At 65.0% G+C, this 221716-nt stretch carries 226 protein-coding genes and 2 tRNA genes (2 of these 228 running past the window's edge); 122 read left to right on the top strand and 106 right to left on the bottom strand.

The features are described 5' to 3' along the window. The 5 genes from H8B03_RS03165 to H8B03_RS03185 form a co-directional block, all read left to right on the top strand. Positions 1 to 700, top strand: the 3' portion of a protein-coding gene (locus H8B03_RS03165; RefSeq protein WP_193140248.1) for an iron-containing alcohol dehydrogenase. Its footprint begins 470 nt before the window's first position; only the last 700 of its 1170 coding nucleotides appear in the window; its start codon lies off the left edge, out of view; it ends in the stop codon at positions 698 to 700. 98 nt (positions 701 to 798) lie between these two features. Further along, positions 799 to 2274 carry an NAD-dependent succinate-semialdehyde dehydrogenase gene (locus H8B03_RS03170; protein WP_193140250.1) on the top strand — a complete coding sequence of 492 codons (1476 nt, stop codon included), beginning with the start codon at positions 799 to 801 and terminating at the stop codon, positions 2272 to 2274. A gap of 121 nt (positions 2275 to 2395) precedes the next feature. Then, positions 2396 to 3382: a zinc-binding alcohol dehydrogenase gene (locus H8B03_RS03175; RefSeq protein ID WP_226925684.1), complete on the top strand. Its 987-nt coding sequence runs from the start codon at positions 2396 to 2398 to the stop codon at positions 3380 to 3382. Between the two features lies 1 nt (position 3383). After that, on the top strand, positions 3384 to 3788 hold the full coding sequence (locus tag H8B03_RS03180) for a 6-carboxytetrahydropterin synthase (RefSeq protein ID WP_193140252.1): 405 nt from the start codon (positions 3384 to 3386) through the stop codon (positions 3786 to 3788). Further along, positions 3785 to 4573 carry a trans-aconitate 2-methyltransferase gene (locus tag H8B03_RS03185; RefSeq protein ID WP_193140254.1) on the top strand — a complete coding sequence of 263 codons (789 nt, stop codon included), beginning with the start codon at positions 3785 to 3787 and terminating at the stop codon, positions 4571 to 4573. Before H8B03_RS03180 ends, H8B03_RS03185 begins: the two co-directional genes overlap by 4 nt. On the opposite strand, the gene H8B03_RS03190 is transcribed toward H8B03_RS03185, so the two are convergent. The 10 genes from H8B03_RS03190 to H8B03_RS03235 all read right to left on the bottom strand — a co-directional run bounded on the left by H8B03_RS03190 (position 4549) and on the right by H8B03_RS03235 (position 13592). Further along, positions 4549 to 5310, bottom strand: a complete 762-nt coding sequence (locus tag H8B03_RS03190) for a RibD family protein (RefSeq protein ID WP_193140256.1) — start codon at positions 5308 to 5310, stop codon at positions 4549 to 4551. The genes H8B03_RS03185 and H8B03_RS03190 overlap by 25 nt on opposite strands. Before the next feature lie 80 nt (positions 5311 to 5390). Continuing rightward, entirely contained in the window at positions 5391 to 6506 is a 1116-nt protein-coding gene (locus tag H8B03_RS03195; RefSeq protein ID WP_193140257.1) for a class I SAM-dependent RNA methyltransferase, read from the bottom strand. 175 nt (positions 6507 to 6681) lie between these two features. Then, positions 6682 to 7311 (bottom strand): helix-turn-helix domain-containing protein, encoded by a 630-nt coding sequence (locus H8B03_RS03200; protein ID WP_193140259.1) that lies wholly within the window; start codon positions 7309 to 7311, stop codon positions 6682 to 6684. Between the two features lie 416 nt (positions 7312 to 7727). Next, a complete protein-coding gene (locus H8B03_RS03205; protein ID WP_193140261.1) occupies positions 7728 to 8498 on the bottom strand; it encodes a malonyl-ACP O-methyltransferase in 771 nt (256 codons plus the stop codon). Beyond that, on the bottom strand, positions 8495 to 9115 hold the full coding sequence (locus H8B03_RS03210; RefSeq protein WP_193140263.1) for a pimeloyl-ACP methyl esterase BioG family protein: 621 nt from the start codon (positions 9113 to 9115) through the stop codon (positions 8495 to 8497). Before H8B03_RS03210 ends, H8B03_RS03205 begins: the two co-directional genes overlap by 4 nt. Before the next feature lie 6 nt (positions 9116 to 9121). Further along, positions 9122 to 10405 (bottom strand): adenosylmethionine--8-amino-7-oxononanoate transaminase, encoded by a 1284-nt coding sequence (gene bioA / locus H8B03_RS03215; protein ID WP_193140265.1) that lies wholly within the window; start codon positions 10403 to 10405, stop codon positions 9122 to 9124. Next, a complete protein-coding gene (gene bioD, locus H8B03_RS03220) occupies positions 10402 to 11028 on the bottom strand; it encodes a dethiobiotin synthase (RefSeq protein ID WP_193140267.1) in 627 nt (208 codons plus the stop codon). Before bioD ends, bioA begins: the two co-directional genes overlap by 4 nt. Beyond that, a complete protein-coding gene (locus H8B03_RS03225) occupies positions 11025 to 12164 on the bottom strand; it encodes an 8-amino-7-oxononanoate synthase (protein ID WP_193140269.1) in 1140 nt (379 codons plus the stop codon). Before H8B03_RS03225 ends, bioD begins: the two co-directional genes overlap by 4 nt. Then, positions 12161 to 13138: a biotin synthase BioB gene (gene bioB, locus H8B03_RS03230; RefSeq protein WP_193140273.1), complete on the bottom strand. Its 978-nt coding sequence runs from the start codon at positions 13136 to 13138 to the stop codon at positions 12161 to 12163. The genes H8B03_RS03225 and bioB overlap by 4 nt, the downstream gene beginning before the upstream one ends. A 136-nt stretch (positions 13139 to 13274) precedes the next feature. Further along, entirely contained in the window at positions 13275 to 13592 is a 318-nt protein-coding gene (locus H8B03_RS03235; protein WP_226925685.1) for an antibiotic biosynthesis monooxygenase family protein, read from the bottom strand. A gap of 130 nt (positions 13593 to 13722) precedes the next feature. On the opposite strand from H8B03_RS03235, the gene H8B03_RS03240 reads away from it, so the two are divergent. Then, positions 13723 to 14532 carry a hypothetical protein gene (locus H8B03_RS03240; RefSeq protein WP_193140275.1) on the top strand — a complete coding sequence of 270 codons (810 nt, stop codon included), beginning with the start codon at positions 13723 to 13725 and terminating at the stop codon, positions 14530 to 14532. 16 nt (positions 14533 to 14548) lie between these two features. Here H8B03_RS03240 and H8B03_RS03245 read toward each other — a convergent pair whose 3' ends face one another. Then, positions 14549 to 15136 carry a rhodanese-like domain-containing protein gene (locus H8B03_RS03245; RefSeq protein ID WP_193140277.1) on the bottom strand — a complete coding sequence of 196 codons (588 nt, stop codon included), beginning with the start codon at positions 15134 to 15136 and terminating at the stop codon, positions 14549 to 14551. A 114-nt stretch (positions 15137 to 15250) separates the two neighbouring features. Between H8B03_RS03245 and H8B03_RS03250 the strand changes: the two genes are divergently transcribed. Further along, on the top strand, positions 15251 to 15739 hold the full coding sequence (locus H8B03_RS03250; protein WP_193140279.1) for a HugZ family protein: 489 nt from the start codon (positions 15251 to 15253) through the stop codon (positions 15737 to 15739). Here the strand turns inward: H8B03_RS03250 and H8B03_RS03255 are convergent. Continuing rightward, positions 15736 to 16128 carry a DUF4864 domain-containing protein gene (locus tag H8B03_RS03255; RefSeq protein ID WP_193140281.1) on the bottom strand — a complete coding sequence of 131 codons (393 nt, stop codon included), beginning with the start codon at positions 16126 to 16128 and terminating at the stop codon, positions 15736 to 15738. The two genes, H8B03_RS03250 and H8B03_RS03255, sit on opposite strands and share 4 nt — an antisense overlap. A 50-nt stretch (positions 16129 to 16178) precedes the next feature. Continuing rightward, positions 16179 to 17762: a lysine--tRNA ligase gene (locus tag H8B03_RS03260; RefSeq protein WP_193140283.1), complete on the bottom strand. Its 1584-nt coding sequence runs from the start codon at positions 17760 to 17762 to the stop codon at positions 16179 to 16181. Positions 17763 to 17934: 172 nt separating this feature from the next. On the opposite strand from H8B03_RS03260, the gene H8B03_RS03265 reads away from it, so the two are divergent. Continuing rightward, positions 17935 to 18357, top strand: a complete 423-nt coding sequence (locus H8B03_RS03265; RefSeq protein ID WP_319022426.1) for a tellurite resistance TerB family protein — start codon at positions 17935 to 17937, stop codon at positions 18355 to 18357. Between the two features lie 24 nt (positions 18358 to 18381). Here H8B03_RS03265 and dacB read toward each other — a convergent pair whose 3' ends face one another. Both dacB and H8B03_RS03275 read right to left on the bottom strand, forming a co-directional pair. Then, positions 18382 to 19878 carry a D-alanyl-D-alanine carboxypeptidase/D-alanyl-D-alanine-endopeptidase gene (dacB, locus tag H8B03_RS03270; protein WP_193140287.1) on the bottom strand — a complete coding sequence of 499 codons (1497 nt, stop codon included), beginning with the start codon at positions 19876 to 19878 and terminating at the stop codon, positions 18382 to 18384. Beyond that, entirely contained in the window at positions 19875 to 20477 is a 603-nt protein-coding gene (locus H8B03_RS03275) for a nicotinate-nucleotide adenylyltransferase (protein WP_193140289.1), read from the bottom strand. The genes dacB and H8B03_RS03275 overlap by 4 nt, the downstream gene beginning before the upstream one ends. 185 nt (positions 20478 to 20662) lie before the next feature. On the opposite strand from H8B03_RS03275, the gene ggt reads away from it, so the two are divergent. Beyond that, positions 20663 to 22477 (top strand): gamma-glutamyltransferase, encoded by a 1815-nt coding sequence (gene ggt / locus H8B03_RS03280; RefSeq protein ID WP_193140291.1) that lies wholly within the window; start codon positions 20663 to 20665, stop codon positions 22475 to 22477. Positions 22478 to 22790: 313 nt separating this feature from the next. Here ggt and mgrA read toward each other — a convergent pair whose 3' ends face one another. Together mgrA and H8B03_RS03290 are read right to left on the bottom strand one after the other, a co-directional pair. Further along, on the bottom strand, positions 22791 to 23819 hold the full coding sequence (mgrA, locus tag H8B03_RS03285; protein WP_193140293.1) for an L-glyceraldehyde 3-phosphate reductase: 1029 nt from the start codon (positions 23817 to 23819) through the stop codon (positions 22791 to 22793). Positions 23820 to 23892: 73 nt separating this feature from the next. After that, on the bottom strand, positions 23893 to 24552 hold the full coding sequence (locus H8B03_RS03290) for a Crp/Fnr family transcriptional regulator (RefSeq protein ID WP_193140295.1): 660 nt from the start codon (positions 24550 to 24552) through the stop codon (positions 23893 to 23895). A 345-nt stretch (positions 24553 to 24897) separates the two neighbouring features. On the opposite strand from H8B03_RS03290, the gene ettA reads away from it, so the two are divergent. Continuing rightward, the gene (gene ettA, locus H8B03_RS03295) at positions 24898 to 26553 is read left to right on the top strand and encodes an energy-dependent translational throttle protein EttA (protein WP_193140297.1); all 1656 of its coding nucleotides are present in this window, start codon (positions 24898 to 24900) and stop codon (positions 26551 to 26553) included. Between the two features lie 6 nt (positions 26554 to 26559). On the opposite strand, the gene H8B03_RS03300 is transcribed toward ettA, so the two are convergent. Beyond that, complete coding sequence (locus H8B03_RS03300; RefSeq protein WP_193140299.1) at positions 26560 to 27084, bottom strand: transposase; 525 nt, start codon at positions 27082 to 27084, stop codon at positions 26560 to 26562. Positions 27085 to 27391: 307 nt separating this feature from the next. Here H8B03_RS03300 and H8B03_RS03305 point away from each other — a divergent pair, with 307 nt between their 5' ends. Next, complete coding sequence (locus tag H8B03_RS03305) at positions 27392 to 27598, top strand: cold-shock protein (protein WP_193140301.1); 207 nt, start codon at positions 27392 to 27394, stop codon at positions 27596 to 27598. A 471-nt stretch (positions 27599 to 28069) separates the two neighbouring features. Here the strand turns inward: H8B03_RS03305 and H8B03_RS03310 are convergent, their stop codons facing one another. After that, complete coding sequence (locus tag H8B03_RS03310) at positions 28070 to 28462, bottom strand: acyl-CoA thioesterase (RefSeq protein WP_193140303.1); 393 nt, start codon at positions 28460 to 28462, stop codon at positions 28070 to 28072. A gap of 114 nt (positions 28463 to 28576) precedes the next feature. Between H8B03_RS03310 and H8B03_RS03315 the strand changes: the two genes are divergently transcribed. Further along, entirely contained in the window at positions 28577 to 29701 is a 1125-nt protein-coding gene (locus H8B03_RS03315) for a hypothetical protein (RefSeq protein WP_193140305.1), read from the top strand. Between the two features lie 50 nt (positions 29702 to 29751). Here H8B03_RS03315 and dgcA read toward each other — a convergent pair whose 3' ends face one another. Both dgcA and dgcN read right to left on the bottom strand, forming a co-directional pair. After that, entirely contained in the window at positions 29752 to 30717 is a 966-nt protein-coding gene (gene dgcA / locus H8B03_RS03320) for an N-acetyl-D-Glu racemase DgcA (RefSeq protein ID WP_193140307.1), read from the bottom strand. Further along, on the bottom strand, positions 30717 to 31718 hold the full coding sequence (gene dgcN, locus H8B03_RS03325; RefSeq protein WP_193140309.1) for an N-acetyltransferase DgcN: 1002 nt from the start codon (positions 31716 to 31718) through the stop codon (positions 30717 to 30719). The genes dgcA and dgcN overlap by 1 nt, the downstream gene beginning before the upstream one ends. A 283-nt stretch (positions 31719 to 32001) precedes the next feature. Here dgcN and H8B03_RS03330 point away from each other — a divergent pair, with 283 nt between their 5' ends. Continuing rightward, entirely contained in the window at positions 32002 to 32961 is a 960-nt protein-coding gene (locus tag H8B03_RS03330) for an L-malyl-CoA/beta-methylmalyl-CoA lyase (RefSeq protein ID WP_193140311.1), read from the top strand. Positions 32962 to 32997: 36 nt separating this feature from the next. On the opposite strand, the gene H8B03_RS03335 is transcribed toward H8B03_RS03330, so the two are convergent. Both H8B03_RS03335 and H8B03_RS03340 read right to left on the bottom strand, forming a co-directional pair. Continuing rightward, complete coding sequence (locus tag H8B03_RS03335) at positions 32998 to 33960, bottom strand: alpha/beta hydrolase (protein ID WP_193140313.1); 963 nt, start codon at positions 33958 to 33960, stop codon at positions 32998 to 33000. Positions 33961 to 34026: 66 nt separating this feature from the next. Next, entirely contained in the window at positions 34027 to 35046 is a 1020-nt protein-coding gene (locus H8B03_RS03340; protein ID WP_193140315.1) for a ribose-phosphate pyrophosphokinase, read from the bottom strand. Positions 35047 to 35273: 227 nt separating this feature from the next. Here H8B03_RS03340 and H8B03_RS03345 point away from each other — a divergent pair, with 227 nt between their 5' ends. From H8B03_RS03345 to H8B03_RS03400, 12 genes are all read left to right on the top strand, one after another. Continuing rightward, on the top strand, positions 35274 to 36194 hold the full coding sequence (locus H8B03_RS03345; RefSeq protein ID WP_193140317.1) for a manganese-dependent inorganic pyrophosphatase: 921 nt from the start codon (positions 35274 to 35276) through the stop codon (positions 36192 to 36194). 144 nt (positions 36195 to 36338) lie between these two features. Next, positions 36339 to 37208 carry a TIGR01459 family HAD-type hydrolase gene (locus tag H8B03_RS03350; protein ID WP_193140319.1) on the top strand — a complete coding sequence of 290 codons (870 nt, stop codon included), beginning with the start codon at positions 36339 to 36341 and terminating at the stop codon, positions 37206 to 37208. Positions 37209 to 37274: 66 nt separating this feature from the next. Then, complete coding sequence (locus H8B03_RS03355) at positions 37275 to 37709, top strand: MaoC family dehydratase (protein WP_193140320.1); 435 nt, start codon at positions 37275 to 37277, stop codon at positions 37707 to 37709. 15 nt (positions 37710 to 37724) lie between these two features. Further along, the gene (locus tag H8B03_RS03360) at positions 37725 to 38672 is read left to right on the top strand and encodes a bifunctional riboflavin kinase/FAD synthetase (protein ID WP_193140321.1); all 948 of its coding nucleotides are present in this window, start codon (positions 37725 to 37727) and stop codon (positions 38670 to 38672) included. Positions 38673 to 38710: 38 nt separating this feature from the next. Next, entirely contained in the window at positions 38711 to 39181 is a 471-nt protein-coding gene (locus tag H8B03_RS03365; protein ID WP_193140322.1) for a YcgN family cysteine cluster protein, read from the top strand. Beyond that, entirely contained in the window at positions 39181 to 40230 is a 1050-nt protein-coding gene (locus H8B03_RS03370; RefSeq protein WP_193140323.1) for a low specificity L-threonine aldolase, read from the top strand. Before H8B03_RS03365 ends, H8B03_RS03370 begins: the two co-directional genes overlap by 1 nt. A 129-nt stretch (positions 40231 to 40359) precedes the next feature. Beyond that, a complete protein-coding gene (locus H8B03_RS03375) occupies positions 40360 to 40647 on the top strand; it encodes a co-chaperone GroES (RefSeq protein WP_193140324.1) in 288 nt (95 codons plus the stop codon). Between the two features lie 63 nt (positions 40648 to 40710). Continuing rightward, complete coding sequence (groL, locus tag H8B03_RS03380; RefSeq protein WP_193140325.1) at positions 40711 to 42351, top strand: chaperonin GroEL; 1641 nt, start codon at positions 40711 to 40713, stop codon at positions 42349 to 42351. A gap of 118 nt (positions 42352 to 42469) precedes the next feature. Next, positions 42470 to 42805, top strand: a complete 336-nt coding sequence (locus H8B03_RS03385; protein ID WP_193140326.1) for a hypothetical protein — start codon at positions 42470 to 42472, stop codon at positions 42803 to 42805. A gap of 49 nt (positions 42806 to 42854) precedes the next feature. Beyond that, entirely contained in the window at positions 42855 to 43997 is a 1143-nt protein-coding gene (locus H8B03_RS03390; RefSeq protein ID WP_193140327.1) for a hypothetical protein, read from the top strand. A gap of 79 nt (positions 43998 to 44076) precedes the next feature. Then, a complete protein-coding gene (locus H8B03_RS03395; RefSeq protein WP_193140328.1) occupies positions 44077 to 44562 on the top strand; it encodes a GNAT family N-acetyltransferase in 486 nt (161 codons plus the stop codon). Continuing rightward, positions 44562 to 45413, top strand: coding sequence for a DMT family transporter (locus H8B03_RS03400; RefSeq protein WP_193140329.1), 852 nt, complete (start codon positions 44562 to 44564; stop codon positions 45411 to 45413). The genes H8B03_RS03395 and H8B03_RS03400 overlap by 1 nt, the downstream gene beginning before the upstream one ends. Here H8B03_RS03400 and H8B03_RS03405 read toward each other — a convergent pair. Then, positions 45379 to 45828 carry an NUDIX domain-containing protein gene (locus H8B03_RS03405; RefSeq protein WP_193140330.1) on the bottom strand — a complete coding sequence of 150 codons (450 nt, stop codon included), beginning with the start codon at positions 45826 to 45828 and terminating at the stop codon, positions 45379 to 45381. The genes H8B03_RS03400 and H8B03_RS03405 overlap by 35 nt on opposite strands. Before the next feature lie 74 nt (positions 45829 to 45902). Here H8B03_RS03405 and H8B03_RS03410 point away from each other — a divergent pair, with 74 nt between their 5' ends. Beyond that, entirely contained in the window at positions 45903 to 47057 is a 1155-nt protein-coding gene (locus tag H8B03_RS03410) for an alpha-D-ribose 1-methylphosphonate 5-triphosphate diphosphatase (protein ID WP_193140331.1), read from the top strand. Between the two features lie 70 nt (positions 47058 to 47127). Here the strand turns inward: H8B03_RS03410 and H8B03_RS03415 are convergent, their stop codons facing one another. The 3 genes from H8B03_RS03415 to H8B03_RS03425 all read right to left on the bottom strand — a co-directional run bounded on the left by H8B03_RS03415 (position 47128) and on the right by H8B03_RS03425 (position 48997). Continuing rightward, positions 47128 to 48198 carry a 5-(carboxyamino)imidazole ribonucleotide synthase gene (locus H8B03_RS03415; protein ID WP_193140332.1) on the bottom strand — a complete coding sequence of 357 codons (1071 nt, stop codon included), beginning with the start codon at positions 48196 to 48198 and terminating at the stop codon, positions 47128 to 47130. Beyond that, a complete protein-coding gene (gene purE, locus H8B03_RS03420; protein ID WP_193140333.1) occupies positions 48191 to 48679 on the bottom strand; it encodes a 5-(carboxyamino)imidazole ribonucleotide mutase in 489 nt (162 codons plus the stop codon). The genes H8B03_RS03415 and purE overlap by 8 nt, the downstream gene beginning before the upstream one ends. Positions 48680 to 48778: 99 nt before the next feature. Continuing rightward, positions 48779 to 48997: a YdcH family protein gene (locus tag H8B03_RS03425; protein WP_193140334.1), complete on the bottom strand. Its 219-nt coding sequence runs from the start codon at positions 48995 to 48997 to the stop codon at positions 48779 to 48781. A gap of 169 nt (positions 48998 to 49166) precedes the next feature. Between H8B03_RS03425 and H8B03_RS03430 the strand changes: the two genes are divergently transcribed. Together H8B03_RS03430 and H8B03_RS03435 are read left to right on the top strand one after the other, a co-directional pair. Continuing rightward, positions 49167 to 49589, top strand: coding sequence for an Hsp20 family protein (locus tag H8B03_RS03430; RefSeq protein WP_193140335.1), 423 nt, complete (start codon positions 49167 to 49169; stop codon positions 49587 to 49589). Continuing rightward, a complete protein-coding gene (locus H8B03_RS03435) occupies positions 49586 to 49810 on the top strand; it encodes a DUF1150 family protein (protein WP_193140336.1) in 225 nt (74 codons plus the stop codon). Before H8B03_RS03430 ends, H8B03_RS03435 begins: the two co-directional genes overlap by 4 nt. Before the next feature lie 32 nt (positions 49811 to 49842). Here H8B03_RS03435 and H8B03_RS03440 read toward each other — a convergent pair whose 3' ends face one another. Next, complete coding sequence (locus H8B03_RS03440; RefSeq protein ID WP_193140337.1) at positions 49843 to 50172, bottom strand: hypothetical protein; 330 nt, start codon at positions 50170 to 50172, stop codon at positions 49843 to 49845. 80 nt (positions 50173 to 50252) lie between these two features. Then, positions 50253 to 51197, bottom strand: coding sequence for a thioredoxin-disulfide reductase (trxB, locus tag H8B03_RS03445; RefSeq protein ID WP_193140338.1), 945 nt, complete (start codon positions 51195 to 51197; stop codon positions 50253 to 50255). Positions 51198 to 51382: 185 nt separating this feature from the next. On the opposite strand from trxB, the gene H8B03_RS03450 reads away from it, so the two are divergent. Continuing rightward, a complete protein-coding gene (locus tag H8B03_RS03450; RefSeq protein WP_193140339.1) occupies positions 51383 to 51883 on the top strand; it encodes an Lrp/AsnC family transcriptional regulator in 501 nt (166 codons plus the stop codon). Positions 51884 to 52150: 267 nt separating this feature from the next. Here the strand turns inward: H8B03_RS03450 and pgeF are convergent, their stop codons facing one another. The 3 genes from pgeF to lgt are packed head-to-tail and all read right to left on the bottom strand — an operon-like array spanning position 52151 to position 54872. Then, positions 52151 to 52909: a peptidoglycan editing factor PgeF gene (pgeF, locus tag H8B03_RS03455; RefSeq protein ID WP_193140340.1), complete on the bottom strand. Its 759-nt coding sequence runs from the start codon at positions 52907 to 52909 to the stop codon at positions 52151 to 52153. Next, entirely contained in the window at positions 52906 to 53979 is a 1074-nt protein-coding gene (locus H8B03_RS03460; RefSeq protein WP_319022427.1) for an SAM-dependent methyltransferase, read from the bottom strand. Before H8B03_RS03460 ends, pgeF begins: the two co-directional genes overlap by 4 nt. Next, positions 53976 to 54872: a prolipoprotein diacylglyceryl transferase gene (gene lgt / locus H8B03_RS03465; protein WP_193140341.1), complete on the bottom strand. Its 897-nt coding sequence runs from the start codon at positions 54870 to 54872 to the stop codon at positions 53976 to 53978. Before lgt ends, H8B03_RS03460 begins: the two co-directional genes overlap by 4 nt. 93 nt (positions 54873 to 54965) lie before the next feature. Between lgt and H8B03_RS03470 the strand changes: the two genes are divergently transcribed. Further along, complete coding sequence (locus H8B03_RS03470; RefSeq protein ID WP_193140342.1) at positions 54966 to 55211, top strand: accessory factor UbiK family protein; 246 nt, start codon at positions 54966 to 54968, stop codon at positions 55209 to 55211. Positions 55212 to 55274: 63 nt separating this feature from the next. On the opposite strand, the gene rlmJ is transcribed toward H8B03_RS03470, so the two are convergent. Then, positions 55275 to 56051 carry a 23S rRNA (adenine(2030)-N(6))-methyltransferase RlmJ gene (rlmJ, locus tag H8B03_RS03475; protein ID WP_193140343.1) on the bottom strand — a complete coding sequence of 259 codons (777 nt, stop codon included), beginning with the start codon at positions 56049 to 56051 and terminating at the stop codon, positions 55275 to 55277. 76 nt (positions 56052 to 56127) lie between these two features. Here rlmJ and H8B03_RS03480 point away from each other — a divergent pair, with 76 nt between their 5' ends. Both H8B03_RS03480 and H8B03_RS03485 read left to right on the top strand, forming a co-directional pair. Next, positions 56128 to 56766, top strand: coding sequence for a ribonuclease HII (locus H8B03_RS03480; RefSeq protein WP_193140344.1), 639 nt, complete (start codon positions 56128 to 56130; stop codon positions 56764 to 56766). A 107-nt stretch (positions 56767 to 56873) separates the two neighbouring features. After that, on the top strand, positions 56874 to 57977 hold the full coding sequence (locus H8B03_RS03485; RefSeq protein ID WP_193140345.1) for a site-specific DNA-methyltransferase: 1104 nt from the start codon (positions 56874 to 56876) through the stop codon (positions 57975 to 57977). A gap of 24 nt (positions 57978 to 58001) precedes the next feature. On the opposite strand, the gene H8B03_RS03490 is transcribed toward H8B03_RS03485, so the two are convergent. Then, on the bottom strand, positions 58002 to 58466 hold the full coding sequence (locus tag H8B03_RS03490) for an Lrp/AsnC family transcriptional regulator (protein ID WP_193140346.1): 465 nt from the start codon (positions 58464 to 58466) through the stop codon (positions 58002 to 58004). A 135-nt stretch (positions 58467 to 58601) separates the two neighbouring features. Between H8B03_RS03490 and ald the strand changes: the two genes are divergently transcribed. Next, a complete protein-coding gene (gene ald, locus H8B03_RS03495) occupies positions 58602 to 59720 on the top strand; it encodes an alanine dehydrogenase (RefSeq protein WP_193140347.1) in 1119 nt (372 codons plus the stop codon). A gap of 60 nt (positions 59721 to 59780) precedes the next feature. On the opposite strand, the gene cueR is transcribed toward ald, so the two are convergent. Together cueR and H8B03_RS03505 are read right to left on the bottom strand one after the other, a co-directional pair. Next, positions 59781 to 60179: a Cu(I)-responsive transcriptional regulator gene (gene cueR, locus H8B03_RS03500; RefSeq protein ID WP_193140348.1), complete on the bottom strand. Its 399-nt coding sequence runs from the start codon at positions 60177 to 60179 to the stop codon at positions 59781 to 59783. Then, positions 60176 to 62638 carry a heavy metal translocating P-type ATPase gene (locus tag H8B03_RS03505; RefSeq protein ID WP_193140349.1) on the bottom strand — a complete coding sequence of 821 codons (2463 nt, stop codon included), beginning with the start codon at positions 62636 to 62638 and terminating at the stop codon, positions 60176 to 60178. Before H8B03_RS03505 ends, cueR begins: the two co-directional genes overlap by 4 nt. Before the next feature lie 150 nt (positions 62639 to 62788). Between H8B03_RS03505 and H8B03_RS03510 the strand changes: the two genes are divergently transcribed. The 3 genes from H8B03_RS03510 (at position 62789) to H8B03_RS03520 (ending at position 67776) form a co-directional block, all read left to right on the top strand. Further along, positions 62789 to 63418: a glutathione S-transferase family protein gene (locus H8B03_RS03510; protein WP_193140350.1), complete on the top strand. Its 630-nt coding sequence runs from the start codon at positions 62789 to 62791 to the stop codon at positions 63416 to 63418. 90 nt (positions 63419 to 63508) lie between these two features. Next, positions 63509 to 65302 (top strand): ABC transporter ATP-binding protein, encoded by a 1794-nt coding sequence (locus tag H8B03_RS03515; protein ID WP_193140351.1) that lies wholly within the window; start codon positions 63509 to 63511, stop codon positions 65300 to 65302. Between the two features lie 251 nt (positions 65303 to 65553). Next, positions 65554 to 67776: an NADP-dependent isocitrate dehydrogenase gene (locus H8B03_RS03520; RefSeq protein WP_193140352.1), complete on the top strand. Its 2223-nt coding sequence runs from the start codon at positions 65554 to 65556 to the stop codon at positions 67774 to 67776. 105 nt (positions 67777 to 67881) lie between these two features. Here the strand turns inward: H8B03_RS03520 and gyrB are convergent, their stop codons facing one another. The 8 genes from gyrB to mutM form a co-directional block, all read right to left on the bottom strand. Then, complete coding sequence (gyrB, locus tag H8B03_RS03525; protein WP_193140353.1) at positions 67882 to 70299, bottom strand: DNA topoisomerase (ATP-hydrolyzing) subunit B; 2418 nt, start codon at positions 70297 to 70299, stop codon at positions 67882 to 67884. A 79-nt stretch (positions 70300 to 70378) separates the two neighbouring features. Then, on the bottom strand, positions 70379 to 70999 hold the full coding sequence (locus H8B03_RS03530; RefSeq protein WP_193140354.1) for a LysE family translocator: 621 nt from the start codon (positions 70997 to 70999) through the stop codon (positions 70379 to 70381). A 49-nt stretch (positions 71000 to 71048) separates the two neighbouring features. Further along, positions 71049 to 72161: a DNA replication/repair protein RecF gene (gene recF, locus H8B03_RS03535; RefSeq protein WP_193140355.1), complete on the bottom strand. Its 1113-nt coding sequence runs from the start codon at positions 72159 to 72161 to the stop codon at positions 71049 to 71051. Positions 72162 to 72204: 43 nt separating this feature from the next. Further along, on the bottom strand, positions 72205 to 73323 hold the full coding sequence (dnaN, locus tag H8B03_RS03540) for a DNA polymerase III subunit beta (RefSeq protein ID WP_193140356.1): 1119 nt from the start codon (positions 73321 to 73323) through the stop codon (positions 72205 to 72207). A 103-nt stretch (positions 73324 to 73426) separates the two neighbouring features. Continuing rightward, positions 73427 to 74842, bottom strand: coding sequence for a chromosomal replication initiator protein DnaA (gene dnaA / locus H8B03_RS03545; protein ID WP_193140357.1), 1416 nt, complete (start codon positions 74840 to 74842; stop codon positions 73427 to 73429). Between the two features lie 597 nt (positions 74843 to 75439). Beyond that, complete coding sequence (rpsT, locus tag H8B03_RS03550; protein ID WP_193140358.1) at positions 75440 to 75703, bottom strand: 30S ribosomal protein S20; 264 nt, start codon at positions 75701 to 75703, stop codon at positions 75440 to 75442. Between the two features lie 93 nt (positions 75704 to 75796). Then, positions 75797 to 76573 carry an enoyl-CoA hydratase-related protein gene (locus H8B03_RS03555; RefSeq protein WP_193140359.1) on the bottom strand — a complete coding sequence of 259 codons (777 nt, stop codon included), beginning with the start codon at positions 76571 to 76573 and terminating at the stop codon, positions 75797 to 75799. Between the two features lie 64 nt (positions 76574 to 76637). After that, on the bottom strand, positions 76638 to 77504 hold the full coding sequence (mutM, locus tag H8B03_RS03560) for a bifunctional DNA-formamidopyrimidine glycosylase/DNA-(apurinic or apyrimidinic site) lyase (protein ID WP_193140360.1): 867 nt from the start codon (positions 77502 to 77504) through the stop codon (positions 76638 to 76640). 94 nt (positions 77505 to 77598) lie between these two features. On the opposite strand from mutM, the gene ubiE reads away from it, so the two are divergent. Further along, positions 77599 to 78351, top strand: a complete 753-nt coding sequence (ubiE, locus tag H8B03_RS03565; protein WP_193140361.1) for a bifunctional demethylmenaquinone methyltransferase/2-methoxy-6-polyprenyl-1,4-benzoquinol methylase UbiE — start codon at positions 77599 to 77601, stop codon at positions 78349 to 78351. After that, positions 78352 to 79884 carry a 2-polyprenylphenol 6-hydroxylase gene (gene ubiB, locus H8B03_RS03570; protein WP_193140362.1) on the top strand — a complete coding sequence of 511 codons (1533 nt, stop codon included), beginning with the start codon at positions 78352 to 78354 and terminating at the stop codon, positions 79882 to 79884. It abuts the gene before it with no gap. Positions 79885 to 79997: 113 nt separating this feature from the next. Here ubiB and H8B03_RS03575 read toward each other — a convergent pair whose 3' ends face one another. The 3 genes from H8B03_RS03575 to H8B03_RS03585 form a co-directional block, all read right to left on the bottom strand. After that, on the bottom strand, positions 79998 to 80894 hold the full coding sequence (locus H8B03_RS03575; RefSeq protein ID WP_193140363.1) for a phosphotransferase family protein: 897 nt from the start codon (positions 80892 to 80894) through the stop codon (positions 79998 to 80000). Between the two features lie 88 nt (positions 80895 to 80982). After that, the gene (locus H8B03_RS03580) at positions 80983 to 81639 is read right to left on the bottom strand and encodes a flagellar hook capping FlgD N-terminal domain-containing protein (protein ID WP_193140364.1); all 657 of its coding nucleotides are present in this window, start codon (positions 81637 to 81639) and stop codon (positions 80983 to 80985) included. Between the two features lie 7 nt (positions 81640 to 81646). Continuing rightward, on the bottom strand, positions 81647 to 82867 hold the full coding sequence (locus H8B03_RS03585) for a flagellar hook-length control protein FliK (RefSeq protein ID WP_193140365.1): 1221 nt from the start codon (positions 82865 to 82867) through the stop codon (positions 81647 to 81649). Here H8B03_RS03585 and H8B03_RS19155 point away from each other — a divergent pair. The 6 genes from H8B03_RS19155 to H8B03_RS03615 all read left to right on the top strand — a co-directional run bounded on the left by H8B03_RS19155 (position 82828) and on the right by H8B03_RS03615 (position 86713). Further along, positions 82828 to 83253, top strand: a complete 426-nt coding sequence (locus tag H8B03_RS19155) for a rod-binding protein (RefSeq protein WP_319022428.1) — start codon at positions 82828 to 82830, stop codon at positions 83251 to 83253. The two genes, H8B03_RS03585 and H8B03_RS19155, sit on opposite strands and share 40 nt — an antisense overlap. Further along, on the top strand, positions 83250 to 83585 hold the full coding sequence (locus tag H8B03_RS03595) for a hypothetical protein (protein WP_193140366.1): 336 nt from the start codon (positions 83250 to 83252) through the stop codon (positions 83583 to 83585). Before H8B03_RS19155 ends, H8B03_RS03595 begins: the two co-directional genes overlap by 4 nt. 208 nt (positions 83586 to 83793) lie before the next feature. Continuing rightward, on the top strand, positions 83794 to 85005 hold the full coding sequence (locus H8B03_RS03600) for a flagellin (RefSeq protein ID WP_193140367.1): 1212 nt from the start codon (positions 83794 to 83796) through the stop codon (positions 85003 to 85005). Positions 85006 to 85101: 96 nt separating this feature from the next. Next, positions 85102 to 85479, top strand: coding sequence for a flagellar biosynthesis regulator FlaF (gene flaF, locus H8B03_RS03605; protein WP_319022429.1), 378 nt, complete (start codon positions 85102 to 85104; stop codon positions 85477 to 85479). Further along, positions 85476 to 85883: a flagellar biosynthesis repressor FlbT gene (flbT, locus tag H8B03_RS03610; RefSeq protein WP_193140368.1), complete on the top strand. Its 408-nt coding sequence runs from the start codon at positions 85476 to 85478 to the stop codon at positions 85881 to 85883. The genes flaF and flbT overlap by 4 nt, the downstream gene beginning before the upstream one ends. Beyond that, positions 85880 to 86713 (top strand): DUF1217 domain-containing protein, encoded by an 834-nt coding sequence (locus tag H8B03_RS03615; protein ID WP_193140369.1) that lies wholly within the window; start codon positions 85880 to 85882, stop codon positions 86711 to 86713. The genes flbT and H8B03_RS03615 overlap by 4 nt, the downstream gene beginning before the upstream one ends. Before the next feature lie 9 nt (positions 86714 to 86722). Here the strand turns inward: H8B03_RS03615 and H8B03_RS03620 are convergent, their stop codons facing one another. Continuing rightward, the gene (locus H8B03_RS03620) at positions 86723 to 88042 is read right to left on the bottom strand and encodes a FliI/YscN family ATPase (protein ID WP_226925686.1); all 1320 of its coding nucleotides are present in this window, start codon (positions 88040 to 88042) and stop codon (positions 86723 to 86725) included. Between the two features lie 83 nt (positions 88043 to 88125). Between H8B03_RS03620 and H8B03_RS03625 the strand changes: the two genes are divergently transcribed. From H8B03_RS03625 to H8B03_RS03665, 9 genes are read left to right on the top strand one after another with little or no spacing between them, the layout of a single operon-like run. Next, complete coding sequence (locus tag H8B03_RS03625; protein ID WP_193140370.1) at positions 88126 to 88521, top strand: flagellar basal body protein; 396 nt, start codon at positions 88126 to 88128, stop codon at positions 88519 to 88521. 6 nt (positions 88522 to 88527) lie between these two features. Continuing rightward, positions 88528 to 88914 (top strand): flagellar basal body rod protein FlgC, encoded by a 387-nt coding sequence (gene flgC, locus H8B03_RS03630; RefSeq protein ID WP_193140371.1) that lies wholly within the window; start codon positions 88528 to 88530, stop codon positions 88912 to 88914. A gap of 11 nt (positions 88915 to 88925) precedes the next feature. Continuing rightward, complete coding sequence (gene fliE, locus H8B03_RS03635) at positions 88926 to 89216, top strand: flagellar hook-basal body complex protein FliE (RefSeq protein WP_193140372.1); 291 nt, start codon at positions 88926 to 88928, stop codon at positions 89214 to 89216. A 1-nt stretch (position 89217) separates the two neighbouring features. Continuing rightward, positions 89218 to 89484, top strand: coding sequence for a flagellar biosynthetic protein FliQ (locus tag H8B03_RS03640; RefSeq protein WP_193140373.1), 267 nt, complete (start codon positions 89218 to 89220; stop codon positions 89482 to 89484). A 1-nt stretch (position 89485) separates the two neighbouring features. Next, positions 89486 to 90202, top strand: coding sequence for a flagellar hook-basal body complex protein (locus H8B03_RS03645; RefSeq protein ID WP_193140374.1), 717 nt, complete (start codon positions 89486 to 89488; stop codon positions 90200 to 90202). Between the two features lie 12 nt (positions 90203 to 90214). Next, positions 90215 to 91000, top strand: coding sequence for a flagellar basal-body rod protein FlgG (gene flgG / locus H8B03_RS03650; RefSeq protein WP_193140375.1), 786 nt, complete (start codon positions 90215 to 90217; stop codon positions 90998 to 91000). 5 nt (positions 91001 to 91005) lie between these two features. Further along, on the top strand, positions 91006 to 91431 hold the full coding sequence (gene flgA, locus H8B03_RS03655; protein ID WP_193140376.1) for a flagellar basal body P-ring formation chaperone FlgA: 426 nt from the start codon (positions 91006 to 91008) through the stop codon (positions 91429 to 91431). A 14-nt stretch (positions 91432 to 91445) separates the two neighbouring features. Further along, a complete protein-coding gene (gene flgH / locus H8B03_RS03660; RefSeq protein WP_193140377.1) occupies positions 91446 to 92171 on the top strand; it encodes a flagellar basal body L-ring protein FlgH in 726 nt (241 codons plus the stop codon). Positions 92172 to 92179: 8 nt separating this feature from the next. Next, on the top strand, positions 92180 to 92677 hold the full coding sequence (locus H8B03_RS03665; RefSeq protein WP_193140378.1) for a flagellar basal body-associated FliL family protein: 498 nt from the start codon (positions 92180 to 92182) through the stop codon (positions 92675 to 92677). A gap of 2 nt (positions 92678 to 92679) precedes the next feature. Here the strand turns inward: H8B03_RS03665 and H8B03_RS03670 are convergent, their stop codons facing one another. The 5 genes from H8B03_RS03670 to H8B03_RS03690 are packed head-to-tail and all read right to left on the bottom strand — an operon-like array spanning position 92680 to position 97682. Next, the gene (locus tag H8B03_RS03670; protein WP_193140379.1) at positions 92680 to 93012 is read right to left on the bottom strand and encodes a hypothetical protein; all 333 of its coding nucleotides are present in this window, start codon (positions 93010 to 93012) and stop codon (positions 92680 to 92682) included. After that, a complete protein-coding gene (locus tag H8B03_RS03675) occupies positions 93009 to 94094 on the bottom strand; it encodes a flagellar biosynthesis protein FlhB (protein ID WP_193140380.1) in 1086 nt (361 codons plus the stop codon). Before H8B03_RS03675 ends, H8B03_RS03670 begins: the two co-directional genes overlap by 4 nt. Next, complete coding sequence (locus H8B03_RS03680) at positions 94091 to 94870, bottom strand: flagellar biosynthetic protein FliR (RefSeq protein WP_193140381.1); 780 nt, start codon at positions 94868 to 94870, stop codon at positions 94091 to 94093. The genes H8B03_RS03675 and H8B03_RS03680 overlap by 4 nt, the downstream gene beginning before the upstream one ends. Continuing rightward, the gene (gene flhA, locus H8B03_RS03685) at positions 94867 to 96960 is read right to left on the bottom strand and encodes a flagellar biosynthesis protein FlhA (RefSeq protein WP_193140382.1); all 2094 of its coding nucleotides are present in this window, start codon (positions 96958 to 96960) and stop codon (positions 94867 to 94869) included. Before flhA ends, H8B03_RS03680 begins: the two co-directional genes overlap by 4 nt. Next, positions 96960 to 97682 carry a lytic transglycosylase domain-containing protein gene (locus tag H8B03_RS03690; protein WP_193140383.1) on the bottom strand — a complete coding sequence of 241 codons (723 nt, stop codon included), beginning with the start codon at positions 97680 to 97682 and terminating at the stop codon, positions 96960 to 96962. The genes flhA and H8B03_RS03690 overlap by 1 nt, the downstream gene beginning before the upstream one ends. 214 nt (positions 97683 to 97896) lie before the next feature. Here H8B03_RS03690 and H8B03_RS03695 point away from each other — a divergent pair, with 214 nt between their 5' ends. Genes H8B03_RS03695 through H8B03_RS03715 form a run of 5 tightly spaced genes read left to right on the top strand, consistent with a single transcriptional unit; the run spans position 97897 to position 103438 of the window. Further along, on the top strand, positions 97897 to 98565 hold the full coding sequence (locus tag H8B03_RS03695) for a hypothetical protein (protein ID WP_193140384.1): 669 nt from the start codon (positions 97897 to 97899) through the stop codon (positions 98563 to 98565). Positions 98566 to 98576: 11 nt separating this feature from the next. Then, positions 98577 to 99620 (top strand): hypothetical protein, encoded by a 1044-nt coding sequence (locus H8B03_RS03700; protein ID WP_193140385.1) that lies wholly within the window; start codon positions 98577 to 98579, stop codon positions 99618 to 99620. 9 nt (positions 99621 to 99629) lie between these two features. Then, positions 99630 to 101279, top strand: coding sequence for a peroxidase (locus H8B03_RS03705; RefSeq protein WP_193140386.1), 1650 nt, complete (start codon positions 99630 to 99632; stop codon positions 101277 to 101279). Between the two features lie 10 nt (positions 101280 to 101289). Continuing rightward, positions 101290 to 102654 carry a cytochrome P450 gene (locus H8B03_RS03710; RefSeq protein ID WP_193140387.1) on the top strand — a complete coding sequence of 455 codons (1365 nt, stop codon included), beginning with the start codon at positions 101290 to 101292 and terminating at the stop codon, positions 102652 to 102654. Between the two features lie 10 nt (positions 102655 to 102664). Next, a complete protein-coding gene (locus H8B03_RS03715; protein WP_193140388.1) occupies positions 102665 to 103438 on the top strand; it encodes a glutathione S-transferase C-terminal domain-containing protein in 774 nt (257 codons plus the stop codon). Here H8B03_RS03715 and mnhG read toward each other — a convergent pair. From mnhG to H8B03_RS03755, 8 genes are all read right to left on the bottom strand, one after another. Further along, the gene (gene mnhG / locus H8B03_RS03720) at positions 103414 to 103737 is read right to left on the bottom strand and encodes a monovalent cation/H(+) antiporter subunit G (RefSeq protein WP_193140389.1); all 324 of its coding nucleotides are present in this window, start codon (positions 103735 to 103737) and stop codon (positions 103414 to 103416) included. The two genes, H8B03_RS03715 and mnhG, sit on opposite strands and share 25 nt — an antisense overlap. Next, positions 103734 to 104114: a monovalent cation/H+ antiporter complex subunit F gene (locus H8B03_RS03725; protein WP_193140390.1), complete on the bottom strand. Its 381-nt coding sequence runs from the start codon at positions 104112 to 104114 to the stop codon at positions 103734 to 103736. The genes mnhG and H8B03_RS03725 overlap by 4 nt, the downstream gene beginning before the upstream one ends. After that, entirely contained in the window at positions 104111 to 104590 is a 480-nt protein-coding gene (locus H8B03_RS03730; RefSeq protein WP_193140391.1) for a Na+/H+ antiporter subunit E, read from the bottom strand. Before H8B03_RS03730 ends, H8B03_RS03725 begins: the two co-directional genes overlap by 4 nt. Continuing rightward, positions 104587 to 106086, bottom strand: a complete 1500-nt coding sequence (locus H8B03_RS03735) for a Na+/H+ antiporter subunit D (protein ID WP_193140392.1) — start codon at positions 106084 to 106086, stop codon at positions 104587 to 104589. Before H8B03_RS03735 ends, H8B03_RS03730 begins: the two co-directional genes overlap by 4 nt. Beyond that, on the bottom strand, positions 106083 to 106451 hold the full coding sequence (locus H8B03_RS03740; RefSeq protein ID WP_193140393.1) for a Na+/H+ antiporter subunit C: 369 nt from the start codon (positions 106449 to 106451) through the stop codon (positions 106083 to 106085). Before H8B03_RS03740 ends, H8B03_RS03735 begins: the two co-directional genes overlap by 4 nt. A gap of 1 nt (position 106452) precedes the next feature. Then, complete coding sequence (locus H8B03_RS03745) at positions 106453 to 106872, bottom strand: Na+/H+ antiporter subunit B (RefSeq protein ID WP_193140394.1); 420 nt, start codon at positions 106870 to 106872, stop codon at positions 106453 to 106455. Further along, entirely contained in the window at positions 106869 to 109145 is a 2277-nt protein-coding gene (locus tag H8B03_RS03750; protein WP_193140395.1) for a putative monovalent cation/H+ antiporter subunit A, read from the bottom strand. Before H8B03_RS03750 ends, H8B03_RS03745 begins: the two co-directional genes overlap by 4 nt. 151 nt (positions 109146 to 109296) lie before the next feature. After that, complete coding sequence (locus tag H8B03_RS03755) at positions 109297 to 109479, bottom strand: hypothetical protein (RefSeq protein ID WP_193140396.1); 183 nt, start codon at positions 109477 to 109479, stop codon at positions 109297 to 109299. Between the two features lie 267 nt (positions 109480 to 109746). Between H8B03_RS03755 and rfbC the strand changes: the two genes are divergently transcribed. The 12 genes from rfbC (at position 109747) to H8B03_RS03815 (ending at position 122916) form a co-directional block, all read left to right on the top strand. Continuing rightward, positions 109747 to 110310: a dTDP-4-dehydrorhamnose 3,5-epimerase gene (gene rfbC / locus H8B03_RS03760; protein WP_193140397.1), complete on the top strand. Its 564-nt coding sequence runs from the start codon at positions 109747 to 109749 to the stop codon at positions 110308 to 110310. A gap of 4 nt (positions 110311 to 110314) precedes the next feature. Then, complete coding sequence (rfbB, locus tag H8B03_RS03765; RefSeq protein ID WP_193140398.1) at positions 110315 to 111364, top strand: dTDP-glucose 4,6-dehydratase; 1050 nt, start codon at positions 110315 to 110317, stop codon at positions 111362 to 111364. Then, positions 111361 to 112227, top strand: a complete 867-nt coding sequence (gene rfbD / locus H8B03_RS03770) for a dTDP-4-dehydrorhamnose reductase (protein ID WP_193140399.1) — start codon at positions 111361 to 111363, stop codon at positions 112225 to 112227. The genes rfbB and rfbD overlap by 4 nt, the downstream gene beginning before the upstream one ends. Before the next feature lie 166 nt (positions 112228 to 112393). Beyond that, positions 112394 to 113278: a glucose-1-phosphate thymidylyltransferase RfbA gene (gene rfbA, locus H8B03_RS03775; protein ID WP_193140400.1), complete on the top strand. Its 885-nt coding sequence runs from the start codon at positions 112394 to 112396 to the stop codon at positions 113276 to 113278. A 55-nt stretch (positions 113279 to 113333) separates the two neighbouring features. Next, the gene (locus H8B03_RS03780; protein WP_193140401.1) at positions 113334 to 114107 is read left to right on the top strand and encodes an ABC transporter permease; all 774 of its coding nucleotides are present in this window, start codon (positions 113334 to 113336) and stop codon (positions 114105 to 114107) included. 309 nt (positions 114108 to 114416) lie between these two features. Further along, positions 114417 to 115817, top strand: a complete 1401-nt coding sequence (locus H8B03_RS03785) for a sugar transporter (RefSeq protein WP_193140402.1) — start codon at positions 114417 to 114419, stop codon at positions 115815 to 115817. A gap of 10 nt (positions 115818 to 115827) precedes the next feature. Then, entirely contained in the window at positions 115828 to 116493 is a 666-nt protein-coding gene (locus tag H8B03_RS03790) for an ABC transporter ATP-binding protein (RefSeq protein WP_193140403.1), read from the top strand. Beyond that, the gene (locus H8B03_RS03795) at positions 116490 to 117389 is read left to right on the top strand and encodes an NAD(P)-dependent oxidoreductase (RefSeq protein ID WP_193140404.1); all 900 of its coding nucleotides are present in this window, start codon (positions 116490 to 116492) and stop codon (positions 117387 to 117389) included. The genes H8B03_RS03790 and H8B03_RS03795 overlap by 4 nt, the downstream gene beginning before the upstream one ends. After that, positions 117386 to 117988 carry a sugar transferase gene (locus tag H8B03_RS03800; protein WP_193140405.1) on the top strand — a complete coding sequence of 201 codons (603 nt, stop codon included), beginning with the start codon at positions 117386 to 117388 and terminating at the stop codon, positions 117986 to 117988. Before H8B03_RS03795 ends, H8B03_RS03800 begins: the two co-directional genes overlap by 4 nt. Before the next feature lie 193 nt (positions 117989 to 118181). Beyond that, entirely contained in the window at positions 118182 to 120071 is a 1890-nt protein-coding gene (locus H8B03_RS03805) for a nucleoside-diphosphate sugar epimerase/dehydratase (protein WP_193140406.1), read from the top strand. Beyond that, complete coding sequence (locus H8B03_RS03810) at positions 120068 to 122224, top strand: YjbH domain-containing protein (RefSeq protein WP_193140407.1); 2157 nt, start codon at positions 120068 to 120070, stop codon at positions 122222 to 122224. The genes H8B03_RS03805 and H8B03_RS03810 overlap by 4 nt, the downstream gene beginning before the upstream one ends. Next, on the top strand, positions 122221 to 122916 hold the full coding sequence (locus tag H8B03_RS03815; RefSeq protein ID WP_193140408.1) for a YjbF family lipoprotein: 696 nt from the start codon (positions 122221 to 122223) through the stop codon (positions 122914 to 122916). Before H8B03_RS03810 ends, H8B03_RS03815 begins: the two co-directional genes overlap by 4 nt. 16 nt (positions 122917 to 122932) lie before the next feature. Here the strand turns inward: H8B03_RS03815 and fliP are convergent, their stop codons facing one another. Genes fliP through fliF form a run of 4 tightly spaced genes read right to left on the bottom strand, consistent with a single transcriptional unit; the run spans position 122933 to position 126175 of the window. After that, positions 122933 to 123670 carry a flagellar type III secretion system pore protein FliP gene (fliP, locus tag H8B03_RS03820; protein ID WP_193140409.1) on the bottom strand — a complete coding sequence of 246 codons (738 nt, stop codon included), beginning with the start codon at positions 123668 to 123670 and terminating at the stop codon, positions 122933 to 122935. After that, a complete protein-coding gene (locus H8B03_RS03825; RefSeq protein ID WP_193140410.1) occupies positions 123654 to 123956 on the bottom strand; it encodes a FliM/FliN family flagellar motor switch protein in 303 nt (100 codons plus the stop codon). Before H8B03_RS03825 ends, fliP begins: the two co-directional genes overlap by 17 nt. Before the next feature lie 3 nt (positions 123957 to 123959). After that, the gene (locus H8B03_RS03830) at positions 123960 to 124556 is read right to left on the bottom strand and encodes a hypothetical protein (RefSeq protein ID WP_193140411.1); all 597 of its coding nucleotides are present in this window, start codon (positions 124554 to 124556) and stop codon (positions 123960 to 123962) included. Then, a complete protein-coding gene (fliF, locus tag H8B03_RS03835) occupies positions 124556 to 126175 on the bottom strand; it encodes a flagellar basal-body MS-ring/collar protein FliF (protein ID WP_193140412.1) in 1620 nt (539 codons plus the stop codon). The genes H8B03_RS03830 and fliF overlap by 1 nt, the downstream gene beginning before the upstream one ends. 149 nt (positions 126176 to 126324) lie before the next feature. Between fliF and fliL the strand changes: the two genes are divergently transcribed. The 9 genes from fliL (at position 126325) to H8B03_RS03880 (ending at position 135358) form a co-directional block, all read left to right on the top strand. Continuing rightward, positions 126325 to 126765, top strand: a complete 441-nt coding sequence (fliL, locus tag H8B03_RS03840) for a flagellar basal body-associated protein FliL (RefSeq protein WP_193140413.1) — start codon at positions 126325 to 126327, stop codon at positions 126763 to 126765. A 4-nt stretch (positions 126766 to 126769) separates the two neighbouring features. Then, positions 126770 to 127135: a hypothetical protein gene (locus H8B03_RS03845; protein ID WP_193140414.1), complete on the top strand. Its 366-nt coding sequence runs from the start codon at positions 126770 to 126772 to the stop codon at positions 127133 to 127135. A 92-nt stretch (positions 127136 to 127227) separates the two neighbouring features. Then, the gene (locus H8B03_RS03850; RefSeq protein WP_193140415.1) at positions 127228 to 127725 is read left to right on the top strand and encodes a MotE family protein; all 498 of its coding nucleotides are present in this window, start codon (positions 127228 to 127230) and stop codon (positions 127723 to 127725) included. A gap of 36 nt (positions 127726 to 127761) precedes the next feature. Further along, positions 127762 to 128631 carry a flagellar motor stator protein MotA gene (gene motA, locus H8B03_RS03855; RefSeq protein ID WP_193140416.1) on the top strand — a complete coding sequence of 290 codons (870 nt, stop codon included), beginning with the start codon at positions 127762 to 127764 and terminating at the stop codon, positions 128629 to 128631. Next, positions 128628 to 130703, top strand: a complete 2076-nt coding sequence (locus tag H8B03_RS03860; RefSeq protein ID WP_193140417.1) for a hypothetical protein — start codon at positions 128628 to 128630, stop codon at positions 130701 to 130703. The genes motA and H8B03_RS03860 overlap by 4 nt, the downstream gene beginning before the upstream one ends. A 60-nt stretch (positions 130704 to 130763) precedes the next feature. Then, entirely contained in the window at positions 130764 to 132248 is a 1485-nt protein-coding gene (locus H8B03_RS03865) for a SulP family inorganic anion transporter (protein ID WP_193140418.1), read from the top strand. Positions 132249 to 132256: 8 nt separating this feature from the next. Next, the gene (locus tag H8B03_RS03870; protein ID WP_193140419.1) at positions 132257 to 133105 is read left to right on the top strand and encodes a universal stress protein; all 849 of its coding nucleotides are present in this window, start codon (positions 132257 to 132259) and stop codon (positions 133103 to 133105) included. A gap of 18 nt (positions 133106 to 133123) precedes the next feature. Next, positions 133124 to 134254, top strand: a complete 1131-nt coding sequence (locus H8B03_RS03875; protein ID WP_193140420.1) for a capsular biosynthesis protein — start codon at positions 133124 to 133126, stop codon at positions 134252 to 134254. Positions 134255 to 134335: 81 nt separating this feature from the next. Further along, on the top strand, positions 134336 to 135358 hold the full coding sequence (locus H8B03_RS03880; RefSeq protein WP_193140421.1) for an aspartate-semialdehyde dehydrogenase: 1023 nt from the start codon (positions 134336 to 134338) through the stop codon (positions 135356 to 135358). A gap of 57 nt (positions 135359 to 135415) precedes the next feature. Here H8B03_RS03880 and H8B03_RS03885 read toward each other — a convergent pair whose 3' ends face one another. Together H8B03_RS03885 and H8B03_RS03890 are read right to left on the bottom strand one after the other, a co-directional pair. Beyond that, entirely contained in the window at positions 135416 to 135958 is a 543-nt protein-coding gene (locus H8B03_RS03885) for an SRPBCC family protein (RefSeq protein WP_193140422.1), read from the bottom strand. 88 nt (positions 135959 to 136046) lie between these two features. Further along, positions 136047 to 136724 carry a carbonic anhydrase gene (locus H8B03_RS03890; protein WP_193140423.1) on the bottom strand — a complete coding sequence of 226 codons (678 nt, stop codon included), beginning with the start codon at positions 136722 to 136724 and terminating at the stop codon, positions 136047 to 136049. A 127-nt stretch (positions 136725 to 136851) separates the two neighbouring features. On the opposite strand from H8B03_RS03890, the gene H8B03_RS03895 reads away from it, so the two are divergent. The 3 genes from H8B03_RS03895 to H8B03_RS03905 all read left to right on the top strand — a co-directional run bounded on the left by H8B03_RS03895 (position 136852) and on the right by H8B03_RS03905 (position 139494). Beyond that, entirely contained in the window at positions 136852 to 137226 is a 375-nt protein-coding gene (locus H8B03_RS03895) for a hypothetical protein (RefSeq protein WP_193140424.1), read from the top strand. Between the two features lie 64 nt (positions 137227 to 137290). Then, positions 137291 to 138682: a M17 family metallopeptidase gene (locus H8B03_RS03900; protein ID WP_193140425.1), complete on the top strand. Its 1392-nt coding sequence runs from the start codon at positions 137291 to 137293 to the stop codon at positions 138680 to 138682. 35 nt (positions 138683 to 138717) lie between these two features. Beyond that, positions 138718 to 139494 (top strand): C40 family peptidase, encoded by a 777-nt coding sequence (locus H8B03_RS03905; protein WP_193140426.1) that lies wholly within the window; start codon positions 138718 to 138720, stop codon positions 139492 to 139494. A 15-nt stretch (positions 139495 to 139509) separates the two neighbouring features. Here the strand turns inward: H8B03_RS03905 and H8B03_RS03910 are convergent, their stop codons facing one another. From H8B03_RS03910 to H8B03_RS03920, 3 genes are all read right to left on the bottom strand, one after another. Then, positions 139510 to 139854, bottom strand: coding sequence for a DUF2794 domain-containing protein (locus H8B03_RS03910; RefSeq protein ID WP_193140427.1), 345 nt, complete (start codon positions 139852 to 139854; stop codon positions 139510 to 139512). Between the two features lie 230 nt (positions 139855 to 140084). Next, positions 140085 to 141740 carry a DNA polymerase Y family protein gene (locus H8B03_RS03915; RefSeq protein WP_193140428.1) on the bottom strand — a complete coding sequence of 552 codons (1656 nt, stop codon included), beginning with the start codon at positions 141738 to 141740 and terminating at the stop codon, positions 140085 to 140087. Between the two features lie 117 nt (positions 141741 to 141857). Further along, positions 141858 to 142148, bottom strand: a complete 291-nt coding sequence (locus tag H8B03_RS03920; RefSeq protein WP_193140429.1) for a hypothetical protein — start codon at positions 142146 to 142148, stop codon at positions 141858 to 141860. Positions 142149 to 142275: 127 nt separating this feature from the next. Here H8B03_RS03920 and H8B03_RS03925 point away from each other — a divergent pair, with 127 nt between their 5' ends. From H8B03_RS03925 to H8B03_RS03940, 4 genes are read left to right on the top strand one after another with little or no spacing between them, the layout of a single operon-like run. Next, the gene (locus H8B03_RS03925) at positions 142276 to 143388 is read left to right on the top strand and encodes an S-(hydroxymethyl)glutathione dehydrogenase/class III alcohol dehydrogenase (RefSeq protein WP_193140430.1); all 1113 of its coding nucleotides are present in this window, start codon (positions 142276 to 142278) and stop codon (positions 143386 to 143388) included. 28 nt (positions 143389 to 143416) lie between these two features. Then, positions 143417 to 144226, top strand: a complete 810-nt coding sequence (locus H8B03_RS03930; protein WP_394355443.1) for a potassium channel family protein — start codon at positions 143417 to 143419, stop codon at positions 144224 to 144226. Next, a complete protein-coding gene (locus tag H8B03_RS03935; protein WP_193140431.1) occupies positions 144223 to 144720 on the top strand; it encodes a GNAT family N-acetyltransferase in 498 nt (165 codons plus the stop codon). Before H8B03_RS03930 ends, H8B03_RS03935 begins: the two co-directional genes overlap by 4 nt. Then, positions 144720 to 145442, top strand: coding sequence for an NYN domain-containing protein (locus H8B03_RS03940; protein WP_193140432.1), 723 nt, complete (start codon positions 144720 to 144722; stop codon positions 145440 to 145442). The genes H8B03_RS03935 and H8B03_RS03940 overlap by 1 nt, the downstream gene beginning before the upstream one ends. Positions 145443 to 145493: 51 nt before the next feature. On the opposite strand, the gene H8B03_RS03945 is transcribed toward H8B03_RS03940, so the two are convergent. Then, a complete protein-coding gene (locus H8B03_RS03945) occupies positions 145494 to 146117 on the bottom strand; it encodes a TetR/AcrR family transcriptional regulator (protein ID WP_193140433.1) in 624 nt (207 codons plus the stop codon). Between the two features lie 101 nt (positions 146118 to 146218). Here H8B03_RS03945 and H8B03_RS03950 point away from each other — a divergent pair, with 101 nt between their 5' ends. The 4 genes from H8B03_RS03950 (at position 146219) to H8B03_RS03965 (ending at position 149107) form a co-directional block, all read left to right on the top strand. Continuing rightward, positions 146219 to 147148, top strand: a complete 930-nt coding sequence (locus H8B03_RS03950) for an AEC family transporter (protein WP_193140434.1) — start codon at positions 146219 to 146221, stop codon at positions 147146 to 147148. A gap of 63 nt (positions 147149 to 147211) precedes the next feature. Beyond that, complete coding sequence (gene fghA / locus H8B03_RS03955) at positions 147212 to 148042, top strand: S-formylglutathione hydrolase (RefSeq protein ID WP_193140435.1); 831 nt, start codon at positions 147212 to 147214, stop codon at positions 148040 to 148042. Next, entirely contained in the window at positions 148039 to 148488 is a 450-nt protein-coding gene (locus tag H8B03_RS03960) for a YaiI/YqxD family protein (RefSeq protein WP_193140436.1), read from the top strand. The genes fghA and H8B03_RS03960 overlap by 4 nt, the downstream gene beginning before the upstream one ends. A gap of 4 nt (positions 148489 to 148492) precedes the next feature. After that, complete coding sequence (locus H8B03_RS03965) at positions 148493 to 149107, top strand: HAD family phosphatase (protein WP_193140437.1); 615 nt, start codon at positions 148493 to 148495, stop codon at positions 149105 to 149107. A gap of 11 nt (positions 149108 to 149118) precedes the next feature. Here H8B03_RS03965 and H8B03_RS03970 read toward each other — a convergent pair whose 3' ends face one another. Then, positions 149119 to 150357, bottom strand: a complete 1239-nt coding sequence (locus H8B03_RS03970) for an MFS transporter (protein ID WP_193140438.1) — start codon at positions 150355 to 150357, stop codon at positions 149119 to 149121. Between the two features lie 95 nt (positions 150358 to 150452). Continuing rightward, positions 150453 to 151850 carry a trypsin-like peptidase domain-containing protein gene (locus tag H8B03_RS03975; RefSeq protein WP_193140439.1) on the bottom strand — a complete coding sequence of 466 codons (1398 nt, stop codon included), beginning with the start codon at positions 151848 to 151850 and terminating at the stop codon, positions 150453 to 150455. Between the two features lie 232 nt (positions 151851 to 152082). Here H8B03_RS03975 and zapE point away from each other — a divergent pair, with 232 nt between their 5' ends. From zapE to pheT, 4 genes are all read left to right on the top strand, one after another. Then, on the top strand, positions 152083 to 153234 hold the full coding sequence (zapE, locus tag H8B03_RS03980; RefSeq protein WP_193140440.1) for a cell division protein ZapE: 1152 nt from the start codon (positions 152083 to 152085) through the stop codon (positions 153232 to 153234). A gap of 278 nt (positions 153235 to 153512) precedes the next feature. After that, entirely contained in the window at positions 153513 to 154592 is a 1080-nt protein-coding gene (gene pheS, locus H8B03_RS03985; protein ID WP_193140441.1) for a phenylalanine--tRNA ligase subunit alpha, read from the top strand. After that, positions 154589 to 155296, top strand: coding sequence for a hypothetical protein (locus H8B03_RS03990; protein ID WP_193140442.1), 708 nt, complete (start codon positions 154589 to 154591; stop codon positions 155294 to 155296). The genes pheS and H8B03_RS03990 overlap by 4 nt, the downstream gene beginning before the upstream one ends. 150 nt (positions 155297 to 155446) lie before the next feature. After that, positions 155447 to 157855 carry a phenylalanine--tRNA ligase subunit beta gene (gene pheT, locus H8B03_RS03995; RefSeq protein WP_193140443.1) on the top strand — a complete coding sequence of 803 codons (2409 nt, stop codon included), beginning with the start codon at positions 155447 to 155449 and terminating at the stop codon, positions 157853 to 157855. A gap of 97 nt (positions 157856 to 157952) precedes the next feature. Here pheT and H8B03_RS04000 read toward each other — a convergent pair whose 3' ends face one another. Continuing rightward, positions 157953 to 158396 carry a DMT family transporter gene (locus H8B03_RS04000; protein ID WP_193140444.1) on the bottom strand — a complete coding sequence of 148 codons (444 nt, stop codon included), beginning with the start codon at positions 158394 to 158396 and terminating at the stop codon, positions 157953 to 157955. A gap of 66 nt (positions 158397 to 158462) precedes the next feature. Then, positions 158463 to 159350 carry a LysR family transcriptional regulator gene (locus H8B03_RS04005; RefSeq protein ID WP_193140445.1) on the bottom strand — a complete coding sequence of 296 codons (888 nt, stop codon included), beginning with the start codon at positions 159348 to 159350 and terminating at the stop codon, positions 158463 to 158465. Between the two features lie 91 nt (positions 159351 to 159441). Between H8B03_RS04005 and H8B03_RS04010 the strand changes: the two genes are divergently transcribed. Both H8B03_RS04010 and H8B03_RS04015 read left to right on the top strand, forming a co-directional pair. Next, a complete protein-coding gene (locus H8B03_RS04010) occupies positions 159442 to 160077 on the top strand; it encodes a class I SAM-dependent methyltransferase (RefSeq protein ID WP_193140446.1) in 636 nt (211 codons plus the stop codon). 89 nt (positions 160078 to 160166) lie between these two features. Continuing rightward, the gene (locus H8B03_RS04015; protein WP_193140447.1) at positions 160167 to 160616 is read left to right on the top strand and encodes a YtoQ family protein; all 450 of its coding nucleotides are present in this window, start codon (positions 160167 to 160169) and stop codon (positions 160614 to 160616) included. 28 nt (positions 160617 to 160644) lie between these two features. Here the strand turns inward: H8B03_RS04015 and H8B03_RS04020 are convergent, their stop codons facing one another. The 4 genes from H8B03_RS04020 to rpsU all read right to left on the bottom strand — a co-directional run bounded on the left by H8B03_RS04020 (position 160645) and on the right by rpsU (position 163992). Further along, positions 160645 to 161937: an arylsulfotransferase family protein gene (locus tag H8B03_RS04020; RefSeq protein WP_193140448.1), complete on the bottom strand. Its 1293-nt coding sequence runs from the start codon at positions 161935 to 161937 to the stop codon at positions 160645 to 160647. Positions 161938 to 162131: 194 nt separating this feature from the next. Next, positions 162132 to 162857, bottom strand: a complete 726-nt coding sequence (locus tag H8B03_RS04025; RefSeq protein ID WP_193140449.1) for a glutathione S-transferase N-terminal domain-containing protein — start codon at positions 162855 to 162857, stop codon at positions 162132 to 162134. 118 nt (positions 162858 to 162975) lie between these two features. Next, positions 162976 to 163617 carry a hypothetical protein gene (locus H8B03_RS04030; protein WP_193140450.1) on the bottom strand — a complete coding sequence of 214 codons (642 nt, stop codon included), beginning with the start codon at positions 163615 to 163617 and terminating at the stop codon, positions 162976 to 162978. 168 nt (positions 163618 to 163785) lie between these two features. Next, positions 163786 to 163992 carry a 30S ribosomal protein S21 gene (gene rpsU, locus H8B03_RS04035; RefSeq protein ID WP_005614280.1) on the bottom strand — a complete coding sequence of 69 codons (207 nt, stop codon included), beginning with the start codon at positions 163990 to 163992 and terminating at the stop codon, positions 163786 to 163788. A 108-nt stretch (positions 163993 to 164100) separates the two neighbouring features. On the opposite strand from rpsU, the gene H8B03_RS04040 reads away from it, so the two are divergent. Next, positions 164101 to 164808, top strand: a complete 708-nt coding sequence (locus tag H8B03_RS04040; protein WP_193140451.1) for a COQ9 family protein — start codon at positions 164101 to 164103, stop codon at positions 164806 to 164808. A gap of 39 nt (positions 164809 to 164847) precedes the next feature. Next, positions 164848 to 165840: an NAD(P)H-quinone oxidoreductase gene (locus tag H8B03_RS04045; RefSeq protein ID WP_193140452.1), complete on the top strand. Its 993-nt coding sequence runs from the start codon at positions 164848 to 164850 to the stop codon at positions 165838 to 165840. 4 nt (positions 165841 to 165844) lie between these two features. On the opposite strand, the gene H8B03_RS04050 is transcribed toward H8B03_RS04045, so the two are convergent. Next, positions 165845 to 167137, bottom strand: coding sequence for a TAXI family TRAP transporter solute-binding subunit (locus tag H8B03_RS04050; RefSeq protein ID WP_193140453.1), 1293 nt, complete (start codon positions 167135 to 167137; stop codon positions 165845 to 165847). Positions 167138 to 167302: 165 nt separating this feature from the next. Between H8B03_RS04050 and H8B03_RS04055 the strand changes: the two genes are divergently transcribed. Together H8B03_RS04055 and H8B03_RS04060 are read left to right on the top strand one after the other, a co-directional pair. Next, positions 167303 to 168010 carry a hypothetical protein gene (locus H8B03_RS04055; RefSeq protein ID WP_193140454.1) on the top strand — a complete coding sequence of 236 codons (708 nt, stop codon included), beginning with the start codon at positions 167303 to 167305 and terminating at the stop codon, positions 168008 to 168010. After that, a complete protein-coding gene (locus H8B03_RS04060; RefSeq protein WP_193140455.1) occupies positions 168007 to 170208 on the top strand; it encodes a serine protease in 2202 nt (733 codons plus the stop codon). Before H8B03_RS04055 ends, H8B03_RS04060 begins: the two co-directional genes overlap by 4 nt. Here the strand turns inward: H8B03_RS04060 and H8B03_RS04065 are convergent. Beyond that, a complete protein-coding gene (locus H8B03_RS04065) occupies positions 170181 to 171140 on the bottom strand; it encodes an ABC transporter ATP-binding protein (RefSeq protein WP_193140456.1) in 960 nt (319 codons plus the stop codon). The two genes, H8B03_RS04060 and H8B03_RS04065, sit on opposite strands and share 28 nt — an antisense overlap. 201 nt (positions 171141 to 171341) lie before the next feature. Between H8B03_RS04065 and H8B03_RS04070 the strand changes: the two genes are divergently transcribed. Continuing rightward, positions 171342 to 171521 carry a zinc-finger domain-containing protein gene (locus H8B03_RS04070; RefSeq protein ID WP_193140457.1) on the top strand — a complete coding sequence of 60 codons (180 nt, stop codon included), beginning with the start codon at positions 171342 to 171344 and terminating at the stop codon, positions 171519 to 171521. 19 nt (positions 171522 to 171540) lie between these two features. Here the strand turns inward: H8B03_RS04070 and H8B03_RS04075 are convergent, their stop codons facing one another. Then, positions 171541 to 172839, bottom strand: a complete 1299-nt coding sequence (locus H8B03_RS04075; protein WP_193140458.1) for a lytic transglycosylase domain-containing protein — start codon at positions 172837 to 172839, stop codon at positions 171541 to 171543. 158 nt (positions 172840 to 172997) lie between these two features. On the opposite strand from H8B03_RS04075, the gene polA reads away from it, so the two are divergent. Continuing rightward, positions 172998 to 175787: a DNA polymerase I gene (polA, locus tag H8B03_RS04080; RefSeq protein ID WP_193140459.1), complete on the top strand. Its 2790-nt coding sequence runs from the start codon at positions 172998 to 173000 to the stop codon at positions 175785 to 175787. A 45-nt stretch (positions 175788 to 175832) separates the two neighbouring features. Here the strand turns inward: polA and H8B03_RS04085 are convergent, their stop codons facing one another. After that, the gene (locus H8B03_RS04085) at positions 175833 to 176057 is read right to left on the bottom strand and encodes a DUF2798 domain-containing protein (protein ID WP_193140460.1); all 225 of its coding nucleotides are present in this window, start codon (positions 176055 to 176057) and stop codon (positions 175833 to 175835) included. 92 nt (positions 176058 to 176149) lie between these two features. Then, the gene (locus H8B03_RS04090) at positions 176150 to 176743 is read right to left on the bottom strand and encodes a DUF1285 domain-containing protein (RefSeq protein ID WP_193140461.1); all 594 of its coding nucleotides are present in this window, start codon (positions 176741 to 176743) and stop codon (positions 176150 to 176152) included. A gap of 70 nt (positions 176744 to 176813) precedes the next feature. Between H8B03_RS04090 and H8B03_RS04095 the strand changes: the two genes are divergently transcribed. Genes H8B03_RS04095 through H8B03_RS04110 form a run of 4 tightly spaced genes read left to right on the top strand, consistent with a single transcriptional unit; the run spans position 176814 to position 183591 of the window. After that, on the top strand, positions 176814 to 177821 hold the full coding sequence (locus H8B03_RS04095) for a MoxR family ATPase (RefSeq protein ID WP_193140462.1): 1008 nt from the start codon (positions 176814 to 176816) through the stop codon (positions 177819 to 177821). After that, complete coding sequence (locus tag H8B03_RS04100; RefSeq protein ID WP_319022430.1) at positions 177818 to 178714, top strand: DUF58 domain-containing protein; 897 nt, start codon at positions 177818 to 177820, stop codon at positions 178712 to 178714. The genes H8B03_RS04095 and H8B03_RS04100 overlap by 4 nt, the downstream gene beginning before the upstream one ends. Continuing rightward, positions 178714 to 181500 (top strand): DUF4159 domain-containing protein, encoded by a 2787-nt coding sequence (locus tag H8B03_RS04105; protein ID WP_193140463.1) that lies wholly within the window; start codon positions 178714 to 178716, stop codon positions 181498 to 181500. The genes H8B03_RS04100 and H8B03_RS04105 overlap by 1 nt, the downstream gene beginning before the upstream one ends. After that, on the top strand, positions 181501 to 183591 hold the full coding sequence (locus tag H8B03_RS04110; protein ID WP_193140464.1) for a hypothetical protein: 2091 nt from the start codon (positions 181501 to 181503) through the stop codon (positions 183589 to 183591). Here H8B03_RS04110 and H8B03_RS04115 read toward each other — a convergent pair. Next, entirely contained in the window at positions 183569 to 183928 is a 360-nt protein-coding gene (locus tag H8B03_RS04115) for a hypothetical protein (RefSeq protein WP_193140465.1), read from the bottom strand. The two genes, H8B03_RS04110 and H8B03_RS04115, sit on opposite strands and share 23 nt — an antisense overlap. A gap of 43 nt (positions 183929 to 183971) precedes the next feature. Next, a complete protein-coding gene (locus H8B03_RS04120) occupies positions 183972 to 184670 on the bottom strand; it encodes a DUF599 domain-containing protein (protein ID WP_193140466.1) in 699 nt (232 codons plus the stop codon). A 255-nt stretch (positions 184671 to 184925) separates the two neighbouring features. Here H8B03_RS04120 and H8B03_RS04125 point away from each other — a divergent pair, with 255 nt between their 5' ends. From H8B03_RS04125 to H8B03_RS04140, 4 genes are all read left to right on the top strand, one after another. After that, entirely contained in the window at positions 184926 to 185699 is a 774-nt protein-coding gene (locus H8B03_RS04125; RefSeq protein ID WP_193140467.1) for a serine protease, read from the top strand. A gap of 117 nt (positions 185700 to 185816) precedes the next feature. Then, the gene (locus H8B03_RS04130; protein WP_193140468.1) at positions 185817 to 186278 is read left to right on the top strand and encodes an Hsp20 family protein; all 462 of its coding nucleotides are present in this window, start codon (positions 185817 to 185819) and stop codon (positions 186276 to 186278) included. Positions 186279 to 186427: 149 nt separating this feature from the next. After that, positions 186428 to 187822 (top strand): GntP family permease, encoded by a 1395-nt coding sequence (locus H8B03_RS04135; protein ID WP_193140469.1) that lies wholly within the window; start codon positions 186428 to 186430, stop codon positions 187820 to 187822. Positions 187823 to 188012: 190 nt separating this feature from the next. Beyond that, the gene (locus H8B03_RS04140; protein ID WP_193140470.1) at positions 188013 to 188813 is read left to right on the top strand and encodes an alpha/beta hydrolase; all 801 of its coding nucleotides are present in this window, start codon (positions 188013 to 188015) and stop codon (positions 188811 to 188813) included. Here H8B03_RS04140 and H8B03_RS04145 read toward each other — a convergent pair. Together H8B03_RS04145 and H8B03_RS04150 are read right to left on the bottom strand one after the other, a co-directional pair. Continuing rightward, positions 188803 to 189369: a hypothetical protein gene (locus H8B03_RS04145; protein WP_193140471.1), complete on the bottom strand. Its 567-nt coding sequence runs from the start codon at positions 189367 to 189369 to the stop codon at positions 188803 to 188805. The two genes, H8B03_RS04140 and H8B03_RS04145, sit on opposite strands and share 11 nt — an antisense overlap. Before the next feature lie 45 nt (positions 189370 to 189414). Next, positions 189415 to 190413: a P1 family peptidase gene (locus tag H8B03_RS04150; protein ID WP_193140472.1), complete on the bottom strand. Its 999-nt coding sequence runs from the start codon at positions 190411 to 190413 to the stop codon at positions 189415 to 189417. A gap of 192 nt (positions 190414 to 190605) precedes the next feature. On the opposite strand from H8B03_RS04150, the gene H8B03_RS04155 reads away from it, so the two are divergent. Beyond that, positions 190606 to 191268: a DUF1523 family protein gene (locus tag H8B03_RS04155; RefSeq protein WP_193140473.1), complete on the top strand. Its 663-nt coding sequence runs from the start codon at positions 190606 to 190608 to the stop codon at positions 191266 to 191268. Between the two features lie 123 nt (positions 191269 to 191391). On the opposite strand, the gene H8B03_RS04160 is transcribed toward H8B03_RS04155, so the two are convergent. From H8B03_RS04160 to H8B03_RS04190, 7 genes are all read right to left on the bottom strand, one after another. After that, complete coding sequence (locus tag H8B03_RS04160; RefSeq protein ID WP_193140474.1) at positions 191392 to 192933, bottom strand: helicase HerA-like domain-containing protein; 1542 nt, start codon at positions 192931 to 192933, stop codon at positions 191392 to 191394. A 170-nt stretch (positions 192934 to 193103) separates the two neighbouring features. Continuing rightward, positions 193104 to 194282 (bottom strand): ABC transporter permease, encoded by a 1179-nt coding sequence (locus H8B03_RS04165; protein ID WP_193140475.1) that lies wholly within the window; start codon positions 194280 to 194282, stop codon positions 193104 to 193106. 3 nt (positions 194283 to 194285) lie between these two features. Beyond that, positions 194286 to 195959: an ABC transporter permease gene (locus H8B03_RS04170; RefSeq protein ID WP_193140476.1), complete on the bottom strand. Its 1674-nt coding sequence runs from the start codon at positions 195957 to 195959 to the stop codon at positions 194286 to 194288. Then, the gene (locus tag H8B03_RS04175; RefSeq protein ID WP_193140477.1) at positions 195956 to 196246 is read right to left on the bottom strand and encodes a DUF1330 domain-containing protein; all 291 of its coding nucleotides are present in this window, start codon (positions 196244 to 196246) and stop codon (positions 195956 to 195958) included. The genes H8B03_RS04170 and H8B03_RS04175 overlap by 4 nt, the downstream gene beginning before the upstream one ends. 66 nt (positions 196247 to 196312) lie before the next feature. Then, a complete protein-coding gene (locus H8B03_RS04180; protein WP_193140478.1) occupies positions 196313 to 197425 on the bottom strand; it encodes an extracellular solute-binding protein in 1113 nt (370 codons plus the stop codon). A gap of 68 nt (positions 197426 to 197493) precedes the next feature. Beyond that, positions 197494 to 198594 (bottom strand): ABC transporter ATP-binding protein, encoded by a 1101-nt coding sequence (locus tag H8B03_RS04185; protein WP_193140479.1) that lies wholly within the window; start codon positions 198592 to 198594, stop codon positions 197494 to 197496. A gap of 458 nt (positions 198595 to 199052) precedes the next feature. Beyond that, entirely contained in the window at positions 199053 to 199805 is a 753-nt protein-coding gene (locus H8B03_RS04190) for a folate-binding protein YgfZ (protein WP_193140480.1), read from the bottom strand. Positions 199806 to 199869: 64 nt separating this feature from the next. Here H8B03_RS04190 and H8B03_RS04195 point away from each other — a divergent pair, with 64 nt between their 5' ends. Beyond that, positions 199870 to 200568 (top strand): TIGR04283 family arsenosugar biosynthesis glycosyltransferase, encoded by a 699-nt coding sequence (locus tag H8B03_RS04195; protein WP_193140481.1) that lies wholly within the window; start codon positions 199870 to 199872, stop codon positions 200566 to 200568. A 136-nt stretch (positions 200569 to 200704) separates the two neighbouring features. Here H8B03_RS04195 and H8B03_RS04200 read toward each other — a convergent pair whose 3' ends face one another. Further along, a complete protein-coding gene (locus H8B03_RS04200; protein ID WP_193140482.1) occupies positions 200705 to 201394 on the bottom strand; it encodes a tyrosine-protein phosphatase in 690 nt (229 codons plus the stop codon). Positions 201395 to 201528: 134 nt separating this feature from the next. Between H8B03_RS04200 and H8B03_RS04205 the strand changes: the two genes are divergently transcribed. Next, positions 201529 to 202737, top strand: a complete 1209-nt coding sequence (locus tag H8B03_RS04205) for an alanine--glyoxylate aminotransferase family protein (RefSeq protein ID WP_193140483.1) — start codon at positions 201529 to 201531, stop codon at positions 202735 to 202737. Between the two features lie 2 nt (positions 202738 to 202739). Here H8B03_RS04205 and H8B03_RS04210 read toward each other — a convergent pair whose 3' ends face one another. After that, complete coding sequence (locus H8B03_RS04210; protein ID WP_193140484.1) at positions 202740 to 203069, bottom strand: DUF1992 domain-containing protein; 330 nt, start codon at positions 203067 to 203069, stop codon at positions 202740 to 202742. 40 nt (positions 203070 to 203109) lie between these two features. After that, positions 203110 to 206280: a valine--tRNA ligase gene (locus H8B03_RS04215; RefSeq protein ID WP_193140485.1), complete on the bottom strand. Its 3171-nt coding sequence runs from the start codon at positions 206278 to 206280 to the stop codon at positions 203110 to 203112. A gap of 229 nt (positions 206281 to 206509) precedes the next feature. On the opposite strand from H8B03_RS04215, the gene H8B03_RS04220 reads away from it, so the two are divergent. Together H8B03_RS04220 and H8B03_RS04225 are read left to right on the top strand one after the other, a co-directional pair. Continuing rightward, positions 206510 to 207547, top strand: a complete 1038-nt coding sequence (locus tag H8B03_RS04220) for a DUF2235 domain-containing protein (protein WP_319022431.1) — start codon at positions 206510 to 206512, stop codon at positions 207545 to 207547. A gap of 89 nt (positions 207548 to 207636) precedes the next feature. Next, entirely contained in the window at positions 207637 to 208794 is a 1158-nt protein-coding gene (locus H8B03_RS04225; RefSeq protein ID WP_193140487.1) for a hypothetical protein, read from the top strand. A gap of 74 nt (positions 208795 to 208868) precedes the next feature. Here the strand turns inward: H8B03_RS04225 and metF are convergent, their stop codons facing one another. Then, entirely contained in the window at positions 208869 to 209735 is an 867-nt protein-coding gene (gene metF, locus H8B03_RS04230; protein ID WP_193140488.1) for a methylenetetrahydrofolate reductase [NAD(P)H], read from the bottom strand. A gap of 91 nt (positions 209736 to 209826) precedes the next feature. Here metF and H8B03_RS04235 point away from each other — a divergent pair, with 91 nt between their 5' ends. Together H8B03_RS04235 and H8B03_RS04240 are read left to right on the top strand one after the other, a co-directional pair. Next, positions 209827 to 210732 carry a LysR family transcriptional regulator gene (locus H8B03_RS04235; RefSeq protein ID WP_193140489.1) on the top strand — a complete coding sequence of 302 codons (906 nt, stop codon included), beginning with the start codon at positions 209827 to 209829 and terminating at the stop codon, positions 210730 to 210732. A gap of 85 nt (positions 210733 to 210817) precedes the next feature. Then, entirely contained in the window at positions 210818 to 211609 is a 792-nt protein-coding gene (locus tag H8B03_RS04240; RefSeq protein WP_193140490.1) for an inositol monophosphatase family protein, read from the top strand. Positions 211610 to 211616: 7 nt separating this feature from the next. On the opposite strand, the gene H8B03_RS04245 is transcribed toward H8B03_RS04240, so the two are convergent. Continuing rightward, positions 211617 to 212411 carry a rhomboid family intramembrane serine protease gene (locus tag H8B03_RS04245; protein ID WP_193140491.1) on the bottom strand — a complete coding sequence of 265 codons (795 nt, stop codon included), beginning with the start codon at positions 212409 to 212411 and terminating at the stop codon, positions 211617 to 211619. Here H8B03_RS04245 and H8B03_RS04250 point away from each other — a divergent pair. The 3 genes from H8B03_RS04250 (at position 212410) to H8B03_RS04260 (ending at position 213842) form a co-directional block, all read left to right on the top strand. After that, positions 212410 to 212559 (top strand): hypothetical protein, encoded by a 150-nt coding sequence (locus tag H8B03_RS04250; RefSeq protein WP_193140492.1) that lies wholly within the window; start codon positions 212410 to 212412, stop codon positions 212557 to 212559. The genes H8B03_RS04245 and H8B03_RS04250 overlap by 2 nt on opposite strands. Then, a tRNA-Leu gene (locus H8B03_RS04255) sits at positions 212539 to 212623 on the top strand. The genes H8B03_RS04250 and H8B03_RS04255 overlap by 21 nt, the downstream gene beginning before the upstream one ends. 247 nt (positions 212624 to 212870) lie before the next feature. Next, positions 212871 to 213842 (top strand): HAD family phosphatase, encoded by a 972-nt coding sequence (locus H8B03_RS04260; RefSeq protein WP_226925687.1) that lies wholly within the window; start codon positions 212871 to 212873, stop codon positions 213840 to 213842. A gap of 96 nt (positions 213843 to 213938) precedes the next feature. Here the strand turns inward: H8B03_RS04260 and H8B03_RS04265 are convergent. Together H8B03_RS04265 and H8B03_RS04270 are read right to left on the bottom strand one after the other, a co-directional pair. After that, a tRNA-Ala gene (locus H8B03_RS04265) sits at positions 213939 to 214014 on the bottom strand. Positions 214015 to 214092: 78 nt separating this feature from the next. Continuing rightward, complete coding sequence (locus H8B03_RS04270) at positions 214093 to 214404, bottom strand: TIGR02300 family protein (protein WP_193140494.1); 312 nt, start codon at positions 214402 to 214404, stop codon at positions 214093 to 214095. A gap of 164 nt (positions 214405 to 214568) precedes the next feature. Between H8B03_RS04270 and H8B03_RS04275 the strand changes: the two genes are divergently transcribed. Beyond that, a complete protein-coding gene (locus H8B03_RS04275; protein ID WP_193140495.1) occupies positions 214569 to 215252 on the top strand; it encodes a M48 family metallopeptidase in 684 nt (227 codons plus the stop codon). A 14-nt stretch (positions 215253 to 215266) separates the two neighbouring features. Beyond that, positions 215267 to 215935, top strand: coding sequence for a GntR family transcriptional regulator (locus H8B03_RS04280; RefSeq protein ID WP_193140752.1), 669 nt, complete (start codon positions 215267 to 215269; stop codon positions 215933 to 215935). 645 nt (positions 215936 to 216580) lie between these two features. On the opposite strand, the gene lpdA is transcribed toward H8B03_RS04280, so the two are convergent. From lpdA to H8B03_RS04300, 4 genes are all read right to left on the bottom strand, one after another. Next, a complete protein-coding gene (gene lpdA / locus H8B03_RS04285) occupies positions 216581 to 217975 on the bottom strand; it encodes a dihydrolipoyl dehydrogenase (protein WP_193140496.1) in 1395 nt (464 codons plus the stop codon). A 111-nt stretch (positions 217976 to 218086) separates the two neighbouring features. Then, on the bottom strand, positions 218087 to 218356 hold the full coding sequence (locus H8B03_RS04290) for a hypothetical protein (protein WP_193140497.1): 270 nt from the start codon (positions 218354 to 218356) through the stop codon (positions 218087 to 218089). A 1-nt stretch (position 218357) separates the two neighbouring features. After that, a complete protein-coding gene (gene odhB, locus H8B03_RS04295) occupies positions 218358 to 219848 on the bottom strand; it encodes a 2-oxoglutarate dehydrogenase complex dihydrolipoyllysine-residue succinyltransferase (protein WP_193140498.1) in 1491 nt (496 codons plus the stop codon). 3 nt (positions 219849 to 219851) lie between these two features. Beyond that, on the bottom strand, positions 219852 to 221716 hold the 3' portion of the coding sequence (locus H8B03_RS04300; protein ID WP_193140499.1) for a 2-oxoglutarate dehydrogenase E1 component. 1099 nt of this gene lie beyond the right edge of the window; 1865 of the gene's 2964 nt are visible here — the last part of the coding sequence; its start codon lies off the right edge, out of view; the stop codon is at positions 219852 to 219854.

Consider the following 221716-nt stretch of genomic DNA (forward strand, 5'->3'; position numbering starts at 1 on the left):
CGGCACGCAAGAGAAAAAGGGCGTGGTTTCGCCCCTGCTGCTGCCCGATCTCGCGCTGCTGGATGCCATGCTGACCCTTGGCCTGCCGCCGGCGATCACCGCCGCCACCGGCGTGGATGCCATGGTGCACGCGATCGAGGCCTATACCTCGGCCAGCCCCAACAACAACCCGATCTCGCGCCAGTTGGCGGTGCAGGCGCTGACGCTTCTGGGGGCGAACATTCGGACCGCTGTAAAGCAAGGCGCGGACATCGATGCGCGGGAAAACATGGCGTTGGGGTCCATGCTGGCGGGGCAGGCCTTTGCCAATGCGCCGGTGGCGGCGGTGCATGCGCTGGCTTATCCGGTGGGCAGCCTGTTCCATGTGCCGCACGGGCTGTCCAATGCCCTGGTGCTGCCGCATGTGATGCGCTTCAATGCGCCCGCCTGCGGTCCGGCCTATGCCGAACTGGCGCCGCATCTGTTTCCCGACATGGACATGGCCCGCGACAGCCAGGCCATTACCGCCGATCTGATCGCGCGGCTGGCGACGCTGAACACCGATCTGGGCCTGCAACCGGGTCTGCGCAGCGTCGGCATCGGCGTGGATGATATCGACCGGCTGGCCGGTGACGCCATGAACCAGACGCGGCTGCTGGTGAACAACCCGCGCCCGCTGACGTTGGAGGATGCGCGGGCGATTTATCGCGCCGCCCTGTAAACACGGGATTGCCGACCCCGGCAGTTTCGCTCAGACATGCACTGACGTTCGGGCCAAGACGGCAGATCGCCGGGCCCACAGACCTGAAGGACATCTCGATGACTCGATCCGCTCTCTCTGACCGCCTGTCCAACCCCGCCCTTTTGATCGAAGCCGGTTTCCTCGCTGGCGAATGGGTCGCCGAAAGCCAGCAGGGCAATCGCTTCGATGTGACGAACCCCTCGACCGGGGAAGTTCTGGCCTCGCTGCCCGATTTCGGCGTGACCGAAACCCGTGCCGCCATCGATGCGGCCTACACGGCGCAAAAGGACTGGGCCGCGCGCACCGGCAAGGAACGCGCCGCCGTGCTGCGCAAATGGTACGATCTGATGGTGGCCAATGCCGATGATCTGGGCGCGATCCTGACCGCCGAGATGGGCAAGCCGCTGGCCGAGGCCAAGGGCGAGATCCTGTATGGCGCCAGCTTCATGGAATGGTTCGGCGAAGAGGCCAAGCGCATCTACGGCGACCTGATCCCCGGCCACCAGCGCGACAAGCGCATCATGGTGATGAAGCAGCCCGTCGGCGTGGTGGCCTCGATTACCCCGTGGAACTTCCCCAACGCCATGATCGCCCGCAAGGTGGCCCCGGCGCTGGCGGTGGGCTGTGCCATGGTGTCGAAGCCCGCTGGCGAAACCCCGCTGTCGGCGCTGGCCATGGCCAAGCTGGCCGAAGAGGCGGGCGTGCCGGCGGGGGTCTTCAGCGTGGTGACCTCGAAAAGCTCCTCGGCCATTGGCAAGGAATTCTGTTCCAATCCCAAGGTGCGCAAGCTGACCTTCACCGGCTCGACCGAAGTGGGCCGGATCCTGATGGGCCAATCCGCCGAGCAGATCCAGAAAACCTCGATGGAACTGGGCGGCAACGCGCCCTTCATCGTCTTTGACGACGCCGATCTGGATGCGGCGGTGGAAGGGGCGATGATCTCGAAATACCGCAACAACGGCCAGACCTGTGTCTGCGCCAACCGGATCTACGTGCAATCGGGGGTCTATGACGCCTTTGCCGAGAAACTGGTGGCCGCAGTAGAAAAGATGAAGATCGGCGACGGCTTCGAGGACGGCGTGACCACCGGCCCGCTGATCGACAAGGGCGCGGTCGAGAAGGTCGAAGACCATATCGCCGACGCGGTGGGCAAGGGCGCCAAAGTGGTCACCGGCGGCAAGCCGCACGCACTGGGCGGCACCTTCTTCCAGCCGACGGTTCTGACCGGCGTCACCGATCAGATGAAGGTCGCCAGCGAGGAAACCTTCGGCCCCGTCGCACCGCTGTTCAGCTTCGACACGGTGGATGACGTGATTGCCCAGGCCAATGACACGATCTTCGGTCTGGCCGCCTATTTCTACGCCCGCGATCTGGGCCGGGTCTACAAGGTGGTCGAGGCGCTGGAATACGGGATCGTCGGGGTGAACACCGGCATCATCTCGACCGAGGTGGCCCCCTTTGGCGGCGTCAAGCAGTCGGGGCAGGGCCGCGAAGGCTCGAAATACGGCTGTGAGGACTACCTCGAGATGAAGTACGTCTGCCTGAGCGTCTGAGCCGCGCATCGCGCAGATGTGACACCGCGGGCGGTAGAAACCGCCCGCACCGGCCCGTGCCCGTGTTCCCTTGCCTGCCGTGTTGGCCTAGGCAGGCAGGGCCCCCGTGACGGAGACCGCCTTGGACACAGCCCGCAGCCTTTGGACCACCGCCCCCGGCCAGATGGCCCTGCGCACCGAGGATCTGCCCGCGCTGTCGGACGGGCAGGTGCGGCTGCGCGCCCTGTGTTCGGGCGTCAGCCGGGGCACCGAGGCGTTGGTGCTGGCCGGAGATGTGCCCGAGACCCTGCACGCCACCATGCGCTGCCCCGGTCAGGCGGGGGATTTCCCCTTCCCTGTGAAATATGGCTACGCGCTGGTGGGCGAGGTCGAGGATGGCCCGTTCGACCGCCTGGGCCAGACCGTGTTCACCCTGCATCCGCATCAGGATCACGCAGTGGTGCCCGCGTCCATGGCGGTGCCGCTGCCCGAGGGTCTGCCGCCCCTGCGCGCGGTGCTGACCGCCAATATGGAAACCGCGCTGAACCTGTGCTGGGACAGCGGCGCGGCGCCCGGCGATCGGGTGCTGGTGGTGGGGGCCGGGGTGGTCGGCCTGCTGGTGGCCGGCCTGATCCGCGACATTCCGGGCACCAGCGTCGTGTTGTGCGACATCAATCCCGCCCGCCGCACGGTGGCCGAGGCGTTGGGGCTGCCCTTCGCGCTGCCCGAGGCCGTGCCGCAGGATATCGACATTGCCATCAACCTGTCGGCCAGCGGTTCCGGGCTGCAAACCGCGCTGGATGCCGCCGGGCAGGAAGCCACGGTCGTCGAGGGCAGTTGGTACGGCAGCCGCGCCACAAGCCTGCATCTGGGCGGCGGGTTTCACCCCCGGCGCCTGACCCTGAAATCCAGTCAGGTTGGCCATCTGCCGCCCGGCCGCGCCCCGCGCTGGTCCTTCACCCGGCGTCTGCAAACCGCCATGGCGTTGCTGCGCGACCGGCCCGCGCTGGACCTGCTGGTGCGTCAGACCCTGCCGTTTGCGCAAGCGCCCGAGCGGTTGCCGCCCTTGCTGGCACCGGGCGCTGACGCCCTGTGCCCCGTCCTGATCTATCCCGAAACTGGAGCCTGACATGTTCGCGCTGGAAGTCCGAGACCACATCATGATCGCCCATTCCCTGCCCGGCGAGGCCTTCGGCCCGGCGCAGGGAATGCATGGCGCCACCTTCGTCATCGACGTCACCTTCTTTCGGGCCGAACTGACCGAGAATGACATTGTGGTCGATATCGGTCTGGCCGCCGAGGCGCTGAAACGTGCCATCGCGCCGCTGAACTACAAGAACCTCGACGAATTGGATGTTTTTGACGGCCGCCGCTCCACCACCGAGGTTCTGGCCCATCACATTTTCACCGTCCTGAAGGGCGAGATTGCCGCTGGCGGGCTGGGCGAGGACGCCCGCGACATCACCCGGATGCGGGTCACGCTGAACGAAAGCCACGTCGCGCGCGCCTGGTACGAGGCGGATCTCGACCTGTGAGCGGTTTCGATCCGGTCTGGCTGGCATTGCGCGAACCCGCCGACCGGGCGTCGCGCGATGCCGGGTTGATCGAACAGGCGGCGGCGGGGCTGCGCGGGCAGGACGCGCCGCAGATCTGTGACATCGGTGCGGGCACCGGGGCAGCCAAGCGCGCTTTTTCTCCGGTGTTTCCTTCCGGCTGCCGCTGGACCTTCGTGGACAATGATGCCGAGGTTCTGGCCGCTGCCCGGCAAGCCTGCGGGCCGGAGGTTGCGCTGCGGCAGGTCGACCTGAGCCTGGAGCCCGCCCCCTGGCCCGAGGGTTGCGCCCTTGTCACCGCCACGGCGTTCTTCGATCTGGCCGGGGCGGCCTGGGTGGACCGCTTTGCCGCAGCATTGGCACGCGACCGGCTGCCGCTTCTGGCCTGCCTGACCTATGATGGGGTGATGCGGTTTGACCCTGCGCATCCGCTGGATACGGCGATCACATCCGCCTTCAACCGCCACCAGCAGACCGACAAGGGGCTGGGCGGCGCGGCGCTGGGACCGAACGCGACGCGCTTTCTGGTGTCGGCGTTGCAGGCGCATGGCTACCGCTGCCGGACCGCGCTGACGCCATGGCGGCTGACCCCTGCGCACCAGGCTGGGCTGATTGACACGCTGGTCACGGGCATTGCCGGGGCCGCGGTCCAGATTGGCGACATCTCCGCCGCACAGGCCGAGGTCTGGAGTGCGGATCGCAAGGCCCGACTGTCAGAGATGCAGGTTGGCCATCTGGACCTTTACGCGGTGCCGCCCGCGTCCTGATCCGGCGGCACCAGATCGCAGGCCACAAGGATATCGCCATCGGGAAAGACATGGGTCTTGCAGTCCGGGCGCAGGGCATCTGACAACTTGGCGATGGGCGGCAACACCACGCCGGGCTGGCCCGAGCCGAGGATCAACTGCCCATAGAGCAAATGCAGGCTGGTGATCTGGCCATCGGCCAGAAAGCGACCCAGCGTGTCCGCGCCGCCCTCGACCAGCAGCCGGATCAACCCGCGCTGCGCCAGTTCCGTCACCAGACGGTCCGGCGGAATATTGCCACCGGGCACCGCGATCCGCTCTACATGTGCGGGCAGGTCGGGGGCGCCGCCAAAGACCAGCGACCTGGTGCCATCGTCGGCCCAGACCCGCGCGCGGGGCGACACCCGCCCGTTGGGGTCGATCACCACCCGCGCGGGGTGGCGTCCGTGGCACAGGCGCACCGTCAGTTGCGGATCATCCGCAAGCGCCGTGCCCGAGCCCACGATCACCGCATCCACCAAGGCCCGCAGACGATGCAGATGTGCCAAGGCATCGCGCCCGTTGATATATTTCGAATCGCCCGTCTGGGTGGCGATCCGCCCATCCAGCGACAGCCCAAGCTGCGCGACCACACAGGCGCGGTCCCGCCGGCGCGCCTCGATCAGGGTCGCGAAGGCGTTCCAGAATGCGGGGGTGTCCGCGCGAAGATCGGGATAATCGGTGCCCTCGATCAGGTCATGCCAAGTCTTGTCCAACATGCGCCGACCCTAACAAGCGCGGGCAGGGAAGGTCATGAAAATCATTCGTGAACAGACTGTAAGAAACCCAGGCCGGCGCGTCAGGGCAGGGGGCCGGTCTTGTGCAGCGTCACCTTCAGGCCGCCGAAGGCTACCGAAGGGCCCGAGGGCAAGAACGGCAACTCGGTGGCCCGCGCCAGCCCGCCGTCCGAGGTCACAAGCCCCACCCGCCAGCCAGAAAACCGCGCCGCCAGCGTCTTCCCAAGGCTGCCGTAGAGGCCGAACAGCAACTTGCGGTTGCCGATGCGCGCGCCGTAGGGCGGGTTGACGATGACCAGACCGGGCGGGCCTTCAGGCGGGGCGATGTCGCTGATCGGTTTCATGTCGAACTGCACCAGATCGGTGACCCCGGCGCGGGCGGCGTTCGCGATGCTGGAGCGGATGGCACCGGCGTCACGATCGCTGCCGAAACTGCGCGCGTCGGTGGCCCGCGTCTGCTGGGCGTCGCGCAGCGCCTGCCAGCGTGCGGCGTCGAAACTGGCCAGATCTTCGAAGGCAAAGCTGCGGCTGCGCCCCGGTGCCAGCCCGCAGGCGATTTCCGCCGCCTCGATCACGAAGGTGCCCGAGCCGCACATCGGGTCCAGAACCGTCTCGTGCCCGTCGTAGCCGCAATCGCGCAGGAACAGCGCCGCCATGGTTTCGCGCATGGGGGCCTTGCCCACGGCCTCCTTGTGGCCGCGCTTGTGCAAGGCCTCGCCCGTGGTATCGACGCTGAGGGTGACCAGATCATCCTCGATTCGGGCCTTCACCGTGATCGCGGCCTCGGCAGAGATTTGGGCGCCCAGTTCTTCGGCGATGGCGCGTTCGATCCGCTGCGTGGCTGCCTTGGCGTGATAGATGCGCGAGCGTTTGCAGGTGGCCTCGACCCGCACGGGCAGATCGGGGCGCAGCACCTCGGCCCAGGGAAACTTGCGCGCGCGCTTGTCCAGTTGCGCCAGATGCAGGGCGCGGAAACTTCCGATCCGGGCCAGAACCCGGCCCGCACCGCGCAACTCCAGATTGGCGCGCCAGACCTCGGGCCAGCCGCCCTGTATGGTCACGCCACCGGGCACCGCATGGGGGCGGTCGAACCCGCGTTCGCGGGCCTCGTCGCACAGCAGCGCCTCAAGCCCCGGTGGGGCCATCAGGAAGATCTCGAAATTGGGCTCTTGGGTCATGGGCTTCGCATACCCCGGAACACGGGCGGCTGCGAGGGGCTTGTCAGACCACGCCGAAGCGCGCACCGACCTTGCTGTGTGGCGATCCGTGGCCCGCAATCGTGCATGTGCGCCGCTTCGGTGCGCGCTTTCACGCGGTGCCGGGCGGTCTGTAGACGCGCTGCGGGGTCTGACCTCAGGTGGCTTTCGGGGTCGAAATCACCGAAAGCACGCGCACCGGCACGCGGATCAACTCTTCGGGGCCGTGCGGCGCATCGGCGTCGAAGAAGAAACTGTCGCCCGGTTGCAGATCATAGATGTCATTGCCGTGGCGATAGCGGATCTCGCCTTCCAGCACGTAGATCAGTTCAACCCCGTCATGCTGAAACCCGGTGTGGATGTCGGAATTGTCGGTCAGCGTGATGAGATACGGCTCGACCGAGATGCCGGTGTCGCTGGGGCCAAGATCGCCCAACAGGCTGTAGCGATAGCTGTCCGGGGCGCCGGTGCGGGTGATCTCGGCGGCATCGCTTGGCCGGACATGTACCGCCTTGCGGCGGCGTTCATAGCGCTTGAAGAAGGTGGTGATCGGCACGTTCAAAGCCGTGGCCAGCGATTGCAGGGTCGTCAGCGACGGAGAAATATTGCCGTTCTCGATCTTCGACAGCATCCCCATCGACAGGCCGGTCTTGCGCGACAGGTCGGCAACGGTCATGTCCAACTGGTGACGATGGGCGCGAACCTCGCGGCCGATGGCCGATTCCAGGTCCTTTTCGGGGCGCGCGCGCGTGCCGTCCTTGTCCGGCTTTGAATCGGCTTGGGGCATTGGCTCTCCTGCAACTGGTCAACACACGGCTTTCACCACAGTGAAGCCTAGCCCCGCCGGGGGCCGGGGGCCAGACGGGCGTTACTCGCCCTATGGTAGAAGTGATAAAATCGGCACCCTCTGGGCGGATTTTCGCGCATCGGGCAGATCGTGGTGTGGATTTTCCGGATTTTCGCGCGGTCCGCGGGCGGCCATCCCAAGGTGACGCTGGGGTAAGGCGAAGCGGGACAGCGTGGCGGTACGCCGACTCGGTCTGCTCTGGTGGCCGGCGCATTTTTCGACGGGGTGTCGACGGGTGCAGGCGGGCGCGTACGGATGGCGGGGCTGGGTCTGATGTTGCAGGTGCCGTTGGTTTCCTGAAGGGAAATGAGATGCGGACGCGGCATCCACCGGTCCGGTGTCTTGGCCAGGGCCTCTCAGGCGTCGCGGCGCGCCACGATGTACACCGGGTGATAGGTCACGGGCAGGGCGCCCAACCGGGCAAAGCGGTCGCGATAGCGGGCCTCGAAGCGGGACAGGCGTCCCTTGCTCCAGATCTGGCCGGCCCCGGCATTGACGCCGGTGCTGCGCAGGTGGCGCAACACGGCCGCCGCATCGGGAAAGGCAAGGCGCAGATGCCGCTCTTGCACATGCAGCAGGGTCATCCCCTTGGGCAGAAGCACGGCCCATTCACTTGGGGCCACATAGCCGGGCGCCGCGGCGGTGGAGCCAAGCGCCTGCAATTCGCAAAACTGGTCAGGGCCGAAACCGCTGAGTGCCAGCAGACCGCCGGGGGCCAGATGGCGGCACAGACGCGTCACCTCGCGCGCCGGATCGTCGAACCATTGCACGGTCGAGGCCGAGGCGATCAGGTCCAGCCGTCCAGGCAAGTCGATGGACTGGATCGGGCCGGGCAGGAAGGTTGCGCGACCGGGATGGGCGTTCAGGCGCGGGGCCAGAAGATCGGCGGTTTCGGGCAGCAGGTCGTTGGCCCAGAAGTCGCCGGGGGTCAGGTCGTCCAGCAGGTGCCGGGTCAGAAAGCCGGTGCCGCAGCCGAATTCCAGCACGCGGTCCGGGCGCGGGGCGGCATGGGCGCGGATCAGCGCGGCCAGATGCGCGGCAATGCGGGCCTGTGCGCGGGCATCGCGGCCATAGGTCGGCAGGCCCCGGCGAAAGGCGCGGGCAACGCGGGCGATCTCGGCGCTCATGGCACGTCGTCCCAGCTTTGCCACTGGCCAAAGGGGGCGTGCGGGGCATCGATCTGCTGGATACGCCCTGCCTGCCCGGCCCAGGCGCGGGCCATGTTGGCCGGGGGAAAAATGCGGTCGCGGGTCGGCAGGATGATGGCATCGAAATGAGTCACTGGCGCCGCGCCGCGACTGGCAACGGCGGCAAGCTCGTCCTGCCGCGCTGGGATGTCGAGCGGCACGGGGGCCACCCGCTGCCCGAAGCACCGCCTTTGGAAGCTGGCGAAACTGGCCTCGGTCAGCGCCGCGCGGGTCTGGTCGACCACCGCAGGGGGGATGCCAAACCGGTCATCCACCGGCAACATTGTCCCCGCGATGGCGGTCTTGCGGGTGAACGGATCTGCGCGCCCGTCCTGCCAGTGGCCATAGGCCGCCACGCCAAAGGACCACGCCAGCAGGCGCCGCCGGGCATAGGCAGAAATGTCGGGCAGATCGAGGCTCAGGTCGCGGTAGTCATCCACGAACAGCACGTCCTGAGGCCCGGCCAGATGCGACAGGCAGTCGGCGCCGACGGCCCAGCCGCCAAACACCACGATCACCTCGGAACCGCCGTTCCGTTTCAGCCAGCGCGCCTGCATGGGGGCTCACAGGACCTTGGCCAGATGCAGCATGGCGGCGGTGATCTGGCGCAACTCATCGGGCGCGGTCACGAAGGGCGGCATGGTGTAGATCTTCTTGCCGAAGGGGCGCAGGAAGACGCCCATCTCCTTGCAATGCCCATGGGCGATGTCGGCGCTGACCGCATGGTCCATCTCGATCACGCCGATGGCGCCCAGCACGCGCACGTCGGCCACGCCGGGCAGGGCGCGGGCGGGGGCCAGTTCGGCCTGAAGCTGCGCCTCGATGGCCGCGACCTGTCCCTGCCAGTCGCCCCGTTGCAGCAACGACAGGCTGGCCCCGGCGGCGGCGCAGGCCAGCGGGTTGGCCATGAAGGTCGGCCCATGCATGAACAGCCCCGGATCGCCGCCGCCGATGCCCTCGGCGATCTTGTCGTTGGTCATGGTGGTGGCAAAGGACATGGTGCCGCCGGTGATCGCCTTGCCCAGACACAGGATGTCGGGCTGAACGCCCGTGTGATCGGTGGCGAACATCTTGCCGGTGCGGCCAAAGCCGGTGGCGATTTCGTCAAAGATCAGCACGATGTCATGGGCGTCGCACAGGGCGCGGGCGCGGTTCAGGTATTCGGGGTGATAGAAGTACATCCCCCCCGTGCCCTGCACCACCGGCTCAAGGATCAGCGCGGCGATACGGTCCTGGTTCCCGGCCAGCAGCGCCTCAAGCGCGCCCAGCCCGTTGCGCGCCGGATCGTCGGACCAGTCCGCGTCGATGGCGATCGGCGGGCGGTCGACGAAATGCTGGATCGACAGCGCGCCAGTGAACAGGTGGTGCATCCCGGTGACCGGGTCGCAGACGCTCATCGCTTTCCAGGTATCGCCGTGATAGCCCTGCCGGATCGTCGCGAACTCGCAGCGATCCGGGCGGCCCAGCGAGACCTGGTATTGCACCGCCATCTTCAGCGCCACCTCGACCGAGACCGAGCCGCTGTCGCAATAGAAGATCCGCTGCATCGTGTCGGGGGCAAGGTCCAGCAGGCGCTGGCCCAGCTCGATCGCCGGATCATGGGTCAGCCCGCCGAACATCACATGCGGCAGCCGGTCCAACTGGTCATGGACGGCCTTGGTGATGACCGGGTGCCGGTGGCCGTGAATGGTGCTCCACCAGCTCGACATGGCGTCGATGACGCGGGAGCCGTCGTCAAGGGTCAGCCAGACGCCCTCGGCCTCTTTCACCACGAAGGTCGGGCCGGGTCTGGTGACATTGGTATAGGGATGCCACAGATGATGCTGGTCGAACTCAAGCGGGGTCATGCGGTCATGGCCTTGCGGATGCGATCCGTGTCGATGGCGGCGAATTCTTCGCGCAGGGTTTCGGGGGTCAGCGGGTCCAGCAGGCCCAGCCGTCCCAGGTGGGCCACCTGCCCGAAGTCGCAGATCGTCTGCTCCACCTCGGGTTCCGCCGCGCCGATGAAAGCGATGCCGATCACCGGCACATCGCGCGTGCGCAAGGTGGCCAGCGACAGCAGCGAATGGTTGATCGTGCCTAGGGCGGTGCGGGCGCACAGGATGACCGGCGCGCGCCAGCGGGCGATGACATCCAGATAGGTCGCGCGGCGGTTCAGCGGCACCAGCAGCCCGCCCGCGCCTTCGACCACCAGCGGGCCGGAGGTGTCGGGCAGGGTCAGGGTGGTGTCGTCGATCTCGACCCCTGCGGCCTCGGCCGACAGATGCGGCGAGGCGGGCAGTTTCAGCCGCCACGCTTCGGGCAGGATCGGGCGACCGGACAGGCGGGCGACGATCTGGCTGTCGGTTTCGTCTTCCAGACCTGATTGCACCGGCTTCCAGTAGGTCGCGCCAAGGGCGGCGGTCAGCCCCGCCGAGAAAACGGTCTTGCCGATGCCGGTGTCGGTGCCGGTGACAATGACCGGGGTCATGCGGGCACCTCGTCCAGCACATGCGCCAGATCGTGGAACAGGGAGGCCAGAATTTCGGCATCGACGTTCAGGGTGATCGACAGCCGCAGCCGCGCTGTGCCGCGCGGCACGGTGGGCGGGCGGATGGCACGGATGTCGTGGCCGCGCGCCTGAAGCGCCTTTGCAGCGGCCAGCGCCCGTTTGTCGTCGCCCAGGATCACCGGCAGGATCTGGCTGTGCAGCCCGGTCAGCCCGCAGTGATCTTTGGCCAGCCGGTGGGCTTCGGCCACTTGCGCGCGGGCGCGGGCGGGCAGATCCGGGTTGCGGTCAAGCTCGGCCAGCGCCGCACGCACCAGCGCGGCATTCAACGGCGAGGGCGCGGTGGCATAGATGAAGCTGCGGGCCTTGTTCACCAGCGTGTCGATCAGCACGCCGTCGCCGCAGATCAGCGCGCCGGATACGCCCAGCCCTTTGCCGCAAGTGTGCAGGCTCAGCAGGTTGGAGCGGTCGGCAAAACCGTGTGACAGCCCGCGTCCACCGGGGCCCCAAAGGCCGGTGGCATGGGCCTCGTCCACCACCAGGACCGCGCCCTGCCGGTCGGCCAGGGCCATCAGCCCGGCCACTGGGGCAAAGTCGCCATCCATGGAATAGACGCTTTCGACCGCGATCCAGACCTGCCCGTCGCCGCCTGCTGCGCGCCAGTCGGCAATGGCGGCCTCGGCGGCGGGAACATCATTGTGCGGGAAGCTGCGGGTCTCGGCGCGGCCCAGCCGCATCCCGTCATGGGCCGAGGCGTGGATCAGCGCGTCATGCAGCACCAGATCGCCCTGCAGGGGCAGGGTCGAGAATATCGCCGTGTTGGCCTGAAATCCGCCCCCCATGAAAAGCGCGCGTTCGGCCCCGAAGAAAGCCGCCGCCTCGGCCTCCAGCGCCTCGTGCTCGGGCGCATTGCCGCGCAGCAGGCGCGAGCCCCCCGCGCCCACCGGCACGCCCCGGTCCAGCGCTGCATGGGCCGCCGCCCGCATAAGGTCGGACTCGGAGAGCCCGAGATAGTCGTTTGAGGCAAAGTCATGCCCGGCACGCGGCGCCAGAACACGGCGCCGCCCACGGGTGGACAGGGACGCCAGCGCCTGCGCGTGGCGCGGAAATCCGGTCATCGCGATCCGTCGCAGCCCGGCGCCATGGCTTCGATCCCCAGTCGGTCGAACAATTGCCCGTCCTTGTCTTCTTCCGGGTTGTCGGCGGTCAGCAGGGTGTCGCCCACAAAAATCGAGTTCGCCCCGGCGAAGAAGCACATGGCCTGCATTTCGTCGCTCATCTCGGTGCGGCCGGCGGACAGGCGCACATGGGACTTGGGCATCAGGATGCGGGCCAGCGCGATGGTGCGCACGAATTCAATGGGATCAATCTTTTCCACATCCGCCAGCGGCGTGTCGGCAATCGGGATCAGCTGGTTGATCGGCACGCTGTCGGGGTGTTCTTGCAGATTGGCCAGCGCCAGCAGCATGTCGACGCGGTCCATCTGTTGCTCGCCCATGCCGACGATGCCACCGGCGCAGACCTTGATGCCGGCTTCGCGCACGCGGTTCAGCGTGTCGATGCGGTCGGCAAAGGTGCGGGTGGTGATGATCTCGGAGTAATAGCGCTCGGAGGTGTCGATGTTGTGGTTGTAGTAATCCAGACCGGCGTCTTTCAGGCGCAGCACCTGGTCATCTTCCAGCATGCCCAGCGTCATGCAGGTTTCCATGCCCATCGCCTTGACGCCCTCGACCATGGCGGCCAGCGCCTCCATGTCGCGATCCTTGGGCGACCGCCAGGCCGCGCCCATGCAATACCGTGTCGCGCCGCCGTCCTTGGCCTTCTTGGCCTCGGCCAGAACGCGCTCGACCTCGATCAGTTTGCTGGCGGACAGTTGCGCCCCGTTGCGTGCCGACTGGCTGCAATAGGCGCAATCCTCGGCGCAACCGCCGGTCTTGATGCTCAGCAGCTTGGAGCGCTGGACCTGATTGGGGTCGAAATTGGCGCGGTGCACGCTGGCGGCCTGAAACAGCAGGTCGTTGAAAGGCTGATTGTACAGGGACTCGGCTTCTTCCCGGGTCCAGTCGTGGCGCAGCGTCGTCGAATCCAGCATGGTGATTTCCCCTTAGAGCGACCGCAACCTAGTGGCTTTTACCAGAAGTGCAACGGTTATGGCACCGCGCGGGGGGTCGCGGCGTTTGGCGGCTGTCTAGCAGTCCTGTCCCAGGGGTGGGATCGGGCCGATTGTCTCAGCCCAGCGTGTGCGCGACCTCGTACATCACCGGCTCGAAGCTGCGGCACAGGGTGTTGATCTGGCGGTTGCGCTCGCGCATCTCGGGGGTGCGCAGCATGGCCTGAAAGTCCTCGCGCCGTTGCCATTGCGAATAATTGGCGATCCGGGTTTGCGCGTCGTTCACATGCAGGCCGGCGGCAACGAATCCGGGCTGCTTCGAGATGAAATGGTCATAGGCGTCGCGCAGCGCGTCCATCAGGTCCTGACAGGTGCCGGGGGTGACCTCGAAGGTGGTGATGACGGTCTGATGGCTGGCCGTTGTGGTGATCTGCATGATGGCTCCTCCTCTTGGCTTCAGCCTAGCGCAGGGCGGCGCGGCGCGGACAGGGAAAATTGCGCAGGCTGTGAATTAAGTCCCTGTTAACCCTGCGCGCTTCAGCCTGAGCTCTCGGGAGAGGCTTGTCATGCGAACCATTGCCCTTGCGGTCCTGCTGTGCGGGCTGCCCTGTGTCGCCGCGCTGGCCGGGGCCTGGCCGCGCGAGCCGGGCACCGGCTTTGCCTCGCTGGGATACGAGATCACCACCCTGCAAGACGAGCTGTCCGGCGAGGTTGCGCCGCAGTTTGACGGCTACGCCACGCTGTACGCCGAATACGGGCTGACGCCGCGGATGACCATCGGGTTGGACCTGGGCGGCGATGAAACCGTGCTGACCCCCGAATTGCAGCGCAGCTATCACCAGCAGACCGGCAGCGGCCAGTTGCCGCCGCCCGAACGGACGGCGATCCCGCAGGTGCGCACATGGTCCGGCGTGGCCTTCCTGCGCTATGCGCTGTCGCCGCTGGATGCCACGCACCACTTTGCGGCGCAACTGGGTGTCGGGCAACGCCGCTATGCCACGCTGGGCCGCTATCTGGGTCAGATAGAGACCGAGACAGAAGCAATTCTACGCCCTGCCCTCGCCTATGGCCGGGGGTTCAGCCTTGGCGAGTATTCCGGCTGGCTGGCGGTCGATGCCTCGGTCGAGTTTCGGGAGCAATCCTCGGGCACGGCGCAAAAGCTGGATGCCACCATTGGCGTCAAGGGCGCGGGCCGGCTGACCTATATGCTGCAGCTTCAGGGTGGCGACTTTCCGCAGGCCGACCCCTACCTGAAGGTTCTGCCGGCGGTGGTTGTGGACCTGCCCGCCGGTCTGGCGCTGGAAAGTGCCCTGATCTGGGGGGTGCGTGGCGATAACAGTGCGGGGGTGCGGATGGCCCTGTGGTGGACCTTCTGACCCCCGCGCCGGACCCCTAGGATCCGCCGGTAACGGTGAGCCCCAGCATCTGCCAGGCCTGCATCCCGCCCCGGTAATAGAAGATCCGGTCGGCCGGGAAGCCCGCGCCGACCATCTGCCGGATCGCCGCCGGGGACTGTCCGCACCAGCTGCCGTTGCAGAACAGGGCGACCGGCTTGGCATTCTCGCAATCCCAGCCGTCGAAATCGATCTCGCAGCCCAATTCGCCCAGGTGATCGACGATCTGGGTGTAGGGGATGTTGATGGTGCCGGGGATGGTGCCGCGCCGGTACCAGTCGGCGACGCGGCTGTCGACGACCACGGCCTCGGGATCCTGCAACATGTCCAGCAATTCCAACTCGCCAATGGTGGTGACGCCCTCGGCGGGCGTCATCGGCTGGATGCAGAACGGCGGGCAGGCGCGCGAGGTGCGGGCGAATTCGCCTTCGATCTGCGCCTCGGTGTCCTGGTTGCGTTGAATGATCGTGGATGTGCCGGGCACTTCGACCTGGCCAATGGCGCTGGTGATCCCGACCTCCAGATCGGCGGCGTGCAGCGGGGTGGTGGCCAGGCACAGGGCGAGAGCGGTAAAGAATCGTGTCATGAAAGTCCTCCTGATATTCAAGAAGCACGATGAATGCATGCTGGGCAAGGGCGCAGACTGTCCCTTGTCAAACGCGCTCTTGCCAAACACTGACGTGCGGCCATGATCGGCGGTATGTCCAAACCCTCTCCGATCCGGCCCACCGATGATGAGGCGCGCGCGCTGGCCCGGCGCCTGCTGGCCGACATGCGGTTCGCCGCGCTGGGGGTGCTGCATCCCGACACCGGCCTGCCCGAGGTCACGCGGGTGGCGCTGATTGCCGGGCCGGATGGCGCGCCGTTGTCGCTGGTGTCTGACTTGTCGGCCCATACCCGTGCCCTGCGGGCCAACCCGTCGGCCTCGCTTCTGGTGGGTGAACCGGGGGGGCGTGGCGATCCGCTGACCCATCCGCGCATGACCCTGGCCTGCACGGCCCGCTTCATTGGCCATGGCGACCCACAGCACGCCGATCTGCGCGCGCATTACCTGCGGGTTCAGCCCAAGGCCAGGCTGTATGTGGATTTCGCGGATTTCTCGTTTGTGCGGTTCAGCGTCCGTGGCGCGGCCCTGAACGGCGGATTCGGCAAGGCGTTTCATCTGAGCCCGCAGGATCTGGAGCTTTAAAGGCCGACGCCCCCGGACAGGATCTGCACGCCGTTGATCCGCCATGCGCCCTGAAGCTGGACCATGCGATAGGCCAGAAAGTGCAATTGGCCGGCGCCATCGCGGATCATCACACGCTGGATGGCCTCGGCGCCCATCTCGGTGTGGTCCAGAAAGGTCACGTCCGCCGGACGCCAGACCATCGGGTAACCATCGCGCACCATCTGGCCAAAATTATCGGGGGTGCCGAACATGCGCCTGATCGCCGGGGCGGCATGGTCGAAGGCGCGGGCCATGTCATCGGCCTGAAAGGCGGCGATCTGGTCGCCGATGACCGTTTCGATGTCCTGCGCCGGCTGCGCCATCACCGGCGTTGCCATCAGGAGTGCCAAAAGACTTGCCGTGCGCATGTTGGATCCCTCCGCGCCTTTCCCCAATGGTAAGGCACGGAGGGGATCAGTCAATCGGTGGCCAGCTCTCCGGCCAGCGCGCGGTCGATCAGGGCGACGGTTTCCGGCACTCCGTACAGCGCGATGAAGCCGCCAAAACGCGGGCCCTGGCTGGCCCCCAGAAGCACTTCGTAGATGGCCGAGAACCAGGCGCGCAGGGGATCGAACCCATGCGCCTTGCCGACGGCGAAGACCTCGGACTGCAGGGCTTCGGCCTCGACGTCGCCCTTCCAGTCGCGCAGGCGGTCGGCCAGATCCTGCAGCGCCGCGCGCTCCTGATCGGTAGGCGCGCGATAGGTTTTCGCGGGCTTCACGAAGTTCTCGTAGTAACGCACGGCAAAGCCGGCTGCCTCATCCAGCCCCGGATGGGTCTCGGGCGTGGCATCTGGTGCGTATTTGCCGATGAAGCCCCACAGGGTGTCCTTGTCATGGGCCGAGGCTGCCGAGGCGAGGTTCAGCAGCATCGAGAAGGTCACCACCATGTCCGACGCCGGCACATCATGGCCGTGGATGTGGTACACCGGGTTGTTCAGCTGCGCCTTCAGATCCTGGTCCGGATAGGCGCGCAACTGCTGGTGATACTCGTCCACGGCCTTGGGGATCACGTCGAAATACAGCCGCTTGGCGGTTTTCGGCTTGAGGTACATGAAGTACTGCAGGCTTTCGGGCGCGGCGTAGCTCAGCCAGTCTTCCATCGACAGGCCGTTGCCCTTGGATTTCGAGATCTTCTGCCCGTTCTCGTCGTTGAACAACTCGTAGGACAGCGTCACCGGCGGCGTCTTGCCAAGTGCCTTGCAGATCTTGGTGGACTGGGTGACGGAATCGATCAGATCCTTGCCCGACATTTCATAGTCGACGCCAAGGGCGGCCCACCGCAGCGCCCAGTCGGGCTTCCACTGCATTTTCACATGGCCGCCAGTGACCGGGATCTCGACCTTCTCGCCGTCGGGTTCCTGATAGACGATGGTGCCCTTGGCAACATTGCGTTCCAGCGTCGGCACCTGCAGGACGTGGCCGGTCTTGGGGCTGATCGGCAGAAAGCAGGAATAGGTCGCGCGGCGGTCGGGGCCGAGGGTCGGCAGCATGATGTCCTGAATCTTCTCGAAACGTTCCAGCGCGACCAGCAGCATCTCGTCGAGCTTGCCCGAGGTGTAGTACTCGGTCGCCGAGGCGAATTCATAGTCGAAGCCAAAGCTGTCGAGGAAGTCGCACAGGCGCGCGTTGTTGTGCTGGGCAAAGCCGTCATGGGTGCCGAACGGATCGCGCACGCGGGTCAACGGCAGGTTCAGATCCTCGGCCAGCAACTCCTGGTTCGGAACATTGCCCGGCACCTTGCGCAACCCGTCCATGTCGTCCGAGAAACAGATCAGCCGGGTCGGGATGTCGCTGATTTCCTGAAACGCGCGGCGCACCATGGTGGTGCGCGCCACTTCACCGAAGGTGCCGATATGCGGCAGGCCCGACGGGCCATAGCCGGTCTGGAACAGCACATAGCCTTTCTCGGGCGGCGCGTTTTCATAGCGCTTGAGAACACGGCGGGCTTCTTCGAAGGGCCAGGCCTTCGAGGCCAGGGCTTCGTCGCGGAGGGAGGTCATGTGCGGATATCCTGACAGATTTTTCGCAGGGCTTAGTGACAAGACCGCGTCAGGTCAACATATGCCGCACGGGGCACAGCGGGGGTTGCCGGGGATCAATGACGAAATACATGGCGTCATGGCGCCTGCCAAGGTAACACAAGCGCCAGAACCACGTACAAGGACATTCGCCGTGTCGCAATCCGAACCGTCTCTCACACCGCAAGACAGCCTCGTCGCCCTGATGATCGCCGTGTCGCTGTCGGATGCCAACATCCGCACCTCGGAACTGGTGAAGATCCAGTCGATGATCAATCACCTGCCGGTGTTCTCGGATTTCGGCGACGAACGGCTGCACAGCCTCGGCCAGCTGGTGTTCGAACTGTTCGAAGCCGAGGAGGGGCTGGATGCGCTGTTCGGCCTGATCCGCGAGGCCCTGCCCGAGCGGCTGAACGAAACCGCCTATGCGCTGGCCTGCGACGTGGCCGCAGCCGATGGGCACCTGAACGAGTCCGAACTTCGCCTGCTGGAAGAGATTCGGTATGAGCTGAACATCGACCGTCTGCACGCCGCCGCCATCGAACGCGGTGCCCGCGCCCGTCACATGGTGATCTGAGGTCCGCGCCCCGGACCCGATCCCCTAGGCCAGCGGCACCCCAGACCACAGACGCACAAGATTGTACTGCATCCGGCGGGAGCGCCGGGTCCAGCTTTGGCTGCCGGCGGGGTTTTCGCGATCGTCCGGTGCGATGGCCGCGCGCCGTGCCATGTCGGCGGTCAGGATGGCAAAGATCATCCCCGGCCCGGCCCGGGGCGCGATATGGCCCGCAAGCGCGCTGACGAAATTCAGGGTTCCGGTCTTGGCCGACAGGCTGAGCGGCGTGGCGGTGCCATCGTCCTGCCGCAACGCGATGTTCTTCAGGCTGGATTTCAGCGCGCCTTCGCGGCCCTGCAACAAGAGCGCGGAACACAGATCGCGGGTCGTGGTGCGCGAACCGTCGCCCAGACCGGAATGATCCACGAACTGGCTTTGGGTCATTCCCAGGTGGGCCTTGGCCCAATTGGTCATGGCGGCGCCGGAACTGGGCAGATCGGACAGTGGCGCGCCGTTCAGGTGGGCGCTGGCTTCCAGACCCAGAACCTCGGCAGTCAGGTTGGTGGAATACTTCAGCATGCCGCGCGCGATGTCGTACAGCGGCGCGCTGATCCGGCTGGCCAATGTCTGGCCTTCGGGCAGAAGCGTGATCCGCTTGGCGGCGGGCAGAACCAGCCCTTCGGCCCGCAGCAGGGTGCGAAACACATCCCCGGCATAAAGGCCGCTGTCGCGCACGGGCAGCCAACGGGCGCCGCCGGTGCCAAGGGCCGGGCGGGCCACTGACCAATGCTCGTAACCGGTGTCCGCATCGGTGCGATGGGCGTAGACCGGCAGGCTGCGCGCGGCCAGTTGCACGCGGGCATGACCGGTGCGCGGGCGCAGCGTGCCGACGCGGGCATCCATGGTCACCTGGTAATCCGCGCCTTGCTGGCGCCATTCGAAATGCACGCGGTTGTAGTTCAGGTTCAGCCCCGACACCGAGGGGTTATAGCCCAGGTGATCGGGCTGATCCGGGGCGATCTCGGGGATCAGGGGCAGGGCCGCGGACCAGATCAGCAAGCGGCCCTTGACCTCGTGAAGCCCGATGGCCTTGAGGTCGGCGGCCAATTGCGCCAGCCCCACGGTGTCGAGACCGGGGTCGCCGCCGCCGGCCAGAACCAGATCGCCGTGCAGCACCCCGTCGCGCATCGGGCCGGTGCCCAGCACACGGGTGGCAAAGCGATAGCCCGGTCCCAACGTGTCATAGGCATAGGCCGCCGTCACCGCCTTGGTGACGCTGGCCGGTGGCAGCAGCAGATCGGGCTGGATCACCACCAGCGGCTGGCCGGTCTGGGCATCGGCCATGACGCAGGCCACCTCGCCGCTCAGCCCGACATCGGCAATCAGGGCGCGGGTCAGGGCTGCAAGATCGCGCGGCGGTGGTGCCGAGGGGCGCGGCGTCGGGATCGGCGAGACCGGCACATTGGCCAGCGCGCCCTGCGCAGCCAGCCCGGCGATGCCGGTCAGCACGGCCCGGCGTTTCAGAAGGATGTTGCGGCTCATCTTACCCAGTCTCCCCGCGCGCGGATGTCGGTTGAGGACAAATCTATCTGCGGGCCGCGCAGATAGCACCATGCGGGGGGAATCGCCCCGCCCAGAAGCCGCGCCTCGGCGCGGCGCAAGCGGTCGTTCCGCATCAGCCGGGCCGCCCGCGAGGTGCGCGCCCACAGCGGATTGCCGGGTCGCGCAATCACTCCAACCGGCACCTGCGCGAAGATCGACGGCCAACGTTCCCAGCGATGGATCTGGGCCAGGTTGTCCGCGCCCATCAGCCATGTGAACCGCACGCCGGGATAAAGCCGGATCAGGGCTTCCAGCGTGGCGGCGGTGTGGCGGGTGCCCAGCTTCGCCTCGGCATCGGTGATGGTGACGCGTGGATGCTGCATCACCTCCCGCGCGGCCTTCAGGCGGCGGGCCAGCGGGGCGGGGCCTTCGGATTTCAACGGGTTGCCGGGCGAGACCAGCCACCAGACGCGATCCAGCCCGAAGCTGCGCAGCGCGGTCCGCGTCAGATGCGCATGGCCCTCGTGTGCCGGGTCGAAGGATCCGCCCAGAAGCCCGATCCTTTGCCCGGCCCTTGCCGCTGGAAAGCCTGCCTTCATGCCTGCGCCATGTCGCTGTTACCGTCTGGGGCCGCCCCGGCGTGCAGGGCCATGCCGAAGCTACATCATGCGCGGGCGCGAACTGCAAGCCGGGGCCGCTCTGTCGGGGCGGCGGAGATTCCATTGGACAGCCCCGATCCCCAAACGCCATGGTGAGGCCCAACGACCAACTGGGAGGATTGGACATGCGATATTTGAAATCTGTTTCCGTGCTGACACTGGCGGTGGTCCTGGCCACGCCGGCCCTGGCACAGCAGGCTGCCGATGCGATCACCACCGAAGGCACCAGCGAAGCCAAGGTCGCGGGCTGGGAAGCGGCGGGCCTGTCGCCTGCCGCGATGGAGGCCCTGCGCATCAAGGCCGAGGGCAGGCCCACGCAAGCCGCCGACTGGATGGTGGCCGCCGCCAACCCGCTGGCGGTGCAGGCCGGGGCCGCAGTGCTGGAAGAGGGCGGCACCGCTGCCGACGCCATGGTCGCGGTCCAGTCGGTACTGGGGCTGGTCGAGCCGCAAAGCTCGGGCCTTGGCGGCGGCGCGTTCCTGGTCTGGTACGACGCAGAGAGCGGCGAGGTGACGACGCTGGATGGCCGTGAAACCGCGCCTCTGGCCGCGACGCCGACCCTGTTTCAGACCATGGACGGCGAAACCATGGGCTTCTGGGATGCGGTCGTGGGCGGCCTGTCCGTCGGCACCCCCGGCACGCCCGCGCTGATGGCCGAGGCGCATCGCAAATGGGGCAGTGCCAACTGGGGCCGACTGTTCGACGATGCCATCGCGCTGGCCGAAGGCGGCTTCCCGGTGTCGCCCCGTCTGGCCACCCTGATCGTGGATGATGCCGAGAAACTGGGTCGGTTCCCGGCCACAGCCGAGTATTTCATGCCCGGTGGCACGCCGTTGGCGGAAGGCACCATCCTGAAGAACCCGGCCTATGCGGACACCCTGATGACCATCGCCGACAAGGGCGTCGGGGCTTTCTACACCGGCGAGATCGCCGAAGGCATCACCGCCGCCGTGCGCGGTGCCGAGGGCAATCCGGGGCTGCTGAGCATGGTCGATCTGGCGCTGTATCAGGTCAAGGAACGCCCGGCGGTCTGTGTCGACTATCGCGGCGCGGATGTTTGCGGCATGGGGCCGCCGTCATCGGGGGCACTGACCGTGGGCCAGATCCTCGGGATGCTGAACACCTACGACCTGGCCAGCCTGGGGTTCGAGGATCCGCAGGCCTGGCGTCTGATCGGTGATGCCTCGCGGCTCGCCTTCGCGGACCGGGGCCGCTATATGGCCGACAGCGACTATGTGCCGGTGCCGGTCGAAGGGCTGGTGGATCCGGCCTATCTGGCCGACCGTGCCGCCCTGCTGAACCGTGACACCGCGCTGGAAGAGGTCGCCCCCGGCACGCCGGAGTTCGACCATGCGCTGAACTGGGCCGACAACCAGGATATCTCGCTGCCCTCGACCTCGCATATCTCGATCGTCGACAGCTACGGCAACGCGCTGTCCATGACCACCACGATTGAAAACGGCTTCGGTTCGCGCGTGATGACGTCGGGCGGGTTCCTGCTGAACAACGAGCTGACCGACTTCAGCTTCTCCAGCCAGTCGGACGGTGTGGCCATCGCCAATGCGATTGCACCGGGCAAGCGGCCGCGCAGTTCGATGGCGCCGACGATTGTCCTGCAGGACGGGGAACCGATCCTTGTGGTCGGATCGCCGGGCGGATCGCGGATCATCGGCTATGTGGCACAGACCATCATCGCCATGGCCGACTGGGGGCTGGACCCGCAACAGGCGGTGTCCATGCCGCATCTGGTCAACCGGTTCGGCACCTATGATCTGGAAGCCGGCACCGAGGTCGCCAACAGCGCCGAGCCGCTGCAGGAACTGGGCTATGAGACCAATGTCCGTGACCTGACCTCGGGGCTGCATGCCATCGCAATCCGCGACGACGGGATCTGGGGCGGCGCCGATCCGCGCCGCGAAGGCATCGCCCTGGGCGAATAACCTGCCGCCGCATTAAGGACCCATCCCTCGCCGCTGTGGCGGCGGGGGATCCCGGCGCACAGGCGGCGGGCCGCGCCTCCGCGCTAACCACGACATCCCGAACATCTTTGGCAGGCCCGGCAGGGTCGTTACGCTGGCTTCATATGCAGGTCAAAAGCGTCCAAAGGGGGGAACGGCATGTCCCGATCACGCCGTCTTGTCGTCGCGATGGCATTTGGCGTGCTGTGCACCGCCGGCATGACCATCGCGGCGGTGCTGGCGCTCTAGCCGCATGACCGGCCACTTGCGCCAGCCGCCCGCTGTGCAATCGGCCTCAGCTTTCCGACGAACGTGCCCACAGGTTGATGTCTTCCTCGGACGACAGGTGGTCGATGGCCTTCAGTTCCTCTTGCGAGAAGTCGAGGTTGGCGACGGCGCCCACGCAATCCACCACCTGTTCGGGCCGCGATGCGCCGATCAGTGCCGTGGTGATCCCGCCGTTCCGCAGCACCCAGGCCAGCGCCATTTGCGCCAGCGTCTGACCGCGCGCCTCGGCCAGCTCGTTCAGCGCCCGCACCGAGGCCAGCGCGCTGTCGGTCAGCATCGTCGGGGCCAGTGATTTGCCCTGCGCCGCCCGGCTGCTTTCGGGCACTCCGTTGAGGTATTTCGACGTCAGGATGCCCTGCGCCAGCGGCGTGAAGGCGATGGAACCGACTCCCAGTTCTGCCAGTGTGTCCTTCAGCCCGTCGCGTTCGACCCAGCGGTTCAGCATGTTGTAGGACGGCTGGTGGATCAGGCAGGGGGTGCCCAGATCTTCCAGGATCGCCACGGCTTCGCGGGTGCGTTGCGCATTGTAGGAGGAGATCCCGACATAGAGCGCGCGGCCCGACCGCACGATGTAGTCCAGCGCGCCCATGGTTTCTTCCAGTGGCGTGTCCGGGTCGAAGCGATGTGAATAGAAGATGTCCACATAGTCCTGCCCCAGCCGTTTCAGCGACTGATCGCAGGAGGATATCATGGTCTTGCGGCTGCCGAATTGCCCGTAGGGACCGGGCCACATGGGGTAGCCGGCTTTCGAGCTGACGATCAGTTCATCCCGGTACCCGGCGAAATCGGTGCGCAGGATCTCTCCGAAGGCCTCTTCGGCACTGCCTGCCGGGGGGCCATAGTTGTTGGCCAGATCGAAATGGGTGATGCCATGGTCAAAGGCGGTCCGGCAGATGTCGCGCTTCAACTGGTGCGGCCGGTCGTGGCCGAAATTGTGCCACAGCCCCAGCGAGATCGCGGGCAGTTGCAACCCGGAGCGGCCACAGTGGCGATAGACCATCGAGTCGTACCGGGTGGCGGCGGGAAAATATGTCATCGGGTCACCTTGCTGTTGCCGCGGATGTTATCGCGAACAAGAGCCGCCCCGAGCGCCGAAGTCAAACCGGTTGCTAGAGGCCGCTTTCCAGCAGATGCACGTCCAGAACCTCGATCCGCTGGCGTCCGGTGGTCAGAACCCCGGCCTTGGACAGCCGGGACAGGGCGCGGCTGACGGCTTCGCGGTTGGCGCCAATGCAATTGGCAATGGTCAGATGACTGGGCGCGGGATCCAGCACCGCGCCGTTGTGCAGGCTTCCTTGCTGGATCAGACAGCGCACAAGGAAATGCCGCAGCCGGGTTTCCACGTCGTGAAAGGCAAACTCGAACAGCCGATCCGACAGGTCGCGCATCCGTCCGGCCAGCGCGATCGTCACATCGCGCATCGCCACCGGATGGGCGCGCAGCCAGCGGTCGAATTCCTCGGTCGGGATGCGGCCCAGATCGCAACTGGTCTCACACCGCACCGACCGCACGCGCGAACCGCCGTCAAGCACCGAAAGCTCGCCGAACACATCACCCTGTTCCAGCCGATCCAGGATGATCTCGCGGCCTTGCCGTGACGCGATATGGGCGGTGAGTTTCCCCTTGAACACGAAGTACAGGTAATCGGGGCGTTCGCCGCGGTGTGTCAACACGGTGCCGGCTTTGGCGGTGATCCGGGTCAGCCGTGCCACGAAGGCACGTGCGTCTTGGGGCGCCAGGTTTTTGAGCAACGAGAATTCGACAAACACTGTAAGGTCCTGAAACAATTAAGGGTTGTGACCTTTGTCACACTCAAGAATTCACCCCGCATATATCGCCTAGGCCAATCCGACGGACCAAGCTACTCCCTATAAATAGTGAGGTGCCGCAGGGCAGGGCGGGCGCCTGCAAGGGGTATCCGGATCTGACATGTCAGAATTCCCTTGCGATACAGGGTTTCCGGATTTGTGCCGCAACGGCAGGTGACGCAGCGGCGATGTTCCCGTCGGGAAAGGCGAAAACGGCCGACTGTGGCGATTTTTTCGGTTGGCCGTTGCATTGTCCAAGCCCTCGCCACTAAAACGGCGCGATCTTCAGCAAGTCAGGGCGGGGCAATGGCAGCTTATCAGTACGTGTACCACATGGACGGCGTTTCCAAGACCTATCCGGGTGGCAAGAAGTGTTTCGAGAACATTCGCCTGAGCTTTCTGCCCGGCGTCAAGATCGGCGTGGTCGGGGTCAATGGCTCGGGCAAGTCGACGCTGATGCGGATCATGGCCGGGCTCGACAAGGATTTCTCGGGTGAGGCCTGGGCCGCCGAAGGCGCCAAGGTCGGCTACCTGCCGCAGGAGCCGGAACTGGACCGAAGCCTGAACGTGCGCGAGAACGTCATGCTGGGCGTCGCCGAGAAGAAGGCGATCCTGGATCGCTACAACGATCTGGCGATGAACTATTCCGACGAAACCGCCGACGAAATGGCCAAGCTGCAGGACGAGATCGACGCCCAGAACCTGTGGGATCTGGACGCGCAGATCGACATCTCGATGGAGGCGCTGCGCTGCCCCCCGGACGAGGCCGATGTAACCACCCTGTCGGGCGGCGAAAAGCGTCGGGTTGCCCTGTGCAAGCTGCTGCTGGAAGCCCCCGACATGCTGCTGCTTGACGAGCCGACCAACCACCTGGACGCGGAAACCATCGCCTGGCTGCAACAGCACCTGATCGACTACAAGGGCACCATCCTGATCGTCACACACGACCGCTATTTCCTGGATGACATCACCGGCTGGATCCTGGAACTGGATCGCGGCCGCGGCATTCCCTACGAGGGCAATTATTCCGCCTGGCTGGAACAGAAGGCCAAGCGCCTGAGCCAGGAGGCGCGCGAAGACAAGTCGCGCCAGAAGACGCTGGAGCGCGAACTGGAATGGATGCGGCAGGGCACCAAGGCCCGGCAGGCCAAGCAGAAGGCGCGGATCAACGCCTATAACGATCTGGCCAGCCAGTCCGAACGCGAGAAGATCGGCCGCGCCCAGATCGTCATTCCCAACGGCCCGCGCCTTGGCGGCAAGGTGATCGAGGTCGAGAACCTGACCAAGGCCTATGGCGACAAGCTGTTGATCGAGGATCTGTCCTTTGCCCTGCCGCCGGGCGGCATCGTCGGGGTCATCGGTCCCAACGGCGCCGGCAAATCGACCCTGTTCAGGATGCTGACCGGCGAGGAACAGCCCGACAGCGGCACCATCAGCTATGGCGACACGGTGGACCTGTCCTATGTCGACCAGTCGCGCGACGATCTGGACGACAAGGCGACGGTCTGGCACGCGATTTCCGACGGGCTGGACGTGGTCAAGCTGGGCGATGCCGAAATGAACTCGCGCGCCTATTGCTCGGCCTTCAACTTCAAGGGCGGCGACCAGCAGAAAACCCTGAACCTGCTGTCGGGCGGGGAGCGCAACCGCGTCCACATGGCCCGTCTGCTGAAAGCGGGCGGCAACGTGCTGCTGCTGGACGAGCCGACCAACGACCTGGACGTGGAAACCCTGCGGGCGCTGGAAGACGCGCTGGTGGATTTCGCCGGCTGCGCCGTGGTGATCTCGCACGACCGTTTCTTCCTGGACCGCATCTGCACCCACATCCTGGCCTTCGAGGGCGAGGCGCATGTGGAGTGGTTCGAGGGCAACTTCGAGGACTACGAAGAAGACAAGAAACGCCGCCTGGGACCGGACGCGCTGGAGCCGAAGCGGGTGAAATACAAGAAGTTCACGCGGTGACCGCGATCATGCGGAGCGGGCCCCTTTTCTGCCCGCTCCCCGCGTCAACGACGAAAACGGCCAGTCTTCCGGCAAAGTGACCAGCCCATGTTTTACCGGGTTGTACCAGCAATAGCTCATATGGCTGGAATAGTCGGCTTCGTTGCGAATGTGATGCTCCCAGAACCTCGGCTGCCAAAGCCCGACCTCTCCTTTTCGGCGTAGGGCGGGGTTCACCCCGCCGTTTTGCCATCCAACCGGGAGCGGCGGGGTAAACCCCGCCCTACGCATGCTCATGGAAAACCGCGCCTTGATCGCGCCCCACCGCGTCGAGAAATCGGCGTCGCCATCTGGGAGTGTCCAGATCGCGTGCAAGTGATCCGGTAGCACGACCCAGGCATCGCTGCGGAACGGACGCTCTCTTCGGGTGGTCTGAACCGCGCGTCGCAAGTGGTCGATGTGCAGGATCAACAGGTCGCTCCCGCGATTTGCGAGATTGACGGTAAAGAAAATCGTTGCACCGGGCGCATTTGGGCGAAGGTATCGCGGCATGTTCAAAGTCTGCGCGGCTCTGCCTTACTTAAGTGTGAAGGATCCATCGGCTGAAGGCGCAGCAGCCCGGCGGTGGCAGCGCCCGCGACTGTTGCTCTGGATGTAGTGACATATTCAACCGGGCAGACCGCGACCCACGCGCGCCCGAATCCCTTGATTTTTGTGCGGCAACCTGTCATACGGTTCGCGCTACGCTATCCAATCTCGACCCCTGTCTTCCTACACGGCTGATCAGTTCTTCGATTCGGACAGACCACGCCAAGCCATCGCACGACGCGGATGGCATCTAAGTTAGGAGACCACGGATATGGCCAATGGCACCGTGAAATGGTTCAACACCACCAAAGGTTACGGCTTCATCGCACCCGAGAGCGGCGGACGTGACGTGTTCGTTCACATCTCTGCAGTCGAGCGTTCGGGTCTGACCGGCCTCGCCGACAACCAGAAAGTGACCTTCGACCTGGAATCGGGTCGTGATGGCCGCGAAAGCGCCGTCAACCTCGCACTGGCCTAAGGCCTGCGCAGGCGGGGATTTCCCTGCCAACAGTTGAACAGACAAGGGGTCGGCGACGGAAACGTTGCCGATCTTTTTTTGTGCCCGCGACGGGCAATCTGGGGCGGCGTGGACACCTCTGGCCCGATGGCAAAACAGCCCGATTGCCCGACCGGATCCCCACCGTGACGCCACCCCCGCGATCACGTTTAGGTAATAGACTGTTAAAACACGTGAATCCGATTGTTAGGGAGTCTGTGGCAAAGTTGTCCACAGGCACCGGCGCTTTCCGACCCAATGTGCAAACTGCCCCGGCACATGGTGTGCCTTTCTGACGGGTCCGGCCGGTGCTCTGTGAAAGGAGCAACTGATGACCAGTGCGACCCCCGATCCCAAGCCTCAGCCCACCCCTGCGCATCCCCCCTCCGAGCGGCCCGAAAGTCCGGTCACCTTCAAGGACTGGGCCGATATCTGACGCGCACGCCGTGCGGTTCAGTCTTCCGGCGGCACTTCGCGCGGGCGTTTCTCGTCGTTGATCGCGACGAAGGTAAAGGTGGCTTCCGTGACCTTCTCGCGCGCGCCGTGACGGCCGCGCAGCACCCAGGCTTCCAGCCCGATGGCCAGCGAGGTTCGGCCAACCCGCGTGATCTCGGCGTAGATGCACAGCACGTCGCCGACGCCGACCGGGCGGATGAACTTCATCGCGTCGATGGCCACCGTGGCGACCCGCCCCTTGGCGCGTTGTCCGGCAACGATGCCGGCCGCGATGTCCATCTGGCTGAGAACCCAGCCGCCGAAGATGTCACCGTTCACGTTTACATCCGCCGGCATCGCCAGCGTCCGCAGGGTCAGGGCTCCGCTGGGGCCATCCTGTTCGGTGCTCATGTCATCTCCTCCGTTTCGGATCGCGCCCCCGGTATGGGTTGCCAAGTGACGGGCAAACTGCAGACTATGACGCAGATGGTATCGCCACTGTGAAGCAGTTTCGGGGCAAGTTGAATGCGCAAATCACCCGCCGGACCGCAAGACAGCAAGACCCCCGTGCCGCATGCCACGACCACCGGCATGACCGGGCAGGGGTTTTACGATGCAAACTCGGCGCCCCAGTGGCGGGCGATCGAAGCGGTCCTGCCATGGATCGATGAGGCTGTGGTAGACATGCCGGTGCCGTCCGGGGTCACGACGCTTGCCGATTTCGGCTGTTCCGAAGGGCGCAATTCCATTGCCGTGATGCAACGGGCGGTGTCGGCCTGCCGCGCCAGGACAGGCGGGCCGATCCAGACCCTGCATTCCGACCTGCCCACGAATGATTTCTCAAAGCTTTTCCTGGGGTTGCGCCCCGATGGCCGGTCGGTATTCGGCGACGATGCGGTGTTTTCCGCAGCGGTCGGCGGGTCGATGTTCGATCAGCTTCTGCCGCCGCAGTCGGTCGGTCTGGCGACCACTTTCAATGCCATCGGGTTTCTTTCCGCAAAGCCCGTTTCGGCCCTGCTGGGATATCTCTTGCCGAATGGGCCAAGCCGGCAAAGCGGCAATGGGTATGTCACAGAGGCGGACCAGGAGGTTTTCGCCCGCCAAGCCAAGGACGATGTCGCGGCGTTTCTGAAGGCCCGCGCGGCGGAACTTGTGCCAGGTGGCAAGCTTCTGGTGCAGGTCTTCGGCTGTACCGACGACGCCCGGACCTGCGACGGGATCTACGATGTCCTGAACGACGCGGTGCTGGATCATGTGGCCAGTGGCGCGATCACGCAACAGACCTATGAGGCCTACTATCAGCCGGTCTATTTCCGGCAGTTGCAGGAGCTGCTCGCGCCGGTGCAGGACAAGGCCTTTGGTGTTTCGGATCTGTACAGGCTGGACCGCGCGGAAGCCTATGAAGTGTCAGTGCCGTTCAACGATGCCTTCGCGCAGACCGGGGATCTTGAGGTCTATGCACGCGACTATGTTAATTTCTTCCGGGCCTTTACCGAGGCAGTTCTGGTGCAAGCCTTGCCACCGACCGACGGGCGCGCCGCCCTGGTTGACCGGATCTACGACAGGGCGCGGGAACGGCTGGTTGCCAACAAGGATCAGTATCCCTTCCGCTATGCCGCGATAGCGATGCTTTTGACCCGGACAGCGTGACGGCGGCGGCAGGCACAGCGGCCACCGTCTGGAATGGCATTGCCTTGCCCCTAGCCCCAAAGCGCGGGATCGGGGGGATGCACGCCGCGTTCGTCGTAGGCCAGCGGATACATCCGATCCTCGCCCAGCAGCAGCGGCCCGTCCAGATCGGTGATCAGCGCGCCTTGTGCCACCAGCGTGGCGGGGGCCATCGCCAGTGAAGAACCGACCATGCAGCCGACCATGACGCGGTAGCCCTCGGCTTGTGCCGCATCGCGCAGGGCCAGCGCCTCGGTCAGCCCGCCGGTCTTGTCCAGCTTGATGTTCACCACGTCGTATTTGCCCTTCAGTCCGGGCAATGACGCGCGGTCATGGCAGCTTTCGTCGGCGCAGACCGGCACGGGCCGATCCATCCCCAGAAGGGCGTCATCCGCCCCGGCGGGCAGGGGCTGTTCCACCAGATCGACCCCCAGCCGCACCAGATGCGGGGCCAGATCGGCGTAAACCTCGGCGGACCAGCCTTCATTGGCATCGACGATGATCCGCGACTTCGGCGCGCCCGCGCGCACCGCTTCAAGGCGGGGCATGTCGTCGGGCGTGCCCAGCTTGATTTTCAGCAGCGGGCGATGCTTGTGCCGCGCGGCCGAGGCTTTCATCTCGGCCGGGGTGTCCAGCGACAGGGTGAAGGCGGTGATCTCGGGCCCCGGTTCCGGCAGGCCCGCCAGTTGCCAGACCCGCTGGCCGCTGCGCTTGGCTTCCAGATCCCACAGGGCGCAATCCACGGCATTGCGTGCTGCTCCCGCGGGCAGCAGGGATTGCAGCTCGGCGCGGGTAAACGCTGCTGGCAACCCCTTGATCTGCGCCTTCACCGAGCCCCGGCTTTCACCGTAGCGGGCATAGGGCACGCATTCCCCGTGCCCCGCGTGGTCGCCGTCGCGCAGGGTGACGGTGATGACCTCGGCCTCGGTCCGCGAGCCGCGCGAGATGGTGAAGACCTCGGCCAGTTGAAACGTGTCGTAGTGAACCGAGATGTCCATCAGATCCCTTCCAGGGCGTCGACCAATCGTGCCGCACCTTGCCGGAACGGGTCCACCGTGGGCAAGCCCATCCGCGCCTCGACCTCGGCCATATGCGCCAGTGCGTCGGCTTCGGACAGATGCTGCGTGTTGATCGAGATGCCGACCACCTTGCAGGCCGGGTTCGCCACACGCGCCAGCGCCAGCGCGGTGTCGCGCAGGGTTTCCAGCGACGGCGCGGTATAGTCGGGCAGGCCGCGCATGTGGGGCCGGGTGGGCTCGTCGCACAGGATCAGCGCGTCGGGTTGGCCGCCGTGGATCAGCGCCATGGTCACCCCGGAATAGGAGACGTGGAACAGGCTGCCCTGTCCTTCGATCAGATCCCAGTGGTCGGGATCGTTGTCAGGCGTCAGGTGCTCGATGGATCCTGCCATGAAGTCGGCCACCACCGCATCCAGCGGAACGCCGCCGCCGGTGATCAGGATGCCGGTCTGGCCGGTGGCGCGGAAACTGGCGTTCATGTTGCGCTGGCGCATGTCGGCTTCCATCGCCAAAGCCGTGTACATCTTGCCGACCGAGCAATCGGTGCCGACAGCCAGACAGCGCTTGCCGCTGCGCTTGACGCCGTTGGCAATGGGATAGTCGATCCCGGGCACCCGCACGTCATGCAGGGCGGTGCCGTGGGTCTGGGCGGCGCGCACCAGATCGGGATAATTGTTCAGCAGGGTGTGCAGCCCGCTGGCCAGATCGAAGCCGGCCGCGATGGCCTCCAGCAGGAAGGTCCGCCAGCTTTCACCGATGATGCCGCCACGGTTGGCGACGCCGATGACCACGGTTTCAACCCCCTTGGCGCGGGCTTCTTCAAGGGTCAGGTCGGGCAGGCCCAGATCAGCCTTGCAGCCCGGCAGGCGGTACTGGCCGATGGCGAACTCGGGACGCCAGTCCTTGATGCCCTGCGCAACCTTCGCGGCCAGACCGTCGGGCGCGTCGCCCAGAAACAGCAGATACGGCGTCTTGATCATTGTGTGCTCCCATTCAGCAATTGGTTCTGCCTAGCCGATGCGGGCGCGGTGTTTTTCCGATTTTTGCAGGGGCAGCAGAGATTGAGTTCGGAAAATATCCGCAAATACTGGAAATAATCGGTAATTATCCCGATGATTAGAAAATGTGCGGTTTGAAATCCGAAAGAACCGGGTAAGAGATTCGCAAAATGCTGCACCCGCAAATCAAGGATTGAAGAAGGTTACGCAATATCCTAACAAGCTGACAACATCGTCCGCAATTTCCTTGCCAAGAGGTCCGCTCATGAGTTTCCGTCTTCAGCCCCAGCCCGTCGCGCGTCCCAACCGGTGCCAGTTGTTCGGTCCGGCGTCGAATCCCAAGCTGTTCGCCAAGATGGCGGCCAGTGCGGCGGATGTGATCAACATCGATCTTGAGGATTCGGTAGCGCCTTCTGACAAGGACATGGCCCGCGCGCAGGCGATCGAGGCGATCGGTGCCGTGGACTGGAACACCAAGACCCTGAGCGTTCGGATCAACGGGCTGGACACGCCGTACTGGTACCGCGACGTGGTCGACCTGCTGGAACAGGCCGATGAGCGGCTTGACCAGATCATGATCCCCAAGGTCGGCTGTGCCGAGGATATCTATGCCGTGGACGCGCTGGTCACCGCCATCGAAGCCGCCAAGGGCCGCAAGAAGAAGATCAACTTCGAGGTTATCATCGAAAGTGCCGCTGGCATCGCGCATGTGGAAGCCATCGCCGCCGCCTCGCCCCGCCTTGTGGCGATGAGCCTGGGTGCGGCCGATTTCGCGGCCTCGATGGGGATGCAGACCACCGGTATCGGCGGCACGCAGGAAAACTATTACATGCTGCGCGAGGGCGTGAAGCATTGGTCCGACCCGTGGCACTGGGCCCAGACCGCCATCGTCGCCGCCTGCCGCACCCATGGCCTGTTGCCGGTCGACGGCCCGTTCGGTGATTTCTCGGATGACGAGGGCTATCGCGCGCAGGCGCTGCGGTCGGCGACGCTGGGCATGGTGGGCAAATGGGCCATCCATCCCAAGCAGATCGCGCTGGCGAACGAGGTTTTCACCCCGTCCGAGGCCGCCGTCACCGAAGCGCGCGAGATCCTTGCCGCGATGGAACAGGCCAAGGCCAACGGCGAAGGCGCCACGGTCTACAAGGGCCGTCTGGTGGACATCGCCTCGATCAAGCAGGCCGAGGTCATCGTCCGCCAGTCGGAAATGATTGCCGCAGCCTGATCCGGCCCCTGCGGGTGGCGCGCCGGCGCCGCCCGGTCAGCTCAGCCGCCCGGTGCGGAACCCCAGCGCGTCGGCCAGAACCTCGTCGACCAGTAGCGTGTTGATCATGTGCTTGGCCACCTTGCCGGGCGTGTTCTTGCCCGAATGCGAGTTCAGGAAATAGACGTGCCCGCGCTTCTTGTCGTATTTCCGCGCCACCGCCGAGCAATCGAGGCTGAACACCCAGTCGGCCACCCGTGACATGGCGCGCGGTCCGGCGGTGCCCAGCCTGCGGGGCAGGGCGTTGGGCTGGTGATTGACCAGGGCGCTGGCTTTCAGGGCCAGATCGCTGTCGGCGTAATAGATCACCACGTTGCGCGAGGCCTGGGCGAGGATTTCGCCTTCCTGCCCGAACTCCAGATCCTGACAGGGGATATCGGCGGCCGCCAGGAAGGTGTGCTGGAAGACTTCCGGCACGGCGCCCACCAGAAATGCCTCTTTCCAGAACAGCAGGGTTTCGCGCAGGACGCGGTTGCCCATGGAATGGGCGCAGACGCTGAATTTCTTTTCGAACTCGGCCGGGTCGCCGGACATGGCGATCAGCTTGGCCAGAACCCGCGCGAAGGCGCCGCCGCTGAGCTGCGCCGAATGGCGGTCATCGACATAGTCGTTCAGGATCAGCAGGGCGCTGTCGTCATCGGTGGGCCAGAGGAACGGCAGCACCAGCACCTTGTCCTTCTCCTTGCGGTCGCAGAACTCCTGCAACTGCGCGGCCCGGTTCAGCGCCGCCTTGGGGCTGGTGTTGAAGCCGTGGATGAAGAACAGGATATGTTCGGCCTTGGCATCCTTCAGGGCCTGAAACAGGGCCGCCGAGCCGATTTCGATGGTGGCGCCGCTGGCTTCGCGCCGGCAGAAGAACGTGGCGTTGCAGACGGCATTGTTGGCCGGGCTGAACGTGCAGTTTCGCCCCAGCGTGGTTTTCAATCCCTCGTCCGGCACCCGGTTTGTCACGAACAGCATATCGGCCTCCCCCGTTGATCTTGGGGAAGGCTAACCCTTGGTCAACCGTCTGGCTACTAAGGATATCTAGTCCTGCGGGTAAAGACCTTCATAGATCGGGCCAAGGGTGCTGGTTTCGAACAGCGACGACACCGAAGTGCCGCTCCAGATGTTCAGGATCGCCTGGGCGAAGATCGGTGCTGTGGTCACGATGCGGATGTTCGGCGCGGCCTTGACCTCGGCTGTCGGTTCGATCGTGTCGGTGATGACAAGACTCTTCATGACCGAATTGGTGATCCGTTCGACCGCCGGGCCGGACAGCACGCCATGGGTGATGTAGGAATGTACCTCGGTGGCGCCTGCATCCATCAGCACGCTCGCGGCCTTGCACAGGGTGCCGGCGGTGTCGCACAGGTCATCCACGATGATGCACTTCTTGCCGCTGACATCGCCGATCACTGTCATCTCGGCCACTTCGCCGGGCTTTTCGCGGCGTTTGTCCACGATCGACAGCGGGCATCCGATCCGCTGCGCCAATTCACGGGCGCGGGCCACGCCGCCCACGTCGGGCGACACGATCATCACGTTGTCCAGCCCGCCGTCGAACTGGTGCTTGATGTCCAGCGCGAAGACCGGCGAGGCATATAGGTTGTCCACCGGCACATCGAAGAAGCCCTGGATCTGCGCGGCGTGCAGATCCATCGTCAGAACCCGCTCGATCCCGGCCTCTTCCAGAAGGTTCGCCACCAGTTTGGCCGAAATCGGGGTGCGCGCCTTGGTGCGGCGGTCCTGCCGGGCGTATCCGAAATAGGGAATCACCGCCGTGATCCGCCCCGCCGACGACCGCTTCAGCGCGTCGGCCATGATCATCAGTTCCATCAGGTTGTCGTTCGCCGGGTTTGATGTCGGCTGGATGATGAACATATCCTCGCCGCGGACGTTCTCGTAGACCTCGACGAAGATCTCCTGATCGTTGAACCGTTCGACACGGGTGTTGATCAGGTTGATGTTCATCCCCCGGTGCATGGAGATCCGCCGGGCGATGGCCGTGGCGAGCGATTTGTTGGCATTGCCCGAAATGAGCTTCGGCTCCACGAGAGAGGGCATGGCAGCGTCCTTGAGCGGGGAGGGTTACGGGTTCGCCGGTCGCTTAGCACCAGAACGGCCCGAAACCAACACTTCTGTCGCGTTTTCATGAACCGGGCACCAGATTTACGCTGCAATGCAGCAACACCCGGGCCTCTGCGGCGAAACACCCCGTCCCGAGTCAGTGACAGGGCGCCGCCTAGGCGCCTATAAGCCGCGCAAAACCCCGAAAAGATGGATTTGATGACATGACGATCAAGGTCTTCGGCCATATGGCCCCCGATACCGACTCCACCGGCGCCCCGCTGATCTGGGCCTGGTACCTGTCCGAAATCAAGGGCACCCCCGCCGAAGCCAAGCTGCTGGGTGAGCCCAACACCGAAGCCGCCTTCGTGCTGGAGCGCTGGAGCCTGGACAAGCCCGAGATCATCGCCGACGTGGCGGCGGGCGATCAGGTGGTTATCGTCGACACCAACAACCCCGCCGAACTGCCCGCCGGGATCGGCGGCGCCGACATTCTGGAAATCATCGACCATCACAAGCTGGTCGGCGGTCTGGAAACCAGTGGCCCGATCAACATCACCGTGCGCCCCGTAGCCTGCACCGTGACCATCATGCATGACCTGATGGGTGATGACGCCGCCAAGATGCCGGAAAACATCAAGGGCGCGATGCTGTCGTGCATCCTGTCCGACACGCTGGAATTCCGCTCGCCGACCACCACCGATGCCGACAAGGCACTGGCGCAATCGCTGGCCACCGATCTGGGCATCGACATCTCGGCCTATTCGGCGGAAATGTTTGCTGCCAAGTCCGACGTCTCGGCCTTCTCGGACGCCGAGCTGATCCGCATGGACAGCAAGAAATACGAAGTCGGCGGCACCAACTTCCGCGTTTCGGTTCTGGAAACCACCGCGCCCGAGATCCCGCTGGGCCGCAAGGCCAGCCTGATCGCGTCGATGCCCGAAGTGGCCAAGGAAGACGGCGTGGACGAGGTTCTGCTGTTTGTCGTGGACATCATCAAGGAAGAAGCCACCCTGCTGGTGCCCAACGACACCGTGAAAGCCGTGGCCGAGAAAAGCTTCGGCGCCACCGTTTCGGGTGACAGCGTGGTCCTGCCCGGCATCATGAGCCGCAAGAAGCAGATCATCCCGAACCTGGCCCTGTAAGCCACCTTCGGAAAACGGGATCGGGCGCCTGCGGGCGCCCTTTTTCATCGACCGGGCCGCGCACAGCCCGGACTGGTCAGACCCGCCCGGACATGACACAAGACCGGCGTACCGTTCCGTTGCCCGCGTCTGTCAGGAGACCCCATGACTGAAATCATCCGCACGCTTGCCGAGGTTCAAGACCGTTACGATGCTGTCCTCTGCGATCTCTGGGGCTGCCTGCACAACGGGGTCGAGGTGTTTCCCGAGGCGGTCGCCGCGTTGCAGGGCTTCCGGGCCAAGGGCGGCAGGGTCATCCTTCTGACCAACGCTCCCCGTCCCAAGCCGCTGGTCGTGGAACAGCTCGACGGGTTGGGCACGCCGCGCGACTGCTGGGATGACGTGATCACCTCGGGCGACAGCGCCCAGGCGGCCATGATGCGCGGGATCATCGGCAAGAAGGTCTACCACATGGGCCCCGAACGGGACCTGACCTTCTTTACCGAGTTGCCCGAAGATCTGGAGTCCACCGTGGAACTGGTGCCGCTGGACGAGGCCGAGGGTATCGCCTGCACCGGGCTGGTGGATGATGCCACCGAAACCCCGGAAGACTACCGCGCGCAGCTTCTGCTGGCCAAGACCAAGGGGCTGAAACTGCTGTGCGCCAACCCCGACGTGGTGGTCGACAAGGGCCATACCCGCATTTTCTGCGCCGGGGCGTTGGCCGAGCTTTACACCGAAATGGGCGGCCAAAGCCTGTATTTCGGCAAGCCGCATCCGCCGATCTACGATCTGGCGCGACGGCGGCTGGCACTTCTGGATCGCATCCCCGACGACCGCGTTCTGGTCATCGGCGATGGGCCGAACACCGATGTGGCCGGGGGCATGGCCGAGGATTTCGACGTGCTGTTCGTGACCGGCGGTCTGGCCGCCGAGCAGACCGGCACCAACGGCCAGCCTGACCCTGAGCGTCTTTCCGCGTATCTGAACGAGATTCGGACCTCGCCCGCCTATGCCATCGGGCTGCTGCGGTGACGCGACGCGTTGCTGGCAGCGGGCAGGGGTCTAAGCCAGACTGACGATCGAAATGGAGGATCTCTCATGCGCGACGACGAAATCGGTACAATCTACATCGAGGATCTGGAAGTGGGCATGTCCCGCAGCCTGACAAAGGTCATCGGCGATGCCGAAGTCTGTTCCTTCGCCGAGGTCAGCGAAGACCGCAACCCGATCCACCTGGACGAGGCCACGGGGCAGGCGTCGATGTTCGGTGGCCGCATTGCGCACGGGATGCTGGTGGGCAGCCTGTTCTCGGCCCTGCTGGGAGAGCGCATTCCCGGCCACGGCACCATCTACATGGGCCAAAACCTGAAATTCCGCGCCCCGGTCATGCTGGGCGCCGAGGTGACCGCCACCGTCACCGTGCGCGAGATCAACCGCGAGAAACGGCGCGTGACCTTCGATTGCCTGGCCGAAGTCGGCGGCAAGACCGTAGTCCAGGGCGAGGCGCTGGTTCTGGCGCCGTCGCGCGGCTGATCCACGGACACCCGGATGCGCCTTCACCGCTCTTACTCTGGACTGGGCGATGCCGACCGCGGGGCCAGTGCCGCGATCGGCAATTTCGATGGTGTGCATCTGGGCCACCGGGCGGTGATGGAACTGGCCCGGCAGGCCGGTGACAAGATCGGCGCGCCGTTGGGCGTGCTGACCTTCGAACCCCACCCGCGCGAGTTCTTCGCCCCCGACGCCCCGCCCTTCCGCCTGATGACCGCTGCCGCCAAGGCCCACCGGTTGCAGAAGATCGGCGTGCGGCACCTGTATCAAATCAGCTTTGATGAAACGCTGGCGTCACTGTCGGCGCGAGAGTTCGCCCAGCAGGTCGTGGCTGACGGGCTGGGGCTGCGCCACGTTGTGGTGGGGGCTGATTTCCGCTTTGGCAAGGGCCGGTCCGGAACCGCCGAGGACCTGGTGGCGCTGGGGCGCGACTTCGGGTTCGGCGTCACCGTGGCCGAGTTGATGCAGTTCGAAGCCGCCGGGGTGCCGGTGTCCTCGACCGCGATCCGCACGGCCCTGTCCGAAGGCCGCCCCCGCGATGCCAAGGCGATGCTGGGCCATTGGCACCGCATCGACGGCCCGGTGCTGCACGGCGCAAAGCGTGGCCGCAACCTGGGCTATCCCACCGCGAACATGTCCATCGACGGGCTGCACCCGCCGAAATTTGGCGTCTACGCGGTGCAGGTCGAGGTTCTGGACGGTGCCCATGCGGGCAGCTACGGCGGCGTTGCCTCGATGGGGGTGCGCCCCATGTTCGGCGAAAACCGCGCCAATCTGGAAACCCATCTGTTCGATTTCGCCGGCGATCTTTATGGCGCCGAACTGTCGGTGGCGCTGGTCGACTATCTGCGGCCCGAGCGGAAGTTCGACGGGATCGAAGCCCTGGTCGCGCAGATGGATGCCGACAGCGCCCGTGCCCGCGGCATCCTGGCCACCTGGGGATGACAGTTTTTCTTTCTGGGCAGCAAGGCTAGGGTCGCGCGATGTCTGACGATCCGATTCGCCGCACCGGCCTGCGCCCCCGTTTCTGGGAGCGGTTCAAGCTGTCCCAGCTGACCCCGCACGAGTGGGAAGCCCTGTGCGACGGTTGCGGCAAGTGTTGCCTGAACAAGCTGGAAGATCCCGACACCGGTGAAGTCGCCTTCACCCGCGTGGCCTGCCGGTTGCTCGACGATCAGACCTGCCGCTGCGCCCAATACGACATTCGCCGGCAATTCGTGCCCGAATGCGTGTTCCTGACCCCGCAGACGCTGGCCAAGAACGCCTACTGGATGCCCGCGACCTGCGCCTATCGCCTGTTGCAGCAGGGCGATCAACTGCCCGACTGGCATCCGCTGGTGTCCGGGCGCGCCGAGTCGGTGCACGAGGCCGGCCAGTCGGTGCGGGGCTGGACGGTGCCGGAATTCGAAGTCGATGAAGACGATTGGGAAGACCACATTATCGAGGATCTTTGATGTATTTCGCATCCGACAATGCCGGCCCCGCCCATCCCGCGGTGCTGGAGGCCCTGAGCCGCGCCAATGAAGGCTATATACCCGGCTATGGTGCCGATCCGCTGACCGCACAGGTGGTGGCGAAAATCCGCGATGTCTTCGAAGCCCCCGACGCCGCCGTCTATCTTGTGGGCACCGGCACCGCCGCGAATGCCCTGGCCTTGTCGGTCTTGGGTCAGCCCTGGCAGACGGTATTCTGCGCCGAAGCCGCCCATGTGGATGAAGACGAATGCGGCGCGCCCGAGTTTTTTACCGGCGGCGCCAAGCTGACATGGGTCGATGCCCCGCAGGGCAAGATCCGGCCCGACGCGCTGGCATCGGCGCTGGACAAGGCGGGCAAACGGGGGGTGCACGGGGTGCAGCCCGGACCGCTGACCCTGACGCAGGCCACCGAATCCGGCACCGTCTACACCCTAGCCGAACTGGCTGAGCTGACCGCGATGGCCCGCACCCGCAGCCTGCCGGTGCATCTGGACGGCGCGCGCTTTGCCAATGCGCTGGAGCATCTGGGCTGCACCCCGGCCGAGATGACCTGGAAGGCGGGCATCCATGCGGTCAGCTTCGGCGGCACCAAGAACGGCCTTCTGGGGGTCGAGGCGGTGATCTTCTTTGATCCCGCCCACGCCTGGGAGTTCGAGCTTCGCCGCAAGCGCGGCGCGCATCTGTTTTCCAAGCATCGCTATCTGGCCGCGCAGATGCAGGCCTATCTTGAGGGCGATCTGTGGCGCGACCTGGCGCGGAGGGCGAATGGCTCGGCCCGCGATCTGGCGGACCGGCTGCACCATGTGCCGGGGGTCGAGATCTGTTTCCCGGTGGAAACCAACGCCGTGTTCGCCCGCTGGCCACGCGCCTGGCACCGCTACCTTTTAAACGCCGGGGCGCAGTACTATCTGTGGGACGGCACGCTGGACGGCGGCCCCGAAGAGGCGCTGCTGATGGCGCGGCTGGTGTGTGACTGGTCGCTGCCGCCCGAGGCCGTGACCGCCTTCGTCGCGCAATTTCCGACCTGACCGGAGGCTGGCGCGAAACTTTCTTCCGATTGCCTTGACTCGGGATTGCACGCTCTCTATCTCCGTCTCGTTATCACTCGCCACTACTGAGTGATAATACAGAAACTAACTGAGCAAGGAGCCTCAGAGATGGCATTCAAACCGCTTCATGACCGCGTTCTGGTGCGTCGCGTCGAATCCGATGATAAGACTGCAGGCGGCCTGATCATTCCCGAAAGCGCCAAAGAAAAGCCGGCCGAAGCCGTTGTTGTCGCGTGTGGCGAAGGCGCCCGCAAGGACAGCGGAGAGCTGATCCCGATGGCTGTCAGCGAAGGCGACAAGGTTCTGTTCGGCAAATGGTCGGGCACCGAAGTCACCATCGACGGCGAAGAGCTGTTGATCATGAAGGAAAGCGACATCCTGGGCATCATCGCCTAAGCGGATCGCTTCCGGGCCGCCGGGCCCGACCTTCCCAACCTATTCCATCAAGGAGCAAGACACATGGCTGCAAAAGACGTTAAGTTTAGCGCTGACGCCCGTTCCCGCATGCTGAAGGGCGTCAACGTCCTGGCCGACGCCGTGAAAGTGACCCTGGGCCCGAAAGGCCGCAACGTGGTCCTGGACAAGTCGTTCGGCGCGCCGCGCATCACCAAGGACGGTGTTTCGGTCGCCAAGGAAATCGAACTGGAAGACAAGTTCGAGAACATGGGCGCCCAGATGGTTCGCGAAGTTGCATCGCGCACCAATGACGAAGCCGGCGACGGCACCACCACCGCCACCGTTCTGGCCCAGGCCATCGTCAAGGAAGGCCTGAAGCAGGTTGCGGCTGGCCTGAACCCGATGGACCTGAAGCGCGGAATCGACCTGGCCACCTCGAAGGTCGTCGAGCAGATCAAGGCCGCGTCGCGCGTCGTCAAGGACAGCGATGAGGTTGCCCAGGTCGGCACCATCTCGGCCAACGGCGAGCCCGAAATCGGCCGCCAGATCGCCGATGCGATGCAGAAGGTCGGCAACGAGGGTGTCATCACCGTCGAAGAGAACAAGGGCCTGGAAACCGAAACTGATGTCGTCGAAGGCATGCAGTTCGACCGTGGCTACCTGTCGCCCTACTTCGTCACCAACCCGGACAAGATGATCGCCGAGCTGGAAGACTGCATGATCCTGCTGCACGAGAAGAAACTCTCGTCGCTGCAGCCGATGGTGCCGCTGCTGGAATCCGTGATCCAGTCGCAGAAGCCGCTGCTGATCATTGCCGAGGACGTGGAAGGCGAAGCGTTGGCCACCCTCGTGGTCAACAAGCTGCGCGGCGGTCTGAAGATCGCAGCCGTCAAGGCACCGGGCTTCGGCGATCGCCGCAAGGCCATGCTGCAGGACATCGCGATCCTGACCGGCGGCCAGGTGATCTCGGAAGATCTGGGCATGAAGCTGGAAAGCGTCACCATGGACATGCTTGGCACCGCCAAGAAGATCCAGATCACCAAGGACGAGACCACCATCGTCGATGGCAATGGCGAGAAAGCCGAGATCGAAGCACGGGTCAGCCAGATCCGTCAGCAGATCGAGGAAACCACCAGCGACTACGACCGCGAGAAGCTGCAAGAGCGCGTGGCCAAACTGGCTGGCGGTGTTGCCGTGATCCGCGTTGGTGGCATGACCGAAGTGGAAGTGAAAGAGCGCAAGGATCGCGTCGATGACGCCCTGAACGCAACCCGTGCTGCCGTGCAGGAAGGTGTTGTCGTGGGCGGCGGTGTCGCGCTGGTTCAGGCTGGCAAGGCTCTGATCGACCTCAAGGGTGCCAACAGCGACCAGAACGCCGGTATCTCGATCGTTCGCAAGGCCATCGAAGCGCCGCTGCGCCAGATTGCCGAGAACGCCGGTGTTGACGGTGCCGTGGTTGCCGGGAAAGTCCGCGAAAGCGACGACCCGACCTTCGGCTTCAACGCGCAGACCGAAGAATATGGCGACATGTTCGCGTTCGGCGTGATTGACCCGGCCAAGGTCGTGCGGACCGCTCTGGAAGACGCAGCCTCGATCGCTGGTCTGCTGATCACCACCGAGGCCATGGTTGCCGACATCCCCGCCAAAGAAGGCGCGGCCGGTGGCGGCATGCCCGACATGGGCGGCATGGGCGGCATGATGTAAGATCTGCCCATCGCAGTGATAAGGAAGGGGGTCGCCACGTGCGGCCCCCTTTTTCGTGCGGGGCGCATCATCCTGCCCGAGGGGAGCCATCGGATGCCATCATCGACACCAGACCGCCATGTCCCGTAAGGACCTCCGCCGCGCCATTGCGCTGACCCTGCCGCCGGATGTGTGGCGCGCGGTGCGCGCCCATCGCCGCCCCGGATCGACCCGGCGGCTGATGGATACGGTTCGGGTGCTGGTCGAGGCCGGTCTGCGCCACCCGCCCGAGGTGCCCGCGCTTCCTGCCCTGCCGCAAGCGCCCTGCCGCGCCTTGCAACTGCCGCGACCGGCGCGCGCGCGGGTCGCCACGCTGGCCCGCGACTGGGGCATGTCCCCGGCGCAGGTGGTCTGCATCCTGATCCGACAGGCATTGGCGGCGGAAAACCGAACACAGCCCTTGTCACGGGACTGACATCGGCCTCATGTGAGAAGCAACAGACCTATTGTTGCGGAGGCATTCGATGCTCAAACCCCTTCTTGTTTCTTCCCTTGCCCTTCTGATCGCCGCCCCGGCCCTGGCGCAGGACAGCCAGAGCTTCAGCCTGGGCGGCGACACCTATACCGCCGGTCGGGTGGTCAGCCAGACAGCCCCGGTTGCGGCCGATCTTTTCGCGGCCGGAGAGCGGATCACGATCACCGGGCCGGTGGGCGGCAGTCTGCATTCCGCCGGACGCAGCCTGCGTCTGGATGCTCCGGTCGAGGGTGCGGCCTACGGGATGGGCTATGTCATCGATCTGGCCGCCCCGGTGGGCGGGTCGGCCAGCCTGACGGCGGCCGAGATCACCGTGTCGGGCAGGATTGGCGGCAACCTGCGGGCCATGGCCTCGGAGATGGTGCTGAGCGGGGATATCGGCGGGGCCGTTCTGATTGCGGCGGCGGATCTGCAACTGGATGGCGCCATCGCGGGCGATGCGGTGCTGACCGTCGATTCGGTCTCTTTCGGCAGCGGCGCACGCGTCGATGGCACGCTGACGCTCTATGCCGACGATCCTGACGAAATCACCGTGCCGTCTTCGGTCGCCAGCCCCGACCGGGTCAGCATCCGCGACATCGAGGATCATCCCGATATCGAAGCCCCCATGGACATGCGCGAGATGGCCGGCGAGGGCTTTGGCGCCATGCTGCGCAGCTTCCTGATCGGCGTGGTGATCGTGGCGCTGGCCGCGGCACTGGCTGTCGTGGTAGCACCTGACCGCGTGGCGGCGGTGCGGATGCGGGCACTGGCCGCACCTGGGCGGTCGATCCTGGCCGGGTTCGTCGCCATGTCGGCCCTGATCGGCGCGGTGCTGGTGCTGGCCATGACCCTTGTCGGGCTGCTTCTGGTGCCGGTGGCCATCGCCCTGACCGTGGTTCTGATCGCCGCCGGATACGTGGCGGGCAGCTATGTTCTGGGCGTGGGCCTGTGGCAACTGGCGGGCCGCGAGATCCCCGGCGGGGTTGCCGAAAAGGCCGGGCTGGCAGCCCTTGGCGCTCTGATTGCCGGGCTTGTGGCGCTGATCCCGGTGCTGGGCTGGCTCAGCTGGTTCGCGCTGGTTTTCCTTGGGCTGGGCGCGATGATGGCACCGCTCTTTGCCCGGCTCAGCCGGTTGGGGGCCGCCCGCTGATGGGTCGGACCCTGCGGGTGTTGTCAAAGCCGCGCCCGTGGGGTTCTATCGGGATCACAGAAGATTGGACTGTCCCCCGATGATCAAGATCCGCCCGGCCACCGAGGCCGACCACACCAACATTTCGGTGCTTGTCGTGAACGTGTTTCGGCAGCGCAACGAGGCGCAGCTTATCCAGGGCTTGCGCGATGGCGGGAATGTGGCGTTTGAAATGGTGGCCGAGGACGAGGGCGGGCTGGTGGCGCATATCTGCCTGTCGCACCTGTCGTCCCCCGAGGGCTGGCTGGCGCTGGCGCCGCTCAGCGTGCGGACCGAGGCGCAGGGCGGTGGCATCGGGTCTGAACTGGTCCGCTATGCCGCCGATGCCGCCCGACAAGCCCGTTTCAAGGCGATCGTGGTGGTGGGCGACCCGGATTTCTACGCCAAGTTCGGCTTCGTGTTCGATGGACCGGCAGAACTGACGACGCCCTATCCCGCGCAATACACCGGCCTGTATCCCATCGCTCCGCAAACCGCCGGGGCCGAGGCGGTGCTGATCTATCCCGACCCGTTCGCGCAGGTCTGATGGGCCGTCTTGCAGGGCTGGTGGCCCTGACCATGCTGGCCTTTGCGGCCAATTCGGTGCTGAACCGCATGGCCCTGACCGAGGCCGGGATGGGACCGGCCAGTTTCGCCGCCATCCGCACCGGCGCCGGGGCGGCCATGCTGGGGTTTCTGGTGCTGGTCAACGGCGGCTGGTCCCGTCTGCGCCCACGGTTCAGCGCCGCCAATGCGCTGGCGCTGACTGCCTACATGCTGGGATTTTCCTTTGCCTATGTCACGCTGGACACCGGGTTCGGCGCATTGATCCTGTTCGGCGGTGTTCAGATCACCATGTTCGCGGGCAGCGTTCTGGGCGGCGACCGCATTGCCGCGCAGCGCTGGCTGGGGGCGGGCGTGGCCTTTGCGGGGTTGGTCTGGCTGCTCTGGCCCGGCGGGGCGGCGCCGCCGTCGTTGATGGGGGCTGCGCTGATGGTCGTAGCGGCTGTGGGCTGGGGCATCTATTCGCTGCGCGGACGCGGGGCGCGCGATCCGCTGGCCAGCACGGCGGCGAGCTTCCTTCTGGCTGCCTTGCCCGCGGGGCTGGTGGTGCTGCTGCTGCCCGATGCGGTGACCGCACCGGGGGTGGCGCTGGCCGTGGTGTCGGGGGCCGTGACCTCGGGTCTGGGCTATGCCCTGTGGTACACGGTTCTGCCCCGGCTGACGGCTTCGGCGGCGGGGGTGGTGCAACTGACGGTGCCGGTGATCGCCATGGCCGGGGGCGCGCTGTTGCTGGCCGAGCCGGTGACGCTGCGGCTGCTGGCGGCCTCGGTGCTGGTGCTGGGCGGCGTCGGACTGGCGATCACCGCACCATCGGCTCCAGCGCGCCGGGGCTGATCTCGGGCCGGGGCGGGCCGAAGGCCAGCTCGGGCAGGATGTCGGGCTTGAAGCGCAGGCGCGACAGGTCATCGGGCGTCGCCAGGCACCGCTGCGTCACCACGCCCGCCGGATCGGTCCAGGGCGCCAGCGGGTCGCCCGACAGGATGCGGGCGCGGAAGAACAACTCCACCTGGTGAAATCCCGTCGCGGCGTTGTGGAATTCCGAGACATGACAGATCCCGTCGGGTTCGACGACCAGCCCGGTTTCCTCATGGACCTCGCGCCGCAGGGTCTCGGTCAGTGATTGCCCGGTCTCGACACCGCCGCCGGGCAGGCACCACAGGTCGCTTTGCCCATCGGGGAAGGCATTGACCAGCAAGACGGCGCCGCGATGCAGAAGGATCGCGCGAGTGGCAAGGCGGGGCGGTGACATGCGCCTTGCCTAGCGGTTCGGGATCCTGTGGGAAAGGGCTTGATCCGCCGCCGCCGCCGGGGCAGGGGAGGGCCATGACAGGGATCGTGTTGAATTTCACCGGGGCCGAGGTGCTGTGGGGCGGGCAATTGCAGGCCTGTGATTTCGGGGTCAGTGCCGGGAAAATCGTTTCACCATCGGGGATTGCGCGGTGTGTGGACCTGCGCGGCTGGCGCGTGCTGCCGGGGATCGTGGACCTTCATGGCGACGGGTTCGAACGCCATGTGGCCGCCCGCCGGGGCGGCGTGCCGGACATGGGCGACGGGCTGGTGGCCTTCGAGGCCGAACTGGCCGCCAACGGGATCACCACCGCCGTGATGGCGCAGTTCTACAGCTGGGAGGGCGGGTTGCGGTCGCCGCAGGCGGCGGAACGGCTGGTGGCCGCGTGGCAGGCCGAGGCCCCGGCGCTGGCCACCGACCTGCGCCTGCAGCTGCGGCTGGAAACGCATTTCCTTGAGGCCTTCGCGGCCGCCGAAGCGCTGATCGACCGGGTCGGGATCCCCTATGTGGGGCTGAATGATCACCTGCCGCATGACCGTCTGGTCGCGGGTCGCACGCCGCCCCGCCTGACCGGCACCGCGCTAAAAAGCGGGCGGTCGCCTCAGGCGCATCTGGCGCTGATGCAGCGGCTGCATCGCCAGGCTGATGCGGTGCCTGCCGCGCTGGACAGCCTGTGTAAACGCCTGTCAGAAACGGGAATTGCCCTGTCCAGCCATGACGACGCCACGGCAGAGGCGCGGCGCAGTCACCGGGCGCGCGGGGTGCGGATCGCCGAGTTTCCCGAGACCGTCGCGGCCGCGTCCGAGGCCCGATCCGGGGGCGATGGCATCGTGCTGGGCGCCCCCAACGTGGTGCGCGGGGCCAGCCATGCGGGCAAGGCCAGCGCGCGGGACCTGATTGCGCAGGGGCTGTGCGATGCGCTGGCTTCGGACTATCACTATCCGGCGCTGCGCAAGGCGGTCTGGGCGCTGGAAGCGCTTGGCATCCTGCCCTTTGCAGCGGCGTGGAACCTGGTCTCGGAAGGACCGGCGCGGATGCTGGGGCTGGAAGATCGCGGCGTGATCGCGCCCGGAAAGCGGGCCGACCTGGTGATTGTCGATCCGGCCACCGGGCGGGTCGGTGCGACCCTTGCGGCGGGGCGGCTGACTTATCTGACCGGGCCGCTGGCCGCGCGGTTTCTGGTCGGTTGAGGCTGAAAACCGGGGCTGGAACGCGTCTGGAAAAGGTATGGCAGGCGTATGGCTGCGCCTGCCAGCCGTCTCAGCCTGTCACCACGCGGTTCACATGGCCCATCTTGCGACCGGGCCGGGCCTCGGCCTTGCCATAGAGATGCAGGGCGGCGGTGGGGTCGGTGGCGATCTCGGGCCAGCGGTCGGCCTCGTCGCAGATCAGGTTTTCCATCACCACGTCGGCATGGCGCGACCCGTCGCCCAGCGGCCAGCCCGCCACGGCGCGGATGTGCTGTTCGAACTGGTCGACCACGCAGCCGTTCTGGGTCCAGTGGCCGGAGTTGTGGACGCGCGGCGCGATCTCGTTGACCACCAGCCCGGCGGGGGTCACGAACAGCTCCACCCCCATGACGCCGACGTAGTCGAGCGCGTTCAGGATGCGGCCCGCCAACAGCACTGCATCGGTGCGCTGGGCGGTGGACAGGCGCGCGGGCACGGTGGTGGTGCGCAGGATGCCGCCTTCGTGCAAGTTTTCGCCCGGATCGAAACAGGCGACGGCGCCGTCAAGGGCGCGGGCGCCGATGACCGAGACCTCATGGGTGAAATCGACGAAGCCTTCCAGAATCGCCGGGGCACCGGCCATGGCGTCCAGCGCGGCGGGGGCCTCAGCAGCCGCCATGATGCGCGCCTGTCCCTTGCCGTCATAGCCGAAGCGGCGGGTCTTCAGGATCGCGGGCGCACCGATGGTCCCAAGGGCGGCCTCAAGATCGGCGGCGCTGTCCACGGCCGCAAAGGGGGCGACAGTCAGGCCGAGATCCTGCAGGAAGGTCTTTTCGGTCATCCGGTCCTGCGACACCGCCAGCGCCTTGCGGGTGGGGCGGATCGGGCGGTGCGCCTCAAGCAGGTCCAGTGCAGAGGTCGGGATGTTTTCGAATTCATAGGTGACCACATCCACCGCTGCGGCGAAGCGTTCCAGCGCGGCCGCATCGTCATAGGCGGCCACCGTGGTGCGGTCGGCCACCTGTTCGGCGGGGCCGCCGGGGGCGGGATCATAAATGTGGGTTTTCAGACCCAGACGGGCCGCAGCAAGGGCCAGCATCCGGCCCAATTGGCCGCCGCCGAGAATGCCGATGGTGGCGCCGGGGCGCAGGGCTTCAGTCATCGACCGGCTCCTCGGGGATCGAGGCCGAGAGCGCGTCGCGCCACGCCTCCAGCCGGTCGGCCAGGTCCGGATCGCTGACCGCCAGGATCGCGGCGGCCATCAGGCCGGCGTTGGCGGCCCCGGCGGCACCGATGGCCATGGTGGCCACGGGGAAACCCTTGGGCATCTGGACGATGGAATAGAGCGAATCAACGCCGCTGAGGGCACGGGTCTGCACCGGCACGCCGATCACCGGCACGCGGGTTTTCGACGCCACCATGCCCGGCAGATGGGCGGCGCCGCCAGCCCCGGCGATGATCGCGCTGAGCCCCCGGTCGGCGGCGGATTTGCCATAGGTCCACAGGCGATCCGGGGTGCGGTGCGCCGAAACGATCTTGGTTTCGAAGGGCACGCCCAGTTCGGTCAGGATCTTTGCCGCTTCTTTCATGGTGGGCCAATCCGATTGGCTGCCCATGATGATGCCGACCTTGGGTTGTGTCATGTGATGTCCCCGCGCGTTCTGACCCCGGTTGCAGGGCCGCGACTATACTGACTGCGGTGCGGGGTGCAATCGCCCTTGCAAGGTCCGGGGCGGGCGGCGTCAGGCGATGATATCGGGCAGCAACTCGTCCTCGATCTTCTGGATCCGGTCTTTCAGTTGCAGTTTCTGCTTTTTCAGGCGGCGCAGGGTCAGGTGATCGCCGCGCGCCGCGCTTTCCAGTGCATGAATGGCCTCGTCGAGGTCGCGATGCTCGCGCCTGAGCACTTCAAGCTTTACCCGCAAGACCTCGTTATGCGTCATCTCGCCGAAAGCGTTCATCTGTTGCCTGTCCTGCGAAATCCCTGGGACCTGAGACATACCCAAGAAACACGGTTGTGAAAAGACGCTGCCCGCCGGTGACTTGCAACGGGCGGAGGCTGCGCCCATATTTGCAACATGCCGCCGCTTGCGGGGCATTCGCACAGTCGCTTATTGCAAGGACGTGTCCATGACAAAACTGACTTTGGGAACGCATCCGTTCCTTTTGGGATTCGAACAGCTGGAACGGCTGGTGGAACATACCGCCAAGACCGGCAACGACGGATACCCGCCCTACAACATCGAACAGACCTCGGAAACTTCGTATCGGATCACCCTGGCCGTGGCCGGGTTCCGCGAGGATGATCTGGCCATCACCGTGGAAAACCGCCAGCTGGTGGTGCGCGGCCGGCAGGCCGACGATTGCAACGAGCGCACTTATCTGCATCGCGGCATAGCGGCGCGCCAGTTCCAGCGCAGTTTCGTGCTGGCCGACGGGGTCGAGGTCGACGGCGCGGCCATGGAAAACGGGCTGCTGCACATCGACCTGAAACGCTCGGCCCCTGAAACCGTCCTGCAACGCATCAAGATCAGCACCGGAGATCCGTCATGAACACGCCGCATCCCCTTGCCATGTCCGATGAGTCCATCGTCTATGTCCGCCCGGTGGCGGTGAAGGATCTGCCCGACGATCTGCGCGCCCAGGTCGGCGATGAGGCCGAGATGTTCGCGGTTCATGCGTCCAACGGCGATCGGCTGGCGCTGGTCGGCAGTCGCAACCTGGCCTTCGTGCTGGCGCGGCAGAACCACATGCAGCCGGTCAACGTCCACTAGGGCCGTTTACGGCGTTCCAATATGAAAAAGACCTACTGGCGCGGTCCCGTGTTGCGCGGGCTGCGCCATTCGCTGTCGCTGTCCACCTTCGAGCCGTCATCCTCGATCTCGCCGATATAGTCCTGGAACGGGGCGATCAGCCTGAGCGGGTTGTCGTCGATGGTCAACGGGATCTCGCGGCCCTGATCCAGTTCTTCGATGGAAGGCAGGTCGCAGCCGTGCAGGCAGAAGGATTCGGACGGCACGATGGAGGCGGCGCGCGCGGTCCCGGCAACGCCCAGGGTCAGGCAAAGCGCCGACAGCAGCGCCCGGCCACGCAAGCGTGCCGGGGTGCAAGCCTTATGAGCGTTGGAAGACCGCATGATGGTTCGGGCCAGCCTCGTTAGTGGCGGGAGGGTCCAACCGACCCTGCCCGCGTGTCCGCGTCAAGCATTCGCCCGGTTCAGCCGTCGGCCTCGGCAAGGAAACGCTCGGCCTCTAGCGCGGCCATGCAGCCCATGCCGGCGCTGGTGACAGCCTGGCGATAGATGTGGTCGGTCAGGTCGCCCGCCGCAAACACGCCGGGGATCGACGTGGCGGTGCTGTCGGGCTGGGTGACCACATAGCCTCCCATATGGGTATCAAGCTGATCCTTGACCAGTTCTGACGCCGGGGCGTGACCGATTGCCACGAAGAAGCCCTTGCAGGGCACCTCGGTGATCTCGCCGGTCTTGACGTGCTTGGCGCGCACCGCTTCGACGCCCAGCGGATCCTCGGTGCCGATAACTTCCTCGACGCCGTGATCCCAGAGGATCTCGACCTTGTCGTTCTTGAACAGCCGGTCCTGCAGGATCTTCTCGGCCCGCAGGCTGTCGCGGCGGTGGATCAGGGTGACCTTCGAGGCGAAGTTGGTCAGGAACAGCGCCTCTTCCACGGCGGTGTTGCCGCCGCCGACCACGACCACGTCCTGCCCGCGATAGAAGAACCCGTCACAGGTGGCGCAGGCCGAGACGCCGAAGCCCTGGAATTTCTGCTCGGACGGCAGGCCCAGCCATTTGGCCTGTGCCCCGGTCGCCAGGATCAGCGCGTCGGCGGTATAGGTGGTGCCGCTGTCGCCCTGCGCGGTGAAGGGGCGCTTGGACAGATCGACCGAAGTGATGATGTCCGCCACGATCTCGGTCCCGGTGTCGCGGGCGTGGGCTTCCATCTTCACCATCAGGTCGGGGCCCATGATGGTGGATTCGCCGGGCCAGTTTTCCACGTCGGTGGTGATCGTCAGCTGACCGCCGGGCTGGATGCCCTGGACCAGCACCGGTTCCAGCATCGCGCGCGACGCATAGACCGCCGCCGTATAGCCCGCAGGCCCGGACCCGATGATAAGAACCCTGCTGTGTTTGGTGTCGGCCATGCCCTGTCTCCGCTTTGCTGCCCGGCAGCATATAGGCGGGGCGGCGGGGCGAAGGAACCCCCAACAAGTCGCAGCTTCGATGGCCGGAATTTTTAAAGTTTCCTGAAATCTGGCCGCAGTCTGGCGAAATATTATTGCGCCTGTATTCCCAAGGCTCTAAGTTCCGGGCAACCAAGGAGTATCCGATGTCCGCTTCGAAACTTGACCCGATCGATCGCAAGATCCTGGCCGAACTGCAAGCGGACGGGCGCATGACCAATGTCGAATTGGCCAAGCGCGTCGGCATCTCGGCCCCGCCCTGTCTGCGCCGGATGCGCACGCTGGAGGAAGCCGGGTTCATCCGAGGCTATCATGCCCAGGTGGATGGCCGCGAACTGGGCTTCGAAGTGCAGGTCTTTGCCATGGTCGGCCTGAAATCGCAGGCCGAATCCGACCTGTCGGCCTTCGAGGAAAAATGCCGGTCATGGCCGCTGGTCCGCGAATGCCACATGCTGAACGGCGAGGTCGATTTCATCCTGAAATGCGTGGCCCCGGACCTGAGCACCTTCCAGTCTTTCCTGACCGGAGAGCTGACCGCCGCCGACAACGTGGCCAGCGTCAAGACCTCGCTGGTGATCCGCGCCGCCAAGGAAGAACCCGGCGTGCCCTTCGAAGTGCTGGAACATCGGTTGAGCCAGTCCGCCTGACCGGTCGGACGCGCGCTGCGCACGACACCTGCGTCTGAAAAAAACGGGGCCCGCCCAACGACGGTTGGACGGGCCGTGCCAAAACACTGGCGTTACTTTTACTCACCAACAGGTCGAACAGACCGAACTGGGACGCGGTACAAACACACTCGTCACGGAACCGAAGTAAAAAGACACTCGCTAACCGACTGTGCCCTCGTATCGCGGGGATGTAACAGTTTCCAGACAGTTTCTGCAATGCGGCGACAAACTTGGGTCAGGAATACCCTAAAGCGTGATCGTTGAGATTAATCTGCCGTAGTCTGCCTGCTTTTCATGCACACTTCGTCTGTACGAGAAGAAGCGGCGCGGGTCGGAATAGGTGCAGTGCCTGATCCATTCGGCCTGAGCCACCCCGGCGCGGCGCAGCCGATGCAATTCATAGGCGGGCAGGTCGAACATATAGCGGTCGCCGTCGCCATTCGCGAAAAACCGCGTGTTGTCCGGGTCTTCCGCGATGAAATCATCCATGAATTCCGGGCCGACCTCATAGGCGTGCTGGCTGATGGTCGGGCCGATCACGGCGATGGTGTTGGTGGGCTGCGCGCCCAGGGTCGCCATCGCGTCCAGCGTCGCCTCGAGAATGCCGGCCAGGGCGCCGCGCCAGCCCGCATGGGCCGCGCCGATCACGCCGGCATCGGGATCGAAGAACAGCACCGGCGCACAATCGGCGGTGAGAATCGACAGCACGCGCCCCGGTTCGCGGGTGACAATGGCGTCGGCGGCCTCGGCCCGGGCGGGCGGATCGCCTTCGGCAATGACCACATTGGCGGAATGGATCTGGTGCACCCGCCACATGGTGCCGGGCTGGGCGTCCATGGCGCGGGCCACGCGGGCGCGGTTGATGTCCACCGCGTCGGCCTGATCGGATGAGCCAAGGCCGCAGTTCAGCCCGTTGAACACGCCGCTGGACGCCCCGCCGCGACGGGTGAAGAACCCGTGTTTTACCGAGGAGAGCGCGTCTGAGGTGAGAATTTCAAGTGTCATGTCGTCAGTCCCGGAAACGTCGCCGTGTGGGACGGCATCATGGCGAGGCATTTGAACAGTGATCCCATTTCCTCGGGGTGGGTCAAGCGCCGATGTGCGGCGATGTGCTGGTCCAGCGGTGCGCCGCGCAGCTTGGCGGCAAGCGATTGCGCGCGGTGCGTGATGCCCAGGCGTTCCAGAAACACGCCCTGCGGGACCATCGGGCTGTGGGTCAGGCCGGGCACGGTTTGCGCGGCACGGGCGAGGGCTTCGAAATCCACATGCGCCGTCAGGTCGGCCTGCCCCGGATCGGTCAGCGGATCGACCGGCTGGTGGGCGTGCAGGGCCTGCAACGTGTCCCCGCGCGAGCGCCAGTCGCCGTAGTCGATCATCAACGCGGCCCCGCCGTGAGTGGCGATGCGCTGTCCAAGGGCGGTGACGATGCCTGGGGCGGCGGGGCAGATCTCGACCAGCTCGCCGGGGCTGGTGTCGGTCAGACGGTGTGCCAATGCGGGCAGCGGGGTGGCCGGGGCCAGCCCGAAGGTCAGCGCACCGTCGCGCAGGCCGATGCGCCGTTCCTGCCAGCCGTCCGCCGTGCGCTGGAATTGCCGGATCGGCAGGGCGTCGAAGAATTCATTGGCCACGGCGAAACAGGGCAGGTCGGGCAGATCTTCGGCCCGGTCCAGCCAGACCGGGTGATGCGGGTGCAGGTTCTGGCCCTGAAGGCCGCGCAGGGTGGCCGAGGTTTCGACCAGATGCAGGCGGGCGGCGTCATGGAACCCCGGCACGGCGCGGGTGGCGCGCAGAAGATCGGCCATCAGGGTGCCGCGCCCCGGCCCCAGTTCGACCAGCGCGAAGGGGGCGGGCGCGCCCTGATCCAGCCAGCATTGCGCCAGCGCAAGGCCGACCAGTTCGCCGAACATCTGGCTGATCTCGGGCGCGGTGATGAAATCGCCCGCCGTGCCGAAGGGATCGCGGGTGGCGTAATAGCCGTGCGCCGGGTTCATCAGCGCCTCGGCCATGAAATCGGCCACGGTGATCGGGCCGTCGGCGGCAATCCGGGCGGTGATTTGTGCCAGCAGCGGGCTCACGCGCGGGCCTGCGCGCGGTTCGCCATCAGCAGGACACCCAGCCCCAGCGCGATCATCGGCAGCGACAGAAGCTGGCCCATGGTCAGCCCCGCCTCGCCCAGCCGCAGCGCATGGCCCAGCGGGTTGCCCGGCGTGATGAATTGTGCGTCCGGCTGGCGGAAGAATTCCACCACGAAGCGGGCCAGCCCGTAGCCCAGGAAGAACACGCCGGTGATCCGGCCGGGGATTTTCAGCGCCCCGCGCGAAAACGCCAGCACCAGCAGCAGCGCGCCCAGCAGCAGCCCTTCCAGCCCGGCTTCGTACAATTGCGAAGGATGGCGGGCGCAGGGGCCGGTCCAGTCCGGCGGGCAGGTCTGGGCCGCCGGGCCGGGGAAGAGCACGCCCCAGGGGGCGGTGGTCGGACGACCCCAAAGTTCGGCGTTGATGAAATTGGCAAGGCGGCCCAGCAGCAACCCCGGCGGGGTGGCCAGCGCCATGGCATCGGCCACGCTGGCCGGGTTCAGACGGTGCCGCCAGCAGAACAGCGCCGCCGCCACCACCACGCCCAGCAACCCGCCGTGGAAGGCCATGCCGCCCTGCCAGATCTTCACGATGTCGACGGGATTGGCGAAGAAATGGGCCGGCTGGTAGAACAGCGCAAAGCCCAGCCGCCCGCCGACCACCACGCCGATGATGACCCAGGTCAGCAGCGCCTCGGCCTGCGCGGCGGTCATCGGGGGGGTGGCGTTTTTCCACAGGTCGGGCCGGGCCAGCGCGCGGCGGATCAGCCACAACCCGGCCAGCAGCCCCACGATATAGGCCAGCGCATACCAGCGCAGGGCGAACTGGAAGCTGCCCAGCGAAATCGAGAACACCTCGGGCGACAGCGGCGGGAAGGGCAGGGCAAATATCATGGCGGCAGATGGCAAGCCGCGCCGGGGGAAGTCAACCTTGCGCTGACGGCAGTCGCGGCCCATATGTGAGTGGACACAGGAACGGAGCCTCAGATGCAGAGCCAGAACCGCATTCTCGACGACATGTCGCAACTTTTCACCAACGCTCTCGGCGTCGCGCAGGGTGCGAAAGATGAGGCGGAGACCGCGCTGAAGGGCATGCTGGATCGCTGGCTGGCCGATCGCGATTTCGTCACGCGCGAGGAATTCGACGCCGTGCGTGCCATGGCCCAGAAGGCGCGCGAGGAAAACGAGGCGCTGAAGGCGCGTCTGGACGCGCTTGAGGCCGACAAGGGCTGAGCACCCGGCCCACGCCGTGATCTTGTAACCCCGCCCCTTGTGGCGGGGTTTTTCGTGGGTGGGTCAGGTCAGGGTGGCGAAACGCTTGGCCAGATCCTGTGCCGCTTCGGCAAAGCCCCAGGGCGCATTGGCGACCCACAGTCCGCTGCCGATCATGCCGTGACCGGGGCGCGCGGGCGGAAAGCGCACCTCGCTGAGCACGGATTTGTCGTCGGACAGGGGTTTCAGCCGGGCCACCAGCGGCCGCTCGGCCCCCGAAGCCAGGATCGGATACCACAACATCAAAACCCCGACCGGCCATTTGCGGCGGATGCGGGACAGCAGGGTCGGGATGGTCTCGAACTCGGTCTTCACCTCGTAGGAGGGATCGACCAGCAGCAGCCCCCGGCGCGGGGTCGGGGGGGTCAGCGATAGGGCCAGTTCCGGCCCGTCCTTCTGCTGCACTTCGGCGGCGGGCAGGGCATAGCGCAGGGCCGACACCTCGCGCGGGTGCAATTCGGCCAGCACCAGACGATCCTCGGGGCGCAGCAGGGTCGATGCGATCAGCGGCGAACCGGGATAGGCCGCCGCCCCGGCGCGCTCCCGCGCGGCGGCAAGACAGCGGGCATAGGGATGATCGGCGGCGAACCAGCGTTCCATCCGTCCGATGCCCGCCGTCGCCTCGCCGGTCTTGACCGCTTCGGGGGCCGAAAGGTCATACAGCGCCCGGCCCGCATGGGTTTCCAGATAGGTCAGCGGCTTGGGCTTGCGGGTCAGATAGTCCAGCGCCAGCGCCAGCAGCGCGTGCTTGTGGACGTCCGCCGCGTTGCCGGCGTGATAGATGTGCTGATACGAAAGCATGCCGCCCCATAGCACCGCCGCCACGCCTGCGCCACATGGCTTGCCGGGGGGGCGGTTTCAGGGCTAGATCGACGCCATGGCGCGCCGACAGATAGACCTGCCCCCGAAACCCGATTTCCGGTTCGAAACCGCAGCCCGCAGGCTGGGCGCCACCCGCATCGCCGGGGTGGACGAGGTCGGGCGCGGGCCGCTGGCCGGTCCGGTCATGGCCGCCGCCGTGGTGCTGGACCCCGACAACATTCCCGACGGGCTGAACGATTCCAAGAAGCTGAGCCTGAAGCGGCGGCTGGCGCTGGAAGAGCTGATCAAGGCCAGTGCCGACTGGTCGGTGGGCGAGGCCACGGTCGAGGAGATCGAGGACATCAACATCCTGCACGCAGCACATCTGGCCATGCGCCGCGCCGTGGCCGGGTTGCGCAATGCCCCCGATCATCTGCTGATCGACGGGGTGATGGTGCCGCGCGGCCTGAACCAGCGGCATCAGGCGGTGGTCAAGGGCGATGCGCGCAGCCTGTCCATCGCCGCGGCGTCGATCATCGCCAAGGTGGCGCGCGACCGGATCATGGGAGACCTGGCGCGGCAGTTTCCGGGTTATGGATGGGAAACCAACGCCGGTTATCCGACCCCGGCCCACAAACGCGCCCTGCTAGATTTGGGGGTGACCCCGCACCATAGACGTTCCTTCGCCCCCGTCCACAAGATGTTGTGTGGGTGAATAGGCTAACCCCCTGATTCAAAAAAAGAAATTGACCTCGAATCGGGTTTGAATCATTTTGTCTGCAAAACGCGGCGTAAAAAACAGGCCGCCACGAGAGGCAGACCATGAGAAAGACTTCGACACAGGCAGCCAAGCTGCCGCTGAACACGATACTTCAGGGCGACTGCATTGCGCAGATGAACGCGCTACCCGAAGGCTCGGTGGACCTGATATTCGCGGATCCGCCGTACAATCTGCAACTCAAGGGCGACCTGCACCGGCCCGACAATTCCAAGGTCGATGCGGTGGATGACGCCTGGGACCAATTTTCCAGCTTCGTGGTCTACGACAAGTTCACCCGCGCATGGCTGAAGGCGGCGCGGCGGGTGCTGAAGCCAGACGGGGCGATCTGGGTGATTGGTTCGTACCACAACATCTTCCGGGTCGGGGCGGCGTTGCAGGACGCGGGATACTGGATCCTGAACGACGTGATCTGGCGCAAGTCGAACCCGATGCCGAATTTCCGAGGCAAGCGGCTGACCAACGCCCATGAGACGATGATCTGGGCCAGCAAGAGCGAGAAGGCGAAATACACCTTCAACTACGAGGCGCTGAAGGCGTTGAACGAGGATGTGCAGATGCGCTCGGACTGGGTGCTGCCGATCTGCACCGGGCACGAGCGTCTGAAGGATGCCAAGGGCGCCAAGGCGCATCCGACGCAAAAGCCCGAGTCGCTGCTGCACCGGGTGCTGATCGGCACCACCAGGCCCGGCGACGTGGTGCTGGATCCGTTCTTTGGCACCGGCACCACCGGCGCCGTGGCCAAGATGCTGGGCCGGAACTTCATCGGGATCGAGCGCGAGGATGCCTATATCGAGGTCGCCAAGGCGCGGCTGGCGCGGGTGCGCAAGCTGGACGAGGCCGATCTGCAGGTGACGCAGCCCAAGCGGTCGCAACCCCGCGTGCCCTTCGGGCAGCTGGTCGAACGTGGCATGCTGCGGCCGGGGGAGAAGCTGTATTCCCCGCGCGGCGACGTGGCCAAGGTGCGCGCCGACGGCACGCTGGCGGCGTCGAACGCGCGCGGCGATCATCACGGGTCTATCCACCAGGTCGGCGCCGCGCTGGAAGGGGCGCCCAGTTGCAATGGCTGGACCTATTGGACCTTCAAGCGCGAGGGAAAACCGGTGCCCATCGACTATCTGCGCCAGCAGATCCGGTCGGAACTGTAATCCGCAACGGTCGGGGCGTGGCGCTCAGTCCGCGTCCCGGATCGGATAGCCGCGCCACTGCTGCACCGGGCGCAGGGTAAAGATCGTCTGCATCGAGGCCACGTTCGGCAGCCGTGACAGGCATTCGCGATGAATGTCGGCATAGTCGTTCATGTCCCGCGCCACCACGCGCAGGATGTAATCCGCATGGCCCGAGGTCAGGTGACATTCCAGGATGTCGTCAAAGCGGGTGACGGCGGTCTCGAAGGCCTCCAGCACCTCGCGGGCCTGGGAACTGAGCGTGATCTCGACGAAGACCTGCAGCTTCAGCCCCAGCGCGGTGCGGTCGATCTGGGCGACATAGCCCCGGATCAGGCCGTTTTCCTCCAGCAGCTTGATCCGCCGGTGGCAGGCCGAAGTCGACAGGCCGATCTCGCGTGCCAGTTCGGCGATGGGGCGTTGGGAATCCTTTTGCAAGGCGCGTAAGATTCGGCGATCAAAGATGTCCATGAAATTTTTTCCTGTTCAATGGCTGTTTTCGTGCACTCAATCCACATCATTTTTCAGAATCACCTGAATCAATCGGAAAAATTCCTTCCAATTTGGTTCAATATCCTTCCCAATCGGACCGTGGGAGGACATGCGATGATCGTAGGCACGCCGAAAGAAATCAAGAATCATGAATATCGCGTCGGGATGACGCCGGAAAGTGCTGCCGAGATGGTCGCGCACGGACACAGCGTGCTGGTGGAAACCGGGGCGGGTTTGGGCATTGATGCCAAGGATGACGACTATGCGGCCGCAGGCGCGCAGGTGGTGGACAGCGCCGAAGAGGTGTTCGCCCGCGCCGAGATGATCGTGAAGGTCAAGGAGCCGCAAGCGTCCGAGCGCGCCATGCTGCGCGAGAACCAGATCCTTTATACCTATTTGCATCTTGCCCCGGATCCCGAACAGACCCGTGATCTGGTGAATTCCGGGGCCGTCTGCGTCGCCTATGAGACCGTCACCGACGCGCACGGCGGGCTGCCCCTGTTGAAGCCCATGAGCCAGGTGGCGGGGCGGATGTCGATCCAGGCCGGCGCGCATAACCTGGAAAAGGCGCAAGGCGGGCGCGGCGTGCTGCTGGGCGGGGTGCCGGGTGTTGCGCCGGGCAAGGTCTGTGTCATCGGCGGCGGTGTCGTCGGCTTCAACGCGGCGCAAATGGCCGTGGGGCTGGGCGCCGATGTGACCATCCTGGATCGCAACCCCGAGGCGCTGGAGCGGCTGGGCATGTTCTTCGAAGCGCGCGCCAAGACCCGGTTTTCCAACAAGGCCAATCTTGAGGAATGCGTGGCCGAGGCCGATCTGGTCATCGGCGCGGTTCTGGTCCCCGGGGCGGCGGCGCCAAAGCTGGTGCGGCGCGACCATCTGGTGACCATGAAGCGCGGCGCGGTGGTGGTGGACGTCGCCATCGATCAGGGCGGCTGTTTCGAAACCTCGCGGGCGACCACCCATGCCGATCCGACCTATGTGGTGGAGGATGTGGTGCACTACTGCGTGGCCAACATGCCCGGCGGCGTGGCGCGCACGTCGACCTACGCGCTCAACAACGTGACCCTGCCGCATGCCTTGCGTATTGCCGACAAGGGCTGGCGCGCGGCGCTGGCGGCGGATCCGCATCTGGCCAACGGGCTGAACGTCTGGAACGGGCAGATCACCAACAAGGCGGTGGCCGACGATCTGGGCTATGAGGCCGTGCCGCTGGCCACCGCGCTGGCGGCCTGAGCCACCGCGCCGTTGTGTCGGGGCCGTCCGGGCGATCGGGCGGCCCTTTTCTGTCGGGGCTTAACCGGCGGCACCGCCACGGGCGAGGCTTTCGAGGATCGGGCAGTCTGGCCGGTCGTCTCCGGCGCAGCAGTGCACGAGATTGGCCAGCGTGGCGCGCATGTCGCGCAGGTCGGAGATCTTGCGGTCAATCTCTTCCAGATGGGTCTGGGCGATCCGGCGCACATCGGCGCTGGCCCGGTCGGTGTCCTGCCACAGCGCCAGCAGGGCACGGCATTCCTCGATGGTGAACCCCAGCGCGCGGGCGCGGGCCAGAAAGGTCAGGATGTTGATCTCGCGCGGGCCGAAGTCGCGGTAGCCGTTGGCGGTGCGCGGTGGCACCAGCAGGCCGATATCCTCGTAGTACCGGATGGTCTTGCTGGGCAGGCCCGAGGCCCGTGCCGCGTCGCCGATGTTCATGCGGTGTGCTCCTTCGGGGCGGTTCCGGCCCGGCGCAGGCGCAGGGCGTTGGTCACCACAAACACGCTGGAGGCCGCCATGGCCCCTGCCGCCAGTGCCGGTGACAGCAACATGCCGTTGATCGGATACAGCAGCCCCGCCGCCACCGGGATCAGCAGCACGTTGTAGCCAAAGGCCCAGGCCAGGTTCTGCCGAATGTTGCGCAGGGTGCGGTGGCTAAGGTCCAGCGCCGTGGCGACGGTGCCGGGGCGGCCGGCCGTCAGCACCACATCGGCGGTTTCCACGGCGATGTCGGTGCCGGTGCCGATGGCCAGCCCCACATCCGCCGCCGCCAGCGCCGGGGCGTCGTTGATGCCGTCGCCGACAAAGGCCACCGGGCCGCGCGCCCGCAAGCGGTCGATGGCGGCGGTCTTGTCCTCGGGCAGAAGTTCGGCCAGCACCTCGTCCAGGCCGATCTCGGCACCGATGGCCTGCGCGGCGGCGCGGCTGTCGCCGGACAGCATCACCACATGCAGCCCCTGTGCGTGCAGCCGTTGCACCGCCTCGGCTGCATCCGCTTTCACCGGGTCGGAAACGGCCATGACCGCTGCGGCTTTGCCATCGACAGCAAGATACAGAACGCTGCGGCCTTCATTGGCCCATGCGGTCGCGGTGGCGGTCAGCGGCGCAAGATCGACGTCCTCGCGGGCCATCATCCGGGGATTGCCAAGCGCCACGCGCTGGCCGTCGCAAATGGCCGCGATTCCATGGCCGGGGATTACTTCGGCCTCGGTCACCGGGGCCGGGGTCAGGCCCTTGGCCTCGGCGGCGGTCAGGATGGCATGGGCCAGCGGATGTTCGGACAGGGCCTCGACACTGGCGGCCAGACGCAGCGCGGTGTCGGGATCCATGCCGGGGGCTTCCAGCCCGGTCAGTTGCGGGCGGCCTTCGGTCAGCGTGCCGGTCTTGTCGAAGGCCACCACGCGTACCGATTGCAGCTTTTGCAGGGCGTCGCCCTTGCGGAACAGGATGCCCAGTTCCGCCGCGCGCCCGGTGCCCACCATGATCGAGGTTGGCGTTGCCAGCCCCATGGCGCATGGGCAGGCGATGACCAGCACCGAGATCCCGGCAATCAGCGCATAGGAAATCGCAGGCGATGGCCCGAAGATCAGCCAGCCCAGCGTGGTCAGCAGCGCCAGCCCGATCACCACCGGCACGAACCACAGGGTGACGCGGTTCACCAGGCTCTGGATCGGCAGGCGCGTGCCCTGGGCATCTTCGACCATGCGGATGATGCGGGCCAACGTGGTGTCGGCGCCGACGCCGGTGGCTTCCATGCGCAAGGGGGTGCTGCCGTTGACGGTGCCGCCGGTCAGCGAGGCACCGGGGGTTTTCTCGACCGGAACCGGCTCGCCGGTGATCATGCTTTCGTCCACATGCGAGGTGCCGGTCAGCACCGTGCCGTCGGCGGGGATGCGCGCGCCCGGCGCGATGCGCAGCACATCGCCGACGTGCAGGGCCGACAGGGGCCGTTCGACCACCGTGTCGCCGTCTTCCACCTGTGCCGTGTCGGGGGTGAGGCCCACCAGTTTGCGCACCGCATCGCCGGTGCGGCCCTTGGCGCGGGCTTCCAGCCAGCGGCCCAGCAGGATCAGCGAAACGATGACGCCGGCGGATTCGAAATAGACATGGCGCGCCTCGGGCGGCAGCAGGCCGGGGGCGAAGGTGGCGATGGTCGAATAGCCCCACGCCGCGAGCGTCCCCAGCGCCACCAGCGCGTTCATGTCCGGCGCGCCCTTGGCCAGCGCGGGCAGGCCACGGGTGAAAAAGCTGCGCCCCGGTCCCGCCAGCACCAGCGAGATCAGCAGGAATTGCGCGATCCACAGCGGTTGGGTGCCGATGGTGCCGGCCAGCCAATGGTGCAGCGCCGGGATCGCGTGGCCGCCCATTTCCACCAGCAGCACCGGCAAGGTCAGCGCGCCCGCGATCAGGGTGTCGCGCAGCAGGGCGGTGGCTTCGGCCTGTTCGGCGGCGGCCTGGGCGGCGCGGTTGCGATCGGCGCCGGGCAGATGGGCGTCGAACCCGGCCTCGGCCACCGCCGCGATCAGGGCGGCATCGCCCTGTTCTCCGGCCAGGGTCATTACATCGGCGCTGCCGCTGGCAAGGTTCACCCGCGCTTCGGTCACGCCGGGCACCGACAGCAGGATGTTCTCGACCCGTCCGACGCAGGAACCGCAGTGCATCCCCGAGACCTCCAGCCGCAACTGGCGTGGCCGTGCGGGATACCCGGCGGTGTCCAGAGCTGCCAGAAGGTCGGCCGCCGCGTCCACGCGGTCGCTGTCGACCTGCGCGGTGCGGGTGGCGAAATTGATCTCGGCCCGGTCAATGCCGTCCACCGCCGCCATGGCAGTTTCGGCCCGACGCACGCAGCCGGCACAGGACAGGCCGGTGACAGGGAAAGTGAATGTGGTGGTCGACATCGGAAACTCCGGTCAGGATGGTCCCACCCCAGATAGGCCTTCCAGTCGCTGGAAGGTCAAGCCCTGCGTGCCGGATTGCGTAACGCATCCGGTTGCCGTGCCCGGCGCGCGATCCTAGGCTGCTGCAAACCGACCACTCAGGACCGCGAAATGATCGATCTGTATACCTGGAGCACCCCCAACGGGCGCAAGATCTCTATCCTTCTGGAAGAACTGGGCGCCCCCTACGCGGTGCACACCGTCAATATCGAGACCGGCGAACAGCATGACCCGGCGTTCCTGCAGGTCAGCCCCAACAACAAGATCCCCGCGATCCATGATCGTGACACCGGGCTGTCGTTGATGGAATCGGGGGCCATCATGGTCTACCTCGCCGAAAAGCACGGCCAGTTCCTGCCCGCAGATCCGCTGGCGCGGGCGCGGGTGATGCAATGGCTGATGTGGCAGATGGGCGGTTTTGGCCCGATGCTGGGGCAGGCGCATCACTTTCTGTACCCGACACGCGGCAAGTCCGAATACGCCGAAGAGCGTTATTCCAAGGAAGCCAGGCGGCTGTACGGCGTGCTGGATCGGCAGCTGGCGCTGGGCGATTGGGTTGCGGGCGATTATTCCATCGCCGACATGGCCATCTTTCCCTGGGCCGCGCGCCATCCCCGGCAAGAGATCGACCTGGCCGAATTTCCCAACGTTGCGCGCTGGTACCGGGTGATGCAGGATCGCGCGCCGGTGCAGCGCGGCTATATCGTGCCCGATGCCAGCCAGGCGCTGCCCCGGATCTGACCCTGCGCACCTGATGCACGGCGACCACGACCGGGCCGGAGGGATGCGCTGACACTCGACAATTCGCGCTGGTGGTGAAAGAGAAGTCACATGAAGCTGCGCATATTTGGCAAATCCAGCGAGTCGGACGGCAAGCCGTTCTTCACCGCGCAGGATCGCGAGAACATCGCGTGGTTCTGGAACTCGTACCTGAAGAAGCGGACGGTCTGGCTGTTCCTCGTGCTGGGCCTGATCCTGGTGCAGGGGCTGGTCTATCAGCAATTCCTGCGCCTGACGGAAAGCGGTCTGCGGGTCATCTTTGACCAGGGCGCGGCGCGCGATCTGTACAAGGTCTGCGCGCTGGTCTTTGCATTGTTCTTCGTGCGAGGGATCACCTCCTACGTGGTGCCGCGCACCTCGACCTGGCTGGCCTCGGGCGCGGTGATGGAATTGCGCCGCGACCTGATTGAGAAACTGCTGGTGCTGGACCTGTCGTATTTCGAACGCTCCAGCCCCGCCGATATCATCCTGCGGGTGGTGACACAGGCGCAGACCCTGTCGCGCTTCGTGGGGCAGGTGACGATCAACGCGGTGCGCGATGCGGTGATGGTGATCATCGTTTCGAGCTACCTGATCTACAAGGCGCCAGTGCTGTTCATGACCGCGCTGATCATCGCGCCGGTGATCCTGTTCACGCTGCAGTTCGTATCCCGCCGGATCAAGCATGTGCAGCGCACGGCGGAATCGGCGCTTGCCGCCTATATGAACACGCTGGAAGAGACCGTGAACGGGATGCGCACGGTCAAGATCTCGAACCAGGAAGAGTTCGAAGAGGCCCGCCTTCAGGCCACCAACGAGAAGATCCGCGATCTGCAGGTCAGGGTGCAGGCGGCGCAGGCGATCGTGCTGCCGGCCATCGATTTCGCCTCGGCCTTCGCCTATGCCATGGTCATCGGTCTGGGCGGCTACATGGCCATCAGCCCGAATCATGACATCGACGGCGCCGCGATCATCACCTTCATGCTGGGGCTGGTCATGGTCTTCGACCCGCTGCGGGCGCTGGCCAAGTTCTTTACCCAGTTGCAGCAGCAACTGGTGCAACTGGATTCGGTCCATTCGATCATGCGGCAAAAGCCCAGCATCGTGGACGTGCCCAATGCCACCGACGACTTTGACGCCGCCGCAGACATCCGGCTTGAGAAGGTGACCTTCGGCTATACCGCCGACCAGCCGCTGTTCAAGGATCTGGACCTGACTTTCGACGGTGGCAAGCGCACCGCCATTGTCGGCGCCACCGGGTCGGGCAAGACCACGGTGCTCAGCCTGCTGGGACGGCTCTATGACATTCAGGACGGCGCGGTGATGATCGGCGATCACAACGTGCGCGATATCCGCATCTCGACCCTGCGCAAGTCGTTCTCGGTGGTGGCGCAGGACATCGTGATCTTCAACGCCTCGATCTGGGAAAACATCAAATACGTGCGGCCACAGTCCACCGACGAAGAAATCTGGGCCGCCGCCGAAGCCGCCGAGATCGCCAAGTTGATCCGCGATCGGGGCGACACGCCGCTGGGCCCCAAGGGGGCGCAACTGTCGGGCGGTCAGAAACAGCGGATCGCCATCGCGCGCGCCTTCCTGCGCTCGGCGCCGATCCTGCTGCTGGACGAGGCCACCTCGGCGCTGGACCAGCGCACCGAAGAACGGATCAAGGGTGCGCTGAACCGCCTGTCCCAAGGCAAGACCACGATCATCGTGGCGCATCGGCTGTCGTCGGTCATCGACGCCGACAAGATCTATGTTCTGGATCAGGGCCGGGTCGTCGAGACCGGCACCCACGCCGAGCTTCTGGCCCTGGGCGGGCTATACGCCGGCATGTACACGACCCAGAAGGAAGGCTACCGCTAACGGTTCGAAACCGGGCGCGTTTGCTGCATTCGCGACGCTTTTGCCGGGATATCCGGCAAAGCGTGGCAACATGTCGTCGCCCCTGCGGCATCTGACGAATTGATTTGCCGGGCCGCGTGATTTAATCGGCTGGTAGCCATTCATGGGCCACCACACGGTTCCCTTGCCGGAACCGTCTGCACGGCCAAAGCTGCGGCCGGTTGCGGCCCCGGCGGATCACCATCGCACCAGAACGAAAAAGGGCAACTCTCATGGCGGACACCACGACCCCGGATATTGTGTATACCATTGTAGACGAAGCGCCGGAGCTGGCCAGTGCCTCGTTCCTGCCGATCATCCGGTCGTTCACCAGCGCCGCCGGCGTGTCGGTGGGGACCAAGGATATTTCGGTCGCGGGCCGCATTCTGGCCACCTTCCCCGAGCGCCTGACCGAGGCGCAGCGCATTTCGGACGATCTGGCCGAACTGGGCCAGCTGGTGAAGACGCCGGACGCCAATGTCATCAAGCTGCCCAACATCTCGGCCTCGATGCCGCAGCTGAACGCCGCCATCGCCGAGCTTCAGGCCAAGGGCTATGACATCCCGTCCTACCCGAACGACCCCGCCACCGACGAAGAGCACGACATCAAGGCGCGCTACGACGCCATCAAGGGGTCGGCCGTGAACCCGGTGCTGCGCGAAGGCAACTCGGACCGCCGGTCTGCCCGCGCGGTGAAGAACTTCGCCCAGAAGAACCCGCATTCGATGGGGAAATGGTCGCCGGACAGCAAGACCAAGGTCTCGTCGATGCCGGGCAACGACTTCTATGCCAACGAGAAATCGGCCACCATCACCGCTGACCAGGCGGGCGATGCCCGGATCGAATTCGTGGCCAAGGACGGCGCGGTGACGGTTCTGAAGGACGGCTGGACGCTGGACGAAGGCACGGTCGCCGATGCGACCTTCCTGTCGGTCAAGGCGTTGGCGGATTTCCTGGGCGCCGCGATCGAGGACACCAAGGCCGACGGCACGATGTTCTCGCTGCACATGAAGGCCACGATGATGAAGGTCTCGGACCCGATCATCTTCGGTCATGCGGTCAAGGCGTGGCTGGCGCCGATCTTTGCCAAATACGGCAGCGCGCTTGAAGCCGCCGGGGTCAACCCGAACTCGGGCATGGGCGACGTGCTGGCCCGCATCGCCACCCTGCCGAACGCCGCCGAGATCCAGGCCGAGATCGACGCCCTGACCGCCGAACGCCCCGCCATGTACATGGTGGACAGCGACAAGGTCATCACCAACCTGCATGTACCGTCGGATGTCATCATCGACGCCTCGATGCCGGCGGTGATCCGCGCTGGCGGCAAGGGCTGGGATGCGGCGGGCAACAAGGGCGACACCAACTGCGTCATTCCCGACCGCTGCTATTCCACGGTCTATGACGAGAGCATCAAGTTCTTCAAAGAGAACGGCGCGCTGGACGTCACCAAGGCCGGTTCCGTGGCCAACGTCGGCCTGATGGCCCAGAAGGCCGAGGAATACGGCTCGCACCCGACCACCTTCGAGGCACCCGCCGATGGCACCATCCGCATCGTTCTGGCCAATGGCGAGACCCTGCACAGCCACGACGTGGAGGCCGGCGACATCTGGCGCTCCTGCACCGTCAAGAAGGCCCCGATCGAGAATTGGATCCAGCTGGCGTTGGACCGTCAGCGTCTGACCGGTTCGGAAGCGATCTTCTGGCTGGACGCGAACCGCGCCCATGACGCCGAGCTGATCAAATACGTGACCCCGGCGCTGGAAGCCGCCGGTGTGGCGGACAAGTTCGTGATCCTGGCCCCGCGCGAGGCCACCCGGCAGTCGCTGGAAACCATCACCGCGGGAAAGGACAGCATCGCCATCACCGGCAACGTGCTGCGGGACTACCTGACCGACCTGTTCCCGATCCTCGAACTGGGCACCTCGGCCAAGATGCTGTCCATCGTCAAGCTGATGAACGGCGGCGGGTTGTTCGAAACCGGCGCTGGCGGATCGGCCCCCAAGCACGTGCAGCAGCTGATGGAAGAAAACCACCTGCGCTGGGATTCCATGGGCGAATTCTGCGCCCTGGGCGAAAGCCTGAACTTCCTGGCTGACAGCAAGGGCAACGCCAAGGCCGGTGTTCTGGGCAAGGCGGCCGAAGCCGCCACGCAGGGCATCCTTGACGACAACCGTTCGCCCTCGCGCAAGGTCGGAGAGCCGGACAACCGCGACAGCCACTATTGGTTCGCCCGCTACTGGGCCGAAGCCCTGGCCGCGCAGGACGAGGACGCCGACCTGGCCGCGCATTTCGCCCCCATCGCGAAAGAGCTGGCCGAGAAGGAAGCGACCATCGTCGCCGAGCTGGCGGCAGCGCAGGGTGCCCCGGCGGATCTGGGCGGCTACTACAAGACCGACCCGGTCAAGACGGCAGCCGTGATGCGCCCCAGCGCCACGCTGAACGCCATCTTCGGCTAAACGCCGGCAGGTGAAAAAGAATTGGGCCGCTGCAAGAGATTGCAGCGGCCCTTTTACGTGTTCGGTGCCAAGGCGCGCCGGGGAGGCGTTCCCGCAGTCTGCGGCTCAGAAATCCAGGTTGGCGACGCTCAACGCGTTGGCCTGGATGAACTCGCGGCGCGGTTCGACCACGTCACCCATCAGTTTGGTGAAGATGTCGTCGGCCTCGGCCACATCGTCGATCTTGACCTGCAACAGGGTGCGATATTCCGGGTCCAGCGTGGTTTCCCACAGCTGGCTGGGGTTCATCTCGCCCAAACCCTTGTAGCGTTGCAGGGTGAGACCCTTTTCGCCTTCGACCAGGATCGCCTTCAGCAGGTCCAGCGGGCCGTAGATCTCGGTGGTCTTGTCGCGGCGGTGCAGGGTGGCGGGCTGGCCATAGACCTCTTGCAGGGCCTCGGTAAGGCCGCCCAGACGGCGCGCCTCGCCCGAGCGCAGGACATGGCCGTCCAGGGTGCGCACCTCGTCGACGCCGCGCACGGCACGCACAAGGCGCAAGCCGCGATCCTGCGTCGGCCGTCCGACCCAGCCGCGTTCGTATTCCAGCGAAACCAGATCCAGCCGCTGCGCCACCGTGTTTGCGGTGGCCTGGATATCGGCATCCACCGCGCCGGGCAGAAAGGCGCCGGCGATGGCCGCCTGTTCGAGAATGTGCAGCGGATAGAGCGTCGGGAAGGCGCTCAGAACCCGGCGGGTCTTGCGGGCCTCTTCCACCACGCGCAGCAGATCCTGCCCGACGATTTCCTCGCCCGTGCCAAGCCGCAGCATGGCGCCGTCGATGCCCATCTCGATCAGGTAGTTGTCCAGTTCCGCCTGATCCTTCAGGTAGCGTTCGGACTTCCCGCGCGACACCTTGAACAGCGGCGGTTGCGCGATGTAGAGGTATCCGCCCTCGATGATCTGGGGCATCTGCCGGAAGAAGAAGGTCAGCAGCAGGGTGCGGATGTGCGCGCCGTCGACATCCGCGTCGGTCATGATGATGATCTTGTGATAGCGCAGCTTTTCAATGTCGAATTCATCGCGCCCGATGCCGGTGCCAAGCGCGGTGATCAGCGTGCCGATCTCCTGGCTGGACAGCATCCGGTCGAAGCGCGCGCGTTCGACGTTCAGGATCTTGCCGCGCAGGGGCAGCACCGCCTGGTTGGCCCGCGCCCGGCCCTGTTTGGCCGAACCGCCGGCCGAGTCGCCCTCGACCAGGAACAATTCGCGGGCGTGCGGTTCGCGCGCCTGGCAGTCGGCCAGCTTGCCGGGCAGCGAGGCGATGTCCAGTGACGATTTCTTCCGGGTCAGTTCCCGCGCCCGGCGGGCGGCTTCGCGGGCCAGCGCGGCCTCGATGATCTTGGTGGCGATGGTCTTGGCCACCACCGGGTTTTCGTCGAACCATTCGCCCAGCTTCTCGTTCACCAGGCTTTCCACGGCCGGACGCACTTCCGAGCTGACCAGCTTGTCCTTGGTCTGGCTTGAGAATTTTGGATCTGGCACCTTCACCGACAACACGCAGGTCAGCCCCTCGCGGGCATCGTCGCCGGTGAAGTTGATCTTCTCGCGCTTGGCGATACCGCTGGAGTTGGCATAGAGGTTCAGGGTCCGCGTCAGCGCCCCCCGGAAGCCCGCCAGATGGGTGCCGCCATCGCGCTGCGGAATGTTGTTGGTAAACGGCAGCACCATCTCGTTGTAGCTGTCGTTCCACCACATGGCGACTTCGACGCTGATGCCGTCCTTTTCGCCGGTGATAAAGATCGGTTCCTCCATCAGCGGGGTCTTGGAGCGATCCAGGTAGCGGACGAATTCCTTCACGCCACCGTCATAGTGCATTTCCGCCACCTGCGGCTCGGCGGGGCGTTCGTCGCGCAATTCGATGCGCACCCCCGAGTTCAGGAAGGCCAGTTCGCGCAGGCGGTTTTCCAGGGTCTTGAAGCTGTAGTCCAGGTTCGAGAACGTGTTGGTCGAGGCCATGAAGCGGACCTCGGTGCCGGTGCGGTCGCCGGCCTCGCCCACCACCTTCAGATGCACGACGGTTTCGCCGTGTTCGAACCGGGCAAAGTGTTCCTTGCCCTCGCGCCAGACGCGCAGTTCCAACCAGTCGGACAGGGCGTTCACCACCGACACGCCGACGCCGTGCAACCCGCCCGACACCTTGTAGGAGTTCTGGTCGAATTTCCCGCCCGCGTGCAGCTGGGTCATGATGACCTCGGCCGCCGAGACGCCTTCTTCCTCGTGGATGCCGACGGGGATGCCACGGCCGTTGTCGCTGACCGAGACGCTGCTGTCGGCGTGGATCGTGACGGTCACGCGGTCGGCATGTTTGGCCAGCGCCTCGTCAATGCCGTTGTCCACGACCTCATAGACCATGTGGTGCAGGCCCGAGCCATCGTCGGTGTCGCCGATATACATCCCCGGACGTTTGCGGACAGCTTCCAGGCCTTTGAGAACCTTGATGGAATCCGCGCCGTATTCTTCAGGGGATTGTTTGGTTTCGACCATGCGTCCTGCCCTTTAATTCGTTGTCATCTTATAGGCGGACGGGCCGGGATTGTCACGGGCAAGGCCGCATATTTACGCGCTATGTAAAGGGGATGAGACAGCCGACGGCGATCATCAGGCCGCCGGCGACAAGGTTGGTCCGGCGCAGCGCCCCGGGCGAGGTCAGCACCCGCCGGATCCGGTCGATGAAGGCCGCGAGGATCAGGTTGCCGATCAGCGGAATCGCCATCGACAGGCCCACGATGGCGGCGATGTCGGCACCGGTCAGCCGGGTCAGATCGAAGAAGCCCGGCAGGATGCCCATGTAGAACAGGATCGCCTTGGGGTTGCCGAGGATGACCGCCAGCCCGGCCAGAAACCCGGCCCACATGCCGGGGCGGGTCAGGCGGCTGTCGGTTGACAGGTCGCGATCGGCGTGGCGGATCAGGTTGACCCCCATGATCCAGAACACCGCCACCCCGACAAACCGCAGCACGGTCATGAAGCCTGCGAATTCCTGTGCGATCCAGCTGACCCCCAGAATGGCCAGAAACGGCCACAACGCGTCGCCCACAACCACGCCTAGGGCAAGCGGCCAGGCGGCCGGGAACCCGCCGGACAGGGCGCGCGCGGACAGGGCCAGCCAGACAGGACCGGGGGTCAGGAACAGGGCCAGTAGGGCGGCGGCATACAGCGCCAGATCGGAGAGGGATGCGGTCATCGGGACGGGATAATCGGGCCGGTCCCGCCGTTCAAGAGCGGCCGGAGTGTCAACCGGGCGAACCCGGATCGACCCGGCTGGTGCCCGCGTCTTCGGACACCGCCAGATGCTGGCCCCGCCCCCCCAGCGCGTCGAACAGATGGGCGTCGGTGCCGGTCATCCAGGCCTGCGCGCCCAGGGCGCAGATCTCGTCGTACAGCGCGGCGCGGCGGGTCTCGTCCAGATGCGCCGCGATCTCGTCCAGCAGCAGCACCGGGGCGGTGCCGTCGCGGTCGCGCAGCGCGCGGGCATTGGCCAGCACCAGCGAGATCAGCAGCGCCTTCTGTTCCCCGGTCGAACATTGCGCCGCAGTGACGCCCTTGGCGCTGTAGACGGCCTCCAGATCGACCCGGTGCGGGCCAGTCAGGCTGCGCCCGGCGCGCAGATCGGCCGCCCGGCTGCGCGCCATGGCGGCGGTCAGCGCATCCTCTGTGTCGCCCGGATCGGCGTCCTCGGGCCAGTGCAGCGCCAGATCCGAAGTCGGAAAGGCCGTTTCGGCACCGTTCTGCGCCGCCGCGATCTGTCCCAGGGCCGCTTGCCGGTTCTGGATCATCCGCGCCCCGGCCTCGGCCATCTGCGCCTCAAGCGCGTCGTACCAGCGGGCGTCCTGCACCTGATCCTTCAGCAGACGGTTGCGGTCGCGCATGGATTTTTCATAGGCCAGCGCCGCGCGGGCATGATCGGGAAAGAAGCTGAGCGTCATGCGATCCAGGAACCGGCGTCGGCCTTCGGCCCCCTCCAGCCACAGACGGTCCATGCTGGGCACCAGCCAGAGCATGGGGACCAGCCGCCCCAATTCGGTCTGGGCGGCGGGTTTGCCGTCGATGCGGGTGCTGCGCGGTTGCCCGGCCTCGGCGCGGATGTCGATCTCGTGCTTCTGCGCGCCCAGATCGATCAGCGCGCCGACGCGCCAGCCCAGTTGCTCGGGGCGGCGCACCAGGTCGGCCGCCGTGGCCCGGCGCAACCCGCGCCCCGGTGACAGCAGGGAAATGGCTTCCAGAAGGTTGGTCTTGCCCGCGCCGTTGGGACCGAACATGGCCACGGGCCGCGCGTCTACCTGAACCGAGGCGCGCAGGTGCGACCGGAAATGCGACAGGGTCAGATGGGTGACGGCACGGGTCATGCGGGCGGTGTCGCGGGCCCGGTGTCAGGCCGCGGCCAGCGGGTCAGACCCGCATCGGCATCACGACATAGACCGCCGAGTCGTCGCTGCCTTCGCGCATCAGGGTCGGATCGCCCGCCGAATTGAACAGGAACACGGCGTTTTCGCGATCCACCTGGCTGGCAATCTCCAGCAGGTACTTGGCGTTGAAGCCGATCTCAAGCGGCTCGTCGCCATAGGACACCGCCAGTTCCTCTTCGGCGGCACCGCTGTCGGGGGCGTTGACCGACAGGGTCAGCCGATCCTCGTCCAGCGCCAGTTTGACGGCGCGCGAGCGTTCCGACGACACGGTGGCCACGCGATCCACGGCGCGCGCGAAATCCGAGGCGTCGACTTCCAGCTTGCGGGTGTTGCCGACCGGAATGACGCGGGTGTAGTCGGGGAAAGTGCCGTCGATGACCTTTGACGTCAGGGTGATGTCGGGGGTGGCAAAGCGCACCTTGGTTTCCGACACCGACACCGCGATCTCGGCGTCATCGTCCTCCAGCAGCTTGCGCAATTCGCCCACGGTCTTGCGCGGCACGATCACGCCCGGCATGTCGTCGGCTTTCGGCGGCAGCGGCGCATCGATGCGGGCCAGACGGTGACCGTCGGTGGCCACGCAGCGCAGGGTGGGCTGGCCGCCCGCATCGGCGACATGCATGTAGACGCCGTTCAGATAGTACCGCGTTTCTTCGGTCGAGATGGCAAATTTCGATTTGTCGAACAGGCGCTTAAGGGTGCCGGCGGTGGCGGTGAAATTGGCCGCGTATTCGGCGGTGGCCATCACCGGGAAATCTTCCTTCGGCAGCGTGGCCAGGGTGAACTGGGCGCGCCCGGCTTCGACCTTCAGGGTGTTGCTGGTGCTGTCGGCGGTCAGTTCGACCAAGGCGCCATCGGGCAGCTTGCGCACGATCTCGTGGAAGGTGACCGCGGACACCGTGGTGGCGCCGGCTTGGTGTACCTGCGCCGGGGCAGTGTCCAGAACCTCGATGTCCAGGTCGGTGGCGCGGAACCGCACGGCCGCGCCTTCGGCTTCGATCAGGACGTTCGAGAGGATCGGGATGGTGTTGCGCCGTTCGACAACGGATTGCGCCTGGGACACCGCTTTCAGCAACGTGCCGCGTTCGATACTCAGTTTCATGCCACGGTCCTCAGCTCACAAGGGAGTGTGACGCTAGCGGATTTCTGACATGGTACAAGCCGTTTTCTGCGATTTTTTACGGGTTTTCCGCGCGCTGGCAGCCTCAGGCTTCCAAAGCGCGGCGCAGCAACTCCAGATCATCGGCAACCTGACTGTCTTTCAGGCGCAATTCCTCGATCCGCTTGACGCCGTGCATGATCGTGGTGTGATCGCGGCCGCCGAACTTGCGCCCGATCTCGGGCAGCGAGCGCGAGGTCAGGGACTTGGACAGATACATGGCGATCTGGCGCGGGCGGGCGATGGTGCGCACGCGGGTCGGGCCGATCAGCTCGCTGAGGCGGATGTTGTAGTGTTCCGACACCCGGCGCTGGATCTCCTCGACGGTGACCTTGCGTTCCGAGACGCGCAGCACGTCTGACAGGCAATCCTGCGTCATTTCCATGGTGACTTCGCGGCCGCAAAGGTTGGCCAGCGCGCAAAGCCGGATCAGCGCGCCTTCCAGCACCCGCACGTTGGTCGAGATGCGATGCGCGAGGAACTCCAGCACGCCCGAGCCGATCACCAGACCGGGATACTGCTGGGCATAGACTTCGACCTTCTGCTGAAGGATGCCGAGGCGCAGTTCGTAATCGGTGGGGTGCAGGTCCACAACCAGACCGCATTGCAGGCGCGACTTGATGCGCTCCTCCATCTCGGTCATCTCGCCCGGTGCGCGGTCGCCCGAGATGATGATCTGCTTGCGCTGATCCACCAGGGCATTGAACGTATGGAAGAATTCGTCCTGGGTGCTGTCCTTGCCGGCGATGAACTGCACGTCATCGACCATCAGCACATCGACCGAGCGGAACAGTTGCTTGAAGTTCATCATCTCGCGTTCGCGCAGCGCCTGCACGAAACGGTACATGAACTGCTCGGCGGACAGATAGACGATCTGAAGCTCGGGCTTGTTCTTCTGCAATTCCCAGGCGATCGCGTGCATCAGGTGGGTCTTGCCCAGCCCGACGCCGCCATAAAGGAACAGCGGGTTGAAATTCACCGGGCCGCCTTCGGCCACGCGGCGGGCGGCAGCATGGGCCAGTTCGTTGGGCGGGCCGACGACGAAGCGGTCAAAGGTATAGCGGGCATCCAGCTTGCCGCCGGGCTCCTCGATCCGGGGGGCAGGGGCGGAGGCCTGGACCTGGGGCGTTGCCAGCGCGGGTGCGGCGGCCACGGCGGCCACCTCGGCGGTGGCCATGGCCGGTGCATCGGCGGTGGCTGCAGCCGCGATCGGACTGCCGGCCAGACGCACGTCGAATTCGATGCGGCGCACCTTGGCCCCGGCAGAGTGCAGATGCGCCAGGATCTTGTCGGCGTAATTCCGGTTTACCCAGGTGCCGATGAAATTGGTGGGAACGTGAAAATGGGCAACGCCATCCTCGAAAGTGTTGAACTCGATCGGGCTGATCCATGTCTTGTAGTTGTGATCGCCCACTGACTGCCGAAGAGCGAGTTGAACCTCGCCCCATATTTCGTTTGTCATTCTTTTCAGCCCATTCGTTCCTGACCGCGTGCCTGGCGCGGATGCCCCTGTCCTGCATTCACACATCCCGACAAACCTGTCCCGTCCGGTCGAAACCGGTTTGTCGCCACGCGACACGGCCCGCTTGCCCCGAGCCGGGGATCCGCACTGCTTCAGAACCCCCGAAAACCGGAAGTTGCCGCACAGAGCGGTCTGCCAAATAATGGACACGCTTCGATTGAACGGATGCCCTTATCCGTTCAAAGCTGGCCCCTCCTCCGGTGAAAACACCGGACACAGCCAGAGCTTACGCCACCTCAAACCGGTCGGAACCGGCCAATCATCCGTTACCCCCGCAAGGATCAACTTCCATTTCGTGGTGCGTATCTCATGTCCCCCAAAGACGATGTGAATCGCAGGATGACACTAGCAATCGGGCCTCGTCCGGCGCAACAGAACTTACATATTGACATGTCGATTGCCGAAATCGAATCCAGATTTTCGAAAAATAGAAGCAAAAACAATAGGGTGGAGGCGTGCGATTCTGGACACACGGTAGACAAGAAAAAAGGAGGCCCAAGCGGACCTCCCTCGACACGGTTTCCCGTTAAGGTGGTGTTAACCGATCGCTTTGACGCGGGCCGACAGGCGCGACATCTTGCGCGATACGGTGTTCTTGTGGAACACACCTTTGGTCACGCCGCGCATCAGCTCGGGCTGAGCTTCGCGCAGAGCGGTGGACGCTGCATCCTTGTCCCCCGATGCAATGGCTTCTTCGACATTGCGCAGGAAGGTGCGGATACGCGACCGGCGCGCCTTGTTGACGGCGTAGCGACGCTCGTTCTGGCGGGCGCGCTTTTTGGATTGGGGCGTATTAGCCATAGTCGTTCTTCCCAGTTTTGGGGTGAAATCCGATGAAGCCAGCCGTCTAGACGCGACTCGCCGGCAAGTCAACCGCCTTGCACCGTTTTCCCGCTACTTGTCGCGGAACTGCGGGTCGCGCTTCTGGGCGAAAGCCTCCATGCCTTCGGTCTGGTCAGCGCTGGCGAACATCATGTGGAAGGTACGCCGTTCGAACAGAAGCCCGTCGGACAGCGACATTTCCTGGCTCTGGTTCACGGTTTCCTTGACGGCCATCACGGTGATCCGCGACTTTTCGGCAATTTTCAGGGCGGCGGTGCGCGCCTCGTCCAGCAGGGACTTGCCCGGCACCACGCGGCTGACCAGACCCGACCGTTCGGCCTCTTCGGCCTTCATGAAGCGGCCGGTCAGATGCATGTCCATGGACTTCGCCTTGCCCACGGCGCGGGTCAGGCGTTGGGTGCCGCCCAGGGCGGCGTTCACGCCAAGGTTGATCTCGGGCTGGCCGAATTTCGCCGATTCTGCCGCGATGATGAAATCGCACATCATGGCCAGTTCGCAACCGCCACCCAGGGCATAGCCCGCGACTGCGGCGATGATCGGCTTGCGGCAATCCTGGAATTGCCGGGTCAGCGGCCCGAAGTGATCGGTGATATAGACATCGACGAAGGACTTTTCCGCCAGTTCGGTGATGTCTGCCCCGGCCGCAAAGGCCTTTTCGTTGCCGGTGATGATCGTGCAGCGAACCTTGTCGTTCCCCTCGATCATGCTCAACGCGTCGCACAGCTCGCCCATGAGTTGGATGTTCAAGGCGTTCATCGCCTCGGGGCGGTTGAGCGTGATCAGCGCGACGTGGTCTTCAATCTCGAGGATCAGCGTCTCGTAGGCCATGGGTACCTGCCATAACAGTTTCAGCAGTCCCACGCCTTAGCAGGCGATTTGCGGCGGTTTCAAGCTATCTTTGGCAGGCCGGGCAATAGAAGCTGGATCGTCCCGATTGCACGATCCGCCGAATGGTGCCGCCACAACCGGGTTGCAGACAGGGGGCGCCTTCGCGGCCATAGGCTTGAAAACTGTGCTGAAAATAGCCCAGCTCGCCGTCCGGTTGCCGGTGGTCTTTCAGGGTCGAGCCTCCGGCGGCGATGGCCTCGTGCAGAACTGTCCGAATGATGGGCACCAGCGCGGCGGTGCGCGCGGCGGCAATCTTGCCGGCCTTGCGGGTCGGGGCGATTCCGGCGCGATGCAGCGCCTCGCAGACATAGATGTTGCCCAGCCCGGCCACGATCCGCTGATCCAGCAGCGCCGATTTGACCGGCGCGGCGCGGCCCTTGAAGGCGGCCACCAGATGCGCCTCGTGAAAGCCGTTGCCCAGCGGTTCGGGGCCCAGTCCGGCCAGCAGGCGATGCTGTTCGACCATTTCGGTGGGCGCCAGATCCATCGCGCCGAATCGCCGGGGATCGTTGAAAACCACCTGTGCCCCCTGATCGAAGGACAGCACCACGTGATCGTGCTTCTGTGGTGCGGGGTGGGTGTGATGAAAGCCGCCCGGTTGCGACACCGCGGTCTCTGGGGCCGAAATCAGCACCCGGCCCGACATGCCCAGGTGCCAGATCAGGGTCTCGCCACCCGAAAGATCACACAGGATGTATTTTGACCGCCGCCGCAGGGCCAGCACCCTTTGCCCGGTCAGCCGTGCCGCCATGTCGGGCGGAAACGGCCAGCGCAGATCGGGTCGGCGCACCAGGGCCGTGGTGATGACCCGCCCGGTCATGACGGGTTCCAGGCCGCGGCGCACGGTCTCGACCTCGGGTAATTCGGGCATCACGGACTCCTGCGGCTGAATGCACGGGGTGGACGCGTTGTATCGGCGCGCCAGCGCCCTATAAGAAGGCTTGGACCCGACAACGGCAAGAGCGATGACCCAGGACAAGAGCAGCACGACGCATTTCGGAAACCGTGAAGTTCCCGAAGAAGACAAGGCCGGACTGGTGCAGGGGGTCTTTACCTCGGTCGCCTCGCGCTATGATGTCATGAACGACGTGATGTCGGTGGGCGTGCATCGCCTGTGGAAAGACGCGATGATGGATTGGCTGGCCCCGCGCGACGGCCAGCGCCTGCTGGACGTGGCCGGCGGTACCGGCGACATCGCCTTTCGTTTCCTGAAGCGCGCCCCCGAGGCACAGGTCACGGTGCTGGACCTGACAGCGTCGATGCTGGAAGCCGGGCGTCAGCGCGCCGAGGCCGAGGCCCTGTCGGATCGGCTTGACTGGATCGTCGGCGACGCCATGGCCCTGCCTTTCGCCGACAACACCTTCGACCGCTACACGATCAGTTTCGGCATCCGTAACGTCACCCGCGTGCAGGACGCCCTGAACGAGGCCTTCCGCGTGCTGCGTCCCGGTGGCCGCCTGATGGTGCTGGAATTCAGCCAACTGCCGAACCCGGCGATGCAATGGGCCTATGATCGCTATTCCTACAACGTGATCCCGCAGATGGGGCAGGTCATCGCCCAGGATCGCGACAGCTATCAGTACCTGGTGGAATCGATCCGAAAGTTTCCCGATCAGGAAACCTTTGCCGGGATGATCCGCACCGCCGGGTTCGATCAGGTGAAATTCCGCAATCTGTCGATGGGCATCGCGGCCCTGCATTCGGGCTGGAAACTGTAAGTGCGCGGTCCCCACAACATCTGGCGCCTGATCCGCACCGGCGCCACGTTCGAACGGACCGGCGCCATGAGCGTGGTTCTGGATGCCTTCCGGGCACCGGCCAGCCTGCGCATGGCGGCGCGGGTGCTGGGCTGGCCCTTTGCGCCGCTGGGATTGAAGGGCGACATGTCGATGCCGCCGGCCACGCGGGCGCTGACCGCGCTGGGTCCGGCCTACATCAAGTTCGGGCAGGTGCTGTCGACGCGTCCCGATGTGGTGGGCGATGATCTGGCCCGGCAACTGTCGGTGCTGCAGGACAAGCTGCCCCCGTTCTCGGTGGAGGAGGCCAAGGCCGAGGTCGCGCGCGAGCTTGAGATCGATGTCGATGAGGTGTTTTCCGAGTTCAGCGCGCCGGTGGCCGCGGCCTCGATCGCGCAGGTCCACATGGCGCGGCTGGCCTCGACCGGCGAGAAGGTCGCCGTCAAGGTCCTGCGTCCAGGCATCGAAAAGGCATTCCGCAAGGACATCGACGCCTTCTACCTGACCGCCAGCCTGATCGAGACGCTGTCTCCGGCCTCGCGGCGTTTGCGGCCCAACGATGTCATCACCCATTTCGAAGGGGTGGTGATGGGCGAGCTTGACCTGCGGCTGGAAGCCTCGGCAGCGGCGGAATTCGCCGCGACCACCGCCAATGACGAAGGTTTCGTGGTGCCCAAGGTGCATTGGGGGCTGTCCGGGCGCCGGGTGATGACGATGGATTGGGCCGAAGGCGTCGCCGCCAGCGATCTGGATGCCATCAATGCGGCCGGTCACGACAAGGCGGATCTGGCGGCGCGGATCCTGCAGGGATTCCTGAAACAGGCGCTGCGCGACGGCTATTTTCACGCCGACATGCATCAGGGCAACCTGAAGATTTCCGCCGAAAGCGAGATCATCGCGCTGGATTTCGGGATCATGGGGCGGATCGACGAATACACGCGCCGGGTCTATGCCGAGATCCTCTACGGGTTCATCCGCAAGGATTACCACCGGGTGGCCGAGGTGCATTTCGAAGCCGGCTATGTGCCCGCGGACCGCGATATCGACGAATTCGCCCGCGCCCTGCGCGCAGTGGGCGAGCCGATTTTCGGCATGGATGCCACGCGAATCTCGATGGCGCGGCTTCTGAATTATCTGTTTGAAGTGACAGAGAAATTCGGCATGGAAACCCGAACCGAGCTGATCCTTCTTCAACGCACCATGGTGGTGGTCGAAGGCGTGGCCCGTTCTCTGGACCCGCATATCAACATCTGGGACGTGGCCCATCCGGTGGTCGAGGATTACATCAAGAAAAGCATCGGCCCGCGCGCGGCGATGCGCGATCTGGTGCGCACCGGGCAGGTTCTGGCACGGTTCGGACCCCGGTTGCCGGGGCTGGTCGAGAAGCTGTTGGTGGAACAGATGCATCCGCCGCAGGTGCCGGCAACGGTGCCGCTGCGGACGAAACTCAACTGGGCGGCCCTGGGCGCGGGCGGCATGGCACTGGTGGCGGTTGTGGTGGCCTCTCTGGGGTAAGGCTGGGTGCGGCAGGCGCCCTGTGATGCCGCAGTGCCGGTGTCGGGGCGTCGATCAAGACCGCAGTCGCCCGTGTTGCGTTCGACCCCCATGCCTGACGGTGCTTTGACCCTCTAGAGCAGGCGTGCAAGCTGCGCCTGCTCGACCTCCAGCGCCTCCAGATAGTCGACGTCCCCCCGCTGCGCGCGCCACAGGCAATGGCCGATCATTTGCACATGCAGGGCCGGTGCCAGATCGCGATACCGTTGCGCTGTTTCGGTCGATCCGTAACCCGACAACACCGCGCGCGGTTCCAACGGGGATGCACCGCCGCCGTAAATCCGATGCATGGCCGGAGACAGGGCGAGGAAGAGGTCAAGACAGGGATCGCCCCGCCCGATGCATTGCCAGTCGATCAAGCGCGGGCCGCTGCGGGTCGACAGGAGGTTGGCGCGCACCGGATCGCCGTGAAGCAGCACGTTGCCGTGGGTTGGGACGCGCAGCGCGGCTTCGATCCGCGCCAGCCGTTGTTCGGACCATCCCGCGTCCTGCAGATACCCAAGCCCCAAGTGCACCAGAGAGGCTGCAAACACCGGACGCCTTGCCCGCACCACGTTCGGACGCAACCGCGTGTCGTGCAGTGCGCGCAAGACACTGCCGACGTCCCCGGACCGCAGGTCTGTTTCGGTCTCGGGAACATAGGGGTAGAGCAAACAGCTGGCCTGCCCCCAGGCGATCAGGGTCCGGGGCGTCACCGAAAATCGTGGTCCGAGGGCCGTCATCGCCCGCGCTTCCAGAACCGGATCCACCGGAAACAGCGGGCTGGAACACGTAGGATGGGTCAGTTTGCAGACCAGCCCATGCGGGGCGCCGCTGCGGGCGCTGCCCGTGGCCGAGATCAGGAAGACCCGGCTGACGCGCCCTCCGTGCAGGGTCTGCCACCGGGCGTTGCGCGGCACATATCCGGCACGCACCAGCGATTGGCGCAAGGACAACGGAATGCGCCCGATGATCGAGTTTGCGTGCAGCACCCGCCGTGGCCTCACCCCCTTGGCGCCCGACTGGGCGCGTGTTTCGCGATGCCTTACGGCGTTCGTGCAGGGGAAACAACAGATGGCCCTATTTCTGGCGGAGCGCCGCGACGCTGCCCACGGCCACCGCACCTCCGTGGTCCAACACGATCTCGGGTCCGTTCAGCCCGTTCCGCACTTCCTGCACCGTGGAAAAGCTGGTCACCGGCAGGGTCTGGGGTGTTCCATCGGCATTCGTCGCCGCCACATGCAGCCGGTAATGGCCGTTCAGCAGCGCATTGCCGCCCGGAGAGATCCCATCCCAGGAATAGGGCGGCGTCTGGTTCAGAACGGAGCGGCGATGGATTTCCTGGCCCGTTGCGGAGGACACCACAAGTTCAGCCGATTTCAGGCCGGGCGGGCTGTCGAAGTGAACCTCGACCGGCGTGCCATCGAAGTGCACCGGGGCGTCGGTGCGGGCGCTCATCCCGACCCAACCCGCGTAGTTTTCGATCCCCGACAGGCCACCGCCCGACAGGCCGCGCAGCAGTTCGTTGGTCTGCACCTGCTGTTCGACCCCGGAGAAAGTGGCCAGTTGCACCGCATAGTCTGTCGAATCCATCGGGTTGAGAGGATCCTGATTCTGGATCTGTGCCGTGAGCATCGTCAGGAAGGTGTCGAAATCCGAACTGATGATCGCGGTCTGGCCACTGTTTCCGGCGGTGGCGGGAGAGGGGGACGTGGGGGAGGGAATGGACGAGATCATAGGGGCCTCACAGTCTCAGGTTCAGGCGCAGGTCGGTGAAATCGCCTGACGATTGCAGGGTCGCCAAAGCCGGGATTTCGGGATCTTCCGGCGCGGGGATCACCCCGGTCGAGGCGGCGTCTTCCAGCGGATCAGAGGAGGACTGTCGGGAGGATCGCCCGAAGGAGAAATTCACGTCGGCGAAGCCTGCGGCACTCAGATCTTCGTGCAATTGATCGATATGCCGGCGCAACAGGTCGAGCGTTTCAGAGCGTTCCGACTGGATGTTGACCTGCAACCCGGTGTCGCTGGCCTGCAAGACAAGGCGAACGCGCCCGAGCTCTTCGGGCGACAGCGCGATATCAATGCTGCCATCCGATGTCATCCGGATGGCATCGACAATCTGCGACAGGACGGGCGCGGACGGCGCGCGTGGCGCGTTGTGCGTCAGGGTCAGGCCAGTTGTCGATTGCGCCCCCCTCGTTTCCAAAGAGCTTGGTCCTGCCCCCTCTGCCAAGAAGATCGACTCGACCGTGTCCGATTGCGCTTGTGTCTGCAGGGCCGGTTTCGAAGGGCCGTTCAAGGGGTTTGCGGGCAGGCCAGGTGAACCTTGCGCAGGCGTTGGGCCTGTTTCGACCGAACGTATCGGATCCTGATTGCTGGTCTGTGCCGAAGGCACCAGGGAATCGGCCCGCGCTGGTGACGCCTTGCCTTTCCCAAGCGGCGAAGGCCCGGGACTGGCGGCCAACCGGGTGCCGTCCAGCGGACCGGAAGAAAAACCTGGCGTGCCTGGCGTTGATTGAGAGAGGCTGGCACCTTGCAGACTTGCCGGGACGTCTGCCCTGACAGGGTCAGAACGGCGGATATCCAAAGGATGCAATGCGGGCGCGGACGTCATCTCGATCGCCTGTGCGTCTTGCGGGCTGCCCCCCGATGTCCAGAACGGTGTTCCAGTCGTGGGCGGAGAGGTTGGAGCCGAAAACGCAACGGCGGTGAGTTCCTCCTGCGGTGTCACCGTAGGTGCTGCGGCATCTTCCTCGGTGTCCGCAGTCGGTTCCCCGCCAGGCGCGGCTTGATCCTGCGACACCACCTTGTCGAACACCGCCTGCGCATCGGACGCTGGGATCATGAAATCGGAAAAACCGATCCTCCCCGGCGACGACTCCGCAAGTATATCCGGCTTTGTTCCGGGCGACTCGGACAGTTTTCGTGAAACAGCCGCTGGGCTGGATTCCGCGATCATGGGCATCTGTGCACTCCGTTTCCGGCAGATTGCAGCGGCAGGGCTTACCACTTCTTTACCGCGATCGGGAAACTCTGGCGGCAATCCGTACAATTGGAGATTTCAGCATGATGCCCCTGCCAACCATGATGGCTGCCCCCCCTTCCGACCGCACGACGCAACAGCACGCTGCGCTGCACAAGGCCGCGCAACAGCTTGAGGCCCAATTCCTTGCAGAGATGCTGAAATCCACCAGCGTCGTGGCGGGTGAAAGCGCCTTTGGCGGCGGCACTGGTGAGGAGCAATTCCAGTCCTTCCTGCATCAGGCTCAGGCCGATCGGATGGTCGAAGGTGGTGGAATTGGACTGGCCGAATCGATTTTCGCGGCGCTCACGCGGAGGGTGGCAGGATGACCCAATCCAGTGTTGCAGAACTTTTCGCCCTGCTTGACGCTGAATTCGCCGCGGTCCGGCAGGGGAAATTCACACAACTTGATGAAATTTTGTCCCAAAAACCGATCTTGCTGGACGCCGTCGCGGCCAACCCGCTGTCCACCCAGGACCAGATCCGCTTGCAACAAAGGGCTGTGCGCAACCAGGCGGCGCTGAAGGCAGCGGGCGAGGGGATTCGCAGCGTCCTGACGCGCCTCGCGGATTTGCGCAGGCTGCAGGGTGGCGCCGATTTCTATGCCGCAGACGGCCGCCGCAAGACCGTGGCGCCGCATATTCGCGGCACCCGTGCTTGAAGTGCAAACCAGTTTCCTCAATTTTTAGGCTTTCAAGTCAGCCGTTTAGGGAAGTCTTAGGCCCTGGCGACCTAGTGTCTGCTTGCGCTCCGGACGGGGCGGCGCGGGGGCAGATACATCCGCATCAGTCAGAACGACGGCCATGGCCGCACAGCCGTGCGGTTGGGACAAACGGGCGCAAAAGCGCCGTAGTAGAGGATTGAAAACCATGTCCAGCATTCTGACCAACACCAGCGCCATGATCGCGCTGCAAACCCTCAAGGGCGTCAACTCGGGCCTTGAAAAGACGCAAGGGGAAATTTCCACCGGCAAGTCGGTGGCAACCGCCAAGGACAATTCCGCAATCTGGGCAATCTCGAAAGTGATGGAATCGGATGTGACCGGCTTCAAGGCAATCTCCGACAGCCTCGCCCTGGGCGAATCCACCGTGGCGGTGGCGCAGCAGGCAGCGGAAACCATCACCGACCTGCTCGGCAAGATGAAGGAAAAGATCGTTGCCGCGACCGGTGACAACGTCGACCGGACCAAGCTGAACGCCGATGTGACCGCGCTGAAAGAGCAGATCGCTTCGGTTGTCGGGGCGGCCCAGTTCAACGGTCTGAACCTTGTGGACGGGTCCACCGCCAGCACCGATGTGCTGTCCTCGCTGGATCGTGACGCATCGGGCAACGTGACGCCCTCCTACATCACGGTGGCCGCTCAGGATCTGTCGACCACCGGCTATGTGGCAGCGAACGTCTTCACCGTGGCCAACGGCTATGCCTCGACTGCGGGCGATGCGGCGTCCATGTCGCTGGATGTCGGCGGCGGCAGCGACAACGATCAGCTGACCATCTCGGCCGCAGGACTTGCCGCGGGCGACACACTGTCAGTGCGCGTGGGTACCGAAACCGCATCCTACACGGTGACGGCGGCCGACCTGGCCGCAACCTCGTCGGCGGATGTAATCGCCACCGCGATGAAGGCCGAGATCGAAGCCCTGGGCAACGCCAATCTGACGGTGGACTACGACACCTCCAACCCTGGAGAGTTGGACTTCACCAACACCGGCACCGGGACCATCTCGATCTCGGCCAGCTTTACCAATGCCGGTTCGGGATCGCTGGCGGCCCTGCAGTCGCTGGATGTGACCAGCCTGGCCAACGCCCAGACCGCACTTGGTTCCATTGAAACGCTGACCGACACGGCGATCGACGCGGCCGCCGCTTTCGGGTCCGACGCAGGACAGATCGAGATCCAGGCCGACTTTGTCTCCAAGCTGACCGATTCCCTGAAGGCCGGGATCGGATCGATGGTGGATGCCGATATGGAAGAGGCTTCGGCCCGCCTGCAAGCGCTTCAGGTTCAACAGCAACTGGGGATCCAGGCGCTGTCGATCGCCAACCAGGCGCCGCAGAACGTCCTGTCGCTCTTCCGCTGATCTCAAACCCGGTTCGGTGGCGCTGACGGGGTGCCACCGACATTTCCGCGCGGCTGAATGCCGGCTCGAGATTCCATGTCATCGGAAGGATTTGACGTGAACGCATTGAACATGGCCCGAACGGCCTACAACCCGGTCACCACCCCACTTCGCACACCTCGCAGCACGGAATACGAAGCCTTCGCGCGCGTGACACGCAAGCTTCGCATGGCGCGTGACGGCAATGACACGACCCTTCCCATGTTGGCCGGTGCCCTTCATGAGAACCGCAGGATGTGGAATTTCTTTGCCGCCAGCGTTGCCGATGCAGCCAACGAATTGCCCAACCACCTGCGCGCCCAGATTTTCTACCTGGCCGAATACACGACCGAGCATTCCCGGCGCGTGCTCAAGGGGCAGGCCGATATCGACGCCCTGATTGACATCAACACGGCCATGATGCGCGGCCTTCGGCAGGACGAGGGCACAACATGACCGGCCTTGTCCTGAAGCTCGGTCCGCGTGAACGGATACTGATCAATGGCGCCGTCATCGAGAACGGAGATCGGCGCAGTCGGCTCAATATCATCACGCCCCATGCCAATATCCTCCGGCTGAAAGACGCCATTCATCCTCATGAGGTCAACACACCGGTGCGCAGGGTGTGCTATGTGGCCCAATTGGTTCTGTCTGGGGATGCAGAGGAAACGGAGGCGACCCGCCAATTGCGAACCGGGATTTCCCAATTGCTTGCCGTGCTTCGGGACCGTGACAGCCAGAAGAACCTGCAACAGGCGCTGGCATCTGTCGAGAACGGGAATTTCTATCGGGCTCTGAAGCTGTTGCGTGGAGTCCTGCCACGAGAGGCGCAACTGCTGCAAATGCAGTCCGCGCCGTGACGTTCCAGCCCATTGTCCCCCAGGGCGGCCTGGGCGGTTGGCGGTTCCTGCAGCGCACCATGGATCGTCAGCAGGCGCTGCAACAGTCAGATCCTGCCCTGCAACGGGCCGAGTCACGTTTTCGGTCCCGCATCTCCGACGTCCAAACTGCCGCGGAACTGGTTCAGGATCGCGACCTGCGCTCCGTCGCCTTGCAGGCTTTCGGGCTGGGGGATGACGTGGACAACGTCTTTTTCATCCAAAAGGTGCTGGAGGGCGGCACGCTGTCGCGCGACAGCCTTGCGAATCGTCTGAGTGATCCGCGTTACGCCGCGTTGTCCGACGCCTTCGGCTTCGGCAACCTGGGGCGTCCGAGAACCCAGATCCCGGGGTTTGCAGATGAAATCCTGGACGCGTTTCGCCAGCAAGGGTTCGAAGAAGCCGTGGGCGAAAAGAGTGCAGACCTCAGGCTGGCCCTCGGCCTGGAGCGGGAGTTGGACGCTGTCCTGGACCGCGCACAGGGCAATGATGCCCGCTGGTTTTCCTTGATGGGATCTCCGCCGTTGCGGCGCGTGTTCGAGACCGCGCTGAACCTGCCATCCAGTCTGGGCCGGATGGATGTCGACCGACAGTTGGATCTGTTCAAGAGCCGGGCAGAGGATATTTTCGGAACGTCGGCCTTGCGCGACTTTGCAGATTCCGATCGGCTGGATGCCTTGCGAACACGTTTCCTGCTGGTCGGAGAGGCCAGCGGCGCAACAGCCATTTCATCCCCCGCCTTGAGCATACTCTCCAATGCGACCGGACAAGCCTCCGCGGCGCAGATATTGCAAGTGCTCGGCTCGGTTTGAGCAATGGCCTCAGGCGGACGACAGAATTTTCTCCAGGTCCCTGAAATCGTCAACGGTCGCCTGACCGCAACCGCGACCAACAAATTCGTCCAGGCTGGGCCACAAACGTATTGCCCGATCAATTTCCCGGTCATGGCCACTTTCGTAGAGACCGGAGCGGATCATCAACTCGGAGTCGTTGTACTGGCTCAGGGCCTGTCGAGCTTCCGCCATGAGCGCGTTTTCCGCAATCGTTGCACACTCCGGCAAGGATCGGGACACGGATCGCAGCACATTGACCGCGGGGAAACGCCCGCGTTCGGCGATACCGCGATCCAGAACCACGTGACCATCCAGAACCCCGCGCAGGGTGTCTGCAATCAGCCCGTCCATGTTGGATCCGGCCACCAGGACGCTCATGATCGCGGTGATATCCCCGGCATCACCGGCCCCGGGCCCAGCCCGCTCGGCCAGTTGCGTAATTTCCTGAACGACCGACGGCGGGAACCCGTCCAGACCGGGAGCTGCGCCTCGCGACAGGGCGATGTCACGATGCGCCTCGGCCAGACGCGTAACCGAGTCAATCAACAACAGGACATGGCGGCCCTGATCCCGGAAAAACTCGGCCGTGGTCATGGCTGCATGCGCGCACCTCTGGCGCGCCGAAGCCGGTTGGTCCGCCGTCGCCGCAAAGACCACTGCCCGTTGTAACCCTTCGTCTCCCAGCGCGTGATCCACGAAGTGATTGACCTCGCGTCCCCGTTCCCCGATCAGCGCGACGACGACGAGATCGGCCTCGACCCGTCGCGCCAGATCCGCAAGAAGCGTCGATTTCCCAACGCCGGACCCGGCAAACAAGCCGATACGCTGACCCCGCGCCAGCGGCAGGAACGTGTTGAACACCGCATGGCCGGTTTCCAGCCGCGGCCCGAATCCCCGGCGGCTGGTGGCGACTGGCGGCGCGGCGCGAATGGTGCGTTCCCGTGTGCCTTGCCGCACAGGTTTCTGGTCCAGGGCGTGACCGAAAGGGTCAAGAACCCGGCCGATCCAACTGTCGTCAGGCGCAAAGACGTCCCGACCCAGGTGCAGCACCCGATCACCCTCGGCAATCCCCTTGGTCAGACCTCGCGGCACCACATCCAGCAGCCCATCGGCCATCGCTTCGACATCGCCCAACAAACGCAGCCCGCCCCCGCCGGCAACCTCGACAACATCGCCTTGCGCCGCCACCCGCCGCAGCCCCGACACCCGCAGCCGCGCGGGCGAAACCTCGCACACGACGCCGACATCATGCGTGGTCATCAGCCGATCAATCGAGTCGTTCAGGGCATCCAACATGGTAACGGTCATTTTAGTTCTCTTTTTGTTCCACAACCCTTTCTAAACGAATCGCAGTTAATCCAAGGTTGAAGCTGATCGAGGGAGAAGCCCCGATGTTCAATGGTTTAGACATGTTTAACCTTGCGTCCAACAAGGCCTCGCATGCGGGAATGCAGCAGGCCATGATTGCCCGGAACGTGGCGAATGCGGACACGCCCGGCTACAAGGCCGTGGCGCTGGAAGCCTTCTCGCTTGACGGCAAGCCTTCGCCTGCCCGGCTGGTCATGGCGCAAAGCCGCCCAGGGCATCAGGCCGCGCCGGCGGATTTCAATCGTACCGATTTCAGCACCGTTGCAAGGGATGGGGCCGCTGCACCCAATGGCAACACGGTTTCGCTGGAAACCGAGATGCTGGAAGCCGCGCGCGTGAAGCAGGATCACGATCTGGCGCTGGCGGCCTATCGCGGCGGGATGACGCTCTTGCGGTCTGTTCTCGGACGGGCGGGGTAGGCGATCATGGGAGATTTTCTGGACAGCTTCTCGATTGCGGCCAGTGGCATGCGGGCGCAAGCCAAGCGGTTGCGCCATGTGGCGGAAAACATCGCCAACGCGGATACGCCCGGCTATCGCCGCAAGTCCATCCCGTTTCACGCCGCCGTTCCCGGCACCCGCGGCGAAGTCGAAACCGGCCGGGTGCGTCTGGATCCAGCCGAGCTGTCCCTGATCCACGACCCGACCCACCCCATGGCCGATGCGACGGGCCACTACCAGGGCTCCAACGTGAACTCGATCCTCGAAATTGCGGATTCGCGCGAAGCGCAGCGCAGCTACGAGGCCAACCTCAAGATGTTTGACCAGACGCGGAAAATGTCGGGCGCCTTGCTTGATCTTCTGCGCAGATAAGGAGGACCAGAATGGTTCCGATTTCAACATTCGCCACAGAGGGTTACGCCAAGGCGCGCCCGGCCACACAACCCGATGCGCTCCAGGGCTCGGGCGAGGCACTGGCCGCCCAGGCCATCGGGGATTTTGCCGATCAGATGGCCCAGGCCGAAACCGCCGCGCAGCAAACCCTGACCGGCAGTGCCGATGCGCAGACCCTTGTGGAAGCGCTCGCCCAAACCCAGCTTGCTGTCGAAACCGCTGTGGCGGTGCGCGACAAGGTGGTGGCGGCCTACCAGGAAATCCTGCGGATGCCGATCTGACATGACCGAGGGTCTTTTCTACGACACGCTGCGGCAGGGGCTGCTGGTGGCGGTGATCATCTCGTTGCCCGTTCTCACGGTGGCGCTGCTGGCCGGGGTCGCGGTGGGGCTGTTCCAGGCCCTGACCTCGATCCAGGAAATGACCCTGACCTTCGTGCCCAAGCTTCTCGCCATCGTGCTCGTGTTCTGGGTGAGCATGAGTTTCATGACCGAGACGCTTCAGGACTTCTTTCGCACCACCCTGATCCCTCTCATTGCCGGAGCCTGACATGGACCATGCAGCCTATGCCACACTGACCCGCCAGACCGGGTTGCGGAGCGAGTTGCACACGCTTGCCCACAATGTGGCCAATGTGTCGACTGTGGGATTTCAGCGCGAGGCCCTGATCTTTTCGGAATACGTGGAACGGGTTGGGGAAGCCGGCGAGGGGCTGTCGATGGCCGCCGCACGTGCCCGGTTGACCGACCGCAGCCAGGGCCAGTTGGTCCAGACCGGTGGGCAATTCGACCTGGCGATCGAAGGCGAAGGCTATTTCCTTGTCGACACCCCCGATGGCCAACAGCTGACCCGCAGTGGCAGCTTCGCGCCGAACGCTGATGGCGAGTTGGTGGCTCCGGACGGTGCGCGGCTTCTGGATTCCGGGCGCGCGGCAGTGTTCATCCCGGATGGGGTGAATGGCGTGCATATCGCATCCGATGGCAGCCTCAGCGTCGACGGCACCCCGCTGGGCGAGATCGGGCTGTTCGTGCCGAATGATCCGGTGAAGATGAACCGCGCTGCCGGGTCCCGGTTCTCGGTCGATGGCGAGATCAACGAACTGCCCGAACCACGGATGGCGCAGGGTTTTCTGGAACAATCCAACGTCGATCCGGTGCTGGAAATCTCGCGTCTGATCGAGGTTCAGCGGGCCTATGAAACCGGCCGCAACTTTCTGAACGCCGAAGATGACCGCATCCGCAACGTCATCCGTACCTTGTCGAGTTAAGGAGTCCCCCCAATGCGCGCCCTGAAAATCGCCGCCACAGGCATGTCCGCCCAGCAGATGCGGGTCGAGGTGATCTCGAACAACCTCGCGAACATGAGCACCACGGCCTACAACACGCGCCGGGCCGAGTTTTCGGATCTGCACTATCAACAGATGCAGCGTCCCGGGGCGATCAGTGCCTCGGACGGCACGGTCCTGCCCACCGGGATCCAGCTTGGCCTTGGCGTGACCCCGACGGCGGTCTCGGTGCATCTGGAACAGGGGGCTCTGACGCAGACCAACGGTGACCTGGACATCGCCATCGAGGGCAGCGGGTATCTGGAAATCACCCTGCCGGATGGCGGCGCGGCCTACACGCGCGACGGCGGGTTGCGGCGTTCCGCCGAGGGGCAGATCGTGACGGCGGATGGTTATGCGGTGGTGCCCGACATCACGATCCCCGATGACGCCCGCTCGATCTCGATCAACGCGGATGGCGAGGTCTACGCCTATTTCACCGATCAGGTGGATGCACAGCTTCTGGGGCAGTTCACGCTGGCGGGTTTCACCAATCCGCGCGGGTTGGAGGCTCTGGGCGGCAACCTGTTCCAGGAAACCGAGGCCTCCGGCCCCCCGACCGTGGGCGATCCCGGCACCGACGGGTTGGGCACCCTGCGTCAGGGCTATCTGGAGAATTCCACGGTCGACGCCGTGCGCGAGGTCACCGAACTGATCGAGGCGCAGCGCGCTTACGAGCTTAACGCAAAGGTCATCACCGCGTCCGATCAGATGATGTCCACAACCTCGCAGATCCGGTGATCGGGGTGCGCGCGCTTTTGCCCTTTGTCTTGCTGATCATCGCCGGCCCTGCCGTCGCCGACACGCTGGTGGCGGCGCGCACCCTGCGCGGCCAGACCGTGATCGAAGAGATGGATCTGGCCTACGGACCGGACCAGCCCGGCGCCCTGCGCGATGCGTCTCAGGCGGTGGGGATGGAGACGCGGGTCAACATCTACGAAGGGCGGCCGATCCGGGCGTCAGACCTGCAACCGGCGGCGGTGGTGGCGCGCAACCAGATCGTGCCCCTGAACTACATCTATTCCGGCATTGCCATCGCCACCGAGGCGCGCGCGCTGGAACGCGGCGGTGTCGGCGCCCGTATCCGCGTCATGAACCTTGAATCCCGCAACACCGTGACCGGAACTGTCATGCCTGATGGCAGCGTCACCGTGGCGCCCCGCGGCAACTAGGGAAGGAAATCCCCATGCGCAGCATCGCACTCTTGATGATCCTCGGAAGCCTGGGCGCCTGCGCGCGTCTGGATCACGTCGGCAAACGCCCCGACTTCAGCCCCACCGACACCGGGCGCGAGCATCTGGCCATGTCGGTCCAGGGCCTGCCCCGCACCCTGGAAAAGCAGCGGGCCGTGGACCAGGCGTCGCTGTGGAGCGGGGCGCGCAATTCGCTTCTGGGCGATCTGCGCGCCAGCGAGCAGGGCGATATCCTGACCGTTGTGATCGAGTTCGACGAGAAGGCCGAGATTTCCAATTCGACCTCCCGGTCCCGATCGGCGGGCGAGTCCATGAAGGTGCCGCAGTTCCTGGGCCTGCCGCAACGGATCGACAAGAACCTGCCCGAAGGCGCCAGCATGGCCGATGCGGTGTCGGTGAAATCGGGCAGCGAATCGGACGGCGACGGGTCGGTGCGCCGCAAGGAAAAGCTTGAGTTAAAGGTGGCCGCAACGATCACGGATGTCCTGCCCAACGGCGTGTTGCGCATCCAGGGCTCGCAGGAGGTTCGGGTGAACTATGAGCTGCGCGAGCTTCTGGTATCGGGCTATGTGCGGCCCGAGGATATTTCGCGCAACAACCAGATCACCTACGACAAGATCGCCTCGGCGCGAATCTCCTACGGCGGTCGCGGCCAGATCATGGATGTGCAGCAGCCACGCTATGGCCAGCAGATCGCCGACATCATCCTGCCGTTCTAGGGGGCGTCATGCGCAAACTCATCCCCGTGATCCTGGCCGTGGCCGCGCTCGGTGGCGGTCTGGCCACCGGCTATTTCGCCAGGGCCTACCTGTCACCCAGCGAAACCGAGGCGGCGGAGGCCTGCCCTGAGGGGACAGCCGATTGCACGGACGCCGGGGCAAAGGATGAACCCGTCGCGCTGCCCACGGAATACGTGAAGTTCGCCAACCAGTTCATCGTCCCGCTCATCCAGAAGGACGGGATCTCGGCGATGGTTGTCCTGTCGCTGAGTGTCGAGGTCTCGGAGGGCTCCAAGGAGACCATCTATAACCGGGAGCCGAAGCTGCGTGACGCCTTTCTGCGCGTGCTGTTCGATCATGCCAATGCCGGCGGGTTCGAAGGCAACTTCCTGAGCAGCGCAGGGCTGGACGGACTGCGCATGGCGCTGCGCGAGATCGGCCAGAAGACCGCCGGCCCCATCGTTCATGACGTTCTGATCATCGATCTGGTCAAGCAGAAGGTCTGAGGTCAGGTCTTTCGATCCTTCAGTTCCCGTGCAATCTCGAAGCGCGCGTTGGCGCGGTTGGACGCGGGCATCTGGTCCGAGATTTCGGCGCGCAGGTTGGCAAGTTCCGAATTCCGCGCCAGTATCTGGGCATCGCGCCACAGTCGAGCCCGCTCCCACCCCCCCGAGAACACAAATTCATCCAGTTTCAAGGGTTCGGGGCAGGATGTTCTCAGGGCTGCGATCTCGGCTTCCAACTGCCGGCGCCTGGCCGTCAACCGGGCCAGCTTGGTCTCTTCGTGCAATTTGCGCAGCCGCGCGAGTGTCACCAGTTGATCCATCTTGGGATCGGTCATTTCGCCTTGCTCCGCAGTTTGCGCATCCGGTCGGCAAAGCGGATGGCCGCAGCCACGGCCTTGTAGTGATCCGGTGCGATTTCCTGCCCGATCTCGGTCGTGGCATGCAGCGCGCGCGCGGTCGGGGGATCGCGGTGCAGGGGCACGCTGGCGCCGCGGGCGGCTTCCCGGATCCGGGCGGCAACCTCGTCCACGCCCTTGGCCACACAGACCGGCGCACCGCGGTTTGATCGATCCCATTTCAGCGCCACGGCGAAATGCTGTGGATTGACGATCACAACATCGGCCTTGGGCACCTCGGCCATCATCCGGTTGGTGGCAATGTCATAGCCTTTCTGGCGCCGCTGCTGCTTCATCTGCGGGTCGCCTTCGGTCTGCTTGGCCTCGTCGGTCATTTCCTTGTGCGACATGCGATGCTTGCGCAGGTGTTCCGCCCGCTGCCACAGGTAGTCCACTCCCCCGATGGCCACCGTCACCACCAGCACCACAGCCAGGAACTCCAGCGCCATTCGGGCCATTTCGACGGTGACGGCAGACGGGCCGAGGTAGAGCGTGGTGACCATCGTCTCCAGTCGCGAGGACAGGTAGAGGCCCAGCAGGGCGGAGATCACCAGCAATTTCGTGAAGCTCTTGGCAAATTCGAACAGCCCGCTGCGGCCGAACTTGTTCTTCATCGACGCCAGCGGCGAGATCCGGTTAAGCTTGGGGGCCAGTTTCGACGGCGTGACCAGGAAACTGCGCAGCGCAAAGGTGGTGGTCAAGACCAGCGCGGCGGGCAGCAGGAACACCGGCGCCACGGCCAGCCCGAAGCGGGCCATCATGCCGCCCGCAAGGGACTGGCCGCCATCGGACAGCATCTGTTCCGACAGGCTGTCGGCGCGATCCAGCAGGACCATCAGCACGGTACCGCCTTGCGTCACCATCCATGGCCCAAGAAGGGTCAACGCCAGCAATGATCCCCCGTAAGACGCCGCGGTCAGCAGATCGGCGGAACGCGGGATCTCGCCCTTCTTGCGGGCATCTTCCAGCTTCTTCGGGGACGGGTCATAGGGTTTGTCGCCGGGGGACTCCTGATCGCTCACGGCAGCACCTCGAAGGGGGCTGCGAGGCGCAAGTTGAGCAGGCGGAGCCAGACGTCCAGCATCCGGGGCGCCGTCAGCAGAAGCAGCCCCAGGCCACCGGCGGTGATGGCCGGCGCGCCGACAAAGGCAACCATCAGCTGCGGCATGGCACGGTTGATGACCCCCAGAGCGAGGTTGTAGACCAGCGAGGCGATCAGGAAGGGCGCGGCAAAGGAAAATGCCGTGCCGAACAGATCCACCACCCGCGTCACCGCAAAGCGCGACAGGTCTGCGGCCAGGGGCAGCGTTCCGGCGGGCAGGGTGTCATAGGAGCGCACAAGCGCCTCGGTGATCCGCAGATGCAGGCCCGCCGTGGCGGCCAGCGCCAGGCCGCCAAGGGTCAGCAAGCGGGCGATGGCCGGTTGCGGGTCGATGGCTTCCCCGCCCAGAAGTTGCGACAGAGAGGTGGCCTGCGCAGCCATGGTTCCGGCCACGTGCAGCGCCCAGACCAGCGCCCGGATCGAGAACCCCAGCGTCAGTCCGGACAGGGTTTCGGTCAGCGTCAGATGTATCAGGCCCGGCAGGCCGACGGCGGGCAGGGACAGGTCGGGGCTGACGATCGGAACGACAATGACCGTGAAAGCGCCCGCCGTGGCCAGCCGCAGGCGCATCGGAACCGTCTGCTCTCCGAAGGCCGGAAGGAACATCATCGCGGCCCCGACTCGCAGGAACACCGCCCAGCCGCTCCACAGCCAGGGGCCGCCGAGGCCGGCCATGGCCTGCAGGATGTCGTTCATGCCGGCACGACGCCCAGGATGGCGGGCCGCGCGTCGACCCCCAGTTCTTCGAACGACAGCACGGGCAGGCGCAGGCCGCGGGCCGCAACCACGGTTTTCAGGAACCGCCGTCGCCGGGTCGACGTCACCAGCGCGGGCAGCGTGGCCTCTCCGCTGCTGCGGGCGTAACGGTCGGCAATGGCCATCGACAGGCGGTTAAACTCCTCGGCGGGCAGGGCCACTTCGGGCAACGGACGGTCGGTTTCGATCTGGTAGCGCTGAAAGGCGTCTTCCCATTCCGGCGCCAGTTGCAGAACCGGCAACGTGCCATCGTCGCGGCGATACTCGGCCACCAGCTGGAACCCCAGCCGCTGGCGCACATGTTCGCAAACCGCCTCGGGCATGCCATGCAGGGGGCGGGCTTCGGTGATGGCATCAAGGATCAGCGGCAGGTTTCGGATCGACACGCGTTCCTCCAGCAGCAGCCGCAGCACCGCCAGCAGCAGTTCCTGCGGAACCTTGTCGGGGATCAGCTCGTCCAGCAGGCGGCGGTTGGCCTCGGCCCGTTCCGGGTCGCTGAGCCGGGTCATCTCGTCCAGCAGGCGGCGCAGCGCCTTCTGGGTCATCAGCTGTGCCAGATTGGCCTTGATGACCTCCAGTAGGTGGGTGGCCAGCACCTCGGGCGCCGAGACCACCGTGGCGCCTTCGATCGCCATGCGATCCTGGTCGGCGGGGTCGATCCAGCGGGCCGGGGCGCCATAGACCGGCTCTTTCACGTCGCGTCCGGGGATGTCGGGCGGATCGCCATCGGGAAGCAGGGCCAGAACCCGGTCGCTGGCCAGACGGTCGCGTACCCGTTCCACGCCCTGAATGCGAATGGCATAGGTGCCCACAGGCAAGGCGCTGCTGTCGGTCAGGCGAATCTCGGGCAACAGCAGGCCGAAGGTTTCGGCCACATGCATCCGCATCGAAGTGATCCGCGCCTCCAGCCCGGTGGCAGGGTCCAGGATCATCGGCACCAGGTCCGGGGCAAATTCCACGTGGATATCATCAAGATCCAGCAGGTCGCCAATGGAGGTCCTGGGCGCGGTTTCCGCCGCCGAGGCCAACTCCTGCGCGGAGGCGCGCTGGGCGGCGCGCTGATCCTCTTTCCAGGCGTAGTAGGCGGCAGCACCCAGTCCGAGGGCGCCCAGAAGGAACGGGATCAGCGGCAGGCCCGGCACCAGCGCGAACAGGGCCATCAGCAAGCCCACGGTTCCCAGTGCTGCCGGATAGCGGCCCAGTTGAGTAAAAATGGCCAGATCGGTGGTGCCGGTGGTGCCACCGCGCGCCAGCAGCAGGGCCGAGGCGATGGAGATGATGACCGCCGGGATTTGCGTCACAAGCCCGTCGCCCACCGTCAGGATGGCATAGGTCTTGGCGGCCTCGCTGAAGGCCATGCCGTGGATCACCGTGCCCATGACCAGCCCCATCACCATGTTCAGTAGGGTGATGAGCAGCCCGGCGACCGCATCGCCCTTGACGAATTTCGACGCCCCGTCGAGCGAACCGAAGAAGGTCGTTTCGGCCTGTTCGCGGGCGCGGCGTTCCTTGGCTTCCTCATGGGTGATCGAGCCTGCGGCGATATCGCTGTCGATGGCCAGTTGCTTGCCCGGCATCCCGTCCAGCGCGAAGCGCGCGCCAACCTCGGCCATGCGGGCGGCACCCTTGGTGATGACCATGAAGTTGACGATCAGCAGCACGCAGAAGACCACGACGCCCAGGAACACGCTGCCGCCCATGATGAAACTGGCAAAGCCGTTGATGACCCCGCCGGCAGCATGGGTGCCGGAATGGCCCTGGCCGATGATCAGCTTGGTCGAGGACACGTTCAGCGACAGCCGAAGCATCAGCGACGCCAGCAGGATCGTCGGGAAGGCCGAGAAATCCAGTGGCTTTTCAATGAACAGGGTCACGGTGAAAATCAGGATTGCCAGCGAGAACGACCCCGCAAGCCCGATGTCCAGCACCCAGGCGGGCATCGGCAAGATCATCATCACGATGATCGCCATCAGGGCCAGGGCCATCAGGATCGTGGGCTGAAACAGGGTATGGGCGTCGATCTTCGGCATCAGCGGCTCCACAATGCGCGGACATCGTGATCGGCGAACAACCCGCCCCGCACCACCGCCACGTCGGGCACCAGCGAGCCCATGGTCGCGGACGGCGCGCCTGCCTGCAGCAGGGGAAAGCGGTTGACGCGGGCAATCATGGCGTCGCTGGCGGGCAGGGGTGCCTGGTGGTCCAACGGACCAAGACGCGCCAGATGCCGGGTGAAGATCTTGCGGTAGCGGTCGGCGTGGACCTTGGTGCGGGAATGATAGTGTCCGGCCGCCACGGTCCAATCGCCGCTTTCGGCAAACAGCGCGGCCAGGAACTGCGCGGCGTAAAGCGCATTGCGATCCGGTTCAAGCATCTCGGCCAGAGAGGCGAAGGCATCGCCGTGCCAGCGATAGTTCACCTGAAAACAGCCGACATCGAAGCTGGTCTGCCCGCTGCGCAGGCTGCGTTCGGCGCGGGCTAGCGCGGCCGCGGGCGTGTCAAAGAAAAATCCCTCGCCCGCGATGTTCAGCGTCCAGGGCCAGGGCCCGAAGCCGCTGGCCTGCTTGCGCCCGGTTTCGGTCAGGGAAATCGCCAGCAGCACCTGAACCGGCACCCCTGTCGTGCGCGCGGCCTTGTGCGCGGCGCGTTCGCACAGATCCGGGGGTGGCGCATCGGCGCGGCGTGCGACCGCCGCACCCGCCGCACCGATGAACATCACCACAAGGATCAAACTGGTAAACCTGCGTTTCACGCCACACTCCGCCGCAATTCATGCCGACCCACAAGCATGTGACAGCCGAGGCTTGAGAATTCGTTAGTCCGCCCGTCTGGCCCTCTGGATTCGGTGTGGAATTCACGACCCGGCGATCCTGCAAACGGGAAAAAGCTTCGTGGGATCCCCCGGCGGGCGTATAGTTTCCCCAAAGTCATGCGAAGGCCGACGAACAGGCCAAAGGGGGGGGACGATGTCGAACATTGCTGGCAAAGCCTATGCAATGAACGTGGTGACGCCGAGCAAACCGCGGGTCACCTGGCTCAACCGGTTGATCTTCATGGTGGCGCGCGGTGTGCCCAAGGTGTTGAGCGGGCTTCTGGGCCTGTCGCTGATCCATTTTGCGCGCTGGATCGTCATCAAGCGTGATCAATGGCCGGATCTGGGGCAGGGCAAGCAGGATATTCAGAACGACTATGTGCTGTTCTGTTCGAACTTCAACGGCACCTGGGACCAGTACATCGATGCCTTTTCAGACGGGATTCCCAACGGCCTGAACCTGTTCTGGTATTCGGCCACCAAGTATCCGCAGTCGATCCCGGTGACCTCGTTCAAGAATTACATCACCTACAATCAGGTCTTCAATGACTACTACTACAACGCGACGCCCGGCTCGGCGCAGCGCGATGTGAAATGCGCCATGCGGGTCTATCAGGCCATCGAGGACCTGGCCGACGCCCATGCCCGGCAAACGCCCGAGGAATTCGCCAAGACCTATACGGCGCAGCTTTTGAAAGTGCAGGGATGCCTGGGCGATCCCGGTCTGGGGCCCGTGGCCTCGATCGACACCGAACGTGCGGACACCAACCGCGCCCCTTTTGTTCACAAACTGTCGAACCTGTTCGACAGCCAGCGCACGTAAGGAGGGGTCCGATGCCGACATTCGACACTGGCCACCTGTTCCTGACTTTTCTGTCGCCGATCAAGCAAGGCTCCACCAGCGATCCCACGGGCGCCATCGTCTCCCATGAACAGCTTGTCCGGGCGACGCTGGGGCTGTTGCCCACGGCGCTGCAATCGCCGGCCACGCAGAAAATCGGGGAAAACAGCCCCTTCGCGCGCAACCGCATGACCCATCTGTGCCGGATGTTCGTGCTGGAAGACGCGGTCTTCAACGGGCGCAATCCCGTAGACGCGATTTGCGAGTCCCTGCAGGGCAAGGATCCGATCAACCCGCAGCGGGTGGATCGCCTGAACTGCGCCTACCTGGTGTTCTGCGCCGATGTCGACGCGGTGATGGACGAGGGCGAATCCCTGCCTGAGGTGCTGGATACGGCCCTGCAGGCACGGGCGCGCGATGCCTATCTGCGCAAGCTCTGGACCACGATGGAGCCGGAACTGCGCCTGATCTATGGCAATTGCACCGGCTTTGACGGGGTGGATTCGGGGGCCAGCTTTGCCGCCTACATGGCCAAGTGCCAGATCGAAACCACCATGCCGTTCAACGACTACTGGATCTCGCAGCCCGAGCTCAGCAACCTGCCGACCAAGCCGATGCTTGTCGCGGCGGCGATCCCGGCGGCGATTACCCTTCTGGGGCTGATCGGCGGCATTTTCGGCATGGACAAGATGTTCCTGCTGGGTTGGCTGACCGGGTGGAGCGCCTGGGGCAGCTTCTTCTGGGGCGGGCTTGTGACTGCGGCTGTGGTCTATGGGCTGTATCGCTATGTCCTGGCCAACGGGCAGAAGCCCATGCCACCGGCCAAATACGGCGATCTGCCATCGGTGCTGAAGTCGCTGTATCTGCAACAGCATTTCGCGAATTTCGTCATCGACCAGCAAGGCCGCGATGCCGATACGCTGCACGCCGATTTCGGCGACTTCCTGAAACAGCATCGCCCCGGCAACAAGATGGCGCCCAGTCAGGCGCCCGGCGTGATCTCCATCGACGCCGCCGGCGGCGTGATAGAAGGATAGGGGGCCAAGATGACTCGCATTCTGAATCTGGACGACATCCAGGGCAACGTCACCCGCGCCTACGGGCGCTTTTCCTTCCCCTTTGCACGCTATTTCTTCCTGCACATCGAAACCCCCGAAGCGGGCCGCAAGTTCGTCGATGCGGCGCGCCGTCGGGTCACCACCGCGACGCGCTGGACCGAGGGCACCAAGCCGCCGGTCACCTTCAACATCGGGTTCACCTTCACCGGGCTCTACATGATGGGGCTGCCGACGCGCACCCTTCAGGGCATGCCCGAGGCGTTCATCGACGGCATGAAGGCCCGCGCCTTCATCCTGGGCGACCGGGACGTGACCAAGACCGAGGAGGACGCGGGCAACTGGTGCGCCAAATGGGATCCGATCTGGCGCGACAACCGGATGCGGGGCGTCGGCGGCAAGAACGACGTTCACATCTGGATCTCGATGAACGCGCAACTGGCCGAACCGGGGACCGACACACCAGCGCCTGAGCTGGAGGAACAGACCGACTGGCTGCGCGAGCTGTGCGCCGAACTGGACCACAAGGTCTGGATCATGAAAACCAACGGTCAGAACGGCGGCGAGGAATACCAGGCCGCCTCGGCAGTGTTCGACACGCTGGGCGACAAGAAGATCCCCACCCCGAAAGAGCATTTCGGGATCACCGACGGCATCGGCGATCCGGTCTTCGAGGGCCAGTACCCGGAGGACAAGGAAAAGGTCGCCGTCATCGGGCGCGGCAAATGGATGAACGAAAAGGACGGCTGGCAACCACTGGCCACCGGCGAATTCATCCTCGGCCATCCCGACGAAAGCCAGGAACTGCCGCCCACGGCCCAGCCCCCCAACTTCATGCACAACGGCACCTACATGGTGTATCGCAAGCTGCACGAGAACGTTTCGACCTTCGCCGAGGTGGTGGGCGAAGAGGCCAAGACCTATGCCGCGACCATGGGCGTGGACGAAGAGGAAGCCCGCGAAACCCTGATCGCCAAGATGGTCGGGCGCTGGTCCGACGGGGTGCCGCTGGCGCGCGTGCCGACCTATGACGGATGGCGAGCCTTCCGCAAGGAAAAGGGGTTCGACGATCCCGACCCGCTGAAGGCGCTTGGCGCCATGCGGGCCTATCTGTCGTCCACGGAAGTGTCGAACTTCCGCTATGCCGACGACCTGGAAGGGTTCAAATGTCCCAACGGGGCGCACCTGCGGCGGGTGAACACGCGCGATTACCTTGATCCGCTGAACACGCCGGGCAGCAAGAACCCCAAGGCCACCACCCAGCTCAACAAGCGCCGGCGCATCCTGCGGCGGGGTCTGCCCTATGGGCCGGACCATCCCGGCGGGATGACCGACGAGACCGAGCAGGGCGTGGCTTTCATGGCGCTTGGCGCGTCTATCTTCCGGCAGTTCGAATTCGTGCAGCAGCAGTGGATTCAATACGGGCTGGACTTCAACCAGGGCAACAACACCTGTCCGCTGCTGGGTAGCCACGAGATCCACAAGCGGCACAGCATCCCGTCGGATCCCGCCAGCGGCAAGCCGCCCTATTACATGAGCAAGCTCAAGACCTTCGTGGAAACGCGGGGGGGCGACTATTTCTTCATCCCGTCGCTGACGGCGCTGCACATGATGGCGCTTGGCATCGTCGATCCGACCTGAGGACCGTTCCATGCTGACACGGATTGCAAACCTGGTGACCGCGCCGTTGCGGGTGGTCACCGAATGGGGGCAGGGGCTGGCGGCGCTGGTCGGTCTGGCCGGGGCCGGGGTGACGGCGGCGCGCGCGCCGGGCGGCTTCAAGGCCAATGCCGGGGCGGTGTTTGCCGCGCCGGCCATGCAGCGCAGGGTCTTCGATGCATTGCGCGCCTTCCTGCCCAACATCGGGCTCAGCCGGGTGCTGGTGAAATCCTATGACAACAACGGCACGGTGGTGGTGACCCGGCGCGCCGATGTGCTGGACGTGCTCTATCGCGATGCAGATTTCGAGGTGGTCTACGGCCCCCGGATGCGCAAGCTGACCGATGGCGACAACTTCTTTCTGGGGATGCAGCCGGGTTGGGACTACACCCGCGACACCTCGGCCATGCGGCTGGCCGCGCGGCACACCGATGTGGCCGCGATCGTTCTGCCCCGTGCCACCGAATTGGCAGCGGGCATCGTGGCCGATAGCGAGGGTCGGCTCGATCTGCCCCCGGCGCTGACGCTGCAGGTGCCCTGGGACATGACCGACCGCTATTTCGGCACCGGCGGGCCGGACAATGCCACCATGCAGGGCTGGACCACAACGCTGTTCTGGTACCTGTTCGGCGATCTGGGGGCCGATCCGGCGCTGGATGCGCGCGCCATGACGGCGGCGGCCGAGTTGCGCGCCTGGCTGGACGGGGCGATCGCCGCCCGCAAGGCCAGTCCGACCGAAGGGGACGACATCCTCAACCGCTGCCTGGCCCTGCAATCGGCGGAAACGCCGGGGATGAGCGATCTGGGCATCCGCAACAACCTTCTGGGCCTGCTGATCGGCGCGATCCCGACCATTTCCAAGGCCAGTTGCCTGGCGCTGGATGAGCTTCTGAACCGCCCCGAGGCCCTGGCCGAGGCGCAGGCCGCCGCCCGTGCGGGCGATGACGCCAAACTGGCCGCCTGCATCTGGGAGGCGCTGCGCTTCAACCCGCACAACCCGGTGATCTACCGCCGCGCCACCCGCGACTGCGAGATCGCCTCGGGTACCTTCCGGCGGCTGAAGGTGAAGAAAGGGCAGATGGTCTTTGCCGCCAGCCTGTCGGCCATGTTCGACCGCGCGGCCATCGACCGGCCCGGTGCGTTCCGCACCGACCGGCGGTTCGAGGATTACATCATCTGGGGCACCGGGATGCATACCTGTTTCGGCGCCGCTATCAATGAAGCGGTGATCCCGGCGATCCTGAAGCCTGTACTGGCGCAAAAGAACCTGCGCCGGGCCGAGGGCGCGGCCGGGCAGATCGACTCCGGCGACACGCCTTTCCCGCAGCATTTCACCGTCGCCTTCGACCCCGCATAAGGACCGTCTGATGACCAAACCGCCGTTCATGGTCACCCTTCTGCCCAGTGTCGACGTGGATCTGGGGCGCTGGCTGATGCAGCTTTGGGGGGTGGCCTATACCGAGCGGCCCCACGCCCCGGTGTTCCACATCCTCGCGCTCAAGTCCCATGGGGTCGGCAAGGATGACTACCCGCTGCTGATCGACGGTGACACGAAAACCCCCACCATCGAGAAACTGGTGGCGGCCTTCGATGACAAGGCCTCCTCAGGCAACCGTCTGGTGCCCGATCCGCAGGCCGAGCCCGAACTGCATGCCGAGGTCATGGATCTGCAACACCGGATGCGCTACGACATGGGCGAGGGCACCGTGCATTGGGCCTATTTCCACTTCCTGCAACACAAGAAACTGGTCTGGCCCAGCCTGACGACCGGCGTGCCGTGGTTTGAAACGGCCTTCATGTCGCTGGGCGGCTACAGCGTCATCAAGGCCGCGATGTTCAAGGGGCTGGGGCTGGGTCCGGAAGATGCCGAAAAGGCCCTGACCCGCATCCAGGCGGCGTGGGACGAGATCGACGCGCGGCTGGCCGATGGGCGCAAGTACCTGTGCGGCGACCGCCTGACGCTGGCCGATCTGGCCTTTGCCACTTCAGGTGCGCCGATGATCGTGGCGCGCGGCTACGGCGGTCACCTGCCCGAGATGGCAGCGCTGCCCCCCGAGATGCGCGCGGTGATGGAGCCGCTGCGCGACCGGCCCGCGGGCCAGTTCATCCAGCGGATCTATGACGAGGCGCGCTTGGCCTGAGCCGCCGCACGGGCCGCCTTGACGCGGCGGATCTCGACCGTGGCACGGCCGATCATATGCGCGGCGATGGGGGCAGTCAGCATCAGGAACAGGATGGTGGCCACGGCCTTTGTGGTGACGCTGGCAATTTCGAAATGCAGCGCCGCAGCGGCCAGGGTCAGCGCACTGCCCAGCGTGCCCGCCTTGGTCGAGGCATGCATCCGGTTCAGCACATCGGGCAATTTCAGCACCCCAAGCCCCGCGATGAAGGCAAAGGCGCCTCCGGTCAGGACGAGGATGCCGGCGATGATCTCGGTCATGACAGGTTCCTCGGGGCAGGGTCTTTCTTGGTCTGTGCCGGCTTGACGGCTTCGGCCTCCATCTGCTCGGCAGGGGGCAGGACGGGCTGTGTCGACTGCCGCAGCATCGACCGTTCGGCAAAACGGGCCAGTGCCACGGTGGCCAGAAATCCGATCAGCGCCAGCACTAGCGCCACGTCCAGAAAGGCCGAGGCTTCCGAGCGGATCGCGAAGAGCGCGCAGAAGGCCACGATCGACACGGTCATCATGTCCAGCGCGACCACCCGATCCGAGAACGACGGTCCCTTGAACAGCCGGATGAAGCCCAGCACCAGCGAGATCATCACCAGCGTGAACCCGGCCTCGGTGCACCAATAGAAGAAGTTTTCCGGGGTCATTCCTCGAATACCCTCCGTACCATGTGTTCCATGCCAGACTTCAGGTCGGCGATGACCTGCTCGGGATCGTCGCCGAACATGGCGTGGACATAAAGCGTCTTGCGGTCAGGCGAGACATCCAGGCTGAGCGTGCCCGGCGTCAGCGAGATCAGGTTGGTCACCAGCAGAATCTCCAGATCGGATTTCACGTCCAGCGGCATCTCGATGATCTTGGGGTTCGATCGATCCCGCAGGGTCAGCACGTCCCACGCAACGCGGATGCTGGACACCAGCAGATCATAGACGAAAAACAGCGCCAGCTGCACGATCCGGATCATCCGCACGAAATACTGCTTGGGCGCATTGTACAGCGGCTGGGTAATCCACAGGGCCGCGAAACCGATCAGATAGCCGGTGATCAGCGCATTGAAGGTAAAGGCAGCCGACAGGGCGCACCAGACAAAGGCCAGAAGGACGTTGATCGCGAACAGGTTCATTGCGCAGTCTCCCCCAGAACAGCCGCCAGATAGGCGGTTGGGTCCAGCAGTTGCGCGGCGGCTTGCTCGGCCAGCGTGATGAAGGGTTGCGGGAAAAAGCCCAGGATCAGGCTGAGCCCGCACAGCAACACGATCGGGGTCAACATCCCGACCTTGTCGGGGCCCAGATCATCCAGCACCGGCTCGCGGTCATCCGGGTGGGCCTTCCAGAAGGCCTCGGCCCAGATCGTGGTCATCGAATAGATCGTCAGCAACCCGACCGCCAGCGCCACACCTGCAACCACCCAAGCCTGCACATCCAGCGTGGCCTTGACCAGAAGAACCTTGGCCCAGAAGCCCGAGAACGGCGGGAAGCCGGCCAGCGAAAACGCCGGGATCAGGAACAGCACGGCCAGCAGCGGCGCCGATTTATAAAGCCCGCCGGTGAAGCGCAGGTCGGACCCGCCCGAAAGACGCTCCATCACCCCCGCGACGAGGAACAGCAGCACCTTCACGATGATGTTGTGCATCAGGTAGAAGATGGCACCGGCCAGTGCCAGTGGCGTGCCGATGGCCAGACCCAGCAGCAGAAAACCGATCGAGCTGATGATCTGATAGGACAGGATGCGCCGCACCTCGGTCTGGGCCAGCGCGCCCAGCACCCCGGTGATCATGGTCAGCACCGCCACCCAGATCAGGACGTCCTGAAAGAAGCTGTCCTCGCTATCGAAGATCAGCGTGAAAATGCGCATCAGCGAATAGACACCGACCTTGGTCAGCAGCCCGGCGAAGATGGCCGAAACCACGAACGTCGGCGTGTGATAGGACGCCGGCAGCCAGGAAAACAGCGGGAAGGCCGCCGCCTTCATGGAAAAGGCGATCAGGAAGAACACCGAGATTACGGTCAGAACCCCCTGCCGGTCGCTGGCCGCCACCGCGCCGCGCAGGTCGGCCATGTTCAGGGTGCCGGTGACGCCGTACAGCAGGCCGATGCCCGACAGGAACAGCACCGTGGAAACGAGGTTCAGGGTGACGTATTTTACCGCCCCGTCGATCTGCCGCCGTTCACCGCCCAGGATCAGCAGCCCGAATGACGCGATCAGCATGACTTCGAACCAGACGTACAGGTTGAACAGGTCGCCGGTCAGGAAGGCGCCGGTCACGCCGCCCAGCAGGATCTGAAGGATGGTGTGAAAGCCCAGCCTTTCCAGCGTCTGGTCGATTTCGGCGGTGGCATAGAGGCTGACGGCCAGTCCCGAGATCGCGGTCAGCAGCACCATGATCGCCGACAGCCGGTCGGCCACCAGCGTGATGCCGAAGGGGGCGGCCCATTCGCCCATCTGCCCGGCGACCACATCATCGCTGAGCACCTGTTTCATCAGCGCCACGGCCGCAAGGACGGCCAGGGCGGACCCGCCCACGGCGATCCAGCGGCCCAGGTCGCGTTCACGGTAAAGAAAGCTGAAAACCGCCGTCAAGAAGGGGATCATCAGCGGAAAGACGAGGATCCAGATCATGCGTCCTGCTCTTCTTCGCGGGGTTCTGCCACGCGCATGTCATCGGTTTTCAGGGTGCCAAGGTCGGTATAGGCCCGCAGCGTCAGCACCAGCGAAAAGGCAAACAGGCCAAAGCCGATCACCACCGCCGTCAGCACCAGCGCCTGCGGCAGCGCGTTGGCCACCCCCGGCAGCGGGGCCTTGGCGCCCTGGGGCACCAGTGGCGGGCGGCCGCTGGTCAATTGGCCCGAGGTGAAGATCAGCAGGTTGGCGGCGTTCGATATCAGGGTCAGCCCGAACAGAAACCGCAGCAGGTCGCGTTGCAGCATCAGATAGACGGCGGCGGCAACCAGCACGCCGACGGTCAGGGACAGGAGCGTTTCCACGTCAGATCTCCTCTTCCAGGGCAAAGACCAGGGTCAGGATCGCGCCCAGCACCACAAGATAGACGCCGATGTCGAAGGCGATGATGTTCGAGATCGGGAAGCCCTTGCTGTCGGGCGTGGCGCCCAGGAACAGCCATTTTCCGGTATAGGCGGCATTGCCGAACAGCCCTGGTATCAGGCCGGAAATGGCCGCGACACCCAGACCGACGGCGGCAATCTGTTCGGGCGCGGCGCGCAACGCCCGCCGGGCCTCGGAGGTGCCGTTGGCAATGGCATAGAGCACAAAGCCCGACGCCCCGATCAGCCCGCCGATGAAACCGCCGCCGGGTTCGTTATGGCCGCGCAGCAGCATGTAGACCGAAAAGACCAGCAGAAGCGACACGATGATTCGCGTCCCCGTGGTGAGGATGATGGACTTCATGAGCGTCCCCCCTTTCCGCGCTGTCGCAGCAGGGCAAGGGCCGCCAGCGCCGCGACGGCAACCACCGAAACCTCGCCGAAGGTATCAAAGGCACGGAAGTCCACGAGGATCACGTTGACGATGTTGCGGCCATAGGCATCCGGGTAACTGGCGATTTCGAAGAAATCCGACAGGCGGCGATCGATGGGTTCCGAGACCACCCCCAGCAGGGTCAGCGTCACCAGCGAGCCGACCGAAACCGCGATGATCCCGTGGCCGATGCGCTCGCGCTTGCCGGTGCGGCGCGGCAGCACCGGCAGGCGCAGGGCTGCGACCGAGAACAGCACCACCACGAGCATCTCGACCAGAAGCTGGGTGATCGCCACATCCGGCGCCGAGAACAGGATGAAGATCAGCGCGACGCCGATGCCGACCACGCCCAGCCCGGCGATGGCGGAAATGCGCGAGTTGGTGATGATGGTCAGGGCCGTGCCCGCGAAAGTCAGCAGGAAGACCACCAGATGCTTGAATTCCGGTGTCGGGATGGCGATCGGGCCGGTGCTCATTCGCGTATGGATCATGGCGCTGGCCAGTCCCAGTGCGATGACGATGAACACGGTTGTCAGATAGCGGTTCAGGATGCCGGACTGGATCAACCCGCCCTGCCAGCGGGCAAATCGGCCCAGCCGCGCCAGGAACCCGTCCCAAAGCCCGTCAAAGGTGAACAGGCGGTCGCCGGCGGCCTCCAGCGCGTCGCGCAGACGGGTGTGGAGCAGGTACAGCAGGATGCCGATGGCAAAGGTGATCAGGCTGAGAATCAGCGCCGCGTTGACCCCGGCCCAGAGGTGCAGATGCTTGGCCTTGGCCGGGTCGCCCAGCAGGGCGGCCACCAGTGGTGTGGTGACATTGACCTCAAGCATGTGCGGGACAAGGCCGAAAAGCAGCCCCAGAACGCTCAGCAGTACCGGGCCGACCAGCATCGGCCAGGGCGCTTCGGTGATCGGACGGCCCGGATCGGGCATCTTGTCAGCGGATCCCCAGAACGGGCGCAGCGCCACGATGCCACCCGCGGCAAACATCAATGCCGAGGCGGCCAGGGTGGCTCCGATCAGAATCGGGCCGACAGAGGGGCTTTCCAGCCCGCCCTTGTAGAGCAATTCCTTGCCGATGAAGCCGATGAACGGCGGCACACCCGCCATGGACAGTGCTGCCAGACCGGCGGCCACGGTGGTCACCGGCATCTGCCGCATCAACCCGCCCAGCCGCCGCGCGTCGCGGGTGCCGGTGGCATGATCGACGCATCCGATCACCAGAAACAGCGCCGCCTTGTACAGCGAATGCACAACAAGGAAGGTGGCCACGGCGGTGATCGCGTAGGCGTTGGGCGAGGCCAGGAACATCACCAGCGTGCCAAGCGCCATCAGCGTTGTATAGGCCAGCGTCTGTTTCAGGTCGGTCTGCTTGATCGCCATGATCGAGGCAAAGACGGCGGTCACCGCCCCGAAGATCGTCAGCGACCAGAGCCAGGCATCGGTGCCCGACAGGGTGGGATGCATCCGTGCCAGCAGATAGACGCCGCCTTTGACCATGGTGGCCGAGTGCAGATAGGCGCTGACCGGCGTCGGGGCCGCCATCGCATTGGGCAGCCAGAAGTGAAACGGCACCTGTGCCGACTTGGTGAAGGCGCCCAGCAGGATCAGCACCAGGATGGCGCCATACATGGAATTGTCGCGCAGGATGTCGCCCATGCCGCGCAGTTCCGACAGTTCCATCGTGCCGGCAATTCCGGCGATGATCAGGAAGCCTGCCAGCATCGCCAGCCCGCCGAACCCGGTGACGAACAGGGCCTGCAAGGCCGAGCGCCGCGAGTTTTCTGAGGTGTGGGAAAAGCCGATCAGCAGGTAGGAGGTGATCGTGGTCAACTCCCAGAACACGAACAATCCCAGCATGTTGTCGCTTAGGACAAGGCCCAGCATCGCCAGCATGAAGCTGACAAGATACAGTGAGAACCGCCCGTGCTGGGGATGCCCCTTGAGGTAGCTGCCCGAAAACAGCATCACCATGACACCGATGCCCGAGATCAGCAGCGCGAAGGTCAGGCTCAGCCCGTCAACGAAGAAACTCAGGTCGACACTCAGCGAGGGGATCCAGCTGAAGCTGTACCGCAAGGTGCCGCCGCCGGCGATGGTGGGCAGGGCTTGCAGAAAGGTCAGAAACAGCCCGGCTGCGATGACCGGCGGAACGTATCCGGCAGCGGTCCAACCTTGGCTGGGATTGGGGTCATGTTCAGCCACGGTCGGCTCCTGTCGGGGTCGGGCGTGTCGCCAAGGGGCATATGCGGGGTCGATACTGACCCGAATATAGAGTCACTTTTCAAAATGACAAAGGCCCCGCGGCACATGTCGCGCCGCGGGGCCCTTTTTTGGGATCGCTAAGGCAAGAACCTTAGTTGTTCGTGGTGGTGCTGCTGTCGCTCGAACCGTTGTTCACAACGACGGCACCCAGAACGATCATGCCGGCAGCAATGCCTGCACCAACTTCCGGGGTGATCTGGCCACCGAAGTCCTGAGCCTGGGCCGAGGTCGAAACGAGCAGGGCGGCCGTGATGGCCAGTGCAATCTTTTTCATGGTCAACTCCAATCTTTGATGACTTGGCTGTAGATTACTACACGTGAGCAAAGCGTAAAGGGGATTCTTCGCGGTGCAGAAAATGTCATGCATCTGCGCTGTCACTGTCACCTTGTTGCCGCATTCTACACCGGACGTGACGGGATGTGCGAAAATATTTGCACGTCCCGTCGAATTCGCCTTGCGGGCGTGCGTCCAATTTCCTGTGTGACGCCCCCGGTTTGCCGGGTTAAAAGGCGGCGAACGGAATGGTGTATGGAGTGAGCGGTGAACGTCGAAGAGACCAGATTGCCAGGCGTGCTGATCGTGACGCCCAAGCGTTTCGGGGACGACCGGGGCTTTTTCTCGGAAGTCTATAACAAGACGGCCTATTTCGCGGCGGGGATCGCGGTGGAATTCGTGCAGGACAACCACTCGCTGTCCCGCGACGTGGGGGTTGTGCGCGGTTTGCACTTTCAGGCGCCGCCCGCGGCGCAGGACAAGCTGGTGCGCGTCGGTGCGGGCCGGGTGCTGGACGTGGCTGTCGATATCCGCAAAGGCTCGCCCACCTATGGCGATTGGATCTCCGTGGAACTTTCCGCCGAAGCCGGCAACCAGTTGTTCATCCCCAAGGGTTTTCTGCACGGTTTCGCCACGCTGGAGCCGAACTCCGAGCTTCTGTACAAATGTTCGGACTTCTACGCGCCGGACTGCGATGGGGCAGTGCGATTCGATGATCCGGATCTTGCCATCGACTGGGGCGTGGACAGCGAAAAGGCGACCCTGTCGGCCAAGGATGCCGCCGCGCCGCTGATGAAGGACTTCGACAGTCCGTTTGTATATGAGGGCTGATGCCATGAAAATTCTCGTCACCGGCGGCGCCGGTTTCATCGGGTCCGCCGTTGTGCGGCTGGCCGTGTCGCGCGGACACACGGTGGTGAACCTTGACGCGCTGACCTATGCCGCCTGTCTCGACAATGTCGCCATGGTGGCCGACAGCCCGCTGTATGCTTTTGAACACGCCGACATTCGCGATGCCGAGGCGCTGAAGCGGATTTTTTCCGAACACAAGCCCGACGCAGTGATGCACCTGGCCGCCGAAAGCCATGTGGATCGCTCCATCGACGGACCGGGGGCGTTCATCGACACCAATGTCATGGGCACCTACCAGATGCTGAACGCGGCCCGCGATTACTGGCTGGCGCAGGGCAAGCCCGAAGGGTTCCGCTTTCACCACATCTCGACGGATGAGGTCTATGGCTCGCTGCCCGCCGACCCTTCGGTGCAGTTCACCGAGGACACGCCTTATGATCCGCGCTCGCCCTATTCGGCGTCCAAGGCCTCGTCTGATCATCTTGTGCGTGCCTGGGGCGAGACCTATGGCCTGCCCTTCGTTCTGACCAATTGTTCCAACAACTACGGCCCGTTCCACTTCCCCGAGAAGCTGATCCCGGTGGTCATCCTGAACGCGCTGGCTGGCAGGCCGCTGCCGATCTACGGCGATGGCTCGAACGTGCGCGACTGGTTGTTCGTGGAAGATCACGCCGATGCACTGCTGACAGTGCTGGAGAAGGGCGAGAACGCCCGCACCTACAACATCGGTGGCGAGAACGAACGCTCGAACCTCGAACTGGTCAGAACGCTGTGTGCGATCCTCGATGAAAAGCGGCCCAAGGCGGACGGCTCCTATGCCGATCAGATCACCTTCGTGACCGATCGCCCCGGCCATGACGCGCGTTACGCCATTGATCCGACCCGGATCCGCACCGAACTGGGCTGGCGCCCCTCGGTGACGGTCGAGGAGGGGCTGGCGCAAACCGTGCAATGGTACCTCGACAACGAGGCCTGGTGGAGGGCCCTGCAAACCCGCGAAGGTGTGGGCGAACGACTGGGCAAGACCGCATGAAGATCCTTGTATTCGGACGCAACGGACAGGTCGCGCGGGAGCTTCAGCGCCGCGCCGGCGGCGTGGAACTGGAGGTCTACGGCTCGGACGAGGCCGATTTTCGGGACACCGCCGCTTGTGTCGCCCGGGTCACGGCCACGGACGCCGATGCGGTGATCAACGCGGCGGCCTATACGGCGGTGGACAAGGCCGAGGAAGAAGAGCCGCTGGCCACCTTGATCAACGGCGACACGCCGGCCGCGCTGGCCAAGGTCTGTGCCGAACGCGGGCTGCCCTTCGTCCAAATCTCCACCGACTATGTCTTTGATGGATCAGGAGAATACCCATGGTCCGTGGATTCGCCCTCGGGTCCGCTGGGGGCCTATGGCCGCTCCAAGCTGGCGGGGGAAATGGGTGTGCGACAGGCCGGCGGGAACTATGTCATCCTGCGCACGTCGTGGGTTGTCTCGGCGCATGGCCGCAACTTCGTCAAGACCATGCTGAAGCTGGGGGCCGAGCGGGACCGGCTGACCATTGTCGCCGATCAGGTTGGCGGGCCTACGTCGGCAGCGGATATCGCCGATGCCTGCCTTGAGATCGCCCGGCAGTTGAAGGCTGATCCCGAGAAATACGGCACCTATCATTTCAGCGGCGGCCCGGATGTCAGCTGGGCCGATTTCGCGCGCGAGATCTTCCGACAGGCGGATCTGAACTGCGAGGTCGCGGACATTCCTTCCTCAGACTTCCCCACGCCGGCGAAAAGGCCCTTCAACTCCCGCATGGACAACAGCCTGACCGAAAGCATTTTCGGCATTTCCCGCCCTGACTGGCGGGTGTCGCTGGCGGCGATTCTGTCCGACATTCAGGCTGGGGATGGTGCGTGACCGGCGCGCCGGGGGCGGACCATCCCGCCCCGGTGCAATGTGACGCAGCGCGGCGGCTAAAGGTTGCCAATTATCCTGCCGCCGGTACAGCGGCACTGTAACAAGGGTTCGGGCCGGGCCATTGCGTCCGCTCAACATGTATTTTCTGGTCGAAGGACAGTCTCACATGACATCGCGCAAGGGCATCATTCTGGCCGGTGGGTCCGGCACGCGGCTTTATCCGATCACGCGCGGCGTGTCGAAACAGCTTCTGCCGATCTATGACAAGCCGATGATCTATTTTCCCATCTCGGTGCTGATGCTGGCCGGCATCCGCGAGATCGCGATGATCACCACCCCGCACGACCAGGAGCAGTTCCAGCGCACGCTGGGCGACGGCAGCCAGTGGGGCGTTTCGCTGGAATATATCGTACAGCCCTCGCCTGACGGGCTGGCGCAGGCCTATCTGCTGGCCGAAGATTTCCTTGATGGTGCGCCCTCGGCGATGGTTCTGGGCGACAACATCTTCTTCGGCCACGGTCTGCCCGAGCTTCTGGCCTCGGCCGGTGCGCAGGACAGCGGTGGCACGGTCTTCGGGTATCGGGTGGCCGACCCCGAGCGCTATGGCGTGGTCGGCTTCGACGCGGATGGCAAGGCTGAAACCATCGTCGAGAAGCCCGAGGTGCCGCCCAGCAACTATGCCGTCACGGGGCTGTATTTCCTGGATGGCAGCGCGCCAGAGCGGGCGCGGCAGGTGCAGCCGTCGCCGCGCGGCGAGCTGGAAATCACCTCGCTGCTGGAACTGTATCTGGCGGATGGTACCCTGCGGGTCGAAAAGATGGGCCGGGGCTATGCCTGGCTGGACACCGGCACCCACGGCAGCCTGCTGGACGCGGGCAATTTCGTGCGCACCCTGACCAAGCGGCAGGGGATGCAGGTTGGTTGCCTGGAAGAAATCGCCTGGTCGCAGGGCTGGATCAGCACCGAAACCCTGTTGGAAGCGGCCGAGCTTTACCGCAAGAATGACTATGGCAAGTACCTGAAGGCGCTGGCCGGCAGCGGCAGCCTCTGAACCGGGAGGCGCGGCAGGGGCGCGGCGCGGTCGCAGGAAAGGACATGGCACGCCCATGATGTTCGATCTTCGAACGCCCCGCGTGATCTCTGCGCTTGTCCTGCGCGAGATGAGCACCACCTACGGGCGCTCGGCGGCAGGTTATCTGTGGGCATTTGCAGAACCGATTGCCGGGATCGCGATCCTGACCGCTGCGTTCAGTTTCATGCTGCGAGATCCCCCACTGGGGAACAGCTTTGCCCTGTTTTATGCGACGGGAATGCTGCCCTTCCTGATGTACATGACGGTGTCGGGGAAGGTGTCGCAGGCCATCCAGTTTTCGCGCCCGCTGCTCAGCTACCCGCGGTTGACCTTTCTGGACGCTGTCTTTGCACGCTTCCTGTTGAACGCGATCACGCAATTGGTCGTCGTATTCACCGTGATGGGGGGGCTATTGCTGATGCAGGACACGCGCCCTGTCATCGACTTTGGCGCGATTTTCCTGTCCTTCGCCATGGCACTGTCTTTCGCCTTTGGGGTCGGGGCTTTGAACTGCCTGCTGTTCGCGTTTTTGCCGTCGTGGCAGATGATCTGGGCGGTGATGAACCGGCCTGCCTTCCTGATTTCGGGGATATTTTTCACTTATGACAGCATGCCCGCGCTGTTGCAGAAATTTCTATGGTTCAATCCGTTGATCCATGTCATCGGGCAGATGCGGATCGGCGTGTACCCAACCTATGCCGGGGCCTATGTGACGCCATGGTACGTCTTTCTCTGCGCGGCCATTCCGGCGGTTGCAGGCATCTTCTTCCTGCGCCGCTATCACAAGAAGATCCTTAACGAGCTATGATTTTGTGCAGGGGTGTTCTGCAGTGCGGCGTTGCGGATGGGTTGGTTGCCAGCCTATGAAGCCTAACACGGATGGAATGAAGGATCGGCCATGACAGCAGGTGAGGGACAGCCGAAACAGCAAGGCCCCGCGCAGGATGCCCCGGCCGGGCAGGCGCAGCCTGCAGAGGCCGGCGCGCCGTCGTCCCGAAATCCCGCGCAAAAGGCGCAAGCAGGTTCAGGACCTGCGGGCAACCAGCCTGCGCAAGGGCAGGGTGGCGGCCAACCCGCGCCTCAGGGGAAGGGTGGCGAGAAACCCGCAGGGGCCGGCTTGGCAGCACAACCCGCGCAGCAACAACCGGCACCTCAGGCGCAAGGGGCCGACGGACCCCAGGGTGGTCAGAAACCGGCCGCCCAGAAGCAACCGGCGCGCCCTGCGCAGGCCCAGCCGGGCGCAGGTGGCGGCCAGAAGAAACCCGCCGCTGGTCCGGGTGCGCAAGGCCAGGCCAAGCCCAAACCCCCGGCAGTTCAGCAGAACAAGCCGCTGGTGAAGCAGGCGCCGACCCCGGCCAAGATCCCGCAGCAACCCCAGCCAACGCCGCAGCCGCGCGTGCCCACGGCGCGTGCCAAGCGACGCCACTGGATGCTGATGTTCAGCTTCATCCTGTTTGTGGTTCTGCCCTCGGCACTGGCCTTCGCCTATCTCTATGTGCAGGCGGCCGATCGCTTTGCCTCGCACGCGGCGTTTTCGGTGCACAAGGAAGACAGCACAAGCTCGTTCGAGATGATGAGCGGCCTGTCGGCGCTGGGGGTGTCGAGCGGAACCACCCCGGACGCGGATATCCTGTACCAGTTCATCCAGTCGCAGAAGATGGTCGAAGCCGTGGACGCGCAGGTCGACTTGCGCAACGCCTTTGGCCGCCACTACAAGGCCGATCCGGTGTTTTCCATCGCTCCGGATGCCAACCTTGAAGACATGGTGGAGTACTGGGAGCGTATCGTCGCGCTGGTGTTCGACGCGGACATCGGGCTGATCTCGATGGAGGTGACCGCCTTTACCCCGACCGAGGCGCAGCGCATCGCCGAGATCATCCTTCAGGAAAGCTCGACCCTGATCCAGCGTCTCAGCAAGATCGCGCGGGATGACACCATCCGGTTGGCGCAGGAAGAGTTGGACATCGCCTCGGCACGCCTGAAGGACGTGCGCCTGCAAATGGCCGAATTCCGTGACATCGAACAGATCGTCGATCCGACGGCGGATATTGCCGGGCAGATGGGGGTCATCTCGGCGCTGCAGCAAAGCCTTGCCGAAGCCATGATCCGCCGCGACCTTCTGATCGGCACCACCCGTGCAGGTGATCCGCGCATCATCCAGGCCGAGCGCGAGATCGAAGCCATTCGCCGCCGGATCGAGGATGAGCGCACCAAGGTCGGCAGCCGCGAGGAGGAAAGCGCCGACGATCTGGCCCGCGTGGTCGGCGACTATGAAAGCCTTGTGGTGGATCGCGAGTTTGCCGAACAATCCTATATTGCGGCGCTGGCGGCCTATGACAGTGCGGTGGCCGAAGCCCGGCGCAAAAGCCGGTACCTGGCCGTGCATATCGAACCGACGCTGGCCGAAACCGCGATCTACCCCCGGCGCCTGACCCTTGGTCTGCTGTTCAGCGGCTTCACCTTCATGGTCTGGATGCTGGTGGTCCTGACGCTTTATTCCATCCGGGATCGCCGCTAGGCGCGGCACCATGATCGAGTTTCGCAACCTCACCAAATCCTACCGCACCGATGCAGGCCGCAAGGTGGTGCTGGACAATTGCACCATCACCTTTCCCTCGGGCAAGGTCATCGGCCTGCTGGGCCGCAACGGCGCGGGCAAATCCACGCTGCTGCGGCTGATTGCAGGCACGCAGGACGTGGATTCGGGCGAGATCATCCGCCACGGCACCGTGTCCTATCCCATCGGCTTTGCGGGCTCGTTCCACCCCGATCTGACCGGCGCCCAGAACGCGCGCTTCGTGGCGCGGATCTATGGCGCGGACACCGATGCGCTGGCGGATTACGTGATGGATTTCACCGAGCTGGGCGAGTTCTATCATATGCCCCTGCGCACGTATTCCTCGGGGATGCGGGCGCGGCTGGCCTTCGGGATCTCGATGGGCCTGCCATTTGACACCTATCTGATCGACGAGGTGACCTCGGTCGGGGATCAGGCGTTTCGCGACAAGGCCGAGCGGGTCTTCAAATCGAAGATTTCCAGCGCCGGGGCGATCATGGTCAGCCACGGGATGGGCCAGATCCGCAGCATGTGCGACGAGGCCGCCGTGCTGGATCGGGGCAAGATGACCTATTTCGACAATGTGAACGACGCCATCGCGTTCCACGAACGCAACATGCGGGAACAGCAGCGGTGACGCGGCCGCGTGTGCTTGTCCTGGGCGCTGGCGGACGGGTCGGCACTCTGCTGCGCGCTGCCTGGGATCGGCGCGGGGCAGAACTGGTGGTGCAATCGCGGCGTAACCTGGGGCCAGGCACGCTTGCACTGGCGCCCGAGGTGGCCGGTGCGGCGGCTCTTGCCACGGCCCTGACGGCGCAGCGCCCGGATCTGGTGGTCTGCCTGTGGGGCGCTGTTCCGGGCGCGCAAGAGGCGGATTTCACGCGCAATACCCGTCTGGCGGAGCTGGCTTTTCGTGCGTCCGCCCAAGCCGGAATCGCCCGCTTCGTGGCGCTGTCTACCGGGGCTGTCTACGGGCCCAAAGACAGCCACGCCTTTTGCGAAGACGACACCCTGGCGGGAACCTCGCCCTACGCCCGGTCGAAAATCGCGATGGAGCGGCGCTTGCGCGATCTGGCCACGGCCGACGCCCCGGCGCTGACCACCTTGCGGCTGGCCAACCTGTTCGGGGCCGATCAACTGGCCGTGGCTATGCGCAACGCCCGTACCGAGACACCGCTGAAGCTGGATCAATTCCCCGATGGCACCGGCCCACGACGCAGTTATGCCTCCGGCAGGCTGCTTGCTGCCCTGTTTCAAGCGCTTGCCGACGCAGACCCGACACGCTTGCCGCCGGTTCTGAATGTGGCGGACAGTGCGGCAGGGGTGGACATGGCGGCGGTTCTGGACGCGATGCAGGCCGCGGGGCATCCGGTGGCGTGGCAATGGACGCCAGCGCCGCCAACGGCCCTGCATGCGCATCTTCTGGACACGCGCACCCTGTTTCAGACCTTTCCCGCGCTGCAACAGGTCCGCTGTCACGATGCGGGCGCACTGGTGCGGCAGACGCCGTTTGCTGCCGAGACAACCCGATGACCCCCGCCAAACGCCTGATGGACCTGACGATCGCGCTGATCTTCGGCGTCCTGTTCCTGCCACTGGGGCTTGGCATTGCCGTTGTGATCCTGCTGCGTGATGGCCGTCCGATCCTGTACCGGTCCGAGCGGATGAAGACCGCCACGCAGGGCTTCACCTTGCTGAAATTCCGCACCATGCGCCTTGATCCGGCAGACGCAGGCGTGACCGGGGGTGACAAGTCCGACCGGATCACCCGCACCGGACGCTGGTTGCGGGCGCATCGGCTGGACGAGCTGCCGCAGCTTTGGAACGTGCTGAGGGGCGACATCAGCCTGGTCGGCCCGCGCCCGCCCCTGCGCCTGTATGTCGAGGCGGAACCGGCGCTGTATTCGGCGGTGTTGCGCAGCCGTCCCGGCCTGACCGGTCTGGCGACCCTAGTCTATCACCGCCACGAATCGCGGATTCTGGCGCGCTGCCAGACGCCGGAAGAGACGCACGAGACCTACCTGCGCCGCTGCGTTCCGGCCAAGGCGCGGCTTGATCTGATCTACTGCGACAACCGCAACGTGTGTCTTGATCTGGTTCTGCTGTGGCGGACCCTGCGGGCCATCCTCTGAGCGCTTTCGCACTTGCGGCAGTTCTGCCACGAAAGCGGGCATTCGTGGCGAGTCTTTGCCGGTTGCATGCTCTTTGGGCGCGAAACTCTTGCGACGGAAGGGCCGCGTCTGCTACCCCTGAAAGGACTGAAAGCGTTTTTTTAGAAGTTATTACACGTATCTCGTGACACAGATAGGACCAGGTTTGGCGCCCATGAAAAAGGCACTCGCAAAGGCGTTGGGACCTCTCAGCCGGCTTGCGCAGGTGCAGAAAATCCGGATCATGTTGGCAGTGGATGCCTTGCTCATTCCACTGTCTCTCTATGTGACGGTCGCGGTCTTCGAGAACACGTTTCTGATCTCGTCCCAGGCCCTGCACGATTGGGAGATCGTCCCGATCCTCGTGGTGATCGGGGTTCTGTGTTCCTACACGCTGGGCCTGCCCCGCATTCAGTTGAACGACTATGAAACCGCCGGGCTGCCGCGCGGCGCGGTCCTGTCGGCGATCCTTGCGGTGTCGGCCTTCGGATTGAACGAACTGGCCGATGGCTCGATCCCTCCGGGGGCTTTCCTTGGCTTCGGCGTCGTGATGTTCATGGGCCTGCTGATGTCGCGCGTGACCATGCGCGCCATGCTGATCGCGGTCCTGACCTCGCAGACGCCACGCATGTCGATCCTGATCTACGGGGCCGGACGCACGGGCATGCAGTTGGCCGCGGCCCTGCGCCACGATCACCGGGTGCAGCCCGTGGCCTTCATCGACGACAATCCTGCGCTGCGGCACATGTCGGTGATGGGGCTGCCGGTGCTGTCGCCGGCCAATCTGGAAGAGACCATCCGCAAGAAAAAGATCGAGCGGGTGATCCTGGCCATGCCCTCGCTGACGTCGCCGCGCAAGCTGCGCATGTTCCGGCGCCTGTCGCCGCTTGGGGTCGAGGTTCAGGCGCTGCCGTCGTTCGCACAACTGGTCGGGGCCGAGGCGCTGGTGGAAAAGCTGACCCCGGTGAATCCCGAGGATTTCCTGGAGCGGACGCAATTCGATGGCGCGCTGGAAACCGCCGAGCACGCCTATGCGGGCAAATCGGTGCTGGTGACCGGTGCCGGCGGCTCGATCGGATCGGAACTGTGCCGCCACGTACTGGCCTGCAAGCCCGCGCATCTGGTGCTGCTCGATCACTCGGAACTGGCACTGTACAACATCAGCGCCGAGATCGAGGCCGCACCGGGCAACACAAAAATCCATGCGGTCCTGGGCAGCGTCGACAATCCCGGTCTGTGCCGCAAGGTTTTGCACGCCCATGACGTGGACGTGGTGTTGCATGCCGCGGCCTACAAGCACGTTCCCATCGTCGAACAGAATCCGTTCGTGGGTCTGCAGAACAATGTCTTCGGAACCAAGGTTCTGGCCGATGCAGCACGGGCCAAGGGCGTAGAACGCTTCCTTCTGGTGTCGACGGACAAGGCGGTGCGTCCGCGCAACGTGATGGGCGCCTCGAAGCGGTTGGCCGAACTGGTGATCCAGGACATGGCCGCCCGTAGCACGACAACCCTGTTCTCGATGGTGCGTTTCGGCAATGTGCTGGGCTCGTCGGGGTCGGTCATTCCATTGTTCGAGCAGCAGATCGCCAATGGCGGGCCCGTGACCCTGACCGATCGGTCTGTCACCCGGTACTTCATGACCATTCCCGAGGCCACCCGCCTTGTGCTGATTTCCTGCGCACTGGCGCGTGGCGGCGATGTGTTCGTGCTGGACATGGGCAAACCGGTGGAAATCCGGAAGCTGGCGCAGCAGATGATCACCTCTGCCGGATACACGGTGCGGGACGAAACCAATCCCGACGGCGATATCGAGATCTGCGTCACCGGCCTGCGACCCGGTGAGAAGTTGCATGAGGAACTGCTTATCGGCGATGAAAGGGTCACCACGGCGCACCCGAAGATCATGCGAGCCCTTGAGCAGGGGCTGTCCGAGATCGAGGTCGCCACGGCCCTGCGCGAACTGCGGGCCGCAATCGAGGCAAATGACGGTGATGCCGTGAGCGCGACCCTGTCCCGTTGGGTTGAAGGCGCACAGCACCCGATACGAGTAACGACAGGCGCTTGAGTTTGAACACATCGGTCTTTCCGCGCGGCGTCCGGCCCCTCTGCACGCTTGCCGCCGTCTGTGCTGCAACTGGCTGGGGAGCGGCGGCGGATATCGCCAAGCCCACGGTCACAAGGACCGAATTGGGGTTCTACGGTCTGCCCAGCGTGATCGACATGCCGACGGCGGACATGATGCCCGATGGCGAATTTGCCTTCACGGCGTCGACATTCGCCGGACAGACCCGCAGCACGCTGGCCTTCCAGATCGCTCCACGGCTGATGGGCAGCTTTCGCTACAGCAGCATTCGCAACTGGAACTCCGACGGGTTCGATATCTACTATGATCGCAGCTTCGATCTGCGGTTGCAGCTTCTGACCGAAACCGCGCGCCGCCCGTCGATCACGATCGGGCTTCAGGACTTTATCGGCACCGGGGTGTATTCGGGCGAGTTCATCGCGGCCAGCAAGTCCTTCGGCGACAGTCTGACCGTCAGCGGTGGCCTGGGATGGGGACGGCTGGGCAGCTACAACCCGATTGGCTCTACCGGGACGCGACCGGTAACGACGCCGGATGAGGTTGGCACCGGCGGTACCGTCAATTCGGACGTCTGGTTTCGCGGCGACGTGGCGCTGTTCGGGGGCGTCGTCTGGCGCCCGACACCGAAATGGACCTTTCATGCCGAGTATTCGTCGGATGCCTATGTTCAGGAAACCGAACAGCGCGACATCTTCGACCGGAAATCGCCGCTCAACTTCGGGGCGGAATATGCCATTTCCCGCGATTTCAAGGTCGGTGGCTATTTCATGTATGGCTCCGAGATCGGGGTGCAGCTTCAGGTCAACCTGAACCCCGCCCGCCCGCCGGTTGTCGGCGGGCAGGAGCCTGCGGGGTCGCCGGTCTATCAGCGGCCCTCGCGCGCTCAAGCGCCGGAGCTTTACACCACGGCCTGGGTCGGTTCGGAGCCCACCCGCATCACGATCCGCGATGCCCTGGCCGATGCCCTTCTGGCCGAAGGGATGGAGATGGAGGCGCTGCACCTGGACGCCACCGAAGCCACGCTTTACCTGCGCAACAAGGGCTACCGCTCCGGTGCGCAGGCGATCGGGCGCAGCCTGCGCCTGATGTCGACCGTCATGCCGCCCTCGGTTGATACATTCACCATCGTGCCGATGGTGACGGGGCTGGAACTGCCTTCGGTTACCTATGCGCGCAGCGCGGTGGAGCAGAACGTCATTCAGGCCGATGGGGCCGAGCAGATGCTGGCAATCGCGGCGTTCGGCACAGCGCCCGATGAACCCGCCGCAGAGGACTATGCGCCCTTCGTCTATCCCCGGTTCACCTGGTCGCTGGGGCCGTATGTCAGCACGTCGCTGTTTGATCCGGCCAACCCGTTCCGGATGGATGTCGGGGTTCAGTTGACCGGCGCGTGGCAGCCCGCACCGGGATGGCTGTTTGCGGGGACCGTGCAGAAAAAACTGATCGGCAACCTGGATCAGAACAGCGAAACCTCGGCGTCGACGCTGCCGCACGTGCGCAGCGACTTCACGCTTTACAACAAGTACGGCGATCCGGCGATGCGGGATCTGTACGGCGCCTATTACTTTCAGGGCAGTTCGGAAGTCTACGGCCGCCTGACCGCCGGTTATCTTGAGCGCATGTATGCCGGTGTCTCGGGCGAGGTGCTTTGGGCCCCGTTTGACAAACGCTATGCCCTCGGCGCCGAGTTGAACTATGTCAAGCAGCGCGACTATGACGGCGGCTTCGGGATGCTGGACTATGAAGTCGCGACCGGCTTCGTTACGGGCTATTGGCAGTTCACCGATGACTTCTTTGCCCGGCTTGACGTGGGCCGCTATCTGGCCGGCGATGTCGGCGCGACCCTTGGGCTGGAACGAACATTCGCCAACGGCTGGAAGATCGGCGCCTTTGCCACCAAGACCGACGTGTCGGCCGAGGACTTTGGCGAAGGATCCTTCGACAAGGGCATCGTCATGGAAATACCCATCGACTGGTTCCTGGGGCGTCCCACGCGGGTGACAGAGCGTATAGTCATCCGGCCGTTGACCCGCGACGGCGGTGCACGCGTGGATGTGCCGGGGCAGCTCTATCAGGCCGTGAACGACAGCCGGAAGTACAAGTTGGAAGAGCAATGGGGACAGTTCTGGAGATGACGATGTGCACTCGCCTGTCCCTCGCCCTGCGGTTCTGTGCGGTTGGTCTGGTCTTCGGACTGGCCGGTTGCAGTTCCGAACCCACCGGCCAGGCGCCCGACCAGCTTTTGGCTCAGGTTACCGAATCGTTGTTTTCATCCGGCAACCGGGAGGCGTCCGAGGTGCGCGACATCTCGGAACTGACCCGCGCGGCAATCGCCGATGTCACCATTCCCCTGATCCTGTTCGAACTGCCGGATCAGGGTGTCGCGACCACGTTGAAGGTCTGGTACCAGGATGGGGCCTTCATCTATTGGCGGTCGGCGGATGGCGGCTCTCTGATCCTCGACGACGGCGTGATTTTCGCGACGCGAGGCATCGGCTGGGATCTGATGGCGGCCGAGACACGCCAGACCGCAGCACTGGTTCGTCAGGGCCGCGGGGCCGAGTATTCGCGCAGCTATCGCCACCTTGACGGGTTGAACCAGATGATTGTGCGCGACATGACCTGTCGCTTTCAAAGGGCGGGATCCGAAACCATCGTGGTGCTGGAGCGACGTCACGCGGTGACCCGCTTTGAAGAAAGCTGTCAGGACGGTACCCTGGCCTTCACCAATCTCTACTGGGCGGGATCCGACGGATTCCTGTGGAAGTCGCGCCAGTGGATCGGGGAAAAGCTGGGCAGCGCCACAATCCAGCGTCTGATCCGCTAGGCCAGGTACCGCGGCATCACATGTAGCCGCGGACAAGTGCGGCCGAAACCAGCGTCCAACCATCCGCCACAACAAAGAACGCCAGTTTGAATGGCAGGGACACGATGGCGGGTGGCACCATCATCATGCCCATCGACATGAGGATGGCGGCGACCACAAGGTCGATGATGAGGAACGGCAGGAAGATCATGAAGCCGACCTCGAAAGCGCGCGTCATCTCGCTGAGCAGGAACGAAGGCACCAGCAGGGACAGCGGAGAGGTCGGGCTTGGCGCAAGCGTGTCCTCGGCCCGCAATTCCGCCAGGTGTTGATAGGTTTCCGGATCCACGCGCGCGGTCATGAAGATGCGAAACGGTTCCAGGGTTCTCAGGAATGCGTCCTCGAACGGCAGGGTTCCCTGTACCGCGGGGCCAAGCCCAACGCGCCAGGCTTCGGAAAACACCGGCTCCATCACGAAATAGGTCAGGAACAGCGCCAGCGAGACAATGAGCATGTTCGGTGGCGATTGTTGCAGGCCGATGGCGTGACGCAGGATCGACAGAACCGTCGCGATGAACGGGAAACAGGTCACGACGATCAAGAGCGCCGGCGCCACGCCAATCGCGGCGATCAGAAGGAACAGGAGAACACCCTGACCCGAGACCGTGCCGTTGCCGATCAGATCCATGGGCAGATCCTGCCCTGCAGCCGTCCCGGCCCAGAACAGGCAAAGGGCGCCAAGCAGCCCGGCGCCAAGTTTACGACACTGCGCCATCACGGATCACCTCGGTCAGGCGCACCACCAACTGTCCAGCAGGACCGTCTTCGGCGGCTTCCAGCACCCCTCGGGCGATGATCCGGTCGCCGATGAACAGTTCCACCGGATCGTCGATCTTGCGGTCGAGTTCCAGAACCGACTCCGGCCCGAACGCCAGCAACTCCTGAATGGAGGGGTGGGCGCGGCCCACGGACACCCGGATCTCGATAGGCACATCTTCGAAAGGATTCGAGGTCGGGGAGGTTCGCCCCTCTGAAACAGCAGGATTGATGCCGGTCGTCATCGGTTATTCCTTTCTGTGAGAGGCAAAAAAGCTCTCGATGCGTGTTTCGATTTCGCCAAGCATCCGCGACACATCGGTCAGGCGGGAGGCGCCGTGCAACGTGGTGATGACTTGCCCTTCAGCGAGGCTTGCGTCCGTGGTGATCTGGACCGCCTCGGCCAGGTCCGGGGGAAGAAGCGCGGAAACCTCGGCGCGGGTGCTTTCGCAGGCCTGAATCTCCAGTTGGGCATCGCCGGTTTCCGAAAGGTTGGCCCGGATCAGATCCAGGACGATTTCCGGAAAATGTGCTTGTGCGACTTCGGGGAGTGTTTTCCGGGCAAGCCCGCACAAGAGCGGCTCGATTTCCCGCAAGAGATCCTGACACGCGGACTCATAGGTCGTTGTCGATGCCTTGATCGCATCCTGAACGGTGCTGCAGAAAGAGAGTTTGTCTGCATCCAGTGCTTTGCGCGCATCATCCCAGCCGGATTTGTAGCCATTTTCAAACGCCTCCAATTTGAGGCCTTCTGTCGTGGCCGCGTCCCCCTCGAACACGTCAGGCCCGGACCCCGGCGCAGAGAAGTCGCGCAAATGGATGCTGTTCCTGGGTGAAGCAACCATCAAACGGGGCTCTCTTCGAGCCAACTGCGCAGAACCTCGACCGTGTCGGACTGCCGCTGATCCACAAGTTCAACAAGGGTGTTGTTTGCAGGCTGTTGCGTCGTCCCGGAGGTCTTGGATGGTCCGTCAGGATCGGAAGCATCCGCAACGGGCAGTGATTTCATGCGCGCCTGGGGGCTCGGGACATCCGTTGCTGTCATTGGATAGGAAGCGCGTTCAGGTGTATCCGGTGCAATAACCTGGCCAGGTTCATGGGGCAGCACCGAGAGCGCGGTTCCAGATGTCGCCTCTTCACGCCTGCTGGACGCAAAAGGCCGAACCACGAAGATCCCGATGACCACGGCGGCGATGGCAAACAACAGGGTCTTCAGCAGTTGCGAGATGTCCAGCGACGATAAGGACAACAGGGAGGCCGCGGGAGCCTCGCCCTCGGCTGCCGGAGGTGAGAACGGAAGCGCCTTGACGGTGACGCGGTCGCCCCGCTCCTGATTGATGCCGACTGCCGAGGTCACCAACTCGCCGATTTGCAACAGTTCCTCTTCGATCTGGGCGGGATCGCCTTCAACCGAAGCAAGGTTCACCAGAACGGCGACCGAGATACGCTGAACCGATCCGGGCGGCTTGCTGGTTTCTCGGGTAACCTGAGAGACCTCGTAGTTGGTTGTTTCGCGGCTGGACGTGGATTCGGTGCGGGTCTGCCGATCCTGCCCCGCGGCGTCGCCGTCCGGCAGGTTGCTGGCAACCCCCACCGAGGCACCGTCAGACGACGATTCGCTTCGGCTGGAATCCTCGGAATCCACACTGATGGCGACACGCGAATCCGGCGTGATCAGGCGTTCTACCACCGTTTCTTCGTTCTTGACCGTGTCGACAGCCACTTCGACGATGGCGTTGCCACGGCCGACGCGTGCATCGACGAGGCGCTCGACCTTCTTGCGGAAGGCTTCGGACAGTTCAACCTCCAGCGACGAGTAGTCCCTTTCGCTGCTGAACTCCGTCCCGTTCCGCGCGTCGATGATCGCCACGGCATCCCGGTCAAGGCCCTGGACAGATGATGACACCAGGGATCTTACCGCCTCTGCCATCTGCGGCGATAGGGATCCGGTGACCGGGGTCAGGGAGACCGACGCAGACACGGCCAGGTTGCTGGAAAACCCCTGTGACGTGGGTGTCGAAAGATGCACGCGCGCGCCCTTGATCAGCGGGCTGGCGGTGATTGTTCGTGCCAGTTCCCCTTCGATCGCGCGCCAGTACGTGGCGTCGAACATCCGGGAGGTGGTGCCGAACCCTGGCAGGGTCTCGAGCAGCTCGAAGCCGACGCCACCGGTGCTCGCGACGCCATCCAGGGCCAGGCTCATGCGCAGGGCGTCACGCTCTGTGGCCCGCACATAGATGGAATCACCCTGAATGGTGTAATCCACATTGCGCTGAGCAAGCGTGTCCAGGATCTGACCGGCCAATTGCGGCTCAAGCCGCGAGTACAGAAGTGCCATGGACGGCGCGAACGGGCGGACCAGCGCCAACATGATGGCGAACGACAGGACCGAAAAGGCAATTGCGGCACTGAGACCCTTGTGCCGCATGATGCGAGAAAGAACGGATTCCAGAATATTTTTCATAGCACCCAAACGCTGCCGGATTGTGACCGCCTCTGATATGGCATCCGCGTTTTAACAACTGGTTAGCTGTGTTGGCTTTACAGATGAGTTCGCGGCGAGTCGAAGAAGGCAGAATTGTCGCGAGGCATTCATCGAGAAGGAGCATGGTGTTGTCGAAAAGAACTGTCGCCCTGTTGCTTGGCTGTTTCTCTCTCGGGGCAGTGGCCGGATATGCGGTTCTGGAGCCGCGCCTGGATGCAATCCTTGCGGACAGTCCAAATAGAGTCGGCGCGTACACTGAAACGGAAGTTGAGATGGGCACATTTCCGTTGCCGCCAATACTGGTTCCGGTTTCCTCCACTGGACCTGAAAGGCAACTTCGCTTGGAATTGGCAATCGCGGGATTGCCGGAAAGCATGAAAGAAATCGAATCAAGATCGTCATTCTTTACGGACGTTGTCTCGCAGTATGTGCGGTCGGTGGAGGTGTCTCAGATTGATGATCCAGGCGAAATAGCAGAGCTTCGCGCACAACTTCTTCGTCGACTGCAAACCGTCTCAAGCCCCGAGCTTGTTCGGGAAATATACCTGACGAAATTCATGATTGGATGAGGGAATGGGGATGATTGCCGACTCGCTTCTGATCGCTGCGGCCCTTTCGGCCGCAATATACTGCATTGTCCTGTCACGAAAGCTCAACAGGTTTTCAAACCATTCGGATGGGATTGGCTTGGAAATAAAGGCACTTTCCGACCAAGTTCAAGCTCTGAACGAAACTCTGGAGAAAACCCTGCAAAGCGTAGATTCTTCCTCCGAGTCTTTGGCGCGAAACCTTGAAAAAGGGGAGGCTGCCAAGAAGAGCTTGGAACTCCTTCTCGCCTCACTCCATGATTTACCCGGTGACAATCCGGACAAAGAACGGGCCGAGCCGGTTTTTGCGCGACGCGCGCCGGACGCAACGTCTCGTGCGGAACGAGGGTGAAAAATATGGCGAAACCATCGTGGCCAACCAGAAAACTCTCGTTCGGGAAAGTGATTGCGTTTCTTTTCATTGCCTCATGTCTAATCAGAATCATGGAAAGTGACTTCCTGGTAAAGGCAAGCGACTTGGTTGGTGAAGTGAAAAACTCTGACCCGTATCCCGGTGCTAGGGAGGCGATTGATCCTGCGATTGAAGATCTTATTGCAGATCTTTCGACACGAGAGAAACGTCTGGACGAGCAAGCGAGACAACTGGATATCCGCAGCCGGCAAGTGTCCGAGATGGAGCAGGAACTGGCCGTTGCGATATCCAGGCTTCAGGAGTCCGAAGAGAAGCTATCGCAGACGATTGAAGTTGCACGGGACGCATCCAGTGGCGACATCGAAAGACTTGTGGGCATCTATACGAACATGAAGCCCAAGGATGCAGCGGTGATTTTCGAACAGATGCCACCAGGCTTTTCGGCCGGGTTCCTCACGCAGATGGATCCAAGTGTGGCCGCCGGAATTGTCTCCAACATGTCGCCCAATTCTGCATTTGCCGTGTCTGTCCATGTCGCGGGTCGGAACATGGATGTACCGTCCAACTAATCAATTTTGGTACGTCAATAAGATGGAAGTTCAACTGTGCTTGGTCTGGCTGGAATTGCATTAATCTTTGTTACCGTCTTCGGAGGCTACCTTGCCTCTGGGGGCAAGATGGCAATCATTCTCAAGTCCCTTCCATATGAGTTCATCATCATTGGAGGCGCTGCCATCGGTTCCTTTGTCATTGGGAGCGACAAGGGCGGAATTTCACATGCGGCAAAAGACATCTCCAAGGTTTTCAAGGGCCCAACGTGGCGTTCTGCGGACTACAAGGATCTTCTGTGCCTGTTGTACGAATTGATCGATGTGGCACGAAAAGACGTGGTGGCATTGGAGGGTCATCTGGACGATCCGCAAGATTCTGAAATCTTCGCCCGCTATCCAAAGATTCTTGCCGACGCCGACGCGATTGACCTGATTTGTGACACCCTTCGGTCTGGGTTGATGAACTTTGACGATGCAAACCAGGTCGACGAGGTTCTGGAACGGCGGTTGGAAGCGCGCGTGAAGGATGCCCTACACTCGTCGCACGCCTTGCAGTCGATGGCCGATGGTCTCCCGGCACTTGGAATTGTGGCGGCCGTTCTGGGTGTGATCAAGACGATGGGGTCCATTGATCAACCCCCTGAAATTCTTGGAGGATTGATTGGCGGTGCCCTCGTCGGTACTTTCCTTGGCGTTTTCCTGGCCTATGGCCTGGTGGGACCCTTTGCGATCCGGATCCGGGACGTGGTGCTGAACGATTCAAACTACTACAAAGTCATCCGCGAAGTTCTTGTAGCCAATTTGCGCCAGCATTCCGCGAATGTGTGTCTGGAAATTGGTCGGCAGAATATCCCCGGCCATTTGCGTCCAAACTTCCCGGAAGTGGATGAGGCCATTCGTGATCTGAAGCGGGCCGCGAGATGAAGATAGCTAGAGCGCTGCTTTGGGCCTGCTTCGCGCTGTTTCCAACGATTCTGGACGCGCAAGTGACCATCAGGTCGGGAGAGCATGCCGGGTTTACCCGATTGGTATTCTACTTCGACCAGGATGTAGATTGGACGCTTGGGAAGGTGTCCGGTGGCTATGGCCTCGCAACGCAGGGCACGCGGCAGAGCTATGACTTTGCAGGCGTCTTTGACCGGATTCCCCGGACAAGGGTCTCTTCCCTTGCTCAAAACCAGACGCACCTGCAAATCTCGGTCGCCTGCATCTGTCATGCACGGGCATTTGAAGTGTCTCCTAGGGTACTTGTTGTTGACGTGGTTGACGGGCCTGCGGAAAATTCGTCACCGTTTGAGCGGCGCTTGACATCTGTCCTGCCCGATTATCCGCTGCCCCCGGAGCCGATCGAAACGGGATTCCCGCCATCGGTTCAGCCACCAGAGGCCTTGCCGGATTTTGGTGAGTCCGGTCTTCCGCGCGACCAGGGCCAGGCACGAATGTTGGACCCGGAGATATCAACGGCCTTGGCGCGGGCCGTTTTCGATGGCGTTTTGGAGCCTGCTGCACCGCAAAGGGTGGCCCGCCCGTCCCAACTTGGGTCCTCTCCACAAGTTCTTGCGCAAACCGCGACCGATCTGCTGAGGCCGCAACAGCAAGAACCGGCTTCAATCCAATGCCCGGATGCGGCGCATCTGAATTTCATCCAGATCGCGGGCGTCGGGAGCCTCGAGGAAGCTGTCGAGAAACTGCACAGCCGCCCGGATGAAGACGGGTCTCTCGGCACTGTCGATGGGGTGGCGGTGGCCGCGCGATACCTGTTTCTGGGATTCGGGGCCGAAGCCCGTGCGGAGCTGGAGAAGCTGGGTGCAGACACGACCGCGACGAGGCTTCTGAAGGAAATCTCCTTCCAATTGGATGCACCGGGGCGCGTGTCTTCCGAACTGCTGGGCGGGATGACGAACTGTCCCGGGTCGGCGGCCTTGTGGGGCGTCCTTGGCCTTGGAGCGATCAAGACGCCCGCATCGGTGAAGGTAAATACCCAAGCCGTCTTCCATACGGTTTCGGGCTTGCCGCCGCACTTGCGTACACATCTCGCACCCGCCGTGTCCCGCCAATTGAGGATGTTGGGGCACGATGAAACCGCGACCGCTGTCCGGTCGACGGTAGCGCGCACATTGGCGGGGGCCGAAGGTGACATGCTCGTTGAGCAGGCAAGGGCTGCCCCGGAACACCCGGACAGGGCCGCGTTGAAGGATCTGACGCGGTCCAGAGACCTGGTGGGTCTGGAGGCCCAATCCATCCTGCTCGAGAAGGTCGCGCCTGGAAACGACGCATTCCCGGCCGAATGGCAACGGGAAGTGGAAGCACAGATTCTGTCGGCAAAGGGATCGCGCGAGGCCGGCCAACTCCTCGCGAGCTATGTACAGGCCATGTCGGGCGTCGGTGAATTCGAGCCTGCCTTGAAGTTCCTGTCGGATCTGGCGGAGTCGCGCTTCGCACAGGATCTGGGCGTACCCCTGGCCTACGATGACCTCATGGGGGCGTTGGCGGCCGAGGATCAGGAAGCCGAATTCGTCTATCTTTCAGCAGCCTACTTTCCCGACAAGAGGCTGCCCATCAGCCCGGAAAATGGCGGGGCATTCGTTGACAGACTGTCGTCCCTTGGGTTCTCGACCTTGGCCAACCGATACAGATCCCTTCCCGTGCTCAAGGGGTGGACGCGAACCGAGCCCGGCGTGGTTTCCGAACCGGTTCCCCTTGCCGACGATCTGATCGCCCGCCGCTATGGACCGGTTCCGGACACGACCCCGATCCCCCAAACCGATCCGGTCGCGCCTCTGTCCGGGCAGCAACCGGTGCTGCCAGACCAGACAACCAGCCAGCCGGCGCAGACACGATCCACCGCGCTTGCAGCCGGCGGAGAGCCGGCGGAAACCGGGCCCCCGACGCTGGCCGCCCAAAGGGATCTTCTGGCCCAAAGCGCCGGGCTCAGAGAAAGGGCCGAGGCCCTGTTGACAGGCTCCGGCCCCGCCGCCCGGGAATCTTCCCCCTAGTCATTCTGGCCGATCACGACTAGACCGCGCCGCACGTGTGTCAGAAGTGGAGTAGTGATCTTGGACCGTTCAAGCGGCCTCAGGGCAGAATGGCTTGGTAACATTCGCGCAGACTTGCTGGCAGGTCTGGTCGTGGCTCTGGCACTCATTCCCGAAGCCATCGCATTTTCGATCATCGCCGGCGTCGACCCGAAAGTCGGGCTGTATGCGTCGTTCTCGATCGCGGTCATCACCGCCATTGTCGGGGGACGACCGGGCATGATTTCGGCAGCCACGGCGGCCACGGCGGTCCTGATGGTGACGCTGGTGCGCGATCACGGGCTGGAATACCTGCTGGCCGCGACCGTGCTGGCCGGATTGCTGCAGATCGGCGCCGGGATGCTGAAGCTGGGCTCGGTGATGCGCTTCGTCTCGCGATCCGTGATGACAGGCTTTGTCAACGCGCTCGCCATCCTGATCTTCCTGGCGCAGGTCCCCGAACTGACGGGCGTCACCTGGGTCACCTATGTCATGGTCGCGGCCGGTCTGGCGATCATCTATCTGTTCCCGCGCATCACGCGTGCGGTGCCCTCGCCGCTGGTCACGATTGTCGTCCTGACGCTGGCCTCGCTGGCGCTGGGGCTGGATGTGCGCACCGTCGGCGACATGGGCGCATTGCCCGACACCCTGCCGGTGTTCCTGATCCCCGACATCCCGCTGAACTTTGAAACCCTGCAGATCATCTTCCCTGTGTCCGCCGCTATTGCCGTGGTAGGCCTGCTGGAAAGCCTGATGACAGCGTCGCTTGTGGATGATCTGACCGACACGAAAAGCGACAAGAACCGCGAGTGCATCGGACAGGGCGTGGCCAACACCGCCACCGGGTTCATCGGCGGCATGGCAGGCTGCGCCATGATCGGCCAGTCGATGATCAACGTGAAATCCGGCGGTCGGGGCCGCCTGTCGTGCTTTGCCGCCGGTGTGTTCCTGCTGATCCTGATCGTGGGGCTGGGCGACCTGGTGCGCCAGATCCCGATGCCGGCGCTGGTGGCGATCATGATCATGGTGTCCATCGGGACCTTCTCGTGGTCCTCGATCAAGTCGCTGCGCGATCATCCGCGCAGCTCCTCCATCGTGATGCTGGCCACGGTCGTGACCACGGTCTTTACCCACAACCTGGCCATCGGCGTTCTGACTGGCGTGCTGCTGTCGGGGATCTTCTTTGCCGGCAAGATCGCGCAGATTTTCCGGGTCAGATCGGTCTTGTCCGAAGACGGGACCGAGCGCACCTACACGGTCGAGGGGCAGGTGTTCTTCGCCTCGGCGGATGCCTTCACCAACTCGTTCGACTTCGGAGAAGCGCTGGAACGCGTGGTCATCGACGTCACTGGCGCGCACATCTGGGACATCTCGTCGGTTGCGGCGCTGGACATGGTCGTGCTCAAGTTCCGTCGTGAAGGGGCCGATGTGGACCTGCGCGGCATGAATCGGGCCAGCGAGACCATCGTCGATCAGCTGTCGGTGTTCGACAAGCCCGGCGCGATGGACAAGCTGTTGGAGCATTGAGGGACAAGATGGGCGAAATCATCGCGTTGGTGGACGGATCCACCTATTCCGAAAGCGTCTGCGACCATGCCGGATGGGCGGCCTCGCGACTGGGCGTGCCGGTCTCGGTGGCGCATATCCTGGGCCATCGGCAAGGCGTCAAGGCGGACCTCAGCGGCAATATCGGGCTGGGAGCCCGCACCGCGTTGCTGGAGGAGCTGGCCGAACTGGATCAGGCCAAGGCCAAGCTGGCGCAGCGCCGCGGCCGGGCCATTCTGGAAGACGCCAAGGCGCGGATCGAAGCGTTGGGCGTCGAAGACGTGCACACGCGCCTGCGCAACGGCGATCTGGTGGAAACCCTGCACGATCTGGAAGCCAACGCCGCCCTCGTCATGATCGGCAAGCGCGGCGAAGCTGCGGATTTCGCCAAGCTGCACCTCGGCTCGAACCTGGAGCGGGTGGTGCGCGCCTCGGACAAGCCGGTGATGGTATGCTCGCGGGCGTTCCAGCCGATCAACCGGGTGCTGATCGCCTTCGACGGCGATCCGGCCACCATGAGGGCCGTCGATCACATCGCCGAGAATGCGCTGTTTGCCGGGCTGTCCCTGCATCTTCTGACCGTCGCCAATGCCTCGACCGAGATGCGCCGCAAGCATGAGGGCGCGGTGGCGCTGCTGCGCGGCAAGGGCTTCGACGTGACCTCGGAAATCCTGCAGGGTGACACCATCCAGGTGATTTCCGACAAGGTTTCCAACGGCGAGGCCGACCTTCTGGTCATGGGCGCCTACAGCCATTCGCGGATGCGGGCACTGATCATCGGCTCGACCACGACCGAGATGATCCGCTCCTGCCAGATCCCGCTCTTGTTGTTCCGCTAAGCTCAGAAAGGGCGCGCCATGACCTATGTGTATCTCAAGGACGGCGACCCGGAAATCGACTCGATGCTGGCCTCGGTCTGCGAGATCGGTGGCGGCACCCGGCAGTTCAGCGATCTGAGCATCCGCCTGCGCGGCTATCCCGAGACCCGCCAGCGGGCCGAGGAAGCGGTGGCGACCGCCAAGCGTCCGCCGCGCAGCCCCCGGCACCGCAACGCCAAGATCTGGATCTACTCGGTTCAGTACAACCGGTTCCGCCATCATTTCGAAAGCCATGAAGGGTCGGTGGCGGTCGCCTGGAACGGCATCACCGGCACCCGGCGTGCCTTCATGGCTGCCGCCCGCGATGCCGGCCGCCCGACCATCTATCTGGAGCGCGCGCCGCTGCCCGGCCGGGTGACAGTGGACCCGGTGGGCATCAACCAGTTGAACAGCCTGCCGCGCGACGCCGGCTTCTACCGCGACTGGGCGGGCGACGATCCGGACCGGGCCGGACCCGGCTGGCTGGCCCTGCGCGAGAAGCTGCAGGCGCGCGCCTCGGCCCGTGCGGATGTCGGTCAGGGCAGCGGCGACACCGGGCTGGCGGGGCAGAAGTTCATCTTCTGCCCGTTGCAGGTGCCTGACGATACCCAGATCCGCCAGTTCAGCGGCTGGGTCCGCGACCTCGAACATTTCATCGAATTGCTGACCGAGGCCGCCGCCGATCTGCCCGAGGGCTGGCACCTGCGGTTCAAGGAGCATCCCAGTTCCAAGATCCCGCTGGGCGCGGCGCTGGAACGCGCGAAAGCCGCCCAACCCGATCGCGTGGTCATCGACAACCAGACCGACACCTTCTTTCAGGTGGACCGGTCGCAGGCGGTCATCACGCTGAATTCCTCGGTGGGGTTGCAGGCCTTGTATTTCGAAAAGCCGGTGATCGTGCTGGGCGAAGCCTTCTTCCGCATTCCCGGTATCGTGACCCCGGTGGACAATGCTGCGGCCCTGGGCCGGGTGTTCGCCAAGGCCGGATCCCTGGATTACGACGCCGGTCTGCGCAACGCCTTCATGAACTATCTGGGCCAAGTCTATTATCCCGAGGTAGAGACCGGCCCGGATGGCCATCCCAAGTTCAAGCCCGACCTGGTGCTGCCGAAGCTTCCGGTCACAGTCTGACACAGCGTCTCTCAAGCCCCCTTTCCCATGGGACACAAAGCCTGTAACAGACGCGCGTTATGCAAGAAGGAGTAACCCGAAATGGGGTATAACGTCGTCGTCGCGGGCGCCACGGGCAATGTGGGCCGCGAAATGCTCAACATCCTCGCGGAACGTGGGTTCCCGGTGGACAAGATCGCAGCTCTTGCCTCGCGCAAGTCGCTGGGCACGGAAGTGAGCTTTGGCGACAAAACCCTCACGACCGAGGATCTGGACACCTTCGATTTCACCGGCTGGGACATCGCCCTGTTTGCCATCGGCTCGGACGCGACCAAGAAGTATGCGCCCAAGGCCGCGGCGACGGGCTGCGTGGTGATCGACAACAGTTCGCTCTATCGCTACGACCCGAAGGTGCCGCTGGTGGTGCCGGAAGTGAACCCCGAGGCGGTTCTGGGCTACAAGGCCAAGAACATCATCGCCAACCCGAACTGCTCGACCGCACAGATGGTGGTGGCCCTGAAGCCGCTGCACGACCGCGCGCGGATCAAGCGGGTGGTGGTCAGCACCTACCAGTCGGTTTCCGGCTCGGGCAAGGATGCCATCGACGAGTTGTGGGATCAGACCAAGGGCATGTATGTGCCCGGCCAGGAAGTCGCGCCGTCGGTCTATCCCAAGCAGATTGCCTTCAACGTGATCCCGCACATCGACGTGTTCCTGGAGGACGGGACCACCAAGGAAGAATGGAAGATGGTCGCCGAGACCAAGAAGATCATCGATCCGGCGATCAAGGTCACCGCGACCTGTGTCCGGGTTCCGGTCTTCGTGGGCCATTCGGAATCGATCAATATCGAGTTCGAAGATCATCTGGACGAGGCCGAGGCCCGCGATATCCTGCGCGAAGCGCCGGGGATCATGGTGATCGACAAGCGCGAGGCCGGGGGCTACATCACGCCGGTTGAATGCGTCGGCGACTACGCCACCTTCATCAGCCGCATCCGTCAGGACAGCACCATCGACAATGGTCTGAACCTGTGGTGCGTCAGCGACAACCTGCGCAAGGGCGCTGCCCTGAACGCCGTGCAGATCGCCGAAACGCTGGGTGCGCGCGTCCTGAAAAAGGGCTGACACCAGTATTGGTCCTGGCGCGCGGGCGCGCCGGGGCCGTTCCCATGCGGCGCGGCCTCAGTCCGGGCTGCCGGTCTCGACCAGCCGTTTCAGGCGGCTCAGACCCTGATCCAGTTCGTCCGCGACCCAGTCATCCACCACCAGTCCCATCCAGCGCGACACCGGGTTGAACCCGGCATCGGTGGAAAACGACCAGGTGACACGGGTGCCGGTCCCGTCCGGGTCCAGCAGGAACGACGCGGTCGCAAGCTCCCAGTCTCCGAATTCCATCGATCGCGCCACCCATCGGTTGTCGGTGATCGAGGTGATGACCTGCACGCCGTCACCAAGGGTCGGATTGTCCGAGATCCAGCTCATCCGCGCGCCGATCCCGGCCTCCGGCCCTTCAAAGATCACCTGGGCATCGGGATTGCGCGCGATCCAGGGCGACCATTCCGCCGTGGCCGTGTGCGAATCCAGATGCGGGAATACGCGTTCGGGCGGCGCGTCGATGGTGATGGACCGGCTGACCGAGATCTGATGCGGCAAGGCGAAGGCGGCCAGCGCCAGAATGGCCACCAGGGCGGCCAGTCCGGCGAGCGCGCGGATCATCCAAGTCATCACCGGCCTCCTCGGGTCGGGTCGGATCAGCGCCGGCATCCTGCCGGAAGTGTCCGACCGGGCGCGGAACAACCCGCGCCCGATGGGTCTACAAGCTGATGAACTGGTGCGAGTCCGGGTCCAGCATCTGCAAGTCGCCGTTGGCAATATTCACCCACATGCCGTGCAGCGCCAGTTGATCGGCCTCCACGGCCTCGCGCACGAAGGGGAAGGTCATCAGGTTCTCCAGCGAGATCACCACGGCCTGCTTTTCCAGGGCTGTGGATTGCTCGTCCCTGTCGGCGATGTCCTTCACGCGCTCGTATCCGGGGCGCAGGATGTCGAGCCACCGGCCGACAAAGCTGTTTGGGTCGTCCAGTTCCGGCGCGTTGCCGCTGCACATCTCAAGGCATCCCGCCGCGCCGCCGCACAGGGAATGCCCCATGATCAGCAGGTTGGTGATCTTCAGGTTGCGCACCGCGTATTCCAGCGCCGCCGAGGTGCCGTGATGATCGGTGTCGGGCGCATAAGGCGGCACAAGGTTGGCGATGTTGCGATGCATGAAGAATTCGCCCGGCCCGGCGCCGAAGACCGATGTCACGTGCACCCGGCTGTCACAGCAGGAAATCACCATGCAGCGCGGCCGTTGACCTTCCTCTGCCAAACGGCGGTACCAAATCTTGTTTTCTGCGTGGTCGGTGGCTTTCCAGCCTCTGTACCGTTGCAGCAAGTAGCCCGGGAGGGGCCGGAGGGTCAGCGGGTGCGTGAGCGCGGTGTTCTTTTCCATAAGTCTCGAAACTAGTGCGGAGTGAATTCAATTTCGAGGTACTTCGGGCTGGAAAAGCAAGGTTTTTTTGGCAGGAACAGGGGTATGTGGAAATTCACCGGTGGGGGCCGGAATTGGGTGGGGTATCGTGCGGGTACATTTGCGTTTTTTCGAGTCCGAGGATCTGGATCCCGAAACTCTGGTGGCGTGTTTCAGCCAGGCGCGAGGCTGTTCGCGCGATCGTGCGGCGGTGGATCTGGTCGAATCGCTGGCGTCTCGCATGGCGGGCCTTGCGCGGGCGTTGGCCGATACGGACCTGATGGCGCTGGAGGATCATGCCAAACGGCTGCAGGCCACGGCCTCGGCGGCGGGGCTGACCCGGTTGCAGCGCGCGGCGCGGGCGGTGGCCCATTGCGCGGCGGTGAAGGATCATGTGGCGCTGGCGGCCACCGTGGCCCGCTGCCGCCGTCTGGGCGAGGCGACGATCACCCTTCTGTGGACCGCCGGCCAGGAGGTCGAGTGATCCGGCTTGCAGGCGCGTCCGAACGGCGTAGGGTGCTGGGATCGGATCACAGGACAGGCCGCCCATGGAACTCGCATTTGCCCAAGACGCCGACGCGGCGCGCCCCCTTCACCTTGTCGGCAGCGATGATCTGGAACGCTGGCTGGGCGATCAGCCAGAGACCACCCGCACCTGGCTGACCGCTGTGGGCTTCACGGCCGAACTGGGGCAGGTGGTGGCCGTGCCCGGTGCCGATGGCAGTTGTAGCAGCGCGGTCTTTGGCTTGGGGACGGCGCAGGCGCGGGCGCGCGGGCGGTTCTGGCTGGGCCGGGCGCCGGCTGCGCTGCCGGCAGGCGACTGGGCGCTTGTGGGCGATCTGGCCCCCGAAGACGCCGCCGAGGCGGCTCTGGCCTGGTTGCTGGCGGGCTATCGCTTCACGCGTTATTCGGGCACCCCGGCGATCACGCCGCGCCTTGTGGTGCCCAAAGGCGTCGATGGCGACCGCATTCAGGCCATCGCGGCGGGCGAGGCGCTGACCCGCGACCTGATCAACACGCCCGCGTCGGACATGGGGCCGGCGGAACTGGAACAGGCTGCCTTCGATGTGGCAGCCGAATTTGGCGCGGCAATGTCGGTCACCACGGGCGACGATCTGCTGGAGGCCAATTTCCCGATGATCCACGCGGTCGGCCGTGCCTCGCCGCGCGCGCCGCGCCTGATCGACATGCGCTGGGGCAGCGACGGCCCCCGGCTGACGCTGGTCGGCAAGGGGGTCTGTTTCGACACCGGCGGTCTGAACCTGAAGTCCGGCGCCTCGATGGGCCTGATGAAGAAGGACATGGGCGGCGCCGCGGCGGTGCTGGGGCTGGCCCGGATGATCATGGCCCTGGATCTGCCGGTGCAGTTGCGGGTGCTGATCCCGGCGGTGGAAAACGCTGTCAGCGGCGCGTCGTTCCGGCCGCAGGACATCCTGACCTCGCGCAAGGGTCTGACGGTCGAGATCAACAACACCGATGCCGAGGGCCGGCTGGTTCTTGCCGATGCGCTGGCGCTGGCGGACGAGGAAAAACCGGATCTTCTGATCTCGATGGCGACGCTGACGGGCGCGGCGCGGGTGGCTGTCGGCCCCGATATCGCGCCCTTCTTCACCCGCGACGATGCCGCAGCGACAACCCTTGCGTCCGGCGCAGCGCAGGTCCGCGATCCGGTCTGGCGGTTGCCCCTGCATGACCCTTACGAGCCAATGATTGAACCGGGTGTGGCCGATCTGGACAACGCCCCCAAGGGCGGGTTTGCCGGGGCCACCACCGCCGCGCTGTTCCTGCACCGCTTTGTCGAAGACGCGCTGCGCTACGTGCATTTCGACATCTACGGCTGGCAGCCTGTGGCCGCGCCCTCGCGGCCCAAAGGCGGGGTCGGGCAGGGCACACGGGCCGTGCTGGCGGCGCTGCCAAGCCTGCTTGACCTTCCCGCGTGAAGGCGTAGGCAGGCGGTCACAACAAGGATGCCGTCATGACCCAGCCCGCCCGCCCCGCGCTCAAGACCTTTCAGGTGGCGGTGCCCGTCGCCGATCTTCTGGATCGTCCCGGCGGCACCCGCAGCCGTCAGCTTCTGTATGGCGAGGCGGTGCAGCCGCTGGCCGAGGCCGACGGGCATATCCTGGTGCGGCGGGTGGCCGATGGCTATCGCGGCGCCATGCGGCCCGAGGATCTGAGCCAGCCGGTGGAGCCGACCCATCAGGTCATCACCCTGGCCACCCATCTGTATGCCGCACCGGATTTCAAGGCGCCCGATGTGGCCAGCCTGTCCTTTGGCGCGCGGCTGACCCTGACCGGCACCGAGGGCAGCTTCGGACAGACCCACGAGGGGCTGTATGTGCCGATGGTGCATGTGGCCAAGGCGCATCTGCGGTTTTCCGACCCCGCGTCCATTGCCGAGCTGTTTCTGGGCACGCCGTACCTCTGGGGCGGCAATTCGCGCCTGGGGCTGGATTGCTCGGGGCTGGTGCAGGTGGCCTGCCTGGCCTGTGGCCTGTCCTGCCCCGGTGACAGTGGCGAACAGGCGCGGACCGCCGGGCAGGCCGTGGCCGATGCCGAGCCGCTGCAACGCAACGATCTGCTGTTCTGGAAGGGCCATGTGGCGCTGGCGGTCAGCGATGATCGCCTGATTCACGCCAACGCGCATCACATGTCGGTGGTCTATGAATCCGCCGAAGAAGCCGTGCGCCGGATCGCGGGGCAGGGCGATGGCCCGGTGACCTCGCGGCGACGGCTGGTGCCCGCCAACTGAGTCGCGGCGCGCGGCTCAGACCGGGCGGATCAGTTTGCGTTCCAGCACCCGCAGAACCGTTTTCAGGTCGTGCCCGCGCTTCAGGATCTGCCCGTCCATGCCGATCACCGCGTACATCCCCTGCCGGTTGCGCAGTTTAGGATGTTTCTCGATTCTATAAAGCGGGGTTTCGGCGGTGCGCCGGAAGACCGAGAACACCGCGTGGTCGCGCAGGCAGGAAATGCCATAGTCGCGCCATTCTCCGGCGGCGACCATGCGCCCGTAAAGTCCAAGGATCACGCCCAGTTCCGCGCGCTGGAAGGCCACCTGTTCGACCGGGGCGCGTGGGCCCGGAAACGGGGTCGGGGGAATCACGGTCATGCGTCAACTCTGGGGCCGAGGCCGGGTGAAATCAAGCGCGGCCATGCTTAACCTTCCAGCTTTCCATGTCTTTTGCCGCTTTTTGGGGCGAAGTTGGCTTGAATTTCCGGCACTAAATTCTGCGGGTGCGAGCGTTTGACGGTATAGTCAGACCCATGGCGCAGAAGCTGCCATTCTCCGGCACCGCCGGTTCATTGCCCCCATAGCGCGGCGGTGCCGGGGGCCTTGGCTCAGCCAAAGGCCCCCTGGCAGAACCAGCCCCCCGAGCGGGTGCTGCCATGGGCATAGAACAGCCACAGCCGCGCCCCGTCTTCCGTCACCACATCCCAGTAATCGCGCACGCCGCTGCGCCAGGCCGGATCGTCCAGCCACCATTCCGGCGCGATGCGTTCGGGGCCGCGGGTGTGCACCGGGGTCAGGCTGCGGCGGCGCCAGCGGAAGGGGCCGGTCAGGCGCGGCGTGTCGGGGGCGCTCACCGGTTCGGGCCGCCAGATCATCACCGGGCGCGGGGTCGGCGCGCGGGGCCAGTCGCCCGCAGGGTCCGACCATGCGGCGGCCAGCACCGTGGCGGTCTTTTCCGGGATATGGCTGTCGGCGGGATGCAGGCGGGTGATCGCCTCCATGCCGACGCGGGCGCCCAGCCGGCCGATCAGATCGTCCAGTACCGGGCCGGCATCGCGGCGGGTGGTGGCGGCGCGGGCGGCGTCCAGATGGCCCTTGTGCTGGCGGGCATGCACCGCTTCGGTGCGCGGCGCGCTCAGCCGCAGCCGGTCGATCCCCGGCCCGGCGTCGATCCGGTCCAGCTTCAGCGCCAGCAACGGGCGGATGCGGTCGGGATCGGCCGAGGGGCGGGCGAGGCCGACCTCGATCTCCTGCATCTCGCGGTCGCAGCGTTCGGCCTGAAGCCGCACCAGCCGCGCGCCCAGTCCTGCCGTCCGCAGCTTGGCGCACAAGGGCGGCAGCAGCCGGTCGATCCCGGCCAGCAGGTCGTCCTCAAGCCCGATGGGGTCGGGCAGGCTGAGCCGCAGGGCAAAGCGCGGGGCGGGCTTGGCGGGCGAGACCGGCTCGGGCTCCACCCCCATGGCCTGATCCAGCCGCCGCACCAATTGCCGCCCGAACCGCCGCGCCAGCCCGGCGCGCGGCTGGCCCGCCAGATCGCCGATGCGGCGCAAGCCCAGTCGGGCCAGGGCGGCGGTGTCCTCGGCACTCAGGCGCAGGGCGGCCACCGGCAGCGGGTCCAGCGCGGCACGGGTGCGTCCGGGCGGTGCGATGCGTCCGGCGGGGGTGTCCGGAGCGGGCAGGCCGGGCGGCGCCCCGCCGCGTTCCCAATGCCGCCGCTTGGCCGCGCGCGAGCGGGTGGCGCGGGCTTCCTGGTCGATGGCATCGCCCGAGCGGACCGGGTCCGCCGCCTGCCCGGCAAAACGCGCCAGCGCCCAGGCCGCACCCACGGTGTCGGCCAGCCCGGCGCGCACGGTCAGCCCCAGATCGGCGCAATCGGCTTCCACCTGCCGCATCAACGCCGCCTCGCCGCCGAACAGATGGGCGCAGCCGGTCAGGTCGATCAGCAGGGCGGCGGGCGGCTCTTCGGCGACCCAGGGTGAAAACCGCCCGGCCCAGCGGCGCAGCGCCGCCAGCAGCGCGGCATCGGCACGGGCATTCTCGGACCGGGTCAGCAGGTCGGGAAACATCGCCAGCGCATCGCGCAATGGCTGGCCCGCGCGCAGCCCTGCGGCCTCGGCCGCGACCGAGAGGCTGGACAGCACCTGTGCGCCGCCGCGATCGGCAACGACGGCCAGGGGCCGTTCCAGAACGTCACGATCCTGACGCAGCAGCCGTTCGGCCCCCAGGCGTGGGAACCACAAAGAGAGAACACGACGATTCGGCATTATTGTGGCAGCAATAATGTTCCTGTTATGTTCTTACTATGAACAAAGTGCGGCCAGAGTCGAGTCCGCGCTGCTGTTGCAGGCCGACACCGCGGGCAGAGGCTGGCGAAGAGGGGCTTAGCCGCAGAAAATGCGGCTGACGGTGCCCTTGGGAGATTCCGTAAAGGTCAGGCGGCTGGCGTCAAAATCGCGCGGTACGAAGCTGTCGGCGGCCAGAACCCGCACTTGCAGGGGGGTATTCACGCTGTCGACCACTTCGATCGGCTCGCCCTTCAACTCGTCGAACAGGGTGGCATCGCAGACCTGTGACGCCGGGATCGCGCCCTGCGCGCTGTCATAGCTGGGTTCGCAAGCGGCCAGAGCCAGCAGGGACAGACCGGGGAAGAGAATCGAAATGGTGACGCGCATGGCAAGCCTCGTTTTGACCCGCAACCTGCCGTCCCGGAACATCCTGCGCAAGCCATGGGGCAGGAGATCGTTGTAAAGCTGTGTCTTTTGGAACATTCTTCTGCGCAAACACAGCAGGGAGTTTCACATGCGTACACGCGCCGCTGTCGCCGTCGAGGCCGGAAAGCCGCTTGAGGTCATGGACGTGAACCTTGAGGGTCCGAAGGCCGGGGAAGTCCTGGTCGAGATCAAGGCCACCGGCATATGCCACACCGATGAATTCACCCTGTCGGGCGCCGACCCCGAGGGGCTGTTCCCGGCGATTCTGGGCCATGAAGGCGCGGGCGTGGTGCTGGAGGTCGGCCCCGGTGTCACCTCGCTGGTCCCCGGCGATCATGTGATTCCGCTGTACACGCCCGAATGCCGCGAGTGCGACTATTGCCTGAACCCCAAGACCAACCTGTGCCAGTCGATCCGCGCGACGCAGGGCCAGGGACTGATGCCCGATGGCACCTCGCGGTTCTCGATGCTCGATGGCACGCCGATCCTGCACTACATGGGCTGTTCGACCTTCGCCAACCACACGGTGCTGCCCGAGATCGCGCTGGCCAAGGTGCGCAAGGACGCGCCCTTCGACAAGATCTGCTACATCGGCTGCGGCGTGACCACCGGCATCGGCGCGGTGATCAACACCGCCAAGGTCGAGATCGGCAGCCGCGCCATCGTCTTCGGGCTGGGCGGCATCGGGCTGAACGTCCTTCAGGGGCTGCGGCTGGCCGGCGCCGACCAGATCGTCGGTGTTGACCTGAACGACGACAAAATCCCCATGGCCAGGCAGTTCGGCATGACCGATTTCGTCAATCCCGGCAAGGTCGAGGGCGATCTGGTCGCCCATCTGGTCGAGCTGACCGGCGGCGGCGCCGATTACACCTTCGATGCCACCGGCAATGTCGGCGTGATGCGCACGGCGCTGGAATCGGCACACAAGGGCTGGGGCGAAAGCGTCATCATCGGTGTGGCGCCTGCCGGGGCCGAGATTTCCACCCGTCCGTTCCAACTGGTCACCGGGCGGGTCTGGCGCGGCACCGCCTTCGGCGGGGCGCGGGGCCGCACCGATGTGCCCAGGATCGTCGACTGGTACATGCAGGGCAAGATCGAGATCGACCCGATGATCACCCACACCATGGGGTTGGAGGACATCAACAAGGGGTTTGACCTGATGCACGCGGGCGAGTCGATCCGTTCGGTCGTGGTCTACTGATCCCGGCACGGGCCGCCGGAGCGGCACGGTGACCGGTGACAGCACGACACCCGGCAGGCCATCCGGCGCGGCGCGGCTGAAGGATTGGCTGCGCGCGCTCTATACCGGATCGACGGCCCGGGCGCACAGGTTCCGCTATGGGCTGCTGATCTTCGATCTGGTGACCATCGCCTTCGTGATCGCCACCTCGTTCAGCCATCATGGGCCGGTGGTGGAATCCATCGACGCCGTGTTCGGGGTGGTGATCCTGGCCGACTTCCTGGCGCGGCTGTTCATCAACACCCGGCGGCTGCGGTTCATGCTGCGGCCGATGACCTGGGTGGACATCGTCTCGATCGTGTCGTTCCTGGCGCCGCTTGCGGGCGAGGGGCTGGGCTTCCTGCGGGTGTTGCGCACCTTGCGGCTGCTGCGCACCTATCAGTTGCTGGGGCGTCTGCGGATGGATTTTCCGCTGTTTCGCAAACATGAAGAGGTCATCGTCGCGGCAATCAACCTTGTGGTGTTCATGTTCGTCATGACCGGGCTGGTCTATGCCACGCAGTTCCAGACCAACCCGCAGATCGGCAACTACGCCGATGCGCTGTATTTCACCGTCACCGCGCTGACCACCACCGGGTTCGGCGACATCACCCTGCAGGGAACGGTCGGGCGGCTGATCTCGGTGGTGGTGATGATCTTCGGGGTGACGCTGTTCCTGCGGCTGGCGCAGGTGCTGTTCCGGCCCAGCAAGGTGCGCGAGCCCTGCAAGACCTGCGGGCTGGTGCTGCACGATTCCGACGCGGTGCATTGCAAGCATTGCGGTGCGGTGATCCATATCGAGACAGAGGGGCAGGAATGAGCCTGAAAATGCGCCCGGCGACCCCCGCCGATGCCGAAGCCCTGTGGACGATCCTGAAGCCGGCCTTTCGGGCAGGCGACACCTATACGGTGGCGGCGGATATCCCGCGCGCCAAGGCGCTTGCCTTCTGGACCGCGCCGGAAAAGAGCGTATACGTGGCCGAACTGCCGTCCGGCGTGGTGGGCACCTTCTATGTGAAGGCCAACCAGGGCGGCGGCGGCGCGCATGTGTGCAACGCGGGATTCGTGGTGCATCCGCAGGCGCGCGGACAGGGGGTGGCCGGGGCGATGCTGGCGCACTCGCAAACCGTTGCGCGGGAGATGGGCTTTCGCGCCATGCAATTCAATTTCGTGGTCACGACCAATGCCGGGGCCATCGCGATCTGGGCGCGGGACGGGTTTGAAACCGTCGGCCGCTTGCCCGGCGCTTTCCGTCACCCGGTCCACGGCTATGTGGACGCGCTGGTGATGTACAAACAATTGGTGGAAACCTGATGCCTGAGACTGGAACCAAACTGCTGGCCGTGCTGATCGATGCCGACAACGTGCCGGCCAGCTATGCCGAGGCGATCTTCGAAGAGATCGCCAGCTTCGGCGAATCCTCGATCCGGCGGATCTATGGAGATTTTTCGCGCGACGGGCTGAAAGGCTGGCAAAAGAAGCTGGCGCATCTGGCGATCGTGCCGATCCAGTCCCCGGCCAACACGCGGGGCAAGAACAGCTCGGATATCGCGCTGGTGATCGATGCCATGGACATCCTGCACACCGGCCGGTTCGACGGCTTTGTGCTGGTGTCCTCGGACAGCGACTTCACCCGACTGGCCAGCCGCATCCGCGAACAGGGGATCGACGTCTACGGCATGGGCGAGCAGAAGACCCCCGAAGCCTTCCGCCGCGCCTGCAAACGCTTCATCTACGTGGAAAACCTGACCTCGGGCGAGGCCGAACCGGCAGCGCCGGGGATCGCGACGCCGGCGCCCAGGAAGCTCAAGCCGATGGATGCGCGGGCGCTGATCTATCGCGCCATGGAGGCCATCGACCAGGATGACGACTGGTATTCGCTGGGCCAGGTCGGCCAGCACATCACCGCCGCCAATCCGGATTTCGACCCGCGCAACTATGGCAAGAAGAAGCTGAGCGATCTTCTGGCCGATCTGAAGATGTTCGAGATGCGCCGGGGCGCGGGCAACCAGTTCGAGGTGCGCTGCCTGGATTGAGCCGCGGGACGCCTCCGGCGGGAGTATTTTTGCCAAGAAGAAGGGCTGCGGTCAGAGGCGCGGGGCGTAGCGGGCCAGGAAGGTGTCCACCGCGCCGTCGACGATCCGCGTGACCTCCTGGGGCTGGATGTTGTCGGTCAGGTTGAACACCCGGCGGTAGAACAGATCGGCGCGGCAGAGTTCGACGAATTGATCGGCAGCGAGGCGGCAATCGTCGATCCGAAGCGCGCCGCGAGCGGTGGCCGCCTGCAAGTAGTCGGTCAGATGCTGGCGCGCGACCTCGGGACCGCTTTGATAGAAGGTGCGGCCCAGTTCCGGGAATCGCTCGGCCTCGGCCACGCAGATGCGGAACACCTTGAGACCGAAGTCCGACAGGGTGAAATCGGTGATCCGGCGCGCCATGTCGGTCAGAGTCTCGCGGGGATCACTGCCATGCGTGGCCAGGGACATGGCGGCTTCGGCCTGGCGCAGGCATTCCATCCGCGCCACTTCCAGAAACAGCAGCCGCTTGTCGCGAAAATAGCTGTAGAGCGTGGCTTTCGATACGCCTGCGGCGCGGGCGATGCTGTCAACGCTGGCGCCCTCGAATCCCTCCCGCAGGAAGACCTCGCGGGCACCGGCCACGACCTGATCGAATTTCCGGCCCCGTTTGATCGGGGCGTCATGCTTGTTCAAGATCTGTGCACTCCCACGCTGGGGATCAGTCTAAACCGAACGGTTCAAACGCCGCAACCAGAGTGCTGGTCAGCGTTGAAGCCGCATGCTACCGAATTTCCATGTTGGCTGTTTTTCTTCAGACACTTCCGTTCTTTGCCCTGATCGGGTTGGGCTATGCGGCGGCACGCGGTGGCATGTTCGGGCCGGAGGCGACCTCGGCGCTGACCAGGTTCGTTTTCTATTTTGCCCTGTCGGCGATGCTGTTCCGGTTTTCGGCGGACCTGGATCTTTGGGCGGTGCTGGATTGGGACATCGTGACCGGCTATCTGCTGGCCTGCCTGGCGGTGTACCTGCTGGCCACCATTGTGGCGTTGATGCGGCGGCGCGGGATGCAGGAGGCGGCGGTCGAGGCGCAGGTCGCGGTCATCGGCAACACCGGGTTCCTGGGAATTCCGATGCTGGTGATGCTTCTGGGCGAGGCCGCCATTGGCCCGCTGCTTCTGATCCTGTCGGTCGATCTGATCGTGTTTTCCTCGTTGATCGTCATCCTGATCACCCTTGCCCGCGACGGACGAATGCGGCCGTCGGCGCTGCGCTCGGTGGGGCTGGGGCTGGTGCGCAACCCCATGATCGTGTCGATCTGTGCCGGTCTGGCGTGGTCGGCCTCGGGCTGGACGCTGCCGGCCCCTGCCATGTCCTTCGTGGTGATCCTTGGGGCGGCGGCGACGCCGGGGGCGCTGTTTGCCATCGGGGCCTCGCTGGCGGACAAGTCGGCGGAACGGGTCGAGGTCGCGATCTGGCTGTCGTTCTGCAAACTGGCGCTGCATCCGGCGGCGGTGGCTTTCACCCTGCTGGTGCTGATCCCGGTGGAGCCTTTCGCCGCCACCGTTGTGATTGCCGCTGCGGCGCTGCCGGTGGCAGGCAATGTCTACATGCTGGCGCAGCACTATGGGGTGGCGCCGCAGCGGGTGTCGGCTTCGATCCTGATCTCGACGCTGGTCAGCGTGGTGACCGTGCCCATGGTGATCGCCTGGCTGACCGGCGGCTGAGGCTTGCCCGACGCGCCCCGGCGCGGTAGCCGTTGAGGCACACAAGCACAAGGATCACCGCCGATGAAAACCGTATCCGAAAACCGCGCCTTTGACGGCGTTCAAGGGGTCTATGCCCATCCTTCGGTGACCTGCGGCTGCGAGATGACCTTCGCGCTGTACCTGCCGCCGGAAGCCGCGCACAGCAAGGTGCCGCTGTTGTGGTACCTGTCGGGGCTGACCTGCACCCATGAAAACGCCATGACCAAGGCCGGCATGCAGAAATACGCGGCCGAACTGGGCATGGCGGTGTGTTTTCCCGACACCTCGCCGCGGGGCTCCGATGTGGCCGATGACACGGGCTTCGACATGGGGCAGGGGGCCGGGTTCTATGTCGATGCCACCCAGGCACCCTGGGATCCGCATTTCCGCATGTGGTCCTATGTGACCGGCGAATTGCCCCGGCTGATCGAAGATCATTTCCCCGTCGAGATGGATCGCCAGGCCATCACCGGTCATTCCATGGGCGGGCATGGGGCGCTGACAGTGGCGATGCGGCACCCGGGGCGCTTTGCTTCGGTGTCGGCCTTTGCGCCGATTGCCAATCCCATGGTTTCGGACTGGGGCCGCAAGCAGTTCACCGCCTATCTCGGCGAGGACGAGGCCAGTTGGAAGGCGTATGATTCCAGCCTGCTGATGCGCGAACATGGGTTCGACGGGCCGGTGCTGATCGACCAGGGCACCGACGACCAGTTTCTGGACCTGCTGCACCCCGAGACGCTGGCCGAGGCCATGGCCGCGCGGCGGCAGGACGGGGTGTTCCGTTTCCAGAAGGGCTATGATCACAGCTATTTCTTCATGTCGAGCTTCATGGAGGCGCATATGGCCTTCCATGCGGATGCGCTGGATCTGTGACTCTTTTCATCGACGCCGATGCCTGCCCGGTGAAGGCCGAGGCCGAACGGGTGGCCACGCGCCACCGGGTCGAGATGGTACTGGTCTGCAACGGCGGGCTGCGCCCCTCGGCCAATCCACTGGTGCGCCATGTCTTCGTCGACGACGGCCCGGACAAGGCCGACATGTGGATTGCCGAGAATTGCGGCGCCGGCGACGTGGTGGTGACCTCGGATCTGCCTTTGGCGGACAAATGCCTGAAGGCCGGGGCGCAGGTCCTGCAACACGATGGCGCGGCGCTGAGCCTGGCCAATATCGGCGCACGGCTGGCGACGCGGGACCTGATGGCGGACCTGCGCGCCTCGGACCCGTTCCTGCAGGGCAGCGGGCGCGGGTTTTCGAAAGCCGATCGGTCGCGGTTCCTTCAGGCGCTGGACGGGGCCTTGGCGGCGGCCAAGAAAGGGTGAAATCATGAGTATCGACGCGGTGATCTTCGACATCGGCAATGTGCTGATCGAATGGCAGCCCGAGACCTATTACGACCGGGTCGTGGGCGAGGAGCGGCGCAAGGCCATGTTCGCCGCCGTCGATCTGCACGGCATGAACGACGAGGTCGATCGCGGCGGCGATTTCCGCGCCACCATCTATGATACCGCCGAACAGTATCCCGCATTCCGGGACGAAATCCGCATGTGGCACGACAACTGGCTGGATCTGGCGCAGCCGCGCATCGAAGGCTCCATCGCCTTGCTGCGCGACTTGCGGGCGGCGGGGGTGCCGGTGTTTGCGCTGACCAATTTCGGGATCGGGTCGTTTGAACTGGCGCGCACGCGGTATGAGTTTCTGGATGAATTCGACCGGCGCTATATCTCGGGACACATGGGGATCATCAAGCCCGACGCCGGGATCTATGCGCAGGTCGAGGCCGATTGCGGCATCGCCCCCGAGCGGTTGCTGTTCACCGACGACCGGATCGACAACATCCGCGCCGCGCAGGCGCGCGGCTGGCAGACGCATCTGTTTGACGGTGTCGCGGGCTGGCACGCGGCCTTGCGGGCACATGGATTGCCGGTGTCCGGCGGCTGACGGCTTTTGGGTCAGGCGGCGCGGGGGACCGCCTGCCAGGGCCGCTCGCGGATCGGCAGGTGGATGATGGCGCTGAACGCGCCGACCCCGACGCCGACCCACCAGACGACCTCGTAGCCGCCGGTCAGGTCATAGAGTTTGCCGCCCAGCCAGACCCCCATGAACGATCCCAACTGGTGTGAGAAGAAGATCACGCCGTACAGCGTGCCCATGTAGCGCAGGCCGTAGATATGGGCGACCAGCCCCGAGGTCAGCGGCACCGTGGCCAGCCACAGCGCCCCCATCAGCCCTGAAAAGATCAGCACCGACGCCGGGGTGATTGGGGTCAGGATGAACCAGGCCGCGATCACCGTGCGCCCGGCATAAATCCAGGCCAGCAGGTATTTCTTGGAATAGCGCTTGCCGGCCCAGCCCGCCGCCAGCGTGCCCGCGATATTGGCCAGCCCGATCATCGAGATCGACACCGCCCCCAGTGCCGAGGTGGTCGTAATTCCCATGCCCGCCAGCAACCCGCCGGGGTCGATCGGCCCGCACAATTCGGTCACGAATGCCGGGAAATGGGCGGTGATGAAGGACAGCTGATAGCCGCAGGAGAAAAAGCCGAGAAAGATCAGCGTATAGGTCGGATCGCGAAATGCCCGGTTCAGGATCGTGCCCATCGATTCTTCCAGCTCCGTCCGGCTGACGGTGGGCGCTTTCATCATCGGCAGCACCGCCAGCGAAGCCAGCACCACCACTGCGAAGACCAGGAACACCTCTTGCCATGACAGAAAGCTCAGCAGCCATTGCGCCACCGGCGGCCCGAAGACCTGCCCGGCCGAGCCTGCCGCGGTGGCGATGGCCAGCGACATCGAGCGGTTTTCATCCGAACTGGCCCGGCCGACCACAGCGAGGATGACCCCAAACCCGGTGCCGGCGATGCCGAAGCCCACCAGGATCTCCAGCATCTGATGCGCCTCGGGTGTCACCGCGAAGGACGACAGCACCAGCCCGGCGGCATAGACCAGCGCGCCCAGGATGATCGCCTTGCGGTCGGTCATCTTTTCGGCCAGCGCGCCGAAGATCGGTTGGCCAAAGCCCCAGGCCAGGTTCTGGATCGCGATGGCCAGCGAAAACTCGGCACGCGGCCAGTTGAATTCGGTCGCGATCGGGATCTGGAACACGCCAAAGGCCGAGCGGATCGAGAAGCTGATCATCAGGATCAGGCAGCCGGCGACAAGGACGGGGGTGATCAGGCGAGGCTGGGACATCGGCGGCTCCTTCCCGCCGACATTTGCCGCGCGCGCGGGCGCTGGTCAAATCAAAGCTTGTGATGGGGTCGATCAGCGGCGGGCCCGGTGCCTGCTCAGCCGCGCAGGCGCAGTACCAGATCGCGGTCGTCGCGGCGCAGGCGCAGATCCCAGCCGCTGGCCCGCTGCGACAACAGCCGCGCCAGCTGTTCGGGATCGGTCACCGGGGTGCCGTTGACGCCGGTGATGATGTCGCCGGGGCGCAGGCCGCTGCGTTGGGCCGGGCCGCGTGCCGCGACCACCACGGCGCCGCGCGCCTCAAGCCCAAGGTTGAGGTCCTCCAGCAGCCGGGGGGTCAGTTCGGCCACCGTCAGACCGTTGAACGGGGTGCGCGCGGTGATGGTCTGGGGTGGGGAGGTCGGCGTGTCGGGCGCGATCTCCAGCACCACGTCGACTTGCAGGTCCTGACCCTTGCGATGCAGCTGTGCGGTCACCGCGCGCCCCGGCCCCCGGGTGGCCAGCCGATAGTCCAGTTCCACCGGCGCATCGGTGGGCAGCCCGTCCAGCGCCATCAGGATATCGCCGGGCCGCAGGCCGGCGCGGGCAAAGGCGCTTTGGTCGTGCAACCGGGTGACCAGCAGCCCGCGCGGCACCGGCTGGTCCAGGGCTTCGGCCAGGGCTGCGTCCACCGGCTGTAACTCCATCCCCGCCCAGGGCCGCGCGAAACGGGTCGCCCCGTCCTGCGCCTGGGTCACGTATTGCCGCACAAGGTTGGCGGGGATGGCGAATCCGATGCCGTTCGAGCCGCCCGAGCGGGTCAGGATCGCCGTGTTGATGCCGATCAGCCGCCCGGCCATGTCCACCAGCGCGCCGCCCGAGTTGCCGGGGTTGATCGGCGCATCGGTCTGCAGGAAATAACTGTCGCGCAGCCCCGGCACGCCGCCCGACCGTGCCAACCCCGAGACGATGCCGCTGGACACGGTCTGGCCGACGCCGAAGGGGTTGCCGATGGCCAGCACCAGATCGCCGACCTCGGCCGCGTCGGAATCGCCGAAGGTCAGGGCGGGCAGATCGGCGGCCTCCTGCAGCCGGATGATGGCCACATCCGATTCGGGGTCCGACAGCAGGATCTCGCCGTCGAACTCGCGCCGATCCGACAGCACGACGCGGATCTCGGAGGCGTCGCCGACGACGTGATGATTCGACACCACCAGCCCGTCGGGCGAGACGATGACGCCCGATCCCAGCGAGTTCTGCACCCGCGGCACGCTGCGGCTGTAGGGTGTGAAGAACTGCGAGAAGAATGGATCGTCGGCAAAGGGGCTGACCCGCTGCGCCACCACGCGCTTGGCATAGATGTTGACCACCGCCGGGGCCGCCGCCTTGACCACCGGCGCGAATGACAACTGCATCTGCGCCTGCGAGCCCGGAACTTCCGTGTCGGCATGGGTGGGCGGGGCCAGCGGGACGGCCAGAACAAGGCTCAGGGCAAGGGCGGTCAGCAAGGGGCGCATGGGCAACGGCTCTCGTCTTGGGTGCCCTTCAGATAGGAAAAACCGCCCCCGAGGTGCAAGGGGCAACCGGGAAGCAAGGGCGCACCCGCGCCGCGCCGCAGGCGCGGCGCCCGGCCCAACCCCTGGCAGGCCGTCCGGCCGAAGGGGGCGGGAGGGCTCCCTTTCCGGTTCCGCCGGACCTGCGCGCATCGGGACGGTTTTCTTTGATCGCAACAGCCGCTAGGCCAGTGCCATGACCGAGCTGCGCTACATCTATTCGACCCGTGCCGACGAGGGCACCATCCGTCCCGATCCGGCCCAGGAGGCCGTGCTGCCCGAGTTCGAGCGCATCCGTACCGCCTTGCAGGCCCCGCCGCCCAAACGCGGGCTTTTCGGGCTGGGCGGTGCCAAGCCCGAAAAGATCAAGGGGCTGTACCTGTGGGGCGGGGTGGGGCGTGGCAAATCCTTCCTGATGGACCTGTTCGTTACCCATGTGCCCGTGCCCAAGCGCCGGGTACATTTTCACGCCTTCATGCAGGAAATGCACGCCGGCATGGCCGAAGCCCGCAAGCGCGGGGTCGAGGATGCGCTGGCACCGGTGGCCGACAAGGTCGCCGCCGAGGTGCGCCTGCTGGCCTTCGACGAGATGCAGATCACCGACATCACCGACGCGATGCTGGTGGGCCGCCTGTTCGAACGGCTCTTTGCCGCTGGCGTGGTGATCGTGACCACCTCGAACCGGCATCCGGACGAGCTTTACAAGAACGGGCTGAACCGGCAGTTGTTCCTGCCGTTCATCGAGGAAATCAAGAAGCATCTGGTGATCTGGGAACTGGCCAGTCCCACCGACTATCGCCAGGACCGGCTGTCGGGCGAACAAGTCTATTTCCATCCCGCCAACGACTCCGCCCGCGCAGCCATCGACAGGATCTGGCAGGACATGACCGGCGCGCCCATCGAACGCATCCGGGCCGCCCGAACCGAGGCCGCCGCCGCCGGGCTGGCGCGCGGCACCCATGCGGCCGAGTCCGCCGGGCTGGTGCTGACCGTCAAGGGGCGGCAGGTGCTGCTGCCGCGCTTCCGCAACGGGGTGGCGCGGGCCAGCTTCTGGGATCTTTGCGGCGCCATGCTTGGCCCGGCGGATTACCTTGCGGTGGCCGATGCGGTGCGGGTTCTGATCCTGGAAGACGTGCCACGGCTTGATTCCTCGAAGTTCAACGAGGCCAAGCGTTTCGTCACCCTGATCGACGCGCTCTACGAGGCCGGCGTCAAGCTGGTCATGAGCGCCGCGGAAGAGCCAGAGCGTCTGTATCTGGACGGCGCCGGGTCGTTCGAATTCGAACGCACGGCCAGCCGATTGCGCGAAATGCAGTCCGCGGACTGGGGTCAATCGACAACACACTGAATATAAACGCTTGTCAGAAACTCTTTGTTCAGCAAAGGTACAACCTGAGAGTGTATTTCGGTGTTTGTTAACGAGTAACCGGGTGCCCCCTGCCCATGTTCGCCGGCATCCGGCGAACTGGCAGGGGTGTGCGCCCGCAATCCCGCTGCGCGCAAATTTCCCTTCCGGACCTGGCCGCCCCCAAGCCTGTCTTCACCACGCGTGAACGGCGGCCTACCACCTTGTCATCGGCGGCGCGGACGGCTAGCAGGCTGGAGAGCAGACCACAGGGGCCATCGATGGACGATCTTCGGGACAAGTATCTTTCCGCCATTGCCGACGCGGCGGACGAATCCGCGCTGGAATCGCTGCGGGTTCAGGCTGTGGGCAAGAAGGGCGAGATCAATCTGAAGATGCGCGAGCTGGGCAAGATGACCGCCGAAGAACGGCAGGTCGCGGGCCCGAAGCTGAACGCGCTGAAGGATGAGATCAACTCGGCCCTGGCCGCGCGCAAGGCCGCGCTGGCCGATGTCGCGCTGGACGCGCGCCTGCGCGACGAATGGCTCGACGTGACCCTGCCCGGACGCGCCGCCGGGCGGCCCATGGGCAGCGTGCATCCGATCAGCCAGGTGACCGAGGAAATCAGCGCCATCTTCGCCGATCTGGGATTCGCCGTGGCCGAAGGGCCGCAGATCGAAAGCGACTGGTACAATTTCGACGCGCTCAACATCCCGCCGCACCATCCCGCGCGGCAGGAGTTCGACACGTTCTACATGCATCGCGACGGTGGCGACAATCGCCCGCCGCATGTGCTGCGCACCCATACCTCGCCGGTGCAGATCCGCGCGATGGAGAAAACCGGCGCGCCGATCCGGGTGATCGCGCCGGGCCGGGTCTATCGGTCGGACTATGACCAGACCCACACGCCGATGTTTCACCAGATCGAAGGTCTGGCCATCGACAAGGACATCTCGATGGCGCACCTGAAGTGGGTGCTGGAGGAGTTCTTCGCCGCCTTCTTCGAGATCGACGGCATCAAGACCCGGTTCCGGGCCAGCCATTTCCCCTTTACCGAACCCTCGGCCGAGGTCGACATCCAGTGCTCCTGGGTCGATGGCCAGTTGCGCATCGGCGAAGGCGACGGCTGGATGGAGGTTCTGGGTTCGGGCATGGTGCATCCGCATGTGCTGAAATCCGCGGGCGTGGATCCCGACCAGTGGCAGGGCTTTGCCTTCGGCTTGGGGATCGACCGGCTGGCGATGCTGAAATACGGCATCCCCGATCTGCGCGCCTTCTTCGACAGTGATCTGCGCTGGCTGCGCCATTACGGGTTCAGCGCGCTGGACCGGCCGACCCTGCACGGAGGTCTCAGCCAGTGATACACGACGGCCTTGATCTGGAACGTCGCATCTTGCAGCGCATTCTGGATTGGCACGCCGAGACGGACCTCCCCGACACGGCGTTGTCGCTGTTCTGGTCCGAAGCGCCGGGTTTCTTCGACATGGCGCCCGCACCCGGCGAAGATGCCGACCATTGCTGGCACAGGTTGCAGGACACCCTGCGCGAGATGCAGAAAAAGCGGCTGATCGCCGGCACCGTGACGGTGATGGAGGTCCGCGACCTGCAGGTCGGGCCACGCGGCGTGCTGGTGCTGAAGGAACTGGAATTCGACGCGCTGAACGATCGCAAGCGGTTGCTGGAGGCCGAGCAGGACCAGTTGCGCACCGCCCAGAAAGCCGCCCATGACGAACGCGACGCGGTGTTCCGGGGCAAGCAAGAGCTGGTTCAGGCCCAGAAATCCCTGTCCGAAGTGCAGGATCGGCTGCGCGACCTGCGCGACGATCTGGATGCGGGCCGCGCAGCACTGCGGGCCGAGCAGGATGCCCTGGCCGTCGAACGCGACAAGGTCTCCCGCGCTTTGGACGAGGAACGGGCACATTTCGAGCGCTTGCTGGCCGAACGTCAGGCCGAAGCCGCCGCCGAGCAGCGCGCCGCCAGCCTCTGGCGCACCGCTGGCCTGCTGTCGCTGGTGGCCGGTGGGCTGGCCGCCCTTTTCGCCGTCAGCCAATCGGGCCTGATCTGACCGGGGCTCCCCTCCCTTGACCCGCGCCGCCGCACCCCGTCGTTTCCGCCGGGCGGGCAGGGGCGCAGCCTCCAACTCTTCCCGCCTGCGCTTCACATCCGCCCCTGCCTGCGGTAAGCGCAACGCGAACGACCGCACGGAGCTTTCGCCATGAAATTCACCCTCTCCTGGCTCAAGGAGCATCTCGACACCACGGCCACTGTGGACGAGATCGCCGAAACCCTGACCGATCTGGGGCTCGAGGTCGAAGAAGTCGTCAATCCCGCCGACCGGCTGGGCGCCTTCACGCTGGCCAAGGTGGTGAAGGCCGAGAAGCATCCCGACGCCGACAAGCTGCGGGTCTGTCAGGTCGCCACCGACAGCGGCGAGACCCAGATCGTCTGCGGTGCGCCCAATGCCCGCGAAGGCATCACCGTGGTGCTGGCGCGTCCCGGCACCTATATTCCCGGCCTCGACATGACCATCCAGGTCGGCAAGATCCGCGGCGTCGAAAGCCATGGCATGATGTGTTCCGAGCGCGAGATGGAGCTTTCGGACGAGCACAACGGCATCATCGAACTGCCCTCGGGCGAGATCGGCGAGCGTTTCATCGACTGGCTGGCGGCCAACGATCCCGCCAAGGTCGACCCTGTAGTCGAGATCGCCATTACCCCCAACCGCTCCGATGCGCTTGGCGTGCGCGGCATCGCCCGCGATCTGGCGGCGCGCGGGCTGGGCACCCTGAAACCGGCCAAGGATGTCACGGTCGAGGGCACTTTCGACAGCCCCATCGGCGTGACCATTGATGCAGGCACGCTGGATGAGGCGCCGTTGTTCCAGGGGCGGCTGATCCGGGGGGTCAGGAACGGTCCCAGCCCGGCGTGGCTGCAGGCGCGGCTCAAGGCCATCGGGCTGCGCCCGATCTCGGCGCTGGTGGATGTGACCAACTTCTTCACCTACGACCAGAACCGGCCCCTGCACGTCTTCGACGCCGACAAGGTCAGCGGCAACCTGCGGGTGCATCACGCCGAAGGCGGCGAGACCCTGACCGCGCTGGACGAGAAAGACTACACGCTGGAGCCGGGTATGGTGGTGATTTCCGACGACAGCGGCGTCGAGAGCATCGCGGGCATCATGGGTGGCTTGCCGACCGGCTGCACCGAGGAGACCGTGAATGTCTTTCTCGAAGCCGCCGTCTGGGAGCCGATCCAGATCGCCCGCACGGGACGCGCCCTGAAAATCAACTCCGACGCGCGCTATCGCAACGAACGCGGCATCGATCCGGCCTTCAACGGGCAGGCCATCGAACAGGCCACCGCGATGATCCTTGAACTCTGCGGTGGCGAGGCGTCCAAAGTCGTGACCGCCGGCGCGGTTCCGGATGTGGCACGCGCCTACAAGCTGGACACCGACCGGGTGCAATCTCTGGTGGGCATGACGATCCCGGCCGAGACCCAGCGCGCGACGCTGGAGGCCCTTGGCTTCGTGATGGACGGCGACATGGCGCAGGTGCCCAGCTGGCGCCCGGATGTGCAAGGCGAAGCCGATCTGGTCGAGGAGGTCGCGCGCGTGGCCTCGCTGACCCGTCTGGAAGGCAAGCCCCTGACCCGGCCCACGCCGCGCATTGCCCGCCCGATCCTGACGCCGATGCAGAAGCGCGAAAGCACGGCGCGCCGGGCGGCGGCGGCCCGCGGCTACAACGAATGCGTGACCTACAGCTTCATCGATCAGGTCTCGGCCGAATTGTTCGGCGGCGGCAGCGATGCCACCATGCTGGCCAACCCAATCTCTTCCGAGATGAGCCACATGCGCCCCTCGCTGCTGCCCGGCCTGCTGCAGGCGGCAGCACGCAACCAGGCGCGCGGGTTTCTGGATCTGGCGCTGTTCGAGGCCGGTCCGGTGTTCCACGGTGGAGAGCCGGACGAGCAGGAAGTGCAGATCACCGGCCTGCTGGTCGGCCAGACCGCCGCGCGTCAGGTCGGCACCGAACGCCGTCCGGTGGATGTGTTTGACGCCAAGGCCGATGCCGAGGCGATCCTTGCGGCCATCGGCGCGCCTGCCAAGGCGCAGATCCTGCGCGGCATGAACGGCTGGTGGCATCCGGGGCGGTCGGGCAAGATCTGCCTTGGGCCGAAGAAGGTTCTGGCAGGCTTTGGCGAATTGCACCCGCGCACCCTGGAAGCCATGGATGTGAAGGGCCCCGCCGTGGCCTTTGCCATCCACCTGGCCGCCGTGCCCTTCCCCAAGGCCAAGGGCGCGACCCGCCCGGCGCTGGTGCTGAACGATCTGCAAGCGGTGGAGCGCGACTTTGCCTTCGTCGTCGATGACGGGGTCGAGGCGCTGACGCTGGTCAATGCCGCTGCCGGGGCCGACAAGGCGCTGATCGAAAGCGTCCACGTGTTTGACGAATTCCGGGGCGAGAAGGCGCAGGCGCAGATGGGCGAAGGCAAGAAATCCCTTGCCATCTCGGTGCGGCTGCAACCCACCGACAAGACGCTCAAGGACAAGGACATCGAAGCCGTGGCCGACAAGATCATCGCAAAGGTGTCCAAGGCCACGGGCGGCACCCTGCGCGGCTAGGGCCGGTGGTCAGCCGCAGGGCAGGTCCGGGGCATCCTGCACCGGACCGCGCCTGACCGCCCCTCGATGGGGCGGTCAGGCGCTGCCCCCCCGCCGGCTATTTCAGCGTGATCAGCGTCACGCCGCCGATCACCATGGCCGCGCCCAGCAGCTTGGACAGGCTCAGCGGCGATTGCGCCATGCCGAACAGCCCAAGCTGGCCAAAGACCATCCCGGCCAGAACCTGGCCCGACACCAGCAGCACAAAGAACACCCCCAGCCCCAGCCGTGGGATCAGGTAGGACGATCCCAGGATCATCCCCGCGCTCATGATTCCGGCGCTCAGCAGCCACAGCGGAACGGTGCCGATCTTCTGGAAATCCGCCGCACGGCTGCCGGTCGCCAGTGCGATGGCGACCGAACTGACAAAAGCGATGGCGAAGAAGGGCACATTGGCCAATGATCCCGAGCCCAGGATCTGAGCCGACCGCGCGATCATCGGGAAATAGATCGACACGATGGCCCCAAGAACCAGGGCCAGCGTAATGGTTGCAATTGTCATGTTGGTCTCCTTTTCACAGCGCCAGCATGAGACAGGACACGCAGGTCACCAAGGGAAACCCGTGTTTCAGGCAATCTCCAGATGCCGGGCCAGCAGGTCAAAGACCAGCCGAATGCGGCGGCTGGTGTGGATCTCGCGATGGGTGGTCAGCCAGACCGGAAACTTCAGCGGCTCCACCTGCGGCAGCAGCCGAACCATTCCCGACGCCTGCCCGACGGCATCCGACATCATCAGGATGCCCAGCCCCCGCCGCACGCATTCCCAGGCCACCAGCCCGTTTTGCGAGTTCAGCTTGAAGTTCTCGCGCGCCACCGGATAGCCGAGGCCCTGCAGATGATCGCGCATCATGGCGGGATCGCCGAAACTGATGAAATCATGCCCAGCCAGATCCTCGACCCGCTGCGGCCGCCCACGGGTGCGCAGATAGTCGGGCGCGGCGTAAAGGCTGGCCGAGGCCTCGCCCAGCAGCCGCGCGACCAGATCGGGCTGGCTCGGGCGCACATGGCGGATGGCGACATCGGCCTCGCGGCGCATCAGGTCGCGAATGTCATTGACCGCGATGACATCGATTTCCAGCATCGGGGCCTGCCGGCGCAATTCGCCAAGGATCGGCACCAGATGGTAGGCCGAGAAGATATCCGACGCGGTGATCCGCACCAGCCCGTCAATGGATTGCGCCTGCCCCGAGGCTGCCAGCGCCACGCGTGTCGCGGCCTCGCCCATGGCGCGCACCGGCTCCAGCAGGTCGGCCCCGGCGCGGGTCAGCGTCAGCGATTTTCCCACCCGTTCGAACAGCAACACGCCCAGTTCTTCCTCCAGCGCGGCCACCTGTCGGCCCAGCGTCGGCTGCGTCAACCCCAGCTTGCGCGCGGCGGCTGACAGCGAGCCTTCCTCAGCCGTGGCCAGAAAAGCGCGCGCGCGGGTCCAGTCAAAGTTCGCGAGGGGATCTTTCATGCAAATCTGTATAACGTATCCACGAATTTCGGCAATTCTTCCGGGGTTTTCGTATGAGTATGCTGCGTGCAGACATTGCATGAGGGTTCACATGAAAGACGCTACACAATTCTGGGACGGAGTCGCGCCCGGCTACGCCAAGTCCCGGATCCGGGACATGGATGCTTACACCTACACGCTGGACCGCACCCGATCCTATCTGCGCGACAGTGACCGGGTGCTGGAACTGGGCTGCGGCACCGGCTCTACCGCGTTGCAACTGGCCGATGGGGTCGGCAGCTATCTGGCCACGGATCTGTCCGGCGCGATGATCGGCATCGGGCGCGACAAGGCCACCGTGCAGGGCGCGGACAACCTGGCGTTTCGCCAGTGCGACGCGCTGGCCGCAGGGGTCGAGGGGCCGTTCGATGCGGTTCTGGGGCTCAACCTTTTGCACCTGGTGCCGGATGCGCGCGCGGTTATGGCCCGTGCCCATGAGCTGCTGGCCCCCGGCGGGCTGCTGATCACCAAGACGCCCTGCCTGACCGACCGCAACACGCCGCTGAAAATCCGCGCCATGCTGCTGGCCCTGCCGATCGCGCAACTGCTGGGCAAGGCCCCTGCGGTCAACTTTCTGAAGATCGCCGAACTGGAAGAGGCGACCACTGCGGCAGGGTTCGACATCATCGAGACCGGCAACTATCCGGCCCGGCCCCCCAGCCGCTATATCGTCGCGCGCAAGCGCTAGGCCGGCGGGCGCGCCGGAAACCGCCCCAGGCGGGGCTTGGCGCGCCGCGCCCCCCGGTTTAGGGAAAGGCGCAGCAAAGGGAGAATGGCATGGCATTGAAAGTTTACCTCTCGGGAGAGATCCACACTGACTGGCGCGAACAGATCGTCGAGGGATCCTCGGATCTGGACGTGCAGTTCGACAGCCCGGTCACCGATCACGACGCCAGCGACGATTGCGGCGTGGCGATCCTGGGCGGCGAGGACAGCAAGTTCTGGCATGACCACAAGGGCGCCAAGGTGAACGCCATCCGCACCCGCAAAGGCATTGCCGATGCCGATGTGGTGGTCGTGCGCTTTGGCGAGAAATACAAGCAGTGGAACGCGGCCTTCGACGCGGGCTATGCCGCCGCGCTTGGAAAGTCGCTGATCGTGCTGCATGGGGCCGATCACCAGCACCCGCTGAAAGAGGTCGATGCCGCCGCACTGGCCGTGGCCGAGACGCCGCAGCAGGTGGTGCAGATCCTGCGCTACGTGCTGACCGGGTACCTGCCGGGCTGACCCCGGCGGCGCGCGGCCCGGTCCCGGATCAGGGGCAGGGCTGCGCGGCGAAGGCGGCGTGGCTTTCGGGGTATTTCATCGCCGACATCATCCACGCGACCTGGGTGTCGTCATAGGCGTTCACATATTGCCAGGCGATCTGCCCGTCGGGCGTCAGTTCCAGCGCCCGTCCGGCATCGGTTTCGGCCATCAGCACGTTGCCATTGTCCAGCATCTGGTGCTTGCCCCGGAACGGGGTGTAGAAATCCTCGCCGCCCTCGGTCGGCCAGAGGGTTGCCGTGGCCCGCGTGACCGGGTCGATCTGCAGGATGCGGCTGCCGCCCAGCAGGGTGGTCCAGCCGGTATCGGCGCGTGGCTCGGCCAGGGGGCGGTTGTCGAACAGGGTGATGGTGCCATCGGGCTGGAAGTCCGGATCATGGGCGCCGCTCATCGGTCCGGTCATCCACCATTTCAGATCCATCGTCTGGCCGTCGAGGATCCAGATCTGGTTCTTGTTGCGCGCGTTGATCATCAGGTCGCCGGCCTCGAACAGCGGGAAGGCATCGGCCATCTCGGGGCGCAGAACTTCGACGTCATTGACGTGCAGCACATCCGTGGGCGTGTTGCGCAGCGCCGACACAATCCCCTGATATCCCGCGCGGACCAGCGGATCCTTCAGATCCAGATCTTCGCGCAGGGCGCCGTCGTCGGGAGAAAAGCCACGCACCCGGTCAAAGCGCAGGGGCGTATCGGCAAGGCGGGGTTCCACCTCCATCTCGCCGCTGGCCGGGGTCCAGATGGTACCGTCGGGGGCAATGTCGATGGCATGATGCGGGCGCAGCGCGTTCTGCCATACGATCTCGCCACACCGGGAAATGCGCATCAGGCCCTGGCCATCCAGATTGGCCAGGATGTCGCCGTTCTCGTACAGATGCGCGCCGTGGATCAGGGTGTGGAACTTGTGGGCCTTTTCGTCGAAATCGACCTCGAACAGGTCGATGGGCCATTGGTACAACTGCGCGCCATCGGCCGCGTAAAGCCGGGCGGTGAAATCGCCGTCGAACAGGCTGACCAGAAAGGTCACGCCGGGCTGGACCTGATCGGGCAGGGGCACGCTGATGCCGGGTGGTTGGTCCCGCAGGGGGGCCAGGTGCTGCACCGGGGCGACGCCGACCATGGCCTTGCCTTCGGCGTATAGCGTGCGGGCGGTCTGGATTGCCTGCTGGATCTGCGGATAGGGCGGCAGTTTCCAGACCCCCAGAAGGGCGCCCAGAAAGACCCCCAACACCAGACCCGACGCGATGGGGATGAAAAACTCGAAAAAACTGCGAAGTCGCGACATGACTGCCCTGCCCCTGAATGCCGGTGAAACCTTAGCGCGCGGGCGCGGCAGTGCCACCGGAAAAAGCCGGTAATCCGGATGCGCGTATTATCGCAGGTCGGGCCTGTGCGTTGAGGGCGAGCGCCCGGGCCCGGAAGGGGCAAGCCCCTTCGCGGTGCCCGGCCGCGGCCCGGCACGGGCCGGGCGGTGCAGCTTCAGGCGTTGGGATCTGCGGGCACGGCCCAGCCGCGTTGCACGGCGGGGCGCGCGTTGAAACGGTCGAGGTAGGCCGTGACGTTTCCAAAGTCGGACATGCCGACCAGTTCGCCCGCCTTGTAGAATCGGTCGAGCGCTTCCAGCCACGGCGCGATGGCAATGTCGGCGATGGAATAGTCGCCAGCGATCCAGTCACGATCCGCAAGCTGGGTGTCGAGCACGTTCAGAAGGCGTTTGGCCTCGGCGACGTAACGCTCGCGCGGGCGGGGGTCTTCGATCTCGGATCCTGCGTAGCGGTGGAAATAGCCCAACTGCCCGAACATCGGCCCGACGCCACCCATCTGGAACATCAGCCATTTCAGGACGTCGTATTTCTGCGACGCGGTCTGGCCCAGCAGTTTGCCCGACTTCTCGGCCAGGTAGATCAGGATGGCACCGCTTTCGAACAGGGCGATCGGCGTGCCATCGGGCCCATTGGGGTCCAGGATCGCCGGGATCTTGTTGTTCGGGTTGAGCGACAGGAACTCGGGGCTTTTCACATCCTCGGGCGCCAGCGTGACGCGGTGCGCCTCGTAGGCGATGCCCAGTTCCTCCAGCGCGATGGAGACCTTCACCCCGTTGGGCGTGCCCAGGGAATACAGCTGCAGGACCGTCGGATCGCTGGCGGGCCAGCGTTGGGTGATCAGAAACTGGGAGAGATCGGAAAACGTGCTGTGAACGGTCATGACAGATCCTTCTTCTTGTTGCCGATAACCTATGCGCAGGGGACACGAATGTAAGGTGCAGGGGTGCAGAGCATCTGTGCAGATCCGAAGGGCCGGCCCGGGATTTCGATTGAGTATTTCAGCCAAAGAGAAAGATCGCGACCGGCACCGGGGCCACGGCGAGGGCAACGGTCAGGACAAAGCCATGCAACGAGAACAGGCGGCAGAACCCGGCGATCAGGCTGATGCCGCCGCCGCCGCCGATGACGAAGTTGCCCGGCAGGTTCAGCGCCACGGCAAGGATCACGAACCGGCACGACAGCAGCCGGGGCCGCGAGGAGCGCGTCAGGATGGCAAGGCGGGCTTCGGTGTCCAGCGGTTGCAACCGGCGCAGCAGGTCGGCCATGCGGGTCAGCCGGAGGCGCGACAGCAGCGCGATGACGCGGGTTTCCGGCAGGCAGCGGCCGATCAGGAAGGCTAGTGTCAGCGCCAGCACCGTGCACAGGTAGATCAGCGGTGCAATCCCGGCACCGAGGGCCATCATCAGCCCCAGCCCGATCTCGACCCCCGGAACGAAGGGGATCATCAACAGCACCACATAGGCCAGCATCGCCCCCCAGACCAGACCGTGGCGCAGCGGGTGCGCGCCCTCGGCCAATGCGCCCGGAAGATGCGCAAGCACCCAGTCGCTGGTATGCCGGGCGGCCAGGATCAGCGCCAGCAGCAGGACCAGACGCATAAGCAGTCCGGCCCAGGAAAAGGGGCGTCCGGGGTTTGGCATGGGAACGGTCCAAAGGGTGCCGAATGGCAGCAAGACCCCGGAACCTTGCCGCAGATGGGGGGAAAACACCAGCACGGCAGCACGGGAGGCCCTGAAAACAACAAACCCCCGGGCGGAAGCCACGGGGGTCGTCATGGCGACAATGCCGCCGGTTCGCTGTCGAAAGACTTAAAGAAGACCTTCGCGCTGCGCCTTTTTACGGGCGAGTTTGCGGGCACGGCGGATGGCCTCGGCCTTCTCGCGTGCTTTCTTCTCGGACGGTTTCTCGAAATGCTGCTTGAGCTTCATTTCGCGGAACACGCCTTCGCGCTGAAGTTTCTTCTTCAGGGCGCGGAGGGCCTGATCGACATTGTTGTCGCGAACGCTGACCTGCATAGTGGTGTCACCACCTTCCTAGTTTAAAGTTGCATGAATCGCAGGAAGTGGCCGTATAGCAAAGGCCACCTATGTTGTCTAGCAGCGTCAGAGACATCCGAGGACCCCATGACCCAACCCACGCAGACCCCGCGCGAGGTAAAAGATACCCTTCTGGCGGCGATCGAACCGCATGTGCCCTTCGACGGCTGGACCGAGTCCGCCTTCGTGGCGGCGGTGCGGGAATCGGGCATCGCACCGGCGGTGGCACGCGGCATCTGCCCGCGAGGGGCGGTAGATCTGGCGGTGCATTACCACAAGATGGGCGACGAGGAGATGCTGCGGCGGATCCGGGCCGCCGACATGGGCGAAATGAAGTTCCGCGAGAAGGTCGCCGCCGCCGTGCGCTTCCGGCTGGAGGCAGTGACGGATCGCGAGATGGTGCGGCGGGGCGCAACCCTGTTTGCCCTGCCCAATTACGCGGCCGACGGCGCCAGGGCGGTCTGGGACACAGTAGATGCGATCTGGACCGCGCTGGGGGATTCGTCCGACGACATCAACTGGTACACCAAGCGCGCCACCCTCAGCGCGGTATATTCCTCGACTGTTCTGTATTGGCTGGGCGATGACAGCCCGGAATATGCCCGCACCTGGGCTTTTCTGGATCGCCGCATCGAAGGCGTAATGCAGTTCGAGAAGTTCAAGGCGCAGGTCAACAAGAACCCGTTGCTGAAACCGCTTTTCGCCGGGCCGAACTGGGCGCTAAGCTGGGTCAAGGCACCGACACGGGTGCCGAACACGGACTTGCCCGGAAGCTGGTCCGAACCCAGGAATTGAGCGCCCCGGTCTGCACGGGGCGGAAAGGAAAACCGACCCATGCCCCTGCCTGACGCAATGCGCGCCGTGGAGATTTCCCAGCCCGGCGGCCCCGAAGTGCTGCGCACGGTGACGCGGCCGATGCCCGAACCGGGTCCGTCGGACATTCTGATCCGTGTGTCCTGGGCCGGGGTGAACCGCCCCGATGCCCTGCAACGTGCCGGCGCCTATGCCCCGCCGCCCGGTGCCTCGGATTTGCCGGGGCTGGAAGCGGCGGGGGAGGTCGTGGCGGTGGGCGCCGAGGTGACCCGCTGGCAGGTGGGCGATCACGTCTGCGCCCTGTTGCCCGGCGGTGGCTATGCCGAATACGTGGCGACACCCGCCGATCACGCGCTGCCGGTGCCTGCCGGTCTGACGCTGGATCAGGCCGCCTGCCTGCCCGAGACCTTCTTCACCGTCTGGTCAAACGTCTTCATGCGGGCCGGTCTGCGCGCGGGCGAGACCCTGCTGGTACACGGCGGGTCCTCGGGCATTGGCACCACGGCGATCCAACTGGCCACGGCCTTTGGCGCGCGGGTGTTCACCACCGCCGGCACGCCCGAGAAATGCCGCATCTGCGAGCGGCTGGGGGCCGAGCGCGCGATCAACTATCGCGAGGAAGACTTCGTAGAGGTGCTGAAGGCCGACGGCGGCGCGCATGTGATCCTCGACATGGTGGGCGGCTCATATATTCCGCGCAACATCCGGGCCCTGCGGACCGAGGGGCGGCTGGTACAGATCGCCTTTCTGGAAGGCCCCAAGGCGGAGTTGAACTTCGCGCAGGTGATGAAGCGGCGGCTGGTCATCACCGGCTCGACCCTGCGGCCGCAAAGCGATGCGGCCAAGGCCGAGATCGCGCGGCAGCTTGAGGAGAAGGTCTGGCCGCTGCTGGGCAGCGGCGACCTGGGGCCGGTCATGGACAGCGAGTTCGCACTGGACGACGCTGCCGATGCGCATGCGCGGATGGAAAGCAGCGCCCATATCGGAAAGATCGTCCTGAAGGTCGCAGGCTGACGCTTCAGGCCGCGGCGGCATCCTTCAGCTTGCGACGCACAAGATCGATGTGCACCCGCAGGGTATAGGCGTTTTCGCGGTACTTCGACGGCACCTGCACCGATTTGGCTTCCTGTTCGATGGAATCCAGCTGGGCATACAGTTCTTCACGGCGCGCTTCGGTCATGGCGCCCTCGGCCTCCTGATCGATGGCCACCAACTGGTTGTAGCGGCGGTAGATGCGGGCGCGCATCTGCCATTCGTACAGGCTGGGCACCATGCGCATCAGGGGCACCAGCAGCACCAGCAGCGGCACCAGAAGCAGGGTGACGCGGGTGATCTGGGCCGCGACCCAATAGGGCATGTGCCGGTCCAGATAGCTGGGGCCTTTCTGCAGCAGGGTTTCGGCCTGCGAGTTCATCGGCAGGATGGTGCCCTCGGCCATGGGGAATTCCAGTTCGGAGCTGAGCAGCACCGGGCCGGAATGGATTTCCTGTGCGGCGCGCACCAGCCGGTCCACCAGCGCCGGGTGCATGTCGCCCTGCGCCACCAGCGTGGCCATCATGGCGGTCAGGGCGATGCGCTCTTCCGGGATTTCCTTTGCATAGTCCAGGGCCGAGGGCGGGATGTCGGCGGGCCGGACGTAGCCGACCCTGCGGGTCAGGGCCTCGGTATCGCGCAGCGAACTGATGTTGATGCGCGGATCGGTCAGAAGCGGCGCCAGATAGGGGGCGTCGATGGGCGCCACGAAGATCGCCACATCCACATCGCCTGCCAGCAGGGCCTCGGCGGCATCGCGCCCGCCGACCGGGTGCAGATCCTCGTAGTGGATCTTCAGCCCCAGTGTCTGCGCGGTGCTGTCGATGGCGGCGCGGGTGCCGCTGCCGGGCTCGCCCGCCGCAACCCGCAGGTCGGGCCAGTTGTTGGGATCGGCGGCGTCGATGAAATCGCTGCGATAGAAGATCAGGAAGGGTTCCAGGAACACCGCGGCAAGCGAGGCAAGCCCGGTGGCCTTGGTGATCGGCACGCCGCCCTGGATCAGTGCCACATCGGCCTCGCCCCGGGCCAGCAGGCGTGAATTTTCCATCGACCCGGCGGTGTCGAGAATATCAAGGGTGATGCCATCGCGCCCAAGGATCGTGCGGTATTGCTCGGCGTAGGTATAGTAGCCGCCGCCGGGCCGCCCCGCCGCCATTGTCAGATGATCCGGCGGCACAAGTTCGCGAAGACCCGACAGGGCGATGAAGGCGGCGATCAGCCCGCCGATCAGGGTCAGCGGCAGCAATAGAGGGCCAAGATTGGACAGGATGCGGCGCATGTCATTCTCCGGTCGGGGGGCGTTCCCTGCCCCTGTTTACCCCTAAACGCAGCTGAGCCAAAGAAAACCCCCGGATCGGAGGTCTGGAAAAAAACCATAGCTATATGGGGGCATGTCGTGGCTTAGTTGTGGTTAACTATGCGTTAACTATGGGGAGGGGCCCGTATGTCAGAGACTCCGAAAGCCCGGATATTGTCGGACCTGTTCGCCGGGGCCGGGATGGGCCTGCTTCTGGGCACGGTCATGGGGCTGACCACCACTCCGGTTGTTTCGGTGGTGGTGGGCGCCCTGGCGGCTCTTCTGGGCGTGTTCATGGGGCTGGATGGGTCGGGCGACGACAGCGGCCGCACGCCGCGTGTCAACGGTGTCCGCATCGGTGCCTTGGGCGCGGCGGCAGTGATCGGATTCGGGCTGGGGCTGTACGTGCGCATCAACAATCCGCTGGCGGAATCGCCCGTCGATCAGATGGCCCGCTGGGCCGAGGCGCTGCCCGAGGATCCGACGTTGGCCAAGCAGATGATGCTGTACGAACGGACCGGCATTTCGCCCGAGGCCTTCACCTATGGCGACACAACCCCGGCCGGGCCGGTGGTGGCGGTGATGAATGAAGAGGCGGTGAAGGCCAAATCGGCGATCCTGTTCTCGTCGCTCAGCAAGTACGACGCCTGTTCCAAGCTGGACCCGGAAGAATACGGCACCCCGGCGGATGTCTTGGCGCTTTATGCGCGCTCGACCGCCCCGGCGATGCTGAAGCGGATCAAGGCCGAAATCGAGGCACTGGACCCCGAGATGCAGCCCGCCGCCGTGATCACCGCGCATCTGGTGCTCTGCGCCGTTCAGGATGCCGAAGATGAAGAGGAGGATGGGCCATGATCTGGATGTTGCGAACCGCCGCCCTGGCCCTGACGCTTGTGGCGATGATGGTGCCCCCGGCGCTGGCCGACAGCCGGCAGTCGGTGGTGCGGGTCAAATGCCTGCTGGCAAACGGCGGCGAGATGAAGGCCACGGGCTTCATCTGGCCCAAGAAGGGCCAGATGGTCACCGCGCTGCATGCGGTGGCGGGCTGTCAGGAAATCGAAGTCTACAGCCAGAAGGCCAAGCGCAGCACCGTCGCCACCCAGGCCCTGACCGTCGATCTTGAGGCCGATCTGGCGCTGCTGCAACTGGCAGACGATCTGGGACTTGAGCCGGTTCCTCACGTCGACCGCGAACCCGACCTGTCGCGGCCCTTCATGACCTGGGGCTATCCGCTGGTGCAGAAGAAGGTGATCGGCCACAAGATCGAATTCGGTCTGGGGCTGGACAGCAACATCACCACCATCGGGCAGGCCTTCGAGGGTGACGAGATCAAGGAGCTGTTCAAGCACCAGTCCTATCCCGGCAAGGCGACCCAGATCCTGCGGGTGACCAGCACCATCCAGCCCGGCCATTCCGGCGCCCCGATCTTCGACGAGCGGGGCCATGTGGTGGCCATTGCCGACGGCGGGCTGCTGGGCGGCTTCCGGGGCATCAACTGGTCAATCCCGGCGCATATCTACCTGATCAACCTTCCCTATTCCCAGGACCCGATCCCGCAGGAAGCGTCGGATTGGGCTGGCCTGTTCAGCGCGACCCAACCCGGCAAGGCCAAGCCCTCGTCGGGCGAGGCGGTGTTCGGCGAAGATCCCGTTGCACCCCAGCACGGCGGTGAAGGTCTGGATCCCGCGCCGGCGGCCGAGCCCGAGTACCTGGGCGATCCCCAGTTCTTCCTGGGCGACGGCAGCGGGCCCTACCTGCTGCGGCAGGTGACGCTGCGCGAGGCGCTGGACTACATGTTCTTCGTGCAGCAGGACAGTTTCTACGCGACCGAGATTCAGAACCTGATGTGGGATGACGCGCTGCTGGAGGACGTCTGGTTCAACGTCTATCAGGATCCCACCACCGGCGGCACGCTGGCCTTCCCGTCGTGGGTGACCATCGACTGGCTGCCGGACGGCAATTACATCTGGGCCTACAGCAACGACTACCTGTACCAGATGACCGCCTATTTCCGGCAGGAAGAGACCTTTGAAAACGCGATGAGCCATATCTATGGCCATTCCCAGTGGATCGACGGCTTCGCGCAATGGTCCGAAAACTGGCCCAGCCAGATGACCGATCCGATGATCGACTATGAATGGGAGCACGCGGATTACAGCCGGTCCCACGTCGGGTTTGAAGCCGAAATGAACCGTCAGGCCTTCTTCATGGAGACCAGCACGGTGCGCGGCAGCGCCTTCCTTGGGGCCTCGTCACGCGCCCCCTATCCCGACGCCGGCCCGGCACAGCACGAACAGTTCAACGCCTTGGTGATGGAGGCCGGGATGGTCTACCTGACCAGCCTTGTCGATCTGCAGGACTGGGCGTGGGACTATGATCGCAGGTATCTGGAACGGCAGGGCATCGGCGAGGGCACGGTTGTCGGCTTTGGCAACGACAGCGACCTGACCCTGGTGCGCCAGATGAGCCTGCGGCAGGCGCTGGAGTACATCCGCTACCTGAACGAACATGATCCCTTCATCGGCGAGATCGAGAACATGCTCTGGGACGAGTCGCTGAAGGACGAGATCTGGTTCAACGTCTATGAAGACGGGCTGACCGGGGCCACCGTCGCCGTGCCGTCCTGGATGGCGATGGAATGGAACAACGACACCGGGATGCTGTTTGCCTATAACGACACCGACACGCTGGAAATGGCGGTGGCGGTGCTGCCTGGCGACAGTTTCGACGGCGCATTGGAACAGTTGTCACATCACGTCACGGACCTGCACGACTGGGCCGAGTGGTACGAGGCCAGCCCGCGGGACTTCCAGTGGGACTACTTCACGCCGGATGATCAATACGCGGTTTATACCGGCTTCTACTATGGCCAGGACAATGCCACCGGCCGTGACGGGGACATGCTGATGCATCTGGCGGTGCTGAATGACGTCTTCCTGGGAACAACCGTATTCATGACACCGCTGGGCGAAGAACCGGCCGAGGAAGTGGTGCTTGAGGCCATGATGATGGAGATATCGGCCCGCTACCTGTCGGCTTTCGCCTCGTTCTGAGTCCGCGAGTGGGTTAGCGCAAGGAACACGTCTTCCAGATCGGGCTCCTCGGTGGCCACGTCGCGCAGGGTGATGCCGGCGTCGCGCACCCGGTCCAGAATTGCACCGGGCGAGGTTTCTGAGCGCGAATAGGCAAAGGCCAGCGTGCCGCCGGGCCGCTGTGTGGCGGTGACGCCGGCGATCTCGGGCAACGGTCCCTGCGGGGCGGTTTCCGGGGTGATGACAAGGGTCTTGGCATCCAGCCGGGCCAGCAGGTTGGCGGTGCTGTCCTGCACGATCTTCTCGCCGTGATTGACGATGGCGATCTCGTCACACATCTCTTGCGCTTCTTCCAGGTAGTGGGTGGTCAGGATGATGGTCATGCCGTCGTCGTTCAACTTGCGCACGTTGCGCCACAGCATCTGCCGCAACTCGATATCGACCCCGGCGGTGGGTTCGTCCAGTACCAGCACATGCGGATGATGCACCAGCGCCTTGCCCAGCAGCAACCGCCGCCGCATCCCGCCCGACAGCGACCGGGCATAGGCATCGGCCTTGTCCGACAGGCCGACCATGGCCAGGATCTCGTCGGTGCGCCGCTGCGACCGGGGAATGCCGTACAGCCCTGCCTGCACCTCCATCGCACCGCGCGGCGAGAAGAACGGATCGAGGTTCAGCTCCTGCGGCATGACGCCGATGGCAGCGCGCGACTGGCGCGGGTTCACATCCTGATCGAAGCCCCAGATCGACACTTGCCCTGCGGTCTTGTTGACCAGCCCGGCAAGAATGTTGATGAGGGTCGATTTGCCCGCCCCGTTCGGCCCCAGAAGCCCGAAGATGGACCCTTGCGGAATGGTCAGGTCGATGCCCTTCAGCGCCTCTTTCGCCGGGGAATTGCCCTGCGCGGCATAGGTTTTGGTCAGGCCGGTGATCTCGATGGCGTTGCGGGACATGAGAGGCTCCTGCTGGGGGCGATCCTGCGCAGATAGCCCTCCGATGGCCGAACCTCAACCCGCGGGCTGACCGTTGCCGCGTGCGGGGTGCCCTGAATTGCCGCAAGCCGCCGCGAAGGCTTGCCGCGCGGGCGTCTTTCGGTATCTTGGCGCGGCACGACGCCAGCCCTTGACGGGCAGCACAAAGCGAGGACCCGCATCATGAGCATCCAGCCCCCCGAAACCGAAGTGGTCGACACCTTCCGTGTGGCCTGCGACGGCGGCGAAGGCGCGCTTGGCCACCCGCGGGTCTGGCTGTCGATCCCGAGGGATCGCGGTTGGGTCGAATGCCCCTATTGCGACAAGAAGATCATTCACAAGGACGCCGCCGAGGCCAACTGAGCGGCGCGGGTGGCGGGGCCTATTGCGCCCGCACCATGCATCCGGCCCCTTGCGACCGCAGACGCGCGCACAGCGCCTGCGCGGCCTGGCGCGTGGTCAGGCCGACCTGGGCTGCGTGGAACGGGCGCGTGGATCCGGGCAGGCGATGTTTGGCCACGGCCATCCGGGTTCCGGCAAACAGCGACTCGTTGGCGTGGTAGACCACGTTGCCGCGCCGCCGCGCCATGTCCTTGCGCGGATGGGCGGCGAAGATCACCAGCCAGGGTGCCGCATCGGGGGCGATGATCTGTGACGGCGGCGCCTTCTGCGTGGCCAGCGCAAGACAGGCGTCGTGAAAGCTGGGCCCGAAGGGGGCGGCAAACCGGGGCATCCGGGTCGGGCGTGCCGGGGGCGGCGGGGCGTCGGGCGCGATCCAGATCTCGACCGGCTGGCCGGTGATCGTCACCACATAGGCGCGGGTTTCGCCGGGCAGACCGGACTCCCCGGCCAGATAGCGCCGCAGCCGGTTCTCGCCACCATTGTAAGCCGCCGCTGCCAGCCCGAGGTTGCCGAACCGCTGCTCCAGATCCTTCAAATAGGCGGCAGAGGCCTCGACCGCCGGGGCCGGATCGAAAGGATCCTCCAGATCACGCAGATCGGCGGTGGAGGGGATGAACTGGGCGATACCCTGTGCGCCCGCTGGACTGATGGCGCGGGAACTGAACCGGCTTTCCTGCCACAGCAGACGCGCCAGGAAATGCGCATCCAGTTGCTCCTGCGCCGCCGCAGCCTCGATCACCCGGCACAGGTCGGGGGCATAGCTGGGCAGCCGGATGCACAGGCGGCCGTCCGCGGTGCAGGACGCCTCCATTCGCTGCACGGGCCTTGGGCGCGGCGGCGGCAATGACAGATCGGGCCGTTCCGCCGGGCGAGCGGTCATCGGCAAGGCGGTGATCTGGCGGCGCGGCACGGCGGGCGTGGCCTCGGGCACATCGGGGCGCGGCAAGGGGGGGGTGACCTGTTCGGGATCGGTCGCTGGCGCGGCCTCGGTGTCCGGTTGGGACGCGGTCTCATCGGCCGCTTTGGTGGCAGGATCCGGCTCTGACGCTGTCTGGGGCGCTGTGACCGGGGCGGGGGTGGCCTTGGTTGCCGGCGCATCCCCGGTCTCGGGGCGCGCCAGCGGGCGGGCCGAAACCACCGACTCCTCGGCCGTTGCGGCGGGACGCGGCAGCGGTTGCGCCCATGCGCCGGTCGCCGCCAGCCACCCGGCAATCGCCAGCGGCCAAAGGTGCCCGCACCGGCGTGCCGGGTCGCGATTCTGCGGAAAACGCCTTGCCATTCGCGTGCCTGTGCCCGTTGCGTCCCCTGCACCCTATCGGGGGTCCGGGGGCGGGTCGACTCTCGGTGCAACAATCGAAATTCGGGTCGCCAGCGGCGCGCCGCTCCTATAGGTCAGGGGACACGGCATTCACATGGCAGACAGGGGCACGGCGCGGCATGTTCGGAAAAGGTCACCATCTTCACCTGATCGACGGATCGGCCTTCATCTTCCGCGCCTATCACGCGCTGCCCCCCCTGACGCGCAAATCCGACGGGCTGCCCATCGGCGCGGTCTCGGGCTTCTGCAACATGCTGTTCCGTTACATCGAGGGCAATACCGGCCCGGACGCACCCACCCATGCCGCGGTGATCTTCGACCATTCCGGCAAGAGCTTCCGCAACGAGATCTACGACCTTTACAAGGCCAACCGCCCGCCTGCGCCCGAGGATCTGGTGCCGCAGTTCCCGCTGACGCGCGAGGCCACCCGCGCCTTCAACATCGCCTGCCACGAGATCGAGGGATTTGAAGCCGACGACATCATCGCCACGCTGGCCTGCCGCGCCCGCGATGCCGGGGGCCGCGTTACCATCCTGAGTTCCGACAAGGATCTGATGCAGCTTGTGGGCGGCGGGGTCGAGATGCTGGACGCCATGAAGAACGCCCGCATCGATGTCGAGGGCGTCGAGGCCAAGTTCGGTGTCGGCCCGGACCGCGTGGTCGATGTGCAGGCGCTGGCCGGTGACAGTGTCGACAACGTGCCCGGCGCGCCGGGCATCGGCATCAAGACCGCCGCGCAGTTGATCAACGACTTCGGCGATCTGGAAACGCTGCTGGCGCGGGCCGATGAGATCAAGCAGCCCAAGCGCCGCCAGACCCTGATCGAGAAGGCCGACCAGATCCGCATGTCCAAGCGGCTGGTGCAGTTGGATTGCGACATGGAGCTGGACTTCGGTCTTGAGGATCTTGAGGTCCATGAACCCGATCCCGAGGCCCTGCTGAGCTTCCTCGCGACCATGGAATTCCGCACACTGACCAAGCGCATCGCGACGCAACTGGGCGTCGATGAGCCCGAGATCGCGGTGCCGGTCGACAGTCCCGCCGCCGCCGTAGCCGAAGAAATCCCCTTCGATGCTGCCAACTATGAAACCGTCCGCGACGCGGCGGCGCTGCAACGCTGGATCGACCTGATCTACGACCGTGGCTGGGTGGCGGTGGATACCGAAACCACCTCGTTGAACGAAATGCGCGCTGAATTGGTGGGCATCTCGCTGGCGGTGGTGGCCGGATCGGCCTGCTACATTCCGATCACCCACAAGGCCAGCGCCGAGGATGGTCTGTTCGGCTCGGACGATCTGGCCGAGGGGCAGATGCCGATGGAGGAGGTGCTGGCGATGCTGACGCCGGTGCTGGAGGATCCCGCGATCCTGAAAATCGGCCAGAACATGAAGTACGACGCCAAGATCTTTGCCAACATGGGCGTCGCCGTGGGCCCGGTCGATGACACGATGCTGCTGTCCTACGCCCAGCACGGCGGGTTGCACGGGCATGGCATGGATTACCTGTCCGACCGCTATCTGAATCACAAGCCGATCCCGATCAAGCCGCTGCTGGGGTCGGGAAAATCCGCCATCACCTTCGACCGCGTGCCCATCGACAAGGCCACGCCCTATGCCGCCGAAGATGCCGATATCACCCTGCGTCTGTGGCACCACCTGAAGCCGGGGCTGCACCGGTCCCGCGTCACCACCGTCTATGAAACGCTGGAACGCCCGCTGATCCCGGTGCTGGCGCAGATGGAGCGCGCCGGCATCAAGGTCGATCGCGATACGCTCAGCCGCATGTCGAACGCCTTTGCCCAGAAAATGGCGGGGCTGGAGGCCGAGATCCACGACTTGGCCGGCGAAACCTTCAACGTCGGCTCGCCCAAACAGTTGGGCGAGATCCTGTTCGACAAGATGTCCCTGCCCGGTGGCAAGAAGGGCAAGACCGGGGCCTATTCCACCGGGGCCGACATTCTGGAAGATCTCGCGACCGAGCACGAATTGCCGCGCCGGGTGCTGGACTGGCGCCAGTTGTCCAAGCTGAAATCGACCTACACCGACGCGCTGCAGGAACACATCAACCCCGACACCGGGCGGGTGCACACCTCGTACATGATCGCCGGGGCGGCGACCGGGCGGCTGGCCTCAACCGATCCGAACCTGCAGAACATCCCGATCCGCAGCGAAGAGGGCCGCCGCATTCGCGAAGCTTTCGTTGCCCCCGAGGGCCGCACGCTGGTCAGCCTCGACTATTCCCAGATCGAACTGCGCATCCTGGCCCATGTGGCCGATATCGACAGCCTGAAGCAGGCGTTCCGCGACGGGCTCGACATCCATGCGCTGACCGCGTCGGAAATGTTCAACGTGCCGCTGGAAGAGATGACCCCGGACGTGCGCCGTCAAGCCAAGGCCATCAACTTCGGGGTGATCTATGGCATCTCGGGCTTCGGCCTGGCCCGCAACCTGCGCATTCCGCGCGCCGAGGCGCAGGGCTTCATCGACCGTTATTTCGAACGTTTCCCCGGCATCCGCGCCTATATGGACGACACCGTCGCCTTCGCCAAAGAGCACGGCCATGTGGAAACCCTGTTCGGCCGCCGCATCCACACCCCCGAGATCGCCGCCAAGGGCCCCAAGGCCGGCTTTGCCAAGCGCGCCGCCATCAACGCGCCCATCCAGGGCACGGCGGCGGATGTGATCCGCCGCGCCATGGTGCGGATGCCCGACGCCATCGACGGCATTCCGGCCCAGATGCTGCTGCAGGTCCACGATGAATTGATCTTCGAGGTGGATCAGGGTGCCGAAGAGGTGCTGATCGACCGGGTGCGCGAGATCATGGAAGATGCCGCCATGCCTGCCGTCAAGCTGGATGTGCCACTGGTTGTGGACGCCGGTCAGGGCAAGAATTGGGCCGAGGCGCACTAGGGGGGCGGTGGCCTGTCCCGTGGCGCGTCGAACCTGCCACGGGCGTCAGGTCGTTGTCAGGCGGTTCACGATCCTGCGGGCGAACGGGGCCACCACAAGCACGGTCGGAAAGGCAATTGCCCAACTGGAAATCCAGCTGGACATCCAGAACCCGGCAAACCCCGTGACCAGCCCCAGCGCCTGCAGTGTGGCGACGCCAGAAACAAGGCAGGACATCAGGCCGCTCAGGATAAAGCCAAACAGGATCGGGGCGTAGCGTTGGGGAATCATGGCAATCTCTGGTTTTCGCGGGAAATGGCACAGGGAACTGGCTCAGGCAATCTGTGCAGACGCGCGGCAGCCCTGCATGTCTGCACATCGGGTCAGTCCAGATCGACCTCGGCCGCCGGGATGATCGCGAAGAACACACCGCCCGACCATACGCCCAGCCAGTCCGCCCCCTCATGGGGCGCGACCTCGGCCAGATCCACCAAACGATAAAAGCTCTTGCGGTCGATCAGTGCCTCCAGCCCGGCGCGGACCATGACGTAGGGAGAGGGCTCTCCGGTCTGCGGATCGCGGACCACCCGGATGGGATGATCGGCCCCGGCGCTGACCACGTCGTCCACATGGGTCACAAAGGTCAGGACCTGCGCGCGGCCCGCGCCTTCGGCTGTGAAATCCACCGCCACAAAGGGCGCGTCCTCGACCCGGATGCCGACTTTTTCCACCGGGGTGACCAGGAAGTACTTGCCGCCTTCCAGTTTCAGGATCGACGAGAACAGCTTGACCAGCGGCCGCCGTCCGATGGGCGTGCCCATGTAGAACCAGGTGCCGTCGCGGCGGATCTCCATATCCAGATCGCCGCAGAACGGCGGGTTCCACAGATGCACCGGAGGAGGCCCCTTGCCGGTCGCCGCCTGCGCGGCCTTCACGATGCTGTCTGCATCGGGTGTCACGATGTTTTGTGCGCACATGGTTTTTTGCCATTTGAGTTGCCAGCGATATGTGGCTTGAATGAAGTATAAGCCTAGCAAGGAGTTTGTCATGACCGAAGCTTCCGATCTGGTGGCCGAAATCGAAGCCCTGGGCGAGAAGCTGGCGGATGCCAAATCCTCGATCACCCAGCGGTTCATCGGGCAGGAGCGGGTCGTCGACCTGACCCTTGCCGCCCTTCTCAGCGGCGGTCACGGTTTGCTGATCGGCCTGCCGGGGCTGGGCAAGACCCGGCTGATCGAAACGCTTTCGACGGTCATGGGCATGGATTCGGCTCGAATCCAGTTCACCCCGGACCTGATGCCGGCGGATATTCTTGGCTCGGAAGTGCTGGAAACCGCTGCCGACGGCACCCGCGCCTTCCGGTTCCTCGAAGGGCCGGTGTTCTGCCAGCTTCTGATGGCCGACGAGATCAACCGTGCCAGCCCGCGCACCCAGTCGGCGCTGTTGCAGGCGATGCAGGAGAAATCCGTGACCATCGCCGGGCAGCCCCATGCCCTGCCGCCGCCCTTCCACGTTCTGGCGACCCAGAACCCGATCGAGCAGGAGGGCACCTATCCGCTGCCCGAAGCCCAGCTTGACCGCTTTCTGGTGCAGATCGACGTCAACAATCCCGACCGCGATACCGAGCGCGAAATCCTGCTGGCCACCACCGGGCTTGAGGATGCGCAAAGTCATCAGGTGTTCACCGGTGCTGACCTGATTGCGGCCCAGACCGTGCTGCGGCGGATGCCCGTGGGCGAGGCGGTGGTGGAAACCATCCTGGATCTGGTGCGGGCCTGCCGCCCCGACGATCCCGACGCTCCGGCGGCGGTGCGCGAAAGCGTCAGCTGGGGCCCCGGTCCGCGCGCCGCGCAGGCGCTGATGCTGACGGTGCGCGCGCAGGCGCTGCTGGAAGGGCGGCTTGTGCCCACCGCCGACGATGTCGCCCGCATGGCGCGCCCGGTGCTGATCCACCGGATGCAGCTGACCTTCGCCGCCCGCGCGCGGGGCGAGGGGCTGGCGCCGCTGATCGATCAGGTGGCCGCCGCTGTCACCCGGACCGAGGCGGCTGCGTGACCTCTGACCCCGCGTCTTCCACGGCCCGCTCGGGCCTGCGCCGCGATGGCGAAGCGCTGGCCGCGCCGCTGCCGCCGCTGCTGGCGGATGCGGAACACCTGGCCTCGACCATGCTTCTGGGCGATCACGGCCGCCGCCGCCCCGGCATGGGTGAAGAATTCTGGCAGTACCGTCCCGCCATGGCCAATGACGAGGCGCGGCTGATCGACTGGCGCCGCTCGGCCCGGTCGGACATGCTGTACGTCCGCGAAAAGGAATGGCAGGCGGCGCAATCGGTGGTGCTTTGGGTCGATGGTTCGCAGTCCATGGGGTTCACCTCGGGGAAGTATCCGCCCAAGGGCGACCGCGCCCGCATGCTGGCCATGGCCATTGCCATCCTGCTGCTGCGCGGCGGCGAGCGTGTCGGTCTGACCGGGCAGGCGGTACCGCCCCGGCGCGGCGACATCCAGCTTCTGCGCATCGCCGACGGCCTGTTGGGCGCAGACGATGCGGGGGCAGATTTCGGCGCGCCGGACGTGCGTGGCATCCTGCCCAAGTCGCGGGCGCTGTTCATCTCGGATTTCATGGGGCCGCTGGTCGAGGTCGAAGCCGCGCTGACCGAAGCCGCCGACCTGGGCGTGCGTGGCGCGCTGCTGCAGGTGTTGGATCCGGCGGAAGAGGCCTTTCCCTACGATGGCCGCACGGTCTTCGAAAGCATGGGTGGGGGCCTGCGCCATGAAACGCTGGAAGCGGGCGGATTGCGCGACCGCTATCTGGACCGGCTGGCCGACCGCAAGGCACGGCTGAGCGAATTGGCCCGCATCACCGGCTGGCAGATGCTGACCCATCACACCGGCGACAGCGCGCAGTCGGCGCTTCTGTGGCTTTACGGCGCGCTGGAACGGCGGCGCTGATGCTGGTTCTGGGGCCCATCGCCTTTGCCGCGCCCTGGGTGCTGACCGCGTTGGCGGTGCTGCCGGTGTTGTGGCTGATCCTGCGCGCGGTGCCGCCCGCGCCGCGCCGGCGGCGGTTTCCCGGCGTCATGCTGCTGCTGGGCCTGCGTGACGACGAAACCCAAAGCGACCGCACCCCGTGGTGGCTGCTGCTGTTGCGGATGCTGGCGGTGGCGGCGGTGATCCTGGCCTTTGCCGGTCCGATCCTGAACCCGCGCACGGCGGCAGAGCCGGGACGCGGACCGCTGCTGATCCTGCTCGACGGCACCTGGGCCGATGCCCGTGACTGGGCCGCCCGGATCGACCGGGTCGAGGCGGCTTTGGGCGAGGCCAGCCGCACCGCGCGCCCGGTCTCTATCGCCGTGACCACCGATTTGCCGGCGGGGGGGGCCGAGTTTCAGGCCGCCGACGCCTGGCGGTCCCGGCTGGCCAGCCTTGCGCCCGCGCCTTGGGCCGCCGATCCGGACACACTGGCCGGCTGGACGCGGGCGCAGCCGGACGGTTTCGACACGCTGTGGCTGTCGGACGGGCTGGCGCGCGAAGGGCGCGACGACGCCCTGGCCGCCTTGCAGGACAAGGGCCGCGTGCGGATCTTCGAAAGCCCGCGCGCGGTGCTGGCCCTGCGGCCGCCCGTCTATCTCGACGGTCTGATCGAGATCACCGCCCTGCGTGCGCGCGAAAGTGGCGCGTTACAAGTTCCGGTGGCGGCCATGGGTCTGGATCCCACCGGGGCCGAGCGGATGCTGGCCCAGACCGAAGCCAGCTTTGCCCCCGGCGCCCGCCAGGCCGAGCTGTCGCTGTCGCTGCCGGCGGAACTGCGCAACCGCATCACCCGTTTCGAGATCACCGGAGGCCGCTCGGCCGGGGCGGTCAGCCTGACCGACGATGCCCTGCGCCGCCGCGAGATCGCCCTGATCGCGGGCCGCGAAGATCGCGAGGGCCTGCAACTTCTGTCGCCGCTGCATTACCTTGAGCAGGCGCTGGAGCCCAATGCCGACCTAATCGACGGAGACATTGCTGACATCCTGCAGGCCAACCCGGATGTGATCGTGCTGGCCGATGTGGCGCGTCTGACCGGGGCCGAGACCGAGGACATCGCCGATTGGATCGACCGGGGCGGCCTGCTGCTGCGTTTTGCCGGGCCACGGCTGGCGGCGGCGGATCTGACCGATGACGCCGCGGCGGTCCTTCTGCCCGTGCGGCTGCGCGCCGGTGGGCGCACCGTGGGCGGCGCCATGAGCTGGGGCGAGCCCAAGGCGCTGCGCCCCTTCCCCGAAACCAGCCCTTTCTATGGGCTGGACATCCCCGCCGAGGTCACGGTGACCTCGCAGGTGCTGGCCCAGCCCGATCCAGACTTGCCCGAACGGGTCATCGCGGCACTGGCCGACGGCACCCCGCTGGTCACCCGCCAGCGCCTTGGCGCCGGGCAGATCGTGTTGTTCCACGTCACCGCCAACGCCGAATGGTCGACGCTGCCGCTGTCGGGCCTGTTCGTGCAGATGCTGGAACGACTGTCGGTGGCCGCGCGGGTGGGCACCGAAACCGCCGAGGATCTGGCCGGCACCACATGGCAGGCGGTGGAGCATCTGGATGCTTTCGGCGTGCTGGCCCCGGCGGGCATGTCCGAAGGCCTCGACGGTTCAACCCTGCTGGCATCTTCGGTGGGACCGGCGCTGCCGCCGGGGCTCTATGCCTCGGAGGATCAACGGCGGGCGGTCAATGTGATCGGTGCCGAGACCGAGCTTGCCCCGATGGTTTGGCCCGCCGGGGTGCCGGTGGAAGGGCTGGAAGTGGCGCGCGAAACCCGGCTGGCGGGGCCGCTTCTGGTTCTGGCGCTGGGTCTGATGGTGGCCGATGTGGTGGCCTCGCTGTTGCTGTCGGGGCTGCTGGGCCTGCGCCGGACCGGAACCGCGATGGTGCTGCTGGCGGGGCTGCTTCTGTCTGGGCCGGGTCCTTTGCACGCGCAGGACGCCGATCTGCTGCCGGTGGACGAAGCCGCTGCGATTCAGGCGATCAGCGAGGTCGTGCTGGCCCATGTCATCACCGGCAACCCGGCGGTGGACGACACCGCCCGCGCCGGTCTGCACGGGTTGTCCCGAACCCTGTTCGCCCGCACCTCGGTCGAACCGGGGCCGCCGGTGGCGGTGGATCTGGAGACCGACGAGTTGGCTTTCTTTCCGGTGCTCTACTGGCCGGTGACACCGGATCAGCCGCGCCCCTCGTCCGAGGCCTATGCCCGGCTGAACCGCTATTTGCGCGGCGGCGGGATGATCCTGTTCGACACCCGCGATGCCGATCTGGCGGCCATGGGCAGCGAGACGGCAAACACCCGCAAGCTGCAGGATCTGGCCCGCCCGCTGGACATCCCACCGCTGGAACCGGTGCCCGAGGATCACGTGCTGACCCGCACCTTCTATCTGTTGCAGGATTTTCCCGGCAGACACGCCCGCGGCCCGCTGTGGGTCGAAGCGGCCCCCCCCGATGCCGAGCGGGTCGAAGGCATGCCGTTCCGCAATCTCAACGACGGGGTGACCCCGGTGGTGATCGGCAGCAACGACTGGGCGGCGGCCTGGGCGATGGACGGTCAGGGTCGCCCGATGTTCCCGGTCGGGCGCGGTTATGCCGGAGAGCGGCAGCGCGAGATGGCCTATCGCTTTGGCATCAACCTTGTGATGCATGTGCTGACCGGCAACTACAAATCCGACCAGGTGCATGTGCCCGCGCTGCTGGATCGGTTGGGGCAATAGATGACACGCGAGATCCTCTATGACCCGCTGATCGCGCCCGTCTTGCTGGGGGTTCTGGCCTTGGTTCTGGCGGTGGCCATTGGCGTGGCCTTCTGGCGCGGGCTGACCGGCTGGGCGCTGCGCGGCGCCGCCGGGCTGCTGGTGCTGGCGGCGCTGGCCAACCCATCGGTCCAGATCGAGAACCGCGCCGCCCTGTCGGACATCGTGATCCTCGTGATCGACGAAAGCGCCAGCCAGCGCATCGGCGTGCGCCCCGCGCAGACCGAGGCCGCGCTGGCCCGTGTCGAGGCCGAAGTGGCGCAACTGCCCAACACCGAATTGCGCATCCTGCGGTTGGGCGACGGGCCGGGCAACGAGGGCAGCCTGCTGATGACCGCCCTGTCCGAGGCGCTTGCCGACGAGCCCCGCGCCCGCGTCGCCGGGATGCTGCTGCTGTCGGACGGCCAGTTGCACGATCTGCCGCGCGCTCCCGACCTGCCCGCCCCGTTGCATCTGCTGTTGACTGGCGAGGCGCAGGATTGGGATCGGCGGCTGGTGGTCACCAATGCGCCCTCCTTCGGTATCATGGGGGAACCTGTGTCGCTGACCCTGCGACTGGAAGACCAGGGCGCGGTGCCGCCCGAATTGCAGGGCAGCGCCGAATTGGACATCAGCATTGACGGTGCCGAGGCGCGGCGGGTGACCGTGCCCGTGGGCCGTGACATCACCGTGCCGGTGGATCTGCCGCACGGCGGCTTAAACGTGATCCGCTTTGCCACGGCCCCTGCCGCGGGTGAGTTGACCGACCGCAACAACGCCGCCGTGGTGCGCATCAACGGGGTGCGCGACCGGCTGCGGGTGCTGCTGGTGTCGGGCGAACCGCACGCGGGCGAGCGGACCTGGCGCAACCTGCTGAAATCCGACAGCTCGGTCGATCTGGTGCATTTCACCATCCTGCGCCCGCCAGAAAAGCAGGACGGGGTGCCGGTCACGGAACTGTCACTGATCGCCTTTCCCACGCGCGAGCTGTTTCTTGAGAAAATCGACGAATTCGACCTGATCATCTTCGACCGCTACAAGCGGCGGGGCATCCTGCCGGCGCTCTACCTGGACAACATCCGCAACTACGTCGAACAGGGCGGTGCGGTGCTGGTCGCGGCAGGGCCGGATTTCGCCTCGGCGGCCAGCCTGTTCCACTCGCCGCTGGCCGAGGTGCTGCCGGCGGAACCCACCGCACAGGTGCTGGAGCAGGGATTTCATCCCACGATCACCGATCTGGGCCGCAAGCATCCGGTGACCGAGGCGCTGGACGCCGGCACCGTGCCCGGCGATCCGCCGCCCTGGGGCCGCTGGTTCCGGCTGATCGACGTAACCCCCTATCCCGACGCCGAGGTCGTGATGACCGGGGCCGAGGGCCGTCCGCTGCTGCTGCTGGACCGTGTGGGTGAGGGCCGCGTGGCGCTGCTGGCCTCGGATCAGGCCTGGCTGTGGAGCCGGGGCTTCGAAGGCGGCGGGCCGCAACTGGAACTGCTGCGGCGGCTGGCGCATTGGATGATGAAGGAACCCGAGCTTGAGGAAGAAGCGCTGGTGGCCGACGGGCAGGATGGCACACTGACCATTACCCGGCGCACGCTGGGCGAGGCGCCCAGTGCCTTCGAGGTGACCCGGCCCGATGGCACCACCCTGACGCTGGAGCCGGAGCAGGTGGCACCGGGCCGGTTCGAGGCGCGGCTGGACGGGGCAGGCATCGGCCTGTACCGGGTCAACGACGGGGAGCGCGATGCGGTGGCGGCCCTTGGTCCCTCGGCCCCGCGCGAGTTTGAACAGACCATTGCCAGCGGCGATCTGCTGGATCCGCTGGTTGCCGGGACAGGCGGCGGGGTGCGCCGGATCGAGGCCGGGGTGCCGGACTTGCGCGCCGTGCGTCCGGGCCGGCCCGCCGCCGGGCGCGGCTGGCTGGGCATCACCCCGCGCGAGGCCTATCGCACCACCGACATCTCGGTGCGCCCCTTCCTGCCGGGCTGGGCGTGGCTGGGACTGGTTGCCGCTTTCCTGATCGGCGCGTGGCTGTGGGAAGGCCGTCGCCGGGTCAGCGCGGCAGGGTCAACGTAAACTCGGCAGGCCCCCAGCCATCGGTCTGGCAACGGGCGCGGATCCGCACGTCGGACAGGTCCGCCGGGATCGCGACGCCGGTCAGGCTGCGCGTGAACGGCTGTTCCTGCACATGCGGGTGCAGCAACTCGCGATACCCCAGTACCTGTCCGTCGGGGGTCACAACCTCCCACCCATCGGCATAGTGGTCCCATCCGGTATCGGGATGGCGAAGCGTCACGTCGATGCGCCAGGTCTGGCCGGTTGCGGTGGCGCGGGCTTCCACGACCTGGGGAAGATCGGCCAGGGCTGGGGCGGCGGCGAAGAAGACGGGCAAAAACAGGGCAAATCGGGTCATGGGCGCAGTCTGGCACAGGTTGGCCGCCCGCACCCCTCACAGTTCAGTCATCGACGCCCTGCAACAACACGTCCCGTGTCTGAGAACCGAATTCGCGGCGCAGGATCACCGCCACCGTCAGCAGCGTGGTCAGGATCAGGGGCAGGGCGCCCACCAGCCAGGCCAGCGCGCCCATCGCGAAATAGATCGACCGCAGCCCGCGATTGAACGCCCTGGCCGCCGAGATGTTCAACTCGGCCGCCTGCTGGCACCGATGCGGACCGACGGGATCGTCGACCTCGTTGGGGATCGTGCCCAGCATCACCGCGCAATAACCGAAGATGCGGTTGGCCCAGACGAATTTCAGGAAGGCGTTGACCACCAGCAGCAGGATCAGGATCAGCTTCATTTCAAGCACCACCTTCGAACTTTCGGCCAGCGACAGTTCCGAGGCCAGCGTCGTCAGCTGCTCGATATTGCCGACCAGCGCAAGCCCGCCGCCCAGGGCGATCATCGCGGTCGAAGCGAAAAAGGCCGTGCCTTGCCGCAGGCTGCCGACGATCATCGAATCGAACACGCGCGGCTCACGGGTGATGACATGGCTCATCCAGATCCGCCGGTAGCGCGCCATCAGCACGGAGACCGACGGAAAATTGCGCGGCGGATGCTCGATGTACAGCCCGACCCCCTGCCATGCCAGCAGCAGCAACAGCAGCGCGACCGCGTCAAGCCAGCTGAGCAGGCCCAGTTGGGCGGGGATCATGATGCGATCCAAGGCAAACCTCCGGTTTGGCGGACTGGCCGCGACTGCTCCTGCCATACAGACTGAGGGTCGAAGCGCGCAACCACAACCGCGCCTGCGGTTCGGGCGCGGCGGGAAATTCGTGACAGATGTCCGGGTGAAATGCGAAATCTTAAGCATGATTTCCGGGCATGGCCCGAAAATTGCCGACCATACTGGGCGAGTCGTCACATTCCACTCAAGACAGCCTGTTCCAGACATGGCATAGTTCCCTGCATGATCCGTACCTGCGCAAATATCCTGTTCGGCCTTGCGCTGATGGCCGTCTCGGTCCCGGTTTCGGCCAATGAAACCGGCAGCAGCCGGGTGATGCTGAGCGTGCAGGAGCAGAAAAACTGGCAGGCCATCGGGCGGCTGAACGTCACCGGCATCGGCTATTGCACCGCAACGGCGATCGGGCCGGACCTGATCCTGACGGCAGCCCATTGCGTTGTGGACAAGCGCACCGGCAATTCCGTGCGTCCCGACCGGGTCCATTTCCTGGCCGGGTTCCGGGCGGGCACCTTTGCGGCCCACGGCCAAGGGCGCGAGATCGTGCTGATGCAGGGGTACAACCGTTCCATGCGGACGGTGGATCGCGACATTGCCTTCATCCGGCTGGCCGCACCGCTGCCGGCCACGATCACCCCGATCTCTACCGGACGCGGCGTGCAACCGGAGTTGAGCCTGCACACGCTGTCCTACGGGCTGGACCGTGCCCAGATCCCCTCGATCGAGCGGGATTGCCGGTTGCAGAGCCGCATCGGGGCAGTGATCTATACCAGTTGCGATGGGGTTCCGGGAGTGTCGGGCGCGCCGGTCATTCAAATGGTCGATGGCAAGCCCGTGGTCGTTGCGGTGGCCTCGGCGGTGATGGCCCGTCAAAAGGCCCCGATGCTTCACGGGACGGTTCTGGCCGTGGACGCAGCCGAACATCGGCTGGAGATCCTGTTCCGCCAGTTCGAAGGCACCGATGTGTCGATGCCCGATCCGGTGCGCGACGGGTCTTGAACCCCATCTGACAGTTCCTAAATCTTGGGTATCGGGTCGCCAGTCGGGGCCCGTATCTGACCGCGGCCGTCCTTTGGAGGCCGCACAACATCGTTGTCGCTCAATGGAGGATGACCCATGCGCAATTTTGACCTTGCACCGCTTTACCGTGCCACCGTCGGTTTCGACCAGGTGGCGGACCTGATGGATCGGGTTCTGACGTCGGATGTCAGCCAGCCCAGCTATCCGCCCTACAACATCGAAAAGACCGCCGATGACGCCTGGCGCATCTCGATCGCAGTGGCCGGCTTCACCGAGGATGAGCTTTCGGTGGAACTGCGGGAAAACGCGCTTCTGGTTTCGGCCAAGAAGGCCCCGGAAGACACCCAGCGCACCTATCTGCATCGCGGCATCGCCACCCGCGCGTTCGAGCGCCGGTTCCATCTTGCCGATCATGTGCGCGTGACCGCCGCCTCGCATCAGGACGGCATGTTGCACATCGACCTGGTGCGCGAAGTGCCCGAGGCCCTGAAACCGCGCCGGATCGAGATCACCAATGGTGTTCGGGACGCGGCAGGCGAGGCCCGCCCGGTCAACTAAGAACCGGCGCCACACCATCATTCGGACACTGGCCCGCGCTTCGGCGCGGGCCTTTTCGCGTTCGGCGGGCCTGATTGCCGCAGCCTCACGATTTGCTCGCCCATGGCCATGACTGTTCGCTAATCTGAGCGTGGTACAGGAGTTTCACCATGCTGGGCATTATCGTTTCTCTATTCCTATTGATGTATTTGGCCTATCGCGGGATCAGCGTGCTGATCCTGGCGCCGGTCCTGTCGCTGTTGGCGGCGGGTCTGTCAGGCGGCGCGCCGATCCTGGCCACCTATACGCAGGTCTTCATGGAGGCGCTTGGCGGCTATGTCATCAAGTTCTTCCCGCTGTTCCTGCTGGGCGCGATCTTCGGCAAGCTGATGGAGGTTTCGGGCAGCGCCCGCGTCATCGCAGAGTGGATCGTCGAGAAAGTCGGGCAGAAACAGGCGGCCCTGGCCGTGGTTCTGGCCTGCGGGGTGCTGACCTACGGTGGCGTCTCGCTGTTCGTCGTGGCCTTCGCGGTCTATCCCATCGCCGCGGCGTTGTTCGCGCGGGCGGATTACCCCAAGAAATTCATCCCGGCCACCATCGCGCTTGGCTCGTTCACCTTCACCATGACGGCGCTGCCCGGCACCCCGGCGATCCAGAACGCCATCCCGGCACCCTATTTCGGCACTGATGCCTTCGCCGCCCCGATCCTGGGGCTGCTGGCCGCGGCCATCATGTTCACGGGCGGCGTTGCCTGGCTGAACATGCGCATCGGCCGCGCCCGCGCCGCCGGGCTGGGCTATGGCGAGGAGGACCAGTATTCCGCCATCGCCGCCTTGCCGCCCACGGTCGAGGACAACGATCCGCCCTTCTGGGCCGCGATCCTGCCGATCTTCGTGGTCATCGTCCTGAACCTGATCCTGTCGCGCTTCGTCTATCCGGCGATGGACTTCTCCTATCTGGCCGAGGACATCTACGGCGGCATCTCGATCGACGATGTGCGCGGGCTTTGGGCGATCATCACCGCGCTGACGGCTTCGGTCCTCGTGCTGATCGCGCTCAACTGGCAACGGTTTTCCGGGACGCTGAATGCCACGATAACGCAAGGCGTCAACGGCTCGTTCCTGCCGATCTTCAACACCGCGTCCGAGGTTGGCTATGGCACCGTCATCGCCTCGCTGCCGGCCTTCGCCTTGATCAAGAACGGGGTCACCGGGATCATGCCGGATGTGCCGCTGGTGTCGCTGGCCATCGCGGTGAATGCGCTGGCGGGGATCACCGGTTCGGCTTCGGGCGGCATGAGCATCGCGCTGGAGGCACTGGGATCGACCTATCTGGAACTGGCCGAACTGGCCAATGTCAGCCCGGAACTGCTGCACCGGGTCGCGGCCCTGTCCTCGGGCGGCTTCGACTGCCTGCCGCACAACGGCGCCGTCATCACCCTGTTGGCGATCACCAGCCTGACGCACAAGAAAAGCTATGTGGATATCTTCGTCGTCGCCGTGGCGGTGCCGGTGGTCGCGCTGATCACCGTGATCATACTGGGCAGCATGTTCGGGTCGGTCTAGGGGTGACGCCCCAGCCGCCTATTTGGGGGCTGGTACAGCCAGACAGTTGCCCTGCATGTTCCGCAGGACCAGCATCTTGTCGCGGACCGCATTGGGATCGTAGCGCGGGCTGCCAAACCGCGCCCGCCCCGGTTGACCGCCCTTCGCCACGGGGACAGTCTGGCGCGATTGCAGCGGAAGAGGTTTCCCGATGGACATGCGCACCGCCTATGAGATCACCGCCTACATCCCGCAGGCGGATGCGGTGATCGAGGGCTGGACCGAGGATGCGGCCGATCATCGGGCGGTCGAGGCGTCGATCGGGCGGGCCATGCTGAATCTGCCCTACGGCGATCATCCGCGGGCACGGTATGATCTGTTCCTGCCTGCCGGGCGGCCCGAGGGGCTGGTTGTCTTTGTCCACGGCGGCTATTGGCGGCGCTTTGATCGCAGCGATTTCTCGCACTTCTCGCGCGGGGCTGTGGCGCGCGGCTGGGCGGTGGCGATGCCCTCTTATCCGCTGGTGCCCGAGGTGCGTATTTCCGGCATCACGCGGCATGTGGCACAGGCCATCACCACGGCGGCGGCGCGGGTTCCGGCGGGGCCGGTGATCCTGGCGGGTCATTCTGCGGGCGGGCATTTGGTGGCCCGCATGGCCGAGGCGAACGGCCCCTTGCCGGCGGATGTGCAGGCGCGGGTGCAGCGTGTGGTGCCGATCTCGCCGCTGGGCGATCTGCGCCCCTTGCTGCAAACGCCGCTGAACGCTGACCTGCATCTGGATGCGCTTGAGGCCGAGGCCGAAAGCCCGATCCTGCGCCAGCCCGCGCCCGGTCTGGCGGTGACGGTCTGGGCCGCCGAACATGAACGCCCGGTGTTCCTGCAACAGGCAGAGGATCTGGCCCGTGCCTGGGGGGCCAGGCACCGGATCGCGCCGGGCTGCCATCATCTGGACGTGATCCACGGGCTGTCAGACCCTGACAGCCGGCTGACCGAAAGCCTGTTTACGGGGTAAAGCTGGCCAGCCCGACAAGATCCATGCTTTCCAGCATCGGCATCATCACCTCGGTGCTGGCGCCTTCGACCTGGATCAGGAAGCGGTTGGCCACCAGAGTCATCAACTGGCCGTCGGTTTCCAGCACCTTGACGCTGCCCATCCGGTGCAGCTTGCCGCCCGAGGCGGTGGCCAGCATCGGGTTGGCCAGCATCGGTGCCATCGCCATCATCATCGGACTGTCGGCCAACAGGCTGATCGAGAAGCTCTGGTCGCCATTGCTGTAGGTCGCCTCGGCGCCGGTGCCGCCGCCGGTGAAGGCCAATGCGCCGCTCATCTCGGTGCTGATCTCGCGGGTCCAGCCATCGGGAGCCTCGGGCAGAAAGGCCGCCAGCCCGTCGGTGCGCATGGCTTGCAGCAGGCTTTGCGCATAGGCCAGTTCCTCGATCGTGGCAGTGATATTGCCGCCGTCATAGGCGGCACGGGCAGCATCCAGCGTATCGGTCACGTCATCGGCCAGTGCGGGCGTGGCGGTCAGCAGCAGGCAAAGCGCGGTGCGGGTGGGGAAGCGGATCATGGGCTCTCGACCTTGTAGACATCATTCGGGGACAGGGTGGCGCGATCAGTCCGTCAGATCAACCAGCGATCGCCAGCAGGGCAGGATATCCCCCGGTTCCGGGCGGGCATGGCAGACCCCGCGGGCGATGGCGCGGGCCATGCAGGTGGCCGCCGCGTGTCCCAGATCCAGAAGGACTGTCAGATCGTCGTCGGGCAGGGGGTGCGTGCCCGACGCGGCCGCAAAGACCAGATCGCCATCCAGCAGCGTGTGCGAGGGGAACAGGGCCCGTGCCAGCCCGTCATGGGCGCAGGTGGCCAGGCGGGTGGCCTGTGCCTGCGTCAGATCCGCGTCGGTGGCGACAATGGCGATGGTGGTGCTGGTGCCGGGCTGCGTGTCCTTGCGCGGGGCCGGGTCCGGGGCCGGATGCGGGCAGATGCCTGCGCCGCCGAATTCCTCGCCGACCTCAAAGGGCGCGGCCCAGAACTGCCGGTGCGGATGCACATTCGCCGCCCCCAGCGCGTTGACCGCCACCAGGGCGCCCACCGTGAAGGGGCCGACCCGGACCGAGGCCGAACCCAGACCGCCTTTCAGCGTCGCGGTGGTGGCGCCGCATCCCGCGCCCACCGACCCGAGCGCGAAATCCGGGACTGCTGCGGCCAGCGCCTGTTGGCCCAGATCGGGATAGGGAGAGGTCGTCCACCCCTTGTCGCCACCGTTCAGCAGGTCGAACAGGATAGCGCCGGGCACGATCGGCACCCGTTGGCCGCCGACCTGGAACCCACGGCCCGCGCCCCGAAGGGCCTGGCGGACGCCATCGACCGCGCCCAGCCCGAAGGCGGACCCGCCGGACAGCACCAGCGCATCCACCTGCTGCACCAGCTTGTCGGGGGCCAGAAGGTCGGTCTCGGTGGTGCCGGGCGCACCGCCCATCACATGCACGGCGGCGGTGAAAGGGGCGTCGGCGGTCAGCACGGTGGTGCCGGACTTCAGGCGTTGATCCTGGGCATTGCCGACACGGAACCCGGCAACATCGGTGATCAGATTGCGGGGGCCGGTGGGCATGGGGTCTCTCCTGAATTGCCCTGGCAGGCTCGGGCCTGCGGCGGTGCGGGTCAACCCCGCCCTGCGACCTTCCGCGAAGCGGCAGGGTTTGTGGGCCGGCCCGCTCTGGCCTATGGTGGCCTGAACCGCAGGGTGGCTTGTTTGCGCGGCCTTGCGATCCCAAATACTGTTCTCAAGTCAACGAGAGTGACCATGGTCTACGTGAAATGGATATTCTGGGGCCTCATGGTCCTGTTGCTGGGCGGGTTCCTGCACTACACGCTGCCCCGCCATGACACCCTGCGCATCGTCGAGACCGAAGTGCGGCGGGTCGAGGTGGGCGAAGGGTCGCTGTTCTGGGGCTCGTCCGAACCGGGCGCGATGACGGCGGGCAACCGGGATGTGAAATTCATCTCGGGCGTGCGGGAAAGCGGCCGCACCAAGGTGTTCCGCAACGAGGACACGGGCTGGGGCTGGCCGCCCTACATGAAGTTCAATTCCGCCGACCTGCAGGCGCGGGCCGCGGATCTGACCTCGAGCCAGGATGCGCCGCGCTGGATCTTGGTGAAATCCTATGGCTGGCGCAACCAGCTGCTGTCGGTCTTTCCCAACGTGCTGAGCCTCAAGGAAGTCTCCGGTCCCGATCACCGGGTGATCCCGGTGTTCAACATCCTTGTGCTGACCGGGCTTGCGGCGCTGGTGCTGGTGATCCGGGCGTTTGTGAAGCGGTTCTGGGCCAACCGGGTGGATCCGGTGGTCGAAGATGTGGCCAGCGCCTTCGACGCCGCCGACGATCATGTGGATGCGGCGGGCCGCCGGTTCCGCGGACGGCGCGAGAAGTTCCGGGAATGGTGGGTGGAAACCTTCGGCGGCTGAGGCCGGGGAGGCTCCCGCCCCCTGCGGCCCTTGCGGGCCACAGGCGTTGGGCCGCGCGCCGCTGCGCGGCGGATTGAGTATTTTTTTCAAAAAGAATCCGGGGCCGCGGGACGGGCCTGCCGGCTAGCGATTCAGAAGGCTGCCCAGCAGGCCGCGCACCATGCGCCGGCCCCGGCGGGTGGACAATTGCTGCACCATGGTTTTCGCGAAGGCCTCGCCCAGGTTCGAGGCCATCGAGCCGTTTTCACTTTTACCGGGTGAGTTCTTCCCGGTGTAGCGCGTGGCGCGGCCCGGTGAGGGTCGGGCGGCTTGCGACGGGCGGTTGAAAGTTTCGAAAGTGGCCTTCAGGTCATCCTGAGAGGCGCTTTGGGTGGTTTTGGCCGCCGCCCGTTCGGCAAGGATTTCATGGGCGGAACGCCGGTCGACGGCGGTGTCATAGCGTTGTCCCAGCGGGGAGCCCGTGATCAGCGCCCGGCGCTCGTCCTCGCTCAGCGGTCCCATCTGGCTGGCGGGCGGCCGGATCAGGACGCGGTCGACCATGCCAGGGATGGCCTTGTCTTCCAGCAGGGACACCACCGCCTCGCCGGTGCCGACCTGCTGGATCGCTGTCGCGGTGTCGAAGGCCGGGTTGGGCCGAAAGGTCTCGGCGGCGGTTTTCAGCGCCTTGGCATCGCGCGGAGTGAAGGCGCGCAGGGCGTGCTGGATGCGGTTGCCCAGCTGCGACAGCACGTCCTCGGGGATGTCGTCGGGCAGTTGGCTGACGAAATAGACCCCCACGCCCTTGGAGCGCACCAGCCGCACCACCTGTTCGATCCGTTGCAGCAGGCTTTTCGGAGCGGTGTCGAACAGCAGATGCGCCTCGTCGAAGAAAAAGACCAGCTTCGGCTTGTCGGGGTTGCCGACCTCGGGAAGCTCTTCAAAGAGTTCCGACAGCAGCCAGAGCAGGAACATGGAATACAGGCGCGGCGTGGTGATCAGCTTGTCGGCCATCAGGATGTTGACCTGGCCGCGCCCCTGGGCGTCGGTGGTCATCAGGTCCGACAGTTGCAGTGCCGGTTCGCCCAGAAACCCGCGCACACCCTGGTTTTCCAGCACCAGCAGCGCCCGTTGCACCGCCCCCAGAGAGGCACGGGCCACATGGCCATAGTCGTGTTGCACCGCCTCGGTGTTGTCACCGATCCAGTTCAGGACCGCCCGCAGATCGTCAAGATCCAGCAGCGCCAGCCCCTGATCGTCGCAGATGCGGAAGGCGATGTTCAGAACTCCTTCCTGCACATCGGTCAGGTCCAGCATCCGGGCCAGAAGCACTGGACCAAGTTCGCTAACCGTGGTGCGCACGGGATGGCCGGACTGGCCGAAGATGTCCCAGAACACGACAGGGCAGGCGGCGGGGGCATAGTCGGCCAGCCCGATCTGCGTTGCACGTGCGGCGATGCGATCGCTGGGCGCGCCCGGCTTGCCAAGGCCGCTGACGTCGCCTTTCACATCCGCCATGAACACCGGGACGCCGGCGGCGGAAAACCCTTCGGCGAGGATCTGCATGGTCACGGTCTTGCCGGTGCCGGTTGCACCCGCGATCAGCCCGTGACGGTTGGCCAGATCCAGTTTCAGCACCTGCGGTTCGCGATAGTCCGTGCCGCCCCCGCCGATGAAAATGCCCGACATGTCCTGCTCCCTCTGTTGCCCCGATCATGTCGGCGCGGGCGCGGTGCGGCAAGGGCATCGCGCGGCGTATTTGCGCAACCGGCCGGAAATTCCGCGGTGTCGGGGGGGGGGGCAACGAAAAACCGCGGCCACAGGGGCCGCGGTTTCCGCAGGTCAGCCGTGAGGGGACGTCAGCCCGGGCTCATGCCGCGCAGCCGTTCCGACCGGCGGCGCAGAACCTCCAGCGTGGCCAGCAGCGCGATGGAAATCCCCACAAGCAGCGTCGCCACCGCAAGGATGGTCGGGCTGATCTGTTCGCGCAGGCCGATGAACATCTGCCATGGCAGGGTCTTCTGCCCGGCCGAGCCCACGAAGAGCACCACCACCACCTCGTCGAATGAGGTGATGAAGGCAAACAGCCCGCCCGAGATCACGCCGGGAAGGATCAGCGGCATCTGCACCCGGAAGAAGGTGGTCACCGGGTCGGCGCCCATGTTGGCCGCCGCCCGCGTCAGCGAGTTGTCGAAGCCCACCAGCGTGGCGGTCACCGTGATGATGACGAAGGGAATGCCAAGCGCTGCATGGGCCAGAACCACGCCCAGGTAGGTGCCTTGCAGGCCGATGCGCGAATAGAAGAAATACATCCCCGCCGCCGAGATGATCAGCGGCACGATCATTGGCGAGATCAGGATCGCCATGATGGCCCGGCGTCCGGGCACATGCGGCTGGCTGAGGCCGATGGCGGCCAGCGTTCCGAAACTGACCGACAGCAGGGTCGCCACCGGGGCAATGGTCAGCGAGTTCCACAACGCCGATTGCCAGTCCGAATTGGTGAAGAAGTCCTGATAGTGCTTCAGCGAATAGCCTTCGGGCTTCAGGGCCAGCATCTCGGGGGTGAAGGTGAAGAAATCCTCGGCGTTGAAGCTGAGCGGCATCACCACGATGATCGGCGTGATCAGGAAGCCGAAGATCACCCCGCAGATTACCCGGAAGGTAAAGTGCCACAACACCTGTCCAGGGGTCAGATAGGGGGCCAGGTTTGCGCGATAGCGGCCATCGGCCAGCCAGAAGGTCAGGTTGCCGAAGAGCCAGCCCGCCAGGGCGCTGATGATCCCGCCGATAGTGCCGCCGACCATCAGGCCGATGATGGCGAAGATCACCACCAGTCCCAGCCGCACCGACCGGCGCGGCAGTTTCAGATGCATCAGCGCAAAGGCCATGCCGGCCATCAGGATGGCGCCCAGCACCAGGCCCAGCAGGCCCGAGCCCTGCGCCGTGCCCACGAGCAGCCCTGCCAGGGCACCGAAGGCGCCGACGATGGGGCCGACGAAACTGAAGGGCTGCGGTTTCAGGTCAATGATGGTTGCCATGGATCAGCCCCCCAGTTTCACGTTGTCGATGCCGACGATGCGATCATAGGCCCAGTACAGGATCAGGACCGCGGCCAGAAGGATCGCGCCAAGTGCGGCCGCCAGACCCCAGTTCAGCGAGCTGGAGATATGATAGGCGATCCGGTTCGAGATGAATGTCCCGGTGGTACCGCCGACGATCTCGGGCGTGATGTAATAGCCGATGGCGAGGATGAAGACGAGGATAGAACCCGCCCCGATTCCCGGCACCGACTGCGGGAAATAGACCCGCCAGAACGCCGTCCAGTTGGTTGCGCCCAGTGATTTCGCGGCGCGCAGGTAGCTGGGGTTGATGGTCTGCATCACCGAGTAGAGCGGCAGGATCATGAAGGGCAGCAGGATGTGGGTCATCGCCACGATGGTGCCGAACTGGTTGTTGATCATGATCAGCCGGTTGGCGTCATCGACCAAACCCAGCCAGACCAGCACGTCGTTGATCACGCCTTGCTGTTGCAGCATGACCTTCCAGGCCGAGGTGCGCACCAGCAGCGAGGTCCAGAACGGCAGCAGCACCAGGATCATCAGCAGGTTCGCGGTGCGCATCCGCAAGTTGGCCAGCAGCCACGCCACCGGATAGCCCAGAAGGATGCAGCTGACGGTGATGACCATCGACATGAACAGGGTGCGTTTGAACAGCATGATGTAGATCTGCTGGTTCTCGGGCTGGTCGGTGATCCCGTCCGGACCCAACTGTTTGTCTACTGCGTTCAGGAAATAGCCCGGCGTGTAGCGCGGGGCATAGACGCGGATGGTCTGCCAGACGCCAACGTCACCCCAATCCTCGTCCGCTTCCAGGAATTGCGCCTTCCGGCTGGCACTTTCGAAGGTGGCGACGGCCGCCTTTGCCTCTTTCAGCAGATCGGCCTGCGGGCCGGAATAGGCCGCGATGCCGGCCTCGGACGCGGCTGTCAGATCATTGTAAAGCGCGGTGTAGACCAGCGTCCAGGGTTCGTCGTCCAGCGCTGTTTCTTCTTCTTCCGTGCGCATGAAATCGGCGAACTGGCCGAAGGCCTCGGCGGTCTGGGGCAGCAGGTCGCCAATGCCGGGGGCCGGTTCAAACGCCGGGGGGGCCTTGGTAAACGCTTGTCCGGCCTTCTTGGCCGCGTCCTGCTCGGCCAGCCAGCCGGTGGCGGCCTGCGCATAGGCGGGGCTGGCCATCAGGGCGACCCAGGTGGTTTCCTCGCCCCAGGCGTCGTTCAGATCCTCGAACTGGTCGACGTAAAGATCGCCCATCTTTTCCACGGCCCGACCGCTCTTGCGGAACAGCGACGACATACCGACGTTTTCATAGTTCAGCCGGCTGCCGACACGGGTGTGGATCTTCTGTTCCTGGGCGACAAACATATCCTTGTAGAGCGCGTCGAACACCTGCTCATCGGGAACCTCGCCGCTTTCGGGATCCCAGTCTTTCAGGGCGGCCACCGTGCGCGGCAGCGTGTCGGACACGATCTGGTTTTCTACCGATCGGAACAGCATGTCCGCGATGGGCGCGATGAAGGTCACGAGCACGAAGATCAGAAGCGGAGCGATCAGCGCCAGCGCCCGCATTTTCTGAACGCGAAGGGCGCGGTTCAGGCTCTTTTTAAGTGGCGTTCCGTCCGCGGAGAGAACACGGCCAGTCTCGGTTGCGTCGCTCATGCATATCCCTCGACAATTGTGAAATCTGTTTCAGCGCAACTCTGCCGGATGGCGGCTGCGTCCTGGTATTCCGGGCTGCGATAGCAGGCGCGCGCGGTGGCCAGATCGGGAAAGGCGACGACCACATGGCGGGGGCGCGCCTCGCCTTCGGTCACATCGCTTTCGCCGCCGCGCACCAGGTACACGCCGCCGAAGGCCTCGATCACGGGCTGGGCCTTGCGCACATAATCCGGATACGGGGCCGGGTCGGTGACCTTGATATGGACGATCCAATACCCTTTGGGCATGGGTGGTCTCCTTTCCGGCTGGGTAAGACGGGGCCAGAAGGCCCCGTCCGAGGCTTGTATCGGCGGTTACTTCGCCAGCCAGGCCTGGAAGCGGGCTTCCACGTCGTCCTGGTTGTCGGCCCACCATTCGATGTTGTTCACCAGGAAATTCTTCTGGTTGGCAGGGTTGGTCGGCATATGCGGCGCCATCTCGATGCCCAGTTCGGCATGGGTCGACACCAGCGGCTGCGACGAAGCGCGGGCCGGACCGTAAGAGATATAGGCTGCCTGATCGGCCAGACGCTGGGTGTCGGTCGCGTACTTCACGAAGTCCAGGACACGGGCCAGACGGTCGTCCGGCAGATCCGCAGGGATGACCCAGCCGTCGAAATCAAAGACCTGCCAGTCCCACAGCATCGCGACCGGCTGGCTCTGTTCCTCGATCACGCTGAACAGGCGGCCGTTGTAGGCGGAACCTATGACGATTTCGCCATCCGCCAGAAGCTGCGGCGTGTCGGCGCCCGACGACCACCAGATCGTTTCGTCCTTGATGGTGTCCAGTTTCGCCAGCGACTGCTCGAGCCCCTCGGGGGTTTCCAGAACGTCATAGAGGTCTTCCTGGGCCACGCCGTCGCACAGAAGCGCCCACTCCAGGTTCTTCTTGGGGCGTTTTTCAAGCGCGCGCTTTCCGGGGAAATTCTCCAGATCGAACACGTCGCAGAGGCTGGTCGGGGTTCTTCCGTCCCATTCCTCGACATCGGTCCGGTACCCGAAGGTGGTCGAGAACACGATCTGCGGGATGAAGCAGTCGTTGATCAGGGTCGGGCCGAAGTCGTCTTCGACATCGGAGCCGTCGTCGCCTTGGGCCAGCACGTCGTCAAAGTCGATCTCCATGGCCAGGCCTTCGTCGCACAGACGCTGGCTGTCGGGGCCCTCCACGTCCACGAGATCCCAGGTCACGTTGCCGGCTTCGTTCATGGCGCGCAGCTTCGACACGGCTTCGTTCGAGCTTTCGTCCCAGGTCACCGAAACGCCTTCATTGGCAGCCATGTAAGGCTCGGTATAGGCCTTCTGCTGGCTGGTCTGATAGGCGCCGCCCCAGGATACCAGCGTCATGTCCGAAGCCATGTGGTCATTGGCAAAGGCGCTGCCTGCTGCGACCAGTGCACTGCCGGTCAGAAGCGTTGTTAGCAGTTTCATATAGTACTCCCCTTGGATTTGTTTTCTTTGGTTTGTTGACCGCGAGGATGGACCCGCGGCGGTTGTGCTCAGGCGTCCAGCGCCCGGCAGTCTTCCGGCAGCCACCCGATCTCGATGGTTTCGCCGGGGGTGAGCCGGACGGTATCGGGGGCGTTGCGGGTCTTGACGATGAAATCGTCATTGCCCGCCACCCGAAGTCGTGTGCGGAAGATATCGCCCATGTAGATGAACTCCAGCACTTCTGCCTTCAGCAGGTGGGCGTCGGGGTTCAGGCGTTCCTTTCTGGTTTCCACCCGCTCGGGGCGGATCGAAACACGGGTGCGTTCGCCGGGCTTGGAAACATTGACCGGCATGCAGTCGATCAACTCGCCATCGTCCAGCTCCACCAGCGCGATCTTGTCGTTGATCTCCTTGACGGTGCCTTCCAGCGTGTTGTTCTCGCCGATGAATTGCGCGACGAAGCTGTTGTCGGGATGCTCATACAGGTCGTCGGGCGGCGCAAGCTGCTGGATGCGGCCATCGTTGAACACCGCGACCCGGTCCGACATGGTCAGCGCCTCGGTCTGGTCGTGGGTCACATAGACCACCGTGATGCCCAGATTGTCGGCAATGCGCTTGATCTCGAACTGCATGTGTTCGCGCAGCTGCTTGTCCAGCGCGCCCAGCGGTTCATCCATCAAAACCAGTTCGGGTTCGAACACCAGCGCGCGGGCCAGCGCGACGCGCTGCTGCTGGCCGCCCGAAAGCTGTGCCGGCCGACGTCCGCCGAAGGCCCCCATCTGCACCATGTCCAGCGCGCGTTTGACCTTGGCCTCGCGGTCGGACTTGCCCAGCTTGCGCACTTCCAACGGGAAGGACAGGTTTTCCGCAATGGTCATATGCGGGAACAGCGCATAGTTCTGGAACACCATGCCGATGCCGCGCTTGTGCGGCGGGATGTTGTTGATGGGTTTGCCGTCCAGCAGGATCTCGCCATGGGTGGCGGTTTCAAACCCGGCCAGCATCATCAGGCAGGTGGTCTTTCCGGACCCTGACGGGCCCAGCATGGTCAGAAATTCGCCCTTGGGCATCGACAGATTGAGATCCTTCACCACAAGGGTCTCGCCGTCATAACTTTTCTGCACACGTTGAAATTCGACGAAGGCGTCGTTTGTCTGGTCTAGTGCCAAGAACTCGGCTCCCTGTTTTTGTCCGTTCGTGTCGTGCCGACCGGTATCCCCAAATCAAAACGCGTCCCGGTCCAAGTTACAACCAAAGAACCGGATGCGTTGGGAAAAAGCTGTTCAGGAAGAGGCATGAGCGCTTTCCCGGCGTTCTGAAAACGCCGTGAGCCTTGCATGACACCGGCGCGGTTTCGCGATTCGAATCATCATGCGGCGATCGTATCGGATGCCGCTGAGGTAAAGGGCAGCGGGGCCTTCTGGCCGCTATGGCTGCTGAAGAAACGGGGGTGGTCGGAAAGGTCGGGCAAGGCGTATTGTCCAGGTCAAACCCCGATCTGCGACGGGAATGGATATCCCGGCGTGCAGGACTGAACTGCAAGGCGCGCGGCCCTGATCAGCGACGCCATCGCTGACGACGGAAACTTAAGCGTGCGGGTGTCCTTGCGTCAACCCCCCCCGTGCTGTCAGATTTCCAGCAGCCTCAACCGCGCCGCCCCGGCCTGCATTTCGCCCTGCGCGCGGTCAAAGCGCAGATGGGCCAGCGCCTCGCCCTCCGACTGGGTGAACAGGCGGCCCACCGGTTTGCCGTCCGCGGTAATCTCGCTGCCCACAGGGGCGGTGCCGTCGATGGCCACGCGGGCCAGACCCTTGCGCAGTTCGGTCTTGTGTTTCATCCGGGCGGTGACTTCCTGGCCCACATAGCAGCCCTTCTTGAAATCCACCCCGTGCAGGTGTTCGAATCCGGCTTCCAGGATATAGGTCTCGTCGGGGATCAGCTCGATCCCGCTTTCGGGGATGGCATGGGCCACACGCAGCCGGTCCCAGGCTGCCGGGGCGATGCCATCCGTCGGCGTTGCCCGATAGGCCCGCCACCCCAGCGCCGGGTGGCGCGGGTCGGACCAGCCATCCTCGGGGGCCGTGCCAAGCCCCTGCGCGACGACCAGCGGTGACGGCGTGATCTCCACCGCCGCGCGCAGCTTGTACATGCTCAGGCGCTTCAGCAGGCCTGGTGCCAGCCCGGCGGCCACATCCAGCAAGATGGCCCCGCCCTGCCGCGCCAGGAAGAAATCGGCCAGGTATTTGCCCTGCGGGCTCAGCAGCGCGGCATAGATCAGGCCCTGTGCCAGCCCGGACAGATCATTGGTCACCAGCCCTTGCAGGAATGGCTCTGCATCCTGGCCGGTCACCTCAAGGATTTGACGGTCTGTGATGGTCATCGGCTTTCCCCTGTCCTGCGCCCCCGTCATATAGGGGAACGGCAAACAGAAGAAAGAGCCTGCGATGCGCGCACCGATCTCGGTGGTGATCCCGACCCTGAACGCGGCAGACCAACTGCCCGACACGCTGCGCCACCTGATGCCCGGCCTGGGTGAAGGCTTGATCCGCGAGCTTGTGATCACCGACGGTGGCTCGACCGATGCCACGCAACGGCTGGCGGCGGAAGCGGGCACCATCTGGCTGGATGGTCCGGCGGGGCGCGGGGGGCAGTTGCGGCGCGGGGTTGCGGCGGCCAGCGGCGACTGGCTGTTGGTGCTGCATGCCGACACACATCTGGGCGACGGCTGGACACAAGCTGTCGTCGCGCATCTGGAATCCTGCCCAGACAAGGCCGGGTATTTCCAGCTCGGCTTCCGGGCGCGCGGGCTGGCCCCGCGCCTGGTGGCCGGGGCGGCAAACCTGCGCGCGCGCCTGTGCGACATGCCGTTTGGCGATCAGGGTCTGCTGATCTCCCGCGCGCTCTACCAAAGGGTCGGCGGCTACCCGGATATTCCCCTGATGGAAGATGTGGCACTGGCCCGTGCCCTGAAAGGCCACTTGCGCCCGCTGCCCGCCGTCGCCCTGACCGGGGCAGAGCGCTATCGCGAGAACGGCTGGATCGGCCAATCGGTCCGAAACCTCTGGCGCCGCGCCCGGTTTCGCCACGGCGCCGATCCGGCGGACCTGGCGCGCGGCTACGATCCGGGCCGGAACAACCCGTAGATGAGCGAGACAGTTGCGGCTCCGCCGGGGCGCGCTTGAACTGCGCGTCGCACCATTTTCAAGACGGCGCTCATTCTTCTTGGCACAAATACTCCCGCCGGAGGCACGAAATCCCGGCACCCGCAGGGGGCCGGCCCTAGCCGTCCTCCCCGCGCGAGGCTTTCCAGCTGGCGGTCAGGGCCTTGTGGTCATAGCGGGTGCGCAACCAGTCCTCCAACCCGATGGGGGTCTGGGCGGCCTCGGCTTCATAGACGTCGAAGACGTGATCCAGAATGCCGGTGTCGGTGCTGGACAGATGCAGGTATTTCCAGTGCAGCTGCCGCCGCGCCTCGGCCACGGGCCGCCCGTCGATCACCGCCAGATACAGCGCCGAGGCAAACCCGGCGCGGTCCGAGCCGGACTTGCAATGCATCACGAAGGGCCGTTCGACCGTGCGGAACAACTCCAGCAGCGCCAGGATATCCTTGCGCGGCGCCAGCTTGCGGGCGCTCAGGGTGATGTTGTGCAGGGTCAGGCCCAGCTTGGCACAGGCTTCCTGCTCGAACAGGAAGGGGCTCTGCCGGTTCCGGCCGCGCAGGTTGATGACACTGACGATGCCGCGCTTCTTGTAGATGCGCAGCCGCTTCGGCGACGGTTGGTTCGAACGCCAGACTCCCGGCGCGATTTCCTCAAGGTTCCACCACACAGTGCGCAGAAAGGCATGGTCCAGAAGCTGGAAATGCCACCACGCGTGCCGCCGTGCCTTGGGGGTCGAGATATCCCGGCCATAGCGGTCGCGCAGGGCGCGTTCGACCTTCTGGAACTTCGACTTCAGGCTGTTTGTCATCTTGTCTCTCAACTCGCCACTCGGGGACTCTTGCATGCGCGGCCCGGTCCGGGTCCGCGGCTGTGGCTGCGGGCAAATTGACCTTGGGGATGCGCCCGCTTACCTGTTTTCAGACGCGTTTGAAAGGTTTTCCAATGTCTCTGTCGCAGGGTCGTTCCTATCTGGCCATCCCCGGGCCGTCCGTCTTGCCCGACCGCGTGCTGCAGGCCATGCAGCGCCCCGCACCCAACATCTATACCGGAGAACTGGTCGGACTGGTCGACAGCCTGCTGCCCGATCTGAAGGCCGTGGCGCGCACCGAAGGGAAGGTGGCGATCTACATCTGCAACGGGCATGGGCTGTGGGATGCCACGCTGGCCAATCTGGTAACGCCGGGCGATCGGCTGCTGGTGTTGAGCACCGGACGGTTTGCCGTCGGCTGGGGCGATGCGGCCCGCGCCATGGGGGCCGAGGTCGACGTCATGGACTTCGGGTTGCGCGGGGCGATGGATCCCGAGCGGGTCGAGGCCGCGTTGCGGGCCGACACCGGACACCGGATCAAGTCGGTGCTGGTGGCGCATGTGGACACCGCCACCTCGGTGCGCAACGACATTGCCGCCCTGCGCCGGGCCATGGACGCGGCGGGCCATCCGGCATTGCTGTTGGTGGATTGCATTGCCAGCCTTGGCTGCGATCCCTTCGAGATGGATGCCTGGGGTGTCGATGTGATGATCGCCGCCAGCCAGAAGGGGCTGATGACGCCGCCGGGGCTGGGATTTGTCTTTTTCAACGACCGCGCCGACCTTGTGCGCAAGGGGCTGGACCGCGTGCCGCGCTACTGGGACTGGACCCCGCGCACCGAGGCCGCGCTGTTCTACCAGTTGTTCTGCGGCACCGCCCCGACCCATCACCTGTTTGCCCTGCGCGAGGCGCTGACCATGCTGGTGCACGAAGAAGGGCTCACCCACGCGCTGGCGCGTCATGCCACGCTGGCCCGCTGCGTCTGGGCCGCGGCCGAGGCGTGGCAGGCCGGGGGCGGGCCGATGCTGAACATTGCCGAACGCGGCGCGCGCAGCCATGCGGTGACGGCGCTGACCACGGTCGCGGTCGCGGATGGCACGCGTCTGCGCGACTGGATGGAACAGCAGGCGGGGGTGACGCTGGGCATCGGGTTGGGCATGGTGGCGCCGGGCAACCCGGAGTGGCACCGGTACTTCCGAATCGGGCATATGGGGCATGTGAATGCGCATATGGTTCTGGGGGTGCTGGCCAGCCTTCAGGCCGGTCTGGTGGCGCTGGACATTCCGCATGGAACCGGCGCGCTGGACGCTGCCGCGCGGGTCTGTGCCGGGGCAAGCGGTTAAGATCACTTCAGAAACTTGCGTCGGGCTTCCTGCGCGATGGCGTGTTTCAATTGCAGGTCCGCGACCTTTGACATCGCTGTCTTGCGATCTTCGGGGGCCGCGTTGGCCAGTTCGGTCAGGGCCTGATCAAGGGCCTGCTTGAGGCGGATTTCCTCGGGCAAGGCGCCGGCTTCGGCCATCAGGCGATGGCCCACTGCGGTGCCGGCGTCGATCAGCGCGTCGCCGGGACGATAGGGCAGGGGCTTGCCCGCGCCGGACAGGTCAGAGAACTGGCCTTCGGCCTCGGCGCGGCGAATGCGGCTTTCGGTGAGGGTGGCGAGCGAGCGGATCATGCCCCCAAGATGGGTCTGATCCGCCTGTTTTTCAAGAGCCTTAGCCCAGTTCGGCCAGACGCGTCAGCGCCGCTTTCACACGGGTTTCCTCGTCTTCCTTGACGGCCAGCAACTCGCGGGTTTCGACGATCACCTCTTCGGGGGCGCTTTCGACGAACTTGGGATTGTTCAGTCGACCACGCAGGCCACCCAGATCCTTGGCCAGCTTGCCGAGGGTCTTTTCGAGCCGGGCCTGTTCCTCGTCCACGTCGATGACATCGGCCACCGGCAGCGCGAAGGTGCCGCCTTCCACGGCGACGGTCACACATCCCTTGGGCAAGTCACTGACGGTGCTGATCTTTTCGATCCGCGCCAGTTTCTGGATCAGGGCGGCGTTGCGCGACAGGGCCTGGCCCCCGGTTGGGTCCAGTTCCAGTTGCAGCAATTCCAGCTTCAGACCGGCGGGCACATGCATCTGGGCCCGGACCGAGCGGATTTCGTCGATCAGGGAGATCACCCAGTTCATCTCGCGATCTGCGGATTTGTCCAGCAATTCCGAGGTCTTGTAGGTCGGCCAGTCCGAAACCACCAACAGATCGTCGCGCTTGGCCGTCAGGCCCCAAAGCTCTTCGGTGATGAAGGGCATGATGGGATGCAGCAGGATCATGCACTGGTCCAGAACCCAGCCCATGGTGGCGCGGGTTTCGGCCACCACGGCAGGATCGTCCGAGGCCAGCAGCGGCTTGGCGAATTCGACGTACCAGTCGCAGACCTTGCCCCAGACAAAGCCGTACAGCGCATGCGCCGCGTCGTTGAACCGGTAGCTGTCCAGCGCCGCATCGACGGTTTCCAGCGTGCGGGCGGTTTCGCCGATGATCCAGATATTGGCGGTCTGGATGGCGTCTGGTGCGTGTATGGCGGGCGTATGGCTGCCGTCGGCGCCGTAGACCTCGTTCATCTCGGCGTAGCGCACGGCATTCCACAGCTTGGTGCCGAAGTTGCGATAGCCGGCGATGCGATCCTTCGACAGTTTCAGCACCCCACCCAGCGAGGCCATGGCGGTATTGGTGAAGCGCAGCGCATCGGCGCCGTATTCATCGACGATGTCCAGCGGGTCGATGACGTTGCCGGTGGTCTTGGACATCTTCTTGCCCTTCTCGTCCCGCACCAGCCCGTGCAGATAGACGGTGTGGAAGGGTTCGGTGTCCATCACCGCGAGGCTCATCATCATCATCCGGGCGACCCAGAAGAACAGGATGTCCTGCCCGGTGATCAGCACCGAGGTCGGGAAATACCGCGCCAGTTCCGGCGTCTTCTGCGGCCAGCCCAAAGTGCCAAAGGGCCACAGACCGGACGAGAACCAGGTGTCGAGCACATCCGGGTCGCGCCAGACCGGGTAGACCAGATGGGTCGGGTCGTCGCTGACATTGTATTCGGCCAGGCTTTCGGCCAGCAGATGCACGGCTGCCTGATAGTCCTTAACCTCGACGATGCGGGCCACATGCAGCGGCGTCGGCAGGTTGGCAAGATCGCGGCGGAACTTTTCTGACACGGCCTCCAGATCGGCAGCGCAATGGTGCGTGGGGGCGGCGTGGTTGTAGCTGCCCTCGCGCAGCAGGCGGAACAGTTCGACGTCGTCGAGATCGCCCTCCTCGGGGCCAAGCTCGCTGGGTTCGGGCCAGATGTTCAGGCCGTACCAGACCGGGATCTGGTGGCCCCACCAAAGCTGGCGCGAGATGCACCACGGCTCGATGTTCTCAAGCCAGTTGTAATAGGTCTTCTCGCCGCTTTCGGGCATGATGACCGTGCGGCCTTCGCGCACCGAATCCAGCGCCGGGCCGACGATCTTGTCGGCATCCACGAACCACTGGTCGGTGAGCATCGGCTCGATCACCACCTTCGAGCGGTCGCCATAGGGCTGCATGATCGGCTTGGCTTCCACCAGCGGCACCTGCGTGACCTCTTCGGCTTCGGCGCCTTTCTTTTTCTTCGGCGTGCCCAGGCGCGGATCGTCCGAGGTGGTCATCACGGCCAGACCTTCGGCGGTGATGTCGGCCACCACCCGTTCGCGTGCCTCGAACCGGTCCAGCCCGCGGTATTCCTCGGGGACGAGGTTCATGGCGGCGATGGAGGCCTCGGTGAACTCGGCCTCGCCGTTGGCGATACGCTGGGCTTCGGCGGCTTCCTCGGCATAGGGGCGGCCATCGGCACGCAGGTGTCCCCTGGTGTCCATCAGGTTGTACATCGGGATGCCGCCGCGTTTGGCAACCTGATAGTCGTTGAAGTCATGCGCCCCGGTGATCTTCACTGCGCCCGAGCCGAAGGTCGGATCGGGGTAGTCGTCGGTGATGATCGGGATCAGGCGGCGGTGGTCTTTCGGGCCGACCGGGATCTCGCACAGCTTGCCAATGATCGGCGCATAGCGGGCGTCCGAGGGATGCACCGCGACCGCGCCATCGCCCAGCATGGTTTCGGGCCGGGTGGTGGCGATGGAAATATAGTCGCGGGTCTCGCGCAGGGTGACGGTGCCGTCCTCGTCCTTCTCGACGTATTCATAGGTTTCACCGCCCGCCAGCGGGTACTTGAAGTGCCACATGTGGCCCGGCGTCTCGACGTTCTCGACCTCAAGATCCGAGATCGCGGTTTCGAAATGCGGGTCCCAGTTGACCAGCCGCTTGCCGCGATAGATCAGGCCCTTTTCGTACATGTCCACGAAGACCTTGATGACGGCATCGTGGAAATCGGGCGAGTTTTCGTGCCCGACACGCGGATCGCCCGGCGCACCGGCCATGGTGAAGGCGTTGCGGTCCCAGTCGCAGGAACAGCCCAGACGCTGCAGCTGCTCGATGATGGTGCCGCCGGATTCGGCCTTCCATTCCCAGACCTTGGCGATGAAATCCTCGCGCGACAGATCGGTGCGGCGCAGGTTGCTTTCCGCCTTCAGCTTCTTTTCGACCTGAAGCTGGGTGGCAATGCCGGCGTGATCCTGTCCGGGCTGCCACAGGGTGTCGAAGCCGCGCATCCGGTGCCAGCGCACAAGGATATCTTGCAACGTGTTGTTGAACGCGTGGCCGACATGCAGCGCACCGGTCACATTGGGTGGCGGGATCATGACGCAGAAGCTGTCATCGCGTGAGCGGTTGGCCCCGGCCCGGAATGCGCCGGTGTCTTGCCACGCCTGGCTGATCCGCGCTTCGGCCTCGGCCGCGTTGAAGGTCTTTTCCATTGCCATGCGTCTGGTCCCCGAGTTCAAGCGTTGCGCGTCGGCATAGCGAATGCGCGGGCCAAGGCCAAGGGGGCGGTGGCATTGGCTGTGTGCACCGTGTGTTGCATCGGGGCTGTGTGCAGCGCCTGTTACAGCCCCTGCACAATTTGTGAGGGAAAATGATGGGCCGGGGCATCGCTTGTTAAGCGGTTGCGACCTATCTTTGATTTGGAATGCCAACGGATGGAGGGTCAGCGTGACAGGGCGCGCATCACGGTACATCACCACACAACGGCGGGCGGGGGATGCTCCGCGCACGCATGTGGTAATTCTGGATGGCACGCTGAGTTCGCTGGACGCCGGCCGCAGCACCAATGCCGGGCGCATCTTCAAGCTGCTGATGGACCTGCCCGCCGCCGACCGGCCTTCGGTCTATTACGAGGAAGGCATCCAGTGGCGGCAATGGCGGTCCTGCACAGATGTGATGACCGGGCGCGGCATCAACCGGCAGATCCGCCGCGCCTATGGGTTCCTCGCCTCGCGCTATCAGCCCGGTGACCGGATCTTCCTGTTCGGCTATTCGCGCGGTGCCTTCGCCGTGCGCTCTTTGGCCGGGGTCATCGACCGGGTCGGGCTGCTGAAACCGCATCGCGCCACCGAGCGGATGATCCGGCAGTTGTACCGCCATTATGAAACCGATCCCCATGGCCGCCACGCCCGCCTGTTCGCCGAGAAATTCTGCCGTCCAGGGGTGGAGATCGAGATGGTGGGCGTCTTCGACACGGTCAAGGCGTTGGGCTGGCGGTTCCCGATACTGGCCGAACTGACCGACAAGGCGCATGACTTCCATTCGACGCATCTGGGCCACACGATCCGCCACGGCTTTCACGCGCTGGCCCTGCACGAGACCCGCGAGGCCTTCGAGCCGCAGCTGTGGACATGTCCCAAAGGCTGGACCGGCCATGTAGAGCAGGTCTGGTTCCGGGGCACCCATGGCGATATCGGTGGGCAGTTGTCGGGGTTCGATGCAGCGCGGCCGCTGGCCAATATTCCGCTGGTCTGGATGCTGGAAAAGGCCGAGGCCTGCGGGCTGACGCTGCCCACGGACTGGCGTGCGCGCTATCCGATGGATCCGCAAGCGCCCAGTTGCGGCTGGCGCGGCTGGTCGCGGATATTTCCGCTGCGCAAGCGCCGGGTGGTCGGGCGCGACCCGTCCGAAAGCCTGCATCCCACCGCGCGCAACACCCGCAAGGTGCCCGGCGCCGAGGATTTGCCGCTGGCACAGGCAGGATAACCCGAAGACCACCGGGGGTCGGACCAAGTTTCCGTTGCGGCACCGGTCGGAGGCGCGCAAGCTGACTCCGGAAATCGGAGGGTATTGCAATGGAAATGCTGGAAGTCGGGCTGGCGTTTACGGTCGCCATGATCCTGTTTTCATCCGTGGTCTCGGCCCTGGTTGAAACCATTCTGCGCAGCCTGGCGTTGCGGCGGCGCTATGTCGCCAACAGCGTGCGGAGCATGTTGCAGGATCTGATTGCGCGGCATGCGGGCGAGACCTTCCTCGCAGCCGCCCCGGCCAAGGCCAATCCAGAGGAACAGGCGCAGGCCACGGACGCCTGGATCGAGGATCTGACAGACGATCTGACCTGCAACCGGTCCAAGTGGGATCCGAAGGTCAACAACCAGATCAAGGGCAAGGACTACAAGCGGGTCGAGAACCTGTCCCTGACCGGGCTGGCGACGCGGCTGGTGGAAAACCCGCTGGGCGAGGCCATCAAGGCCGGGGCGCCGGGCGACATTGCCAGACAAAGGGACCAATGGAACATCGTGCTGCGCTGCTATGCCCGGCACAAGGCGCTGACTTCTGAACGTCACCGGATCGTCGCCAATCGCACGGCGGTTCTGGTGGCGATCGTCTTTGCCTTTGTGTTCAACGTGCACGCCGGGCGTCTGGTCGCGCATTTCAGCACCAGCGTGGATGTGCGCGAGAAACTCATCGCCAACCCTGAGCAGATCATAGAGGACGCGAATGATGCCGTGGAGGCGCTGAATGCACTGGGCGCGGAGGCGTCACCAGAGGAAAAAGAAGTCGTGGAAGCGTTTCAGGTGGCCGCCGGAAGCCTGGAACCGCTGACTGCCGACGGCACCCTGCCGATCGGGGTCAAATACTATCCCTATTGCGATGTGTTCGCCAAGGAAGGGGAGCCCCGGATCTGCCCGCCGGACAACAACGGCCTGGTGCTGTGGATCGTGAACGTGCTTCTGGCCGGGATCCTGATCGGCCTGGGCGGGCCGTTCTGGTATCGCGTGTTCGACGGGCTTTCAAACCTGACCAAGATCCTGAGCAGTTGGAAAGGAACCTCCAAGAACCGCGAAACCCTGCAACCCCCGACCCAGGCGGAAAGCAATCGCGCCGGAAATGAGGTCAGTGCGGTTGTGGAAGAGATCCTGCAGGTCACCAATGGCGAAGCCTACACGTTGCCGCCGGATTGGAGGGCCGCGCCGTCTTCGAAACCAGCATCGGACAGGGCCACGACCTGAACGCAATTGGGCCACCTGTGGCGGGTCCGGACGCTCCGAACCTGCCGCAGGTGGCCCATGCATTCTGGCTGGTCTCAGGCGACTTTTTCCAGCGAGCTTTCCTGCGTCACGCCCAGGGCATGGCAGATGTCGCGGGTCAGATGCGGCTTGTTCAGGGTGTAGAAGTGCAGGTCTTCGACCCCTTCCTCCAGCAGATCGCTGCACAGTTCTGTGCACAGTGCGGTGGCCAGAAGCTCTTCACGGTCATCGCGCTTGGCGGCGGCAAAGGCCGCGTCCAGTTCCGCGGGCACATGGGTGCCGCAGCGCTGGGCAAACTTGCGCACTCCGTTCCAGTTTTCGATGGGCAGGACGCCGGGGATGATCGGGGCGTTGATGCCCGCAGCCGCGCAGCGGTCGCGGAAGCGCAGGAAGGTTTCGGCCTCGAAGAAGAACTGGGTGATGGCGGAATGGGCGCCGGCGTCGATCTTGCGCTTCAGCCAGTCCACATCGGCCTGAGCATCGGAAGCCTCGGGGTGCGGATCGGGATAGGCGCCGACGCGCAGCTTGAACTTGCCGGTGTCGGCCAGCGCCGAGATCAGCTCGCACGAATTGGCAAACCCGTCCGGGTGCGGCACGAAGGCATCGGATCCCTGGGGCGGGTCGCCGCGCAGGGCGACGATCTCGGTCACGCCGGCCTGGGCATAAGCCTCGGCAATCTCAAGGGTTTCGGCGCGGGTGGCATCGACGCAGGTCAGATGTGCTGCGACGTTCAGGCCGTAATGCTTGTGGATCGTCGCCACCGCTTCATGGGTCAGCTTGCGGGTGGTTCCGCCGGCGCCATAGGTGACCGAGACGAAATTCGGGGTCAGCGGGGCCAATGTCTGGACCGTATCCCACAGGCGGAACGCGGCATCCAGCGACTTCGGCGGGAAGAATTCGAAAGAGATTCGCGGCTGTGTCATCACATGTCCTTTACGTTTGATCGTGACATGCCATGGATTTGGTGGTGAAACAAATTCATAATCCTCAACAAGGTTATGAAGGATCTGCATAATGTATCTGGAGCTGAAGCATCTGCGCGCCGTGCGGGCCATCCACGAGGCCGGCGGGCTGGCGCGGGCCGCCGATACGCTGAACATGACGCAATCGGCCCTGTCGCATCAGATCAAGGCCATGGAAACGCTGGCCGGGGTCGAGTTGTTCGTGCGTCGGGCCAAGCCGATGCGGCTGTCGCCGTCGGGGCAGAAGCTGCTGCGGCTGGCCGAGCGCGTGCTGCCCGAGATCGAGGCCGTCGAGGAGGAACTGCGCGGCGACGAGGCCGGGCGCAGCGGGCGGCTGCATATCGCCATCGAATGCCACGCCTGTTTCGACTGGCTGCTGCCGGTGCTGGAAAGTTTCCGACGCGCCTGGCCCGATATCGACGTGGATATCCGCCCCGGCCTGTCGTTCAACGCGCTGCCGGCGCTGCAGAAGGCCGAGGTCGATCTGGTGGTATCTTCGGACCCCGAGGATCTGGACGGCATCACCTTCGCGCCGCTGTTCGACTATGATCCGGTGTTCATCTGCGCGGCCCAGCATCCGCTGGCCGAAAAGCCCTGGGTCGAGGCCGGGGATTTTCGTGGCGAGACGCTGATCACCTATCCAGTGGATGCCGCGCGGCTGGATGTGTTTACCCAGTTGCTGACCCCGGCGGGAGTGACCCCGCGCGCGGTGCGTCAGGTAGAGCTGACGGCGGTGATCCTGATGCTGGTGGCGTCGAATCGCGGGGTGGCGGTGCTGCCCGACTGGGTGGTGCGGGCGGTGCGGGCCCATCCCGATTACGCCATTCGTCCCCTGACCGCGACCGGCGTCACGCGCCGCCTGTATGCGGCCACCCGGACCGAGGATCTGGCCCGCCCCTATATGGCGCATGTGCTGCGGCTGGCGCGCAGCGAGCCGGTGAAACTGCTGCGGGTGTGAGGGCCGAACAGTTTTTCACCGCCGTTGACTGGACGCTGTTGGGCACGGCGACTATACGCGGCGTTTGAAGCAACGGAGCGCGATCATGCAGGGCAGTGCCAACCTCAATGTGATGATCAAGGCGGCCCGCAAGGCAGGGCGGTCGCTGGTCAAGGATTTCCGCGAGGTCGAGAACCTTCAGGTCTCGATGAAAGGCGCCGGTGACTTCGTGTCGAAGGCCGATATCGCCGCGGAAGAGATCCTGAAGGAAGAACTGCTGGGCGCGCGGCCGACCTATGGCTGGCTGGGCGAGGAAGGCGGCGGTCAGGACGGCGAAGATCCGACCCGGCGCTGGATCGTCGATCCGCTGGACGGCACCACCAACTTCCTGCACGGGATGCCCCATTGGGCGGTCTCGGTGGCGCTGGAACACAAGGGCCAGATCGTGGCGGGCGTGGTCTTCGATCCGGCCAAGGACGAGATGTTCTATGCCGAGAAAGGCAAGGGCGCCTGGCTGAACCAGAGCCAGCGTCTGCGCGTCTCGGGCCGCAGCCGGATGATCGAGGCGGTGTTCGCCACCGGCCTGCCCTTCGGCGGCCGCGACACGCTGCCGGCGTCGCTGCAGGATCTGGCGCGGGTGCTGCCGGTCTGTGCCGGGGTGCGCCGTTGGGGCGCTGCGGCACTGGACCTGGCCTATGTGGCGGCGGGCCGCTACGACGGCTATTGGGAGCGCGGGCTGAACGCCTGGGACATCGCGGCGGGCCTGCTGATCGTGCGCGAAGCCGGCGGCTTCGTCGAGCCGATCCGCGAGGGCCAGAGCCTGCTGGACTCCGGCAGCCTGATCGCCGTCAACGATCCGCTCAGCCAGCCCTTCATCAAGGCCATTCGGGGCACCTGAGCCGGCCCTAGCCTTTGCGCCGCCGCACCGGCGGCACGCGCGTCGCCTTGGGTGGCGCGCGGCGGCGGGGCACTTTCGGCACCGAACTGCGGGCAAAGCGATAGGTTGCCTCGGGGTTGTCGGGATGGCCGTGGGTGCGCGCCCAGAACGCCGGGCCGCCCGACCGGATCCAGGCCGGAACCATCAGCACGATGCCCAGTACAAAGCCGCCCGCATGGGCCCAATAGGCCACCCCGCCCACATCCGAGGGCGTGCCCAACCCGTTGAACACCTGCAAGCCGAACCACAGCCCCAGCATGGCCCAGGCCGGCACCGGGATGATCCGCACCAGCACGATCAGGAACACGAAAATGTCGATGCGGGCGCGCGGGAACATCAGCAGGTAACCGCCCATCAGCCCGGCGATGGCGCCCGAGGCGCCCACCACCGGCACCGTCGATCCCGGATCGGCCAGCACCTGCATCAGCCCCGCACCCAGCCCGCAGGCCAGGTAGAACAGGCCGAACCGCAGGTGGCCCAGCCGATCCTCAAGATTGTCGCCGAAAATGTGCAGAAACAGCATGTTGCCCAGCAGATGCATCCAGCCGCCGTGCAGGAACATCGAGGTGAGCAGCGTGCCATAGCCCAACCCGGCCTGGATCTGCGCCGGGATGATGCCATAGGTCAGGAAGAACCCGGTCAGGCGGCGCGGGTCCGAGAACATCGGCACATAGGCCAGGAAGATCACCACGTTCAGCGCCAGCAGCCCGTAGGTGACATAGGCCGTGCGCGTGGCCGGGTTGTGATCGCGGATGGGGATCATGTCTTTTGACGTGCGCCGTGCCGCCGCAGAAATCAAGCCGCCTTGGCCGCGCACCGCGCAGCGCCGCACCCCGCCGCCCGGTCTTTACACCGCTGCCCGCGCCGCTTACCTCAAACGGGCTGATCTGGCCCGCGTGGTGGAATGGTAGACACAGGGGACTTAAAATCCCTAGGCAATGCGCCGTGCCGGTTCGAGTCCGGCCGCGGGTACCAGTGACAGCAGCAGCCTTAACAATTGATCGCCAGGATGGGTCACGCCTGTGTCTGCCATCGGCTGGGCTGCTTTGGGAGGGCTGGCAGCGCCTGTTCAATTGACAGCGTGCCCTGACGGGGAGAGCATCGGGGTCAGAGGTGCGGCGGGATCAACGGCGCGCGGTCACGGCAACGTGCCCCGCGCCGCGCCGGGCAAAACCGAGCTTTGGGAAGGAAACAGACGATGATGTCACTTGGAAGCAAGGTAATGGCCCTGTTGCCCCTGGTTGCCGCCACGGCGATTGCATCTCCGGTACTGGCGCAGACCGATCCGCTGCCGTCCTGGGCCGAGAGCACGTCGAAGGCGGCCATCGTGGATTTCGTCGCGCGGGTGACCGGTGAAGGCTCTCCCGACCTGGTGCCGGAAGCCGAGCGTATCGCGGTCTTCGACAATGACGGCACGCTTTGGGCCGAACAGCCGAACTATGTGCAACTTGCCTTTGCCCTGGATCGCATCCGCGCATTGGCGCCCGAACATCCCGAGTGGGCCTCCACCGAACCCTATGCCTCGGTCCTCAAGGGCGATGATGCGGCCGCACTGGCTGGGGGCGAAAAGGCGCTGATGCAGATCATCGCCGACAGCCATTCCGGCATGACCACCGAGGAATTCGCCAAGGTCGTGCACGACTGGATCACCACCACGCCGAACCCGGTCACCGGCCGGTTGAACACCCAGATGATCTATCAGCCGATGCTGGAGTTGCTGGACTATCTGCGCGCCAACGGTTTCGAAACCTACATCGTGTCCGGCGGCGGCGTCGAATTCATCCGGGTGTTTGCCGACGCGACCTATGGCGTGCCGCCCGAGAACACCGTCGGCACGGTCGGCAAGCTGAAATACGACGTGATCGATGGCCAGCCGGTGCTTCTGAAAGAGCCGGGTATTGCTTTCGTGGACGACGGGCCGGGCAAGCCGGTGGCGATTTCAACCCACATCGGCCGCCGTCCGATCGCGGCGTTCGGCAATTCCGACGGCGATCTTCAGATGTTGGAATACACCTGCCTGCAACAGACTCCGCGCCTGTGCGCCTTCGTGCATCACACCGATGCCGAGCGGGAATGGGCCTATGACCGCGATTCGCATATCGGCAAGCTGAACAAGGGGCTGGATGCCGCCGCGACTTTCAACTGGACCCTGATCGACATGGCGCAGGACTGGACGACGGTGTTCCCGCAATAGGCGCTTGGGCGGGCAGGGACGCAGGTGTCTGCGCCCGTCACAACACCACAAACGGCCTGTTGCCGAGCGCTTCGAAACTTCATGCAGGGGGGATTTTGGTGGAGCCTAGGGGAGTCGAACCCCTGACCTCTTGCATGCCATGCAAGCGCTCTCCCAACTGAGCTAAGGCCCCAAGCGTATGGCCAACCGGCCATGGCGCGTCTTTTATGAAAGCCTGCGGGGGGCTGCAAGCGAAAAAGCCACCCCCATCTCAGCTTTCGTCGTCGTCTTTCGCGACGTCAGCAATATCGTCCAGCGAGACGTCATCGCTGTCGTCATCGTCTTCCAGAACATCATCGCCCAGATCGACATCGGTGTCGTCATCGTCTTCCAGCACGACTTCCTCGACCTCGGCGGCTTTCTCGGGCTTGGCTTTCTCGGCGATCAGGGGACGCGACTTGCCGGTGTCGATCTGCACGACATCGCCGGTGTAGGGGCTGACCGGCGGGGTGCGGTTCAGGTCATAGAAGCGTTTGCCGGTGGTCGGGCAGAGCCGTTTGGTTCCCCATTCTTCCTTGGGCATGGTCTTGCGTCCTTTTGTTCGTCATGATGGCGGCACGGGTGCCAAGGGCGCGCGCCGCGTAAAGCCAATAGTGGGCTGTGCCATAGGGGCAAAGTCATGTCAAAGGCTTTCGCGGCGGGGCGGTCCGGGGCGCGGAACCGGGGCAACAGGCGGGTATCGGGCGCATGGGCGAACGGGTGATGCTGGAGGGGGATCCTCCGATCGAAATTCTGGTGCGCCGGTCGGATCGGGCGCGGCGGCTGACGCTTCGGGTGTCGCGGCTGGACGGGCGGGTGACGCTGTCGCTGCCGCAGCGGGTGCCTGCGGGGGCTGCCGAGCGCTTCCTTGCCCAGAAGGCCGACTGGGTGCGCCAGAATGTGGCGCGCGGGCCGGTGGCGCATGGGCTGGCGATGGGCGACACGATCCCGGTCGAAGGCATCGGCCGCCGGATCGTCGAAGGCCGTCCCGGCCTGCACCCCGGCGTGGTACAGGTGCGCGGCGCGCGCCCGGTGGGCGCGCAGGTGGCCGGTCTGCTGAAGGAGCTGGCGCGGGACCGCCTGGCCGAGGCCTGTGACCGCTATGCGGCGGCCGTGGGGCGGCCCTATGCCCGGCTGACCCTGCGCGACACCCGCAGCCGCTGGGGCTCCTGCACCAGCGCCGGCAACCTGATGTTTTCCTGGCGGCTGGCGATGGCGCCGCCGCAAGTGCTGGACTATGTTGCCGCCCATGAGGTCGCGCATCTGGTGCACATGAATCATTCCAAGACATTCTGGCGGCAGGTCGGGGCGCTGTGCCCGGACTATGACCGCCACCGCGCCTGGTTGCGTGGACCCGGGCGGGAGCTGCACGCCGTGCAGTTCATGGCATGACCCGCGAGATGGACATGCTGCGCGCCGCCAGTGCCGCCTCGCGGGCAGCGCAGCCCGAAAGCAACACGGCGCTGCACGACCGGCTGTACCGTACCTTGCGCACCCGCATCATGCATGGCGCGCTGGTGCCCGGCGAGGCGCTGACCCTGCGCGGGCTGGGAGCGGAGTTCGGCGTGTCGATGACGCCCGCCCGCGAGGCGGTGCGGCGGCTGGTGGCCGAAGGGGCGCTGACCCTGTCGCCTTCGGGCCGGGTCTCGACGCCCGAGTTGAGCAACGAACGCATCGAGGAACTGGCCTCGATCCGGGCGCTGCTGGAGCCGGAGCTGAGCTCGCGCGCCCTGCCACGGGCGCATCCGGCGCTGATCGACCGGCTGGAGATGATCAACGACCAGGTGGCGCAGGCCATCGCGCAGCGCAGCGCGCAGGGCTATATCCGGACCAACCTGGATTTTCACCGCACCCTGTACCTGCGGGCGCAAGCACCGGCGATGCTGGCGATGCTGGAAACCGTCTGGCTGCAACTGGGGCCAACGATGGCCAAGCTCTATGGCCGGTTGAACCGGACCGAGCCGCCGCGCGGGCATCGGCTGATCGTTGCGGCGCTGCGGGCGGGGGATGAGCCGGGGCTGCGGCTGGCACTGCGCAGTGACGTGACCCAGGGGTTGCGGATGCTGTTGAGCTGAGGAGGGCGAGGGGGCGCTGCCCCCTCTGCGCCTGCGGCGCATTCACCCCCGGAGTATTTGTGCCAAGAAGAATGAGCGCCGTCTTGCAAACGATCCGGGGGATCGTTTGAGGCGCGAATGGGCGGAGCCCCAAGCCGTCTTGGAAACGGTGAGGCGGAAACGAAAACGCGCCAGTGGCGCATTTTTCCGCCGAACGGGGATCGTTTGAGGCGCGAATGGGCGGAGCCCCTGCCGCCGCGCAAATGATCCCAAGGCTCGAATCAAGCAGCGGCCGGGCAGGCCAGCAACGGGCCCGCCCGGCCAAATCTCAGTTCCGGAGGCTGCGTTGCGTCCGGGGGACTCAGGCGGTGCGGCGGCCGATCGAGAACAGGCGGAAAATGTTCCAGCAGTTCAGGCGCGGACGGGCGGCGCGGGGTTCGGTGGGTTTCGGGTCGAAGTTCATCAGGTTCGGATGCATTGGATCACTCTGTCATCAGGGACTGGCCACAGGGGCCTTGGATGACCGGGAGCTACGACGGGTCCAGCTATTGTGCAACTGCAGAAAGATGCAATGCCGCCATGCAGAAACTGCCATGTTCACGGCAGGCATGAAAAAGGGCGCGGGGAAGGCCGCGCCCTGTCTGGTCTTGGGGTCCGAGCGTCCGGTCAGGCGTGGATGGCACCGTCGCCGCAGGCCAGCGCCGCTTCGCGGACGGCTTCCGAATAGGTCGGATGGGCATGGCAGGTCAGCGCCAGATCCTGCGCCGAGGCGCCGAATTCCATGGCCACGCAGACCTCGTGCACCAGATCGCCGGCACCGGGGCCGATGATGTGCACGCCGAGGATACGGTCGGTTTCCTTGTCGGCCAGCAGTTTCACGAAGCCGTCGCCCTGATGCACGGCCTTGGCACGGGCGTTGCCCATGAAGGAGAACTTGCCGACCTTGTAGGCGCGGCCCTCGTCCTTGAGCTGGATCTCGGTCTTGCCGACGGTGGCGACCTCGGGCGTGGTGTAGATCACGCCGGGGATCACGTCGTAGTTGACGTGGCCATGCTTGCCGGCCAGTACCTCGGCCACGGCCATGCCTTCATCTTCGGCCTTATGCGCCAGCATCGGACCGGCAATCACGTCGCCGATGGCGTAAAGGCCGGGGACATTGGTGGCCCAATGGGCATTGGTGACAATCTGGCCCTGCTTGCTGAGTTCGACGCCCAGCGTGTCGAGACCCAGCCCTTCGGTGAAGGGTTTGCGCCCCGTGGCGACCAGCACCGTGTCGGCGTCGATGGTGTGTTCGCTGTCATCCTTGCGCAGCTTGTAGGTGACCTTGGCCTTGGTCTTCAGCGTGTCGACCTTCTGCACCGCCGCGCCAAGGACGAAGTTCAGCCCCTGCTTGGACAGGATCTTCTGGAAGGCGCGCTGCACGTCCGCATCCATGCCCGGCGTGATGTGGTCGAGGAATTCCACCACGGTGACTTCCGTACCCAGGCGGGCATAGACCGAGCCCATTTCCAGCCCGATGACACCGGCGCCGACCACGACCATCTTCTTGGGGATCTTCGGCAGGTCGAGCGCGCCGGTGGAAGTCACCACGATCTTCTCGTCGATGGTCACCTCGGCACCGGGGATCGAGGCCGCTTCGGAGCCGGAGGCGATGACGATGTTCTTGGCGTTGTGCACCTCGTCGCCGACCTTGACCTTGCCGGCCTCGGGAATCGAGCCCCAGCCCTTGAGCCAGTCGATCTTGTTCTTCTTGAACAGAAACTCGATACCGCCGGTGTTCTGGCCGACCACAGTGGCCTTGTAGCCTTTCATCTGCTCCCAATCGACCGAGGGGGCTTTGCCCTTCAGGCCCATGTCGGCGAAATTGTGTTCGGCTTCGTGCAGGGAGTGGGTGGCGTGCAGCAGCGCCTTGGAGGGGATGCAGCCGACGTTCAGGCAGGTGCCGCCCAGGGTCTCGCGGCCTTCCACGACAGCGGTTTTCAGGCCCAGCTGGGCGCAGCGGATGGCGCAGACATAGCCGCCGGGGCCGGCGCCGATTACGATGACGTCATAGTCAGCCATGGGGAGACTCCTTCAGGTCGGTCTTGCGGGCAGGGCGCAACGCGCGCCCGCGTGTTCTGTGAGTGTCAGGTGGCAAACGGCCCGCCCGATCAGGGGGCGGGCCAGCCGCGTTCAAACGGCTTCCAGCAATTTCATCTGCACATGTGCGACGCCGCCGCGTTCCAGGTGCATGGCCAGATCGTCGGACTTCAGGAAGGCCTTGGCCTTGTCGCGGTCGGACACCGCGAACAGCACCAGCGCGTGGTTGGGCTGTTCGGGATCCTTCCAGACGTGCAGGGTGGTCAGCCCGGCGGCATGCTGGGCCTTCCGGTCTTCCTGGAACACCGCGTGCCAGGCGTCGAAGTCGGCCACATCGGCCTGCCAGAGAAGGTGGATCGCCATCTTACAGGTCCATCAGCAGGCGGCGCGGATCCTCAAGGGCTTCCTTGACCCGCACCAGGAAGGTCACGGCGCCCTTGCCGTCCACGATGCGGTGATCATAGGACAGCGCCAGGTACATCATCGGGCGGATCACGATCTCGCCGTTCACCACCATCGGACGATCCTGGATCTTGTGCATGCCAAGGATGCCCGACTGCGGCGGGTTCAGGATCGGCGAGGACATCAGCGAGCCATAGACGCCGCCGTTCGAGATGGTGAAGGTGCCGCCCTGCATTTCCGCCATCGACAGCTTGCCGTCCCGGGCGCGCTTGCCCTTCTCGGCAATGGCCTTTTCGATCTCGGCAAAGGACATCTGGTCGGCGTCGCGGATGACCGGAACCACAAGGCCGGTCGGCGTGCCTGCGGCGATGCCCATGTGCACGAAGTTCTTGTAGACGATGTCAGTGCCATCGATCTCGGCGTTGACTTCGGGCACTTCCTTCAGGGCGTGGCAGCAGGCCTTGGTGAAGAAGGACATGAAGCCCAGGCGGGCACCGTGTTTCTTCTCGAACAGATCCTTGTATTCCTTGCGCAGCGCCATGGTCGCCGACATGTCCACCTCGTTGTAGGTGGTCAGCATGGCGGCGGTGTTCTGGCTGTCCTTCAGGCGCTTGGCGATGGTCTGGCGCAGGCGGGTCATCTTGACCCGTTCCTCTCGGGCCGCATCATCGGCCGGAACCGGCGCGCGCGGGGCAGCGGCGGTGGCGGCAGGCGCTGCCGGGGCGGCCATCGCGGCCAGAACGTCACCCTTCATCACGCGGCCATCGCGGCCCGAGCCCGAAACCGACGCGGGATCAATGCCCTTTTCGGCCATCAGCTTGTTGGCCGAAGGCGCGTTTTCCACGTCCTTGCCACCCGAGGCGGCGGGCGCTGCAGCCGGGGCCGCTGCGGGGGCGGCAGCAGAGGCACCGGCGCCGCCCAGAACCGCCAGCTTGGCGGTGGCGTCCACGGTGGTGCCCTCGGGCGCCAGGATCTCGGTCAGCACGCCGGCGGCGGGGGCCGGAACCTCGACCGACACCTTGTCGGTTTCCAACTCGCACAGCATCTCGTCCTGCGCGACGCTGTCGCCCACCTTTTTGAACCAGGTGGAAACGGTGGCCTCGGTGACGGATTCGCCCAGGGTGGGCACCATCACATCGACACTGTCGCCGCCGCCGTCGGCCGGGGCCGCTGCGGGGGCGCTCGCCGCTTTCGGGGCGGGCGCTGCCGCGGCGCCTTCCGCCGCGATCGAGGCCAGCAGGGCATCGACGCCAACGGTGGTGCCTTCGGGTGCCACGATCTCGGCCAGGGTGCCGGCAGCCGGCGAGGGAACCTCGACGGTCACCTTGTCGGTTTCCAGTTCGCACAACATCTCGTCAACAGCGACGGTATCGCCGGGCTGCTTGAACCAGGTTGCCACGGTGGCCTCGGTGACGCTTTCGCCAAGGGTGGGGACACGGACTTCGGTGGACATGGGTTATTTCCCTTCGATCGTCAGCGCTTCGTTCACGAGCGCGGCTTGCTGTGCTTTGTGTTGGCTGGCCAGACCCGTTGCCGGGGAGGCGGAGGCGGCGCGTCCGACATAGGACGGGCGCGAGTTCTTGGCCTTGATGCGGCGCAAGACCCATTCGATATTCGGTTCGATGAAGGTCCATGCGCCCTGGTTCTTGGGCTCTTCCTGGCACCAGACCATCTCGGCCCCCTTGAAGCGCTCCAGCTCCTTGACCAGCGACAGCGCCGGGAAGGGATAGAACTGCTCGATCCGCAGGATATAGACATCGTCCAGACCTCGCGCGTCGCGTTCTTCCAGCAGATCGAAATAGACCTTGCCCGAGCACATGACAACGCGCTTGATCTTCTTGTCCGCCACCAGCTTGGTGGGCGAACTGCCCAGTTCGGCATCGTCCCACAGCACGCGGTGGAAGGACGAGCCTTCGAGGAAGTCCTCGCGGCGCGACACCGCCAGCTTGTGACGCAGCAGCGATTTCGGCGTCATCAGCACCAGCGGCTTGCGGAAGCTGCGGTGGATCTGGCGGCGCAGGATGTGGAAATAGTTGGCCGGCGTGGTGCAGTTGGCCACGATCCAGTTGTCTTCCGCCGACATCTGCAGGAACCGCTCAAGACGGGCTGAGCTGTGTTCCGGTCCCTGGCCTTCGAACCCATGCGGCAGCAGGCAGACAAGACCCGACATCCGCAGCCATTTGCGCTCTCCCGAGCTGATGAACTGATCGAACATGATCTGGGCGCCATTGGCGAAATCGCCGAACTGGGCTTCCCACAGGGTCAGCGCGTTGGGTTCGGCCAGCGAATAGCCGTATTCGAAGCCCAGCACCGCGTATTCCGACAGCGCCGAGTCGATGACCTCGTAGCGGGCCTGACCTTCGCGGATGTTGTTGAGCGGATAGTAGCGCTCTTCGGTTTCCTGATCGATGAAGGCCGAGTGGCGCTGCGAGAAGGTGCCGCGCGTACAGTCCTGACCGGACAGGCGCACCGGGTAGCCCTCGGTTGCCAGCGAGCCGAAGGCCAGCGCCTCGCCCGTGGCCCAGTCGAAGCCTTCGCCGCTTTCGAACATCTTGCGCTTGGCGTCCAGAAGGCGGTCAACGGTCTTGTGGACCTTGAAGTCGTCCGGCTTGCGGGTCAGGGCGGTGCCGACCTCGTCAAAGACCTCGTCCTTGATCCAGGTCTGACCGCGATCGTATTCTTCCTGACGCGGGTCCAGATGCGACCAGCGCCCGTCCAGCCAGTCGGCCTTGTTGGGCTTGTACTCGGTGCCGGCGTCGAACTCTTCGTTCATCTTGGCCTGGAAGGCGGCCTTCATGTCCTCGATCTCGCCCTCGGGGATCAGCCCGTCGGCGACCAGACGCTCGGTATACAGCTGAAGCGTGGTCTTGTGCTTCTTGATGGTCTTGTACATCGCCGGGTTGGTGAACATCGGCTCGTCGCCTTCGTTGTGCCCGAAGCGACGGTAGCAGAAGATGTCCAGAACCACGTCCTTGTGGAACTTCTGGCGGAACTCGGTCGCGACCTTGGCGGCGTGGACCACGGCCTCCGGATCGTCGCCGTTGACGTGGAAGATCGGGGCTTCGACCACCAGCGCGTTGTCGGTCGGATAGGGCGACGAGCGCGAGAAATGCGGCGCAGTGGTAAAGCCGATCTGGTTGTTGACCACGATGTGCATGGTGCCGCCGGTCTTGTGGCCGCGCAGGCCCGACAGGGCGAAACATTCGGCCACGACGCCCTGGCCCGCGAAGGCCGCGTCGCCGTGCAGCAGCACCGGCAGAACCGCCGTCCGCTCGGTGTCGCCCAGCTGATCCTGCTTGGCGCGGGCCTTGCCCAGAACCA

The sequence above is a fragment of the Meridianimarinicoccus sp. MJW13 genome (assembly GCF_014901205.1).
Lineage (GTDB): Bacteria > Pseudomonadota > Alphaproteobacteria > Rhodobacterales > Rhodobacteraceae > Meridianimarinicoccus.

What these genes read in the sequence shown, in the direction of transcription:
- H8B03_RS03645 (WP_193140374.1), top strand. Translation starts at nt 89,486, where the DNA reads ATGGACCATGCAGCCTATGCCACACTGACCCGCCAGACCGGGTTGCGG.
- H8B03_RS04070 (WP_193140457.1), top strand. Translation starts at nt 171,342, where the DNA reads ATGAGCATCCAGCCCCCCGAAACCGAAGTGGTCGACACCTTCCGTGTG.
- H8B03_RS03975 (WP_193140439.1), bottom strand. Translation starts at nt 151,850, where the DNA reads ATGCGCCCCTTGCTGACCGCCCTTGCCCTGAGCCTTGTTCTGGCCGTC.
- rpsU (WP_005614280.1), bottom strand. Translation starts at nt 163,992, where the DNA reads ATGCAGGTCAGCGTTCGCGACAACAATGTCGATCAGGCCCTCCGCGCC.
- H8B03_RS04040 (WP_193140451.1), top strand. Translation starts at nt 164,101, where the DNA reads ATGACCCAACCCACGCAGACCCCGCGCGAGGTAAAAGATACCCTTCTG.
- H8B03_RS04115 (WP_193140465.1), bottom strand. Translation starts at nt 183,928, where the DNA reads ATGACCCGATTTGCCCTGTTTTTGCCCGTCTTCTTCGCCGCCGCCCCA.
- H8B03_RS03670 (WP_193140379.1), bottom strand. Translation starts at nt 93,012, where the DNA reads ATGACCGATCCCAAGATGGATCAACTGGTGACACTCGCGCGGCTGCGC.
- flgC (WP_193140371.1), top strand. Translation starts at nt 88,528, where the DNA reads ATGGGAGATTTTCTGGACAGCTTCTCGATTGCGGCCAGTGGCATGCGG.
- H8B03_RS03805 (WP_193140406.1), top strand. Translation starts at nt 118,182, where the DNA reads ATGAAAAAGGCACTCGCAAAGGCGTTGGGACCTCTCAGCCGGCTTGCG.
- H8B03_RS03825 (WP_193140410.1), bottom strand. Translation starts at nt 123,956, where the DNA reads ATGACGACCGGCATCAATCCTGCTGTTTCAGAGGGGCGAACCTCCCCG.
- H8B03_RS03780 (WP_193140401.1), top strand. Translation starts at nt 113,334, where the DNA reads ATGATGTTCGATCTTCGAACGCCCCGCGTGATCTCTGCGCTTGTCCTG.
- H8B03_RS03520 (WP_193140352.1), top strand. Translation starts at nt 65,554, where the DNA reads ATGGCGGACACCACGACCCCGGATATTGTGTATACCATTGTAGACGAA.
- metF (WP_193140488.1), bottom strand. Translation starts at nt 209,735, where the DNA reads ATGACACAGCCGCGAATCTCTTTCGAATTCTTCCCGCCGAAGTCGCTG.
- H8B03_RS03355 (WP_193140320.1), top strand. Translation starts at nt 37,275, where the DNA reads ATGCGCGACGACGAAATCGGTACAATCTACATCGAGGATCTGGAAGTG.
- H8B03_RS03235 (WP_226925685.1), bottom strand. Translation starts at nt 13,592, where the DNA reads ATGCAGATCACCACAACGGCCAGCCATCAGACCGTCATCACCACCTTC.
- H8B03_RS03505 (WP_193140349.1), bottom strand. Translation starts at nt 62,638, where the DNA reads ATGTCGACCACCACATTCACTTTCCCTGTCACCGGCCTGTCCTGTGCC.
- H8B03_RS04190 (WP_193140480.1), bottom strand. Translation starts at nt 199,805, where the DNA reads ATGACCATCACAGACCGTCAAATCCTTGAGGTGACCGGCCAGGATGCA.
- H8B03_RS04125 (WP_193140467.1), top strand. Translation starts at nt 184,926, where the DNA reads ATGATCCGTACCTGCGCAAATATCCTGTTCGGCCTTGCGCTGATGGCC.
- H8B03_RS04090 (WP_193140461.1), bottom strand. Translation starts at nt 176,743, where the DNA reads ATGTGCGCACAAAACATCGTGACACCCGATGCAGACAGCATCGTGAAG.
- H8B03_RS03735 (WP_193140392.1), bottom strand. Translation starts at nt 106,086, where the DNA reads ATGATCTGGATCCTCGTCTTTCCGCTGATGATCCCCTTCTTGACGGCG.
- H8B03_RS04250 (WP_193140492.1), top strand. Translation starts at nt 212,410, where the DNA reads ATGTCTTTTGACGTGCGCCGTGCCGCCGCAGAAATCAAGCCGCCTTGG.
- H8B03_RS03350 (WP_193140319.1), top strand. Translation starts at nt 36,339, where the DNA reads ATGACTGAAATCATCCGCACGCTTGCCGAGGTTCAAGACCGTTACGAT.
- H8B03_RS03225 (WP_193140269.1), bottom strand. Translation starts at nt 12,164, where the DNA reads ATGACCGGATTTCCGCGCCACGCGCAGGCGCTGGCGTCCCTGTCCACC.
- H8B03_RS04075 (WP_193140458.1), bottom strand. Translation starts at nt 172,839, where the DNA reads ATGGCAAGGCGTTTTCCGCAGAATCGCGACCCGGCACGCCGGTGCGGG.
- H8B03_RS04110 (WP_193140464.1), top strand. Translation starts at nt 181,501, where the DNA reads ATGACACGCGAGATCCTCTATGACCCGCTGATCGCGCCCGTCTTGCTG.
- H8B03_RS03330 (WP_193140311.1), top strand. Translation starts at nt 32,002, where the DNA reads ATGAGTTTCCGTCTTCAGCCCCAGCCCGTCGCGCGTCCCAACCGGTGC.
- groL (WP_193140325.1), top strand. Translation starts at nt 40,711, where the DNA reads ATGGCTGCAAAAGACGTTAAGTTTAGCGCTGACGCCCGTTCCCGCATG.
- H8B03_RS04240 (WP_193140490.1), top strand. Translation starts at nt 210,818, where the DNA reads ATGCAGGGCAGTGCCAACCTCAATGTGATGATCAAGGCGGCCCGCAAG.
- H8B03_RS03510 (WP_193140350.1), top strand. Translation starts at nt 62,789, where the DNA reads ATGATCGATCTGTATACCTGGAGCACCCCCAACGGGCGCAAGATCTCT.
- H8B03_RS03415 (WP_193140332.1), bottom strand. Translation starts at nt 48,198, where the DNA reads ATGACTGAAGCCCTGCGCCCCGGCGCCACCATCGGCATTCTCGGCGGC.
- H8B03_RS03910 (WP_193140427.1), bottom strand. Translation starts at nt 139,854, where the DNA reads ATGACCGTGATTCCCCCGACCCCGTTTCCGGGCCCACGCGCCCCGGTC.
- H8B03_RS03905 (WP_193140426.1), top strand. Translation starts at nt 138,718, where the DNA reads ATGACCCAGCCCGCCCGCCCCGCGCTCAAGACCTTTCAGGTGGCGGTG.
- H8B03_RS03305 (WP_193140301.1), top strand. Translation starts at nt 27,392, where the DNA reads ATGGCCAATGGCACCGTGAAATGGTTCAACACCACCAAAGGTTACGGC.
- H8B03_RS03390 (WP_193140327.1), top strand. Translation starts at nt 42,855, where the DNA reads ATGCTCAAACCCCTTCTTGTTTCTTCCCTTGCCCTTCTGATCGCCGCC.
- bioB (WP_193140273.1), bottom strand. Translation starts at nt 13,138, where the DNA reads ATGCTGGATTCGACGACGCTGCGCCACGACTGGACCCGGGAAGAAGCC.
- flgH (WP_193140377.1), top strand. Translation starts at nt 91,446, where the DNA reads ATGCGCAGCATCGCACTCTTGATGATCCTCGGAAGCCTGGGCGCCTGC.
- H8B03_RS03935 (WP_193140431.1), top strand. Translation starts at nt 144,223, where the DNA reads ATGAGCCTGAAAATGCGCCCGGCGACCCCCGCCGATGCCGAAGCCCTG.
- pgeF (WP_193140340.1), bottom strand. Translation starts at nt 52,909, where the DNA reads ATGACACTTGAAATTCTCACCTCAGACGCGCTCTCCTCGGTAAAACAC.
- H8B03_RS03710 (WP_193140387.1), top strand. Translation starts at nt 101,290, where the DNA reads ATGCTGACACGGATTGCAAACCTGGTGACCGCGCCGTTGCGGGTGGTC.
- ald (WP_193140347.1), top strand. Translation starts at nt 58,602, where the DNA reads ATGATCGTAGGCACGCCGAAAGAAATCAAGAATCATGAATATCGCGTC.
- H8B03_RS03395 (WP_193140328.1), top strand. Translation starts at nt 44,077, where the DNA reads ATGATCAAGATCCGCCCGGCCACCGAGGCCGACCACACCAACATTTCG.
- H8B03_RS03345 (WP_193140317.1), top strand. Translation starts at nt 35,274, where the DNA reads ATGACGATCAAGGTCTTCGGCCATATGGCCCCCGATACCGACTCCACC.
- H8B03_RS04055 (WP_193140454.1), top strand. Translation starts at nt 167,303, where the DNA reads ATGTCAGAGACTCCGAAAGCCCGGATATTGTCGGACCTGTTCGCCGGG.
- H8B03_RS03530 (WP_193140354.1), bottom strand. Translation starts at nt 70,999, where the DNA reads ATGACCGCATCCCTCTCCGATCTGGCGCTGTATGCCGCCGCCCTACTG.
- H8B03_RS04260 (WP_226925687.1), top strand. Translation starts at nt 212,871, where the DNA reads ATGGCCCTGTTGCCCCTGGTTGCCGCCACGGCGATTGCATCTCCGGTA.
- H8B03_RS04225 (WP_193140487.1), top strand. Translation starts at nt 207,637, where the DNA reads ATGGAAATGCTGGAAGTCGGGCTGGCGTTTACGGTCGCCATGATCCTG.
- H8B03_RS04085 (WP_193140460.1), bottom strand. Translation starts at nt 176,057, where the DNA reads ATGATTCCCCAACGCTACGCCCCGATCCTGTTTGGCTTTATCCTGAGC.
- H8B03_RS03845 (WP_193140414.1), top strand. Translation starts at nt 126,770, where the DNA reads ATGGGGATGATTGCCGACTCGCTTCTGATCGCTGCGGCCCTTTCGGCC.
- rfbB (WP_193140398.1), top strand. Translation starts at nt 110,315, where the DNA reads ATGAAAATTCTCGTCACCGGCGGCGCCGGTTTCATCGGGTCCGCCGTT.
- H8B03_RS04170 (WP_193140476.1), bottom strand. Translation starts at nt 195,959, where the DNA reads ATGAGCGACGCAACCGAGACTGGCCGTGTTCTCTCCGCGGACGGAACG.
- H8B03_RS04050 (WP_193140453.1), bottom strand. Translation starts at nt 167,137, where the DNA reads ATGCGCCGCATCCTGTCCAATCTTGGCCCTCTATTGCTGCCGCTGACC.
- H8B03_RS03490 (WP_193140346.1), bottom strand. Translation starts at nt 58,466, where the DNA reads ATGGACATCTTTGATCGCCGAATCTTACGCGCCTTGCAAAAGGATTCC.
- odhB (WP_193140498.1), bottom strand. Translation starts at nt 219,848, where the DNA reads ATGTCCACCGAAGTCCGTGTCCCCACCCTTGGCGAAAGCGTCACCGAG.
- flgG (WP_193140375.1), top strand. Translation starts at nt 90,215, where the DNA reads ATGCGCGCCCTGAAAATCGCCGCCACAGGCATGTCCGCCCAGCAGATG.
- H8B03_RS03950 (WP_193140434.1), top strand. Translation starts at nt 146,219, where the DNA reads ATGTTGGCTGTTTTTCTTCAGACACTTCCGTTCTTTGCCCTGATCGGG.
- H8B03_RS04005 (WP_193140445.1), bottom strand. Translation starts at nt 159,350, where the DNA reads ATGAAAGATCCCCTCGCGAACTTTGACTGGACCCGCGCGCGCGCTTTT.
- H8B03_RS04215 (WP_193140485.1), bottom strand. Translation starts at nt 206,280, where the DNA reads ATGGCAATGGAAAAGACCTTCAACGCGGCCGAGGCCGAAGCGCGGATC.
- H8B03_RS03430 (WP_193140335.1), top strand. Translation starts at nt 49,167, where the DNA reads ATGACAAAACTGACTTTGGGAACGCATCCGTTCCTTTTGGGATTCGAA.
- H8B03_RS04145 (WP_193140471.1), bottom strand. Translation starts at nt 189,369, where the DNA reads ATGATCCGCTTCCCCACCCGCACCGCGCTTTGCCTGCTGCTGACCGCC.
- rfbA (WP_193140400.1), top strand. Translation starts at nt 112,394, where the DNA reads ATGACATCGCGCAAGGGCATCATTCTGGCCGGTGGGTCCGGCACGCGG.
- H8B03_RS04105 (WP_193140463.1), top strand. Translation starts at nt 178,714, where the DNA reads ATGCTGGTTCTGGGGCCCATCGCCTTTGCCGCGCCCTGGGTGCTGACC.
- H8B03_RS04290 (WP_193140497.1), bottom strand. Translation starts at nt 218,356, where the DNA reads ATGGCGATCCACCTTCTCTGGCAGGCCGATGTGGCCGACTTCGACGCC.
- H8B03_RS03870 (WP_193140419.1), top strand. Translation starts at nt 132,257, where the DNA reads ATGGGCGAAATCATCGCGTTGGTGGACGGATCCACCTATTCCGAAAGC.
- H8B03_RS04000 (WP_193140444.1), bottom strand. Translation starts at nt 158,396, where the DNA reads ATGACAATTGCAACCATTACGCTGGCCCTGGTTCTTGGGGCCATCGTG.
- rpsT (WP_193140358.1), bottom strand. Translation starts at nt 75,703, where the DNA reads ATGGCTAATACGCCCCAATCCAAAAAGCGCGCCCGCCAGAACGAGCGT.
- fliE (WP_193140372.1), top strand. Translation starts at nt 88,926, where the DNA reads ATGGTTCCGATTTCAACATTCGCCACAGAGGGTTACGCCAAGGCGCGC.
- H8B03_RS03555 (WP_193140359.1), bottom strand. Translation starts at nt 76,573, where the DNA reads ATGGCCTACGAGACGCTGATCCTCGAGATTGAAGACCACGTCGCGCTG.
- dgcA (WP_193140307.1), bottom strand. Translation starts at nt 30,717, where the DNA reads ATGGACATCTCGGTTCACTACGACACGTTTCAACTGGCCGAGGTCTTC.
- H8B03_RS03250 (WP_193140279.1), top strand. Translation starts at nt 15,251, where the DNA reads ATGTCCAAACCCTCTCCGATCCGGCCCACCGATGATGAGGCGCGCGCG.
- H8B03_RS03880 (WP_193140421.1), top strand. Translation starts at nt 134,336, where the DNA reads ATGGGGTATAACGTCGTCGTCGCGGGCGCCACGGGCAATGTGGGCCGC.
- H8B03_RS03315 (WP_193140305.1), top strand. Translation starts at nt 28,577, where the DNA reads ATGCGCAAATCACCCGCCGGACCGCAAGACAGCAAGACCCCCGTGCCG.
- pheS (WP_193140441.1), top strand. Translation starts at nt 153,513, where the DNA reads ATGGACGATCTTCGGGACAAGTATCTTTCCGCCATTGCCGACGCGGCG.
- H8B03_RS03850 (WP_193140415.1), top strand. Translation starts at nt 127,228, where the DNA reads ATGGAAAGTGACTTCCTGGTAAAGGCAAGCGACTTGGTTGGTGAAGTG.
- H8B03_RS03815 (WP_193140408.1), top strand. Translation starts at nt 122,221, where the DNA reads ATGACGATGTGCACTCGCCTGTCCCTCGCCCTGCGGTTCTGTGCGGTT.
- ggt (WP_193140291.1), top strand. Translation starts at nt 20,663, where the DNA reads ATGCGATATTTGAAATCTGTTTCCGTGCTGACACTGGCGGTGGTCCTG.
- polA (WP_193140459.1), top strand. Translation starts at nt 172,998, where the DNA reads ATGTTCGGAAAAGGTCACCATCTTCACCTGATCGACGGATCGGCCTTC.
- H8B03_RS03210 (WP_193140263.1), bottom strand. Translation starts at nt 9,115, where the DNA reads ATGCAGGCGCGCTGGCTGAAACGGAACGGCGGTTCCGAGGTGATCGTG.
- H8B03_RS03400 (WP_193140329.1), top strand. Translation starts at nt 44,562, where the DNA reads ATGGGCCGTCTTGCAGGGCTGGTGGCCCTGACCATGCTGGCCTTTGCG.
- fliP (WP_193140409.1), bottom strand. Translation starts at nt 123,670, where the DNA reads ATGGCGCAGTGTCGTAAACTTGGCGCCGGGCTGCTTGGCGCCCTTTGC.
- H8B03_RS03485 (WP_193140345.1), top strand. Translation starts at nt 56,874, where the DNA reads ATGAGAAAGACTTCGACACAGGCAGCCAAGCTGCCGCTGAACACGATA.
- H8B03_RS03700 (WP_193140385.1), top strand. Translation starts at nt 98,577, where the DNA reads ATGCCGACATTCGACACTGGCCACCTGTTCCTGACTTTTCTGTCGCCG.
- dgcN (WP_193140309.1), bottom strand. Translation starts at nt 31,718, where the DNA reads ATGATCAAGACGCCGTATCTGCTGTTTCTGGGCGACGCGCCCGACGGT.
- H8B03_RS04195 (WP_193140481.1), top strand. Translation starts at nt 199,870, where the DNA reads ATGCGCGCACCGATCTCGGTGGTGATCCCGACCCTGAACGCGGCAGAC.
- zapE (WP_193140440.1), top strand. Translation starts at nt 152,083, where the DNA reads ATGACCGAGCTGCGCTACATCTATTCGACCCGTGCCGACGAGGGCACC.
- H8B03_RS03335 (WP_193140313.1), bottom strand. Translation starts at nt 33,960, where the DNA reads ATGCTGTTCGTGACAAACCGGGTGCCGGACGAGGGATTGAAAACCACG.
- H8B03_RS04015 (WP_193140447.1), top strand. Translation starts at nt 160,167, where the DNA reads ATGGCATTGAAAGTTTACCTCTCGGGAGAGATCCACACTGACTGGCGC.
- H8B03_RS04095 (WP_193140462.1), top strand. Translation starts at nt 176,814, where the DNA reads ATGACCGAAGCTTCCGATCTGGTGGCCGAAATCGAAGCCCTGGGCGAG.
- rlmJ (WP_193140343.1), bottom strand. Translation starts at nt 56,051, where the DNA reads ATGCTTTCGTATCAGCACATCTATCACGCCGGCAACGCGGCGGACGTC.
- H8B03_RS03620 (WP_226925686.1), bottom strand. Translation starts at nt 88,042, where the DNA reads ATGACCGTTACCATGTTGGATGCCCTGAACGACTCGATTGATCGGCTG.
- H8B03_RS03170 (WP_193140250.1), top strand. Translation starts at nt 799, where the DNA reads ATGACTCGATCCGCTCTCTCTGACCGCCTGTCCAACCCCGCCCTTTTG.
- H8B03_RS03480 (WP_193140344.1), top strand. Translation starts at nt 56,128, where the DNA reads ATGGCGCGCCGACAGATAGACCTGCCCCCGAAACCCGATTTCCGGTTC.
- flbT (WP_193140368.1), top strand. Translation starts at nt 85,476, where the DNA reads ATGACCGGCCTTGTCCTGAAGCTCGGTCCGCGTGAACGGATACTGATC.
- H8B03_RS03440 (WP_193140337.1), bottom strand. Translation starts at nt 50,172, where the DNA reads ATGCGGTCTTCCAACGCTCATAAGGCTTGCACCCCGGCACGCTTGCGT.
- H8B03_RS03600 (WP_193140367.1), top strand. Translation starts at nt 83,794, where the DNA reads ATGTCCAGCATTCTGACCAACACCAGCGCCATGATCGCGCTGCAAACC.
- pheT (WP_193140443.1), top strand. Translation starts at nt 155,447, where the DNA reads ATGAAATTCACCCTCTCCTGGCTCAAGGAGCATCTCGACACCACGGCC.
- H8B03_RS03580 (WP_193140364.1), bottom strand. Translation starts at nt 81,639, where the DNA reads ATGATCTCGTCCATTCCCTCCCCCACGTCCCCCTCTCCCGCCACCGCC.
- H8B03_RS03340 (WP_193140315.1), bottom strand. Translation starts at nt 35,046, where the DNA reads ATGCCCTCTCTCGTGGAGCCGAAGCTCATTTCGGGCAATGCCAACAAA.
- H8B03_RS04200 (WP_193140482.1), bottom strand. Translation starts at nt 201,394, where the DNA reads ATGACAAACAGCCTGAAGTCGAAGTTCCAGAAGGTCGAACGCGCCCTG.
- H8B03_RS04135 (WP_193140469.1), top strand. Translation starts at nt 186,428, where the DNA reads ATGCTGGGCATTATCGTTTCTCTATTCCTATTGATGTATTTGGCCTAT.
- H8B03_RS04025 (WP_193140449.1), bottom strand. Translation starts at nt 162,857, where the DNA reads ATGACCGTTCACAGCACGTTTTCCGATCTCTCCCAGTTTCTGATCACC.
- H8B03_RS03240 (WP_193140275.1), top strand. Translation starts at nt 13,723, where the DNA reads ATGCGAACCATTGCCCTTGCGGTCCTGCTGTGCGGGCTGCCCTGTGTC.
- H8B03_RS03260 (WP_193140283.1), bottom strand. Translation starts at nt 17,762, where the DNA reads ATGACCTCCCTCCGCGACGAAGCCCTGGCCTCGAAGGCCTGGCCCTTC.
- ubiE (WP_193140361.1), top strand. Translation starts at nt 77,599, where the DNA reads ATGACCCAGGACAAGAGCAGCACGACGCATTTCGGAAACCGTGAAGTT.
- H8B03_RS03725 (WP_193140390.1), bottom strand. Translation starts at nt 104,114, where the DNA reads ATGACCCCGGAAAACTTCTTCTATTGGTGCACCGAGGCCGGGTTCACG.
- H8B03_RS03405 (WP_193140330.1), bottom strand. Translation starts at nt 45,828, where the DNA reads ATGTCACCGCCCCGCCTTGCCACTCGCGCGATCCTTCTGCATCGCGGC.
- H8B03_RS04060 (WP_193140455.1), top strand. Translation starts at nt 168,007, where the DNA reads ATGATCTGGATGTTGCGAACCGCCGCCCTGGCCCTGACGCTTGTGGCG.
- H8B03_RS04120 (WP_193140466.1), bottom strand. Translation starts at nt 184,670, where the DNA reads ATGATCCCCGCCCAACTGGGCCTGCTCAGCTGGCTTGACGCGGTCGCG.
- H8B03_RS03410 (WP_193140331.1), top strand. Translation starts at nt 45,903, where the DNA reads ATGACAGGGATCGTGTTGAATTTCACCGGGGCCGAGGTGCTGTGGGGC.
- H8B03_RS04160 (WP_193140474.1), bottom strand. Translation starts at nt 192,933, where the DNA reads ATGTCGGGCATTTTCATCGGCGGGGGCGGCACGGACTATCGCGAACCG.
- H8B03_RS03365 (WP_193140322.1), top strand. Translation starts at nt 38,711, where the DNA reads ATGTCTGACGATCCGATTCGCCGCACCGGCCTGCGCCCCCGTTTCTGG.
- H8B03_RS03920 (WP_193140429.1), bottom strand. Translation starts at nt 142,148, where the DNA reads ATGCGCGTCACCATTTCGATTCTCTTCCCCGGTCTGTCCCTGCTGGCT.
- H8B03_RS03970 (WP_193140438.1), bottom strand. Translation starts at nt 150,357, where the DNA reads ATGTCCCAGCCTCGCCTGATCACCCCCGTCCTTGTCGCCGGCTGCCTG.
- H8B03_RS03640 (WP_193140373.1), top strand. Translation starts at nt 89,218, where the DNA reads ATGACCGAGGGTCTTTTCTACGACACGCTGCGGCAGGGGCTGCTGGTG.
- H8B03_RS03755 (WP_193140396.1), bottom strand. Translation starts at nt 109,479, where the DNA reads ATGAAAAAGATTGCACTGGCCATCACGGCCGCCCTGCTCGTTTCGACC.
- H8B03_RS04205 (WP_193140483.1), top strand. Translation starts at nt 201,529, where the DNA reads ATGTCTCTGTCGCAGGGTCGTTCCTATCTGGCCATCCCCGGGCCGTCC.
- H8B03_RS04010 (WP_193140446.1), top strand. Translation starts at nt 159,442, where the DNA reads ATGAAAGACGCTACACAATTCTGGGACGGAGTCGCGCCCGGCTACGCC.
- H8B03_RS03715 (WP_193140388.1), top strand. Translation starts at nt 102,665, where the DNA reads ATGACCAAACCGCCGTTCATGGTCACCCTTCTGCCCAGTGTCGACGTG.
- H8B03_RS03730 (WP_193140391.1), bottom strand. Translation starts at nt 104,590, where the DNA reads ATGAACCTGTTCGCGATCAACGTCCTTCTGGCCTTTGTCTGGTGCGCC.
- H8B03_RS03965 (WP_193140437.1), top strand. Translation starts at nt 148,493, where the DNA reads ATGAGTATCGACGCGGTGATCTTCGACATCGGCAATGTGCTGATCGAA.
- H8B03_RS04155 (WP_193140473.1), top strand. Translation starts at nt 190,606, where the DNA reads ATGGTCTACGTGAAATGGATATTCTGGGGCCTCATGGTCCTGTTGCTG.
- H8B03_RS03190 (WP_193140256.1), bottom strand. Translation starts at nt 5,310, where the DNA reads ATGTTGGACAAGACTTGGCATGACCTGATCGAGGGCACCGATTATCCC.
- H8B03_RS04065 (WP_193140456.1), bottom strand. Translation starts at nt 171,140, where the DNA reads ATGTCCCGCAACGCCATCGAGATCACCGGCCTGACCAAAACCTATGCC.
- mnhG (WP_193140389.1), bottom strand. Translation starts at nt 103,737, where the DNA reads ATGACCGAGATCATCGCCGGCATCCTCGTCCTGACCGGAGGCGCCTTT.
- cueR (WP_193140348.1), bottom strand. Translation starts at nt 60,179, where the DNA reads ATGAACATCGGCGACGCGGCACGGGCCTCGGGCCTGCCCAGCAAGACC.
- H8B03_RS03900 (WP_193140425.1), top strand. Translation starts at nt 137,291, where the DNA reads ATGGAACTCGCATTTGCCCAAGACGCCGACGCGGCGCGCCCCCTTCAC.
- H8B03_RS04030 (WP_193140450.1), bottom strand. Translation starts at nt 163,617, where the DNA reads ATGCCAAACCCCGGACGCCCCTTTTCCTGGGCCGGACTGCTTATGCGT.
- H8B03_RS03200 (WP_193140259.1), bottom strand. Translation starts at nt 7,311, where the DNA reads ATGCCCCAAGCCGATTCAAAGCCGGACAAGGACGGCACGCGCGCGCGC.
- H8B03_RS03255 (WP_193140281.1), bottom strand. Translation starts at nt 16,128, where the DNA reads ATGCGCACGGCAAGTCTTTTGGCACTCCTGATGGCAACGCCGGTGATG.
- gyrB (WP_193140353.1), bottom strand. Translation starts at nt 70,299, where the DNA reads ATGGTCGAAACCAAACAATCCCCTGAAGAATACGGCGCGGATTCCATC.
- H8B03_RS03375 (WP_193140324.1), top strand. Translation starts at nt 40,360, where the DNA reads ATGGCATTCAAACCGCTTCATGACCGCGTTCTGGTGCGTCGCGTCGAA.
- H8B03_RS03925 (WP_193140430.1), top strand. Translation starts at nt 142,276, where the DNA reads ATGCGTACACGCGCCGCTGTCGCCGTCGAGGCCGGAAAGCCGCTTGAG.
- bioA (WP_193140265.1), bottom strand. Translation starts at nt 10,405, where the DNA reads ATGACCCCGCTTGAGTTCGACCAGCATCATCTGTGGCATCCCTATACC.
- H8B03_RS03745 (WP_193140394.1), bottom strand. Translation starts at nt 106,872, where the DNA reads ATGAAGTCCATCATCCTCACCACGGGGACGCGAATCATCGTGTCGCTT.
- dnaA (WP_193140357.1), bottom strand. Translation starts at nt 74,842, where the DNA reads ATGACAAACGAAATATGGGGCGAGGTTCAACTCGCTCTTCGGCAGTCA.
- H8B03_RS03515 (WP_193140351.1), top strand. Translation starts at nt 63,509, where the DNA reads ATGAAGCTGCGCATATTTGGCAAATCCAGCGAGTCGGACGGCAAGCCG.
- H8B03_RS04280 (WP_193140752.1), top strand. Translation starts at nt 215,267, where the DNA reads ATGCTGCGCGCCGCCAGTGCCGCCTCGCGGGCAGCGCAGCCCGAAAGC.
- H8B03_RS04275 (WP_193140495.1), top strand. Translation starts at nt 214,569, where the DNA reads ATGGGCGAACGGGTGATGCTGGAGGGGGATCCTCCGATCGAAATTCTG.
- H8B03_RS03665 (WP_193140378.1), top strand. Translation starts at nt 92,180, where the DNA reads ATGCGCAAACTCATCCCCGTGATCCTGGCCGTGGCCGCGCTCGGTGGC.
- H8B03_RS03695 (WP_193140384.1), top strand. Translation starts at nt 97,897, where the DNA reads ATGTCGAACATTGCTGGCAAAGCCTATGCAATGAACGTGGTGACGCCG.
- H8B03_RS03595 (WP_193140366.1), top strand. Translation starts at nt 83,250, where the DNA reads ATGACCCAATCCAGTGTTGCAGAACTTTTCGCCCTGCTTGACGCTGAA.
- H8B03_RS04235 (WP_193140489.1), top strand. Translation starts at nt 209,827, where the DNA reads ATGTATCTGGAGCTGAAGCATCTGCGCGCCGTGCGGGCCATCCACGAG.
- mutM (WP_193140360.1), bottom strand. Translation starts at nt 77,504, where the DNA reads ATGCCCGAATTACCCGAGGTCGAGACCGTGCGCCGCGGCCTGGAACCC.
- H8B03_RS03360 (WP_193140321.1), top strand. Translation starts at nt 37,725, where the DNA reads ATGCGCCTTCACCGCTCTTACTCTGGACTGGGCGATGCCGACCGCGGG.
- trxB (WP_193140338.1), bottom strand. Translation starts at nt 51,197, where the DNA reads ATGGCCGACACCAAACACAGCAGGGTTCTTATCATCGGGTCCGGGCCT.
- H8B03_RS04245 (WP_193140491.1), bottom strand. Translation starts at nt 212,411, where the DNA reads ATGATCCCCATCCGCGATCACAACCCGGCCACGCGCACGGCCTATGTC.
- H8B03_RS03790 (WP_193140403.1), top strand. Translation starts at nt 115,828, where the DNA reads ATGATCGAGTTTCGCAACCTCACCAAATCCTACCGCACCGATGCAGGC.
- H8B03_RS03195 (WP_193140257.1), bottom strand. Translation starts at nt 6,506, where the DNA reads ATGACCCAAGAGCCCAATTTCGAGATCTTCCTGATGGCCCCACCGGGG.
- H8B03_RS03890 (WP_193140423.1), bottom strand. Translation starts at nt 136,724, where the DNA reads ATGGAAAAGAACACCGCGCTCACGCACCCGCTGACCCTCCGGCCCCTC.
- H8B03_RS03860 (WP_193140417.1), top strand. Translation starts at nt 128,628, where the DNA reads ATGAAGATAGCTAGAGCGCTGCTTTGGGCCTGCTTCGCGCTGTTTCCA.
- ettA (WP_193140297.1), top strand. Translation starts at nt 24,898, where the DNA reads ATGGCAGCTTATCAGTACGTGTACCACATGGACGGCGTTTCCAAGACC.
- lpdA (WP_193140496.1), bottom strand. Translation starts at nt 217,975, where the DNA reads ATGGCTGACTATGACGTCATCGTAATCGGCGCCGGCCCCGGCGGCTAT.
- H8B03_RS04180 (WP_193140478.1), bottom strand. Translation starts at nt 197,425, where the DNA reads ATGAAACTGCTAACAACGCTTCTGACCGGCAGTGCACTGGTCGCAGCA.
- H8B03_RS03450 (WP_193140339.1), top strand. Translation starts at nt 51,383, where the DNA reads ATGTCCGCTTCGAAACTTGACCCGATCGATCGCAAGATCCTGGCCGAA.
- H8B03_RS03680 (WP_193140381.1), bottom strand. Translation starts at nt 94,870, where the DNA reads ATGAACGACATCCTGCAGGCCATGGCCGGCCTCGGCGGCCCCTGGCTG.
- H8B03_RS04175 (WP_193140477.1), bottom strand. Translation starts at nt 196,246, where the DNA reads ATGCCCAAAGGGTATTGGATCGTCCATATCAAGGTCACCGACCCGGCC.
- H8B03_RS03800 (WP_193140405.1), top strand. Translation starts at nt 117,386, where the DNA reads ATGACCCCCGCCAAACGCCTGATGGACCTGACGATCGCGCTGATCTTC.
- H8B03_RS03300 (WP_193140299.1), bottom strand. Translation starts at nt 27,084, where the DNA reads ATGCCGCGATACCTTCGCCCAAATGCGCCCGGTGCAACGATTTTCTTT.
- H8B03_RS03310 (WP_193140303.1), bottom strand. Translation starts at nt 28,462, where the DNA reads ATGAGCACCGAACAGGATGGCCCCAGCGGAGCCCTGACCCTGCGGACG.
- H8B03_RS03915 (WP_193140428.1), bottom strand. Translation starts at nt 141,740, where the DNA reads ATGCCGAATCGTCGTGTTCTCTCTTTGTGGTTCCCACGCCTGGGGGCC.
- flhA (WP_193140382.1), bottom strand. Translation starts at nt 96,960, where the DNA reads ATGCCGAAGATCGACGCCCATACCCTGTTTCAGCCCACGATCCTGATG.
- dnaN (WP_193140356.1), bottom strand. Translation starts at nt 73,323, where the DNA reads ATGAAACTGAGTATCGAACGCGGCACGTTGCTGAAAGCGGTGTCCCAG.
- H8B03_RS03585 (WP_193140365.1), bottom strand. Translation starts at nt 82,867, where the DNA reads ATGCCCATGATCGCGGAATCCAGCCCAGCGGCTGTTTCACGAAAACTG.
- H8B03_RS03385 (WP_193140326.1), top strand. Translation starts at nt 42,470, where the DNA reads ATGTCCCGTAAGGACCTCCGCCGCGCCATTGCGCTGACCCTGCCGCCG.
- H8B03_RS03370 (WP_193140323.1), top strand. Translation starts at nt 39,181, where the DNA reads ATGTATTTCGCATCCGACAATGCCGGCCCCGCCCATCCCGCGGTGCTG.
- H8B03_RS03435 (WP_193140336.1), top strand. Translation starts at nt 49,586, where the DNA reads ATGAACACGCCGCATCCCCTTGCCATGTCCGATGAGTCCATCGTCTAT.
- H8B03_RS04020 (WP_193140448.1), bottom strand. Translation starts at nt 161,937, where the DNA reads ATGTCGCGACTTCGCAGTTTTTTCGAGTTTTTCATCCCCATCGCGTCG.
- dacB (WP_193140287.1), bottom strand. Translation starts at nt 19,878, where the DNA reads ATGAGCCGCAACATCCTTCTGAAACGCCGGGCCGTGCTGACCGGCATC.
- H8B03_RS04045 (WP_193140452.1), top strand. Translation starts at nt 164,848, where the DNA reads ATGCCCCTGCCTGACGCAATGCGCGCCGTGGAGATTTCCCAGCCCGGC.
- H8B03_RS04210 (WP_193140484.1), bottom strand. Translation starts at nt 203,069, where the DNA reads ATGATCCGCTCGCTCGCCACCCTCACCGAAAGCCGCATTCGCCGCGCC.
- H8B03_RS04140 (WP_193140470.1), top strand. Translation starts at nt 188,013, where the DNA reads ATGGACATGCGCACCGCCTATGAGATCACCGCCTACATCCCGCAGGCG.
- H8B03_RS03245 (WP_193140277.1), bottom strand. Translation starts at nt 15,136, where the DNA reads ATGACACGATTCTTTACCGCTCTCGCCCTGTGCCTGGCCACCACCCCG.
- H8B03_RS03275 (WP_193140289.1), bottom strand. Translation starts at nt 20,477, where the DNA reads ATGAAGGCAGGCTTTCCAGCGGCAAGGGCCGGGCAAAGGATCGGGCTT.
- H8B03_RS04130 (WP_193140468.1), top strand. Translation starts at nt 185,817, where the DNA reads ATGCGCAATTTTGACCTTGCACCGCTTTACCGTGCCACCGTCGGTTTC.
- H8B03_RS04270 (WP_193140494.1), bottom strand. Translation starts at nt 214,404, where the DNA reads ATGCCCAAGGAAGAATGGGGAACCAAACGGCTCTGCCCGACCACCGGC.
- H8B03_RS03940 (WP_193140432.1), top strand. Translation starts at nt 144,720, where the DNA reads ATGCCTGAGACTGGAACCAAACTGCTGGCCGTGCTGATCGATGCCGAC.
- purE (WP_193140333.1), bottom strand. Translation starts at nt 48,679, where the DNA reads ATGACACAACCCAAGGTCGGCATCATCATGGGCAGCCAATCGGATTGG.
- bioD (WP_193140267.1), bottom strand. Translation starts at nt 11,028, where the DNA reads ATGACCCCGGTCATTGTCACCGGCACCGACACCGGCATCGGCAAGACC.
- H8B03_RS03705 (WP_193140386.1), top strand. Translation starts at nt 99,630, where the DNA reads ATGACTCGCATTCTGAATCTGGACGACATCCAGGGCAACGTCACCCGC.
- fghA (WP_193140435.1), top strand. Translation starts at nt 147,212, where the DNA reads ATGAAAACCGTATCCGAAAACCGCGCCTTTGACGGCGTTCAAGGGGTC.
- rfbD (WP_193140399.1), top strand. Translation starts at nt 111,361, where the DNA reads ATGAAGATCCTTGTATTCGGACGCAACGGACAGGTCGCGCGGGAGCTT.
- H8B03_RS03425 (WP_193140334.1), bottom strand. Translation starts at nt 48,997, where the DNA reads ATGAACGCTTTCGGCGAGATGACGCATAACGAGGTCTTGCGGGTAAAG.
- H8B03_RS04165 (WP_193140475.1), bottom strand. Translation starts at nt 194,282, where the DNA reads ATGGCAACCATCATTGACCTGAAACCGCAGCCCTTCAGTTTCGTCGGC.
- mgrA (WP_193140293.1), bottom strand. Translation starts at nt 23,819, where the DNA reads ATGACATATTTTCCCGCCGCCACCCGGTACGACTCGATGGTCTATCGC.
- H8B03_RS03830 (WP_193140411.1), bottom strand. Translation starts at nt 124,556, where the DNA reads ATGGTTGCTTCACCCAGGAACAGCATCCATTTGCGCGACTTCTCTGCG.
- H8B03_RS04150 (WP_193140472.1), bottom strand. Translation starts at nt 190,413, where the DNA reads ATGCCCACCGGCCCCCGCAATCTGATCACCGATGTTGCCGGGTTCCGT.
- H8B03_RS03885 (WP_193140422.1), bottom strand. Translation starts at nt 135,958, where the DNA reads ATGACTTGGATGATCCGCGCGCTCGCCGGACTGGCCGCCCTGGTGGCC.
- H8B03_RS03180 (WP_193140252.1), top strand. Translation starts at nt 3,384, where the DNA reads ATGTTCGCGCTGGAAGTCCGAGACCACATCATGATCGCCCATTCCCTG.
- lgt (WP_193140341.1), bottom strand. Translation starts at nt 54,872, where the DNA reads ATGATATTTGCCCTGCCCTTCCCGCCGCTGTCGCCCGAGGTGTTCTCG.
- fliF (WP_193140412.1), bottom strand. Translation starts at nt 126,175, where the DNA reads ATGAAAAATATTCTGGAATCCGTTCTTTCTCGCATCATGCGGCACAAG.
- H8B03_RS03205 (WP_193140261.1), bottom strand. Translation starts at nt 8,498, where the DNA reads ATGAGCGCCGAGATCGCCCGCGTTGCCCGCGCCTTTCGCCGGGGCCTG.
- H8B03_RS03875 (WP_193140420.1), top strand. Translation starts at nt 133,124, where the DNA reads ATGACCTATGTGTATCTCAAGGACGGCGACCCGGAAATCGACTCGATG.
- H8B03_RS03625 (WP_193140370.1), top strand. Translation starts at nt 88,126, where the DNA reads ATGTTCAATGGTTTAGACATGTTTAACCTTGCGTCCAACAAGGCCTCG.
- H8B03_RS03470 (WP_193140342.1), top strand. Translation starts at nt 54,966, where the DNA reads ATGCAGAGCCAGAACCGCATTCTCGACGACATGTCGCAACTTTTCACC.
- recF (WP_193140355.1), bottom strand. Translation starts at nt 72,161, where the DNA reads ATGACCCGTGCCGTCACCCATCTGACCCTGTCGCATTTCCGGTCGCAC.